Annotated in this window: 222 protein-coding genes, 4 tRNA genes and 2 pseudogenes (1 of these 228 cut by a window edge); 71 read left to right on the forward strand and 157 right to left on the reverse strand. The window is 37.6% G+C overall.

Annotated features, from left to right (window positions below):
* The 4 genes in view from CVS97_RS03210 to CVS97_RS03225 are tightly spaced (at most 36 nt apart) and all read right to left on the reverse strand, a layout consistent with a single transcriptional unit that may run on beyond the window.
* Positions 1 to 1,664 carry the 5' portion of a Na+/H+ antiporter NhaC family protein gene (locus tag CVS97_RS03210; protein ID WP_107785043.1) on the reverse strand. The gene continues 31 nt to the left of window position 1, outside the view, so only the first 1,664 of its 1,695 coding nucleotides appear in the window; it begins with the start codon at positions 1,662 to 1,664; its stop codon lies beyond the left edge, outside the window.
* Positions 1,665 to 1,673: 9 nt separating this feature from the next.
* On the reverse strand, positions 1,674 to 2,420 hold the full coding sequence (locus CVS97_RS03215) for an SDR family NAD(P)-dependent oxidoreductase (RefSeq protein WP_107785044.1): 747 nt from the start codon (positions 2,418 to 2,420) through the stop codon (positions 1,674 to 1,676).
* 8 nt (positions 2,421 to 2,428) lie between these two features.
* On the reverse strand, positions 2,429 to 3,640 hold the full coding sequence (locus tag CVS97_RS03220) for an ankyrin repeat domain-containing protein (RefSeq protein WP_107785045.1): 1,212 nt from the start codon (positions 3,638 to 3,640) through the stop codon (positions 2,429 to 2,431).
* 36 nt (positions 3,641 to 3,676) lie between these two features.
* On the reverse strand, positions 3,677 to 6,262 hold the full coding sequence (locus CVS97_RS03225) for a bifunctional aconitate hydratase 2/2-methylisocitrate dehydratase (RefSeq protein WP_107785046.1): 2,586 nt from the start codon (positions 6,260 to 6,262) through the stop codon (positions 3,677 to 3,679).
* 126 nt (positions 6,263 to 6,388) lie between these two features.
* Between CVS97_RS03225 and CVS97_RS03230 the strand changes: the two genes are divergently transcribed.
* A complete protein-coding gene (locus CVS97_RS03230) occupies positions 6,389 to 6,847 on the forward strand; it encodes a methylated-DNA--[protein]-cysteine S-methyltransferase (protein ID WP_107785202.1) in 459 nt (152 codons plus the stop codon).
* A gap of 495 nt (positions 6,848 to 7,342) precedes the next feature.
* Here the strand turns inward: CVS97_RS03230 and lon are convergent, their stop codons facing one another.
* Positions 7,343 to 9,760, reverse strand: a complete 2,418-nt coding sequence (gene lon, locus CVS97_RS03235) for an endopeptidase La (protein WP_107785047.1) — start codon at positions 9,758 to 9,760, stop codon at positions 7,343 to 7,345.
* Between the two features lie 8 nt (positions 9,761 to 9,768).
* Positions 9,769 to 10,416: an outer membrane protein assembly factor BamD gene (locus CVS97_RS03240; RefSeq protein ID WP_107690928.1), complete on the reverse strand. Its 648-nt coding sequence runs from the start codon at positions 10,414 to 10,416 to the stop codon at positions 9,769 to 9,771.
* 112 nt (positions 10,417 to 10,528) lie between these two features.
* Between CVS97_RS03240 and fliW the strand changes: the two genes are divergently transcribed.
* The 6 genes from fliW to hpf all read left to right on the forward strand — a co-directional run bounded on the left by fliW (position 10,529) and on the right by hpf (position 17,922).
* Positions 10,529 to 10,912 carry a flagellar assembly protein FliW gene (gene fliW, locus CVS97_RS03245; RefSeq protein ID WP_054196362.1) on the forward strand — a complete coding sequence of 128 codons (384 nt, stop codon included), beginning with the start codon at positions 10,529 to 10,531 and terminating at the stop codon, positions 10,910 to 10,912.
* A gap of 60 nt (positions 10,913 to 10,972) precedes the next feature.
* Positions 10,973 to 15,190 (forward strand): hypothetical protein, encoded by a 4,218-nt coding sequence (locus tag CVS97_RS03250; protein ID WP_107853274.1) that lies wholly within the window; start codon positions 10,973 to 10,975, stop codon positions 15,188 to 15,190.
* On the forward strand, positions 15,184 to 15,879 hold the full coding sequence (locus tag CVS97_RS03255) for a type II secretion system protein (protein ID WP_103560577.1): 696 nt from the start codon (positions 15,184 to 15,186) through the stop codon (positions 15,877 to 15,879). Before CVS97_RS03250 ends, CVS97_RS03255 begins: the two co-directional genes overlap by 7 nt.
* Positions 15,876 to 16,892 carry a type II secretion system protein gene (locus CVS97_RS03260; protein WP_234401429.1) on the forward strand — a complete coding sequence of 339 codons (1,017 nt, stop codon included), beginning with the start codon at positions 15,876 to 15,878 and terminating at the stop codon, positions 16,890 to 16,892. Before CVS97_RS03255 ends, CVS97_RS03260 begins: the two co-directional genes overlap by 4 nt.
* Positions 16,892 to 17,314, forward strand: a complete 423-nt coding sequence (locus CVS97_RS03265) for a hypothetical protein (protein ID WP_103560627.1) — start codon at positions 16,892 to 16,894, stop codon at positions 17,312 to 17,314. Before CVS97_RS03260 ends, CVS97_RS03265 begins: the two co-directional genes overlap by 1 nt.
* A gap of 80 nt (positions 17,315 to 17,394) precedes the next feature.
* Positions 17,395 to 17,922, forward strand: a complete 528-nt coding sequence (gene hpf, locus CVS97_RS03270; RefSeq protein WP_021090930.1) for a ribosome hibernation-promoting factor, HPF/YfiA family — start codon at positions 17,395 to 17,397, stop codon at positions 17,920 to 17,922.
* Between the two features lie 469 nt (positions 17,923 to 18,391).
* Here the strand turns inward: hpf and CVS97_RS03275 are convergent, their stop codons facing one another.
* On the reverse strand, positions 18,392 to 18,928 hold the full coding sequence (locus CVS97_RS03275; protein ID WP_107785050.1) for a DUF1523 family protein: 537 nt from the start codon (positions 18,926 to 18,928) through the stop codon (positions 18,392 to 18,394).
* A gap of 71 nt (positions 18,929 to 18,999) precedes the next feature.
* Positions 19,000 to 21,231, reverse strand: a complete 2,232-nt coding sequence (locus CVS97_RS03280; protein ID WP_107785051.1) for a nitric-oxide reductase large subunit — start codon at positions 21,229 to 21,231, stop codon at positions 19,000 to 19,002.
* Between the two features lie 198 nt (positions 21,232 to 21,429).
* Between CVS97_RS03280 and CVS97_RS03285 the strand changes: the two genes are divergently transcribed.
* The 4 genes from CVS97_RS03285 to CVS97_RS09630 all read left to right on the forward strand — a co-directional run bounded on the left by CVS97_RS03285 (position 21,430) and on the right by CVS97_RS09630 (position 24,462).
* Complete coding sequence (locus CVS97_RS03285; protein WP_107785052.1) at positions 21,430 to 22,485, forward strand: ABC transporter substrate-binding protein; 1,056 nt, start codon at positions 21,430 to 21,432, stop codon at positions 22,483 to 22,485.
* Positions 22,486 to 22,488: 3 nt separating this feature from the next.
* Positions 22,489 to 23,496 (forward strand): FecCD family ABC transporter permease, encoded by a 1,008-nt coding sequence (locus tag CVS97_RS03290; RefSeq protein ID WP_107785053.1) that lies wholly within the window; start codon positions 22,489 to 22,491, stop codon positions 23,494 to 23,496.
* Positions 23,496 to 24,269, forward strand: coding sequence for an ABC transporter ATP-binding protein (locus CVS97_RS03295; RefSeq protein ID WP_107785054.1), 774 nt, complete (start codon positions 23,496 to 23,498; stop codon positions 24,267 to 24,269). Before CVS97_RS03290 ends, CVS97_RS03295 begins: the two co-directional genes overlap by 1 nt.
* 109 nt (positions 24,270 to 24,378) lie before the next feature.
* Positions 24,379 to 24,462, forward strand: a complete 84-nt coding sequence (locus tag CVS97_RS09630) for an excalibur calcium-binding domain-containing protein (protein ID WP_107785055.1) — start codon at positions 24,379 to 24,381, stop codon at positions 24,460 to 24,462.
* Between the two features lie 70 nt (positions 24,463 to 24,532).
* Here the strand turns inward: CVS97_RS09630 and recG are convergent, their stop codons facing one another.
* From recG to CVS97_RS03315, 3 genes are read right to left on the reverse strand one after another with little or no spacing between them, the layout of a single operon-like run.
* Positions 24,533 to 26,350, reverse strand: a complete 1,818-nt coding sequence (gene recG / locus CVS97_RS03305; RefSeq protein WP_107785056.1) for an ATP-dependent DNA helicase RecG — start codon at positions 26,348 to 26,350, stop codon at positions 24,533 to 24,535.
* Entirely contained in the window at positions 26,340 to 27,569 is a 1,230-nt protein-coding gene (locus CVS97_RS03310; protein ID WP_107785057.1) for a M16 family metallopeptidase, read from the reverse strand. The genes recG and CVS97_RS03310 overlap by 11 nt, the downstream gene beginning before the upstream one ends.
* Entirely contained in the window at positions 27,570 to 28,616 is a 1,047-nt protein-coding gene (locus CVS97_RS03315) for a dehypoxanthine futalosine cyclase (RefSeq protein ID WP_107785058.1), read from the reverse strand.
* Positions 28,617 to 28,748: 132 nt separating this feature from the next.
* Between CVS97_RS03315 and CVS97_RS03320 the strand changes: the two genes are divergently transcribed.
* The gene (locus CVS97_RS03320) at positions 28,749 to 28,958 is read left to right on the forward strand and encodes a hypothetical protein (protein WP_107785059.1); all 210 of its coding nucleotides are present in this window, start codon (positions 28,749 to 28,751) and stop codon (positions 28,956 to 28,958) included.
* A gap of 21 nt (positions 28,959 to 28,979) precedes the next feature.
* On the opposite strand, the gene CVS97_RS03325 is transcribed toward CVS97_RS03320, so the two are convergent.
* Both CVS97_RS03325 and CVS97_RS03330 read right to left on the reverse strand, forming a co-directional pair.
* Complete coding sequence (locus CVS97_RS03325; protein WP_107785060.1) at positions 28,980 to 29,372, reverse strand: NfeD family protein; 393 nt, start codon at positions 29,370 to 29,372, stop codon at positions 28,980 to 28,982.
* A complete protein-coding gene (locus CVS97_RS03330) occupies positions 29,369 to 30,283 on the reverse strand; it encodes an SPFH domain-containing protein (protein WP_054196349.1) in 915 nt (304 codons plus the stop codon). Before CVS97_RS03330 ends, CVS97_RS03325 begins: the two co-directional genes overlap by 4 nt.
* Before the next feature lie 80 nt (positions 30,284 to 30,363).
* Here CVS97_RS03330 and CVS97_RS03335 point away from each other — a divergent pair, with 80 nt between their 5' ends.
* From CVS97_RS03335 to CVS97_RS03345, 3 genes are read left to right on the forward strand one after another with little or no spacing between them, the layout of a single operon-like run.
* A complete protein-coding gene (locus tag CVS97_RS03335; RefSeq protein ID WP_107785061.1) occupies positions 30,364 to 30,792 on the forward strand; it encodes a copper resistance protein NlpE in 429 nt (142 codons plus the stop codon).
* A gap of 48 nt (positions 30,793 to 30,840) precedes the next feature.
* Positions 30,841 to 32,043: a copper resistance protein NlpE gene (locus CVS97_RS03340; protein WP_107785062.1), complete on the forward strand. Its 1,203-nt coding sequence runs from the start codon at positions 30,841 to 30,843 to the stop codon at positions 32,041 to 32,043.
* 1 nt (position 32,044) lies between these two features.
* Positions 32,045 to 33,241, forward strand: a complete 1,197-nt coding sequence (locus tag CVS97_RS03345; protein WP_072594807.1) for an MFS transporter — start codon at positions 32,045 to 32,047, stop codon at positions 33,239 to 33,241.
* A 49-nt stretch (positions 33,242 to 33,290) separates the two neighbouring features.
* Here the strand turns inward: CVS97_RS03345 and CVS97_RS03350 are convergent, their stop codons facing one another.
* The 9 genes and pseudogenes from CVS97_RS03350 to CVS97_RS09305 form a co-directional block, all read right to left on the reverse strand.
* Positions 33,291 to 34,115, reverse strand: a complete 825-nt coding sequence (locus CVS97_RS03350; RefSeq protein WP_107785063.1) for a CheR family methyltransferase — start codon at positions 34,113 to 34,115, stop codon at positions 33,291 to 33,293.
* Positions 34,102 to 34,671 carry a CheB methylesterase domain-containing protein gene (locus CVS97_RS03355; protein ID WP_021090732.1) on the reverse strand — a complete coding sequence of 190 codons (570 nt, stop codon included), beginning with the start codon at positions 34,669 to 34,671 and terminating at the stop codon, positions 34,102 to 34,104. The genes CVS97_RS03350 and CVS97_RS03355 overlap by 14 nt, the downstream gene beginning before the upstream one ends.
* Positions 34,672 to 34,783: 112 nt before the next feature.
* Complete coding sequence (locus tag CVS97_RS03360; protein ID WP_021090972.1) at positions 34,784 to 35,044, reverse strand: FlhB-like flagellar biosynthesis protein; 261 nt, start codon at positions 35,042 to 35,044, stop codon at positions 34,784 to 34,786.
* A complete protein-coding gene (locus tag CVS97_RS03365) occupies positions 35,044 to 36,675 on the reverse strand; it encodes a flagellar hook-length control protein FliK (RefSeq protein ID WP_199905982.1) in 1,632 nt (543 codons plus the stop codon). Before CVS97_RS03365 ends, CVS97_RS03360 begins: the two co-directional genes overlap by 1 nt.
* Positions 36,676 to 36,695: 20 nt before the next feature.
* Entirely contained in the window at positions 36,696 to 37,940 is a 1,245-nt protein-coding gene (locus CVS97_RS03370; protein WP_107785065.1) for an MFS transporter, read from the reverse strand.
* Positions 37,930 to 38,490, reverse strand: a complete 561-nt coding sequence (locus tag CVS97_RS03375; protein ID WP_234401428.1) for a hypothetical protein — start codon at positions 38,488 to 38,490, stop codon at positions 37,930 to 37,932. The genes CVS97_RS03370 and CVS97_RS03375 overlap by 11 nt, the downstream gene beginning before the upstream one ends.
* Entirely contained in the window at positions 38,438 to 38,719 is a 282-nt protein-coding gene (locus tag CVS97_RS03380; protein WP_103582531.1) for an AtpZ/AtpI family protein, read from the reverse strand. Before CVS97_RS03380 ends, CVS97_RS03375 begins: the two co-directional genes overlap by 53 nt.
* Positions 38,719 to 40,002, reverse strand: a complete 1,284-nt coding sequence (gene hemL, locus CVS97_RS03385; protein WP_107785067.1) for a glutamate-1-semialdehyde 2,1-aminomutase — start codon at positions 40,000 to 40,002, stop codon at positions 38,719 to 38,721. Before hemL ends, CVS97_RS03380 begins: the two co-directional genes overlap by 1 nt.
* A gap of 266 nt (positions 40,003 to 40,268) precedes the next feature.
* Positions 40,269 to 40,604 (reverse strand): annotated as a pseudogene (locus CVS97_RS09305) (c-type cytochrome); the annotation flags it as partial.
* A gap of 83 nt (positions 40,605 to 40,687) precedes the next feature.
* Between CVS97_RS09305 and folD the strand changes: the two are divergent.
* Genes folD through CVS97_RS03405 form a run of 3 tightly spaced genes read left to right on the forward strand, consistent with a single transcriptional unit; the run spans position 40,688 to position 43,102 of the window.
* Positions 40,688 to 41,548 carry a bifunctional methylenetetrahydrofolate dehydrogenase/methenyltetrahydrofolate cyclohydrolase FolD gene (folD, locus tag CVS97_RS03395; protein ID WP_107785069.1) on the forward strand — a complete coding sequence of 287 codons (861 nt, stop codon included), beginning with the start codon at positions 40,688 to 40,690 and terminating at the stop codon, positions 41,546 to 41,548.
* Between the two features lie 2 nt (positions 41,549 to 41,550).
* A complete protein-coding gene (lepB, locus tag CVS97_RS03400; protein WP_107785070.1) occupies positions 41,551 to 42,456 on the forward strand; it encodes a signal peptidase I in 906 nt (301 codons plus the stop codon).
* Positions 42,443 to 43,102, forward strand: a complete 660-nt coding sequence (locus CVS97_RS03405; RefSeq protein ID WP_107785071.1) for a site-2 protease family protein — start codon at positions 42,443 to 42,445, stop codon at positions 43,100 to 43,102. Before lepB ends, CVS97_RS03405 begins: the two co-directional genes overlap by 14 nt.
* 18 nt (positions 43,103 to 43,120) lie before the next feature.
* On the opposite strand, the gene CVS97_RS03410 is transcribed toward CVS97_RS03405, so the two are convergent.
* Complete coding sequence (locus tag CVS97_RS03410; protein ID WP_107785072.1) at positions 43,121 to 44,506, reverse strand: DUF4139 domain-containing protein; 1,386 nt, start codon at positions 44,504 to 44,506, stop codon at positions 43,121 to 43,123.
* A gap of 110 nt (positions 44,507 to 44,616) precedes the next feature.
* Here CVS97_RS03410 and rpiB point away from each other — a divergent pair, with 110 nt between their 5' ends.
* From rpiB to ychF, 6 genes are read left to right on the forward strand one after another with little or no spacing between them, the layout of a single operon-like run.
* On the forward strand, positions 44,617 to 45,060 hold the full coding sequence (gene rpiB, locus CVS97_RS03415) for a ribose 5-phosphate isomerase B (protein ID WP_107785203.1): 444 nt from the start codon (positions 44,617 to 44,619) through the stop codon (positions 45,058 to 45,060).
* The gene (locus CVS97_RS03420; RefSeq protein ID WP_002939538.1) at positions 45,057 to 45,389 is read left to right on the forward strand and encodes a hypothetical protein; all 333 of its coding nucleotides are present in this window, start codon (positions 45,057 to 45,059) and stop codon (positions 45,387 to 45,389) included. Before rpiB ends, CVS97_RS03420 begins: the two co-directional genes overlap by 4 nt.
* A 20-nt stretch (positions 45,390 to 45,409) precedes the next feature.
* A complete protein-coding gene (apt, locus tag CVS97_RS03425; protein ID WP_087581040.1) occupies positions 45,410 to 45,958 on the forward strand; it encodes an adenine phosphoribosyltransferase in 549 nt (182 codons plus the stop codon).
* A 1-nt stretch (position 45,959) separates the two neighbouring features.
* Complete coding sequence (locus CVS97_RS03430) at positions 45,960 to 46,565, forward strand: DedA family protein (protein WP_107785073.1); 606 nt, start codon at positions 45,960 to 45,962, stop codon at positions 46,563 to 46,565.
* Positions 46,546 to 47,997, forward strand: a complete 1,452-nt coding sequence (locus CVS97_RS03435) for a leucyl aminopeptidase (RefSeq protein ID WP_107785074.1) — start codon at positions 46,546 to 46,548, stop codon at positions 47,995 to 47,997. Before CVS97_RS03430 ends, CVS97_RS03435 begins: the two co-directional genes overlap by 20 nt.
* Positions 47,997 to 49,100, forward strand: coding sequence for a redox-regulated ATPase YchF (gene ychF, locus CVS97_RS03440; protein WP_107785075.1), 1,104 nt, complete (start codon positions 47,997 to 47,999; stop codon positions 49,098 to 49,100). The genes CVS97_RS03435 and ychF overlap by 1 nt, the downstream gene beginning before the upstream one ends.
* 413 nt (positions 49,101 to 49,513) lie before the next feature.
* On the opposite strand, the gene CVS97_RS03445 is transcribed toward ychF, so the two are convergent.
* From CVS97_RS03445 to mscL, 6 genes are all read right to left on the reverse strand, one after another.
* A complete protein-coding gene (locus CVS97_RS03445) occupies positions 49,514 to 50,308 on the reverse strand; it encodes a phosphatidylserine decarboxylase (RefSeq protein ID WP_107785076.1) in 795 nt (264 codons plus the stop codon).
* A 1-nt stretch (position 50,309) separates the two neighbouring features.
* Positions 50,310 to 51,422: a metallophosphoesterase gene (locus CVS97_RS03450; protein WP_107785077.1), complete on the reverse strand. Its 1,113-nt coding sequence runs from the start codon at positions 51,420 to 51,422 to the stop codon at positions 50,310 to 50,312.
* 222 nt (positions 51,423 to 51,644) lie between these two features.
* Complete coding sequence (locus tag CVS97_RS03455) at positions 51,645 to 53,012, reverse strand: multiheme c-type cytochrome (RefSeq protein WP_107785078.1); 1,368 nt, start codon at positions 53,010 to 53,012, stop codon at positions 51,645 to 51,647.
* 9 nt (positions 53,013 to 53,021) lie between these two features.
* Positions 53,022 to 53,594, reverse strand: coding sequence for a cytochrome c3 family protein (locus CVS97_RS03460; protein WP_009294580.1), 573 nt, complete (start codon positions 53,592 to 53,594; stop codon positions 53,022 to 53,024).
* Between the two features lie 120 nt (positions 53,595 to 53,714).
* A complete protein-coding gene (locus CVS97_RS03465; RefSeq protein ID WP_107698069.1) occupies positions 53,715 to 54,353 on the reverse strand; it encodes a Crp/Fnr family transcriptional regulator in 639 nt (212 codons plus the stop codon).
* Between the two features lie 102 nt (positions 54,354 to 54,455).
* Positions 54,456 to 54,860 (reverse strand): large-conductance mechanosensitive channel protein MscL, encoded by a 405-nt coding sequence (gene mscL / locus CVS97_RS03470; RefSeq protein ID WP_054196324.1) that lies wholly within the window; start codon positions 54,858 to 54,860, stop codon positions 54,456 to 54,458.
* Positions 54,861 to 55,005: 145 nt separating this feature from the next.
* Between mscL and gltX the strand changes: the two genes are divergently transcribed.
* Genes gltX through CVS97_RS03485 form a run of 3 tightly spaced genes read left to right on the forward strand, consistent with a single transcriptional unit; the run spans position 55,006 to position 58,218 of the window.
* A complete protein-coding gene (gene gltX, locus CVS97_RS03475) occupies positions 55,006 to 56,301 on the forward strand; it encodes a glutamate--tRNA ligase (protein ID WP_107785079.1) in 1,296 nt (431 codons plus the stop codon).
* A gap of 8 nt (positions 56,302 to 56,309) precedes the next feature.
* A complete protein-coding gene (locus CVS97_RS03480) occupies positions 56,310 to 56,603 on the forward strand; it encodes a YggT family protein (RefSeq protein ID WP_087584740.1) in 294 nt (97 codons plus the stop codon).
* Entirely contained in the window at positions 56,581 to 58,218 is a 1,638-nt protein-coding gene (locus CVS97_RS03485; protein ID WP_107785080.1) for a lytic transglycosylase domain-containing protein, read from the forward strand. Before CVS97_RS03480 ends, CVS97_RS03485 begins: the two co-directional genes overlap by 23 nt.
* Here CVS97_RS03485 and CVS97_RS03490 read toward each other — a convergent pair.
* Positions 58,139 to 58,618, reverse strand: a complete 480-nt coding sequence (locus tag CVS97_RS03490) for a hypothetical protein (protein ID WP_107785081.1) — start codon at positions 58,616 to 58,618, stop codon at positions 58,139 to 58,141. The genes CVS97_RS03485 and CVS97_RS03490 overlap by 80 nt on opposite strands.
* Positions 58,619 to 58,737: 119 nt before the next feature.
* Between CVS97_RS03490 and mobB the strand changes: the two genes are divergently transcribed.
* The 5 genes from mobB to CVS97_RS03515 are packed head-to-tail and all read left to right on the forward strand — an operon-like array spanning position 58,738 to position 63,232.
* On the forward strand, positions 58,738 to 59,217 hold the full coding sequence (gene mobB / locus CVS97_RS03495; protein ID WP_085657630.1) for a molybdopterin-guanine dinucleotide biosynthesis protein B: 480 nt from the start codon (positions 58,738 to 58,740) through the stop codon (positions 59,215 to 59,217).
* Positions 59,217 to 60,080, forward strand: a complete 864-nt coding sequence (locus tag CVS97_RS03500) for a class 1 fructose-bisphosphatase (RefSeq protein ID WP_234401427.1) — start codon at positions 59,217 to 59,219, stop codon at positions 60,078 to 60,080. Before mobB ends, CVS97_RS03500 begins: the two co-directional genes overlap by 1 nt.
* On the forward strand, positions 60,080 to 60,298 hold the full coding sequence (locus CVS97_RS03505; RefSeq protein ID WP_107785083.1) for a hypothetical protein: 219 nt from the start codon (positions 60,080 to 60,082) through the stop codon (positions 60,296 to 60,298). The genes CVS97_RS03500 and CVS97_RS03505 overlap by 1 nt, the downstream gene beginning before the upstream one ends.
* A gap of 15 nt (positions 60,299 to 60,313) precedes the next feature.
* Positions 60,314 to 62,248 (forward strand): methionine--tRNA ligase, encoded by a 1,935-nt coding sequence (gene metG, locus CVS97_RS03510; RefSeq protein WP_107785084.1) that lies wholly within the window; start codon positions 60,314 to 60,316, stop codon positions 62,246 to 62,248.
* Complete coding sequence (locus CVS97_RS03515) at positions 62,249 to 63,232, forward strand: ferrochelatase (protein WP_107785085.1); 984 nt, start codon at positions 62,249 to 62,251, stop codon at positions 63,230 to 63,232. It abuts the gene before it with no gap.
* Here CVS97_RS03515 and ybeY read toward each other — a convergent pair.
* Positions 63,221 to 63,667, reverse strand: coding sequence for an rRNA maturation RNase YbeY (gene ybeY / locus CVS97_RS03520; protein WP_072594784.1), 447 nt, complete (start codon positions 63,665 to 63,667; stop codon positions 63,221 to 63,223). The genes CVS97_RS03515 and ybeY overlap by 12 nt on opposite strands.
* A gap of 25 nt (positions 63,668 to 63,692) precedes the next feature.
* Between ybeY and queC the strand changes: the two genes are divergently transcribed.
* Positions 63,693 to 64,415 carry a 7-cyano-7-deazaguanine synthase QueC gene (gene queC / locus CVS97_RS03525; RefSeq protein WP_265094253.1) on the forward strand — a complete coding sequence of 241 codons (723 nt, stop codon included), beginning with the start codon at positions 63,693 to 63,695 and terminating at the stop codon, positions 64,413 to 64,415.
* A 305-nt stretch (positions 64,416 to 64,720) separates the two neighbouring features.
* Here the strand turns inward: queC and mrdA are convergent, their stop codons facing one another.
* From mrdA to CVS97_RS03590, 13 genes are all read right to left on the reverse strand, one after another.
* On the reverse strand, positions 64,721 to 66,541 hold the full coding sequence (gene mrdA / locus CVS97_RS03530) for a penicillin-binding protein 2 (protein WP_107785087.1): 1,821 nt from the start codon (positions 66,539 to 66,541) through the stop codon (positions 64,721 to 64,723).
* The gene (locus CVS97_RS03535; RefSeq protein WP_107776020.1) at positions 66,538 to 67,029 is read right to left on the reverse strand and encodes a hypothetical protein; all 492 of its coding nucleotides are present in this window, start codon (positions 67,027 to 67,029) and stop codon (positions 66,538 to 66,540) included. Before CVS97_RS03535 ends, mrdA begins: the two co-directional genes overlap by 4 nt.
* A 1-nt stretch (position 67,030) precedes the next feature.
* The gene (yihA, locus tag CVS97_RS03540) at positions 67,031 to 67,645 is read right to left on the reverse strand and encodes a ribosome biogenesis GTP-binding protein YihA/YsxC (protein WP_021090939.1); all 615 of its coding nucleotides are present in this window, start codon (positions 67,643 to 67,645) and stop codon (positions 67,031 to 67,033) included.
* Positions 67,642 to 68,118, reverse strand: coding sequence for a lipopolysaccharide transport periplasmic protein LptA (gene lptA / locus CVS97_RS03545; RefSeq protein WP_107785088.1), 477 nt, complete (start codon positions 68,116 to 68,118; stop codon positions 67,642 to 67,644). The genes yihA and lptA overlap by 4 nt, the downstream gene beginning before the upstream one ends.
* Entirely contained in the window at positions 68,091 to 68,618 is a 528-nt protein-coding gene (locus CVS97_RS03550) for an LPS export ABC transporter periplasmic protein LptC (protein WP_107785089.1), read from the reverse strand. The genes lptA and CVS97_RS03550 overlap by 28 nt, the downstream gene beginning before the upstream one ends.
* Positions 68,609 to 69,097, reverse strand: coding sequence for a KdsC family phosphatase (locus CVS97_RS03555; protein WP_103604770.1), 489 nt, complete (start codon positions 69,095 to 69,097; stop codon positions 68,609 to 68,611). Before CVS97_RS03555 ends, CVS97_RS03550 begins: the two co-directional genes overlap by 10 nt.
* Entirely contained in the window at positions 69,094 to 69,669 is a 576-nt protein-coding gene (gene hisB, locus CVS97_RS03560) for an imidazoleglycerol-phosphate dehydratase HisB (RefSeq protein ID WP_035167325.1), read from the reverse strand. The genes CVS97_RS03555 and hisB overlap by 4 nt, the downstream gene beginning before the upstream one ends.
* Positions 69,670 to 69,684: 15 nt before the next feature.
* Complete coding sequence (locus CVS97_RS03565) at positions 69,685 to 70,542, reverse strand: septal ring lytic transglycosylase RlpA family protein (RefSeq protein ID WP_107785090.1); 858 nt, start codon at positions 70,540 to 70,542, stop codon at positions 69,685 to 69,687.
* Positions 70,529 to 71,740: a lytic transglycosylase domain-containing protein gene (locus CVS97_RS03570; protein ID WP_103560623.1), complete on the reverse strand. Its 1,212-nt coding sequence runs from the start codon at positions 71,738 to 71,740 to the stop codon at positions 70,529 to 70,531. The genes CVS97_RS03565 and CVS97_RS03570 overlap by 14 nt, the downstream gene beginning before the upstream one ends.
* 65 nt (positions 71,741 to 71,805) lie before the next feature.
* Positions 71,806 to 72,591: a TatD family hydrolase gene (locus tag CVS97_RS03575; RefSeq protein WP_103640787.1), complete on the reverse strand. Its 786-nt coding sequence runs from the start codon at positions 72,589 to 72,591 to the stop codon at positions 71,806 to 71,808.
* Positions 72,588 to 73,844, reverse strand: a complete 1,257-nt coding sequence (locus tag CVS97_RS03580) for a diguanylate cyclase (protein WP_107785091.1) — start codon at positions 73,842 to 73,844, stop codon at positions 72,588 to 72,590. The genes CVS97_RS03575 and CVS97_RS03580 overlap by 4 nt, the downstream gene beginning before the upstream one ends.
* Positions 73,845 to 73,931: 87 nt before the next feature.
* Positions 73,932 to 75,452 (reverse strand): AAA family ATPase, encoded by a 1,521-nt coding sequence (locus tag CVS97_RS03585; RefSeq protein ID WP_199905968.1) that lies wholly within the window; start codon positions 75,450 to 75,452, stop codon positions 73,932 to 73,934.
* Positions 75,445 to 76,320 carry an NAD(+) kinase gene (locus CVS97_RS03590; RefSeq protein WP_107785205.1) on the reverse strand — a complete coding sequence of 292 codons (876 nt, stop codon included), beginning with the start codon at positions 76,318 to 76,320 and terminating at the stop codon, positions 75,445 to 75,447. Before CVS97_RS03590 ends, CVS97_RS03585 begins: the two co-directional genes overlap by 8 nt.
* A 92-nt stretch (positions 76,321 to 76,412) precedes the next feature.
* Between CVS97_RS03590 and aspS the strand changes: the two genes are divergently transcribed.
* From aspS to CVS97_RS03620, 6 genes are all read left to right on the forward strand, one after another.
* On the forward strand, positions 76,413 to 78,170 hold the full coding sequence (aspS, locus tag CVS97_RS03595; RefSeq protein ID WP_087578515.1) for an aspartate--tRNA ligase: 1,758 nt from the start codon (positions 76,413 to 76,415) through the stop codon (positions 78,168 to 78,170).
* A 186-nt stretch (positions 78,171 to 78,356) separates the two neighbouring features.
* A complete protein-coding gene (locus CVS97_RS03600; protein ID WP_107785092.1) occupies positions 78,357 to 78,926 on the forward strand; it encodes an adenylate kinase in 570 nt (189 codons plus the stop codon).
* Positions 78,927 to 79,011: 85 nt separating this feature from the next.
* Complete coding sequence (locus tag CVS97_RS03605) at positions 79,012 to 79,266, forward strand: hypothetical protein (protein WP_107785093.1); 255 nt, start codon at positions 79,012 to 79,014, stop codon at positions 79,264 to 79,266.
* Between the two features lie 284 nt (positions 79,267 to 79,550).
* Positions 79,551 to 79,886: a NirD/YgiW/YdeI family stress tolerance protein gene (locus CVS97_RS03610; protein WP_107785094.1), complete on the forward strand. Its 336-nt coding sequence runs from the start codon at positions 79,551 to 79,553 to the stop codon at positions 79,884 to 79,886.
* A gap of 70 nt (positions 79,887 to 79,956) precedes the next feature.
* Complete coding sequence (ppa, locus tag CVS97_RS03615; protein ID WP_107785095.1) at positions 79,957 to 80,475, forward strand: inorganic diphosphatase; 519 nt, start codon at positions 79,957 to 79,959, stop codon at positions 80,473 to 80,475.
* A 123-nt stretch (positions 80,476 to 80,598) separates the two neighbouring features.
* A tRNA-Ile gene (locus tag CVS97_RS03620) sits at positions 80,599 to 80,675 on the forward strand.
* A 112-nt stretch (positions 80,676 to 80,787) separates the two neighbouring features.
* Here CVS97_RS03620 and CVS97_RS03625 read toward each other — a convergent pair.
* The 6 genes from CVS97_RS03625 to CVS97_RS03650 are packed head-to-tail and all read right to left on the reverse strand — an operon-like array spanning position 80,788 to position 89,158.
* Positions 80,788 to 81,447 carry a M48 family metallopeptidase gene (locus tag CVS97_RS03625; RefSeq protein ID WP_107785096.1) on the reverse strand — a complete coding sequence of 220 codons (660 nt, stop codon included), beginning with the start codon at positions 81,445 to 81,447 and terminating at the stop codon, positions 80,788 to 80,790.
* Complete coding sequence (locus tag CVS97_RS03630) at positions 81,440 to 84,514, reverse strand: type I restriction endonuclease subunit R (RefSeq protein ID WP_107785097.1); 3,075 nt, start codon at positions 84,512 to 84,514, stop codon at positions 81,440 to 81,442. Before CVS97_RS03630 ends, CVS97_RS03625 begins: the two co-directional genes overlap by 8 nt.
* Positions 84,511 to 85,899: a hypothetical protein gene (locus CVS97_RS03635; RefSeq protein ID WP_107785098.1), complete on the reverse strand. Its 1,389-nt coding sequence runs from the start codon at positions 85,897 to 85,899 to the stop codon at positions 84,511 to 84,513. Before CVS97_RS03635 ends, CVS97_RS03630 begins: the two co-directional genes overlap by 4 nt.
* A complete protein-coding gene (locus CVS97_RS03640; protein ID WP_107785099.1) occupies positions 85,880 to 87,085 on the reverse strand; it encodes a restriction endonuclease subunit S in 1,206 nt (401 codons plus the stop codon). The genes CVS97_RS03635 and CVS97_RS03640 overlap by 20 nt, the downstream gene beginning before the upstream one ends.
* Positions 87,082 to 88,572: a type I restriction-modification system subunit M gene (locus tag CVS97_RS03645; protein ID WP_107785100.1), complete on the reverse strand. Its 1,491-nt coding sequence runs from the start codon at positions 88,570 to 88,572 to the stop codon at positions 87,082 to 87,084. Before CVS97_RS03645 ends, CVS97_RS03640 begins: the two co-directional genes overlap by 4 nt.
* A gap of 1 nt (position 88,573) precedes the next feature.
* On the reverse strand, positions 88,574 to 89,158 hold the full coding sequence (locus CVS97_RS03650) for a restriction endonuclease subunit S (RefSeq protein ID WP_107785101.1): 585 nt from the start codon (positions 89,156 to 89,158) through the stop codon (positions 88,574 to 88,576).
* A 370-nt stretch (positions 89,159 to 89,528) separates the two neighbouring features.
* On the opposite strand from CVS97_RS03650, the gene CVS97_RS09385 reads away from it, so the two are divergent.
* Complete coding sequence (locus CVS97_RS09385) at positions 89,529 to 89,666, forward strand: twin-arginine translocation signal domain-containing protein (protein ID WP_234401407.1); 138 nt, start codon at positions 89,529 to 89,531, stop codon at positions 89,664 to 89,666.
* 49 nt (positions 89,667 to 89,715) lie between these two features.
* On the forward strand, positions 89,716 to 90,375 hold the full coding sequence (locus tag CVS97_RS03655; protein WP_234401409.1) for a substrate-binding domain-containing protein: 660 nt from the start codon (positions 89,716 to 89,718) through the stop codon (positions 90,373 to 90,375).
* 94 nt (positions 90,376 to 90,469) lie between these two features.
* Here CVS97_RS03655 and CVS97_RS09390 read toward each other — a convergent pair whose 3' ends face one another.
* Positions 90,470 to 90,694, reverse strand: a complete 225-nt coding sequence (locus CVS97_RS09390) for a hypothetical protein (protein WP_234401408.1) — start codon at positions 90,692 to 90,694, stop codon at positions 90,470 to 90,472.
* Here CVS97_RS09390 and CVS97_RS03660 point away from each other — a divergent pair.
* On the forward strand, positions 90,642 to 91,181 hold the full coding sequence (locus tag CVS97_RS03660; protein WP_234401410.1) for a 4Fe-4S binding protein: 540 nt from the start codon (positions 90,642 to 90,644) through the stop codon (positions 91,179 to 91,181). The two genes, CVS97_RS09390 and CVS97_RS03660, sit on opposite strands and share 53 nt — an antisense overlap.
* On the forward strand, positions 91,181 to 92,008 hold the full coding sequence (nifB, locus tag CVS97_RS03665; protein WP_107785102.1) for a nitrogenase cofactor biosynthesis protein NifB: 828 nt from the start codon (positions 91,181 to 91,183) through the stop codon (positions 92,006 to 92,008). The genes CVS97_RS03660 and nifB overlap by 1 nt, the downstream gene beginning before the upstream one ends.
* Before the next feature lie 528 nt (positions 92,009 to 92,536).
* Here the strand turns inward: nifB and CVS97_RS03670 are convergent.
* From CVS97_RS03670 to aroQ, 16 genes are all read right to left on the reverse strand, one after another.
* Complete coding sequence (locus tag CVS97_RS03670) at positions 92,537 to 93,886, reverse strand: sensor histidine kinase (RefSeq protein ID WP_107785103.1); 1,350 nt, start codon at positions 93,884 to 93,886, stop codon at positions 92,537 to 92,539.
* Positions 93,870 to 94,529: a response regulator transcription factor gene (locus CVS97_RS03675; protein WP_107785104.1), complete on the reverse strand. Its 660-nt coding sequence runs from the start codon at positions 94,527 to 94,529 to the stop codon at positions 93,870 to 93,872. Before CVS97_RS03675 ends, CVS97_RS03670 begins: the two co-directional genes overlap by 17 nt.
* Positions 94,530 to 94,560: 31 nt before the next feature.
* Positions 94,561 to 95,205 (reverse strand): hypothetical protein, encoded by a 645-nt coding sequence (locus CVS97_RS03680; protein WP_107785105.1) that lies wholly within the window; start codon positions 95,203 to 95,205, stop codon positions 94,561 to 94,563.
* A gap of 44 nt (positions 95,206 to 95,249) precedes the next feature.
* Positions 95,250 to 95,735: a PepSY domain-containing protein gene (locus tag CVS97_RS03685; protein ID WP_107785106.1), complete on the reverse strand. Its 486-nt coding sequence runs from the start codon at positions 95,733 to 95,735 to the stop codon at positions 95,250 to 95,252.
* 235 nt (positions 95,736 to 95,970) lie between these two features.
* A tRNA-Asn gene (locus CVS97_RS03690) sits at positions 95,971 to 96,045 on the reverse strand.
* A gap of 112 nt (positions 96,046 to 96,157) precedes the next feature.
* Entirely contained in the window at positions 96,158 to 97,180 is a 1,023-nt protein-coding gene (gene mnmA, locus CVS97_RS03695) for a tRNA 2-thiouridine(34) synthase MnmA (RefSeq protein WP_084108657.1), read from the reverse strand.
* Positions 97,181 to 97,228: 48 nt separating this feature from the next.
* On the reverse strand, positions 97,229 to 97,822 hold the full coding sequence (locus CVS97_RS03700) for a TIGR00730 family Rossman fold protein (RefSeq protein WP_107785107.1): 594 nt from the start codon (positions 97,820 to 97,822) through the stop codon (positions 97,229 to 97,231).
* Positions 97,822 to 98,670, reverse strand: coding sequence for a flagellar motor switch protein FliY (gene fliY, locus CVS97_RS03705; RefSeq protein ID WP_072594737.1), 849 nt, complete (start codon positions 98,668 to 98,670; stop codon positions 97,822 to 97,824). The genes CVS97_RS03700 and fliY overlap by 1 nt, the downstream gene beginning before the upstream one ends.
* A complete protein-coding gene (fliM, locus tag CVS97_RS03710; RefSeq protein WP_054196277.1) occupies positions 98,660 to 99,763 on the reverse strand; it encodes a flagellar motor switch protein FliM in 1,104 nt (367 codons plus the stop codon). The genes fliY and fliM overlap by 11 nt, the downstream gene beginning before the upstream one ends.
* The gene (locus tag CVS97_RS03715) at positions 99,763 to 100,467 is read right to left on the reverse strand and encodes an RNA polymerase sigma factor FliA (protein WP_021090868.1); all 705 of its coding nucleotides are present in this window, start codon (positions 100,465 to 100,467) and stop codon (positions 99,763 to 99,765) included. Before CVS97_RS03715 ends, fliM begins: the two co-directional genes overlap by 1 nt.
* A complete protein-coding gene (locus CVS97_RS03720) occupies positions 100,439 to 100,783 on the reverse strand; it encodes a hypothetical protein (RefSeq protein ID WP_021090750.1) in 345 nt (114 codons plus the stop codon). The genes CVS97_RS03715 and CVS97_RS03720 overlap by 29 nt, the downstream gene beginning before the upstream one ends.
* A 13-nt stretch (positions 100,784 to 100,796) precedes the next feature.
* Entirely contained in the window at positions 100,797 to 101,663 is an 867-nt protein-coding gene (locus CVS97_RS03725) for a P-loop NTPase (RefSeq protein ID WP_021090665.1), read from the reverse strand.
* Complete coding sequence (flhF, locus tag CVS97_RS03730; protein ID WP_107785108.1) at positions 101,656 to 103,023, reverse strand: flagellar biosynthesis protein FlhF; 1,368 nt, start codon at positions 103,021 to 103,023, stop codon at positions 101,656 to 101,658. Before flhF ends, CVS97_RS03725 begins: the two co-directional genes overlap by 8 nt.
* A 10-nt stretch (positions 103,024 to 103,033) precedes the next feature.
* A complete protein-coding gene (gene folK / locus CVS97_RS03735; RefSeq protein WP_107785109.1) occupies positions 103,034 to 103,510 on the reverse strand; it encodes a 2-amino-4-hydroxy-6-hydroxymethyldihydropteridine diphosphokinase in 477 nt (158 codons plus the stop codon).
* Positions 103,507 to 104,532 (reverse strand): M24 family metallopeptidase, encoded by a 1,026-nt coding sequence (locus CVS97_RS03740; RefSeq protein ID WP_107785110.1) that lies wholly within the window; start codon positions 104,530 to 104,532, stop codon positions 103,507 to 103,509. Before CVS97_RS03740 ends, folK begins: the two co-directional genes overlap by 4 nt.
* Positions 104,529 to 105,008, reverse strand: coding sequence for a type II 3-dehydroquinate dehydratase (aroQ, locus tag CVS97_RS03745; protein ID WP_107785111.1), 480 nt, complete (start codon positions 105,006 to 105,008; stop codon positions 104,529 to 104,531). Before aroQ ends, CVS97_RS03740 begins: the two co-directional genes overlap by 4 nt.
* An 84-nt stretch (positions 105,009 to 105,092) precedes the next feature.
* Between aroQ and CVS97_RS03750 the strand changes: the two genes are divergently transcribed.
* Together CVS97_RS03750 and sppA are read left to right on the forward strand one after the other, a co-directional pair.
* Positions 105,093 to 106,310, forward strand: coding sequence for a metal-dependent hydrolase (locus tag CVS97_RS03750; RefSeq protein WP_107785112.1), 1,218 nt, complete (start codon positions 105,093 to 105,095; stop codon positions 106,308 to 106,310).
* Positions 106,298 to 107,161, forward strand: coding sequence for a signal peptide peptidase SppA (sppA, locus tag CVS97_RS03755; RefSeq protein ID WP_107785113.1), 864 nt, complete (start codon positions 106,298 to 106,300; stop codon positions 107,159 to 107,161). The genes CVS97_RS03750 and sppA overlap by 13 nt, the downstream gene beginning before the upstream one ends.
* 80 nt (positions 107,162 to 107,241) lie before the next feature.
* On the opposite strand, the gene CVS97_RS03760 is transcribed toward sppA, so the two are convergent.
* The 3 genes from CVS97_RS03760 to CVS97_RS03770 form a co-directional block, all read right to left on the reverse strand.
* A complete protein-coding gene (locus CVS97_RS03760; protein WP_107785114.1) occupies positions 107,242 to 108,120 on the reverse strand; it encodes a glutamate--tRNA ligase family protein in 879 nt (292 codons plus the stop codon).
* Complete coding sequence (locus tag CVS97_RS03765; protein WP_009294719.1) at positions 108,098 to 108,343, reverse strand: RNA recognition motif domain-containing protein; 246 nt, start codon at positions 108,341 to 108,343, stop codon at positions 108,098 to 108,100. Before CVS97_RS03765 ends, CVS97_RS03760 begins: the two co-directional genes overlap by 23 nt.
* 206 nt (positions 108,344 to 108,549) lie before the next feature.
* Positions 108,550 to 109,119 (reverse strand): DJ-1 family glyoxalase III, encoded by a 570-nt coding sequence (locus CVS97_RS03770; RefSeq protein ID WP_107785115.1) that lies wholly within the window; start codon positions 109,117 to 109,119, stop codon positions 108,550 to 108,552.
* A gap of 84 nt (positions 109,120 to 109,203) precedes the next feature.
* On the opposite strand from CVS97_RS03770, the gene CVS97_RS09505 reads away from it, so the two are divergent.
* On the forward strand, positions 109,204 to 109,461 hold the full coding sequence (locus CVS97_RS09505; protein ID WP_255349566.1) for a SelT/SelW/SelH family (seleno)protein: 258 nt from the start codon (positions 109,204 to 109,206) through the stop codon (positions 109,459 to 109,461).
* A 336-nt stretch (positions 109,462 to 109,797) separates the two neighbouring features.
* Here CVS97_RS09505 and efp read toward each other — a convergent pair whose 3' ends face one another.
* From efp to pheS, 8 genes are all read right to left on the reverse strand, one after another.
* The gene (gene efp / locus CVS97_RS03780) at positions 109,798 to 110,364 is read right to left on the reverse strand and encodes an elongation factor P (protein WP_021090997.1); all 567 of its coding nucleotides are present in this window, start codon (positions 110,362 to 110,364) and stop codon (positions 109,798 to 109,800) included.
* 19 nt (positions 110,365 to 110,383) lie between these two features.
* Complete coding sequence (gene serA / locus CVS97_RS03785) at positions 110,384 to 111,964, reverse strand: phosphoglycerate dehydrogenase (protein ID WP_234401411.1); 1,581 nt, start codon at positions 111,962 to 111,964, stop codon at positions 110,384 to 110,386.
* Positions 111,958 to 112,440, reverse strand: coding sequence for a hypothetical protein (locus CVS97_RS03790; RefSeq protein ID WP_054196265.1), 483 nt, complete (start codon positions 112,438 to 112,440; stop codon positions 111,958 to 111,960). The genes serA and CVS97_RS03790 overlap by 7 nt, the downstream gene beginning before the upstream one ends.
* Positions 112,441 to 112,445: 5 nt before the next feature.
* Positions 112,446 to 114,122, reverse strand: coding sequence for a 30S ribosomal protein S1 (locus CVS97_RS03795; RefSeq protein WP_107785117.1), 1,677 nt, complete (start codon positions 114,120 to 114,122; stop codon positions 112,446 to 112,448).
* Positions 114,123 to 114,202: 80 nt separating this feature from the next.
* Positions 114,203 to 115,027 carry a 4-hydroxy-3-methylbut-2-enyl diphosphate reductase gene (locus CVS97_RS03800; protein ID WP_107785118.1) on the reverse strand — a complete coding sequence of 275 codons (825 nt, stop codon included), beginning with the start codon at positions 115,025 to 115,027 and terminating at the stop codon, positions 114,203 to 114,205.
* Positions 115,017 to 116,294 (reverse strand): 3-phosphoshikimate 1-carboxyvinyltransferase, encoded by a 1,278-nt coding sequence (gene aroA, locus CVS97_RS03805; RefSeq protein ID WP_107785119.1) that lies wholly within the window; start codon positions 116,292 to 116,294, stop codon positions 115,017 to 115,019. Before aroA ends, CVS97_RS03800 begins: the two co-directional genes overlap by 11 nt.
* Positions 116,291 to 118,627 carry a phenylalanine--tRNA ligase subunit beta gene (pheT, locus tag CVS97_RS03810; protein WP_107785120.1) on the reverse strand — a complete coding sequence of 779 codons (2,337 nt, stop codon included), beginning with the start codon at positions 118,625 to 118,627 and terminating at the stop codon, positions 116,291 to 116,293. The genes aroA and pheT overlap by 4 nt, the downstream gene beginning before the upstream one ends.
* The gene (gene pheS / locus CVS97_RS03815) at positions 118,624 to 119,619 is read right to left on the reverse strand and encodes a phenylalanine--tRNA ligase subunit alpha (RefSeq protein ID WP_107785121.1); all 996 of its coding nucleotides are present in this window, start codon (positions 119,617 to 119,619) and stop codon (positions 118,624 to 118,626) included. Before pheS ends, pheT begins: the two co-directional genes overlap by 4 nt.
* 118 nt (positions 119,620 to 119,737) lie before the next feature.
* Between pheS and CVS97_RS03820 the strand changes: the two genes are divergently transcribed.
* Positions 119,738 to 120,091, forward strand: a complete 354-nt coding sequence (locus CVS97_RS03820; protein ID WP_072594719.1) for a histidine triad nucleotide-binding protein — start codon at positions 119,738 to 119,740, stop codon at positions 120,089 to 120,091.
* 40 nt (positions 120,092 to 120,131) lie between these two features.
* On the opposite strand, the gene CVS97_RS09635 is transcribed toward CVS97_RS03820, so the two are convergent.
* From CVS97_RS09635 to argH, 3 genes and pseudogenes are all read right to left on the reverse strand, one after another.
* On the reverse strand, positions 120,132 to 120,440 hold the full coding sequence (locus tag CVS97_RS09635) for a CZB domain-containing protein (RefSeq protein ID WP_413784187.1): 309 nt from the start codon (positions 120,438 to 120,440) through the stop codon (positions 120,132 to 120,134).
* 84 nt (positions 120,441 to 120,524) lie between these two features.
* Positions 120,525 to 120,803, reverse strand: a pseudogene (locus tag CVS97_RS09640) (methyl-accepting chemotaxis protein); the annotation flags it as partial.
* A 445-nt stretch (positions 120,804 to 121,248) separates the two neighbouring features.
* Positions 121,249 to 122,661, reverse strand: coding sequence for an argininosuccinate lyase (gene argH / locus CVS97_RS03830; RefSeq protein WP_107785123.1), 1,413 nt, complete (start codon positions 122,659 to 122,661; stop codon positions 121,249 to 121,251).
* Positions 122,662 to 122,866: 205 nt separating this feature from the next.
* Here argH and CVS97_RS03835 point away from each other — a divergent pair, with 205 nt between their 5' ends.
* Positions 122,867 to 123,256, forward strand: coding sequence for a hypothetical protein (locus CVS97_RS03835; protein WP_021090651.1), 390 nt, complete (start codon positions 122,867 to 122,869; stop codon positions 123,254 to 123,256).
* A 2-nt stretch (positions 123,257 to 123,258) separates the two neighbouring features.
* Here the strand turns inward: CVS97_RS03835 and CVS97_RS03840 are convergent, their stop codons facing one another.
* Genes CVS97_RS03840 through CVS97_RS03855 form a run of 4 tightly spaced genes read right to left on the reverse strand, consistent with a single transcriptional unit; the run spans position 123,259 to position 126,735 of the window.
* Complete coding sequence (locus tag CVS97_RS03840) at positions 123,259 to 123,798, reverse strand: oxidoreductase (RefSeq protein ID WP_107785124.1); 540 nt, start codon at positions 123,796 to 123,798, stop codon at positions 123,259 to 123,261.
* 3 nt (positions 123,799 to 123,801) lie between these two features.
* Entirely contained in the window at positions 123,802 to 125,979 is a 2,178-nt protein-coding gene (locus tag CVS97_RS03845) for a heavy metal translocating P-type ATPase (RefSeq protein WP_107785125.1), read from the reverse strand.
* 1 nt (position 125,980) lies between these two features.
* Positions 125,981 to 126,184, reverse strand: coding sequence for a heavy-metal-associated domain-containing protein (locus CVS97_RS03850; RefSeq protein ID WP_084040980.1), 204 nt, complete (start codon positions 126,182 to 126,184; stop codon positions 125,981 to 125,983).
* Positions 126,181 to 126,735: a GNAT family N-acetyltransferase gene (locus CVS97_RS03855; RefSeq protein WP_107785126.1), complete on the reverse strand. Its 555-nt coding sequence runs from the start codon at positions 126,733 to 126,735 to the stop codon at positions 126,181 to 126,183. The genes CVS97_RS03850 and CVS97_RS03855 overlap by 4 nt, the downstream gene beginning before the upstream one ends.
* Positions 126,736 to 126,887: 152 nt before the next feature.
* Here CVS97_RS03855 and CVS97_RS03860 point away from each other — a divergent pair, with 152 nt between their 5' ends.
* Genes CVS97_RS03860 through CVS97_RS03870 form a run of 3 tightly spaced genes read left to right on the forward strand, consistent with a single transcriptional unit; the run spans position 126,888 to position 129,469 of the window.
* Positions 126,888 to 127,595 carry a YebC/PmpR family DNA-binding transcriptional regulator gene (locus CVS97_RS03860; RefSeq protein ID WP_021090734.1) on the forward strand — a complete coding sequence of 236 codons (708 nt, stop codon included), beginning with the start codon at positions 126,888 to 126,890 and terminating at the stop codon, positions 127,593 to 127,595.
* 11 nt (positions 127,596 to 127,606) lie between these two features.
* On the forward strand, positions 127,607 to 128,101 hold the full coding sequence (locus tag CVS97_RS03865; RefSeq protein WP_107785127.1) for a peptidylprolyl isomerase: 495 nt from the start codon (positions 127,607 to 127,609) through the stop codon (positions 128,099 to 128,101).
* Between the two features lie 12 nt (positions 128,102 to 128,113).
* Positions 128,114 to 129,469, forward strand: coding sequence for a cation:dicarboxylate symporter family transporter (locus CVS97_RS03870; RefSeq protein WP_072594710.1), 1,356 nt, complete (start codon positions 128,114 to 128,116; stop codon positions 129,467 to 129,469).
* Positions 129,470 to 129,819: 350 nt separating this feature from the next.
* Here the strand turns inward: CVS97_RS03870 and pckA are convergent, their stop codons facing one another.
* The 7 genes from pckA to CVS97_RS03905 form a co-directional block, all read right to left on the reverse strand.
* Entirely contained in the window at positions 129,820 to 131,394 is a 1,575-nt protein-coding gene (gene pckA, locus CVS97_RS03875) for a phosphoenolpyruvate carboxykinase (ATP) (RefSeq protein ID WP_199905969.1), read from the reverse strand.
* Positions 131,395 to 131,501: 107 nt separating this feature from the next.
* Complete coding sequence (locus CVS97_RS03880; RefSeq protein WP_107776015.1) at positions 131,502 to 133,304, reverse strand: biotin/lipoyl-containing protein; 1,803 nt, start codon at positions 133,302 to 133,304, stop codon at positions 131,502 to 131,504.
* Between the two features lie 122 nt (positions 133,305 to 133,426).
* A complete protein-coding gene (locus CVS97_RS03885; protein WP_054196248.1) occupies positions 133,427 to 134,815 on the reverse strand; it encodes a TRAP transporter large permease in 1,389 nt (462 codons plus the stop codon).
* Positions 134,815 to 135,324, reverse strand: coding sequence for a TRAP transporter small permease subunit (locus CVS97_RS03890; RefSeq protein ID WP_107785129.1), 510 nt, complete (start codon positions 135,322 to 135,324; stop codon positions 134,815 to 134,817). The genes CVS97_RS03885 and CVS97_RS03890 overlap by 1 nt, the downstream gene beginning before the upstream one ends.
* 9 nt (positions 135,325 to 135,333) lie before the next feature.
* The gene (locus CVS97_RS03895) at positions 135,334 to 136,674 is read right to left on the reverse strand and encodes a sodium-dependent transporter (protein ID WP_021090462.1); all 1,341 of its coding nucleotides are present in this window, start codon (positions 136,672 to 136,674) and stop codon (positions 135,334 to 135,336) included.
* Positions 136,674 to 138,005, reverse strand: coding sequence for a sodium-dependent transporter (locus CVS97_RS03900; protein WP_107785130.1), 1,332 nt, complete (start codon positions 138,003 to 138,005; stop codon positions 136,674 to 136,676). The genes CVS97_RS03895 and CVS97_RS03900 overlap by 1 nt, the downstream gene beginning before the upstream one ends.
* Positions 138,002 to 139,348, reverse strand: coding sequence for a sodium-dependent transporter (locus tag CVS97_RS03905; protein WP_107785131.1), 1,347 nt, complete (start codon positions 139,346 to 139,348; stop codon positions 138,002 to 138,004). Before CVS97_RS03905 ends, CVS97_RS03900 begins: the two co-directional genes overlap by 4 nt.
* Positions 139,349 to 139,553: 205 nt before the next feature.
* Between CVS97_RS03905 and CVS97_RS03910 the strand changes: the two genes are divergently transcribed.
* The 3 genes from CVS97_RS03910 (at position 139,554) to CVS97_RS03920 (ending at position 140,905) form a co-directional block, all read left to right on the forward strand.
* Positions 139,554 to 139,856, forward strand: a complete 303-nt coding sequence (locus CVS97_RS03910; RefSeq protein ID WP_004317263.1) for a F0F1 ATP synthase subunit C — start codon at positions 139,554 to 139,556, stop codon at positions 139,854 to 139,856.
* 45 nt (positions 139,857 to 139,901) lie between these two features.
* A tRNA-Leu gene (locus CVS97_RS03915) sits at positions 139,902 to 139,986 on the forward strand.
* Positions 139,987 to 140,041: 55 nt separating this feature from the next.
* On the forward strand, positions 140,042 to 140,905 hold the full coding sequence (locus CVS97_RS03920; RefSeq protein ID WP_087585532.1) for a VIT1/CCC1 transporter family protein: 864 nt from the start codon (positions 140,042 to 140,044) through the stop codon (positions 140,903 to 140,905).
* On the opposite strand, the gene ribD is transcribed toward CVS97_RS03920, so the two are convergent.
* From ribD to CVS97_RS03975, 11 genes are all read right to left on the reverse strand, one after another.
* Positions 140,902 to 141,969 carry a bifunctional diaminohydroxyphosphoribosylaminopyrimidine deaminase/5-amino-6-(5-phosphoribosylamino)uracil reductase RibD gene (ribD, locus tag CVS97_RS03925; RefSeq protein WP_107785132.1) on the reverse strand — a complete coding sequence of 356 codons (1,068 nt, stop codon included), beginning with the start codon at positions 141,967 to 141,969 and terminating at the stop codon, positions 140,902 to 140,904. The genes CVS97_RS03920 and ribD overlap by 4 nt on opposite strands.
* 51 nt (positions 141,970 to 142,020) lie before the next feature.
* Positions 142,021 to 143,670 (reverse strand): formate--tetrahydrofolate ligase, encoded by a 1,650-nt coding sequence (locus CVS97_RS03930; protein ID WP_107785133.1) that lies wholly within the window; start codon positions 143,668 to 143,670, stop codon positions 142,021 to 142,023.
* Positions 143,671 to 144,087, reverse strand: a complete 417-nt coding sequence (gene rimP / locus CVS97_RS03935; RefSeq protein ID WP_107785134.1) for a ribosome maturation factor RimP — start codon at positions 144,085 to 144,087, stop codon at positions 143,671 to 143,673.
* A complete protein-coding gene (gene rbfA, locus CVS97_RS03940) occupies positions 144,080 to 144,445 on the reverse strand; it encodes a 30S ribosome-binding factor RbfA (RefSeq protein WP_021090755.1) in 366 nt (121 codons plus the stop codon). Before rbfA ends, rimP begins: the two co-directional genes overlap by 8 nt.
* A complete protein-coding gene (gene infB, locus CVS97_RS03945; protein ID WP_107785135.1) occupies positions 144,442 to 147,090 on the reverse strand; it encodes a translation initiation factor IF-2 in 2,649 nt (882 codons plus the stop codon). The genes rbfA and infB overlap by 4 nt, the downstream gene beginning before the upstream one ends.
* Entirely contained in the window at positions 147,077 to 147,331 is a 255-nt protein-coding gene (locus tag CVS97_RS03950; RefSeq protein WP_085657700.1) for a hypothetical protein, read from the reverse strand. Before CVS97_RS03950 ends, infB begins: the two co-directional genes overlap by 14 nt.
* A gap of 21 nt (positions 147,332 to 147,352) precedes the next feature.
* The gene (thrB, locus tag CVS97_RS03955; protein ID WP_103588949.1) at positions 147,353 to 148,237 is read right to left on the reverse strand and encodes a homoserine kinase; all 885 of its coding nucleotides are present in this window, start codon (positions 148,235 to 148,237) and stop codon (positions 147,353 to 147,355) included.
* Positions 148,238 to 148,245: 8 nt separating this feature from the next.
* Positions 148,246 to 148,647, reverse strand: coding sequence for a glycoprotease (locus tag CVS97_RS03960; RefSeq protein ID WP_107785136.1), 402 nt, complete (start codon positions 148,645 to 148,647; stop codon positions 148,246 to 148,248).
* Between the two features lie 41 nt (positions 148,648 to 148,688).
* Positions 148,689 to 149,573, reverse strand: a complete 885-nt coding sequence (gene lpxC, locus CVS97_RS03965; protein WP_107785137.1) for a UDP-3-O-acyl-N-acetylglucosamine deacetylase — start codon at positions 149,571 to 149,573, stop codon at positions 148,689 to 148,691.
* 62 nt (positions 149,574 to 149,635) lie between these two features.
* Positions 149,636 to 151,006, reverse strand: a complete 1,371-nt coding sequence (locus tag CVS97_RS03970) for a M23 family metallopeptidase (protein WP_107785138.1) — start codon at positions 151,004 to 151,006, stop codon at positions 149,636 to 149,638.
* 62 nt (positions 151,007 to 151,068) lie between these two features.
* Positions 151,069 to 151,899, reverse strand: a complete 831-nt coding sequence (locus CVS97_RS03975; protein WP_107785139.1) for a prephenate dehydrogenase — start codon at positions 151,897 to 151,899, stop codon at positions 151,069 to 151,071.
* A gap of 89 nt (positions 151,900 to 151,988) precedes the next feature.
* Between CVS97_RS03975 and bamA the strand changes: the two genes are divergently transcribed.
* From bamA to recO, 7 genes are all read left to right on the forward strand, one after another.
* Positions 151,989 to 154,244 carry an outer membrane protein assembly factor BamA gene (gene bamA / locus CVS97_RS03980; protein WP_107785140.1) on the forward strand — a complete coding sequence of 752 codons (2,256 nt, stop codon included), beginning with the start codon at positions 151,989 to 151,991 and terminating at the stop codon, positions 154,242 to 154,244.
* 129 nt (positions 154,245 to 154,373) lie between these two features.
* The gene (gene accD, locus CVS97_RS03985; RefSeq protein ID WP_107785141.1) at positions 154,374 to 155,288 is read left to right on the forward strand and encodes an acetyl-CoA carboxylase, carboxyltransferase subunit beta; all 915 of its coding nucleotides are present in this window, start codon (positions 154,374 to 154,376) and stop codon (positions 155,286 to 155,288) included.
* A 2-nt stretch (positions 155,289 to 155,290) separates the two neighbouring features.
* The gene (locus CVS97_RS03990) at positions 155,291 to 155,746 is read left to right on the forward strand and encodes a 23S rRNA (pseudouridine(1915)-N(3))-methyltransferase RlmH (RefSeq protein ID WP_107785142.1); all 456 of its coding nucleotides are present in this window, start codon (positions 155,291 to 155,293) and stop codon (positions 155,744 to 155,746) included.
* Positions 155,747 to 155,756: 10 nt separating this feature from the next.
* On the forward strand, positions 155,757 to 156,113 hold the full coding sequence (gene dksA, locus CVS97_RS03995) for an RNA polymerase-binding protein DksA (protein ID WP_035167251.1): 357 nt from the start codon (positions 155,757 to 155,759) through the stop codon (positions 156,111 to 156,113).
* Between the two features lie 9 nt (positions 156,114 to 156,122).
* Positions 156,123 to 157,121 (forward strand): hypothetical protein, encoded by a 999-nt coding sequence (locus CVS97_RS04000; protein ID WP_054196230.1) that lies wholly within the window; start codon positions 156,123 to 156,125, stop codon positions 157,119 to 157,121.
* Positions 157,118 to 158,041 carry a tRNA dihydrouridine synthase gene (locus CVS97_RS04005; protein WP_107785143.1) on the forward strand — a complete coding sequence of 308 codons (924 nt, stop codon included), beginning with the start codon at positions 157,118 to 157,120 and terminating at the stop codon, positions 158,039 to 158,041. Before CVS97_RS04000 ends, CVS97_RS04005 begins: the two co-directional genes overlap by 4 nt.
* Positions 158,042 to 158,656, forward strand: a complete 615-nt coding sequence (gene recO / locus CVS97_RS04010) for a recombination protein RecO (RefSeq protein WP_103629142.1) — start codon at positions 158,042 to 158,044, stop codon at positions 158,654 to 158,656.
* Positions 158,657 to 158,926: 270 nt separating this feature from the next.
* Here the strand turns inward: recO and CVS97_RS04015 are convergent, their stop codons facing one another.
* From CVS97_RS04015 to obgE, 24 genes are all read right to left on the reverse strand, one after another.
* The gene (locus CVS97_RS04015; protein ID WP_087579673.1) at positions 158,927 to 159,685 is read right to left on the reverse strand and encodes a tRNA 2-thiocytidine biosynthesis TtcA family protein; all 759 of its coding nucleotides are present in this window, start codon (positions 159,683 to 159,685) and stop codon (positions 158,927 to 158,929) included.
* The gene (locus CVS97_RS04020) at positions 159,682 to 160,365 is read right to left on the reverse strand and encodes a 5'-methylthioadenosine/adenosylhomocysteine nucleosidase (protein ID WP_087579672.1); all 684 of its coding nucleotides are present in this window, start codon (positions 160,363 to 160,365) and stop codon (positions 159,682 to 159,684) included. Before CVS97_RS04020 ends, CVS97_RS04015 begins: the two co-directional genes overlap by 4 nt.
* Positions 160,362 to 161,291: an ACP S-malonyltransferase gene (gene fabD, locus CVS97_RS04025; RefSeq protein WP_107775895.1), complete on the reverse strand. Its 930-nt coding sequence runs from the start codon at positions 161,289 to 161,291 to the stop codon at positions 160,362 to 160,364. Before fabD ends, CVS97_RS04020 begins: the two co-directional genes overlap by 4 nt.
* Before the next feature lie 9 nt (positions 161,292 to 161,300).
* Positions 161,301 to 161,891 (reverse strand): FKBP-type peptidyl-prolyl cis-trans isomerase, encoded by a 591-nt coding sequence (locus tag CVS97_RS04030; RefSeq protein ID WP_223155480.1) that lies wholly within the window; start codon positions 161,889 to 161,891, stop codon positions 161,301 to 161,303.
* A gap of 56 nt (positions 161,892 to 161,947) precedes the next feature.
* A complete protein-coding gene (locus CVS97_RS04035) occupies positions 161,948 to 162,790 on the reverse strand; it encodes a tetratricopeptide repeat protein (RefSeq protein WP_087579669.1) in 843 nt (280 codons plus the stop codon).
* 17 nt (positions 162,791 to 162,807) lie between these two features.
* Positions 162,808 to 163,314: an OmpA family protein gene (locus CVS97_RS04040; RefSeq protein ID WP_021090913.1), complete on the reverse strand. Its 507-nt coding sequence runs from the start codon at positions 163,312 to 163,314 to the stop codon at positions 162,808 to 162,810.
* 64 nt (positions 163,315 to 163,378) lie between these two features.
* Positions 163,379 to 164,635, reverse strand: coding sequence for a Tol-Pal system protein TolB (tolB, locus tag CVS97_RS04045; protein ID WP_107785144.1), 1,257 nt, complete (start codon positions 164,633 to 164,635; stop codon positions 163,379 to 163,381).
* Positions 164,636 to 164,659: 24 nt separating this feature from the next.
* Entirely contained in the window at positions 164,660 to 165,607 is a 948-nt protein-coding gene (locus tag CVS97_RS04050) for a TonB C-terminal domain-containing protein (protein WP_107785145.1), read from the reverse strand.
* A 1-nt stretch (position 165,608) separates the two neighbouring features.
* The gene (locus CVS97_RS04055) at positions 165,609 to 166,007 is read right to left on the reverse strand and encodes a biopolymer transporter ExbD (protein WP_085657715.1); all 399 of its coding nucleotides are present in this window, start codon (positions 166,005 to 166,007) and stop codon (positions 165,609 to 165,611) included.
* On the reverse strand, positions 166,008 to 166,592 hold the full coding sequence (locus CVS97_RS04060) for a MotA/TolQ/ExbB proton channel family protein (protein WP_051288435.1): 585 nt from the start codon (positions 166,590 to 166,592) through the stop codon (positions 166,008 to 166,010).
* Positions 166,593 to 166,982 carry an ATP synthase F1 subunit epsilon gene (gene atpC / locus CVS97_RS04065; protein WP_021090667.1) on the reverse strand — a complete coding sequence of 130 codons (390 nt, stop codon included), beginning with the start codon at positions 166,980 to 166,982 and terminating at the stop codon, positions 166,593 to 166,595. It lies immediately after the preceding gene.
* Positions 166,983 to 167,000: 18 nt separating this feature from the next.
* A complete protein-coding gene (gene atpD / locus CVS97_RS04070; RefSeq protein ID WP_107785146.1) occupies positions 167,001 to 168,398 on the reverse strand; it encodes a F0F1 ATP synthase subunit beta in 1,398 nt (465 codons plus the stop codon).
* A gap of 11 nt (positions 168,399 to 168,409) precedes the next feature.
* Positions 168,410 to 169,297 (reverse strand): ATP synthase F1 subunit gamma, encoded by an 888-nt coding sequence (atpG, locus tag CVS97_RS04075; protein WP_002939426.1) that lies wholly within the window; start codon positions 169,295 to 169,297, stop codon positions 168,410 to 168,412.
* 9 nt (positions 169,298 to 169,306) lie between these two features.
* Positions 169,307 to 170,824 (reverse strand): F0F1 ATP synthase subunit alpha, encoded by a 1,518-nt coding sequence (gene atpA / locus CVS97_RS04080; RefSeq protein ID WP_009294343.1) that lies wholly within the window; start codon positions 170,822 to 170,824, stop codon positions 169,307 to 169,309.
* Positions 170,825 to 170,838: 14 nt separating this feature from the next.
* Positions 170,839 to 171,369, reverse strand: coding sequence for a F0F1 ATP synthase subunit delta (locus CVS97_RS04085; RefSeq protein WP_107785147.1), 531 nt, complete (start codon positions 171,367 to 171,369; stop codon positions 170,839 to 170,841).
* Positions 171,369 to 171,881 (reverse strand): F0F1 ATP synthase subunit B, encoded by a 513-nt coding sequence (locus CVS97_RS04090; RefSeq protein ID WP_087578448.1) that lies wholly within the window; start codon positions 171,879 to 171,881, stop codon positions 171,369 to 171,371. Before CVS97_RS04090 ends, CVS97_RS04085 begins: the two co-directional genes overlap by 1 nt.
* A gap of 9 nt (positions 171,882 to 171,890) precedes the next feature.
* The gene (locus CVS97_RS04095) at positions 171,891 to 172,313 is read right to left on the reverse strand and encodes a FoF1 ATP synthase subunit B' (RefSeq protein WP_107785148.1); all 423 of its coding nucleotides are present in this window, start codon (positions 172,311 to 172,313) and stop codon (positions 171,891 to 171,893) included.
* 95 nt (positions 172,314 to 172,408) lie between these two features.
* On the reverse strand, positions 172,409 to 173,269 hold the full coding sequence (locus CVS97_RS04100; protein ID WP_107785149.1) for a ParB/RepB/Spo0J family partition protein: 861 nt from the start codon (positions 173,267 to 173,269) through the stop codon (positions 172,409 to 172,411).
* 15 nt (positions 173,270 to 173,284) lie between these two features.
* A complete protein-coding gene (locus tag CVS97_RS04105) occupies positions 173,285 to 174,067 on the reverse strand; it encodes a ParA family protein (protein WP_107785150.1) in 783 nt (260 codons plus the stop codon).
* The gene (locus tag CVS97_RS04110) at positions 174,064 to 174,699 is read right to left on the reverse strand and encodes a biotin--[acetyl-CoA-carboxylase] ligase (RefSeq protein WP_107785151.1); all 636 of its coding nucleotides are present in this window, start codon (positions 174,697 to 174,699) and stop codon (positions 174,064 to 174,066) included. The genes CVS97_RS04105 and CVS97_RS04110 overlap by 4 nt, the downstream gene beginning before the upstream one ends.
* A gap of 1 nt (position 174,700) precedes the next feature.
* Positions 174,701 to 175,489 (reverse strand): bifunctional hydroxymethylpyrimidine kinase/phosphomethylpyrimidine kinase, encoded by a 789-nt coding sequence (thiD, locus tag CVS97_RS04115; RefSeq protein ID WP_107785152.1) that lies wholly within the window; start codon positions 175,487 to 175,489, stop codon positions 174,701 to 174,703.
* A gap of 16 nt (positions 175,490 to 175,505) precedes the next feature.
* Positions 175,506 to 176,411 carry a methionyl-tRNA formyltransferase gene (gene fmt, locus CVS97_RS04120; protein ID WP_107785153.1) on the reverse strand — a complete coding sequence of 302 codons (906 nt, stop codon included), beginning with the start codon at positions 176,409 to 176,411 and terminating at the stop codon, positions 175,506 to 175,508.
* Positions 176,412 to 176,427: 16 nt separating this feature from the next.
* A complete protein-coding gene (locus CVS97_RS04125; RefSeq protein ID WP_107785154.1) occupies positions 176,428 to 176,763 on the reverse strand; it encodes a GDP-mannose dehydrogenase in 336 nt (111 codons plus the stop codon).
* A gap of 46 nt (positions 176,764 to 176,809) precedes the next feature.
* Positions 176,810 to 177,868, reverse strand: a complete 1,059-nt coding sequence (gene obgE / locus CVS97_RS04130; protein WP_107785155.1) for a GTPase ObgE — start codon at positions 177,866 to 177,868, stop codon at positions 176,810 to 176,812.
* Between the two features lie 152 nt (positions 177,869 to 178,020).
* Between obgE and CVS97_RS04135 the strand changes: the two genes are divergently transcribed.
* The 6 genes from CVS97_RS04135 to CVS97_RS04160 all read left to right on the forward strand — a co-directional run bounded on the left by CVS97_RS04135 (position 178,021) and on the right by CVS97_RS04160 (position 182,584).
* Complete coding sequence (locus CVS97_RS04135; RefSeq protein WP_107785156.1) at positions 178,021 to 179,103, forward strand: glycosyltransferase family 4 protein; 1,083 nt, start codon at positions 178,021 to 178,023, stop codon at positions 179,101 to 179,103.
* Positions 179,104 to 179,117: 14 nt separating this feature from the next.
* The gene (locus CVS97_RS04140) at positions 179,118 to 179,315 is read left to right on the forward strand and encodes a hypothetical protein (protein ID WP_159071353.1); all 198 of its coding nucleotides are present in this window, start codon (positions 179,118 to 179,120) and stop codon (positions 179,313 to 179,315) included.
* A gap of 235 nt (positions 179,316 to 179,550) precedes the next feature.
* A complete protein-coding gene (locus tag CVS97_RS04145; protein WP_159070898.1) occupies positions 179,551 to 180,009 on the forward strand; it encodes a glycosyltransferase in 459 nt (152 codons plus the stop codon).
* Positions 179,963 to 180,223, forward strand: a complete 261-nt coding sequence (locus CVS97_RS04150; protein WP_159070899.1) for a glycosyltransferase — start codon at positions 179,963 to 179,965, stop codon at positions 180,221 to 180,223. Before CVS97_RS04145 ends, CVS97_RS04150 begins: the two co-directional genes overlap by 47 nt.
* Positions 180,207 to 181,481: a hypothetical protein gene (locus CVS97_RS04155; protein ID WP_107785160.1), complete on the forward strand. Its 1,275-nt coding sequence runs from the start codon at positions 180,207 to 180,209 to the stop codon at positions 181,479 to 181,481. Before CVS97_RS04150 ends, CVS97_RS04155 begins: the two co-directional genes overlap by 17 nt.
* Positions 181,478 to 182,584 carry a glycosyltransferase gene (locus CVS97_RS04160; protein WP_107785161.1) on the forward strand — a complete coding sequence of 369 codons (1,107 nt, stop codon included), beginning with the start codon at positions 181,478 to 181,480 and terminating at the stop codon, positions 182,582 to 182,584. The genes CVS97_RS04155 and CVS97_RS04160 overlap by 4 nt, the downstream gene beginning before the upstream one ends.
* Positions 182,585 to 182,617: 33 nt before the next feature.
* On the opposite strand, the gene rpmA is transcribed toward CVS97_RS04160, so the two are convergent.
* From rpmA to CVS97_RS04175, 3 genes are all read right to left on the reverse strand, one after another.
* Positions 182,618 to 182,875 carry a 50S ribosomal protein L27 gene (gene rpmA / locus CVS97_RS04165; RefSeq protein WP_002942569.1) on the reverse strand — a complete coding sequence of 86 codons (258 nt, stop codon included), beginning with the start codon at positions 182,873 to 182,875 and terminating at the stop codon, positions 182,618 to 182,620.
* An 11-nt stretch (positions 182,876 to 182,886) separates the two neighbouring features.
* Positions 182,887 to 183,201 (reverse strand): 50S ribosomal protein L21, encoded by a 315-nt coding sequence (gene rplU, locus CVS97_RS04170; RefSeq protein ID WP_021090648.1) that lies wholly within the window; start codon positions 183,199 to 183,201, stop codon positions 182,887 to 182,889.
* A gap of 107 nt (positions 183,202 to 183,308) precedes the next feature.
* Positions 183,309 to 184,271: a hypothetical protein gene (locus tag CVS97_RS04175; RefSeq protein ID WP_107785162.1), complete on the reverse strand. Its 963-nt coding sequence runs from the start codon at positions 184,269 to 184,271 to the stop codon at positions 183,309 to 183,311.
* Between the two features lie 132 nt (positions 184,272 to 184,403).
* Between CVS97_RS04175 and flhB the strand changes: the two genes are divergently transcribed.
* Positions 184,404 to 185,477 carry a flagellar biosynthesis protein FlhB gene (gene flhB, locus CVS97_RS04180; protein WP_035167257.1) on the forward strand — a complete coding sequence of 358 codons (1,074 nt, stop codon included), beginning with the start codon at positions 184,404 to 184,406 and terminating at the stop codon, positions 185,475 to 185,477.
* Between the two features lie 51 nt (positions 185,478 to 185,528).
* Here the strand turns inward: flhB and CVS97_RS04185 are convergent, their stop codons facing one another.
* The 7 genes from CVS97_RS04185 to CVS97_RS04215 all read right to left on the reverse strand — a co-directional run bounded on the left by CVS97_RS04185 (position 185,529) and on the right by CVS97_RS04215 (position 191,448).
* The gene (locus CVS97_RS04185) at positions 185,529 to 187,196 is read right to left on the reverse strand and encodes an anaerobic C4-dicarboxylate transporter (RefSeq protein WP_107785163.1); all 1,668 of its coding nucleotides are present in this window, start codon (positions 187,194 to 187,196) and stop codon (positions 185,529 to 185,531) included.
* A 348-nt stretch (positions 187,197 to 187,544) separates the two neighbouring features.
* Positions 187,545 to 187,620 (reverse strand) — tRNA-Phe (locus CVS97_RS04190).
* Between the two features lie 159 nt (positions 187,621 to 187,779).
* Complete coding sequence (locus CVS97_RS04195) at positions 187,780 to 188,556, reverse strand: energy transducer TonB (RefSeq protein WP_107785164.1); 777 nt, start codon at positions 188,554 to 188,556, stop codon at positions 187,780 to 187,782.
* Positions 188,531 to 188,914: a TonB system transport protein ExbD gene (exbD, locus tag CVS97_RS04200; protein ID WP_072593836.1), complete on the reverse strand. Its 384-nt coding sequence runs from the start codon at positions 188,912 to 188,914 to the stop codon at positions 188,531 to 188,533. The genes CVS97_RS04195 and exbD overlap by 26 nt, the downstream gene beginning before the upstream one ends.
* Positions 188,901 to 189,329: a TonB-system energizer ExbB gene (exbB, locus tag CVS97_RS04205; protein ID WP_107785165.1), complete on the reverse strand. Its 429-nt coding sequence runs from the start codon at positions 189,327 to 189,329 to the stop codon at positions 188,901 to 188,903. Before exbB ends, exbD begins: the two co-directional genes overlap by 14 nt.
* A gap of 134 nt (positions 189,330 to 189,463) precedes the next feature.
* Positions 189,464 to 190,408: a lipopolysaccharide heptosyltransferase II gene (waaF, locus tag CVS97_RS04210; RefSeq protein ID WP_107785166.1), complete on the reverse strand. Its 945-nt coding sequence runs from the start codon at positions 190,406 to 190,408 to the stop codon at positions 189,464 to 189,466.
* A complete protein-coding gene (locus CVS97_RS04215) occupies positions 190,405 to 191,448 on the reverse strand; it encodes a glycosyltransferase family 4 protein (protein ID WP_107785167.1) in 1,044 nt (347 codons plus the stop codon). Before CVS97_RS04215 ends, waaF begins: the two co-directional genes overlap by 4 nt.
* 119 nt (positions 191,449 to 191,567) lie before the next feature.
* On the opposite strand from CVS97_RS04215, the gene polA reads away from it, so the two are divergent.
* Entirely contained in the window at positions 191,568 to 194,204 is a 2,637-nt protein-coding gene (polA, locus tag CVS97_RS04220; RefSeq protein ID WP_107785168.1) for a DNA polymerase I, read from the forward strand.
* A gap of 76 nt (positions 194,205 to 194,280) precedes the next feature.
* On the opposite strand, the gene CVS97_RS04225 is transcribed toward polA, so the two are convergent.
* The 14 genes from CVS97_RS04225 to ileS form a co-directional block, all read right to left on the reverse strand.
* The gene (locus CVS97_RS04225) at positions 194,281 to 194,679 is read right to left on the reverse strand and encodes a DUF2809 domain-containing protein (RefSeq protein ID WP_107785206.1); all 399 of its coding nucleotides are present in this window, start codon (positions 194,677 to 194,679) and stop codon (positions 194,281 to 194,283) included.
* Positions 194,680 to 195,059: 380 nt separating this feature from the next.
* Positions 195,060 to 196,148 carry a succinyl-diaminopimelate desuccinylase gene (gene dapE, locus CVS97_RS04230; RefSeq protein WP_107785169.1) on the reverse strand — a complete coding sequence of 363 codons (1,089 nt, stop codon included), beginning with the start codon at positions 196,146 to 196,148 and terminating at the stop codon, positions 195,060 to 195,062.
* A gap of 8 nt (positions 196,149 to 196,156) precedes the next feature.
* On the reverse strand, positions 196,157 to 198,070 hold the full coding sequence (locus CVS97_RS04235; RefSeq protein ID WP_107785170.1) for an EAL domain-containing protein: 1,914 nt from the start codon (positions 198,068 to 198,070) through the stop codon (positions 196,157 to 196,159).
* 75 nt (positions 198,071 to 198,145) lie between these two features.
* Entirely contained in the window at positions 198,146 to 200,350 is a 2,205-nt protein-coding gene (locus tag CVS97_RS04240) for an endonuclease MutS2 (protein ID WP_107785171.1), read from the reverse strand.
* The gene (locus CVS97_RS04245; RefSeq protein ID WP_107785172.1) at positions 200,347 to 200,691 is read right to left on the reverse strand and encodes a hypothetical protein; all 345 of its coding nucleotides are present in this window, start codon (positions 200,689 to 200,691) and stop codon (positions 200,347 to 200,349) included. Before CVS97_RS04245 ends, CVS97_RS04240 begins: the two co-directional genes overlap by 4 nt.
* Complete coding sequence (locus CVS97_RS04250; RefSeq protein WP_107785173.1) at positions 200,685 to 201,002, reverse strand: hypothetical protein; 318 nt, start codon at positions 201,000 to 201,002, stop codon at positions 200,685 to 200,687. Before CVS97_RS04250 ends, CVS97_RS04245 begins: the two co-directional genes overlap by 7 nt.
* Positions 201,002 to 202,309 carry a UDP-N-acetylmuramate--L-alanine ligase gene (gene murC, locus CVS97_RS04255; RefSeq protein WP_107785207.1) on the reverse strand — a complete coding sequence of 436 codons (1,308 nt, stop codon included), beginning with the start codon at positions 202,307 to 202,309 and terminating at the stop codon, positions 201,002 to 201,004. The genes CVS97_RS04250 and murC overlap by 1 nt, the downstream gene beginning before the upstream one ends.
* Before the next feature lie 85 nt (positions 202,310 to 202,394).
* Positions 202,395 to 202,748, reverse strand: coding sequence for an MmcQ/YjbR family DNA-binding protein (locus CVS97_RS04260; protein ID WP_107785174.1), 354 nt, complete (start codon positions 202,746 to 202,748; stop codon positions 202,395 to 202,397).
* A 119-nt stretch (positions 202,749 to 202,867) separates the two neighbouring features.
* Positions 202,868 to 203,662, reverse strand: coding sequence for a carbon-nitrogen hydrolase family protein (locus CVS97_RS04265; protein WP_107785208.1), 795 nt, complete (start codon positions 203,660 to 203,662; stop codon positions 202,868 to 202,870).
* Positions 203,655 to 203,846 carry an exodeoxyribonuclease VII small subunit gene (gene xseB, locus CVS97_RS04270; RefSeq protein ID WP_004317712.1) on the reverse strand — a complete coding sequence of 64 codons (192 nt, stop codon included), beginning with the start codon at positions 203,844 to 203,846 and terminating at the stop codon, positions 203,655 to 203,657. Before xseB ends, CVS97_RS04265 begins: the two co-directional genes overlap by 8 nt.
* A 3-nt stretch (positions 203,847 to 203,849) precedes the next feature.
* A complete protein-coding gene (gene metX / locus CVS97_RS04275) occupies positions 203,850 to 204,956 on the reverse strand; it encodes a homoserine O-acetyltransferase MetX (protein WP_107785175.1) in 1,107 nt (368 codons plus the stop codon).
* Positions 204,956 to 206,404, reverse strand: coding sequence for an IMP dehydrogenase (gene guaB / locus CVS97_RS04280; RefSeq protein WP_021085271.1), 1,449 nt, complete (start codon positions 206,402 to 206,404; stop codon positions 204,956 to 204,958). The genes metX and guaB overlap by 1 nt, the downstream gene beginning before the upstream one ends.
* Before the next feature lie 4 nt (positions 206,405 to 206,408).
* Positions 206,409 to 207,767, reverse strand: coding sequence for an Asp-tRNA(Asn)/Glu-tRNA(Gln) amidotransferase subunit GatA (gatA, locus tag CVS97_RS04285; RefSeq protein WP_107785176.1), 1,359 nt, complete (start codon positions 207,765 to 207,767; stop codon positions 206,409 to 206,411).
* 99 nt (positions 207,768 to 207,866) lie between these two features.
* The gene (ileS, locus tag CVS97_RS04290; RefSeq protein ID WP_107785177.1) at positions 207,867 to 210,623 is read right to left on the reverse strand and encodes an isoleucine--tRNA ligase; all 2,757 of its coding nucleotides are present in this window, start codon (positions 210,621 to 210,623) and stop codon (positions 207,867 to 207,869) included.
* A 95-nt stretch (positions 210,624 to 210,718) separates the two neighbouring features.
* Between ileS and CVS97_RS04295 the strand changes: the two genes are divergently transcribed.
* Entirely contained in the window at positions 210,719 to 211,816 is a 1,098-nt protein-coding gene (locus tag CVS97_RS04295; protein ID WP_107785178.1) for a CinA family protein, read from the forward strand.
* 178 nt (positions 211,817 to 211,994) lie between these two features.
* Positions 211,995 to 212,117, forward strand: coding sequence for a hypothetical protein (locus tag CVS97_RS09510; RefSeq protein ID WP_265094262.1), 123 nt, complete (start codon positions 211,995 to 211,997; stop codon positions 212,115 to 212,117).
* Positions 212,118 to 212,482: 365 nt separating this feature from the next.
* On the opposite strand, the gene CVS97_RS04305 is transcribed toward CVS97_RS09510, so the two are convergent.
* The 6 genes from CVS97_RS04305 to CVS97_RS04330 form a co-directional block, all read right to left on the reverse strand.
* Positions 212,483 to 213,037, reverse strand: coding sequence for a hypothetical protein (locus CVS97_RS04305; RefSeq protein WP_107785179.1), 555 nt, complete (start codon positions 213,035 to 213,037; stop codon positions 212,483 to 212,485).
* 32 nt (positions 213,038 to 213,069) lie between these two features.
* Positions 213,070 to 213,333 carry a hypothetical protein gene (locus CVS97_RS04310; protein WP_107785180.1) on the reverse strand — a complete coding sequence of 88 codons (264 nt, stop codon included), beginning with the start codon at positions 213,331 to 213,333 and terminating at the stop codon, positions 213,070 to 213,072.
* Positions 213,314 to 213,994, reverse strand: coding sequence for an ABC transporter substrate-binding protein (locus tag CVS97_RS04315; RefSeq protein ID WP_107785181.1), 681 nt, complete (start codon positions 213,992 to 213,994; stop codon positions 213,314 to 213,316). The genes CVS97_RS04310 and CVS97_RS04315 overlap by 20 nt, the downstream gene beginning before the upstream one ends.
* 66 nt (positions 213,995 to 214,060) lie before the next feature.
* The gene (locus tag CVS97_RS04320) at positions 214,061 to 214,915 is read right to left on the reverse strand and encodes a TPM domain-containing protein (protein WP_159070913.1); all 855 of its coding nucleotides are present in this window, start codon (positions 214,913 to 214,915) and stop codon (positions 214,061 to 214,063) included.
* Positions 214,915 to 215,508: a LemA family protein gene (locus CVS97_RS04325; protein WP_054196173.1), complete on the reverse strand. Its 594-nt coding sequence runs from the start codon at positions 215,506 to 215,508 to the stop codon at positions 214,915 to 214,917. The genes CVS97_RS04320 and CVS97_RS04325 overlap by 1 nt, the downstream gene beginning before the upstream one ends.
* A 100-nt stretch (positions 215,509 to 215,608) precedes the next feature.
* Complete coding sequence (locus tag CVS97_RS04330) at positions 215,609 to 220,630, reverse strand: retention module-containing protein (RefSeq protein ID WP_107785183.1); 5,022 nt, start codon at positions 220,628 to 220,630, stop codon at positions 215,609 to 215,611.
* Positions 220,631 to 220,850 lie beyond the last annotated feature (220 nt).

Raw genomic sequence — 220,850 nt, forward strand, 5'->3', positions numbered from 1 at the left:
ACTAATGCCCAAATCGCTAAAAATCCGCAAGGAAGCGCGATCCAAACGCTAAGACCAAGTGCAACTGGTAAGTAACCAACTAGCACACAAACCGCACAAACGCTAAGCGCATAGACCATTTGAGTTGATACGTGATCGATATGATTACATCCTGCGCCCATTGATGAAAGGATCGTAGTATCCGATATCGGTGAGCAGTGATCGCCAAAGATCGCACCTGTAAGTACACCTGAGATATTTACGATCATATATGCATGCATCGCATCGCCCTCTAGTCCGTAGTTTTTGCCGACCGCATAAGCTAACGGGATAGCAAGAGGCATTAAAATTCCCATTGTGCCGTAGCTTGTTCCAGTTGAGAAGCTAATAAATGAACCAAGGATAAAAACAGCAACTGGCAATATAAATTTAGGTGTTGAAGAGCTTAGTAGATCAACCAAATATCTTGATGTGCCAAGCTCTTTGATAACAGCACTAAGACTCCATGCAAGAAGCAAAATCACAACTGTAATTATCATAGTTTTCCAGCCTTTTACCCATGTGCTGATAGCCTCTTTTACGTCAAAAATTTTACGCCAAACGCCCATTGTGATAGCTACGATACTAGCAAGTAATGCTGCTTGAAATAGCGATGTAGCCGAGTCTGCTGCGCCAAAAGTATCTTTAAATGTAGAAAATGAAAGCGGATTGACAAGTGCATTTTTAAGAGCATCACCCTCAAGTGCAGCAAGACCACTAAAATAAAAACTAGTAAATGCGCCAATGACCAGCACAAGAAGTGGCACAACAGCATTTGCAGCGCTTAGTTTTACACCCTCTTTTGGCTCAAGTGTTTTATCTTCAAGATCTTGGATTTGAGTTTTACCTGAGTGAAGCTCGCCTCTTCTAGCACGTCTTTCAGCTAATAGCATTGGTCCGTATTCACGTTGCATCAAGGCTGTACAGACTATAAAAAATAAGATGAAGAGGTTGTAAAATCTATATGGAATTGTCTCAATAAATATAGAATAAGCGTTAATACCAGTTTCTCCAACTAGTTCATAGCCCTTTTCGATGAGTGAAACCTCAAGGCCAACCCATGTCGAGATTATAGCAATACCAGCGATCGGTGCTGCGGTAGCATCAATGATAAAAGCTAGCTTTTCGCGGCTTATTTTAAATTTATCGCTTATTGGTCTCATAATTGGACCTACAATTAGAGCATTTGCATAGTCATCAAAAAACACAAAAATTCCCATGAGCCATGTTGAAATTTGAGCTGAAATGCCGCTTTTTGCCTTTTTACTAAGCCAAAGAGCAACCGCCTTTGTGCCACCCATCTTTGTAATGAGTGCGACCACACCACCGATACAAAGCACTTGAAGTAAAATTCCTGAGTCAGTCTTATCAGCCATTGATTCAACGACCCTTGAAACGATGCCGGTAAAGCCTTTTACGATACCCATAAAGATGTTTTCATTGATGATGTTTATGAGAAACGTTCCGCTAAAAACACCTATAAATAGCGACAAGATGACGTCTTTTGTGATAAAAGCAAGTGCTATTGCCACAACAGGCGGTATAAGCGTGAATACGCCATAAATTTCAGCGTTTCTCTTTGCCACTTCTGGATCGACACCAAAAAGCGCAACGCTAAAAAAAAGTAATAATAAAATTTGTCTCACAAGAACTCCTTAAAATTTTTCTATCGCAAGCCCAGCCCAAGTCTGCGTATTTGCCATGACTTCGACTCTATTTATATTGACACTTCCAGGCATATTTAGACAATTTACCAAAATCGTCGCGATATCCTCAGATGTGATGAAATTTGTATTTTCATAAAGACTATCCGCCTTTGCCTTATCTCCCCTAAACCTAACCTCGCTAAATTCAGTCTTGCAAAGCCCTGGCTCGATGTTTGTGACTCTAATATTTGTACCTACTAGATCGTTTCTTAAATTTAAACTAAACTGCTTTACAAAGGCCTTTGTAGCACCATAAACGTTGCTTCCAGGATATGGCCATGAGCCAGCTGTCGAGCCAATATTAAAGACATAGCCCTTTTCTTGCTTATAAAGTAGTGGCAAAACCGCCTTTGTTGAGTAGATAAGACCCTTGACGTTGGTGTCTATCATCGCCTCAAAGTCCTCCACCTTTGCATCTATCGTCTTTTCAAGTCCAAGCGCCATACCAGCGTTATTTACAAGCACTTCGATGTCTTTAAAATTTTCAGGCAAGCTCTCTACTGCGTCAAAAACAGCTTCTTTATCGCGTATGTCAGCTACAATGATATGCGTATCGCCAAACTCGCTTGCAAGCTTCTTTAGCCTATCTTCGCGCCTTGCAAGAGCGACTATCTTGTAGCCCTCTTTTGAGAGTCTTCTGGCGATCGCCTCGCCAAATCCAGATGTTGCACCAGTTACAAAAGCTGTCTTTTTCATGATTTTTCCTAATTGAAATTTGGCTTTAAACCCAAATTTTCTAAAAATTTGATCGTCTTTTCGTTTTGTTCTTTCATGGCATAGTCAAGCGCGTTAAATCCAGCGTCATCAGTCGCGTTTATATCAGCGCCACTATCTATCAAAAGCTTTAAAATTTCTGGCGTTGCGTGAGCTGCTGCATGCATAAAAACGCTTCTGTTCGTATGCTCTAGACCGCATGTATCTTCAACTTGCGTCACACCCAAATTTATCATATTCATCTTGGCATTTTCATCTATGTAGCTCTCGTTGACATTGGCGCCATTTTTTAGCAAAAGCTCACAAAGTGGCTTATCGCTAAACTGCACAGCATAAAAAAGTACACTTTTTCCAAAGAAATTTTTATGATTTACGTCGGCTTTATTTGCAAGTAAAATTTTTACATTTTCTATATTTTTTAAAGCAAAAAATAGCGGTGTCTCATCACCCAAATTTACATCAGCCCCACGCCTTATGATCTCTTTTATCATGTCGCTACTTTTTTCGTTTAAAAGTGCGATATTAAGTAAATTTGTAAGCTCAGCGGTACTGAAATTTTTCGAATAGAGCAAATTTGCCAGCTCATCGGAATTTATCCTTTGAGCCATCATATTTTGCTCAGGTGTTAAAATTTTAGCTTTATTTACACTTTTACCGACACCAAAAGTTAAAAACTCATTTACCACGCTAGTTGCGTAGTAAGCGGCGCTTGGTGTATCAAGTCCCAGGCTTTCATAAAATTTTACAAGCGGAGTTTGAGCATTTTTGTAAGCTTCGATAAATTTTTTATATTTTAAAAAATTAAATAAGCTCCCGTTTGCCCAGTATCTAAGATACTCCATTCTGGCGTCTTTTTCACCCTCAGCAACCTCTGGCTTTGCAAGCTCTTTTTGATAAAACTCGGGCGCAAATGACGCTTTTAACAAAAGCCATCTGAGCTTGTTTAAATTTTCTTTATAAACTCTATCACCAACGCAACTTTGAGACTCACTTCTCACAGCCACACTCGCATCAAAAAGCTCTTTTACCTCTTTTAAATTTAAAAGCGAACCATCACAGTAAAATAGCCCCTCATTCGCGTAAGCAAGATCGTTTGGAGTAGTTTTAAAGCTCTCTTTTTTGGCAAGATCACTGCACTCTAAAGCGTGTAAATTTATCAAAGAACAAACGCTAAAAAAGAGAAAAAAAACTACTTTTTTCATCAAAACTCCTTAAAATTTCGCGATATTGTAACAAATTTATATGCTAAACTCGCTTATTTCATTAAAATTTAGATATTTATAAATTTCATCTTTATTAAAGCTAAGACTATCTTTTACTATCTTTTTATATTCACCTACACTTGGTAAATGTCCAAGTAGCGCACAAACAGCAGCTAGCTCGGCACTTCCTAGATAGACCTTCGCACCCATGCCCATTCTGTTATCAAAATTTCTGGTTGATGTAGAAAATACCACTGCGTTATCGTTTACTCTTGCTTGATTACCCATACAAAGCGAGCAGCCTGGCACCTCCGTCCTTGCGTTTAATCTTTTAAAAATTTCATAAACACCTTCATCTTCAAGTGTGCTTTTATCCATCTTTGTCGGCGGTGCTATCCAAAGCCTAGTTGTAAGCTTGCTCTCATGCTCCAAAATTCTAGCAAGCGCCCTGTAATGGCCGATATTTGTCATACAGCTTCCCACAAAGACCTCGTCGATTTTATGCACTCTTTTGTCATCAGCTAAAATTTCGCTTAGCGTTGCCACATCATCTGGGTCATTTGGACACGCCAAAATCGGCTCATCTATCTGAGCTAGATCAATCTCCAAAATTTCAGCATATTTTGCATCTTTATCGGCTCTTAAAAGCGTTGGATTTTCTAGCCATTTTTGCATTTTTTCTTTTCGTCTAAGCAGAGTCTCACGGCTCTCGTAACCAGCTTTTATCATCGCATCAATTAGCGCAACGTTTGAGCGAACGTACTCCACGACACTATCAACGCTTAAATTTACCACACAAGCAGCCGCCGAGCGTTCAGCCGAAGCGTCACTTAGCTCAAACGCCTGCTCTACTTTTAGATTCTCAAGCCCTTCTATCTCTAAAATTTTGCCTGCAAAAATGTTCTTTTTGTTTTTCTTTTCAACACTTAAAAGCCCTTTTTTGATAGCAAAATAAGGTATCGCATTGACAAGATCACGAAGTGTCACGCCCTCTTTTAGCTCGCCTTTAAATTTGATCAAAACTGACTCTGGCATATTTAGCGGCATCATGCCAAGCACCGCTGCAAACGCCACTAGGCCGCTGCCCGCTGGAAAGCTGATACCAATAGGAAATCTCGTGTGACTATCGCCACCAGTGCCCACCGTGTCAGGCAAGACCATGCGGTTTAGCCAAGAGTGGATGACGCCATCGCCTGGCTTTAGACTCACACCGCCACGTAAATTTATAAATTTTGGCAAGCTCTCATGCATCACAAGATCACTTGGTTTTGGGTAAGCGGCCGTGTGGCAAAAACTTTGCAAAACAAAATCCGCGCCAAAACTAAGGCTAGCAAGCTCTTTAACCTCGTCTCTAGTCATCGGCCCAGTGGTGTCTTGCGAGCCAACAGTTAAAATTTCAGGCTCCACATAAGCTCCAGCTCTAATGCCAGGTACGCCGCAAGCCTTGCCGACCATCTTTTGAGCCAGCGTATAGCCACCGCTCTGCTCTTTTGGCTGATCTGGCTTTATAAAAATTTGCTCCCCGCCAAGCCCTAGAGCCTCTCTAGCCTTTTTGGTCACTTGGCGTCCTATCATAAGTGGTATCCTGCCACCTGCTCTTATCTCGTCGCTTAGAGTATTTGGGCTTAGTTTAAAATTTGCCACGAGCTTTTTCTCGCTGCCAATAAGCTTATAAATTTCGCCTTCAAATGGATAAATTTCTATCTCATCGCCCATTTCTAGCTCATTTACGTTTGCAACTATCGGCAGTGCGCCACTATCTTCAGCGGTATTAAAAAATATCGGAGCTATGGTCGTGCCTATCACGATACCGCCCGTTTTTTTGTTTGGCACGCCCTCGATCTCATCGCCAAGGTGCCACTGGATCGAGTTTATACCGCTCTTTCTGCTGCTGCCAGTGCCAACCACGTCGCCAACATACGCCACTTTTTTACCACGAGTTTTAAGCTCTTTTAAAATTTCTAGACCCTCAGGCATCTTTTTAACAAGCATCGCTTTTGCATGAAGTGGTATGTCGGCCCTTGTATAGGCCTCGCTCGCTGGACTTAAGTCATCAGTATTTGTCTCACCAGGTACTTTAAAAACGACTGCGTTTATACAGGTTTCAATTGGTCTTTTATGCGTAAACCACTCCGCATTTGCCCAAGAAACAAGCACCTCTTTTGCAAATTTATTGCTACTTGCTAGCTTTACGATCTCGTCAAAATATTCATGCACTAGGATGATATTTTTTAGCTCATTTGCCGCAGCTTGTGCAATATTTTCATTGCTATTTTTTAGAGCTCGCACCAAAATTTCAACGTTATATCCGCCAAGCATCTTGCCTAAAATTTTAATAGCACGCATAGCGTCAAGGCCGTTAACAGCAAGCCCGTCTATTACTTCACCAAGAAATTCTGCCTTTATCTTCGCTGCATCATCAACGCCGGGATTGATACGAGTTTCAAGCAAATTTATAAGAAATTTTAGCTCGCTTTGTGCCTTTTCGTCGCAACTAGACTTGCTGGCAATCTTTATTAGCTCGCAAATTTCGCTTGTTTGCTTGGCATTTAGCGCAAGCGGTGGCACGCCCTCTTTTTCTCGCTCGCTCACGTGTTTTTCGTAGTCGGTAAAAAAGCTCATGAAATTCCTTTGTGGTTTTTGCTCGTTATTTTTAGTTTAAAATCGCTAGTTTTGCTTGCATTTTATCAAAAAGCAAAACAAACTAAAGTAAAATTTGCCCAAAATTTCAAATTTCAAGGAGCAAATGTGTCAAAAGCTTACCTAAAATCGCCTATCGGAATTTTGGAGATCGTTGCAAGTAAAAATGGAATTTGTGAGATAAATTTTGTAGATAAATTTGAAAAAATTGCAGTAAAAGATGAAAATTTAAAGCTTTGCTTGGATGAGCTAGAGGCTTATTTTAATGGCAAGCTTAAAAAATTTAGCGTAAGGCTTGATATAAAAACAACTAATTTTAGAGCAAAAATTTACGAGGCTTTACAAAAAGTACCATACGGAGAAACGACCACATACGCGTCCCTAGCACTTGCCGCAGGTCACAAAGATGCCTACCGAGCGGCAGGATCAGCAAATGCTAAAAATCCAGTGCCTATCATCATCCCTTGTCACAGAGTGCTAGCTAGCAGTGGGCTTGGCGGATACTCGGGTGGAGATGGCTTGCCAACTAAAATCTGGCTTTTAGAGCATGAAGCAAAGCATAAATAGCTAAAAATTTACAGCAAAACAAAAGTCCGGCAAATTTTAAAATTTATGAACGAGTATATCACATCTCCAAATTTAAGCTTACTAGAGTTTTAAACCACATGCTACGTTTTAGCGCCATTGAATGCACCTTGAACGTGAGGAATCTAGTAGATTTAAAAAGGAAAATAAGAGGACGGGCTCGTAATTCAAGCCCCATTGTCTCTCTTTTGAATAAAAAGGAATTTATAAATTTAATAAAGCGTTTTCAAATTTTAAAACTTCATTCACTTGCAAAAACTAAAATCTAAATTCGCTTACCGCTTAGTTCAAATTATAGAGCCGAAATCACTCGTTTATGAAATTTTAAAATTTATTTTTCTCTAATGTTCTGCATGTGTTTATATTGTTTAAATTATTAATTGTCTTTATACGTTATATGGCTTTTTGCTTGAATTTTAGAATCGTCAAAATTTATAAATTTTCCTAGCCTTAATCTCGCTTAGGGCTAGGAAAGGATTATTTTTTAGCTACAAGGGCATTTTTTAGCACATCATCAATCGTATCTACGGCGATGATCTTCATATCAGCTTTTACCTCAGCTGGGATGTCGACAAGATCGCGGTCGTAGTTTTTACGAGGTATCAGAGCTGTTTTGATGCCAGCTTTGTGAGCGGCGATGAGCTTCTCTTTTAGTCCGCCGATAGGTAGCACCCTGCCAGTTAGCGTAATCTCACCAGTCATTGCTATGTCGTGTCTTACCTTTGTGTCGGTTAGTATAGATGCGATCGCAGTTGCCATAGTTATGCCAGCGCTTGGACCATCTTTTGGCACTGCACCTTCTGGCACGTGCAAGTGAAGGTCGTAGCGTCTATAAACGTCGCTGGCTTCTAGCTTGTGTTTGTCGTCGTCAAATTTTGGCACGATAGCCATTGGCACTTTTAGTTTTTTGTTGTCTATCAGCACTTTAACAACGCTAAATGCGATCTGAGCGCTCTCTTTCATCACGTCGCCTAGCTGACCGGTGATCTGCATATTGCCTTTGCCTTGGATCCTGATAGCCTCGATCCTTAGCACGTCGCCACCAACACTCATCCACGCTAGACCATTTACTAGGCCGATCTGATCTTTTTTATCCGCTGGCTCGATCTCATAGACCTTTTTCTCTAAAAATTCTTTCAAATTTTTAGCCGTGACGCTGATCTTGCCCTCATTTTTTTTAGTGAGGATATTTTTGGCGACTTTTCTTAATATATCAGCGATCCTGCGGCGTAAATTTCTCACACCGCTCTCTCTTGTATAGTCGCTAATTATTAGCTCAAGTGCCTCTTTGCTGATGCTAACATCGCTTGGTTTTAGACCATGCTTTTTAAGCTCCTGAGGCAAGAGATATTTTTTAGCGATCTCAAATTTCTCTTGTGGAGTGTATGAGCTAAGCTCGATAAACTCCATCCTATCTCGAAGTGCGGCTGGGATCATGCTTACATCATTTGCTGTAGCGATAAAAATGATCTTGCTAAGATCGATGTTGAAATTTAAGTAGTAATCTCTAAATTTATTATTTTGCTCAGGATCTAAAATTTCAAGTAAAACCGCGGTTGGATCGCCTCTGTAGCTTCTACCAACCTTGTCGATCTCGTCTAAAACAACCACTGGATTCATCTGCTTAGCTTCTATGAGCCCTTGCACAATGCGACCTGGCATAGCGCCTATGTAGGTGCGGCGGTGACCTCTTAGCTCATTTACGTCCTCAAGTCCGCCAAGTGCGATCCTAACTAGTTCGCGCTTTAACGCCTTTGCGATCGAGTTTGCAAGGCTTGTTTTGCCTACGCCTGGAGGGCCTGCAAAGCATAAAATGGCGCCGTTATTTACCTTTTCGCCAACACCTCTAAGCTCCAAAAGCTCACGCAAGGCAAAATACTCTTCGATGCGCTCTTTTGGCTTCTCTAAGCTGTAGTGATCGGCATTTAGGTGCTTGCTCACTTCAGCGATAGATGATTTTTTCTTAGCTACATTTTCAAATGGTATCTCAAGTACCCAATCAAGATAGCTTTGCAAAGTGTTTGCATCAGCTGAGTCTGGGTGCATACGCGAAAGCTTATCTATTTGTTTTTTGATCTCTTTGTAGGCATCCTCAGCCATAAATTTCTTCTTCGCATCAAGCTTTTTGCGGTACTCTTCAAGCTCCTCTTCACGGCTCGTGTCCGCTCCAAGTTCGGCTTGGATTTGCTTTAACTGCTCTTTTAAAAAGTACTCTTTATTTGTCTTATCGATCTTTGAATGGACTTTATTTTTTATCTCTTTTTGAAGTTTATTTGCCTCGATCTCTTCGATGACGTAGTCAATTAGTTTTAGCAAGCGCTGCTCTAAATTTTCCTCGACAAAAAAACTATATGCGATCTGTTTTTTTAAGCGAAGTGCACTTGAAACTAGGTCACAAACCCTGATCGCCTCAGCGCTCTCTTCGATCGTTTTTAAAAGATCAGGCGGGAAAAAATGGCTAAACTGCGAAAGCTCTCTTACTTTTTCTCTTAAAACCACTATGAGTGCGTCAGTTTTGACCTGCGATGGGCGCTTGACGTGGAGCATATCGACAATGCCACGGAGCGGATTTATGCCTGATTGTTTTAAAATTTTACCTTTATCAATGCCCTGAAATAGTACCTTCACGCGTCCATCGGGTAGTGGCACACGGCGCATTATCGTGCCGATCACACCAGCATCATAGATACCATCAAAGTCTCTAGCGCCGTCTTGCTGAGGCTTTGTGGGTACCACAAGGATCGGAGTCTCTTCTTGTATGGCAAGTTCGAGTGCCTTTAAATTTTCATCGTCGCTTAAAAAAAGCGGAGTTATCATAAATGGATATAAAAATAGCTCGTCTTCAACAATGATGGGAATTTCGGTTGGGAAGCCTTTATTTTCGTTTATTTGCAAAATTTCTCCTATTCAAACAGTTTTCTATACCATGCCACGTCAGGTTTGATAAGATCCGAGTTTCTAAACGGCGAATCTTCAAGCTTTTGCTCATAAATTTTAGCCGAAACATCACGACCGGTCCTATTGTAAAGATCTGCTATTTGCATATCAAGGAAATAAAGTGCGAGCTTGAATTTAATAAGCATAGTCTCAATAAGTGGCTTATATTCAGTATTTGGATACATATAAAGAAATTTCTCAATCTCCGTTACGCTATCTTCCATAAGCTTTTGATTACGGTTTGGCTGGGTAAATGAGTCAAAATTTGCTTTTATCTTTAGATACTGAGCAAACTCTGTTTTTGGGCCGTTGTCGCCGTATCTTTTGATATACTCGTCAAGATAGTGATTTGCCATTAGATACTCTTCGTCATTTGCGTGAGCTTGGGCAAGGATGAGTAAAATTTGCTCCAAAAGCGGGCTTGCTACGTGCTCGCTAGCCATTGAAACGTAGTGTTTATCGGCCGCTTCAAGATCACCGTCTTTTATATCAGCGATAACCTGAGCATACCACTCATCAGGAGTTAGATTGTAAAGCTCGGTATATTTTTCAGCACAACCACTAAAAAGCCCCAAAAGAGCTACAACTGCTAGAAATTTAGAAAATCTTTTCATGCTTTTCCTTAAAAAGTTTAAATCCTCGTATTCTACATTTTTTGGCATTATTTTTGTATAAATTTTTTAAAACTATGATAAAATACGGCAACTTTACAAAATAGGAGTTAGTATGATTTTTAGTGTTAAAAGCCCTATTTTAGGCTTTGAGCATATCAAGACGATGGAGTTAATTGAACTTGATAAATTTTTTGTTAAGCTAGCAAGCAAAGATGATGAGACATCTTTTACAATGATAAATCCTTTTGCGTTAAGAAGCTACGAATTCGATATTCCAAGCTATTATGAAGATCTTATGGAGATTAAAGAAAGCTCTCAACTTAGAATTTATAACATTATCGTTGTTGCACTCCCGCTTGAAAAATCAACTGTAAATTTTATAGCTCCTATTGTTTGCAATATGGACAATATGACCTTATCCCAAGTCGTTTTAGACATTGCCAAATATCCTCAGTACGGGCAAGCTGAAATGATAGAAAATTTTATACAAAAATAGTAGCTAAAAGTTTTTAAAAATCTAAGGAGAGATTTTTTATTGTTATTTAGAGGATTTGTTGTGAAGATAGCATACTTACTCTGTTTTATTGTCACGTTTGGTTTTTGTGCACCCAGAGCTTGTACGACAGCAGAAGCAGCATCTATTGGTTGTAGTGGAGCAAATTATTCTTGCTTTATAGACGCTGAAGAGTACCAAGACAACTCTTCTAAAAATATTCCACATTGTATAAGAAAATCTGATAGAACCTGGACGATAGATACCAATAGCTTTTCTTCAGGCTTAGCACAAGATCACTATCATATTTACGTTGAGCAATTTTCTCCATGGAATCAACGATCATTAATAGGTATGTGGGATGATCACTCTAAAGGCTTAAGACAAAGATCAATAAATGGAAATCTAAATACCAGAGTAAATGGAGATATAGCTACCATTGGTGCTACTATTATGATTCCACAATACGCTGGATATAATTTTGTTCCAGATCCATCTAACGTAACAAGAACATCATCTACAGCCGATAGAATATTTTTAGATACTGGTAATTTTTCGCCTAGCAATTACACACTTTGTCAAACAACATATATTTATAATCCTAGCAAGCATCCTTATTGTAAAAATTCATCCTCTTCCACATTTGATTTTAGTGAGAAAAATACCTTTATACAAAATAATTTAAAAGGTAAAAACGTAGTCTATGCCAGGCTTTATTGGGGTGGCTCTCTTTATCAAAACTGGGCAATAAAAAATCTTGGATCAAATTTATATGTAAGTGCTTTAAATTACATAAAAGGATATAGCAGGATTGATTTTAAAGCTCCTGGAAAAAATGTAATTACAATAGATGCTGATCCAAAAGATGTCTTTTGGTTTGGCTCATTTAGTGAGTATAAACCAAAATCAATGACTCTTGAATCATATAATCAAAACGAGTCTAATAGCTACTATGTAAAGGCTGGAATAAACTACCAATATGTAGCAAGTGCTGATGTAACAGATATAGTTAGAGATTCTCTTGGTACTAGTGAGTCAGATAGGACATTTTATGCTGGTAATATCAGATCAACTACGATTCCCTTTAGTGATGAATTTATAGACCCAAATGATGGCACATATAAGGTAAACAACTCTACTAATAGAAAACTAAAAAAAACATACGGCACGCTACTATTCTCACCAGTTCAAGGGCAAAATGGCTACTGGATACAATCCATCGCACCACAATTTGCAGCTTGGAGTTTGGTCATCATTTATGACTTTGATGATAAAACTGCCGCAGCAAACAATATAGAGCCAAAGCTTGTTAGTATATTTGATGGACTAGAAAGGCTTGCAGCAGACTGGATGAAGTCAAGCGATCCATTTGGTACTGTAAAGAGCTCAACCGTAGATGTAAAATTTGAAAATATCTATACACCAAAAGCAGGCGATATAAATGCTACGCTTACAATGTTTTCTTTTGGTGGAAAGCCAGAAACAAAAGGTGAGAATATTGAAATAGAAAACGAAGGTAGCTATCTGAGTATAACCAGCAAATACAATGCAAAAGGTGATCAATTTAACTCAACCATGACAAAATTTGGACAACCTATAAATCTAGGCAAAAAATTTCACTCTCAAGCAGACTTAGATATATTTGATATATCAGACAAAATGTCACATTCCCAAAAAGAAGCAGATATAAAATTTACAGTTACAACAATTAAAAATTCAGGCAGTGCTAATGTTGTAAGCGCTGACCGTATAAATTTGGCTATGGTAGGCTTTTCTACCCGTATATATAAACCAGATGTTTGCTATATGGAATATATTTATGCAAAAAAACCTAGCGATAGTACTTTTACAAAGGTGCAAGAAAATACCCCAACGGTAGTGCCAGCAAATACTATTTTAAAAACTTTCGTTGAAGTTACAAATAATACTAATGAAGCTGCCCAAGACTTTGCACTAAAAGCTACAATAGATCCAAGCCAAATTTATAATCCAAACTCAACTTACATATACACAGATAAAGCATCACAAGGGCCTAGTGATCTGCTTACTATGTCAGGACAGGTACACTATAGCGACAACACAGGCTTGCAGCAATTAAGCGGAAATGACTTAACTTTTTATTTAGGACAAGGTGCGGCTGCAAATAAGGGTGGAGAAATGCTAATTCATCAAGGCAACTACGCTTATGCTATATATGAAACTACCCTTAAGTCTAAATTTGAGCCAAATAGTTACAAAGCCACGGTCGCAAATGCTGATATAAATTTACAGCCCTATGACACATACATAAGAAGATGTAGCAATCAAAACTACAACATTACTTTAGGTGTTAGTGCCAGTCCAAATAATTTCGTCGCAAGTAATAGACAAGACGATGGCTCGGCAGCTTTTAAAACTAAATTTAAAAATAGACTTCTAACCAAAATCGTTTCTACGCCATTTAATGTCTATATCACGAACTATGATACAGATGGCAATAAAAAAGTACCAGATGCCCCAGTAGATGTAAAAGTAGAGTTGGTCGAGTCTTGCAGTGCTCCAACAAATTTATATGAACAAGATATAACATTTAATGGCGTAACTGATATTTTGTTATCAGGCATTAGTATTGACAGAGCCTATAAAAGCGTAAAATTTAGAATTTCTCATCTTGATCCAGTGACAAATACTACAAAGATTGAATGCGAAAAATTAGATGATTTTGCCATAAGACCAAGTCACTTTAGGCTATGGGATACCGACAAGAATACGATAAATAATAACAATGTTTTAATAGGCGGCAAAGTTTATAATAACATTGCTCTTGCAGCTATGAAACCTCTTGATAGTGGCTTAGCAAATGGTTATATAAATAACATAAGTGGCTCAAATGGAGAGATAAAACTTGTACCAGCATATAGTGCGACTTGTGATCCTAGCATTATAGAGAGCGAGAACAAACTAAGCGTAGATTTTAACGATCCAAATAAAGCATTGGGTAAAATTTTCCGTCACACATCAAGTGGACCTGTTGGCTTTTCTTACTCAGATATAGGCGATACATATTTTTATGTATTAGATAAAGACTATACAATAACTGATCAACATACACCATCAAGAGCTGATGATTGTGTAAAAAACTCAATTAGCAACGATCCATCACAAGATACTGCTCAAGAAGGAAGGATCGGATGTAGTATAAAGCTAGAAGGTAATAGAGATTATTTATTTAGACCAAAAGATATACAAATAAGCAAGTTAAAGATAACGAAAGACAACGATATAACATACCTTGATAATGAAGGCATACAAAAAGCAAAGCTTGACTTTGAAGTAACTGCTAGGCTGTTTAACGATGACCCTGCAAAACTTTATAATGAAGATTGCTATGCAAAGAATATGAACTTTGACATAAAGCTAGACAGAGTTCCTTTAAATTTTACAGACAACGATGGCAATGCCGGTACATTAGCAAAAGCAAATGAAGAAATTTTATTTTTTGAAATTCCTGGCTCAAACACTAGAAAAGCAATAGATCCAAGTGCTACAAAATCAACATTTTATGTAGAAAAAAATACTTTTGTAAATGGCGTAGGCAAAGGTGAAGTATATTTTAATTTTGAAAGAAAAGTAAATCATGCTAAAAATCCTTTTACTATTTCAAGTAATGATTTTAGCTTTAGCGGTATGTCAGACAGCACCGATACAGTAAAAAAATATGAAAAACCAGCAACAGAAACGACAGCAAAATTTTACTTTGGTAGGGTTTATGCACCATTTTATGAAGGGCTTTATAGCGGTTTTTATGCCAAAATTTATTATGGTGCCTACTGCGATGGATGCAATAAAAATATCTATATGAAAGATAATGGCAAACTATGGCAAGACTTTCCAGCTGCACCATTTTGGGCTACCAACCCAAAACATAGTGCAGGAGTACTTAACTATCATGACTTTAGCTTTACAAACACTTACAGCGGCACTGTTTTAAGAAATGATGTAAGCAACATAAGCAATGGCGAGCAAATAATTTTTATAAGAAATCCTTCGGCAGTTACTGATGTGGCTAAAATGAGAGCACCTAGCTGGCTTCTTTATAGTGAATTTGATGAGAAACCTGAAACAAATAATTTCAATCTAAATTTTCTAGTACCAAATGGCGAATGGGCTGGTAAAGTCCTAAAGAGCAATAATATAGAGGATAAGACAAGCGGTGCAGTTGGAGGTTTTATAGGAGTAAAATCGAATAGTGATAGTAACCTAGATATAAGCGATAAGACAAACAGGAGAATAGAGTGGTAAAAAGAGGTGGCTTTTCATTGATAGAGCTTATCTTATCAGTGCTTGTAGTGGCCATAGTAAGTGCAAGCCTACCACTAGCAGTAAGAACTACTTCAAATTTAAGCGAGCAATCCTTAATGCAAGAAGGACTAATGAATGCTAAAACCTATATGTCATTAATATTAAAAGCACCATTTAGCGATCAAGTCTTAATAGCCGGTAAAAATACCATGCCATCATCTATAACCACCCAAGAGGCTATAATTTTTCCTCTTATTATCTGCGATCAAGGGGCAAATCCAGATTTTTATGAAAAAAGCGGTGTAAAAGGTGAAGGACATAGGATACTTGCATATCCAGTGCAAAATTCATCTGCATGTGCCACAAGGCCTAGTGATTCAAAGCTTCCAGAATCAATCAAAAGTGTAAATTTTAAAGTAAAATCTATCAAAAATTTTAATACCCAAAAATCCATCTCACCAACTGCTAGCACCACCAAACGCGACTTTATCATAGACACAGAAACGACTCCAACCATAACAAATGGAGCTGATAAATTTGTAGTTAGCACTCCTTTAAACGATAACGACGTTTTACAGATAAAGCTAGATACGACTATGAAAACTACAAAAGAGAGCAAAAGCGTACTTTATGGATATGCCTTTAATATAGGTGAAAGCAGTACTCTAAGTGTAAAAGAATGGAAATGAAAAAAACAAAAAAAGCTTTTACATTAATTGAGCTAATAATAGTCATCACCGTGCTTGGCGTTATCTCACTTATGAGCTTTAACACACTTATGAATTTATATCAAAACTATTTTCAAAGCAAAGTAATAAACGAACTAGAAACACAAAGCGAAATCGCTCTAGAGCAAATTTCAATGCTACTTAGCCACAGAATCAAACAAAGCGTTATCGCTAGAAAAAAAAATGGAGATTATCTAGCCCTAAATGATAGTGGCGTAAATTTAAGTAGTGACTTTGAAATTTTAGAATTTATCCCAGCTGCTTATGAGCTATTTGATGGCATAAACGAATATAAAGGAGATGATACTAACGGAGATCCGATCATCGAAGAAGGCATATATAGCGGATATGTAGATCTAGCAAATAGCTCTGTTGCAAATGGACTAAAAAGTCCTGGAAGCAAATTTAATGATGCTTTTAGAAACGGCGTAATGGACTTGACCTGCGAAAATGATAGCGATGAAGAAGATGTAAATAGTGGCTCTAGGTGCATAAACGCCAATAATGAAAATGGTGGTTTAGTAGCGATATTTTCTAGCATACTTTATAGGGTTGGTAGCAGCTTTGGCTATCAAGAAAATTTAGACCAAAGGCACTTAGATATCGCAAAAGTAGGCATACAATCAATCGACACGCTTAAAATTTCAAGTGATTTTAAAAATAAAAAAATTTCAGAACAGTATAAACTAGCTTACACAGCCATTGCCATAGCGCCAGCTGAGCAAAGTGCCGAGGATATACAAAACGGCTCTTTTGACCTTAAAATTTACTACAACTATAGGCCATGGCTAAATGAAAGCTTTAAAAAATTTAGCCCAACATCTACAAAGGCCATCAAAGCCGAAAGTGCAACACTAGCTAAACACGTAACAAGATTTGTCTTTACAGAAAAAAATGGAGTCATCGTGCTAAAGCTTTGCCTTAAAGCAGAAAAATCAGAAATAACCATTTGCAAGTCAAAGGCGGTTTATTGATGAGAAAAGGATTTACGTTAATAGCAGCGATATTTTTTCTAGTTGTAGCAGCTTCTATCAGCACTCTTGCCCTTTCGATAGCTAGCACATCAGCTAGACAAAGCAGTGAAATTTATCTAAGAGAGCAAGCACAACTCGTTGCTCAAGCAGCAGCAGAGTATGCGATGTTTGAAATTTTTAGAACCGATTTCTCAAACAAATGCCTAGATAAAGTAGATGGAGAATTTAACGATATGTTCGACTTTAAAGTAAAAATAACTTACTTTGGCGATATCGGCATATGCACTCCACCGACCATCATGCCAGGAACAAACGGAGTCGCAAGTACTGGCAATATGATCTTTGATGTTTTTGTAACATCAAAAGATAAAAAAACGCCAAATCCTATAAATTTTCACAAACGAACTCTTCAGAAACTTTAAAATTTTATAAAGATTTTAGTTTAATTTGTTTTTAGTTTTAGCGTGTTATAATCATCTTACTTTCTATAAAGGAGATTACGATGAACATAAGCATTGTAGGAAAACAATTTGAGCTAACAGAGCCAATCAAAAACTATATCCAAGACGCTTTTGATACACTTGGCAAATACAATCTCGACATTATCTCAGCAAGATGTGTTGTAGCAGCCGATGAAAAACAAGGGAAAAAAGGCTTTAATGCAGAATTTTCTCTAAATATGGCTCACAAAGATACGATAGTCGTTCGCCAAAAAGATAAAGATCTTTACGCTGCGATCGATCTTGCTATCGAAAAAGCATCAAAAGTTTTAAGAAGAGAGCATGATAAGAAATTTACTGTTAAAGGCAAGGCTGACGACAAAGAATTTCGCTCAAGAATAGGCGAAGAAAAGATCGAAGGTGTTGAAGAGATCGTGCCTATGGAGCTTGAAATTTATAAACCACTTGAGGTTGAAGAAGCACTTGAAAAACTAAAATCAAGCGATAAACAATTTTACGTATTTAACGATGTTGACGCAAAAATGCGTGTGATCTACAAAAGAACAGACGGAACTTTTGGTCTATACTAAAAATAGGGGCAGCTTTGCCCCTAAAATTTATGCCAATCTACTATAAATTTCTTCTTATAGTTCAAAACCCTGCTTACAAAGACTGCTACGCCAGCAAATGGCTTTAAATTTTCAAAAATAGAATAGATATCCTTGCGTGAGATAGACGTAGATACAAGAAGGCTTCCCTGTAAGCCATTTTAAGAAGATCTTGGCGAACTAATAAACTAGGTTGTAGCTAGTGAAGAGCGTAGCAAAAAAGTATATGCCATAAAAAAGCGGGTGATTTTCTTAAAAATAATTGTAAGCATCAAGATATGGAATTTTTTATGGACTGGAAAAGCGTATGGAAATACGACAAATAGCGCAACAGAGCAAACGAGCTAAAAATATACTTGATAGTACTAGAAATTTTTAAAGATAAAAGAGAAACAAAGCTCTCTTTTTGATTTTTAAAATATCAAATAACTAAAACAAATACTATCTATTTCTATAAATTTTCACTAACCTTTGGTGTAAAGGCCTTATTTATCTTTCTTATCCAAATGATTAGCGAGATAAACAAGATAAAGTAAAATATATAGCTAGCTACCGGCCAACTAGTATCAGTACCGCTTTCTTTTAGTGATATGGCATTTCTAAACTCTTGAAGCATAGAAATTCTATATCCATAATATTTTACAGTTACGTTTTTATCGCTATTTGCAAAGCCCTGAGCCTTGGCTTGTACATCAGCTGAGTTAAATTTAAAATAAAACGGAAATCCCCATGCAGTATCTTCATTTCTATAAGCCATGACTTTATTTGAATTATTAGAATCTTTAGTGTAGATAAAATAAACATCTCTAGTAGGACCATCAGCCGGATTTTTAGCATCGATGATACCATCTTTGTCCATACGTTTGACATCGCCACCTGTGATTTGTACATTTGCATAGTGTGGAAATGAATAATCAACTACAAGAGTCAAAAAAGCGTGTAAGAGTACGATAAAAATAACGCAAATTCTTTTAAAAAATGTAATCATTTCTTTCCTTTTAAATTTGCGTTATTTTATGAAAAGATAGCTTAATAAAGGGGCAAAATACCCCTTTAGTTTTAAGCTTTTTTATTAAGCATAAATTTTAGAAGTTGTGCAAGGAAGCTGATTCCACCGATTATTAAAATCGTATCGCCAATCATTCTTACCCATCTTAAATTTTGTAAGTGTGATTGTTGTAAAAGCTCAGCACTTCTTGCATACCACATACCATGCTCTAGGCTTGCAAATGCTTGATAAATTCCTATTGGAAGTAGTGAAAGCACGATCATTAGCATAAGGCCTATATTTAAGCCCCAAAAACCTACTTTCATAAGTTTCTCATCAAATTCTTGACCTTTGAATAGATAAGTAGCTACTAGCCAAACAAATCCAAGTGCCAAAAATCCATAAACGCCAAATAGCGCAGCATGTCCGTGAACTGGAGTCGTATTTAGGCCTTGGATATAAAATAATGAAATTGGAGGATTGATTAAAAATCCAAATACACCAGCGCCTAGCATATTCCAGAAAGCAACTGCGATAAAGCAGTAAAGTGGCCATTTTAATGTCTTAGCCCAAGTTTGAGCAAACTGAAGTCTGTAGTGCTCATAAGCTTCAGCGCCAAGCAATACAAGAGGAACTACCTCAAGTGCTGAGAAGCTAGCGCCAACTGCCATTATAGGTGTTGTAGTGCCTGCAAAATATAAGTGGTGGAAAGTTCCTGGAATTCCGCCTACTAGGAAAAGTGATGCACTCGCAAGTGTTGAAAACGTAGCAAATCTCTTTGAAACAAGACCAAGACTAACAAATACAAAAGCAAGTGAAGCGGTAGCAAAGACCTCAAAAAAGCCTTCAACCCAAAGGTGTACAACCCACCAGCGCCAGTATTCCATCACTGGAAGTGGACTTCTTTGGCCGTAAAATAATCCTGCTCCGTAAAATAATCCAACTGCAACGGCTGAAGCTGCAAAGATAGCAAGTAAATTTTTGTCACCTTTGTTCTTAAATCCGCCGATAAATCCGCGAAGTAAAAGTAGCATCCAAATGACAAGGCCAACAAATAAAATAATTTGCCAAACACGTCCAAGCTCGATATATTCGTATCCTTGGTGTCCAAACCAAAAGCTTAAATTTATAGGCATAATATTTGCAATCGCTAAATACTCACCAGCAAAACTGCCAACTACAAGGATTAGTAGTGCATAAAATAGTAAATCTACGCCAAGCTTTTGGAATTTTGGATCTTTACCGCCATTTATAATAGGTGCTAGGAAAAGACCGCCTGCTAAAAATCCTGTCGCAATCCAGAAAATACTAGCCTGAATGTGCCATGTTCTAGCAAGTGAATAAGGAATATAAGCTGATAAATTTATACCGTAAAATTCTTGTCCTTCGACTGTATAGTGAGCTGTAAAACCGCCTATTAAAATTTGGAATGCAAAAAGAGCCAAAGTTACAAAAAGATATTTTTTAAGAGCTTTTTGAGATGGAGTTAGGCTTAATTTACTAAGTGGATCTTCGTTAATAGCTTCCAACTTTTCATCATCTTTTTTGCCATAAAAAGAGCTAAACCAAACAAGAAATCCAATACCAGCAATAAGTATTACAACGCTTGCGATTGACCAAAAGATATTTTCGCTTGTTGGTACATTATCGATTAGTGGCTCATGTGGCCAGTTATTTGTGTATGTAGCATCGCTATTAGGTCTATTTGCTGCGGTTGCCCAGGCTGACCAGAAGAAAAAGTTATTAAGATCATCTCTATCAGAAGCATTTGGAAGAGTATTTTCTTTCATCGCATAAGCTTCTCTTAAAGATTTAAACTTAGGGTCATTTCCAAAAAGTGATGAATACTCTTGGCTTACTTGTTTCATAGCCTTTAATCTATCACTACTAAGTACGATTTTATCGTCTTTTACGCCATTTTCTCGGTACTCTTTTTTAAGTAGAACTTTTAGATTTGCCTTTTGCTCATCATTTAAATCAGCATATTTTGAGTGATAAATTTCATCTGCTTTTAACTCTAAAAATATAACCAACTCTTTGTGAAGCCAGTCCGCACTCCAATCAGGTGCTTGATATGCACCGTGTCCCCAAACAGAGCCAACTTGCATACCTCCTATGCTTTGCCAGGCCTCTTGACCTTTATAGATGCTCTCTTTGTCGATCACGACATTGCCATTCTCATCTGTAAAATTTACAACTGGTGGCGAGCTTCTATAAACCTCAACGCCGTAGTAGCCTAAAATACTAAAGCAAATTACTAGTACTGCAACAAGTGCTAGCCAATACTTTTTGTATTCACGCATTGATTCTCCTTTTTTTAAAAATTTTAAGGTGAAGTTTATCTCATTTTAAAAAAGCAGCTAATGATATATGTCAATAAAAGATATATATTGTCTTAATAAAAATTTTAAAAAATTTATGAAATTGGCGGAATTTTACATAGAATTAACCTAAAAATTATTAATATACAACTTTATATTTTTAAAATAAAGGAAAAAAATATGCAAAGAAATTTTTTGCAAAAAATGGCTAAATTTAGCCTTGTCGCTTCACTTTTTATGGCTCTTAGCCTAAACGCAGCTGAGTCTGCTAGAAGCATAACAGATATGCAAGGCGTCAAAGTAGGCGTGCCTGAGAAGGTTGAAAAGATCGCTGCTCTTTGGCACGCAAACAACGAGATCATCCTAGCGCTTGGCGGTATGGATAAAGTTGTAGCTACAACTGATCAGATCAAGAAAAACAAGTGGTTCGCCCTCGTCTATCCAAAACTTAAAAATTTACCAGCCGCGCTTGATGGCAAAGATCTTCAGATCGAAGAGCTTGTTAAGCTTGCTCCTGATGTCGTCGTAGTCTCAAGCAAAAACTATCAAGACGAGCTTAGCAAAAACGGCTTTAGCGCTGTAAATTTGATCTTTAGAGACTATCCAGATATGGAGAAAAGCATCTACGCAACTGCTGAAGTGATCGGCACTGACAAGGCCAGAGCTATGGCTGATAAACTTACAAAAAATATCCAAGATAACACCAAATTTGTAACTGATAGGACAAAAAACATCCCTGATGCTAAACGCCCAAAAGTGCTTCACTTGCTTGGCGGAGCAAATTTATTAAAGGTTGATGGCACAAAAACTATCATAAACACTTGGATAAATTTAGCTGGCGGCAAAAACGCAGTCTCAAAAGAAGGCTCTATGATCGAGCTAACAGCTGAAGAGCTCATCAACGCAAACCCTGATATCATCATCGTTGGCGGAGCTGATACAGATGCACAGATCAAAAGCATAAAAGAAAACCCTGCATACTCAGGCTCAAACGCTGTTAAAAACGGCAAAGTTTATGGTAACCCAAAAGGCGTTTTTGGCTGGGATAGATACGGCGCAGAGAGCGCTCTTCAAATTTTATGGGCAGCAAAGACTATCCAACCAGATCTATTTAAAGATGTAGATGTAAAAGCTAAGACAAAAGAATTTTACAAAGAGTTCTTAAACCACGATCTTAGCGATACAGAGTATGACTATATCTTAAAAGGTCTAAATCCAGACGGTAGCAAAAAATAATATATGAAAAACGCAAATTTTTCATTAGTCACCATTTTTTTAGCTCTGCTAACGCTTCTTTGCGCCTTTGTCGCACTTTGCGTTGGCAGATTTTACATTTCATTTGGCGATGTGTTTAGCGTGCTAGCTCATAGCATTGGTCTGGGAGATGGCGCAGCTAGCAACATCACAAACGTGATAGAAAATTTACGCATCCCTCGCATCATCGCAGCTATACTTGTAGGAGCCGCTCTTAGCGTGAGTGGTGCAGCTTATCAAGGTGTCTTTAAAAACCAGCTAGTAAGCCCTGATCTTCTTGGCGTATCAGCTGGTGCTTGCGTGGGAGCAGCAACTGCGATTATCTTTGATCTATCGCTATTTTGGATACAAATTTTTGCGTTTGGCTTTGGCTTAGCAGCCGTTGCTATCACGCTAGCAATACCTAAGATGATGGGCCGCTCAAGCACGCTTATGCTAGTTCTTTCTGGTATCATCGTAAGCGGTCTAATGGGCTCAGTGATCGGCTTTTTAAAGTATGTCGCTGACCCTGAGACGAAGCTTCCTGACATTGTTTATTGGCAGCTTGGAAGTCTTGCAAAGCTTGATAGTGAAAATTTAAAATACATCGCCCCAGTGATGATCGTCTGCGCTGTTTTGCTAATCGCTATGAGCTGGCGTATAAATTTGCTCTCTCTTGGCGACGAAAGCGCGGCTAGACTTGGCGTAAATGTGGCTTACGAGCGCTCTATCATCATCATCTGCGCCACACTTCTTACAGCTTGTAGCGTCTGCATAAGCGGTATAGTGGCCTGGGTGGGGCTTCTCATGCCTCATTTAGCGCGCATGCTAGTTGGAGCAAATAACATAAGAAGCATGCCTGCAAGCATATTTATGGGTGCTATGTTTTTGCTTTTTGTTGATACCTTGGCACGCAGTATAAGCGTGAGCGAAGTGCCTCTTGGCGTGCTTACTGGCTTTATCGGCACGGTATTTTTCGTCTGGGTCTTGTGGCGAAATAAAAAGGTTGCATGATGCTTGAAGTTAGAAATTTAAACTTTAGCTACCCAAATGGGGCTGGCAAACTAGAAAATGTAAATTTAAAGATAGGCGCAGGTGAGATTTTAACTATTCTTGGTCGAAATGGAGCTGGCAAATCAACCACTCTTGGGCTAATAAGCGGCTCACTCAAGCCAGTTTCGGGAGAAATTTTTCTTGATGGCAAAAATGTTGATAGCCTAAGCAACAAAGAGCGTGCCAAGATCATGGCATATGTGGCTCAAAGCGAGGTAACCGAGTATGAATACACCGGACTTGAGTTCATCACGATGGGACGCGCGGCACACCTTGGCATCTTTGCAAGACCTAGTAAAGAGGACGAAGAGATCGCTAAAATTTACACCAAAAAGCTTGAGATCGAGCACCTTGAAGAGAAATTTATCACTCAAATGAGTGGCGGTCAAAAGCAAATGTGTATGATCGCGCGCGCGATGGCTGCACAACCAAAGATGATTATATTTGACGAGCCAACGAGTGCACTTGATTTTGGCAACCAGTATAAATTTCTACGCACCATTAAGTGGCTAAAAGAGCTTGGCTACTCGGTCGTGCTAACTACTCACAACCCTGACTTTGCCGTGCTTCTTGGCGGATATGTCGCACTTGTAAAAGGTGATGGAAATGTTGAGTTTGGCACGGTTAGCGAGATCATTAGAAGCGAAAATTTAAGCAAGCTTTACGGATTAAGCTTAAACGTAAGCTACATCGACGAAGTAAAAAGAGAGTGCTGTTTAACATATCCTCTTTAAATTTATACTCTCAAAAGAGAAATTCTTTTGAAAGCACTTTTGCATTTTTGCTATTTCACACATACTGCCTTTGGAGTAAAAATGAAAAAGTTAGTTTTGATTTTATTTTTTGCGTGGATGCAGTGGCTTTGACCGTGATCATGACGGCATACCATGTGAGAATATATGCAAAGAACGTAGAGTAAAAAAATAATTTTATTAAAATTTACTCCGCTAAATTTTAAAGCTAACAAAATCAAAAATTTAAGTTAAATTGAAAGCAACTAGGCGTTATTTTTAGCAAGCGCCGCCACCCTAGTCTTTGCAGCCTGTGTAATATCATCCTCGTAGTCATAGAAGTTAAATGTCGCTCCATGCTGTACAAAGCCATTTAGTATGTCGCCACTTTGTCGGTTTTTAAGATCAAGCTCGGCCACCTTAAAGCCGTCATTTGTTGCACAAAATTCTTTTAACCTAGCAGGCGTCTCTTTTAGCTTGGTGAACAAAAAGCAGTATCCATCGCCGCCGTTTCGTCCCACCCTTCCTCGTAGCTGATGAAGCGTAGCAAGGCCGAGCCGCTCAGCACCCACGATCACTATCGTATTTAGCCTTGGCAGCGAGATACCAACCTCAACAACAGTGGTTGAAAGCAAAATTTCGCCCTCTTCCCTAAAGCGCCTTAAAATTTCCTCTTTTTCCTTGTCCTTACCGTGCGTGACGAAAACATTTTTGAAATTCTTTAGCCAAAAGCCCTGCGCCTCATTTAGGCTTTGGTAGTTTGAGCTCTCACTGCTCTCAACTAGAGGATAAATGATAGCCACTTGAAAGCCACCTCCAAGCTGCTTTTTGATGTGAGTTATTAAAAAGCCAAACTCACTAGCGCCTAAAATTTGGCTCGTTATATTTTTCTTAAACGGCATCTGCTTTAAAAAGCTAAAATTTACGATCTCAGACTGGATTAAACTGAGCGTCCTTGGTATCGGTGTAGCCGAAAACTGCACAAAATTTGCTCGCTCATTCTCGTTTGAGGCGAGCTCCTCTATCTTTTTGCGTTGATTTGAGCCAAAGCGGTGCTGCTCATCGACCATGACAAGCGGCGAATTTGGTAACTCGTGAAATAGAAGCGCATGCGTACCAACGATCAAATTTACCCCGTCAAAATCAAGCTTTTTCTCTCCGCTTTGAACCAACATCACATTCACAAAAGATGGCAATAGCCTCTTTGCTTCATTATAAATTTGCTCGCTTAAGATGCTAGTTGGTGCCATCAAAATAGCAGTTTTTGGATAGACACTAAGTGCGGCTGCTAGGATCACCAGCGTCTTACCACTCCCCACATCGCCCATTATGACGCGTCTTTTTGCCTGCACAGCACTAAGGTCGTCTCTTATATCATTTATCGCGTTTATCTGGTCGTTTGTCGGCATAAATGGCAAGCCCTTTAGCCAAGAGCTTATATCAAAAAGCTCTATTTTAGGACTTTTAAAATAAGTTTTTTTCGCACTTAGCTTTTTTATGTAGTTAAAAATTTCTACAAATTTTAAAATGTGCGTACCCTCATTGTCGTTTTTTAGGCGGTATAAAATTTGTACGCTTTGCTCATCTAGCCTTTGCAGATCAGCTAGAAATTTAGCCTCTTTTTCACTTAAGCCCTCGGCTAATAAATTTTGTAAATTTATATATTTTAAAACAAGTTTTTTGACTTCATCATCTTTGAGCTCGGTCTTAAATTTAGGCACGATCTGGCCTATTTTTGTGGTGATTTTTGGATTTACGATCTGCCACGAGCCAAAGGCGTAGGAGCAAAGCCCATATATCGCCATCTCTTTGCCAACCTTAAAAGCGCCGTAGTGCCAAGACTTTGCGTTAAAAATGACGATCTTTACACTACTTTGCCACTGCTCGCAAAAGGCAAGTGCTGTTAGCATACCAGGGCGCGAGGCGAGCGAGGTGATCTTTACATTTATGCAGATCTGCCCTTCTCTTGGGCTCTTAGCGATCGTCGTATCCTCAAAGCCCTTTGGTAGCACAAGAGCAAGGTCAAGTAGGCTAAGCACGCCTATTTTTAGAAGTTTTGCCCTATCGCTTGCTTCAAATTTCATTTTTTAAGACGCAAAAACTTAGCTCGTTTATCTCTGCGTGAGCTTTTATGAAGCTATTTAGCTCGTTTAGCGAAAGGGCTGAAATTTTATCTAGATCCTTTAAAAATCCCCCAAGCTCACCATGCTCATAAAACTCGCCTTGTGCGATGTCAAGGCGCTTAAATAGCGTCTCAAGCCTAAGTGGCAACGAACCAAGTAAAAATTTCTTCGCCTGCTCAAGCTCGGCCTTGCTAACGCCTTTTTTGCTAAATTTTAAAATTTCTTCTTTTATAACAGCGATGGCCTCATCTTTTTTCTCATTTTTTGTCTGCATGTAGCCGTAAAGCTGGCTGTAAGAGAGATTTAGCAAATTTCTAGCGTAGGCGCTATACGCAAGCCCTCTTTTCACGCGGATCTCCTCCATGAGCCTCGAGCCAAAGCCACCCTCGCCTAAAATAAATGTCGCCACTGCGGCCTTGTATTTCTCCTCAGGTTTTACATTAAATGGCGCACCAAAGTAGATGTAGGCTTGCTCGCTTTGCCTGATGATCTCGCTGCTTTCGCACTTGTTGCTTGGGCTAAAGCGCTCTAGTTTTCGCACCTTGCCAGGTTTTAGTATCTCCAAAACACTAGCAAGCTCTTTTGCCTGCTTCTCGTCGATGTCGCCACCTAGCACGCAAAGCAAATTTGAAAGGTCTAAATGCTCGTTTAAAAACTTTCTCACATCTTCAAGCGTGATCGCTTTTATGCTCTTTTTAGTGCCGATACTAGGCTCTGAAAGCACGCTTTTTGGATACAAAAGCTCAAAAAGCCCCTGCCTTGCTAAGTAGTCAAAGTCGTTTTCATTTGCTGCGATCTCGCCAAGTGTGACGGTTTTGCACCTATTTAGAATTTCATCAGTTAAATTTGGAGCGCTTATAAGCTCTTTTAGCTTGCCGCACGCAAAGGCAAAGTGCTCTTTTAAGCAGTTTAGATCGATGCAAAATGTCTCAAAGCCGCAGCTTGCATTTAGGCTGATCGCCCTTACTTCAAGCTCTTTAGCAAATTTAGCCGAGCCTAGCTTCATATCGCCCTCGTTTAGTAAATTTGCACTTAGTCTTGCAAGACCTGCAAGCTTGCCATTTTGCGAGCTACCAGCTGCTTTGAAAACTAGCTTTAGGCTCACTACTGGCATCGCTTTTGAGCTTTCAAAAACGACTGGGATTTTTACATTTTTTACATTGATATCTAAAATTTTCATCTAAAATTTCTCCAAAATATCGTAGTTTGTGTTACGCTTAGCTGGGATTTCTCCAACATCTTTTATAAGCTCGATCATCTGGTCTTGGTTCATCCTAAAGCTAGCACCTGCCGCCTTTACAACATTTTCCTCCATCATTGTGCTACCAAGGTCGTTTGCGCCAAAAAGAAGCGCTAGCTGACCTACGTAGCTGCCCTGCGTGACCCAGCTACTTTGGATATTTTTAAAGTTATCCAAAAAGAGCCTTGAGACTGCAAGAAGCCTTAGATAGACGTTTGAGCTTTGCTTTTTGATCTCTGGAATTTCTTGCATGAGCTTTGTATTTAGCCCTTGAAAGCTCCAAAGTATAAAGGCTCTAAATCCAGCCGTTTCATCTTGTAAATTTCTGATGTGCTCCCAGTGCTCCACGATCTCGCGAGTGCTCTCAACAGTGCCAAACATCATTGTAGCAGTCGTTTTCATGCCAAGTTCGTGCGCCTCTTTGTGTATGCGAAGCCAGTCTGCGGTGTCGCACTTTTTAGGGGCGATGATATCACGCACCCTGTCGCTTAAAATTTCCGCTCCAGCCCCTGGCATCGAGTATAAACCCTTTTCGTTTAGGCGTCTTAAGACCTCTTTTGTAGAAATTTTTGAAATTCTTGCGATGTAGTCGATCTCAACGGCAGAAAAGCCATGTATCGTGATGCTTGGATAGTGTTTGCTGATGTAGCTCACTAGCTCCTCGTACCACTCGATCTTTAGCTTTGGATGAACGCCGCCTTGAAATAAAATTTGCGTGCCGCCAATGGCGATTAGCTCCTCTATCTTCTTGCCGATCTCCTCAAAACTTAGCACGTAAGCGTCTTCTTCTTTTGCGTGGCGGTAAAATGCGCAAAATTTACAATCCACCCAGCAGACATTTGTATAGTTGATGTTGCGATCTACGATGAAGGTCGTTATGCCATCTGGATGAAGCTCTTTTTTTCTAGCTAGTGCCATCTTGCCAAGCTCGTGAAGCGGTGCATTTTCTATAAGATCGATGGCTTCATTTACACTAAGTCTTTTCAAATTTAACCTTTTATTTTGCTTATTTTTGGGCGAGAGTTTAGCCAAAAATGCTTTTAAATATGATAAATCAGGCGTTATGAAAAATTAATTTTTAAAGGCTAAAATGTGAGAAATTCTTTAAAGGAGCGAATTATGAAAAAGGTTATATTTGCCGTTATTTGCGGACTATTTTTAGTTGGTTGTGCTAAAAATGAGCCAAAGCCAAACGAAGCTGGACACGCAGAATGTGGCTGCCCTCACCACCAAAACATGGCGACAAAAGATAAGGGAAGTTGCGAACACCACGGCGACATGCAAAATGGTGGCCATGCACATGACCACCAAATGATGCATAAACATTAATAAAAGTGCCAACTGGCACTTTTATCCAACTATCACCTTGTCACCTTTGGTGCCAAGAACTGTCACTTTTTCTCCGTTAGCTAAATTTCCGTCATATTTCCAAAGAGTGCCTTTGAAATAGACCATATTTTCTCTGATCTCGCCAACTCCGGCTTCGTCTAAAAATTCCTCGTTAAAACTCTCTTTTCTGGACATAAATTTACTCTTCAACGGCGCTTTTAAAAGCACAAGGAGCACGATCGCAATCGCTGCCGTAATTAAAATTTGATAGCTCCAAGCAAAACTAAAACCAAAATTTATAGCTCCAACTACTATAAAAGCTATGCCAAAAAATAGCAAATAAAACGAGAAAAAGATAAACTCGGTGATGCACAAAACCACACCAATTGCTATCATTATAAAAGGGCTGATCACGCCTTATCCTTAGCTAGGAAATTTTTCAAAACGCTAAGTGAGCCAATAAGCTCAGTCGCCTCATAAGGGACTAAAATTTTATCTTTTGAGCTATTTTTAGCTAGCTCGCTAAATGCCCCGACTCTATCGCGCGCGAGCAAAAATTCAGCCGCATTTGCGTTTTTGCTCATACTATCATTTATCATATCCATAGCCTCTTTTTGAGCCGTTGCGATAGCGATTTGCTCGTATTTTTTCGCATCAGCCATACGCTCTATAGCCTCTGCTTGAAGTACTTTTTCTTGTTTTAGCGCCTCTGCGTTGCGTATTAGTGCCTCTTTTTCAGCCAAGGCTTTTAGCTCGATCGCACGTTTTTCACGCTCAGCTTTCATCTGCATATTCATCGCCTCTTCGATGCCAAGTGGGACAGAAATTTCAGAAATTTCTACACGCATGATCTTTACGCCCCAGTTGCCAGCAGCGTCGCCAAGAGCCACTTGAAGTGCGGCATTTAGGCGGTCACGTGAGCTTAGTGTATCGTCAAGATTCATCGCGCCTATCTCGCCACGAAGCGTTGTCATGGCTAAATTTGCAATGGCACGCTTGTAGTTATCTACGTTATAAACCGCCATTTTCGCGTCAAAGACCTTTAAAAAGACGATACCATCGACGCTTATGTTTACGTTATCTTTTGTAATGACTTGCTGTTTTGTGATGTCTACTAGCTGCTCTTTTACGGTGATTATCGCTCTTATTTGATCGACAAATGGGATAATTATGTGAAATCCACCGTCAAGCACTTTGTGGAATTTACCAAGTCGCTCGATGAGTAGATTATCAGCTTGTGAGACGATCTTGATGCCAGCCTTTAAAAACAAGAACGCAAAGATAACCAGAACTACGACTAAAACGCCAAATGCTTCGATTTGCATTTTTACTCCTTTAATTTATAATTTGTTATTTTCTTAAGTATTATAATACATTTTAAATTTTATTTTCAAAAAGGATTAGCATGAAAAAATTTATATTTGCACTAAGTGCGGCCCTACTTTTGGCAGGTTGTGCCTCATCTAGCCAAAATGCAAACGTCCCACAAGGCAAATGTGAAGTAAAAAGTAGCTGCGAAGCTCCAATTAGCAGCATTGAGGGCACTTATAAAGCATTTTTGCCTTGCGCTAGCTGCATGGGTGTTGATTCACGCTTAACATTAAAAAAAGATGGTACATTTGAAAGTGTGATGGACTACAAGTCAAAAGACAACTACAAAGCCGTTAGCAAAGGCAAGTACTCAATAGAAAATGGTGTGATAACAACGATTGATGAGTATAAAGAAAAGAGCTTTTATAAAATAGAAGGCGAGAACCTAAAAATGCTAGATATGGATCAAAAAGAGGTCACTGGCGAGCTAAAAGATAAATACATCTTTAAACGCGTAAAATAAATTTTAAAGGCAAAATGATATAATTTTGCAATTTTTAAGGAGTTGCAAATGAAATATCTTTTTGCCATACTTATCTCATTTTTCATCCTTGGCTGCGCAAAAAATGAAAATTTAGAGCCAAAACAAAGCACACAAAATATAGCAAAAGAAGACAAGCCGTTAGTTCAGGCAAATACACCCAAAAAGCCAGAAAAGCTAATACTTCCAAACTCAATTTATAGTAGTTTTCACACTATTTTGCCTTGCCCAAACTGCGAAGGCATAAAAACTATCATCACGTTAAATAAAGACAAAACCTATACAAAAACAATGCTTACTATGGATAAAGAAATAAGCTTGGTTGAAAAAAATGGCACATTTGATGTTGATGATAGTGCTATCATTTTAAAAGATGAAAATGGCAATCTTAGCTACTTCGCACCAAATAAAAACTCACTTCTTCAGCTTGATGACAAGAAAAATAAGCGAGTTGGCGTGCTAGCTCAAATTTATAATTTCGAGCCAGTAAATAAAGCTTACAAAGATAGTTTTTTTGCTAGATTCTCTAAATTTAAAGACAAAAATGGCTTTTTAGATATTATCATCACGCCAAGTAAAAATGGTGCAAGAGCAACATTTTACTCATCGTTAAAAAACGGCTCCCCAATTTGTGAGTTTAGCTCTGAGCTTTTTTATGACAAAGGAATTTTTTATCTTTTAGATGAAAAAGGCATAGCCTTAAGCATACACAAGATAAATGGCGATCTATTTATAATCGCAAATGATAAAATTTGTAAAAGTGCTCACATAAGCGGGCATTACAAAAAAAGTAAAGGCTATAAAAATATCTTTGGTAAAGGATTTTTTGCAGAGCTGACAAACGAATCAGCAAATAGAGATGTGATAAAAATTTATGGCTCAAAAAACATAAAACGAGATAACACAAAAAAAGAAAACAGCTACATCGTAACAAGTAAAAGTGAAAGAATTTTTGAATACACCTTGCTAAATGGCATTATCACAAGCATTGAAATTTATTCAAACGAGTTTAAAACTCCAGAAAATATCAGCCTTAAATCAAATTTCAAAGATATAAAAAACTCTCTTGTTATCTCTAAATTTAGTAGTGACAAAAACAATATCTATCTAAAAATAGATAGCCACGATATGTTAATCACACTAAAAAATCCACTTACCAAAGAGATAACAAGCCTAAACGATATCCCAGATGAAACAAAGATAGAGCAAATAACGCTAATGTGGAATCAATAAGTTGAAAGAATATCTTAAACTTTTAAAAGAAGAGAAAAATTTTCGCCTCTTAAGCATCATTCAGCTTATATGCTATTTTGGCGTATGGTTTTCGCACACAGGTATCTTTACCCTTCTTATCAAGCTTGACGCTCCTGTTTGGGCGATTACGCTAAGTGCAGCGATGGCATTTATCCCAGGTGTTGTCATAGCTCCGTTTAGTGGAATTTTAGTTGATAAATTTAGCCCAAAACCGATGCTTGTCATCATGATGGCAGTTGAGACGATAAGCGTTTTTATGCTTCTTTTTATAGACTCACTTGATTTTTTATGGCTACTTTTACTCATCATTTTTGTTAGAAATGGCACTGGCGGAATGTATTTTCAAGTAGAGATGAGCGTACTGCCAAAAATTTTAAGCAAAGAAAATCTCAAACTCGCAAACGAGATCCACTCTATCATCTGGGCAGTCTCATACACCGCTGGTATGGGGCTAGCTGGAGTTTATATACACTTTTTTGGTATTAAAAGCGCATTTTTGCTTGATGGCATACTATACATTTTTAGCTTTGGATTTTTATATTTTTTAAATTTACAAGGTCTAAAGCCAGAATTTATAGAAAAACCACTAAAAATGCTAAAAAATGGCCTTGTGTATTTAAAAGAAAACAGGCTTATCGTGCATCTTATATTTTTGCACGCCTTTGTTGGTATTACCGCTTATGATGCATTGATCGCACTTTTAGCTGATTACAAATATGCAAATTTACTCTCGACATCGCTAATTATAGGACTATTAAATACCTCAAGGTCCATTTCGCTTATGTTTGCTCCAGCCATACTTAGTAAATTTATAAATAAAAATACGCTTATTTTCGTATATATCGGTCAAGGCCTTGGTATCATTATTTGGGCTTTATCGCTTTGGAATTTTTATCTATCGCTTATTGGTATTATCTTTGCTGGATTTTGTACATCAAGCCTTTGGAGCTACACCTATACAATGCTTCAGCAAAACTGCAAAAAAGAATTTTATGGCCGAGTGATTGCATATAACGATATGATTTTTCTTGGCTTTAGCGCTCTCATTTCATTTATCATTGGTCTGCTTTATGATATTGGACTTAGCGTTGAGATGATTGCAAGTTTTATGGGAAGTCTCTTTTTTGTAGGGGCTTTTTACTATCACATCGTATTAAAAAGCTACAAAATAAGGTGATTAATTTTAAATTAAGTCGCCTAAGCTCAAAAGGCGACTTGGCAAATTTTTATTTTTTTAGATAGTAAGTAGTTCCATTTGAAAAGCGTTTTTCATAAGCTGAAGTGTAAGGAACAAGATCAGCGTGCCCAGCGTAAAGCCTACCATCTGGCTTAAGCAATTTATGAAGCCTCTCAACGCATTTTAATCTAAAATCATCATCAAAATAGATCATCATATTTCTTGAAAGCACAATATCAAATTTTCCTAGATTAAAAATAGCATCATCAAAAACATTTAAAATTTTAAACTCACACCTTGGTAAAATTTCTTTTTTTATCTTAAATTTATCATCGACTTTTGTAAAAAATCTCTCTTTTTGAAAATCGCTTAATCTATGCAAGCTCCTCTCACTAAAAATACCATTTTGACAGCTTGCTATGGCTTCTGAGTTTATGTCTATACCTACGATTGAAATTTCATGCTGTTTAAATCCCATCTCATAAGCAAGCATTGCAAGCGAATATGACTCATCTCCAGTAGAGCAAGGAGCACACAAAATTCTAGCTCCTCCAAGCTCCTTTGCGTAATATATCACATCTTTAAGTTGAGACAACTCTCTATAAAAATAAGTCTCATTTACAGTTACTAGATTTAAAATGTCTTGTCGCAAGCTTGAGTTATATCTTATCATTGAAACAAGATCTTTAAAACTTTTTATCTGGCGATCTCTAATAAAAATGGTAATTCGCTGCAATGTAATATCTCTTTTTGGTTCCAGATCAACTCCGCAAAGAGTTTTGATAACATTCATAAATTCATTAAAACTATCCATATCTTGTGAAGTATTTGTTTGCATTGTTTTTGTATCTTTTGCATCATTAGTTAATAGCATTTAAAAAATCCTCCAGCTCTTTTTTTATCATAGTTAGATTTAATGATTTTAAGCTTTGATTTAGCTCTTTTGCACGTTTTGGCATACCATAAACTATCGCGCTCTCTTCATTTTCAGCTATACATTTTGCTCCAGCCTTATAAAGCTTATCAAGCCCAGATGCACCATCATCTCCGATGCCAGTTAGCAAGATAGCTAGGACATTTGCGCTTTTACAAATTCCAACTCCAGATTTAAACAACACATCAACATTTGGCGTATATATAGTCTTTTCTTCTGTATTTGGTTTTGCACTGATTGGTAAATTTGGTGATACCACTACATTTTGCTCGCAAACATATACGGTATTTTCTTTTAAAATTTTCCTCTCATTTAAAATTTCAACATCCAAGCCACACTCTTTTCCGATTTGCATAGCAAAAGAGTTTATAAACATTTTATTCATGTGCTGGGCTATCACGATGATAGCTCCATTTAGTTTTACGTTTTTTAATAACTTTTTTAAATGCCCAGGCCCGCCAGTAGATGCCCCTATTAATATTAATTTTTGTGCCACAAATAGCCTTTAAAATTTTAATTTAATATTTAGCTTACGCCACTTTTTTGTATATCGTCAATAACCCTGCCACTCTTTATATGCCTTGCTAATTTTTAAGCAAATTTATAGATTATTTCTTTGTGATCTTATACAAAAAGCTAAAAATTTCAGCAACAGCTTTATATAAATTTGGTGGAATTTCTTGATCAACTTCAACCTTGCTTAAAATTTCAATAAGATCAGGATCCTCTTTGATCGGTATATCATGCTCTTTTGCAAGATCAATTATTCTATTTGCTATCTCGCCAGCGCCACTAGCCAGCACTCTTGGAGCATTGTCTTTAGATCTGTTGTAACCAAGAGCTACTGCTTTTTTCTTATTTACTTGCATTAAATTTTCTTATCAAAGCCCACATCAAGGCCGCCAAATTTTTTAAATCTATCATTTAGCTTCACTTTTGACAAAGTCTTGATATTAAAGTTTGAAACTATAAGTCCAAGCTTTGATATTGCTTGTTTTAATTCGCTAGAGTTTGAGAGGATGAGCTCCTTAAACTCATTTGTTTGCGTAGCTACCGAAAGATCAATGTACCTTTTATCAATAAGTCCAACCATCACATTTATCTGTCCAAATTTCTTAAAATTTAGATCGATCTGAGCGTAAAATTTATCCTTTTTGCCTTGCTTAAATGCGATATTTCCACCCTCAACGCCATCCCAAATATAAGGCATATAAGTTTGAATCCCGCCTTGAAGGCTTGATATCATTTGATGCATCTCAATCTGCGAAATCATCTTATTTGCAGCATTTACGCTTTGCGGGTTTTGACTCTTTTCACTGATATTTAAAAGCGTGCTTTTTATATCTTGGCTTAGCACCTTTGAAATTTCGCTGCTATTTTTAGTCGTAATGTTATTTATATCGTTTGTAGCGAGATTTAACTGCTTTAAAAGCGCCTTACTCTCACTTAGCTCATTTTTAGCCAAACTTGCCTTAGCATCAGCAAGACTTAGGCTATGAGCAAGACGTCTCGCCGCACTTTGGAGCTTATCTTGCAAGCTACCATCCTTTGAGACATCGCTCATCTCATTAAACGCTTTTACAAGCCCTGCTTCATCACCTATATTATTTAGCGTTTTTAGATCGTTTTTTATGCTATCAAGGATAGTTTTTAGCTCTTTGTGATTTTGGCTAAAACCAAAATTTTGATTTAGCTTTTCATTTGCTAGGCTTGCGACTTTCTCGCTTAGATTTGAGATAAAATTTTGCATTTTGCCTATTTGATTTTTTACTAGCTCGCCATTTTGATCTTTTGAAAAATTTTTATCTAAAAATTTAACCACATTATCAAGCTTATCAACATCTTTTAAAAGGTTTTTTATGTTTGAGTTATCAAGGATGTTTTTTGCGTCATTACTCGCTTTTTCAAGTATAGAAGCAAGCTTTGAAAAAGAATTTTGATTGTCTAATTTTTCATCATTTAGGGTTAAAATTTGATTTAGTAAATTCTCGCTTGAGAGATTTTTTATATCACTTAGTAGCTTCTGAACCGAGCTTGGAAGCTTCTCTGGACTAAGTGCATCTTTTAAATTTGCTTCAAGCATTACGCCTGAGTTTTTGATCTGTTCATTTAGTGAGCCGGCTTTTAGATCGGCTATTGGTTTTAAAAATTCTTTTAGTTTTAAAGCAAGACTCTTTATCTCAGGGCTTTCATTTTGGGTTGCTTCAGCCTCTAAGCTTTTTGCAAGGTCTGATAGCTCGCCCGCTAAATTTGGAGCGATTTTCGTATCTTTTGCCTGAGATAAAATTTGTTCAGCCTTGCTAAGACTTGAAGCACTTTTTAGATCATCAAGCACTCTTGCAACGAGTTTTCCAACATTATCAAGTGTCTCTGAAATGCTCTGCTCACTAGGCGTTTGTACGCTTGGCTGATTTTTAAAAAGCGAGCCTTCATTTTTACGAACTGGCGCATTTTGAGTAGTATTTTGCCCGGTTTGAACCGAAGTGTTTGATATATTCAAAGAATTTCCTACGTCCATTTTTACTTTTTATTTTTTCTATCGGCAAAATTTCTATTTTGCTCAATAGTAGCGATGCCAGCCGTCCTTGCAACGAGCCTATCGTTATACTCTTTTCTCATGTGCTGTGGTATTGTCTTTTGCGTTAGTGCAAATAAAATAAGCCCAGTAAAAAGTACCAAGTAAACATAGATAAAGCCAAATGCTCCAAAAATTTTCATCGCATAGCTCATAAGAAGCGGCGAGAAAAGCGAAGCCAAAGAGTAGCTAAATAGCAAGGCACGTGCGACTTGCACACTCTTTGTCTTGTCTGTGATCTCGTCATTTGCTCTAGCTAAAGAAAGTCCATATGTGCAAAAAATTCCAGCTCCAAAAAAGAATGAAAGTAGATATTCAATCGTTAAATTTTTGCCATTTAGCAAAAATAAAACCGCGCTTATTAAAGCCACACTACTACAAAGCAAAATTGCTGGCCTTCTGCCATATCTATCAGAAAAACTACCGATAAAAACTTGAGCTAAAAAGCCTCCGATCATCGCAACCGTCATAAAAAATGACGCCTCTTTTGTGCCGTATCCTTGAAGCAAAACAAAAAGGCTTGCCATCGAAAAAAAGCCATTTATTGCTAAGCCTGCAATGAGCGCGCCAACAAGAGCGAGCGGGACGATACCAAAAATTTTTGGGATGTTTATGGGCTGACGCTCTGGGATTTGAGGCTGATTTATACGGATCAAATTTAATGGAATGCTTGAGAGCATGATAAAAGCTGCACTTATGATGAAAATTTCAAAGGTATTAAGATCAAGCGCCAAGATCAAAATGCCAAGTCCAAAACTCGTGTAAAAAACGCCTTCATAAAAGGCAATCACGCGAGATCTTATTTTGTTTGGAATTTTTGCATTTAGCCAGCTTTCTATAACCATTAAAAGTGCGTAATAGCAATATCCCAAAAATGCACGCAAGATCGCCCAGAATACTAAATTTTGATTTACCGCATGAAGCATAGCTGAGACTGCAAAAATGGCTGAAAAGATGGCAAATGCTCTTATGTGGCCAGTAGTTGAGATGACTCTATGAGCCGTAATAGTACTAACAAGTGCGCCCACAAAAAAGCCCGTGTTAATTAATCCAATCTCTAGCTCACCCACTCCATTTTGCTTAAGAAGTGCGCTGCAAGATGCGATGACTAGGCCATTTCCGATAAAAAGCAAACTCATGCCCAAAAATAGCGGCCCCATCGAGCGGATGATCCTAAAGCTACTTGCCATCAGTATCCTTTATGGTATTAAATTTATTCTCCATAAGCCCAAAAATAAATGCGCCAATAGGCATCGGAGCAAGCCCAACTAAAAAGCCAGACACATTTAGTAAATTTTCATTTTTTAAAAAAATAAATCCAAAAAAAAGTATCGCATAAGCCACCAAGCGGTAAGGCATAAAGGCTGCTGCGAAACTCTTATCTTTAAATGAAAATCTCTGCTTTTTTAGCCTTGCTTTTTCTTCTTTTAGGCTAAATTCTTTTGTCTCATTTCGCACCAAATTTTCATCATCTTCATCGTCCTCTTCTTCTATCTTGGCTAAAATTTCATCTCTAGCATTTTCTAGCCGAGAATTTATGCGGTTTTTGTAGGCAAAAAAACTAGCCGTTAAGATAATAAGCGAGGCAAAAAATGAAATTTGTGAGCTTATAAAAAATTGATTTGATATAAATTTGCCAACCACGCTAAGAGCTAGCCAAAGCGCAAAGTAGCAAATAAAAAGCCTGCTAATCGTCCTCGTCATCATCGTCTTTTTTATAGCCCTTATATCTAGTCTCATCCTTTAGCTCATCTAGGCTTTTAACCTGCGCTTTGTAGGCCTTATAGACGTTTAAAATGGCAGCTGCGATACCGATAGCAAAGCCTATCCAAAGAGCTGGCGTAAAATTTGTAGCCTTTTTTACAAAATACCCTAGTCCAGTGCCAAGCAAGATCGCAACTACGATTGAAACGCCAAGACTTAGTTGCTCAGCACCCGCTACGATATCTTTTATCTTAAATTTTGCCATTAGGCTTTTATCTCCAAAAACGCCTCTTTAGCTGCGCTTACCGCTAGATCGATATCAGCTTCGCTCATCGCATCGCAGACAAATCCAGTCTCAAACTGGCTAGGTGCAAGATAAATTCCACGCTTAAGCATCGCTTGGTGAAATTTAGCAAAGAGCTTTGTGTCGCTATTTAGCGCATCATCGTAGTTTTTTACCACGTGATCTGTAAAAAAGTAGCCAAACATCGAGCCACGAACATCAGTTTGGATAGTGATGCCAGCGCTTTTTGCAGCTTCTTTAAAGCCGTCCATTAGTTTTATAGCAAGCTTTTCAAGCCTAGCGTATAAATTTAGATCACTATTTATCTTTGAAATAGCTGCTATGCCGGCACTCATCGCCACTGGATTGCCACTTAGCGTGCCTGCTTGATAGACAGCGCCATCAGGGCTTAGGCAGTCCATGATTTTAGCCTTGCCACCAAATGCAGCGACGTTCATGCCTCCGCCTATAACCTTGCCAAATGTGATGAGATCAGCGTCCACCTCATGAAATGGATATGAGCCAAGGTGTGAGGCTCTAAAGCCACTCATAACCTCATCAAGGATAAGCACAGCGCCAAATTTATCGCAAAGCGCTCTAAGCTCACGTAAGAATTTCTTATCAGCTGGCACAAGCCCCATATTTCCTGCAATTGGCTCGATTATGACGACGCCGATTTTGTCTTTATTGTTTTCAAAGATGGCTTTTACGCTCTCGATATCGTTATAAACTGCTAGATAAGTGTTTTTCACAACATCTTGTGGTACGCCGCTGCTTGAAGCGTTGCCGTATGTCGTAGCGCCACTTCCTGCTTTTATAAGAAGTGCATCGCTGTGTCCGTGATAGCAGCCTTCAAATTTTATTAGTCCATCTTTTTTAGCATATCCTCTAGCCACTCTGATAGCGCTCATGGTAGCCTCTGTTCCAGAGCTAACGAAGCGAATTTTATCTATTTGTTTAAACTCATCACATATTAGCTTTGCTAGAGCTGTCTCTTTTGGCGACGGCGCACCGTATGAGACGCCTTGTTTTACAGCAGAGATGATCGCATCTTCGATATCTTTATCGCAGTGACCAAAGATGAGCGGACCCCAGCTTTGGATGAAGTCAAGGTACTTTTTGCCCTCGACGTCGTATAGATAAGCTCCCTTAGCGTGATCGATCATTACAGGCTCGCCTCCAACGCTACCAAATGCACGAACAGGCGAATTTACACCACCTGGGATATATTTTTTGGCTTCGCTAAATGCCTCTTTATTTGTCATTTTTTATCCTTTTGATTTTGTGTTTTTAGATTTATTTTTTGATTATCTTTTGGGTTTGCAGCTGGTTTTGCTGGCAACTTTGGGGCTTGCGTAGTAGCAGTTTTTGCTGACTCAGCTGGCTTAGCCGTGGTAGTTTTAGCTGGCTCTGCTGGTTTTGTAGCAGGGGCGGCTTTGGTAGATTGCTCTGGCTGTTTTTGTGTCGTATCAGTGGAAACTGGCTTGCTTAAATTTTGCACTTTCGCTGTTTTTGAAGGAGTATTTATCTTATTTGTAATGTATTCATAAAGAATCGTAGTCTCCTCGTCTGTCAAAAAGTAGCTTGGCATGACACCTTTTGGCTTAGTTAAAGCGGCTTTAAAGCTTTCAAATTCTATATCATTTATCTTTGGTGCTCTAAGCTCATCATCAACCGTTTTGTTTGCTTTTTTATCAAAGTGCTTGTATTTAGAGATTAGACTGCCCTCGCCCTTTGTGCCGTGACATTTGTCACATCCTATGCCGCGTGGATTTAGGTAGAGCATCTTGGCATATTCGGTCTTTGTGATAAAATCGGCACCAAAAATCGCCACACAAAAAAGCAAAATCAAAAAAACAGACCGCATAAACCTCTCTTTTAAAAATTTAATTTAATTTTAGGTATGATACCACCCTTGTGATTAAAAAAGCTTTTAAATAAGGATCCAATATGAAAATTTTAGACGGCAAAGCCGTATCTTTAAAGGTCAAAGAAAGCGTAAAAGTAAGAGCTGAAGAACTAAAAAAATTTGGCGTAGAGCCAACCTTAGCTGTTATCTTAGTAGGCGAAGATAAAGCATCTCAAACATACGTTAGAGCAAAAGAAAAAGCCTGCAACGAATACGGCATAAAAAGCGTGGCTCACCGTCTAAGCGAAAATACAACCCAAGCAGAGCTTCTAGCGCTTATAAATGTGCTAAATTTAGACGATAGTATCCATGGAATTTTAGTACAGTTGCCACTTCCAAAACATATAGATACAAATACCGTTTTAGCAACGATCGATCCAGCAAAAGACGTAGATGGCTTTCACGCTGTAAATGTTGGCAAACTTGTCAGTGGCCTTGATGGCTTTGTGCCTTGCACACCGCTTGGCGTGATGGAAATTTTAAAAGAGTATGGTATTGACGTGGCTGGACTAAACGCGGTTGTTATAGGTAGAAGCAACATCGTTGGAAAGCCTATGGCAAATTTGCTTTTAAACGCTTCAGCAACAGTTACGATCACTCACAGTAAGACTAAAAATTTAAAAGAAATTTGCAAAAACGCTGACCTTATAGTCGCAGCCATTGGCAAGCCATTTTTCTTAAAGGCTGACATGGTAAAAGATGGCGCAGTAGTCGTTGATGTGGGCATAAATAGACTTGATGATGGCAGACTTGTAGGTGATGTGGACTTTGATGAAGTCGCACCAAAATGCTCATACATCACGCCGGTTCCTGGAGGCGTAGGTCCGATGACGATTGCGATGCTTTTAAATAACACAATCCTTACAGCCCAAGCTAAGATAGCTAGCCACAAAAGAGCGTAATAATGAAAAAAATTTTTACTAAATTTTATGACTTTTGCTCGAGCTGGACTGGCACGGTCATCATCGTGCTTTTTGTTATATTTTTCATAGCTCAAGCCTTTGTTATCCCGTCTGGCTCGATGAAAAATACGCTTTTGGTTGGTGATTTTTTATTCGCCAAAAAATTTGTTTATGGCATACCAACACCAAGAATTCCGTGGCTTGAGGTAAAAATTTTACCTGAGCTAAATGACAATGGGCATCTTATCACAGGCGATGGTCCGGCAAGAGGCGATATAGTCGTCTTTCGTTATCCAAAAGATGAAAAGACCCACTTTGTAAAACGCTGCTTTGCCACAAGCGAAGATGAGATAGTATTTACCGAAAAAGCCTTGTATTTGCGTCCAAAAGAGGGAGATGATTTTATAAAGGCAAACTGCCGTGAAAATTTAAATGGTAAAGAGAGTAAATTTGGCTACTCATGCAGCGATATAACCGAGCTTGATGGCAAACTTTTCATAAAAGAGCCATATAGATTTAGCGGCATCCACTATGACGAAAATGTAAATTTATTTGAGCAGATGATTTTCATGCTAAATACAAATAAAGATAGTGTTTTTATGAAGCCAGTGCCCATTAGCTCACTACCGCAAAATCCAAATTTTAACCTTAATGCATTTTACGTCAAAGTACCAAAAGATGAATACTTCATGATAGGCGACAACCGCGATCACTCAAATGATAGCCGTTTTTGGGGAAGCGTGGCTTACAAAGATATAGTCGGTCAGCCTTGGTTTATATATTTTAGCTGGGACAAGAACTACAATGTGCGCTGGGAACGTATCGGACGCTTTGTAGATACGATAGAAAATGACGAATTTTTCACTAACAAAGCTCTAAAAGAAGGCGAAGTAGATGGGCTTCATTGATAACATAGACATAGTTAAAGTCGCCACTATCGTCATCTCTTTAATAATCGCCATCGTCGGCCACGAGATCGCTCACGGATATGTCGCTTATAAATTTGGCGACAACACTGCAAAAAGCCTTGGCAGGCTTAGCATAAACCCTATAAAACATATTGACCCAGTTGGCACTATCGTCGTGCCACTGGTGCTTTATCTAAGCACTGGCATGATGTTTGGCTGGGCAAAACCAGTACCTGTAAATACCTACACAGTAGTGCGAAATGGCGGCTACAAGGCAGCTATCTACGTAAGTCTAGCTGGTATCTGCTACAACATCATCTTGGGCGTCTTATCGCTTTTTGTGCTAAAGGCTTTATTAAATATAGAAACCTTTGCGATTTTACTTCAGTTTTTATTTACGCTTGCGCTTTTAAATTTGATGTTAGCCATCTTTAACCTCTATCCGATCCCACCACTTGATGGCTTTCACGCAGTTCAGTACGCACTTAGAAATTTTGGCTTTCATGCACTGGCTGAAAAGCTTGAGGGTATTTCAAGATATGGCTTTGTCATCCTTATCATCATCCTTGTTTCGCCTTTAAAAGATACTATCTTTTATCCAACAAGATACGTTTTAGATATCGCAAGCACATTTATAAACGGCTAAATTTAGAGCAAATTTACTCTAAATTTTTGGCTTTGTGATCTTATAAGAGTACTCTCTTTTAAATTCCTCTTTTGGCGCAAGGCTAAATTTAAGCTCCACCTTGCCATCTTTGCTGATATCTTTTTTATCAAAGCCATTTATCTCGACCTTTATCGCCTCGTCAGCAGATACTGGCACACGCTCGACCAAGGCGACATCGACGCTTTTACCTGAGTTATTTTTGACACTTATCTCATAGCCCTCTTCGCTTATTCGCTCTTTGCCAAGAAGCGAGCTCCTTTTAAATTTATTCAAGCGCTCTTTTTTAAGCTCGATTAGCTCGTTTTGTCCCAAAAATAGCTCAGAGGGCTCATCTTTAGCTTTCATCTCAAACTCGTTTGGACTGCCAACACTCACACCATTAACGTAAAACTGCGTTTTAGCTGGCGTTAGATCATCATTTAGCTTAAAGCTAGCTACGTTATATGCCTTTAGCGAGCCGTAAAAATCAGCAAAAACGCTAAAATTTGCATCCATTTTTTGCGTGTCGTAAGTTATATATTTGCTCTCGCCTTTTGCTAAATTTATCCCATCTATCTTCCAAATTTTGGCAAATTCATTCTCATCTCTTTGCACACGCATATCAGCGACCTCAGCGGTGACTTTTGCAGCCCTTAGCATATTTTTTGAAGTGCCGTAACCATCAGCCTCCGCCTCGCTCTCCTCGTACCAAGGGTAAAACTTGCTTGGAGCAAGCGCTTTTTGATACCTGGTCGGATAAATAGCTAGTTTTAAATTTTTAACTTCACTTGCAAAAGGGTTGGTGAGCAAAATTTCTTGTTTTATCAAGATATTTTTGTTTTTTGTGTCTACATAAATTTCATTTAGCGTCTTTGGGGCCTCATCATCCATATATGAAAGCGTTACCTCTTTTGGTCTGCAAGCAAATTTCATATCAAGCTGCAAAAATCCAGCCATCTCGCTCTTTGGCTCATTTTCTTTAAGCGTTTCAAGCTCGTCTTTGACAGCTGAAATTTTCTCGATATTTTCTAGGCTAAATTTATAAAACTCATCAGCTCTTTTTGTCACATCGTTACTTTTGTTTTCTCCTATCAAAGCTTGCTCTATAAACCTACCTCTTGCTTTTAGTGCCTCAAGCTTGCTACTTAAATTTACAACTTCTTGCTTCCATTTTATGTAACTTGGACTATTTTCTTCACTGATCTTTTTTAGATTAGCATTCACGTCACAATCACCATTTATAGTGATACTATCACTCTGTACGCCCTCTAGCACAAAAGCGCTAAAAGAGCTATTTGCATCGCTAAATTTTTGAGTGATGATGGTTTGATCTGTGTAGATCTCTATCAAATTTTCATTTGCAAAGGCTAGCACTGAAGCCATTAAAAAGAGCGTCTTTTTCATATTTTTCCCTTTTAAGAATTTCACAAATTATAGCCTTTTCTCACATGCAAGCAAAATTTTATTTTAATGCAACTTTCACTATAATCTGCAAAAAATTTATTGGATTTTTCATGAAAATAGATAAAATTTTTATCGCTTGCGATCACGCTGGAGTAGAGCTAAAGGCAGAGCTAAAAGAAGTCATAAAAAAGCTTGGACATGAAGTCATTGACCTTGGCACGAATGACAAAAATAGCGTTGATTACCCTGATTATGCGCATTTGCTAGCAAGCAAGCTTGAGCCTAACTGTTACGGCGTGCTCATTTGTGGCACAGGTATTGGCATCTCAATAGCTGCAAACAGGCATGAAAACGTAAGGTGTGCCCTTTGCCACGACGAATTTACCGCTAGACTTGCGAGAGAACATAACGATGCAAACGTCATTGCTTTTGGCGCAAGGGTTATCGGAGCTGGCGTGGCTACAGCAGCACTTGAAACATTTTTAAAAACAGAGTTTGCAGGCGGCAGACATGAAAGAAGAATCAAAAAAATAGAGCTTAAGGAAGCCAAATGATAGGCGAGTGGATCGTTTTTACCGCTCTTGTTTGTGCTGCGATCTACCTAACTGTTATGGTTTTTTACTTCAAAACGCTTCTAAAAAAAGAGCGTGCGACAAAAGATTTTATGAAAAATAACCTCCAAGACACCGAGGTCGTCATAAGAAAATTTCAGATCCAACTTCAGCGAAGCCTCGGTAACATCGATATCTTGACAGACGAGCTAAACAAAACTAAAAACGACGTGACCTCGCTTCGCACAAGAAATTCCCAGTACCGCTTAGAAAACGACAAGCTAAGACAACGAATTCGTGAGCTTGAAGGCAAAATCGAAGCGCTACTATAACCTCAAATTTAAGGAAATTTATGAAAATTTTAGATCAAAAAGGCAAAGAATTTTTACTAAACTCTATTCGCTGCATAAACGACTTTCCAAAGCCTGGCATAGTCTTTCGCGACATCACGACGCTACTAAATAACAAAGAGGCATTTAACTTTTTGATAGATCATTTGGTGGCTAGATATGAGGACGCAAAGATTGATTACATCGCTGGCATAGAGTCTCGTGGCTTCATCTTTGGCGCGGCGCTTGCAGCTAGACTAAGGCTACCTTTTGTGCCTATTCGCAAGCCAAAAAAACTGCCTTTTATCACGCTTTCTCAAAAATATAGCCTAGAATACGGCGTCGATGAAGTGCAAATTCACATCGATGCTTTTGGAGAAAAAGCGGGCGCTAGAGTGCTTTTGATGGACGATCTCATAGCCACAGGAGGCACCGCAAAGGCTTCAGTTGAGCTTATCAATCAAACTAACGCAACCTGCGTAGAAGCGTGCTTTCTCATAGATCTAGTCGATCTAAAAGGTAGCGAAAAGCTAAAGTCGCTTACTAAAATTTACAGCGTTTTAGAGGTTTAGAATGGAAGAATTTTTTATAGAACTGCTTAAAGAATACGGCTACATCATACTTTTTGTCTGGTGTATCATGGAGGGCGAGATGGCCTTAATAATGGCTGGAATTCTCGCTCACACCACGCACATGCACATCGCGCTTGCTATCTTTGTGGCTGGACTTGGAGGCTTTGTGGGAGATCAAATTTACTTCTACCTTGGCCGTTACAATAAAAAATACATCGCAAAAAGGATTCACACGCAGCGGAGAAAATTTGCAGTGGCGCACATAATGCTGAAAAAATACGGCTGGCCGATCATCTTTTTGCAACGCTATATGTACGGCTTTCGCGTCATCATCCCGCTTTGCATAGGACTTACCGGCTATGATGCTAAAAAATATGCCTTTATAAATTTGATTAGCGCTTGGTGCTGGGCGGCGATCACCACCATACCTGCTTGGATACTTGGTGAGCATATACTAGTACTACTTCAAAAAGCAAAAGAGCACTGGTACGTCGCTATCCCAGTGGTTGCCATATTTATGGGACTTTTGATCTATACATTTAAGCGCATCGAAAATAAAATTTTAAACGAAAGGAGAGATAGAAGACATGCAGTTTCAAATAGTTGATAAAAAATTAAAAGATATAAAAGCTGACATTGAACTAATTTTCGTAGTAGATAAGGAGTTAAAACATAAATTTATAGGCGATAAAGAGGCTATTAAATTTAATAATTACAAAGGCGATAGCGTCCTTGTTCTAAGTGAGGCAAAAAGGGCTTACGTGCCACTTTCTAAGCTTGATCTTGACGAGCTTAGAGTTGGGGCTGCTAAAGCTTATAACGCGTTAAAATCACTAAACATCAAGAGCATAAAGCTAGCTTCTTACGTAGCGCAGTGCCAAAAACTAAGCTTTGAAGCACTTGCTGAGGGCTTTTTGCTTGGAAGCTATGAATTTAACAAATATAAAGAGAAAAAAGAGGAATACACCCTAAAAGAGATCATCTTTTCAACTGAAGAATTTTCTGGCAAAAAGGTCGATCTAAAGGCAGCAAACGAGGGCTTTAAAGAGGCGGAGATAATAGCAAGCGCTACAAATTTCACAAAAGATATCGTAAATGAAATCCCAGAAATTTACACACCGCAAAAGATGGCCGAGGATGCGCAAAATTTAGCCAAAAACATCACAAGCATAAAGTGCGAGGTCTATGACGAGAAATTTCTAGCAAAAGAGAATATGAACGCATTTTTGGCGGTAAATCGCGCAAGCGTGCATAAACCAAGGCTCATCCACCTAACCTATAAGCCTAAAAAGTCTAAAAAACGCATCATCTTTGTTGGCAAAGGCCTAACATACGATAGTGGCGGACTTAGCTTGAAGCCGGCTGATTATATGCTCACTATGAAATCAGACAAAAGCGGCGCAGCAGCAGCACTTGGCATCATAAAAGGTGCAGCAGAGCTAAATTTACCATTTGAAATTCACGCCATTTTGGGCGCAACTGAAAATATGATCGGCGGCAACGCTTACAAACCTGATGACGTGCTTATTTCAAGAAGCGGCGTTAGCATAGAGGTTAGAAACACCGATGCAGAGGGACGTTTGGTGCTGGCTGACTGCCTAAGCTACGCGCAGGACTTTAAGCCAGACATCCTAATCGACATGGCGACCCTAACTGGCGCTTGCGTCGTGGGACTTGGCGAGTACACAACAGGCATCATGGGTAACAGCGAGAGCCTAAAAAATGAATTTAAAAACAAGATAAAAGATAGCGGCGAGCTAGCGACTACACTTGATTTCAACCCTTATCTTAGCGAGCTTATCAAAAGTCAGATCGCAGACGTTAGCAACTGCGCCTCAAGCAGATATGGTGGCGCGATCACAGCTGGCATGTTTTTAGCTAAATTTATCAAAGACGAGTACAAAGATAAATGGCTACACCTCGACATTGCAGGCCCAGCATACCGCGAAAAAGCTTGGGGATACAACCAAGCAGGTGCGAGTGGGGCTGGCGTTAGGATGAATTTATACTTTTTACAAGCACTTAGCAAGGAGAATTGATGGGACTTTCAGTTGGAATCGTAGGCCTACCAAATGTGGGCAAATCAACGACATTTAACGCACTTACAAAGGCGCAAAACGCCGAGAGCGCAAACTATCCATTTTGCACTATCGAGCCAAACAAAGCAATCGTACCAGTACCTGATAAGCGTCTAAATGAGCTTGCAAAGATAGTAAGTCCTAATAAAATTCAATATTCAACTATCGAATTTGTCGATATTGCAGGTCTTGTAAAAGGGGCGAGCTCTGGCGAGGGGCTTGGCAATAAATTTTTATCAAACATCAGAGAAACCGAGCTTATTTTACACATAGTTCGCTGCTTTGAGGATGAAAACATCACCCACGTCGAGGGCAGCGTCGATCCAGTAAGAGACATCGAGATCATCCAAACTGAGCTGATACTAGCTGACATCGAGCAGTTAAATAAAAAGATAGAAAAGCTTACAAGAGAGGCAAAAGCAAACGCAAAAGGTGCTAAAGAGGCGCTTGAGATAGCAAATTTACTCCTTGCTCACCTAAATGAGGGCAAAAGTGCAAGCAGCTTTGAGCAAAGAGATAGCGAGGCGTTTTTAGCACTCAACAAAGAGCTAAGACTTTTAAGCGCCAAAGAGGTAGTTTATGGTGCAAATGTTGATGAAGAAGGACTTAGCGAAGATAATAAATTTGTAAAAGCGCTAAAAGAGTACGCAAAAGCCTCAGATCACGAGGTAATCAAGCTTTGCGCCAAAGTAGAAGAGGAACTAATCGGACTAAGCGACGAGGAGGCTCACGAGTTTTTAGCCTCTCTTGGCACTAGCGAAAGCGGTCTTGAAAAGATCATAAGAACGTCTTTTGCAAAGCTAAATTTGATAAGCTATTTCACCGCTGGCGTCGTGGAAGTAAGGGCTTGGACGATCACAAATGGCTGGAAAGCGCCAAAAGCAGCAAGTGTCATCCACAACGACTTTGAGAGAGGCTTTATCAGAGCTGAAGTGATAAGCTATGATGACTACATCGCACATGGCGGCGAAAACGGAGCCAAAGAGGCTGGCAAGATGAGACTTGAGGGCAAAGACTACATCGTACAAGATGGCGATGTTATGCACTTTAGATTTAATGTTTAATTTTAGCCCTCTTTTGGGCTAAATAGTCAAAAAATATTTAGTCCTTGGGTTGTAAGGTAAATTAAAACTTCCTTATTATAGTTGATAAAAATTCTTTTGAAAAATATACTAAGTTATCTTATATCTTATTAATAATCTTTATTGATACACAAGCTTCTCTATACAAGTAATGGTGTAAATGCTATCAGCTCTGTGATATCAATATGGATTTTATGGGTAAGCCAATTAAATCTTAGGACAAAGTACTAAGTCGAGAGAAATTTCGATAGATAAAATAATGTATTCATCATCTTTTACAAACTTTTAAATCTATAATAATTTTTAAAGACTGTGTAAAACTTACAACCAAAGTCTAAGCAAATAAGACACCGGCCAAGTAGGGTATAAAAATTTTACTTATATGCCTAGCATATTTATTTTATTATTCCGATGGTCTCAGCAAATTTAAGCTCTTTATTTTCAAAGAGATTGTATTCGATCGCATCTTTTTTGCTAAGTATCACGATAGTTGAGCCAAGCTCGAAATTCCCAAGGCGCTCGCCCTTTTTGATATGTAAATTTTCATACTCATAAATTTGCGTGAAATTTGCCATCGCATTTGTCTGGATGCGCTCATCAAAGCAAAATTTCATCTTACCAACGTTTAGCGCGCCCACGAAAACTAGCCAAAGTTTTTTGCCATTTTTCATCTCGCAAAGTAGCGCTACACGCTCGTTTTTGGTATAAAGGCTATCAACCTTGCTAAGCCATTTTACCGCCACACTGTAAAGCTTGCCAGGGATATAAACCGCTTTTTTTATCGTAATATCGCAAGGTGCGTGGTAGTGGTGGTAGTCTTTTGGACTAAGATAGATGTTAGCAAAGTCAAACTCGCCCTCAAGCTCGCCCTGCCCCAAAAGCTCTTTTAACCCGTAATTCATGCCTTTTATACTAAAAGCTTCTAGATCCTTTGTAGTGCCAAAACTAAGGCAGGTGCCGTCAACTGGGCTAATAAATATCTCATCTGCTGCGTCAAATTCTCTTGGCTTTAAGAGCTCTCTGGTAAAAAGTTCGTTTAAATTTTTATACTCATTTGCTGGCTTAAACTCGCTCATGTCAATCTTAAATAGCTTTATATAAAAGGAGTTGATAAGCCCTTGAAGCGGTTTAAAAAAGTTTAATTTTGCTACCTTGCCAAAAATTTGAGAAAATAGATTGTCCTTGTTCATTTTATTCCTTGCTTAAATTTAAAATAGCGATCTCGCTGGGGGCAAATATCCTAACTGGAGGTCCCCAAAACCCTGCGCCGCTACTAACATAAGCCTGCATTTTATCATTAATCTTATAAAGCCCATGTAAAAAACCTTGATCCAGCAAAACTAGGAGACTAAAAGGGAAAATTTGTCCAGCGTGTGTGTGACCGCAAAGCACTAGATCGACATCTTTTTGCATAGTTTTTATAAATTTTGGCTGATGAGAGAGTAAAATGGTCGGCAGATCTGGGTCACATCCTACTAGTGCTTCGTCTAAATTTGGCTCTAAATTTTTAAACCTTATGCCAGCTAGATCATAGACCCCTGCTAAATTTATGCCAGCTATTTTTTCATTTTTATTGCCAAGCACCATAATGCCAAGAGTGCGAATTTTTTCTAGTATTCCATCAACTCCGTGGTAGTATTCGTGATTGCCAGGGACATAAAAGGTGCCATAGGTGCTTTTAAGGTTTTTTAATGGATCTAAAAAATCACCTATAAGCTCAGCTCTCATATCAACCAAGTCGCCAACTATCACAACCAGATCTGGCCTAGCCAAATTTGTCTCTTTCACAAGCTCAGCCATGAAATCCTTTTGCAAAAACTCACCAATATGTACATCAGTTATCATGGCGATCTTTAGGTTGTTTTGTAAATTTTTGATCTTTATATCGACCTGTCTGATCTTTGGCGGAGTAAGTGCATTAAAAATTCCTTTCAAAAAGCAAGCAACTATAAAAATAATAAATGTCACATCAAAGCAAAATTTAATAAATTTTCGTCTTGTAGGACTAAAACGAGCCTTTGAACAAATGGATCTAACAAGATCATAAAATAAACTAACACCAAATAAAAATAGCGAAAAACCAATGAGCGTCCCTGCTATCAAATAAAGCTCTATATTTAAAAAAGAAAATCTTAATTGAAGAACGAAGACAAACTCAAGCGCACAAATGACATAGAAAAATATACGAATTTTTTTAAGGTGCGGAGTAAAAAACGATACCTTTTTGATAAAACGCTTGTATGAGTATAAATTTGTAAAAATACTAAAGATAAATGCCCCAATAATGATTCTAAAAAGTCCCAAAATATCTCCTTTAAAACAAAGGATTATATTTTATATTTTTAAATTTGCATTATAAATTTTATTAGCTATTTAGAACAATTTGCGGTGCCATATAGTATGATTTTATAATTTAAATTTACAAAAATAGTTGTTAAAAGGTGTTTGTTTTAGGACAATAGCTAAAAGATAAAATTTTGGAATTTAAAAATAAAAAGGTGGGAGAGTTCCCACCTTTATAAAGAATTATTTAACTTTACCAGTCTCAATTCTTTGTTTATAGATCTCACGAAGTTTTCTAATGTCGTTCTTAACTTCAAATACTCCATGCCAGTGTGAATAGTCAGGACCACCCATTAGAGCACCTTGTCTCATACGGCGACCTTCGTGGTGCCACATATGATAGTAAACATCTTGGAATTCATCTTCCCAAGCGTCTGCGAGTAGTAAGTTTTTAGCTTTCAACTCTTCAAGCATCTTAGTTGCTTCAGCATTGTAAACGTTATAAAGCTCTACTTGCTTATCACCCATAATGAAGAAGTTATCTGTATGAGTTGATGTATGGCAAGCTTTACAAACTAGCTTCATCTCAGCTCTTGCTGCTTCTGGTCCATTTGGATGACCTGCAAGTGGCGTTCCTATGGTTAGTTTGCCAGTTTTTTCGTAAACAACAGCAGCTTGTTCATCACCAGCTGTTCTTAGCTTACTGCTGACGCCCCATAGGTTCCATTTTAGTCTTCTTGAAACATTGTGAGTTGTTGTTGTTTCACCAACACCACTCATGTGGCAAGCTGCACAAGTTGGAGCTCTAAAGTCTGGTACATCCCATGTATCAGGAGCAGCATCAAAATTCCATTTGTGAGCTTCGCTATTATAGATATGTCCGTGCATTGAGTTGTTAAAGATCTCAATATCTGGGTGATCAGGTCCAAGGTGGCAAGATGCACAAGCAGCTGGTTTTCTAGCTTCAGCTATGCTAAATGTGTGTGCGCTGTGGCATGATTTACATCCGCCTACGCCACCATCAGGATAAACATTACCTATACCGTAGTTTGGCCAAGTCTCTTTTGTAGGTTTGTGATCAGCGTCTAGTTTGATGACGGTTCCGTGGCACTGTGTACAACCAGTAGCGTCTGGAGCCATTTTGTATTCTGGATGATCCATACCTTCATAGTGATACATTAGTTTTACCATCGCAGGGTTAGCATACATTTGCATAGCACCTCTTGCGTGACCACTCTTAACAAATTCTTCAACCTCATTCTCGTGGCACTTAGCACAAGTTTTTGGGCTAACTAGCATTGATACGTGGTTGTTAGAATCTTTTGGATGCACCTTAACTGAAGCCATAGGATTATCTGCATTTACAGAGTGGCAATCCATACAACTTACGCCAACGTGAGCGTGGCGACTATTTTTCCAATCGGCAACTATGCCGGGTGTCTCTTTAGCATGGCACTCAACACAGCTTTTTGATAAGTCTGACATTTTGTGAGCAACTTTAATATTTTTTACAACATTAAGGTTTAAAGCGTCAGATTTATTTGCATCCATGTTTGCGGCAACGCCAAAAGACATTAGACAGGCTAATAACATTAGCGACTTTTTAAACATCTTTCCTCCTTATTTGGTTTTATTGTTCTCTTGTTTTTTTATTGCTTCAAATTTATCGATTTGTAGTCCTAAATTCTTGTGACCAACGTGCTCGTGGCAGTCAACACATGATTTTTTATTAGGATTTCCAAGAACGAAATAATCTCTATGTGGCAAGAATGATTTACCAGCTTGAATAACATTTTTTAAATTTGAGTGGCAAGTTAAACATCCACTATCATAGACAAAGTGAGATGCATGCTCGCGTTTTTTGCGCCAGTCGATCTTGTCCGTATCTGTAAAAAATGTCTTATAACCATCATTTATCGATACTTTAAGTTTTGTAAGTACATAGGTATAGGCACTTGTATGATTTAGGTGACAGGCTGAACATTCAGCTTTTATGCCAAGCTTGTTATTGCCACCGTGTACATCTTCATGATATGCAGCATTCATAGGATCCATAGTGTGGCAAATGGTACAGATGTAGCCGCTACCAGTTGCATGAAGTGCATCAGCAATACCCATAGACGCAATAAGTCCGATCACAATGCCGATAATAACAGATGACCAAACAAAAAATTTCTTCTTAACTTCAGCCAAAATCTCCTCCTGAATTTATCAATATATCGTAAATTTTTACGAAAATTTTAAGTGAATGTTATCTAAAAAAATATAAATTTTTTCTTTAAGTAAATAAAAATATTTATTTGATATTAACTTTCAATAAGAATAAATTTCTTGCAGTCCACCCACATCTTTTTCCAAAATTTGGTTCTTTTCATCAAGTTTAACTAAACCATTTGTTTTAAATTTATTTAAAATTCTCGAAAAAGTTTCTGGAGTCATATTAAGTATTGATGAAATTTTTGTGTGTTTTAGCTCGTTAAATAAATCTTCATGATCTAAAATAAACTTAGCCACTTTTTCTTCTGAGCTTAAAATTAACTCTTGATGAAGTAGATTTGTTGTGATTCTTATCTTTTCGGACATTGATTTTAAAAATTTCATACAAATTTCTGGTTTTATTAAAAATTCAGCCGCGAATTTTTCATAATTTATCTTTAACACCTCGCCAGATATGGTAAAAATGGCACTAGCTGGGTAGACAATATTTTCAAAATTTACGACTTCAGCTACAAAATTCATAGGTGCTAACTGATGAATAAAAATTTCTTTTCCGTTTGCCGTGGTTTTATAAAGCTTAACAGAGCCACTTATTAAAAATATTAACCATTTTGGCTCCTCACCTTCCATAAATAAAAATTCACCCTTTTTATACTTTTTTACGACACTTATGGCTTCAAGTTTGGCTAAATCTTCTTCGTTTAAGCCTTGAAAAAATGGGATTTTCTCTATCATATTTTCACTCGCCTTTTTGAAATAAAAAATATTTTAGCATATAAAAATAAGATAAATTTTAATAGATTTTCAAAGGGAATTTTCCCTTTGAATTGTATGAAATTATTTTTTAAGTAGATCTCTAATCTCAGTTAAAAGTGCAATGTCGGCTGGAGTTTCAGGCTCTGCTGGAGCTGGCTCTTCTTTTGGTAATTTATTTTTAAGTGTATTTAAAGCCTTGATGACGCAGAAAATACAAAATGCAATTATTAAAAAATCAACCATTGTTTGTATAAATGAGCCATAATTTATCGTAACGGCAGGTGCTCCATCCACCGCTTCTTTTAGTGTAAGCTTAAGATCAGTAAAATTTACACCGCCAGTTAAAACGCCAACAACAGGCATGATAACATCACCAACTAGTGATGAAACGATCTTTCCAAACGCACCACCTATAACAACACCAACTGCCATATCTATGACATTTCCGCGCATCGCAAATTCTTTAAATTCGCTTATAAAACTCATTGTTTCTCCTAAAAATGTTAAATTTTTGTTCGGATTTTATTCAAGAAATGCTTTGCTTCGGCTAAAAAAATCAAATTACATAACTTTAAATTTATCAAGCTGGTGTTATAATCCAAATTCAAAATTTAACGTAAGGAATGAGCTTATGTATCGTTTTGCACCCTCTCCAACAGGAGATATGCACATAGGAAATTTACGTGCCGCTATTTTTAATTATATTTGTTCTTTACAAGATAAAAGCGGCTTTATTTTACGTATAGAAGATACCGACAAAGAGCGAAATATAGAGGGAAAAGAGAAAGATATCTTAGAAATTTTAAGCAAATTTGGCATAAAACCAGAGCAAATTTACATCCAAAGTGAAAATTTAAAATTCCACAGGCAGTTAGCTTCAAAGCTTCTTATCGATAAAAAGGCCTTTGCTTGTTTTTGCACCGAAGAAGAGCTTGAGGCAAAAAAACAAAAAGCAAAAGAACAAGGCGTGGCATATAGATATGACGGTACCTGCGAGAGACTAAGCGATGCTGAAGTTTTAAACTGCGAGAAGCCATTTGTCATCCGCATGAAAAAGCCAACACGCACTATGAGCTTTACAGATGCGATCAAAGGCGAGCTAAGCTTCGAGCCAGACGCTGTTGATAGCTTTGTCATCATGAGAGCAGACAAAACACCAACTTATAACTTCGCCTGCGCAGTCGATGATATGCTTGAGGGCGTGACCTTTGTCATACGTGGCGAGGATCACGTGAGCAATACACCAAAGCAAGACCTCATACGCGAGGGTCTTGGCTACACCGGCAAGATGAATTACGCGCATTTGCCTATACTTTTAAATATTGAAGGTAAAAAAATGAGCAAGCGCGAGAACGAATCAAGCGTAAAATGGCTCTTTGAGCAGGGATTTTTACCTGAGGCGATTGCAAACTATTTAATACTTCTTGGAAACAAAACTCCAACTGAAATTTTTACGATCGAAGAGGCGGTGAAATGGTTTGATATAACCAAAATTTCACGTTCACCTGCTAGATTTGACGTGAAAAAACTTGAGCAGATAAATAGAGAACACATCAAGCTTGCTTCAAAAGAGCGCATAAAAGAAATTTTTGGCGTAGATGAGAGCAAGGCTGAGTTAGTTAAATTTTACACTCAAGAAAGCTCACTAGTACCTGAGATAAAAGCAAAAGTAGAGGCTATATACTCACCAAAAATAGCTCCAGATGAGTACAAAAACGAATTTGAAATCATCAAAAAAGCAGCTCGTAATTTAAAAACATGCGAAACATTTGATGAGTTTAAAAAAGAGCTTATGAGCACTACAAATTTAAAAGGCAAAAACTTTTTCATGCCGCTACGTGCGCTTCTTACAAACGACCTTCACGGTCCTGAGCTTAGCGAGCTCTATCCGCTCATAAAAGATGATCTGGCTAAAATTTTAATCTAGGAGCAAAAATGATACTTTCCACCCTATTTTCAGCGATTGCAAACATTTTGCACCTTATTATCACGGTCTATACTTGGGTCGTCATCGCAGCAGCTCTGATTAGCTGGGTCAGACCTGATCCTAGCTCGCCAGTCGTGCAGCTACTTTATAGGCTAACTGAGCCGGTTTATAGCTTTATTAGGCGCTATATAAAAACAAATTTTAGTGGTATCGACTTTACTCCGCTTATTGTGCTTTTAGCACTTCAATTTTTAGATCAATTTTTAATAAGGCTTTTATTTGGTTTTGCTGCGTCACTTTAGTATTCTCTCTCTTGCCTGTGTTGCTCTTTTGGGCAAAATTTACACCTATGAGGAGTTAAAAAACGAGCCAAAAAGCCTAGCAAAAGACTACTACATCAACCGTCTTATTAACGAGGGAAGCTACACAAAAGAGCAGATCGCAGATCTTTCGCGTGATGTATTTAGAAAAGCAGGCCTTGTTCAAAAATCAATCGATAAAATTTTACCTCCAAAAGCGGCTCCTAGCAAATGCCCTGGTGTAAATACAAAAAATATCACCCAGGCAAATCTAACCTGCCAAAATTTGCTAACATCCATTTCTTTTAGCTTAAAGCTTGATAATCACACTCGTGAAATTTTAGCAACTAATCTTGCAAAGACAAATCCAGAAAAATCAAAAATTTTACTCGCATTAAATGAAACAAATCCGGCTAAAGTTTTTGCAAATTTAAACGATACAAAGAGCTTTTTAGAGCTATTTAATGCCTCTAGCCCGCAAAATAAAAGTACACTTTTTAGCGAAAGTTTTGATGCAAATTTCATGACCAAGCTCTACTCACAAAAGGGCTTTACAAATTTATTAAACGATATTGTTTTTAATAAAAAATATGAAGGCTTTAGGAGAAATTTGCTAAGCATCGATCCAGCCATCACTGAGAAAAATGATGCTTTTACGCTTGGATTAAATGCCATTTTACTAGGACAAGACGATATCGCTTTTAGCCTTTTTGCAAGAGCCAAGAGCACATTTGAAAGGGCGTGGCAAAGAGATAATGCGATCTTTTGGCAGTACCAGATAAGCAAAAACGAAAGCTTTTTAAAAGAGCTAAGTGCCAGCAAGGATGCAAATATCTACTCGCTTTACGCAAGAGATTTGATTGGTGGCGAACCACTTGAAGTCATCGTACCAAAACCTAGCAAACAAAACATTGAAAATTTTGACGTGAGCGATCCGTTTTTATGGAACAAAACTGCAGTCCTTGCAAAGGATATGAATGCCACGCAAGCAAGCGAATTTGCGAAGAAATTTTATACAAACGAAAGTATCGGTGCCTATGCATACTTCATGCAAAAGGCGCATGGCTGGGAGAAGCAATACTTCTTGATGCCAAGCTCTCCTGAGCTCAATGGTATCAGCAACGAGAGAAAATCGATGATCTACGCCCTAGCTAGACAAGAGAGTCTCTTTATCCCAAGCGTGGTTTCTACTTCATACGCCCTTGGCATGATGCAGTTTATGCCATTTCTAGCAAATGCGATCGGTAAAAAAGAGCTAAAGATCCCAAATTTTGACCAGGACGATCTTTTTAAAACAGATATTGCATTTAAATTTGCAAATCACCACCTAAACTATCTTGATAAATTTCTCTACCATCCGCTATTTACAGCCTATGCATATAATGGTGGTATCGGCTTTACCAAAAAGCTTATCACAAGAGATGATATGTTTAAAGAGGGAAAATTTGAGCCATTTTTATCACTAGAATTTGTCCCTGTGGCAGAAACTAGAAACTACGGAAAGAAGGTGCTTGCCAACTACGTGATCTATATGGCACTTACTGGTTCCAATATAAAGATTTCGCAACTTTTCGAAAATTTAACAAAACCGGCTTTGACTGATAAATTTCGAAACTAAGCACTAGATCGTCACTTTGCTTACTTGGTGCGGTCACTTCATAATAAACCGACCAAGGCATAGAAAATCCAGCAAATTTTAGCATCTCGTCATTTTCATCAAGTAGCCTTGCATTTGTGGCATTTGAGTCGTCATTTACTTTTATGTTCTTTAAATTTTGTGCATGTTCTTTTGGATTTATGGCAACCAAAAAATGCTCTTTGTTCTGGTCTAAATTCGAATTGTAGATCGGATTTAAATAGGTAGCGATGATGAGCGTCCTGTCAGCACCATCAATAATCTCACTTTTGCTCGTGTAAGCTAGAAGCTCATTTTTTAATGGCTCATGTACAATAACTTTGTGCTCAGCACAACCAAACATCATCAAAATCAGTACAAAAAATGATATAAATTTACTCATAAGAACTCTTAATTTTTTAAAATTTCTTGCATTTTAGCATTTTAATTTTTAAATTTCACTCATAAATTTTAAAGCCAACATAAGCTATAATCGCAAGAAATTTTAATAAAAAGGCTCTTATGAAAAGACTTGCTATCGCTTTTTCTGGCCCTTCAAATAGCGGAAAAACGACTCTTATTTTAAAAGTTGCAAAGAAATTTATAGACGATGGTTTAAAGGTTGCGATAGTAAAACACGATCCAGGCGACAAGGCCAAATTTGATGTTGAAGGCAAGGATAGCTTTAAATTTTCACAAACTGGGGCAGATGTGGTGGTGATGAGTCCGACTAGAACAACTTATTTTTCACAAAATCCACAAGAAATTAGCGATGTCATTAAAATGCTAGGCGAGTTTGATGTGCTATTAGTTGAGGGTTTAAAGACGCTTCCACTGCCAAGATTAAGTGTTTTTAAAGATGAAATAGATGAAAAATATCTTAGCTTTTCAGATGCGATCGCAACATATAAAAAACAAATTCCTTACGAGATAAAAAATATAAATTTAGACGATATAGACGCCATTTGTGCGTGGATAATCAAAAATGCAAAGGCTGTATAATGCAAGAATTAAATCAAATTTTTAACACCATAAAAGAGATCGCAAAAGAGATAAGCGAAGTGATAAAATACGCCGATCTTGGCTACACAACTCACGAAAACGCAACCGGCGACACACAGCTAAAGCTTGATGTCAAAAGCGACGAGATCATCACGGCTAAATTTAAGCAGCTTTCATGCGTAAAAGCGCTAATTAGCGAAGAAAAAGAGGACGAACTTGAGATAAACAAAAATGCTAAATTTATCATCGCTTACGATCCACTTGATGGCTCAAGCCTAGTTGATGTAAATTTCGCCGTTGGCTCGATCTTTGGTATCTATGAAAACGAAGTAAAACCAGAAAATTTAGTAGCCGCAGCTTACAGTATCTATGGTCCAAGACTTGAGCTGGTAATTGCTGAGAAAAAGGGCGCTTTGCCTAAATTTTATAGACTTGGCAAAGATGGCGAGTTTAAATTTGTAAAAGAGCTTGAGCTAAAAGAAAAAGGCAAGCTAAATGCCACGGGAGCCACGCAAAAGGGCTGGAGCCAAACGCATAGAAATTTTATAAACGAGCTATTTAACGAGGGCTACAGACTAAGATACTCAGGTGCAATGGTGAGCGATTTGCATCAAATTTTACTAAAAGGTGGCGGTCTTTTTAGCTACCCAGCAACGAGCGATCATCCAAATGGCAAGCTAAGAGTAGTCTTTGAAGTGTTGCCATTTGCCTTCATATATGAAAACGCAAAGGGCGCAACGACAAACGGCAAAAATCAAACACTTTTTTATATAAAAATAGAAAAAATTCACCAAACAACGCCATGCTTCTTTGGCTCACGTGATGAAATTTCTCTTTTGCATAAATTTTACGAGCAAAAATAATGCAAGAAACACAAGTAAACGAGCCACTTGACGCATTTGAGCTAGCCTTAAAGCAAAAAGCAAAAATTTTGCAAGAGTGCCAAAGCCAAAAAGGGCAAAAAAGCTGCTTTAACTGCGAAGTATTTTTTGACTGCGAGACAAGAAAAGAGTACGTAAATAGCTGCTACAACTCGATGTCAAAGGGCAATACTGGCAGTGATGTTGGATTTGATTTTTAAAATTAAAGGAAAAATATGAAAGAAAAAGCTTATATAACGACCCCAATATACTATGTAAACGACGTGCCACACATTGGCCACGCATATACGACCATCATCGCCGATACACTTGCTAGATTTAACCGCTTGCAAGGCAAAGAGACCTACTTTATGACGGGCACAGACGAGCATGGACAAAAGATCGAGCAGGCAGCTCGTGCTAGAGGCAAGACTCCAAAAGAGTACGCCGACGAGATTAGCGCTAAATTTAGGTCACTTTGGGATGAGTTTGAGATAAGCTACGATCATTTTATAAGAACGACCGACGAAGAGCACAAGCAAACCGTACAAAATGTCTTTGAAAAGATGCAAGCAAATGGCGACATTTACAAAGGCGAATATGAGGGATTTTACTGCGTTAGCTGCGAGACATTTTTTAATCAAAGAGACCTGCTAGAAGACAATCACTGTCCAGACTGCGGCCGAGTGACGTCTTTAGTCAAAGAAGAGAGCTACTTTTTTAAGCTTTCAAAATACGAAGACGCACTTTTAAAATGGTACGAAAACGACGAACTTTGCGTCATCCCAAAGGGCAAGAAAAACGAGGTCGTAAGCTTTGTAAAAGGCGGACTAAAAGACCTCTCTGTGACAAGAACGAGCTTTGACTGGGGCATAAAGCTACCAAAGAGCGCAAACGACGACAAGCACGTTATGTATGTCTGGCTTGATGCACTCATAAACTACTTAACAACACTAGGATACTCAAGAGATAACGCTAGAATGGACTTTTGGCCAAACACAACACACATTGTTGGCAAGGATATTTTACGTTTTCACGCAGTTTATTGGCCGGCATTTTTGATGAGCCTTGGCTTGCCACTGCCAAAACACGTCGCAGCGCACGGCTGGTGGACGATAGACGGCGAAAAGATGAGCAAAAGCAAGGGCAACGTCATAAACCCAAGAGAGGTCGCAAACGCTTATGGACTTGAAAATTTCAGATACTTTTTGCTTAGAGAAGTGCCGTTTGGACAAGATGGCGACTACAGCCAAAAGGCCTTGATCGAGCGCATAAACTCAGAGCTTGGCAACGGACTTGGCAACTTGCTAAGCCGAATTGTAGGCATGAGCGCAAAGTATAGCGACTACAAGATCGACTCAAAAGATGTGATCAAATTTCATAAAGCCGAGCTTGATGAGGCGAAGGGCTATCTTGATGAGGCTATTAAAAATTTAGAAAATTTAGCGACAAACCGCTATTTAGAGGATCTTTGGAAGGTCGTAACTCTAGCAAACGCTGCCGTTGCGAAGTATGAGCCATGGTCGCTTGTAAAAGCTGGCAAAAGTGACGAGGCAAACGCACTTGTGGCGCTTTGTGCAAATTTACTTGCAAAAGTGGCGATACTACTTAGCCCAGCTATGCCAAAAACTTGCGCTAAGATAGCTGATACGCTTGGCTTTAGCATAGATACGGCCTCTTATGAAACTCTTGTATTAAAAAATGAAATTTCAAATTTTGTGGCAAAAGCTACTGAGCCACTCTTCCCAAGGATAGAAAAAGAGCTAATGGGCGAGGCAAGAGACCTAAAAGAAGGGCCAAAAGTAGAGGCAAAAGCTGAGCCAAAAGATGAGAAAAAAGAAGAAGGTATCATTAGCATCGATGACTTTGCGAAGGTGGTGATAAAAGTAGGTGAAGTGCTCGAGTGCGAGAGAGTTGAGGGCAGTGAAAAGCTGCTTAAATTTAAGATAGATCTTGGCGAGGAGCAGCCGCGTCAAATTTTATCTGGCATTGCAAAATACTATGAGCCTAGCTCGCTTGTGGGCAAACAAGTTTGCGTTTTAGCAAATTTAAAAGAGCGAACGATGATGAAAAAATATGTCTCTCAAGGCATGATCCTAAGCGCATCTGATGGCTCGCTAACGCTTCTTGGTACGCAAGGTAAAGTTAAAAATGGCGCGATCGTTGGCTAAATGACAATAGAAAATTTAACTCGTCTAATAAATGCCGAGGCTCTAAATGCACCGACGATAACTAGCGTAAGCGAGTTTGTTTTCGAGCTAAAGCATGTAAGACGTGGCTTTGCGTATATTTGCTTAAACGCAAACGATAGCGACATAGAAACAGCGATTAAACAAGGCGCATACGCCATAATTAGCGAAGATAATGTGCCAATTATCGACAAAGAGATCGCCTTTTTAAAAGTTAGTAGCTTACAGACCGCCATGATAAAACTCATGAGATTTGAGGCTACTCACAAAGATCTAAAATTTTGCGCCGTAAATCCTTTTATAAATGACTTTTTAGAAAAATCAAAGCTTGGCTCTAACGCACACGTCATGTCAAAAAATATTACTGAGCTTTTTAATCAAATTTTTCACGCAAAAGTCTTTGATATCTTTTTTGGCGATGATACAAGAACACTTCAGCGAATATCGCCTCTTTTTGAGACCATTTACACAGATACAACTATGCACGAGATAAATCCAAGCTCGATCTTTTTTACAAACACAGTCTTTAAACAAACATACTATCAAAACTTAAACATACCACGAGTTTTTGCTGGGATGTTTTATGGGCTTTTAAAATTTCTTGATAGTAATAAAATTTCATTTAAGCCTTACGAAGGTAGGATTCACGGGCATTTTGACCCTATTTTTATAGATAAAAATTTTATTCCTACTAGTTTTGGAAATAGCTTTAGAGCCATAATTACTGAAAGCGATGAAGATTTATTCATAAGTCAAAGTATATTTTTAAATAAAAAATTTAGCCCTGATGAGATAAAAATTTGCTTGCCAGAAGGCTCGTTATTAAAAGTACAAAATGCAATCTACTTTAAAAATTTAAGCGAGATAAAAAAGCTTAAAAATTTTATCTATATATTGATTTTATGCCAAAAAGAGGAGCTTTTAGAAGAGCTTCACAAAATATCTGAAGAAAATCTACTCTTTTAAATTTTTATTATTTATAAGATCAATTAGCCTAACATCCTCGCTTCTTACAATTAGACTTTTAGGCAGCTCAAATTTCTTGATAACCTCACACTCTTTTTCTCTCATTTCGCCATCATCTTTTTCATGATCAAATCCTAATATATGAAGCAATCCATGCGTAAAAAGTAGTGCGGTTTCGGCCTCTTCACTATGATTTAGCTCAGTTGCTTTCTCTTTTACCATATCTTTGTTTATAACGATTGAGCCAAGTGGGGCGTGAATAACAAGCTCAAGCGGAAAGCTTAAAACATCTGTCGTTTTATCAATGCCTCGCTCAGTTTTATTTAGTTCTCTCATCTCTTCTTTATCAACAAAAACTAGCTCGATTTCTCCTAGTGTCAAATATTCACAAATTTCATCTAAAATTTTTGGATAGCTCTCTTCGCAAAGTATCATTTTAGGCTCTTTCCTTAGTAACTTTTTGTATAATTCTAGCAAAAATAAAAGGCAAAATATGAAAAAAGCGGTTTGTATAATGAGCGGCGGTATGGATAGCACGCTTTGTGCTGTAATGGCAAAAAAGGCTGGATATGATATCGTAGCGCTTCATTTTGACTATGGCCAAAGGACGATGAAGCGTGAAAAACGTGCATTTAACGAAATTTGCGAAAGATTAGGTATTACAAAAAAGATGAGTTTAGATGTTAGTTTTATTGCCCAAATAGGCGGAAATTCTTTAACCGATGAAAGCTTGCAAATAAGAAAAGATGGAGTAGAAAAAGATGTACCAAATACTTACGTGCCTTTTCGAAATGGTATTTTTATCTCGGTCGCTGCCGCACTTGCTGAAAAAGAAAATGCACAAGCTATCTATATCGGTGTCGTAGAAGAAGATAGTTCAGGCTATCCTGACTGCAAAGAAAGCTTCATAAAAAGCATAAACGAGGCTATAAATTTAGGCACATCGCCTAGTTTTTCGTGCGAGATAATTACTCCACTTGTAAATTTAAGCAAGGCTGACATCGTAGCAAAATCTCTTGAGCTTGGCTCGCCGCTAGAGCTTACTTGGAGCTGCTACGATAGTGAGGACGAGGCATGCGGACTTTGCGATAGCTGCAGGCTAAGGCTAAATGGCTTTAAAAAGGCAAATGCCACTGATAAAATCTCATATAAAAATCAAAATTTTCCTTATGAGCTTCTATAAAATAGCAAAGAGACATCTTACTTTGCTACGTTTTTATATATTTAAATATTTTGGAAATTGATATTTTTCCTAATCACCACATTTTGTTAAGCAAGGCCATTTAACAAATTTAAAGATATATCAACGCTTAGACTCTTGCTACCTATCAAAAACATAAATTCTCAGTCAACCTCGCCAAAATTTAATAAGGAGGATTAAAAAGTAGTTGATAAATTTAGCCACAAACGCTCCAATCACAAGGTAAAAATTTTTAAGTAAGTGGTCACTACCACAGCTTTTTAATGATCTTATTTTTTCTTATTGTCTTATTTTTTATTTTGATCGCTTTGGATTTTTTCTAAATTTATATATCCCATTTCAACGAGTTTATTATAAATTTGAGCGATTTTTGGCCCGGCCGCACTTCCGCCATGGCCACCATGCTCGATAACCATTGTGATAACGTATTGTGGATCTTCATAAGGCGCATATGTAGTCATCCATGCATGAGATCTTTGCAAATACGCCATATCCTCCTCTTTCATACGTTTCTTTTCAGTTTGAGAAATTCCAACGACCTGAGCAGTACCTGTCTTTGCAGCAACTTTAACTAGGCTTCCAATAAAATGCCTATTTGCCGTGCCTCTTGGGTGATTTGCCACTTCATACATTGCATGCCTAATAGCTGGTAGTTGTGATTTTTCAAACGGCGTAAAAGCATCATCTGTTGGTGTAAAATCAACATCCTTGCCATCAATGCTCTTTAAAAAATGTGGGGTCACATTTAGCCCAGTTGCAAGGCCTGCTGTATATTTTGCCACTTGCATAGGCGTGACCAAGAAATTTCCCTGACCGATAGAAGTGATGAGGGTCTCGCCTTGAAACCACGCTTTGCCATACTTCCTCATCTTCCACTCTCTACTTGGCAAAGTCCCCACAAACTCATTTGGCAAATCAACCTCGGTTTTTCTACCAAATCCCATACGTTCAAGTATCGGCACAATAGCGTCAATTCCTATCTTTTGACTACCTTTATAAAAATAGTCATCACAGCTCTCTCTAATTGCCGTATTCATATTAACATTTCCATGTCCGTGAGAGTTCCAGCAGCGAAATTTACGTCCTCCAAGCTCATACGAGCCACTACAAAAAAAGCTATCGTATTTACTCATGCCATTATCCAAAAACGCAAGCGCCATACCCATTTTTACGACAGAACCTGGAGGATAAAGGCCGTTTATTAGCTTGTTTGTGAAAGGATGATCGACATTTTTTACAAGTTCTTCCCATTCAGGCTGAGAAATTCCAAGCACAAATGGGTTTAGATCGTACTCTGGAAAGCTACCAGCAGCTATGATAGCACCATCTTTTAGACTCATAACGATAACGCTTCCTGCATCCTTACCAAAGACATCAGCCACAAACTGCTGAAGCTCAAGATCGACTGCAAGCTTGATATTTTGACTTTGTGGCGCTTGATAGTTTATCTGTTCGATCTCTTCATTTAAGGCATTTACCTTTATCTTTTTAAACCCTTGAATTCCTTGTAAGATCGGATTATAAAACCGTTCCACGCCACTTCTTCCAATATAATTTGTAAGCTTTGTCAAAGGATCATTATCCATATCTTTTTGATTTGCCCTACCAACGTAGCCGATGATGTGAGAAGCTAGATCGTTATACGGATAGTGGCGTTTTGAAGCGGGCCTTATCTCTAAATTTTCACGCAAAGAAAGTGATGCAAAAAATGGCAAAAATTTATCATAATCAATAAATTCAACCACATTTATAAAATCTTGGTTATAAGCTGAGTCATTTTTTATGTATTCATTTTTAAGCTTTGTGACATTTAGATCACTAAATAGTGAGCCAATGTAAGCTAGCTCATCATCTAAAATTTTTACCTTTTTATTAGCACTTAAATGAGGTCTAATGGATACTGAAAAACCAAGACGATTAACAGCCATTGGCTTATCATGTGCATCAAAAATGATACCCCTAACTGGCGGAATATAAATAGTTTTTATCGCGTTTTGCTCTGCGATCTCGTTGTAGTAGGTATTTGAGTTTATGCTTAGATGATAAATTCGTCCCAAAAGTATAATCCAAAAAAGAGCGATCACGCTAAAGACGATGCGCATCCTCATAGCACTTTATCCCTAAAAAGAACGATAGCAAGGATACTTTCAAATGCTATAAAAAATAGATATTCAGACGAAAGTGTTAAATTTTGCTCATTTAAAACGTAAGCAAATAGATTATTTACAAGAAATGTTAAAGTGTATCCAGCTGCTACAAAGATGATAAGTAGGCAGTTTCGCCACTTCATCGTGGTATATAGCCAGTCTAGAATAAAATTATAAAAAAGCAAAAATGCAATAATCGTTGAAAAAAGATGAAATCCATGAATTTGCTCAGCAAATATTATAAAAATTATCGCAAAGTACCAATTGTGCTTAAACTCGTCGTATTGCTTTTGTTTTCTTGAATACTCCAAAATCATATAAGTAAAAAAAATACCAATGAATGGCGGCAAGAAACCAAATTGCGTAGTTGCGATCTCATATGAGAATAAAAAAACAGCCCACCAAAATTCTTTAAAAATTTTAATATCTAAGCTGCTTATGGTTTGCATTTTATCTACCAAGAGCATTATTTATGATGGCTTCTCTAGCCTTTTCGATACCACTTTTATTAAGAGTTGAGACCAAGATACCACTTGGGTCAAATTTCATTACCGCACTCTTTTGGCTTTGATTTAGCTTATCGCTTTTTGTATATAAATTTAAAATTTTCTGATCAGCTCTTAAAAAGCTTTTTAGATAAGCATCCACATTTACGTCTATATCTAAATCAAAATGCCTAGCATCAATTAGATGTATAAAAAGTCTAATGTCGCTTCTAAATTTCAAAAACTCATCTAAATTTTTACGCCATTCATCATGCTTTGACTTTGCCACTTTTGCATAGCCAAAGCCTGGCAAATCAACCAAAATAAGCTTAAATTTATCTTTTTCTTCCTGCTCATCTTTTTGCTCACAAAACTCAGCCTCAAAAAAATTTATAAGCTGAGTTTTGCCTGGAGTTGATGAGCTCTTGGCTAGATTTTTTTGATTTACAAGTGTATTTATGAGGCTGCTTTTACCAACATTTGATCTGCCTAAAAAGACAACTTCGCTTGTTACGAAGCTTGGAGCCTCTTTTATACTTGGACTTGATGTGATAAATTTAGCACCTAGTGGCCTTATCACTTATCTTTTTCCTCTACCTGGAAGATAAACTTAACAGGCTTTTTTTCATCACTATTTACACTATATGTGCCATCTTTTTGATTAACAACTATCTTTTCACCATAAACATTCTTATCAGTTTCTACTTCATGCAAATAGCCATTTCCACTAACAGTATATATCTGTTTTGCTGGCTCGTATGTAAGAGTATTGCCTTTGCCGTCGTAGTGCTTATCTTTTATAAAAATTTTTGCTCTAGCATTACCAGTAGCTACATATTTTACAGGTTGGCGTTTTTTGTCAAAATAGACGACCACTTTGTCTGCCTTAAGCTCATCAAATGAGCCCTTTTTGATATTTACATTACCTATAAATTCACTAGTTTGCTTATTCTCATCTGCAAAAAAATCATTTGATGTGATTTCAACTTGCTCTGCATTTAAAAATGTAAAACCCAATATCACCGCTAAAATCGCTGATCTTCCTCTACCCATGCCCTTAACCCTTTTACCTGCGTTTGTTTTTTGCCAAGATCATAGCTTCCACTCTCACCCAGTGCCTTATCATTATTTCTTATGAGCGTGAAATTTGCTTCAGATCTTACTATTTTTGTTTTTGTTCCATATGTCACTTCGTCACTTATAAATCTCAAACTATCGTTGTTTTCATAGTTCGCATTCTTTTGAAAAATGATTTCGTCATTTTGTGAGATTGCTTTGTCTGAGCTTAAAAAATGTTTTAAATTTCCTCTTAAAATTTTTGCTTTAAAACTCAAAAATTCATCTTTATCATTGTATCTATTTAGCTCATCAGCCTCGTAGACTCCGCTTATTTTCGTGGAATTTATCTCATAATCTATCACATCATTTATTTGCATATTTGATATCTTTGTATCGATCTTTAAAACATTTGCAAGGTATGGATCTTGAGCTGCCAAAAATATCATCACGACACTAAAAATAGCCACGACGAAGTAGAAAATTTTTACAACCAACGCTTAGACCACTCGTCATATAAATTTTCTGATTTTATAATAAGCTCAATCATCTCTCTAACCGCGCCATTGCCACCTTTGTGCTTTAGTTTTGTCTTTACATCAAGCTCTTTTATCGCGTCTTTTGGCTTAAAGCTCCAAGCAACTGCATTTAAAATTTTATAGTCATTGTAGTCATCGCCGATAGCTGCTGCGTTTTTAAAGCTAAGCCCTTCAAATTTTAATATCTCACTCGCCACTTCAAATTTATCACCAACACCTTGATAGACGTGATTTATCTTTAGATCTTCAGCCCTTCGCTCAACGATGGCTGACTTTCTGCCAGTGATGATAGCCACCTTTTTGCCGAGCTTTAGCCAGCTCTCTATCGCGTAGCCATCTTTTACATCAAAAAATTTAAGCTCTTCACCGTTTGCATTGTAGATGATCTTGCCATCAGTCAGGCACCCATCAATATCTAAAAAAATAATCTCTATCATAAAACACCCTTTGTACTTGGCGTACCTATCCTTGCGTTTTTAGCAAGTGCTCTACGAAGTGCTACGGCAAATGATTTAAACGTTGCTTCGATGATGTGGTGAGTGTTTTTACCGCGAATTTGATTTAAATGAAGCGTGATACCAGAATTTATAGCAACTGCCCTAAAAAACTCCTCCACAAGCTCAGTGTCAAACTCCCCTACTTTGGCGTTTTCATTAAAATTTTCATAGACAAGATAGGCCCTGTTGCTAAGATCTAACGCACAAAAAACAGCCGCCTCATCCATAACAACGCTTGCCTCGCCAAATCTCTCAACGCCACTTAAAGGATACAAGGCCTCTTTTAAAAGCTGACCCAAAACTATGCCAACATCCTCAACGCTGTGGTGAAAATCCACATGCGTGTCGCCCTTGCATGAAATTTCAAGATCAAGCAAAGAGTGCTTGGTAAATGCCTCAAGCATATGGTCAAAAAAACCTATTCCAGTGCTTATTTTTGCAACTCCTGAGCCGTAAATTTTAAGCTTCATTGAGATTTGTGTCTCTTTTGTATTTCTAGTTAGCTCTAAAATTTCTTCTCTCATACCCTAACCTCTTACTATAAATGCACCTTGGAATTTACCGCTTCTTGCATAATCTCTAGCCTCGTCCTCACTTCTAAAGCCATTTAGAAATACTCTATAAATGGTAGATCCATCTATAGTAAATGTCTTAACTACCGACTTATAGCCATCTATGCTTTGATGCTCTCTTTGATATCTGTTTGCGCCCTCAAGGTTTTTAAATGAGCCAATTTGCACCATAAAATCTCCACCTACGACTCGTTGCTCTGACGAAATAATAATGCCTCCAGTTGGAGCTGTCGGAGAGACTGGATTTGGCACTTTTATGCCGGTACTTGTCGGTTTTGCTTGAGTATTAATGCTTGCAATAGCATTTATATCTTCATTAAAGCCTATGACTTCCATACTGACTGGAGCCGTGCCTGTACCGATAATATCAAGTTTAGTTGCAGCTGCCTTTGAAAGGTCTAAAACTCTATCAGCCACAAAAGGTCCACGATCATTTACGCGAACAATGACGCTTTTTTGATTTCTTAAATTTGTTACTTTAAGGATCGTATTCATCGGCAAAGTTTTGTGTGCTGCAGTCATGTTGTACATATTATAAATTTCGCCGTTTGAGGTTGTTTTGCCATGAAAATTTGGACCATACCAGCTTGCCGTACCACTTGCCTTATCACCAACGCTTACAACGGTTGGGTAGTATGTTTTGCCATTTATCGTGTAAGGTCTCATTGTTGCTTTTTGGATAGAAGCTGAATTGTTGCCCTTTACATTAGTTGGGCCACTTGGTGTAAATGGTGCCCCGCTCCAAGAGCAACCAGTAACTAGAAGAGTAAAACTTAGTCCTATATAAAATTTTAGGCTCTTATGGTATGACAATATTTGCTCCAACATTTAAATTTGAACTAGCAAAAGAATTTGCATCTTTTAAATCTTTTTCGCTCACATTAAATTTTTTAGATAAAGAAGCTATCGTATCACCAGTTTGGACTATATAGTTTTGAGATTTATTTTGTGCGGAAAATGGAATAATTAGTTTTTGATTATAGCTTACGGCATTTGTGCTAAGTTCGTTGTAGTCCTTGATCGCTCTATGGCTAACACCTGTTTTTTTAGAGATAGAAAGTAATGTTTCGCCTTTTTTTACGACATAGGCATAAAAATTATTTTTGCCATTAAATGGCTTGAAATTTTCTGCAAAAAGCTGTTTTTTGTTTTCAGGGATATAAACATAATAATCTTTTAGAGTTGGCGGAGTAAATACAAATTTTAAATGCGGGTTGTTATTTTTCATCTTTTTTGTACTAAGACCGATACTATCGCCTATTTGAGCCAAATTTGTACCGCCAGGTACTTTTACTTTTACAAGCTTTAGTCCTCCGTTTATGTTCAATAAAGATGAATCTTTAGACATCAAGAAGTCTGCGTCTTTTGCGGTATATGCTGCTCTTAAAATTTTGATAACAAAATTTCTAGTTTCGGCTGGAAGGTATTTTTTCTCTGCGTCAAGAAGCGTTACAAGGTCATCTGTGCCAGCTTTTTGTATGGCTCTTTTTAAGGCTCCATCGCCACAGTTATAGGCCATAGCTGCTAGATACCACTTGCCAAATTGATTTTTAAGCGACTTTAGATAATTTGTTGCTGCAATAGTAGACTCTACTGGATCTTTTCTCTCATCGACATACTGTCCTACCTTTAGACCATGCAGTCTAGCCGTTTGTTCCATAAACTGCCACATGCCAGTAGCTTTTGCGTTTGAGACTGTGTGATTTGAAAAGCCTGATTCTATCATGGCTAGATAAAAGAATGACTCAGGTACGCCGGATTTTTTGATCTGCTCTTTTACCATCGGTATATACATATAACCATTTTTTAGAGATTCTGTAAATGTTTCAAGTTGTGATTGTTTGATACCTTGCCTCATCTTTGCATAGTGAGAAGTCTTCATAAAGCTAGCGTCAATATCCAGCTCTTTTAAAATTTTTACCTGAGTGTCGTATGAGCTTTTTTCAGGTGTATTTGCTAGTAGCAAGGTACTACATGCAAACATTAAAAATATTTTAAGCATTGCTTTCATTTCTATCCTTTTTTCGTGTCAAAACTTAAGATGCTAGCATCTTAAACAAGCACAATGCCCAAATTTCAGACAAAGCACTTAAACAACCTTTTGGCATTATTTGAAGTTTTTTCACAAACAACTTCAAACTCAAGGTTTAAAATTTCAGCTATCTTTTTAGCAACAAATGTCGTAAACGCCGGCTCATTTCTCTTGCCGCGATTTGGTTCCGGCGTGAGATAAGGAGCGTCAGTTTCAATAACTATCCTATCAAATGGGATTTTTGGCAAAATTTCGACTAAATTTTTAGCATTTTTAAATGTTAAAACACCGCCTATGCCAAAGTAAAAATTCCCAAATTTACAAAGCTCTAAAAGAAGTGGCGAAGCATTATAACAGTGCAAAATCGCTCCAGCTTCAAGCTTTGGTGCATACTCTTTTAAGATATTAAAAGAGTCCTCATTAGCCTCCCTAATGTGAAGAATAACGGGTTTTTTTAACTCAACAGCCAAATCAAGTTGAGCTAAAAAAATACGTTTTTGATCCTCTTTTTCTTTTATCTTTTCATTTTCATCTTTTGGCAAGCGAAAGTAGTCAAGACCGCATTCACCAATCGCCACACACTTTTCATCTTTAGCAAAATTTCTTAAAATTTCAATGCTAAAACTCTCTTTATCATATGGATGAACTCCAGCGGCAAAGAAAATGTCAGAATTTTCACGCGCTATTTTAGCCGCTTTTGGTAAATCATTGATATCAGCTCCCGGGATAATAAAGCCTTTTAGCCCTAAATTTCTAGCTTCGTCTAAAATTTTATCAAGGTCAGGATCATAAACTTTACTATCCAAATGACAATGTGTATCTATAATCATAAAACTATTTCTACTCTGTTTCTACCATTTTCTTTTGCGGTGTAAAGCGCTGAATCGCAAGCCTCAAGCATATCGTCTATCTCGCAATGCCCATTGCCAAAAGATACACCTATTGATATAGTAACTTTTACTTTTTCCTTTTTTATAGTTACTTTATTTTCAGCTACTTTGGCTCGTAAATTTACAAAAAATTTAACAGCTTCTTCTTTATTTATCTTTTTAAGGACAACGCAAAATTCTTCGCCACCAAATCTAGCAACGATATCGCTTCCTTTTGTATTATCATTTAAAATTTTTGCGATTGATTTTAGTACCTTATCTCCGCCATCATGGCCATATTTATCATTTATTTTCTTAAAATAATCAACATCAATCATTGCAAAAGCGTAAGGCTCATTAGTCTCTTCAGCTACATGAACATACTCTTCTACGTCAGAATAAAAAAATCTTCTATTATAAACTCCTGTTAAGAAGTCGCGATTTGCAAAATTTGCTATCTTGTTTATATTTTCCATAGCTTCGATCGTATTATTAACACGACATATTAGCTCTTCTTTTGAAAATGGTTTTGCTATAAAATCGCTCGCACCATTTTTTAAAAATATTGATGCGTCAGTCTTTTCGCTAGGAGATGTCATAACGATTACGCCAAGACTATTTTTATCTTTTTCTTTTCTAACCTCTTTTAAAACTTCAAGGCCATCTTTTACTGGCATTCTATAATCGGTTATTATAAGATTTATATCAGGATTATCCGCAAAATAGCTCATTGCCTCTTCGCCGTGAGCTGCGGCCAAAACCTTAAACTGAAGGCTAGTTAATATCTTTTTTATCATATTTCTAAAAGGGAGCGAGTCTTCAACAACCAAAACCTTGTATTGTCTATTTTTGCTCAGTCTATTTATCATTTGAAAGATATAGTTGATATCATCCATATTTCCTTTATAAACATAATCAACAATATCTTTATTTATAAAATTTTGCCTTGTTTCATCATCAATGCTACCTGTTAAAACAATAGCCGAAAGCCCTTTGGAAAGTGCATAATCAACGATCTCTCCATTTGGAGCATCTGGCAAATTTAAATCCAAAATAGTCATAAAATAATCTTTGTCATGCTCGCTAATTAACGTCTTAGCCTCGGCAAAACTGTATGCGACATCAATTGTCATGTCATCGATAGTCTTTTCCATTTGCATAACAATCAGCTTTGCTAACGCCTTATTATCATCAACTACAAGGATTCTTTCCATATTATTCCTACAAAAATTTTATCAAATTAGTGACGATTTTATCAAATAAATTTATTTATAAAGCTTAAATTAATAATTTAAATTAAGCTACTTTAAAAGCCCTTTAGCAAAATTTATCGCCTCTTCGCTTATATGCTCGCCACTTATCATACGTGCAAGCTCATTTACACGCTCCTCCTTATCAAGCTCTCTTACGACCGAGTTTTCCCCGTGACGCTCTACCAAAAAGTGTGAATTTGCCTTTGAGCTAAGCTGTGGCTGATGTGAAATGGCAAAAATTTGATAAAAATTTGCAAGCTTAAGCAAGACATTTGCGATGCTCATCGCCTCTTTTCCACTTAAATTTGCATCTATTTCATCAAGTATGATGACATCACCGCCCGTTTTTGTGATCTCACTAGAGGCAGCTATGAAGGCCAGCCTTAGGCGGTTTAGCTCGCCCGAGCTTAAATTTTTAAGTGAGGTCTCATTTAAATTTAGACAAATCTCATCAACGCCCAAAATATCAAGCTTTTTAGCTTCAATACTCAGCGCAATATCTGGCATATAAAGCTCTTTTAAATATGAATTTATCATACTCTCAAGCTCTTTTAAATTTACGCCTCTTGCCTTGCTCAAAATGCCAGCCAGCTCATTTGCCTTTTTGCTTAAAATTTCAAATTTCTTCTCAAGCTCACTCTTTTCAAAGCTTAAATTTTCATATCTGGCAAGCTCTTTTTCCTTTTTATTAAGCGCTTCTAATGCCTCTTCCTCGCTGCCATACCTTCTAATGATGGCATTAAGAGCTTCTATTCTATCAAGCACACTCTCCACGTCGATATCGTCAAGCTCCTCCATATTTAGGCTATCTCTTGCGACCCTTAGCTCATTCATCGCATCTTCAAAAAAGCCGTTGTCAAGGTCGCTGATATTTAGCGCCTCATTTACGCTGTGCTCTAGCTCAAATATCCGCTCAGCCCTAGCCCACGCCTCATTTATCTTATCCTTTTTACTAAGCCTTTTTTTAGTCTCCATAAGTTCTTCGAACTCGCCTTTTTTAGGGCCTACGCTTCTTATCTTCTCGATCTCAAAACTAGCAAGCTCTTTTAGCTCCTCGACCTTTTTCTCTTCCTCTTTGATAGTGGCTAGCTCTTTTGAAATTTTAGAAAATTCCAAAAATGCCTCTTCAAATTCCTGCTTTATCTCTTTAAATTTCTCATTTTTTGAAATTTCAAGCCTATCAAGCAAATTTAGAAATTTCTCATTTTCAAACTCGTTTGCCTCTTTTGCCGAGAGATATTTGATGTGCTCGCGCGCCACTTGGGCTAAATTTTTCTTTGAGATGGCTTGTTGGTTTATAAAATATCTCGTGCTCTTATCTTTTAAAAGCTTGAAAATATTGACCTCTTCGTTTTCTATGCCAAACTCATCAAGATCAAATTTATGCTCCACGTCAGCTTCTATCAGCCTTGCCTCGCTATCTTTTAGCCCAAAAACTGCCATTATAGCGCTCATTAGCACAGATTTACCAGCACCACTAACACCCGTAAATACGCTAAGACCCTCTTTGAAATTTAGCTCGACATTTTTAAAATTTAGATAATCTTTAATCAAAATTCGATCAATCATTATAACCCCAGTGAAGTTTCTCTTTTAAAATTTGAAAATAATCCCTACCAATATGACGTATCAGTCTCGCTTTTTTGTTGCTCAAACTCATGCTGACGGCTGAAATTTTACTCATATCAAACCTATCTTGCCCATCAAGTACCAAAATCGCATCACTATTTGTTTTAAATTTAACCGTGTGATTTTTAGTAAGCACGACTGGACGCTGCGTGAGCGAGTGCGAGCAGATAGGAGTTACTGTAAAAACCTCGCTTAATGGATAGATAATAGGGCCATTTGCGCTCATGTTATATGCCGTTGTTCCAGCAGGTGTCGCCACTATAACGCCGTCTCCAAAATATGAATTAAAATATTTTTCATTTAAAAGTGCTTCGATGTGCGTCATTGAGCCACCATTTTTACTAACAATAACTGCATCATTAAATGCTATCTTTTGCTCGGTTTTACCATCATTTTTGTGAAGCGTCACATCAAGCATAAAAGGCATTTCTACCTCAAATTTACCATCAAAAAAGTCTTTAAAAAATTTCTCACTCTCATTAATCATTATGTCGGTTAGAAATCCAAGTCTACCAGCGTGTATGCCAAGGACAAGTGGCGAGATGTGAGCTAGCTTTCTACAAGTTGAAATGATCGTGCCATCTCCGCCAAGAGTGATCAAAAATTCGCACTCTTTGGCTAATTTTATAAGCTCAAAACCATTTTTTTCTATACGCTTAGCACAATTTTTTTCAAGCAAAATTTCTGCGTTATACTTTTTTAAAATTTTTTCTAATTTTTCTAAATCTTGCCTAAATAATGGATAATCTTTAGCAATAAGTCCTACTTTTTTTGTGCAAAAAGTATTAAATTTTTGTTCATTTTTCATGTAAATGATTGTAACATATTTTATTTTAACAAAGCTTTTCAAAAGAAAAAAGCGATTATAATTGCCTAAAAAACATTGCAAAGGAGCATTTTATGCGAAGTCATTATTGCACCGATCTTAGCAAAGCTGATATCGGCAAAGAAGTAATACTTTGTGGCTGGGCAAACACATATAGAGACCACGGCGGTGTTGTTTTCATCGACTTAAGAGACGTTAGTGGGCTTATACAATTAGTTTGCGATCCGGCTGATAGCAAAGAAGCACATGACGTGGCTGCAAAAGTAAGAGATGAATATGTCTTAAAAGCAAAAGGAAAAGTAAGAGCTAGAGGCGAAGGACTAACCAATCCAAAGCTAAAAACTGGTGAGATAGAAGTAATAGTAAGCGAGCTAATCATCGAAAATCCAAGCGAGCCGCTACCATTTATGATAGGTGATGAGAGCGTAAATGAGGACATCAGACTAAAATATCGCTTTTTAGACCTTAGAAGCGAGCGCTTACAAAATATATTTAAAATGCGTTCTCGTGCAGCGATCGCAGCTAGAAACAGCCTAGATAAAATGGGCTTTATCGAGTTTGAAACTCCAGTTTTAACACGCGCAACTCCAGAAGGAGCGAGAGACTACCTAGTGCCAAGCCGTGTATATCCGGGTCAATTTTATGCGCTCCCACAAAGCCCACAGCTATTTAAGCAGCTTTTGATGTGCTCGGGCTTTGATAAATATTTCCAAATCGCAAAATGTTTCCGCGACGAAGATCTAAGGGCTGATCGCCAACCAGAATTTACTCAAATAGATATCGAAATGAGCTTTGTCGAGCAAGAAGATATCATAAATATGGCTGAAACGATGCTAAAAGATATTTTTAAAGCCTGCGGATACGATATCAAAACGCCATTTAGACGTATGAGCTACAAAGAGGCAACCGAGACTTATGGCTCAGATAAGCCTGATCTTAGATATGATCTAAAAATGATCGATGTTATCGATATTTTCGAGCGCTCAAGCAATGAAATTTTTAGCTCGATCGCAAAAGATAAGAAGAAAAACCGCATCAAAGCGCTAAAAGTACCAAATGGCGACAACATCTTTAGTAAGCGCGAGATGAATAGATTTGAGGAGTTTGTACGTAAATTTGGTGCACAAGGTCTTGGCTACTTCCAAATGAAAGAAGAAGGACTAAAAGGCCCACTTTGTAAATTTTTCGAGCAAAGCGATCTTGACGAGATCGTCTCAAGATGTGAGCTAAAAGTTGGTGACGTTGTATTCTTTGGTGCTGGTAAGAAGAAGATCGTGCTTGATTATATGGGAAGATTTAGAATTTTCCTAGCTGAACAAATGGGTATCATTGATCAAGACAAACTTGAGTTTTTATGGGTGCTTGACTTCCCAATGTTTGAGCAAAATGACGATGGCAGCTACTCTGCGATGCACCATCCATTTACTATGCCAAAAAATATAGACGAGCCTGATCTTGAGGACATCCTATCTATCGCTCACGACGTCGTACTAAACGGCTTTGAGCTTGGCGGCGGAAGTATAAGAATTCACAAAAACGATATCCAACAAAAGGTCTTTAAGCTTCTTGGCATAGACGAAGAGGAGCAACGTGAGAAATTTGGCTTCTTGCTTGATGCCTTGACATTTGGTGCGCCTCCACACGGTGGTATCGCGATCGGCTTTGATAGGCTAAATATGCTTGTAAATAAAGCAAGCTCGATCCGTGACGTCATAGCCTTCCCTAAAACACAACGTGCTCAGTGCCCACTAACAAAGGCACCAAGCCACGCTAGCAACGAGCAGCTTAGGGAGCTAGGACTAAGGATAAGAGAAAAAGAGCAAAAGGCTTAAAATTTTTGCAATAAATTTAGACTTTTAGATGTCTAAATTTGAGTTATTTTATTTAAAGATTAAATTTTTGAGATGATTTTGGTTGTTGTGCAGAAAATTTCACCCCAAAGCTAGACATATAGTCTGCTGCAGGGTGAAATTTTCAAACTCATTCAAAGGCGCTCAAAAAATATAAAAAGGGAAAGAATGAAAAATTTATTTTTAATCATCGGCGCTCCAGGCAGCGGCAAAACAACAGACGCATCGATCATCGCACAGCATGATGAGAAATTTGCTCACTTTTCAACTGGCGACCTTTTAAGAGCTGAAGTCGCAAGTGGTAGCGAGCTTGGCAAACTAATAGACAGCTTTATCTCAAAAGGAAATTTGGTCCCACTTGACGTCGTCGTAAATGCGATCGTCTCAGCTATCAAAAGCTCAAATAAATCAAACATCATAATAGATGGCTACCCAAGAAGCGTTGAACAGATGACAGAGCTTGACAAGGTATTAAGCGAGCAAAAAGAAATTTCTCTTAAAGGCGTCATTGAAGTAGATGTTAGCGAAGATGTGGCAAGAGCAAGAGTGCTCGGCCGTGCAAGAGGTGCTGATGACAACAACGAAGTGTTTAATAACCGCATGAAAGTATATCTTGATCCGATCAAACCTATCCGCAAATTTTACAGCGAAAAAGAGCTACTTCACGTAGTAAATGGCGAGCGTGGCATTGACGAGATCGTAGCTGATATCAAAAATTTACTAGCTAAACTTCTATAAATTTACAGACCTTGCATCAAAAGGTGCAAGGTTCCGATCTATAATCCTAAGCTTATTTTTAAAAAATATAAACAAAGATGAAATTATGCATAAATTTAAATTTACGATACTACTTGCGATCATAGCCATTTTTGCTTTTACAGGATGTGCCAAAAAGCATATAGAGATGGTTGAAAAAGACACCGCGTATAAGTACAGTAGCGCTAAAGCGGTTTGCGGAGAAACCGAGCTTGATAAAAAGTTAGAAAAATACATAAACGCCTTTTTAAAAAAGAGAGACCAGTACGGCGATGATCTAATTCATAAAATGCGATATACAAAGAACAAAAAATGGAGTTAGAATCCTTAGACACTTAACCCTAGGCATAGGTGGTGCTGGCAAATCTGAGACTCTCGCAGTCGTAAATTTAGTCGATCAAGGTGGCAAAGAGGTAGCCAAATTTAATGTTACGGTCGAGATCAGATATGGCTTTCTTGGCGGCAATGCAGATAGAGCACTACCAATCACCGCCAAAAACATCTATAACATTGTTACAAAAGACTTTATGTAAAAACTTACTTTTCATTAACATCAAAAATATAATATCCTTTTAAATTTTTACAACAAATTCTAAAAGGATAAAAATGAAAAAAATTATAATCGCTTCACTAGCTGCTAACATCGTAATGGCTGGAGGCTTCACATCAAAATACTCAAGTGAAACGATAAGCACAAAAGAGGCTTTGAAACTAAAAGACGACGCTAAAGTCGTACTTGAGGGCAAAATAAAATCGCACATAAAATCAGACAAATATGAATTTATCGATAAAAATGGTGATGTCATTATTATTGAGATCGATAACAAAAAATGGGATAACATAGCAGCCAACGAAGATACACTTTTAAGAATAAGAGGTGAAGTGGATAAAGACCTTATGAAAACAGAGATCGATGTCGATAGCGTAGAGGTTATAAAGTAGTTAAATTTTACGCGTATTTAATGCAAAAAATACTAAAATCACAAAAATTTCTAATAAAAAGGACGAATATATGGACGTTTCAAAGATCAAAGCTGGTTCAAACCCAGACAAAATCAATGCTGTAATCGAAATACCTTATGGCTCAAATATCAAATACGAGATCGACAAAGATAGCGGTGCGGTAGTAGTTGATCGTGTGCTTTACTCAGCGATGTTTTACCCAGCAAACTACGGCTTTGTGCCAAACACACTTGCGGCTGATGGTGACCCAGCTGATATTTTGGTGCTAAATGAGTATCCGCTCCAAGCTGGTAGCGTCATTCCTTGCCGTTTAATAGGTGTTTTGGTAATGGAAGATGAGGCGGGTATGGATGAGAAGCTTTTGGCTGTACCAGTTACAAAGATCGATCCAAGATATGATGCGATAAAAAGCTACGAGGATCTACCAGCTGCAACACTAAATAAGATCAAAAATTTCTTTGAAACTTATAAAATTTTAGAGCCTAACAAATGGGTTAAGGTGAAAGAATTTAAAGACGCAAATGCTGCAAAAGAGATTTTAGACGCTGCGATAAAAAATTATAAATAACTTACAAGCCCTATTTTAGGGCTTTTCTTTTTAAATTTGTTCTTTTTATGCGCTATACTAAAAAGGCAATTTTTTATATTTAGATAAGCTTTTTCTTGTATAATACGATTTTCTTTCAACTGTGGGTTCATAGCTCAGTTGGTTAGAGCATCCGGCTCATAACCGGATGGTCCCAGGTTCGAGTCCTGGTGAACCCACCACCTACTTTAACAACACTAAAAAATTAAAAATTTTTCATCACTTTTACTTAGATTTTAAAATATTTTTAAAATACAAAAAATGTTTAATAGTCCAAAATTTAAGCCAAATTTTCTAAACTCTCTCTAAAATTTCCTTTCGTTTTTGCCAGTCAGGCATATAAAGCGTTAGATAGTCATAAAATTTCTTTAAGTGATTTGGATACAGTAGGTGAGCAAGCTCGTGAAATACGACATACTCGATGCACGATTTTGGTTTTTTGATGAGTCCTATGTTTAAATTTATATATGATTTATAAGGATTGCAACTCCCCCATCTTGTCTTCATCTGCCTTATCTTTACGCTTTTGATATCTTGTTTTACTATCTTGTTAAACTCTTGCAAGATATTAAAAAAATATAGCATCGCCTTTTCGTGATACCACTCATAGACCAATTTTTCTTTTCGTTTTATATCGCTTTTATCTTTCACAAAGAGCTCCAGATAGCCTCTTTGTAGCTTTACGCGCTCCTCTTTAGACTGCACGACTTTAAGCCGGTAGCTTCGCCCAAGATATTTAAAGTCTTCGCCACTTACGTATTCTTTTTCGGGCGTCCTAAACGAGGCAAAAAACGCGCGCTTTTGCGCTATCCATTTAGCTCTTTTTTTTATGATAAATTTTATATGCTCATCGCTTGCCGTTTTTGGCGCCGTTAGGATCGCTTCGCCATTTGGTCTAACTTTTAAAGTGATATTTTTTACGTCTTTTCGGACGATTTTTACGCCTTCAAGCATAAAAACTTATCTCTATTCCACGGATAGTTTGGTAAATTTTTTCCTTCTCATCGATAGAAACGTCATATTCGTCCTCTATCTCCCAAAGAGCGTCCTCCATAGCGCTTGTTATCTCATTTTCTACATCTTTATTATTGTGCCATTCTGGTTTTTTTGAGGCCTCTTTGTAAATTTCATAAAATTTCACGCTCAAATTTTTAGCGACCACCTCAACATCCGCAAGCTCCACATCCCCCAAAATGTCAAGCAAATTATCATAAATAGCAAATAAAATTTTCTTACCATTAAATTCTTTTGGATACCTGTCTTCATTTGGCTTTAAAGCGCCAGTTATTAGGTCTTTTAGTAGTTTTGCTTTGGCAAGTTTTTCTTCCTCACTTAGCCTTTTTGCTTTATACTCGTTGATGATATCTTGTATCTGCTGTGCTATTGATTTATAAAAGGCTGGATTTGAGTCCATTTTCTCTTTTACCACCGCGCTTACGGCGCTGATGATAGTATCAGCCTTTGCATTTTTACCCTCAACCCTTTGCACCTCATCGTCAAATTCCGTCTCAAAGATATTTACAAGCTTTGTAAGCTCATTGACCCCTTGTGCATTTACGTAAGTATCAAGCAGCTTTTGCATCTGCGCTTCATATTTGCCAAAGTCACAAGCCTCATGATATCTTAGCTGCACAGCCTTTCTTAGCTCGTTATAAAATTTAACCCTTTGCTTATAAGTTTTGATCTCCTCTTCGCTTAATATGTCATAAATTTTCTCACTTGAAAGCGCTAGTTTAAACGCCCTAGCAAACTGCGATAACCACTCTTTAAAGTCATCTCGTTTTTGCACGTCCTCTAAAACCGCCACGTAGCTTTCTAGATCGTCTTTAAATTTCACACTGCTAAAAAGATCATCCAGATGAGTATAGTAAGTCTTTGCCTTTATGATCTCGCTTCTTACGTCTATTACGGCTCCAGTTATATCCTCTGGGTCAAAGCCACTTAGCGAAGCATAGCTAGTAAGCGCCTGATCAAGCTCGCCAAGAAGCCCTCTATAATCAATAATATAGCCATAATCTTTCCCATCATAAAGCCTATTTACTCTAGCTATAGCTTGGAGCAAATTATGCTCTTTTAGCTGCTTATCTATATAAAGCGTGCTTGCTCTTGGCGCGTCAAAGCCAGTTAAAAGCTTATCCACAACAATAAGCAAATCTATCTCATCGCCATAAATAAATTCATCCTTCACATGCTTTAGATACGCTTCCTCGCTGCCGTAGCCCTTTATAGTCTCTTGCCACGCCTTTGCGACATACTCTTTATGCCCGCCCTCAAGCTCCTCGTGCTCGTTGCTTGATATCACATAGGCACTTTTTATCTCTCCAAATTCCTCAAATATCTCATGATATTTTATGGCGTCATATTTTCTTTGCGTTGCTAGCATCGCCTTAAAGCCACTTTTTTTCAAAGTCTTTTTAATATGCTCATTTATATCCACAGCTATCAGTTCTAGCCTTTGCTCGCTAGATGCCACGCGCTCAAACCTCGCCCATTTTTGTTGCAAGTCCCTTTTGGCCTCATCGCTTAGCTCTTTTGATATTAGATCAAATTTCCTAGTTAGCCCATCAGGATCTAGCACCCCTTGACCCACGTATCGCCCCTCGTAAAGTAGCGGCAACACAGCTCCGTCTTTTACCGCGTCATCTATCGTATATCTATGAATTTCTCCGCCAAATTTAGCAAAGCTGTTTTTCTCACGCTTTAAAAGCGGCGTGCCGGTAAATCCTATATAACAAGCAAGAGGCAGCGCTTTTTTCATAGCCTTATGTAAATCTCCGCCTTGCGTGCGGTGGCTCTCATCCACTAGCACGAATATATCGCCATCTCTTATCACTATCTTTTGATTTTTTACCTTTTCAAATTTATGCACGAGCGTAGTTATCACGCTAATGCCGCTTTGTAGCTTTTCTATCAGATCGCTTCCGCTGCTTGCTCGCCCTGCTTTTACATCCGTATTTTCAAAAGTCTCGTGTATCTGCCCATCTAGATCTATCCTGTCAGTTACGACGATGATCTTTGAGTTTATATAAATTTGCTTTAAAAGCTTTGTTAGCATCACCATCGTGAGCGACTTGCCGCTTCCTTGCGTGTGCCAGATGAGTCCGCCCGCTCTTACGCCGTCCTTTACCATTGATACTCTCTTTAGCGTCTCTTCGATAGCGAAGAACTGCTGATAGCGGCAAACCTTTTTCATTTTCTTATCAAACACTATATAGTGCCTAACTAGCCTTAGTAGTCTATCTTTAGATAGTAGCGCAAAGAGCGTCATATCAAGCGCGCTTACCTCTCTACCATTTATCACGCTCTTTAAGCTCTCTTTTGCTTTTGCTTTGTCTTGTTCTTTCCACACACTATAAAATTTAAACGGCGTTCCAGTAGTGCCGTATCTTGCTCCACTTCCGTTTGCTGCGATGGTTAGCTGGATGTATTTAAAAAGATGCGCTATCTCATCTTTGCCCTGCTCTTTTTCAAGCTGCTTTATGCCGTTTTCAAAGCTCACGCTTGATTTTTTAAGCTCGATCACGACTATTGGTATACCGTTTATAAAAAGCACGAGATCAGGCCTTCTATGCTTTTGCACGTCGCTCTGGCTTACTCTGCTTACTTCAAATTCTTCTGTTACATAGAAGTCGTTGTTTTGTAAATTTTCAAAGTCTATAAATTTAAAAGAGAAGCTTCTTCTCGTCTCATCTTCTAAATTTTCTTCTAAACTGGTTCCAAGCAAGAGCAAATTTGTGATCCTTTCGTTTGCGACCATTAGCCCTTCGTTTAAAGATACCCCAGCTAGCTCATCGACCGCTTTTAAAACGTTACTTTGGCTAAATTTATATCGCTTGCCCTTATACTCGTAGCCATTTATCTCGCCAAGCTTTTTGGTTAAAATTTCCCTAAACAAAACCTCGCTGGTTTTACCGCCTCGAAGCTTTAAATTTTCCTCCCTGCTTATAAATTTATAGCCCAAGCTTTGAAGTAAATTTATGCTATTTTGCTGGATCTTATTTTCTGAAGTATCTGGGGTCATTTTTTCTCACTTTGACTTAAATTTTTAATAGATTGCGTTATTTCGTTTAATATTGTGCCGTCTCCATGCTTTTTATCTAATGTTTTACTTGCATTGTATGATATTGTGTTTATAGCTTCCAAAATTAGCTTTTCTAGCAATTCACTATCTTCTTTACCTAGCTCACTAATCTGCTTTTTATAGCTTATATATGATCTAGATAATGCTTCCTTGTGTGCGTATTCTTGTTCTAGTCTTTGATTTTCACTACGTCTCTTACTGGCATATACAGCAACCCATATCAAAGGTAATGTTATGGGCAAAGAATGAAGTATAGATTTTGCAATCTCTTCTATCGAACTTAAATTTTTTAATGTCATAAAAGACAAAATTGAAATAGCAAAAAGACAGACTACAAATACACCATTCCATATTCTAATTGGCCATATAAATTTTTTTCTTTCAATACTATAAGCCTCTGCCAATCCTGCACTAGTTGCACCTTCTAATAATTTTTCTATTTCTTTCTCAAAAGCTTTGCGCTTTAAACCATGTTCTTCTTCAAGTTTATTTAATTGATTTATTTGATCGTTTTTAAATTCCTCAAGTTCATTCTTTCTTGTTGCCAATTCTTGTTCTAATCCTCCTATTCTTTTTCCTTCTTCTTCATCAAATTTTCCAAAAATTTTTACATAAAATTTTTCAAGATCTTCCAAATCCTTATTTGTTTCCGTTAAATACTTTTTAGTTAAATTTATATCATTTAAAATATCTTTTTTTGCTTCCAGTATCTTAGTTTTTGTTGATATATAATCTTTTTCATCAATTAAGGTTTCATCATGAAATTCTGCAATTTTTGTATATTTTTCTTTTATTTTGTAAAAAAAGTCTTTAACACTATCTTCAATGCTATTCTCTCCATCTATTAACTCATTCTTTAATCTATAAATTTCCCTGACATCTGTTTTTATTTTTTCTAAATTTATATCCTCCAAAGCCTTTTTTATAGTATCTGTGTATTCTTGCACCATGTTAGAAACTGATCTGCTAGAAATTTTAGGCATTAGAATATTTAAATTCCTTAACCCAGCAATAAGCTGATCTATATAGTTATTTGTTGCTACAATGTAATCAATAGTTCTATTATTGATGAATAAATCAAAATAATGCAAAGCACCTTCTAAATAACTTCTTGAATTATCCAATAAATTTTCTGGGCTTAATTCAGGATCGATTAGCTTTAGATAGCTATCTATAAAAATTATAACTTTTCCAAGTCTATTGTATTCATCAATAATTTCTACATTCCCAATCTCTTTAATATTAAATTCACTAAATTTTGTCTTAAATAGTTCCCATTTGCTATGAAAATCACTCGACCCATACCTAGTCATCCATCTTGACATTTTTTCCTCCTTTTACTTTTGTTCTTATGTTTCCGCTTAGTAGTTTTTGCATCAAGCCTTGTTTTTGTTTTTTCAAATTTTCCAGCTTTAAATTTAGTAAATTTATCTCGTCATCGCAAGCCGTTAAAACATCTGCGATTTTTTGTTGTTCTTTTAAATTTGGAAGCTTTATTTTATGATATCTAATGTTACTTGTAATTTGAGGCTGTCCTGAGCCAGAGATTAGATATTGAAAATTTGTATTTGATAGTAAATAATAAATAAAAGTTTTTATAGCTTTAGTTGAATTGTCTAAATTTATAACCATAGCATTACCAGTTATCCATGATTTTGGTTTTGTAAAATTAACCGCTCCACAGTTTCCTCTGCAACCTATGACAACTTGTTCAAATTCGTGATTATACCTACCGTATTTTCCTATAATACCATTAGCACCATAAACATCAAATCCGCCATCTGTTAATTCACGTTGTGAAATTGTTTGCGGCTGATATACTTCAGCAATTTCCTTTAATTTTACTCTCTCCCACTTGTCTTGGAACTCAGGAAAGCGGATCTTGGCTGTGAGTAAATTTTGCATAAGAGCTTTTTTAAACTGCTTTTTGCTTTCTATCAAATTTATAGTCAAATTTATAGCCTCATCCCAAGTAGATAAAATTTCCGCTATCTTTTTTTGCTCGTCTAGTGGCGGAAGTTTGATTTTTAAATTTAATAAATTTGATTTTGAAATCCCCAAAACAGAAATACCTGTGGCTTTTTTCTTTAGCTCTTTTGCAACCCAAGGCTCGTAAAGAATATATCCTTTATAACCATCAGCGAAATAATCGCCTTTATCTCTAAGCAAGAAAGTATGAAGCCCAGCAACAGCTTTGTGTTCTAAATTTTTAATTTCCACGCTTTTTGCGATATCTATATAATCTTCCGAAGCATCGGCAATGACCAAATCTCCATTTTTGATAAATTCTGGTTTGCCCCCCAACTTACTTTGATGTATTTTTGGCAAAGAGGCAACACGAAAATCTAAGTAAAATTTATATTTTTTATGTATTTCCCCATAATGGATATATGAAATTTCGTCATAATCATTTAGACTTTCACGTGAATTTGTATAAGTTTTTAAAAAATCAAAAGCATCCCCAAGCCTCACGACCTTCCATCCGCTTGGTAAATTTTTAAATTCGCTCATAACCCAAGCTCCGCAAGATAGTCGCTCATCTTGCTTTGAACACTTTTTAGCTCAGCTTCTAAACGTGAAATCTCAGCCTTTGTAGCCTCGATATCCACAAGCTCTTCTTCTTCAAAAGTATCGACGTAGCGAGGGATGTTTAGGTTGTAGTCGTTATCTTTTATCTCGCTAAGGCTTGCTAGGTGGGAGTATTTTTCTATCTCGCTTCTGTTTTTATAGGTAGTGACTATCTTTTTGATATTTTGCTCGGTTAGTGAGTTTTGGTTTTTGCCTTTTTCAAATTCTTTGCTAGCGTCGATAAATAGCACATCTTCGTTTGCACGGTTTTTCTTAAAAACGAGTATGCAAGCAGGGATGCTCGTGCCGTAAAATAAATTTGCCGGTAGTCCGATGACGGCATCAAGTAAATTTTCTTCGATTAGCTTTTGGCGGATCTTACCCTCATTTGCTCCGCGAAATAGCACTCCATGCGGAAGCACGACGCCCATTTTGCCGTTGCTGTTTAGACTTTTTATCATGTGCACGACAAATGCGTAATCCCCCTTGCTCTTTGGCGGCAAAGCGTAGTTAGCAAATCTCATAAAAGGATCGTTCCCAGCAAAGTCAGCACCCCATTTATCTAGGCTAAAGGGTGGATTTGCCACGACTATATCAAATGTCTTTATAAGGTTGTCTTGCAGATGAAGCGGGTTTCTGATCGTGTCGCCCCACTCAATGACGGCGTCGTTTATCTCATGTAAAAACATATTCATCTTGCAAAGCGCGTGAGTTTGTCCGTTTTTTTCTTGTCCGTAAAGGCGGAAATTTTTGCTGCCGACCTCTTTTGAAGCCTTGATAAGAAGCGAGCCAGAGCCGCAAGTAGGATCGTAGATCATATCGCCCTCTTTTGGCTCGACTAGCTTTGCAAGAAGCGTCGAAACCTCGCTTGGTGTGTAAAACTCTCCGCCTTTTTTGCCTGCGTCACTTGCAAAATGAGCTATAAGATACTCGTATGCGTCGCCTATTATGTCGTTGCCCTCAAGCATAGATGGGCGAAGATCTAGCCTAGCGTCGCTAAAATCTTCAAGCAAATTTTTCAAGATGGCGTTTCTCTCTTTCGTGTCGCCAAGCTTGTTTTTGTTATTAAAGTCGATGCTTCTAAAGATGCCCTCAAGCTTATCTTTATTGTCTTCTTCGATCTTTTCTAGAGTTTTGTTCATTATCTCGCCTAAATTTACGGCCTCTTTGTGCGCCAAAAGATACTCAAAGGTGCAACTCTCATCAAGCTTAAATTTCTCTTTCTTTAGCTTTGCTTCGATCCTCTCGCGCTTGTCGCCGTATTCGGCTTTAAGCAATTCGAGCTTTTCTTTATAAAAATCAGATAGATACTTAACAAAAAGCATCGTTAAAACATAGTCTTTATAGTCGCTTCCATCCATCGTGCCGCGAAACGTGTCGCAAGCCTTCCAAACTACGTTATTTATGGTATCTTGAGTGGTCTTTTGCATCTTAGTTCTCCTCTTTTATTAAATTTTCAAATATGCTTTTGTGATATCTTTGCTTTTGAGCTACTAAATTTTGTAAAATTTCGCTCTCCTCGCGAGCTAAATTTAGGTATTTTACTATCTTGTTTTGAGTTTGCAAATTTATGGCTGGTATTTTTAGATTATTTATGCTTGCAACGCCTATCATCGCTATTGTAGTACCTGAAACATCTGGTGCAAGGGCTCTTTTAACGGCGCTGCTGTTTAGATAATGCGCCACAAAACGCGGATCAAATTTATCGATTTTAACCCTTATGCGAACCATCAAAGATGAGTAGATAAGATCGTCATAATCTTTGTCTATATAAACGGCGAAATTCGGCTCTCTAAGGCGCAGCAAGACATCGCCACGGCTTACTTTATACTCATCGCTTATTTTTTCGCTTGATATGAACTCATCGGCAAATGTGTCATCAAAAAGCGCACTTTCATTAAAGGACTTTAGCGAGACTACTTTATAGCGAAATTTCTCATCTACGTTTTTGTCTGCCTTTTTGCGGTTTAAAACTAGACCAGTTTTTATCTCAGACATATCGCCTATTTTTATCATTTTAAGATACTCCTTTCTGTATTATTTTTAAAATAATACTAATGCTTTTATGAGCGAAGTATAACAAAAAAGTAAAAACTAGCAATAGGTTTTTATATTATTTCTAAAATAATACATCAAATTGTCGGCTAAAACCTTAATTATTTTTTAGACATTAAATTTACAATATAAATTTTTATCTCATTAAAATTATCTCGCTTTTTAAACTTACTTTTGGTTATAATTACACCAAATTTGGTCGCAGTTGCGATTTACATTTGCATAAATTTACCTTCAACTACCATTTTTGCAAATTACAAAAGTCAAATTTCACAAGTTTCGCGTGCCGAAAATATCAAATTTACATTTCTAAATCCCAAAAGGAGATTTCATGGAATTAAAACAAACCGGTATATCACGCCGTGGCTTTTTAAAAGGTGCTTTAGCCACAGCTGCTGCTGCCACGCCACAAACGATGCTGGCTGGCTTTACGCCATTTAAGTCTGACTCGCTTCAGGTTTGGTCGTGAAGCATTTAATGAGCTAAATGCCATTTACGAGTCAAGAACAGGGCACAACATCCAATACACCGGCGCATTTGCTGGTGCTCTTGGCAAGTCGCTTTTAGCACTTCAAAGCACGACCGAGCTCTTTGGAGCAAGAGTCTTAGAGCTTTCTAAAAAACTTCGCAAAGCTGGTCTTAGCCTCCACTTTAGGCCGCTATGCTTTACTGACTATGTCCTAGTCGTGCCAAAAGGCAACCCTGCTGGCATTCGCGACTTAAAAGACCTTGCAGAGCCTGGAGTTAGAGTGATGCTGCCTCTTAGATCATCGCCCCCTGGCAGTGGCCCAGTCAAAGGGATCTTAAAAAACTCAAACCTCACTGATGCGGTGATGAAAAATATGGTCGCAAACGGATCATGCGTCATAAATATGATGTGCGAGCTAGTTGATGGCAAGGGCGATGCTTCGATCATCGAAAAGCGCCTAACAACGCACGATAGGTTTAAAGATAAGATTGAGTATATGCCCATCGATGAAAAGCTCATCCCGCCTGGACCGCTCACTTTTACACTAAATATAATGAAATATGTAAAAGATGAAAGACTCGCAAATGACTTTGCAGACTTTGTTTGTGGCACCGAAGGGCAAGAAATTTTTAAAAAACATGGCTTTACCTCCATTTATTCAGCGCGTGGGCTAGAGCTTATAGAAAGGTTTGGTGTAAAAGATGTGTAGTAGCTGTAATAGCGCATGCTCTAATAGCAGTGCATGCGGCAACATAAATTTAAAAAAGAGAAGCAAAAACTCTCCCACAACAAAGATAAGACGCCTAGTGCAGCTCATCTTCATAGCAGGCATCGGACAATGGGCGTATTACGGCATTTTTAGATGCCCTTTTGTGGTGCCTTTTGTAAATTGCCAAAACTGCCCTATCATCACCTGTTGGGGGGCGGATCACATCGCTGTTTTTTGGATTTTGGCTATTTATCCCAGCGCTTGTCATCCTCTTTGGTAGGGCATTTTGTGGCTGGGTCTGTCCAGCTGGCTTTGTCAATCAAATGCTTGGTAAATTTGCATTTTTCAAGCTAAAAATTCGCAGCAAAAAGCTAATATTCGCTCAAATAGGCATGCTAGCTACCACAGCAGTCAGCCTTTGGGTCTATTTCGTCTGGGGCAATCCTCGCATGATGATACCTATAAGAACGAGCGACGAGTACCTAACTGCCGTTACTTTGTCACTTCGCTTTGGCGAATGGGAGTGGGTCACTCGCACAGTGATCATCATCTCAGTAATACTAGCCTCGCTAATCATAGCTAACCTTTGGTGCCGCTTCGTCTGCCCATCAGGCGGCGTGCTTGAAATTTTGCGTAGATTTTCGATATTTCGCGTCTATAAAACAAGTGCCTGTGACGACTGCGACGCGTGCTTGCGCAAGTGCGAGATGGGGACGAGACCTGATGAGATAAACTGCACAAACTGCGGTGACTGCCTCAATGTCTGCCATGCAAATGCCATTAAATTTGGAAGGAAAAAGAGCTAATGATTTTTCGCACTAAGGCTGATCTAGACAGCCACCCATGCTTTAACAAAAAGGCCTCCGCTAACTACGGACGCGTGCATCTACCAGTTGCCCCACACTGCAACATCCAGTGCAACTTCTGCAACCGCATATATGACTGCGCTAATGAAAACCGCCCTGGCGTAACAGCAAAGGTGCAAACGCCAGATGAATCAGTGAAATTTTTAGAAAAGCTCTTTAAATTTAGACAAGACATATCCGTCATCGGCATCGCTGGACCTGGTGATCCGATGTGCGACGCTGACAAGACGCTAGCGACCTTTGAAAAGTGTAAGTCTCACTTCCCAAATACCCTGCTATGCCTCTCAACTAATGGCTTAGCACTGCCTGAGCATGTTGATGAGATCGTGCGTCTTGGCGTGAGCCACGTGACAGTAACGGTTAATGCCGTGACGCCAGATGTTGGCTCAAAGGTCTATTCGTGGGTGAGGTATGAAAATAAAAACTACTACGGCGAGGAGGCTGCTAGGATACTGCTAGCACGCCAGGACGAGGGCATCCGCAAGCTAAAAGAGGCTGGTATGCTAGTAAAGATAAACACCGTAGTCATCCCTGGGGTCAATATGGACCACGTCCAAAGCATCTCGGCAAAAGCAAAGCAATGGGGAGCTGATATAATGAACTGCATGGCGATGATACCGGTGCATGATACGCCTTTTGAAAATTTAAAATCCCCTTCAACTGATGAGATCCACCGCATCCGCAGATCAATAGGTAGTGACATAAATCAAATGTCACATTGCAGTAGATGCCGCGCTGATGCATGTGGCAAACTTGGCGAGAGATAGCGATAAAAGGCACTGAATTTAGTGCCTTTTTTTTGCTTTTTAGTTTGTAGCTTGCGTGGTTCGTGGCTTACAGCATGCGTGCCTTGCAGCTCTTGGCTCTTGGTTAAATTTTGTAAAGCTTGCTAGATATCAAAGTTATAAAAAGCATAGAAAAGTGTGGTTAATTCGTAATTGACGTGAGTTTTGCTCAAAAACAAGGTAGCGAAATTTTCTTTACATTATTTTACAAACTCTTTTAAAAGCCTTTTAAATGGGCTTTAAATCATACGTCTTAATGCTTTACTTACTATATAGACCTCAACCGCTACTATCTTCATCTATCTCGTAGCTTTGATAATCTTTGTTGATGCTTATGATATGAGTATGCCCTAAGAGCTCTTTTTGGGGCAACTTAACCATGAAATTTCTGCAAAAGTTTATGATTTTAACTTTGTTTTAAAAATATAGACGCCGTTTTATGCGGCGTTTAAATTTATACTCGTATTTATTTGCTATTTCATAAATTTTGTCTTAGCAAACTGCCTAAATTTATACTTGCTTTAAATTTACCAGATCAAATTCCACCCAAAATTCGCTTCCAGCTCCTGCTTCGCTTTTTACGCCTAGCTTTGCGCTGTGAATTTTAGCTATATTTGCAGCAATGGCCAGACCAAGGCCACTGCCTCTGTTTTGGCTTTTGTTTCTTGAGCTTTCAACTTGATAAAATTTATTCCAGATTAGCTCGATATCTTTTTTAGAGATGCCTAAGCCATCGTCTTTTACAGACAAAAGTGCGTGCGTTTTTGACACACTTAAAGTTAGCTCGATCTTAGCTTCTGCAAATTTTAGTGCGTTGCTTAAAAAGTTATCCACTAGCCTTGATATCATCAGCTCATTGCCAAGGATTTGGACATTTGGCGCTACAACGCAGCTAAATTTTAGCCCCTTTGCACTTGCTAGCTTCTCATAATCACTGGCTAAATTTTGCAAGATAGAGCTTAAATTTATGCGTTTTAGCTCCAAATTTCTGCCAGCCTCCAACCTTGAAAGCTCCAAAATTTGATCTATAAGCGAGGTTATCTTTCTTGACTGCCTAGAGATGACCTCCAGCGACTCCTTGGCCTCGTCCAAATTTTGCGAGTAATTTTTAGCATAGTCGCTCTCAGCCATGATGACAGATAGCGGCGTTCGTAGCTCGTGCGAGATGTCTGAGGTGAGCTGTTTTTCGCTTTGATAGACCCTTTCGAGGGAGTCAAGCATCTGGTTAAAAACGCTCGCAAGCGCGTGTAGCTCGTCTTTGCCAGCAGGTAGGTCTATGCGCTTTGAGAAGTCCCGGCTGCTGCCTATCTCAAGCGCAGTTTTTGACATCGTAGCGACTGGTTTCATCGCATTTTTTATCGTTTTGTAACCGCCGTAAAGCACAAAGAGAAATAAAACCGGCACAAAAACGCCCAGCGCTAGTAAAAATAGCCCCTCTTTTTTGAAAAATTTCTCCGCGTTTATCACGCCTCTGACCCAGACGTCTTTGCCTTTAGCTGCGATATCGTAGTAGTAAAAGCGGTTTTCACCTTCTTCATAAAGTTGCACCGCACCACTATTCATTTTAAGTGAAATTTGAAAGCGCTTTGGCGCTAAGCCGCCGATTACATCGCCTTTTGCGTTATATTTTATAAAAAATATCCCATCATCATATGGCTCAAATTCATCCATATTATTGGCGATCTTGGTGACTGATTTGGCTAGCTTTTTTTGGCTCACATCCTCAAAAACCTCATCTGCCACGACCGCTGAGATGGCAATGAGAACCGCCACGATAACGATGATAAAAAATGAGTACCAAAGCGTTACACGAGCCGTTATCGGTATGTTTGCGAGAGCTTGCTTAATCCTTAACAACATAGCCAAGCCCTCTTTTAGTCTGGATCACTTCGCACTCGCCAAGCTTTTTTCTTATATTTTTTATAAGCACGTCAATGACGTTTGAGCCGCCTGTGTAGTCAAAGTCCCAGACGTGCTCTTTGATCTGGTCACGAGTTAAAATTCTGCCCTTGTTTAGCATCAAAAGCTCTAAAATTTCATACTCTTTGCCAGTGAGCTCTACCCGCTCGCCGCTAAATTCGACTGACTTTTTAGAAAGGTCGATCTTTAGCTCACCTGCGCAAATTTCACTAGCCACGTTGCCGCTGTTTCGGCGAATGAGCGTGCGCACTCTAGCTAGCAGCTCCTTAAAGTCAAATGGCTTAACCAAGTAGTCATCAGCACCCGCGTCAAGCCCCTTTACAACGTCGTCCACATCGTCCTTTGCCGTTAGTATCAGCGCAGGGGTCGCTAGCTTTGCGGTGCGTGATCTTTGCAAAAATGTAAGTCCGTCCATCACTGGCATCATAAGATCAAGCACGATGAGATCGTAGTGCGCGACGGCGGTAAAGTCCATCGCCTCCTCGCCGTTAAACGCGCTATCTACGCTATATCCGTTTTTCTTTAGGTGCCTTGTGATGACGCTATTTAGGTCTATTTCGTCCTCGACGACTAAAATTTTCATCTTGCCTCTCTTGGTTTTGCTAGCTATTTTATCAAATTTGGCTTTTTATTTTTAGATTTAAAATTTCGCCATTTGCTGCGCCTATCTTGAAATCATATAAAAAGCCATTAAATTTAGCCCTTGCCTCATAAAAATACTCCGTGCAAAATGTGCCAAAACTTTGTTTTTTCGCTAGATAGATCGGTGCAAATTCCACCTCTTCTGGCTTTGTTTTTAGGCGCTCTATGACTATCTCTTTAACTTTTTCTGGCAAGATGCAAGCCATTCTTTCAAATTTAGCCTGCTCTTCATTTATCTTTGATAGCTTCGCCCTTTGCGCCTCATCTTTTAGGCAGTTTGAAGCGTTTGATAGCCACACTCCAGCCTTGCCAGTGCAAATTAGCGCACCCGCTACACCTTGAAGCGAAAGCTCAAGCGCATTTTTAAAGAAATTTTGAGCTTTGTATTTTGAGGTAGCTTGACTTAAAATTTCTACGCTACTGCTTTCTTCACTAGGATTTTTATCTAAATTTTCAGGCATTTGCTCGCTTTTTCTTAAATTTTCGTAACTATTTTTATTAGTAACATTTTCACTTATATTTTCTATCTCGTTTTCGCTTAAATTTTTATTCAAATTTCTCTCTAAGACCTGCTTGCTAACTTTCTCGTTTAAATTTTGATCTAAATTTTCACTCATCTTTTTTACCTTTATAAAATTTAACGCCCAAAAAGGGCGTTAGATCACTTTGTGTAATTATCGATTATTTCGCCAGTTTGAGCGTTTATGATCACTTTTTTCTCGCTCCTGTCGCGCTTAAGCTCTACTTTGTATATCCAAGCACCATTTTTATTATCAAGGTCTGCCTCATCAAGACTCCAGCCAGCCTCGAGCGCTTGAGCTTTGGCCACAGCCTCGTCGATGCTAAGAGCAAATTTCGAAAAATCTACCGCTTCGATCGGTAAGATATGTTTTTTATTTTTATTCTCTACTTTAACGATTTGGCCGCTATTAGAGTTGATCTTAATCTCTTGTTTAATGCTATCTTTAAAAGACTCTATCTCGTAAAATATCACATCATTTTTGACGTTCATCTCGATATCTTTGACGCTTGAGCCTGGAAAGTTTTTCTCAGCTATGTTTAAAGCTTCTTTTGATGTGATGGCTGCTTGCAAACTTGTTGCTCCTAAAACTACCGCTAAAACTGCTGTACCTAATACATTTTTCATTTTTGATCCTTTTATTTTTAATTTCCAACTCTTGTTTGGATGAGCACATTATAAAAGCCTTAAATGAAGCTAGAATGAATAAAGGAAATTTATTTTGATCACAAATAAAACGATACACTTTGAAATAATAAATAAAACTGAGGGGAAATAAAAGAGAAAATTACAAAAACAAGAAAACTTAAAGTTCTTGAAACATCGTTAAAATCGAGATTTTAAAAGGATTTTTGAAGATAAATGGCTCCGGATGCTGGGTTCGAACCAGCGACCAAGTGATTAACAGTCACCTACTCTACCGCTGAGCTAATCCGGAACACTTGAAAAGAGCTCGTATTATAGACGAAAAGATATGTTTTGTCAATAAATTTTAGCTTAATTTAGAAAAAATCGCACAGAGCTCAATAAATTTTTATAAAAGGCTAAAACTAGCCTTTTATAAATCCACTTGCAATAACCTTATCGCCATCATACATAACACAAAGCTGGCCTTGTGCCACACCAAGTGCATTTTGATTTAGCGTTAGTTTTGCTGTTTTATTCTCTTTATCAACCTCAACAAAAGCATCAAGTTTAGGGCTTCTATATCTTATCTTGGTTTCGCACTCAAATTTATCTTTATCTATAAACAAATTTACGTTTTCAAGCTCGACTACCTTTTGAGCCAAGTCATCTTTTGTTCCTACAACGATCTCGTTTTTATCGGCATTTATCTTTATAACAAAATGTGGCTCATGGGCGCCAAAAACCTCAAAACCACGGCGTTTACCGATAGTATAGTGCATATAGCCTTGGTGGCGGCCGATTATTTTGCCATCTTTATCAACTACATTTCCTGGTAAATTTGTATTGTAATGCTTATTTAAAACTTCGATATAGGTATCTTCCACAAAGCAAATTTCACTACTTTCTGCCTGCGTAGCAAATTCTTCAAGTACTTTTACACTTCTTGCAAGCTCTTTTATATCTTTTTTAAATTTATCCCCAAGCGGAAAAATAACATCTTTTAATATCTCTTTTGGCACTTGGGCTAAAAAGTAGCTTTGATCCTTGCTAGGATCTTTTGCGCATGTGATAAATCCATCAATAACTTGCACATAATGCCCAGTAGCAAGCTTCTCACAGCCATTTGCCTTTGCAAAATCAAGCAACGCACCCAGTTTTATAAATTTATTGCACAAAGCACAAGGATTTGGCGTCTTGCCCTCTTTATAGAGCTTCACAAAAGGATCATAGACAAACTCATTAAATTTATCCTGCAGATCCAAAATATGCACCTTTATGCCAAGATACTCGCCTACTTTTTTTACTTTTCTGATATTTTCTTCGTGATATCCTGGCTTTTGATGCAGCATCATATAGCAACCTTGCACTTCATGACCAGCTTCTTGCAGAAATTTAGCCGTCATAGTGCTATCTACGCCACCGCTCATTGCGACCATTACTTTCATATTTTTTACCTCTTTGAAATTTAAAAGGGGATATTTTATATCTTATTTTTAAATAGCCAAAATTTCATCTACAATAAGCTTTAAATCATCGGTGATTTTGTATAAATTTATATCTTCTTTTTTTATTGTTTTTTGGCTAACTAGCGTATTTTTTATAAACTCATCAAGCCCTTGCCAAAATTCACTCCCAAAAAGAAAAATTTTTACTTTTTTACTACCAACTTGTGCAAGTACTAAAATTTCAAAAAGTTCATCAAGAGTGCCAAAGCCACCCGGAAAGACGACAAATGCGACTGAACGATCGGTAAGTGCAAATTTTCTTGGGCTTAAATTTGAAAAGAGATATTTTGCTGTGACGTAAGGGTTTGTATTTTGTTCAAATGGAAGCCTCACATTTAAGGCTATACTTGGCGATTTTGCACTATCAAACGCGCCCTTGTTTGCGGCTCTCATTATGCCGTCCCCGCCTCCGGTTAAGATAGCATATCCTAGCTCGTTTAGCTTATAAGCTAGCTCATAAGCCTTTTTGCAGTAGAAATTTTCTTCATCAAATCTAGCCGAGCCAAAGAAGGTAACATTTTTATTTTTATATTTTAAGACGTTTGGAAAATTTAAAAGATCGCTAACTAATTCATTATTCATTATTTTAACTGTTGAAGCCTCTCGCGTTTTGAGCCTATCTGAGTGATCTGAATGCCAAAGTTTCCATCGATTATGACAACTTCGCCAAGGGCTATTACCTTATCGCCGATCAAAATTTCAAGCGGATCGTTTGCTAATTGATTTAACTCGATAACTGAGCCAATATCCATGGTAAGCACATCTTTTAAAAGCATTCTTTTTGAGCCGATACGAACACGAATAGGCAGCCTAACGTCCATTATAAGCCCGATATTTCTCATCTCTTCAGCGCTAAAATCGCCCTTAGCTACGTGAGGAGTGCTCGCTGGTGCAGCTGGTGCTTCGGTCTTTGTTGGCTCAAAAAATTTCATCAACGAATGATCGCAAGCAAAACCAATATGCTCGCTTAGATCTTCGATTTTGACATTAAATAAAAATAACTTTTCATAAACACTAAAATCAAGCGAAGAATTTTCATCTAAAAAATTTACATTTATTACTTCAAAATTTATCTTTGGCATGCCCTTTTGAGCACCCAAGGATGTACTAAAAGCACTAAAAAGGTTTGAAAATATCTCTTTTGCAGCGTCAAGCTCATCACTGCCTAAATTTTCATTCTTTGAAATTTCCTCTTCGCCCATCATCCATTCGCTAATGGCACTTATTAAAACTGGAGTACATACTATCTCTGTTTTAGCATTGATGTCGCCACTTAAAGAGATATTAGCCATCACTACCGGCGGTTTTATGCCATTTTGCGTTGGTGCATCAAATTCATTTCTTTCACCAACCTCTGGAGCTCTGCCCGTAAGTCCTTCGATAGTAGCTTTTAATTCATTAGAAAATATATTAAAAAAATCATTCATCATCTTCGTCGTCCTCTTCTTCTTCCATTTTGCGCTCATTAGCTTCATACGCCATTAGCTTTGCTTTTCGCTCTTCTTCGTATTTTTCTAAGATATTTTTGATCTCATCTTTATCAGAGCGTATTAGCTGCTCAATCCTTATAGATTTTCTAAATCTATGAAGCCCAACTTCAGCTAAGAAAACTTCTTTTTTATCGATACAAACGATCGCCTTATCATCAGCTCCTCTATCAAGCCTTAAAATATCGCCTTCTTTTAAATTTAAAAACTCATTTACGCTAATGATCGACTTGCCAAGTATGGCCTCATATAAAATTTCTGCTCGTCCGATAAGTGTTTTTAGCTCTTTATTTCTACTTTTTTTTGCACTTGTTTCGCCAAGCATAATATCTCTGTTTGCAAGGCGTGAGAGTATCGGTTCAAGATAGATGACTGGATAGCATAAATTTATCATACCGCTTGATCCGCCAACTATGATCTCCATAACGACCATGATGACAATCTCATTTTGAGAGACGATCTGTACGACATTTGGACTGCTCTCCTTAGCTTCCACATTTGGGTACATATCAGTTATCATCGACCAACTCTCTTTTAGACGCTGCATGATCATTCTAAGCACCGCATCAAGCAAATTTACTTCGATGTCGGTTAGCTCTCTATTTGCTTCAAAATTTTCACCAGTTCCACCAAGCAAACGATCTATCATCGGAAAGGCAATACTTGGATTTATCTCCAAAACACAGTTTCCATCAAGCGGTTTTATAGAAAAGACGTTAAAGCTCGTTGGACTTGGCAAGCTCATCAAAAATTCGCCATAAGTCATCTGATCAACACTGTGAAGTCTGATCTCGACGATACTTCTCATAACACTAGAAATTTGACTAGCTAAATTTCTAGCAAGCTTATCATGGATGCCTTTTATCGCACGGAGCTGCTCTTTACTAACGCGGTTTGGACGCTTAAAATCATAAATAATAATCTGTTTTTGTTCGCCTTGCGATCTCTCTTCGACCTCGATATTACTCGTATCGCCGTCTTCATCAACAACTTCAAGTAGCGCGTCTATCTCTTCTTGACTTAAAATATCAGCCATTAAACCCCCAAGCTACGCCTAATACGATCAAGCAAACGTTTATGAATTTGTGAAATTCTACTCTCGCTAATATTCATGATCTGGCTTATCTCTTTTAAATTTAGCTCTTCATAATAATAAAGCTGAACCAACATCTGATCTCTTTCGTCAAAATCTTTTAAAGCTTCTTCTATTTTTAAAATGAGATCCTCTCTCTCAATGCTTTTCTCGACATCATTTTGACCAATTAGCTCCATTTGCTCGTCTATTGGCAAAATAGTAATGATACCGCTAACGCCTCTTGCCTCTCTTATCTTCTCAATATCTTCATTAAGCTTTTCGGCCAAATACTCATCGCTTGGCTCTTCTTCAAATTCATTAAAGTAGTTATCTATCTCGCTATTTATGCTCTTTACTAGCTTTCTATCGCTTCTGCTAACAACATCAAGCGTCCTTAGATAATCAAGCATAGAGCCATAAATTCTCTTTTTGCCATAACCCCAAAAAGAGTCATTTTGCTCCTTGTCATACTTCCTGCTAAGCTTTATCATCTCTTCGACGCCAATGCTTATTAGGTCATTTGTATCTATACTTGATGGTAGCCTCTCTTTAAGTCTAAACGCCATTGCACGCAGTGCTGGCATATATTTTAATACGATCTCGTCTTGTTCTTTTTTTATCGTGTTTTTATAAGCATTAAGCTGCTTTTGCTTTAACTCGTGCATTTCGTTTACCAGAATCAAAATTTTCAGCAGTCATTTTTACCATTATATTTTCCATACGCTTTTCTCTAGTATTTAGCTCAGAGATGAGATAGTCTGCGATCTCTTCGTGTTTTTGTTTGTCAAAAATTTTAGTTAAAGCCCTTTTCACATCGATGTAGTTCATTATAACAATGTGAATTATAAGATAAAAAAACAAAGTAATAACTAGTGTATAAACAAGCATTTCGATAGGCTCACTCACCTTTAGCAAGGTAAAAACTATACCTACAAAAAAACCACAAACCGTAAAAAATGCTATAAAATTTTCTGCACGCAAAGCTCAATCTCCATCAAAATTGTTCTATCAAACGCTTAAAGAAGCCCCCAAAGCTCCTGCTTTGCTCATCGTTAAGCACTTTTCGTTCCAACCTATAAAGTAAATTCGAAGCTATCTGTTTTATCTGGGCACTAGGCTCAGCATAAGCAGCGTCGTCTGTAAAAAGCGTTCGTTGTTTTATACTTCTTGAAACATTCTTATCAGAAGCCACAAATCCTATAAGCTCTAAATTTAAGCTAGGCCCGATATTTGCATTAGCAACACGTTTGATATTTTCATAAATTCTAGTCGCTTCTGCTTCATTTTTTACCATATTTAAAAGCAAAAGCTCACTATTTTTAAACCTTGAGACGATCTTTATGACAGCGTATGCATCAGTTATCGCTGCAGGATCAGGTACAGTTACCACCACGACCTCATCAGCTGCCTCTAAAAATAGCTGCGTGCTACCGCCTATGCCAGCTCCAGTATCAATGATCAAGAAATCAAGCTCATCAAGCTCGCTCGCCTCGTCTAAAAACCTCTCAAATAAAAATTGATTGTTAAATTTTAAAATTTCATCACCACTTTCACCAGGAATGAGGATCAAATTTTTATTTATAGGTATCAAGATATCTTTTAGGCTGCACTCGCCTTTTAGCACGTGAAGTAAATTTTTACCCATTTTTACATTTAAGATGACATCAAGGTTTGCAAGGCCAATATCAGCGTCAAATAGCCCTACTTTGTAGCCATTTTTTGATAAAACATTTGCCAAATTTGCACTTATCGTGCTCTTACCAACACCACCTTTGCCGCTAGTTATCGCAATAAAATGTGTATTTTTGCTCTTGCTTTGAGACTGGACTAAATTTTGTAATTTTTGCGCTTGATTATTCATCGCTAGCCTTTTGCTTTGTAAAGCCGTCAAACACGCACTCTACTAAAAATTCGCTCTTTGCCTCCACAAGATCATCAGGTACCTCTTGACCCACGCTAAAGTAGCTAACTGGCGTGTTTGTCTCATATATCAGCGAAAAGACATTACCAAAAATTTTTGTCTCATCAAATTTGGTGATTATCAGCGTGTCAATATCCAAAAATGAAAACCCATTATAAATTTCTATTAGATCTTCAACCTTTGAGCCAGCCGAAAGGACCAAATTTACATCAATCTTTGCACCGCTATGCTTTAAAAATTTATCAAGCCTTTCAAGCTTTTCTTTGTCATACTGTGAATTTCCAGTCGTATCAATAAGTATCACATCACAATAATTAAGCTGCTTTATAGCATTTTGAAAGTCATCTATCTCGATAACATCGAGAATGGGCAGCTTCATCATTTTAGCGTATTGAAATAGCTGCTCAACCGCTCCGATACGGTACGTATCAAGCGTGATGATGCCTGTTTTATACCGCTTTTCATTGCCGTAAGCAAAACGAGCCGCTAGCTTTGCAAGAGTCGTAGTCTTACCAACTCCAGTTGGGCCAACTAGCATCATGATACGTTGTTTTTTATCGCTTGGCTCTTTTCTGCAAGGTAGCATATTTCGCAAAAGCGAGTAGAAATATCTCTTTACAGCAGTTGGATTGCTCTTCATCGAAACTGGTAAATTTTCAAGCGTAGTTTGCATGATAGCCTCTAAATGCTCATCTTTCATGCCGCTTTGTTTTGCGAGCTTATAGATGCTAGCAAACTCCGGCGGGATCGAAAGATTATTGCGATTTGGTGCTTTCTCGTCCCAGATCATGTCAGTTATCAGTCCTATTTTTTCGCTTAGCACGCTTACTTGCTTTGCCACATCGTCTATTTTTTTATTCATGCCGTTTGGTATGCTTGACTCTTTATCTTTGACATCATCGATGTTTACATTTGCGATTGTACTTATCTCTTTTGCAGCAGCTGAGATATTTAAAAGCACGCTATCATTTGGGTCGTAAGGCTCAGGCGACGTCGTTTTTACCTCAAATTTAGCAGGCTCCTCTTTTATCTCAAATTTTGGCTTAGCAAGTTCATAGTTTTTATTAAATTTAGAGTAGGCATTTTCGTAGTTTATAGCTTTTGTATTTGATTTTGGGGGCTGCTTTGCGTCGTCTTCTTCGACACTTACTAAAATTTCATAAAGCGGTTTTTTATTTATCGTTTTGGCTTGAATCTGCTTTGTAGTAACTAGTATGGCCTTTTCACCGCACGTCTCTTGAGCCTTTTTCAAAGCCTCAATGGTGCTCTCGCCTGTAAAAGTATGAAATTTTGTAGCCATTTATATCCTTTTAACCTCTCATAAGCCCTAGTGGCACGATCACGCTAAGCCTCTTACTAGCCCCCGGGTGAGGGACCATAAGGCGCGGTGTCTTATAGACTTTTTTACTAAAATACAAAATATCTAAATCAAGCGTACGTGGTGCATTTTTAAATGTCCTGACACGCTTAAATTTACTCTCATAGTGCCCCAAAATTTTTAGAGTTTCTCTAGGGCTCATAGATGTTTGTAAATTTATAACAGCGTTACTAAAATCATCCTGCGCTTCGTAGCCAAATGCCGCATTTATAAGGATTGGCGAGACTTCAACTACATGAAAACGCCTATCTTCACTAACCGCTCTTATAAATTTATCAAACCTCTTTGCGCTATCGCCGATGTTGCCACCCATGCCAACTAGCGCCTCATACTTAAACTCATCTCTTTTTTGAAAAAAACTAGGGCAAAAACGGCTTTTTACGATCTTTCTTGCTCCAGCTAGCTTCATAAAATTTCGCACCCACCTTCTCTTGCGACCACCACGTCCTCGATGCGCACGCCAAATTCATTTTCTAGATAAATTCCAGGCTCCACGCTAAAGACCATGCCCTCTTTTATGAGCGTTTCGCTCCTTGCTGAGATGACTGGAAGCTCGTGTATATCGACACCCACGCCGTGTCCTGTCGAGTGGAAAAAGGCCTTTTCATATCCAGCCTTTGCTATCACACTTCTTGCTGCAAGGTCTATCTCGCACGCCCTAACGCCAGCTCTTGCGACCTTTATCGCAGCAGCCTGAGCCTCTTTTACGATCTCGTAAATTTCTTGCATCTTTGCTTTTTTAAATTTTTGCTCCTTTGAGAAGTTAAAATTTTCATCAAAGCAAGCAGTTCTAGTGCGATCAGAGCAGTAGCGCTTAAATTTAACCCCGGCATCAAGTAGCAGCAAATCGCCCTTTTTTAAAATTTTATCCCCAGGCAGTGCATGCGCCTTTGCGGCATTTTCGTTTATCGCTACGATCGGATCAAAGCTAAGACCTAGCTCGTTTTTTTGCCTAAAGATGAGTGAGGCGTTAAAATGAAGCTCTTTTTCGCTCATCCCTTCGCCATTTTCATGCACAAATTTAGCAAATTCATCAAAGCATTTTGCTCCAAATTCGCTAGCTTTTTTTAAAATTTTTATCTCATCTTCGCTTTTGCAAATTCTCTTTAGCCTAGAGAAATTTGCCTTTGGCTTAAAATTTATCCCAAAGCCTTTGCTAAGCGCGTTAAACTCACTTAAGCTTAGCTCATCAGGGTTAAAAACAAGGCTGCTTGGCTTCATCTTTCTTAAAAATGCCCTGACCTCGCTTATTAAATTTCTCTGCGCTAAAAGAACGACTACACCTGCATTTACGCAGCTTTTTGCCTCGAAATAATACCTCGCATCCGTGAAAAAGTATTTCACGCCATCAAGGCATAGCAAAAACTCATTGTCGCAGCTGTAGCCACACTCGTAAAATACGGCGTTTTCGTCCTTTAAGATGAAATTCATTGTGATTTTTGATTTGCTCTTACTGCTTTGATTTGCTCAAAAATTTGAAGCATGCCTATCATCGCCAAATGATAGCCAACTGGTCCAAAGCCCACGATCTGGCCTGCCGCAACTGGTGCAATTAGGCTTTTGTGGCGGAACTTTTCTCTTCTATAAACATTGCTGATATGCACCTCGATAACTGGCAGTGCAACCGCACTTAGCGCATCACGGATAGCGATAGAGGTGTGAGTGTAAGCAGCTGGGTTTATGATGATGCCATCAGCATCGCCCAAACACTCTTGGATCTTATCGACTAGCTCGCCCTCAAGGTTACTTTGAAAAAACTCGATCTCAACGTCATTTTGATCGGCAACGATCTTCATTTGAGAGTGGATATCCTCCATCTTCATAACGCCGTAAATTCCTGGCTCTCTAGCGCCAAGCATATTGATATTTGGGCCTTGGATAACCATTATTTTTAGCTTCTTATCCATGTCACTCCTTTTTGATTAAATAGCCCAAATTATACATTTTCGTTCCTAAATTTTCGCTACAATAACAAAAATTTAAGGCTAGAAATGGAAATTTTAAAAGCAAAAAAGATCATCACTGGCGGACAAAATCCAAAAATTTTAAGAAATTCTTGTGTCGTTATAGATGATGATAAAATTTTAGAAATTTTAAGCGAAAAAGCAGCGGTTGAGAAATTTAAAGGGGCGAAAATTTGTGACTTTGGTGATAGCGTGATCGCCCCAGCCTTTATAAACTCGCACGTTCATTTAGAGTTTAGCTCAAACGTCAGTACACTAAAATATGGCGACTTTATAAAATGGCTTGGCTCTATCGTCGATAAAGGCGGCGAGCTAGCCAAAATGGACGCCAAAAAAGCGATGAATGAAGCTATAAATTCGATGCTAAAAAGTGGAGTTTGCACCGTTGGTGAGATTTCTAGTTTTGGCTCTGAGCTTGAAATTTTAGCCGCTAGCCCTTTAAAAGTCGTACTTTTTAGTGAAATTTTGGGCTCAGGTGAGCAGATGACTCACCAAAATTTGCAAAATTTCTTAGCTAAATTTGAAAAAACAAAGGGCTATAAAAGCCAAAATTTCACCCCAGCTATCTCGCTACACTCGCCCTACTCTGTGCATCCAAAGCTAGCCAAAGCCGCCCTTGAGATAGCCAAAAAAGATGATCTTCTTGTTAGCACGCACTTTTTAGAAAGCAATGCCGAAAAGCAGTGGTTAGAGCGTGGTACTGGCGGCTTCAAAAAGCATCTTTTAAGATTTAACCCAGATCCAAAGCCGATGTATGACGTAAAGAGCTATTTTGCGATGTTTCGTGAGATAAATACTCTCTTTACGCACTGCGTTTATGTGAGCGATTTTGCTAAATTTAAGCCTCATCACAGCGTGACACACTGCGCGGTTTCAAACAGGTTGCTTGGCAAAAAGGCGCTAAATTTAAAAGAAATTTTTAAAAACAACGTTAGCCTAAACATCGGCACAGACGGCCTTAGCTCAAATATCAGCCTAAATTTCTGGCATGAGCTAAGAGCCGCCCTATTTACCCACGCTAGCCTTGATCTAAATGAGCTTGCCACCAGGCTTTTTGTCGCTGCAACGCATGGGGGCGCAAAGGCACTTAGGACAAATAACGGTGAGATAAAGGCAGGACGCGCGGCTGATCTTGCCGTCTATAGCGACCTAGAGTGCGATGACAGCGAGCTAATTTTGCAGCTCATACTTCACACAAATGAAGCCAAAAAACTATATATTGGAGGCAAAATTTGCAAATTTTAAGGCTTATTTTTAGAGGAATTTTGGGAATTTTTAAATTTATCAACAACTACTTTAAGGCGCTCATATTTTTACTGATCTTATTTTTCGTATTTGCGCCAGATGGTAAGATGAAAGAGCCAAATTTAGCCCGCATCGACATCACAGGCACGATAATGGACACAAGCGAAATTTTAGATGCGCTCGAAAAAGCAAGGCTGGATAACAACATCAAAGGCGTGCTGCTCTACATCGACAGCCCAGGCGGTGCGCTAAGTCCAAGCATGGAGCTAGCTATGGCGGTTAAGCGACTAAAAGAGAGTAAAAAAGTACTCGCATACGCAGCTGGCAACATGGCAAGCGGCAGCTACTACGCTGGCGTAAATGCTGGTACTATCATTGCAAACCCAGGTGCTTTCATAGGCTCCATTGGCGTCATCATGCAAGGGGCAAACATCGAAAATTTAGCCAAAAATTTAGGCGTGAGTGAGCAGGTGGTGAAGGCTGGCGAGTTTAAAGAGGCTGGCACATTTATGAGGAGCTGGAGCAAGCAGGAGCGTGAGAGCTTGCAAGAGCTCGTAAATGACGCTTATATGCTCTTTGTAAGTGACGTGGCGGAGGCTAGAAATTTAGATATCAAGAAAAAAGATGAGTGGGCAAACGCAAGGGTCTTTTTGGCACACAACGCCCTAAAGATAGGGCTAATTGACAGCCTTGGTAGCTACATAGATGCTCAAAACGAGCTAGCTAAAATGAGCCTCGTAGATGAGCCAGTTTGGCAAGAAAAACCGCAGATCGAAAAGATAATGGAGAAATTTACAAAGCAAGGCATAAACTCGCTTTTTAATGCATTTTTTGAGACAAAGCTTAGATAATTTTTCCAAATTTTATAAATTTAAGCATCAAGCAATAGGTTAAAGGAGTTTTAAATAAATTCTTTTAGCCAAGTCAAATGCTAAAATTTTGCAATATTTTTTAGCTTAAACTCATAAAGTAGATTTTGGATTTTGTCTGCTGATTTTATATCTAAACCAAGATCATTTGCCAAAATTTTGTAATAAATTTGCGGGCTATCTTTTAGATTAATTGGCGGTGATTTTGAGCTTTTTGAGAGCTTTTTGCCATCTTTTAAAAGTAGCTTATGATGAATAAAATTAGCATTATAAAAGTTAAGATTTAGCCTTTTTGCAAGGTATCTTTGAGCTAGCGTGCAAGCCTTTAGATCCTCGCCTCTAACAACCAAATTTACGCCCATATCTTCATCATCTATCACACTTGCAAAGTTGTAAGCCGGAGTAAAATCTTTTTTGTAAATCACAAAATCGCCCATTTGCTCTGCCACAAGCTTACCAAGAGGATCACTCTCATCAACGCTTAGTCTAATGGCGGTCTTGTCTTTTATAAATTTTAGATTTTTATTTTTACAAATTTTAGTGTAAATGCCGTTTTTATAGGCATTTTTTGTAGTCCTTGAACATTCGCAGATATAAATTTCATTAAGCTTTTTTAGCACATTTTCATATCTTTGCGATCTCATCTTAAAGCTAAAATTACGCTCAAAGTCACTTACACTAATTGGACCTTTGTCGTAATCAATTTCCAAAAAATCTAAAACATTAAAGATATTTTGAACAAATTCTTGCCGGTATCTACTAAGATCATAATCATCAATACGTAAGTACAAAACGCCACTTGCCGAACGTGTCAAAAGATAAGTCAGGATGAAATTATAAGCATTGCCAGCATGCAAAAATCCGCTAGGCGTAGGAGCTATGCGGGATGCTATGCCACCATTTGGTGGCAAATAGTCATTAATCCCTTGGTCTGGCCTCATTTACCCTTAAAGTACGTCCGCCTAGTTCTTTTTCATTTAGTGCGTCTATAGCTTTTTGTCCCTCATTTGCATCGTCCATTTCAACAAAGCCAAAGCCTTTTGAGCGATCAGTTTCTCTATCTTTTACTATTTTTGCTCGCCTTACTTCACCAAATTGTGCAAAGGCTTCCTTTAATTCTGCCTCTGTCGTCCTATACGACAAATTTCCTACATAAATATTCACAGGAGTGTTCCTTAAAAAAATTACCGATTTATTCGGTTAGTGTGATAATAGCTAATTTTCGTCAAAAAGATGTAAAAAATCAAAAAATTTATTACACTTTTCTGAAAAATATTCTTAAAAGCTACAAACTCGTATACATAGAGTTTTTATAACTATCACTAAACAAAATTTAATCTTAAGTTTAAAAAGAATAATTAAATAAAAAACTATTTTATCTTTATAAGATATTTATAAAGTAAATCATTCTTTACTTTAAGATACGCTTCATCGCCAAGTAAATTTTTAACTATAAAAAGTGCAAATTCCATTGAAAAAGCAGGACCTTTTGCTGTAATAATATTTTGATCCCTCAATACACTCTTGCCATTATCATAACCCCTTTTATCACTTCTTACATTTTCTTCAAATCCTGGATAACAAACAAAATGATCTTTTAGCACACCAGCACTCTCAAGCACCATAGGAGCAGCACAAATGGCACAAATAAGCTTATTGCTTTTATCAAAATTTTGCAAGATTGCTTTGAGCCTTGTATCGTTTGCTAGATTGCTAGCTCCTGGAAGTCCGCCAGGAAGGACGATCGCATCGTAGTCTAGCTCTTTCATCTCGCGAAGTGTCACATCAGCTTTTACGCATATATTGTGACATCCTTTGATGTTTACGTCATTTAGCCCAACAATAGAAGCTATCGCTCCAGCTCTACGTAAAACATCAACAGAAGTTAGTGCTTCTATCTCCTCAAATCCTTCAGCTAAAATCACAGCAACTTTTTTCATAAATTTATCCTTTAAAATAATATGTTTTATTTGTTAAGTAAAATTCTATATAATGTTGGCTTATTTCACAAGAAAGGACAGAGCATGCAAGTAAAAATTATTTACTGCAACTCTTGAAACTATCGTCCGGTAGCTTCTCGTGTAGAAGATGAAATAAAAGCGAACTTTAGTGATGCAAGAGTCGAAAAGGTTATAGGTGATGGTGGAAATTTCATCGTCGAGGTTGATGGAGATGTTATATTTTCTAAGAAAGATCGCATCGGAAATGATGAAGCGAGATTTCCTCACGGTGAAGAGATCACAACTCTTATAAACAAATATCTCAAAGAAAAGTCGGCTTAATGCTAGCTACCGAGACGGGATACCGTCTCGTTTTTCCCCTGTTTTTGACTTACGGTTCTACTATCCTAATATAAAAATTTTATAGTTAAAACATTTGCTTATCTCGTTAAGAATTTTCATTATCTTATATATTTTTTTGATTTTTGAAGATTTTACGAGCTGATATTTGGATTTTTATAAAATATAAAAATTTTGTGTATTCTATGCTAGTGCTACTTGAAATTTTACAATATACGAAATGAAGTTTTTTTGCTAAAGCCAATACTTTTTAAATAGTGACTTTAGCTAAGAATTAGGCTTACTAAACGTAAATTTAGTAAGAAAGATTAAACTGCTTTATTTATTCGCACGCTCGATATACTCGCCACGAACAGTATCTACACGGATAACCTCGCCCTCAAGTACGTGAAATGGTATCTGAACTACCGCACCACTCTCAAGAGTAGCTGGCTTTTTACCACCTTGCGTATCACCCTTGAAATTTGGTGGAGTCTCAACTATCTTTAGCTCAACTACTTGTGGCACTTCAACGCCGATTGCATTGCCATTGTGAAATAAAATTTCAACCATCATGCCATCGATCATCCATTTTTTAACATCACCCACATCCTCATCGCTAATAGCAACTTGCTCATAAGTAACCGTATCCATAAACTGACAATATTCACCATCGTCATAAAGATACTGCATCTCTTTTTCTTCAAGATGTGGTTGCTCGCATTTATCGCCTGCGTGAAAAGTCTTTTCAAGCACTTTTCCATCGATAAAAGATTTAATTTTTGCACGAACAAAAGCTGCACCTTTACCCGGTTTAACGTGTTGATATTCTACGATTTTATAAGGAACGCCGTCGATCTCGATCTTTAGTCCCTTTTTTAGATCGCCCATTGAATATGAAGCCATTTTTTATCCTTTCAAAATTTTATATAACTGCGTATTGAGCCCAAACGCAAGCTTCAAGTGCGTTTAGCCTCTCTAACGTTTCTGCTTTTATATGTTCATCAACCAAGATGACGGCAAGTGCCATATTGTGATCATCTCTACCAAGGCGGAAGTCTGCGATATTAATCTTTTCATCAGCTAAAATTTTACTAATCTGAGCGATAACGCCTGGCACGTCATGATTTTTAAAGATGATCATCTTACCTTTTGGTTTAAAGTCAGTCTTAAAACCATTTATCGTTACGATGCGTTGCTGATTTTCACCAAATACCGTTCCACCAACGGTTACAATGCCATTTTCAGTAGTTAAGCGAACTGTGATTTTATTTTTAAAAATACTATCTCCGCCAAGGCTAGTTTCAGTCACTATTCCTTTTTCATCGCATAAAAATTTAGCATTTACATAATTTATCGCATCACCAAGACTCTCTTTTAAGGCGCCCACGATTGCAAATGTTAGCATTGAATTTGCATATTCGCTAATCTGCCCATGAGTCTCTATGCGGATAGCCTTGATCGCGCTTTTATTGATCTGTGCAGCAAGAAATGCCATCTTGCTTGTAAGATCGATATAAGGCTCAACAAATGGCGGTAGATCTTCTGTTTTTATAGGTAAATTTAACGCATTTGGATAGCTTATACCACGAGCTGCTAAAATAGCTTGCTCGACTGCCTCAACTGCGATATTTCGCTGTGATTCAAGCGTATTTGCTCCAAGGTGTGGGGTGACACTTACATTATTTAGATCAAGAAGTGGATGATCAGTCGCTGGTTCTTTTGTAAAAACATCAATACCGGCAAATGCTATCTTGCCACTTTTTAGTCCTTCATAAAGTGCTTCTTCGTTATAAAGACCACCTCTAGCGCAGTTTATAAGTCTTACGCCATCTTTCATTTTTGCGATCTCTTTGGCGCCGATCATATCAGTTGTCTCTTTAGTCTTTGGTGTATGTATCGTGATAAAATCACATGCTAAAATATCATCAAAATTTTTAGTATAAGTACCGCCCATGTCGATAACTTTAGATGGGTCAATATATGGATCATAAGCGATGATCTCCATACCAAAAGCTTTTGCACGAACAGCTACTCTCGAGCCAATATTTCCAAAGCCGATCACGCCAAGCTTTTTCTTAAAAAGCTCAACCCCATACCACTTCTCGCGTTTCCAAATTCTATCTAGTTTTAGATCGTTGTGAGCGTATTCAAGAGATCTAGCTGAAGCTAGCATATGCGCCATTGTTAGCTCAACCGCGGCAATAGTGTTTGCAGTTGGAACGTTCATAGCTATTATGCCACGCCTTGAGCATCCTTCTATATCGACATTATCTACACCAACACCAGCTCTAACGATAGCTTTTAGTTTTTTACCAGCGTTTAAAAAGGCCTCGTTTACTTCAGTTGAGCTTCTTGTTATAGCAACATCAGCCTCGCCTAAAATTTTTAAAAGTTCATCTTTGGGCGTATTAACTGCGTCTATTACGTTTATATCTTGCTCTTTCTTTAAAAGTTCAAAACCTACTGGATGTATCGCATCGCAAACAATGATAGTCTTCATAATTTTACCTCTCTCACACTTGAGTGGATATCATAAACTCTTAGTTCTAAAATGATATTTTGTAGAAGCTTAGAGTCTTGAGTATTTAAAAATATCTGGCTTTTTGCACCATCTTTTACAACAGTAAAATCAACCTCACTTTTTCTTAAAGTCTGCATCAAACAAAACATTGAATAGATATCGTTTTTATCTATCAAAAGCTCATATGCAGTAATCTTTGGTTTTTCTATTTTGGGTCGGTTGTATTCTATAAAAATTTCATTTACAGGCAGCACATAATCTCTTTTTCTAATAGTTGCTAGCTCACTCATCCAGTTAATATTGCTGGTCGTGCTTTTGGTTAAATTTTGCTCATTTGTGATATTTTCTTCATGTATCTGGCTGAAATTTACACTTGCAAATTTAACAAGAGAAATTCCAACCAAACCCAATATTACAAATAGCAGGACAACTACTAATAAAAGTACGCGTCTGCCCATTTAAACTAAAGTAATTGTTCTTTTATAATATCGCCGAGTGTTACTTTATCATCATTATCATTGATCTCATTTAACACTTCACGCTCTTTTTGTTTTGCTAAACGACGTATGCTTAGGCGAATTCTATTTTTCTTCTCATCGATAAATGCGATAGCTGCTTCAATCTCATCACCGATCTTAAGTGTGCTAACATCTACACTACCTAGATCTTCTTTGCGGATCAGCGCATCAACGTTATTACCAAGCTCTACAAACACGCCAAAGTCTTTAATATCGCGAATTGTTCCTTTTACGATATCGCCTACATTAAATTTATCAGCAAATGCTTGAACTGGACTTTGTTTTAGATCTTTTAGGCTGAGTGAAACTTTTTGTTCAGCGCTATCGATTTTGATGATTTTTACTTCAAGCTCGTCACCAGCTTTAAACATGTCTTTGCATTTATCGTTTCTATCCCAAGATGCGTCTTCGTTATGCAACAAGCCTTCAACGCAACCCACTCTAACAAATGCACCAAAATTTGTAATAGTTGTCACAACGCCTTTTACTACGTCACCCTCTTTGTGTTTTGCCTTAAATTCATCAAATGGCTTTGGAAGTAAATTTTTAAGGCTCACTCTTAGACGATGTCCTTTAGCATCTATCTCAATAACCTCAACATCAATCTCTTGGCCTTCATTGATGTGATCTTTTGGATTTTTGATATTTTTGTCCCATGAAATTTCAGATATATGTAAAAATCCTTCAATATCATTTCCAAGATCAACAAATGCGCCATAAGGCTCGATATTACTAACTGTAACTTTGATAGTGTCACCAACCTCTAGTCCATCATTTATGATCTCTTCCCAAGGATCTGGAGTAGCTGCCTTGATAGATAAAGACAAGTGGCGTTTTTCGTTGTCATAGCTGATAACTTTAACCAAAACTTTATCGCCTTCTTTATATAGTGAGCTAGGATTTACTGGACCCTTATAGCTTATCTCACTATAATGCACAAGTCCATCGACTCCGCCAACATCAACAAACATGCCATAAGTTGTGATTTTTTTAACTGTACCCTCTATAACGCTATCGTTTTCTACTATGCTCGATAGAGCTTCTTTACGTTTTTTGCGATCATCATCTAAAATTTTCTTTCTAGAGACAACGATGCTATTTTCTTCTTTATCAATTTTTATAACTCTTACTTTATATGTTTTACCAATTACTCCTTCAGCGTTTTTAAATCCGCTGTGCGTTCTTGGTAAGAAAAATTCTACGCCATTTGCGTCTTGAGTGATAAAACCACCTTTATTTTTTCCAACTACTTTTACGTCGATTTCGCCAGAATTTTCAGGATCGTAAGCTTCGATGAAAGCTTTAACTTTCTCTTTTCTAAGTGCTTTTTTGTGCGACACTATAGGTCTTCCATTTCTTGATCCAGTTATTACAACTTTGATCGTATCGCCAACTTTATGCGTCAGGTTGCCGTTTGCATCAGTGATCTCAGAAACATTTAAAATGCCTTCTGACTTCTTGCCAACATCGATTAAAACCTCATCGCCATTGATACTGACGATCTTTGCGTCACTATCTTCTTCAGTCTTTTTAAAAGACTCCTCTAACATCGCAGCAAAATCGATATCTTCGATATCTTCGTCTTTTGCTTTTCCTAATTGAACACTTTTGTTCACAGCCATCTTGATCCTTTAAATTTTATTATGCCAGTAGAGGCAAATTGGCTTATTATAGTTAATTGTGGCTTTAGCTAGGATAAATTTTATACTTTTTTGATTCTGTCAACGACTTTTTGTATGATCCAGTCAGGCGTACTTGCACCAGCACTTATGCCACACAAATTTTTACCATCAAACCATGATTTTTCAAGCTCTTCTTCGCTTTCTATCAGGTAGCTATCTTCGCAGAAATTTTTAGATATTAGATAGAGTTGTTTTGTATTTGAGCTATTTTTTCCGCCGATTATTATCATCACATCAGCCCTTTTTGCTAAATTTTTAGCAGCCTCTTGGTTTTCAAATGTTGCGTTGCAGATAGTGTTAAAAACACGCACCTCTTTTACGTGAAGCATAAGGTAGTTTGCGATTTGCATAAATTTCTCAACTTTTCTAGTCGTTTGACTAACAAGAGCGACCTTTTGCTTAAATTTAATGCCATCTAGCTCGCTCTCTTCAAGTACGACGTAGACGTTACCCTTAGCGTATGACTTCACACCTTTTACCTCAGGGTGGTGCATGTCGCCATAGATCACCACATCATAGCCCTCTTCACTCATTTTTTCACAAATTTGTTGCGGCTTTGTCACAAATGGGCAAGTTGCATCGATCACTTTTATATCGGTTTTTTTTAGCTCCGCAAGGTCATTTTTAGTAATACCATGAGTGCGGATGATAGCCTTTTTCTCATCTTTTAGCTCGTTTATGCCATCAAGCGTCTTTACATTGTAGTTTTTTTCAAGCCTGTTTATCTCTTCATTGTTATGAATGAGGGGCCCAATGGTTGCAGCATCTCCTGCATTTTCAGCAATCTTTATCGCCCTTTTTACACCAAAGCAAAATCCATAACTACTAGCAAGCTCAATCTTCAACTCTAACTCCCATTTTCTTTAAAATTTCAGCAAAATTTGGAAATGAAGTGGCGATAAATTCGCTCTTTTCTATCTGCATGCCGCACTTTAGTCCAAGCACAGCAAAACTCATCGCAATCCTATGATCTCCGTAGCTATCTATCGTGGCAAATTTAGCCTCAGAGCCATTTATGATAAAGCCATCTTCAAGCTCGCTAGCATCAACGCCGCACTGCTTTAATGCATTTATCGTGACAGCTATCCTATCGCTCTCTTTTACACGAAGCTCTTTGGCATTTGTCAGCTTGCTTTGGCCTTTGGCGCAGGCAAATGCGATGGCTAAAGCTGGAGCTTCGTCAATGAGCCACGAGATATTTTCGCTAACCTCTACACCTTTTAAATCTGGTGAGTACTTGACATCGATATCGCCGATATCTTCATATTTGCTTGAAGTTTTGTGAAATTTTATCTCAGCTCCCATTTTTTCTAGAATTTTATAAGCTTCGATCCGAGTTTTATTTAACAAGATATTTTTTAAAATGATATGCGAATTTGGGATAATTAGAGCTGCGACCGCAAAGAAAAATGCTGAACTTGGATCATTTGGCACGTCTATATCAAGTGGCGCAAGTGGGGCTTTCATCGGCTCTAGCTTAATCTCTAGGCCGTCACGCTTTATATCAGCTCCCATGCCAGCAAGCATGCGCTCAGTATGATCTCTGCTTAGCTCTGGTTCACTAAATTTGCAACCATTTGAGTAAAGAGCCGCTAATAAAAGCGCACTTTTTACCTGAGCTGAGGCGATCTTGCTATCAAAACTAAATCTTTCAAATTTAGTCCCTCTTATGCAAAGAGGAGCATTGTTTGCGTTATTTGCACCATCTATCTTTGCACCCATATCGCTTAGAGGCTTTGCTATCCTTGCCATCGGGCGAGAATTTAAATATTTATCGCCACTTAGCACGAAAAAGCCGTCCTGCGCGGCTAGTAGCCCCATAAAAAGCCTCATCGCCGTGCCAGAGTTGCCACACTCTAAAATTTCATTTGGCTCTTTTATCTTTTGTGGCGGAGTGATCGTTATCTCAGCTCCGTTATCTTCGATCTTTGCGCCAAGGAGCTCGACTATTTTTAAGGTATTTAGCGTGTCGCCTGCTCTTAGATAGTTTCTAACGCGAGATGGCTTGTCGCTTAAAAGCGAAAACATCGCGCATCTATGCGAGATAGACTTGTCGGCTGCGATGTCATCGATAGTTAAATTTAGACTTTTTTCTAGTGGATAAATTCTCATCTTATTCCGATATTTAGTTTATCTTTTAGCTCGCTTAAAATTTTATCCATAAGTGCGTTTATATCGTCATCTTCAAGCGTTTTTTCCATATCTTGGAATATAAATTTGAGGCTAAGACTGATCGAGCCATTTAGCTTCGCATCTTTATAAATATCAACTGGTAAAAATTCTTTTAGCTCTTTTAAATTTAGCCCTCTTATGCACTCATAAATTCGTCCAGCCTCGAAATTTTCAGGCACGATGAGACTAAGATCCCTTGTTGTACTTTGAAATTTTGAGTAAGGCACTGCTAAGATCGGCTCAAATTTAAGCTTTGCAAAATCAATCTCACAAACATAAGTTTTAGGCAGATCCCTTTTTGCTTCTACTCTTGCATCGACTCTGCCGATATAGCCGATCTTTTCGCCATTTTGATAGATATATGCCTGCTCGTATGGGCTAAGATACGATAGTTCGCGGCAAGGTTTTAGCTCAAATTTACCTATGACATTTTGCACCATCGCTGCAAATGCATAGAAATTTGCCTCCTCGCCTTTTGCGCCGTTTATCAGCGTAGGCTCTTTCAAAAGTCCAGACACAACAAAGCCTAAATTTAAGCCCTGATTTGCATTTTCATCAAAAATTTCTCCAAGCTCAAATAATCTAACTGAGCGTTTTGAGTTTTTGATATTTTTCTCGCTTGAGCTTAGAAGGTGATTAACAAGTGTCGGTCTAAGCGTGTTTAGCTCGTTGTTTATAGGATTTAGTATCTTGACTTTGCATGGCTTAAAATTTAGCTCGCTAAGCTCATCCTCACTATCAAAGACATAGTGTACGCTTTCAAAAAAGCCATTATCAGCTGCTCTACGCCTTAAATTTAGGGCGTTTTTATAGTCAAAATATGTCTTATTTAGCCTATTTTTCTCAGAGAAATTTAGTGGTTTTGAGGCGATATTGTCTATGCCTACTATCCTTACGATCTCCTCGCAAACATCGTGAGAATTTACTATATCATGGCGAAATAACGGCACTTTTACGTTAAAGCTTTCTTGCTCAACATTTACTGCGATCTCAAAACCAAGTTTCTTTAAAATTTTAACGACGTCATTTCTAGCTATATCTTGACCGATCATATTTTTAAGCTCAAAAAGAGAGATGCTTAGTGTTATAGGCTCGGTGTTTAAAAGCGACTGCTGTGAGCCAGCAAAGAGATTTAGAGTATCTTTAAAATTAGCAAGCCTTTTAAATAAATAATCCGCACCATAAGCCAAATTTGGCTCACTGCCACGACTTGAGCGATAAATTTGATCACCCTTTGGTAAATTTTTATTTTCAAAAATAGCTTTTGAAACTACATCTGGCTTTACGTAGCTAGCTTCTACTAAGATCACTTTTGACTTCTCATCTACTCTTGCTACGTCACTTTGGTAAATTCCAGCAATGCCTAAATTTTTATCACCGCAATAAACGACACATTCGCCATTTTCGCCATTTTTTATATCAAAAACAGCCTTTTCGCCTTCACTTACAAGTTTAGCGTGATCATAAGCCCTAAATAAAACACCCGTGCAAAATGTCGCGTATTCAAGCAGTCTCTCAACTAAATTTGTCTTTTGGCACTCTATTAATGCTAGACGCATGCGAGTTATTAGATTTTCATATAGTCCCTCTTTTAGCTCAAAAGCCTTATATAAAAATGACCCATTTACTTTATCCTCTGCTCGCACAGAAGCTATTCTGCCAATACCTAGTAAATTTTCGCTTTCATCGTCTTCGTGGCTATCTTTCATATTTAGATCAAGCGCTGCACAAATTTCTCTTGCGATGCCATGTAAATTTTGGCAATCGCCTCTGTTTGCTGTGACATCAACTTCGATTACCGTATCTTTAAATACCTCAAATTCGCTAAGGCTTGTACCAAGTTTTAGCTTGCCGATGCTCTCATCAAGCGGTAAAATTCCATCGTTTACCTTTGGAAGTCCCAGCTCACTTGAAGAGCAGATCATACCACTTGACTCGATACCTCTTAGCTTTGCTTTTTTTATCTCAAGACTATTTGGCATAGTCGTGCCAATAAGTGCAACTGGCACAAACTGGCCAGCTTCAACATTTTTAGCCCCACACACGATCTGAAGCGTCTCTCCACCAACATCCACTTGACAAATGCTTAGTTTATCGGCATCTGGGTGCTTTTCTCTACTTTTTATGTAGCCAACCACGATACTCTTTGGTAAATTTATCTCTTTATAACTATCAACCTCTAGCCCGATAGAATTTAATGTCTTTGAAAGTGTCTCGCCGCTAACGTCGCTAAGGTCGATCCACTCGTTTAACCAATGCTTTGAAATTATCATTTAAACTGCTCCAACAATCTTAAATCTCCCTCAAAAAGCGACCTTAGATCAGGCACTCTATGAAGCAACATTGCAAATCTCTCAACCCCAAGGCCAAAGGCGTATCCACTTACATTTTTATAGCCAACCGCCTTAAATACATTTGGATCAACGACGCCACATCCAAGCACCTCAAGCCAAGTAGTCTGCTTGCACACCCTGCAACCCTTGCCATGGCAAAATATACAACTAATATCAACCTCTGCGCTAGGCTCCGTAAATGGAAAGAAGCTAGGGCGAAAACGCACTTCAACGTCGCCAAACATATGCTTTAAAAAGCCCTCAAGCATTGATTTTAAATTTGCAAAGCTAACTTTCTCAGCATCCTCCACCACAAGGGCCTCGATCTGGTGAAACATCGGTGTATGCGTTAAGTCCATATCACGTCTAAAGACGGTGCCTGGCGCTATCATGCGAATAGGCGGCTTTTGATTTAGCATAGTTCGCACCTGAACTGGGCTCGTATGCGTCCTTAAAAGTCTAAAATCATCTAGATAAAATGTATCTTGCATATCCCTTGCTGGGTGATATTTTGGTAAATTTAGCGCCTCAAAGTTGTGAAAATCATCTTCTATAAGTGGTCCGGTTTCAAGTGAGAAATTTAGCGCTAAAAAGTATTCAATTATCTTATCCATCGTAGCCATAACAGGGTGCAGCGCTCCACTAGCAACAGGCTCGTTAAATAGCGTGATATCAGCAGCCTCTTTTTTCATCTTGTTATCTATCTCTTGCTCGCTAAGCTCAGCCTTTTTAGCTTCTATTAGCGCGCCAAGCTCATCTCTTTGCTTGTTTAGATTTGCTGCAAAATCCTTTTTTTCATCCTCACTAAGCTCTTTTAGCTTTGCAAAACCTTGCGCCAAGATGCCCTTTTTGCCAAAAATTTCTACCCTGACCTTCTCAAGATCGTCAAGCGTTGAAATTTCATTTTTGATTTTATTAACGAAATCTTGCAATTTTTTACCTTTATAAATTTTTGAGTCGATTTTATAGAAAAAGAGTTAAAATCAAGATAAAGAGCGCGAAATTTAAGCACACTTTGATATAATTTTGCAAAATTTCAAAGGAGCTAAAATGACCATATTTGAAAAGATCGTAGCTGGTGAAATCCCTTGCAACAAAGTGCTTGAAAGCGAGAAATTTCTAGCTTTTAACGATATAAATCCAAAAGCACCGATCCACATCCTAATCATCCCAAAAAAACACTATAAAAATTTCCAAGAGATGGATCCAATTTTAATGGGAGAGATGACAAAATTTATCCAAGAAGTGGCGACCTTAATGGGCGTTGATAAGAGCGGATACCGCCTTATAACAAACTGCGGTGAAAACGGCGGTCAAGAGGTTATGCATCTGCATTTTCACCTGCTTGGCGGAGCTAAGCTTGGCTGGAGCGAAGGCGTAGCTGATCCACAAAGCACATTTTAATAACTTCTAAATTTTAGACTCAAATCTTGAGTCTAAAATTTTATTTTCTTGCAGACTTAATAGCTTCAAGCAACTCTTCAAAACCCACTTTACTTGAGTTTTCAACATCTTTTAATATTTCAACGCCAGGTAGATTTCCTTTGTCTTTATCAGCAAAAATAACCATCGCTTTTTCTAGTCCATGATGAACATTTTCATGATGAGCTGCGATACTTGAGAGAATTTTGACATCTTTTACAAGAGTATTTTTCACATCTTTTTCATACCATTTGCCAAACCTACACTCATGAACATCTTGAATCTTATTAAACTCATTTAAAAGTACGCCTCTATATCCGTTTAGCTTCATATTTATATGATCTATTTTTCCATTGCTTACATAGACTTCATTTGTAACATTTAAGGCCTGATTTAGGATATTTTGCGTATTTGCGTTTACGCTAGAGATATTTCCTTCAAATCCACCTAAAATTTTCATAGCATTTGCAGAAATTTTTGAGAAATTCTCACTCATTTCGATCATCGTATTAGCACTTTGCTTAAGGCCATTTATATTTACTTCTACTTCAAGTGTCGCCTTTTGCGTGCGCTCAGCAAGCTTTCTAACCTCATCTGCCACGACAGCAAAACCTCGTCCATGCTCACCAGCACGGGCCGCCTCAATAGCAGCATTTAGAGCTAGCAAATTTGTCTGATCTGAGATATCTTTAATAAGATTTATAATCTCAACAATCGAATTTACGCTTCCATTAAGCGAAGAAGCGTCATTTGAAAGGTCATTGCTCATCTGACTTACTTGCTCGATCGAGTTTAAAATCTCAGCCGTTTGCGACTTGAGTTCGCCTGTCTCTTTGAAAGTCTTTTCATTTAGTCCGTTTATACTTTCAAGCATTTTTAGGTTTTCTTCCATTGTTAATTGCAAGAAATTTATGCCATCTTGATAACTTGAAAGCAATAAATTTACAGCCTCTTGCTTATCCTTGGCTTGCTCTTTTGGCTCGCAAGTTTTAACGTTTTTTAGCTCATTTTTAAGTGCTAAAATTTCAGCCTTTAAAGCTTCATTTTCTCTTTGCAAAGCTTCGTTTTTACTAGAAAGCTCTTTATTCTTGCCATCAAAAAACATTTTTCATCCTTTAAAATTTGTAGATTTTGCGTAATTATAACTCTTTTTTCTTAAGCCAGTAGTCTAAAATTTCTATCTGCTCATCAACGCTTTTATTTGCCGTGCCGCCCTGCGAACAACGTGCCTCTTTTGAAGCATAAAGATCTAAAAATTTAATAGCATTTGCATCTAAATTTTCATCCACACTTTTTAGCTGCTCTTCGTTTAATTCACTCAAATCAAGGCCCAAACTTTCAGCCTTTGCGACAGCTTTACCTGTAATAAAATGTGCTGTTCTAAATGGGATGTTTTTTTCACGCACTAGATAGTCTGCCAAATCAGTAGCACTTAGATGCCCAGTTTTTGTCGCTTTTAGCATGTTTTTTTCGTTAAATTTAGCTGTTTTTATCATCTCATTTAGGATAGTAGCCGAGCTTAAAATGGTTGAGACGCTGTCAAACACACCCTCTTTATCTTCTTGCATATCTTTATTATAAGCAAGTGGTAGACCCTTCATAGTAGTTAGTAAAGCTACCAAATTTCCATTTACGCGTCCAGTTTTACCGCGTATGAGTTCGGCAACATCAGGGTTTTTCTTCTGTGGCATGATTGAGCTGCCTGTGCTATAAGCGTCACTGATGCTTACAAAGCCAAATTCTTGCGAACTCCAAAGTATGAGCTCCTCGCAAAGCCTAGAAGCGTGCGTCATGAAAACGCTAATGTTAAATAAAATCTCAAGCGCAAAGTCGCGGTCACTCACGCTATCCATCGCATTTTGCGTGCAACCTACAAAGCCAAGCTCACTTGCAACGATAGTTCTATCTATCTTATGAGGAGTGCCTGCAAGTGCTGCTGAGCCAAGCGGACTTAGGTTGTTTCGCTCATATGAACTAACAAAACGCTCGAAATCTCTTTTAAACATAAATGCATATGCTAGCAAGTGATAGCTAAAGCTTACTGGCTGAGCGTGCTGAAGGTGCGTGTAGCCTGGCATTAGCGTATCTTTGTGGTTTTTTGCCAAATTTGTAAGCGTGGCGATGAGCTCTTTTATACATGAAGAAATTTCTAAATTTTTCTTCAATACGTAAAATTTAAAATCAAGCGCAACTTGGTCGTTTCTGCTTCTAGCTGTGTGCAGTCTACCTCCAAGCTCGGCGCCGATGATCTGGCTAAGTCGCTTCTCAACTGCCATGTGTATATCTTCATCTTCTAACTTAAACTCAAATTTACCTGCTCTTATCTCAGATAAAACTTCATCAAGTCCCTTTATGATCGCCTCTGACTCATCTTTTTTCAAAATTCCGCAAATTCCAAGCATCTTTGCGTGAGCCTTACTCCCGGCGATATCTTCTTCAAAAAGATTTTTATCAAAATTTATAGAGGCATTAAATTCCTCAAGTAGCTTCGAACTAGCCTCGCTAAATCTACCCTCCCACATCTTTTTGTGTGCGTTTTTCTCTTCTTTCATAGCTTTGCCTTTAATTGGTTTTGCGTGATTTTAACAAAATAGCACTTAACTGGGTATTTTAACTATAAAGTTGCAAAAAAGTTATAAATATAATTTATCTTTAAGGATATAGCAATATAATTCAAAATATAACTTTTTAAAAACTATTTTAATTTTCTATTGAATATAGTTTAAAATAAAAATAATCTATAAGAGGAAGGATGATATGCAAATAGATGCGAATATGAACTCAAACATTTTCTATCATGATGGCTATACATCTATCTCTTCAAATAGCTCAAAAACAAGCATGCTGGTATCTTCTGGCTATGACAAGAAAGATATTGTTAGAAGCAATGAAGTACATGTAGAACAAAGAGAAGATGCTAAAATTTCTCCTATAATTATTAATAAAGCAAGTGCCATACAGTTACAAAAAGACTTAGAAAAATTACAAGATCAAAAGCTAGATATTTCACATCAAATTTCAAGCATCCAAAGCCTAAAAGATCGTAACTCTATGCAAATGCTTCATTACTTAAATTTAGAGCAGTCAGCTATCCAAAATAATATTTTAAGCATTAAAACTCAAATGATAGAAATGGCACAGGCTTAAGACTAAGCCTTACCAATAATAGTTTCTAAAACTAAGCAAAAATCTTCTAAAAAATATCCCATTGATTTATAAAAATTGCTAGTTGCGTCTTTTTGTATATCTTTTGAAAGCTGTTTAGCATAAGGCAAGAAAAATGAGACACTAAAAGCTACAAGAAGCTTCATAGACTCCTTAGATGCTTCACTTTTTAAAATATTTGCTATTAAAATTAGCTGATTTGAGATACTATCAACCTCGCCCATTTTTGGCTGAAAATTTATAGCCTTATAAAATTGAGCTAGATCATCTTTTGCAGAAGAAAAATAGTAACTTGCCTCAAATTTTGACTTTAAAATGACAAAATCGTCACATAAAGCAGCACTGCTTTCATCTTTGATAAATTTTGCATAAAGCTCATTACCTTTTTTATTTGCTTCGCTATTTGTCTGCGTTATCCACGCATTTGTCTTTTTGATACGCATAAAAGATGAAACATCTAAAATGCCACTAAAATTTGTAGCAAGTGCAGCCGCTACAACACTATAAAGTTCTCCAAGTTTCAAATTTTAATCCTTAAGTCGTAGATATCTAAGTCTAAGTGCATTTAAAACGACAGTAACAGAGCTAAAACACATCGCCATTGAGCCATAAACTGGGCTTAAAAGTAGCCCAAAGACAGGGTAGAGCACGCCTGCAGCCACTGGAATACAAATCGCGTTATACATAAACGCCCAAAATAAATTTTCTTTTATGTTTGCCATGGTAGCATTTGCTAGTCTAACTAGTCCGGTCACGCCACGCAAATCATTTTTAACAAGCACGATATCTCCAGCACCTTTTGCTATGTCTGAGCCTGAGTTCATAGCGATACCAACACTTGCCTCTTTAAGCGATGGTGAATCATTTACGCCATCTCCAACAAAGATAACGCCACCGTGATTTGCAAGCTCTTTTATCTCATTAAATTTATCTTCAGGCAACATATTTGCGTGATATTTGCTCACATTTAGCTTCTTGGCGATACTTGCAACTACTTTCTCGTCATCGCCTGAAAGGATCACACTTTGTAAATTTAGACTTGTAAGCTCATTTATAACATCGCTCGCTTCGTCTTTTAGCTCATCACTAAGCGTTAAAAAACCAACAAATTTTTTATTTATAGCACAAAGTATGATGCCACTTCCATCATTTATAGCCTCTTTTATAGCGTTACTTTCATCTAAATTTAAACTAACTTCATTTACCAAAAGCAGCTTTTCGTTTCCGATTATTATATGATTATTCTCATCTTCATAGATGATGCCTTGCCCGACAACATTTTGAAATTTTCCATTTAGCTTTTGTAAATCTATACATTTTTGTTTTGCATATCTAACGATAGCTTTTGAGATGAGATGCTCACTTAAATTTTCAGCAGAAGCGATAAGTGCTAAATCTTGCTCGCTTAAATTTGAGCTTTTGACGCTGATTTGCCCTTTACTAAGTGTGCCAGTTTTGTCAAGTGCTACAAATTTAGCATCTTTTATTAGCTCTAAAACTTCTGGGTTTTTTACTAAAATTCCAGCTTTTGCTCCGCGTGCAAGCGAGCTTACTATTGCTATTGGCGTAGCAAGTCCAAGAGCGCATGGGCATGAGATTATTAAAACGCAGATTGCACAAGAGATCGCATAAGCAAAATTTCCATCAAAAATTATCCAAGCCAAAAACGTAAGCACCGATATCGCTACTACGCTTGGCACAAAGATATTTGCTATCTTATCAGCGAGCCTGCCTATTGGCATTTTTTTCGTACTAGCGTCATTTAGTAAGCTTAAAATTTGAGACAACAAGCTTTCAAACGAGCTTTTTGTCATCTTGACGCTTATGTAGCCATTTGTATTTAATGTACCTGCAAATACATTATCGCCCACCTCTTTATAAACTGGCAGGCTCTCGCCTGTTAGCATCGAAGCATCGATTTCGGCTCCACCTTGAACTATCACACCGTCACATGGAACATTGTAGCCATTCTTTACAACGACGATATCTCCTATTTTTAGCTCATTTACTGGTACTTCTTTGCTTCTTCCATCTGGCATAAGTAAAAATGCAGTTTTTGGAGAAATTTTAAGTAGTCTCTTTAGATAATCCCCTGCTTTTGCCTTCGAACGCTCTTCAAGATACTTGCCAAGAAGCACAAAAGCTATTATCATCGCCACGCCTGAGACATAGATATTTTTTAGATCATTTGGTAAAAATTTTTCAAAAAGCACTACAAAAAGCGAGTATAAAAACGCACTACCGCTTCCAAGAGCGACAAGCACATTCATATCGTAATTTCTATTTTTTACCGCTTCGTAGGCATGAGTAAAAAAGCCTTTGCCGCTAAAAATAAGAACTAAAAATGCCAAAGCTAGCATAGCTAAATTTACTAGCATGCTGTGAGGCGCGAACATCTCAAGTGCCATTATTACGATACTTGCAATAAACGCAAATATAAATTTATTTCTAATATTTCTAATATGAGCTTTTCTTTTTGCTTCAAACTCATCAATATCAGTTGCCACAAAGTAGCCAAGCTTCTTTATCTTTTGCTCTAAAATTTCACGCACACTAGCGTCTTTTAGAACAAACTCGCCGCTTGCGTTTGCAAAATTTACATTTGCTTCAAGTACTCCATCTATCTTTTTAGAAACCTTTTCGATAGCATTTGAGCAGTTTACGCAGCTCATTCCCGCTATATTTAGTTTGACTTTTAAAGACATATCAGAGCTCTTTTATTATGTCAAATCCCAAATCAGCCATTTCAGACTTAAATTTCTCAACATCGCCATCTTTTATATCAAGACTAACTTGTCTTGGCTCTTTGCTAAGATCAACTTCTATCTTGCCAAAGTCATCTTCAAGTGCGTTTTTTATTGTATTTGCGCAGTTTTGGCAGTGGATATTGTTTGCTTCAAATGTTTTCATATTATCTCCTTTATCATATGATCGTATTCATGTAAATTTACAATTTTCTTGACATTAAATTTAAAACCCAAACTCTCGTAAAATTTACGAACTTTTGGCTTATTTGTATCTACTATTAATGAAACCTTTTTATGCCCTAGCTCTTTTGCCTTGACAAACGAATGCCTTATGAGCTCTTTTGCAAGCCCTTGGCCTCTAAAATTTTCATCAACAGCGATACTATCTATATAAAACTCGTCATCAAAACACTCTTTTTCTACCTTGGCATCTTTACCAAGAGCCTTTAGATGTTGTGAAATTTCTCTATCAAGCTGCTCCGCGTCTCCACCAAAGTAAGCACACATAGCAGCGATAATCTCATTATCATGTTTGCAGATATAGACATTTTTATAGCTTAGTCTATTTGTCTCACTTTTGAAAAAAATTTCTAAAATTTCATCACTTTTAATAGGGTCGTCGTAGCCACTTAGCTTGTAGGCGATATCATCCATTGCTAGATTTAGTAGCTTTATGCAGCTTTTTGCATCTTGTTTTTGAGCATTTTGTATCATGTGTGTCATTATAAAACTCTAGCTTAAATTTTTACCAAATATCAAGCTGCGATTTACAAATTAATAACCCCCAATATGCAAACTAAAAATGTTTTAAAAAAGTATAAAATTTTTTTAGTTATAATCCGTAAAAAATTTATTTAAGGATATTTATGGGACGAGCATTTGAGTACCGAAGAGCGGCAAAAGAAGCTAGATGGGATAAGATGAGCAAGGTATTTCCAAAACTTGCAAAAGCTATAACAGTAGCCGCAAAAGATGGTGGTTGTGATCCAGATATGAACCCTAAACTTCGTGCAGCTATCGCAGCGGCAAAAGCTGAAAATATGCCAAAAGATAACATCGACGCAGCTATAAAAAGAGCAAATGGCAAAGATAGCGCCGATATCAAGACTATTTTTTATGACGGCAAAGCAGCTCACGGCGTGCAGATCATCGTTGAGTGTGCGACTGACAATCCAACTAGAACAGTTGCCAATGTTAAAGCGATATTCAGCAAAAATGGTGGAGAAATTTTGCCAAGTGGTAGCCTTAGCTTTATGTTTACAAGAAAGAGCGTTTTTGAGCTTGAAAAGCCAAGCGCAGACATCGAAGAGATCGAACTTGAGCTGATTGATTATGGACTAAGTGATATCGAGGCTGACGATGAGACGCTATTTGTATACGGTGATTATGCAAATTTTGGCACACTTCATGAAGGTATCGAAAAGCTAAATTTAGTGGTTAAAAAAGCTTCACTTCAATACTTACCAAATCAAACCGTGAATCTAAGCGAAGAGCAAATGCTTGAGGTTGAGAGACTTCTTGATAAGCTAGAAGACGATGATGACGTTCAAGCAGTTTATACAAATATCGAATAAAAAGGAAATACATGCGTTTTGATGAATTAAAAGTTTATGACATAAATTTAGATGAGCTTAAAAAAGATAAATTTGCAGTTTTAGAGACAGACAAAGGCGAGATCAGACTTGAACTTTTTGCCGAAGAAGCTCCACAAGCTGTTGCAAATTTTGTCCATTTGATAAAATCAGGCTTTTACAATGGCCTAAATTTTCACAGAGTTATACCAAATTTTGTCATCCAAGGCGGCTGCCCAAATGGCACAGGTACAGGCGGTCCTGGCTGGAGAATAAAATGCGAATGCGATAAGCAAAAGGTAAAACACGAGCGCGGTAGCCTAAGCATGGCTCACGCGGGGCGTGATACTGGCGGATCACAGTTTTTCATCTGTCATAGCAAGCAACCTCATCTTGATGGCGTGCATACAGTCTTTGGAAAATGCGTTGATGAAGAGAGCCTAAAGGTGCTTGACGCTATAAGACAAGGCGATAAGATCATCTCTGCTAAGATCAGAGAAAGCCTATAAAGGGGAAAATTTATGAATAATGCTAAAAAGCAAGGAAATCTTGCTGTAAGATTATTTACCAATCTTGCCTTTTGGGTTGTGATCGGTATTGTTGGTGGCGTTATCGTTGGCATGGTCGCACCTGAGCTTGGTATAGCAAGCAAACCAGGCATTGATTATTTTATAAAAGCACTTAAAATTTTAATTGGCCCTATTATCTTTTTAACGATCGTTTCAGGCATCGTTGGGCTTGAGAGTTTAAAAGATCTTGGGTCTATTGGATTAAAGGCATTTATCTATTTTGAGATAGTTAGCACACTTGCGCTTGCTGTTGGTATCATCTTTGGCGAGACACTTCGTCCAGGACATGGCATGAATCTTGACTACACTCAGCTTGATGCCTCAAGCGTAGCTAAATTTACATCTCAGGCTGCAAATATGGACGCAAATAGCGGGTTTGTAGCACATACGCTTCATCTTTTAAGAGGTGCTGTGCCAGTAGATGACATTTTCCCATACGTACATATACTTGATCCATTTATAAAATCAAACACACTTCAAGTACTTTTCATGGCTATTATCGTTGCCATCGTACTTTCACTGCTAGCTCATGATAAAAAACAAGCTTGCCTAAAGCCACTTGAATTTATTCAGCACTATGTCTTAAAACTTCTTAGTTGGCTTATGCTCTTTAGCCCGGTGGCTGCATTTTCAGCTATGGCTTATCTAATCGGTAAATTTGGTATCGGAACGCTTCTTGGCATGATGGAGCTTTTGGTTGTTATGGCACTTGCAAGCTGCTTTTTTATCTTTGTCGTGCTTGGCGTTATTTGCTATTTTGCAAAAATCAATGTCTTTAAATTTATGCGTTTTATTTCAAAAGAGGTATTGGTAGTCTTTGCGACAAGCTCGAGCGAAACAGCTCTTGCGCCACTTATGCAAAAGCTAGAATCAGCTGGTATAAATAGAGGTGCTGTTGGCCTTATCATTCCAACTGGCTACTCATTTAACCTCGACTGCACCAACATCTATCTAAGCCTAAGCGTTATTTTCCTAGCTCAAGCATTTAATATCCCGCTAAGTTTTGAGCATCTAATAAGCATTTTAATCGTGCTAATGATCACAAGTAAAGGCGCAGTTGGCGTTACAGGATCGGGCTTTGTCGTCCTTGCTGGCACATTAAGCGCACTTCCGAGCACTGGCATACCAGTTGTCACCGTAGCTGTGCTACTTGGCGTTGATAAATTTATGTCAGAGATGCGTGCTGTTGGTAATCTCTGCGGTAACGCTGTTGGTTGCATGATCGTATCTATCTGGGATAAAAAAGTCGATATGGATAAATTTAGATACGCACTAGATCATCCTGAGGAATTTCACTTTCACTCATAATATACATTTATAACTATAAGGGTAACTTTGCCCTTATTTTTTCTTTTTACCCTAAATTTATGCGATCTATCTCCTCCTCAAACCTATAAAAATTTTTAGAAAACAACACAATAAACAATATTTGATAACTGGTTCAAGCACAAAAAGAAAAACTATAGGCTAATTGTAATAGGAAAATTTTATTAGTAACTCATATTATTTGTATCTAATATTTTGTTACTTACTAGAATAAATTTACAAATGTAACACTTGAGATTGGAATTTAGAAGAGAGATACTTTAAATTTAGTCATATCAAAAATATCAACCAAAAAGACTAGCCTTGCAAGAAGCTTTGCAAGGCTATACAAATTAAGCTTTTGGACCAGCTTTAGCGTACTCAACGCCCTCTTTTACATCTTCGTAACGTCTAAAATTTTCAACAAACATTTTAGCGAGCTTATCGCGCGAAGCGTTATACTGAGCTGAATCTGCCCATGTGTTTATAGGATTTAGCAGTTTTGTCTCGACACCATCAAGCTCTTTTGGTATAGCAAAGTTAAATTTATCAAAATTTTCAAATTCACATTTTGTGATGCTGCCATCAAGGATCGCATTTATGCAAGCACGAGTTGCTTTTATGCTCATACGCTTGCCAACGCCGTAAGCACCACCGCTCCAGCCTGTATTTACAAGATAGACATTAACGCCGTGTTTATCGATCTTCTCGCCTAGTAGTTTTGCATAAACAGTTGGGTGAAGTGGCATAAATGGCTCGCCAAAGCAAGCACTAAAAGTAGCGACTGGCTCAGTTATACCGCGCTCTGTGCCAGCAACTTTTGCTGTATAGCCACTTAGGAAATAATACATCGCCTGCTCTTTTGTAAGCTTTGCAACTGGGGGAAGCACGCCAAAAGCATCAGCACTTAAAAAGATGATATTTTTTGGATGGCCGGCACTTGAGCTTGGTTCATAGTTGTCGATGTGATAGATCGGATAGCTCACGCGTGTATTTTCAGTCTTTGAGCCATCTTTGTAATCAACCACGCCATTTTCGTCAGCTACAACGTTTTCAAGTAACGCATCACGTCTGATCGCTGCATAAATTTCTGGCTCGCTGCCTGGATCAAGGTTAATACATTTTGCGTAGCAGCCACCCTCAAAGTTAAAGACGCCATCATCATCCCAGCCGTGCTCATCATCGCCTATTAGCTTGCGTTTTGGATCAGTTGAAAGTGTGGTTTTGCCAGTACCTGATAGGCCAAAAAATAGCGCTGTATCGCCCTTTTCGCCTACGTTTGCGGAGCAGTGCATACTTAGTTTGCCCTCAAGTGGCAACCAGTAGTTCATCATAGAAAAAATGCCTTTTTTCATCTCACCGCCATACCATGTGCCACCGATCACAGCGACATTTTCCTCGACATTAAAGATAACAAAGACATCTGAATGTAGCCCATCAGCCTTGTAGTCCTCATTTTTTGTCTTACAAGCGTTATATACTACAAAATCAGGCTCAAATTTAGCTAGCTCTTCCTTGCTTGGACGGATGAACATATTTTTTACAAAATGTGCTTGCCACGCTACTTCAGTGACAAAACGGACTGATTTTTGGCTCTTTTTGCTAGCTCCACAAAATGCGTCTTGGATAAAAATTTCCTTGCCGCTTAGCTGCTCTTTTGCTTTTTTAAGAAGCTTGTCAAAAAGCTCTTTTGTGATAGGCTGATTTATCTTGCCCCAAGCGATATATTTTTGGCTTGGATCTTGTTTTACAAAGTACTTATCTTTTGGGCTTCTTCCAGTAAAAATTCCCGTATCAACCATAAATGTGCCGTTGCTTGAAACCCTGCCCTCGTTGTTTGCCTTTTCAAGCTCAAAAAGCTCGTCGTAGCTTAGATTGTGATTTATCTTTTTGATCTCTTTTAGACCTAGTTCATCTAGTTTATTTATCATGTTGTTTCCTTTTAAAATTTTCATTTCTTTATAAATTCTGACCTAAAAGTCATCAAAATGTTAATCAAATTTCGCTTAACACTATCTTTTTAAAAGTGGCAAATTTATTTAAATTTAGCCACCACTTGATTGTTCGCAACGCTTTGACCTTTGCTAACTTCAATAGAGCCTATGACGCCATCTTTTGGGGCTTTGACCTCTATCTCCATCTTCATTGCTTCAAGCACGACTACAGCTTGCCCTTTTTTGACATGGTCTCCTGCGCTTACTAAAATTTTATGCACAGCGCCCGGCAAGCTTGCAACGATATCATTTTCAGTTGCACCTGCTGCTGCACTTTTGGCATTTTTTACGCTCTTGCCTTCAACTTCAGTGATTGATTTTACTTGAATGCTATCGTTAAAGCCCTCGCTTACTTCGACATTGTAGCGGCTACCATTTACAACGACACTATATCTGCCACTTTGAGTTTGTCTGCCCTCGTTTGTCTTAGCGTTTGGATCTATTTTTCTTACATTTACTTTAGCTTCGCCTTTTAAGAACGCAATACCCTTTTCTTTACAAGCTGCTGCTATAAATATATTTTCTTCGGTAGTTTTTATATTGTTTTGCTTTAGAATTTCTTTTACGTGAGCAAGCGACTTACTCTCATCTTTATCAGCTATATCAACTGCGTGTTTTGTAGTTGGTTTTAAGCCTAGTTGCTCGCTTGCAAGCTTGATGATCTCTTTATCAGGCGTAACTGGGGTTTTACCAAAATAGCCAAGCACCATTTTGCCGTATCCCTCGGCAATCTTCTTCCACTTGCCAAACATCACATTGTTAAATGCTTGTTGGAAGTAAAACTGGCTAACAGGGGTCACTGAAGTGCCGTATCCACCCTTTTGCACGACCTCTCGCATCGCAAGGATGACCTCTGGAAATTTATCTAAGATGTTGTTATCTCTCATCATCTGGGTATTTGCTGTAAGCGCGCCACCAGGCATCGGTGAAAATGGTATGAGTGGGCTTACTTGCACAGCTTCAGGCGGCAAGAAATACTCTTTTAAGCAATCATTCAAAACGCTTTCATATTTTAAAATTTTCTCCACGTCAAGTCCGCCAAGATCGTAGTTTTTGCCTTTTACTGCGTGAAGCATAGTTAAGATATCTGGCTGGCTTGTACCGCCACTTACTGGACTTGCGGCTAGATCTATGCCATCAACGCCGGCTTCAAGCGCTGCAAGATAGCAAGCCACACTTACGCCTGCGGTTTCATGAGTGTGAAGTCTGATATGAGTTTTTTCTGGTAGTAGCTTTCTAGCCATTTTTATGGTTTCATAGACCTTTTGTGGGCTACTTGTGCCACTTGCGTCTTTAAAGCAAACGCTGTGATATGGGATATTTGCATCTAAAATTTCTCTTAAAATTTTCTCATAAAATTTAACATCATGTGCTCCCACACAGCCACTAGGCAGATCCATCATCGTAACTACGACTTCGTGTTTTAGTCCATGATGAGCGATCCTCTCGCCTGAATATTTTAAATTTTCAACGTCATTTAGTGCGTCAAAATTTCTAATGGTGGTGGTTCCGTGTTTTTTGAAAAGCTTTGCGTGAAGGTCGATTAGCTCGCGGCTACCAGTATCAAGTGTGACGGTATTTACGCCCCTGCTTAGGGTTTGAAGATTTGCTTTTGGTCCTACGATGCTTCTAAATTTATCCATCATCGCAAAAGCATCTTCATTTAGGTAAAAATAAAGGCTTTGAAATCTCGCTCCGCCACCAAATTCAAAATGCTCTATGCCAGCCTCTTTGGCTGCTTCAAGCGCGGGCAAAAAATCGTTCATAAGCACTCTAGCGCCATAAACTGACTGAAAGCCATCTCTAAAGGTCGTATCCATAACATCGATAAATTTCTTCGCCATCACCCACCTCATTAATTTTATAAATTTATTTAAAGAATTCATAGAAAATGGCCAAATTGATTAGAAACTCAAATTAGCCATTTTGCTTGTTTTTTGGTATTTTACAACCAAAAACTTTTATATCATTTAAAAAGTGAGAGTAAGAAGTTTAATAATCCGCCGTGGCTCGCATCAAGCATTGGCTTTAATTCCATTAGAAAGACGCAGAAAAATACAAGTACAGCAAGCTGAATAAAAATATAAGGCACAACGCCTTTATAAATAGCAGTCGTTTTTATCTCAGCTGGTGCGACTGATCTTAGGAAAAATAAGCTAAATCCAAATGGCGGCGTCAAAAATGAAGTTTGTAAATTCATAGCAACTAAGATTGCTAGATAAATTGGATTTATACCAAGCTTTGCGGCTATTGGCACCAAGATAGGAAGCACAATATATGAAATTTCAACAAAGTCGATAAAAAAGCCAAGCACAAAGATGACAACCATACTAAAAATGATAAAGCCCCACTTCTCGCCTGGCAAATTTGTCATAAATTTTTCAACAATCTCATCGCCACCAGTGTAACTAAATACCATAGAAAAGGCTGTCGCACCAACAAGTATAGCAAAGACAAGTGCTGTGGTTTTTACGCTTTCTGCCAATGCCTCTTTTATCATAGAAAATGAAAATGTCCTATAAAAAATAGCTAAAATAATGGCTCCAACGCAGCCAAAAGCTGAACTTTCAGTTGGTGTAGCGATACCTGCAAATATAGAACCCAATACACAAATAACAAGTAAAAGCGGTGGAAAGATAGCAATTAGTGCTCTCATGATCTGCTTAAATTTACTAACACCGCTCTCATCTTTTACTACCGGTGCTGTATCTGGTTTCAAATAAGCAACAATCAAAATATAAATGATATAAACTGCTACTAGCGTGAGTCCTGGTATGATGGCTTGATGAAAAAGCTCACCAACTGGCACTGAAAATATATCACCCAAAATAATCAGCACGATAGAAGGTGGAATGATCTGTCCAAGCGTACCAGCGGCACATATAGTGCCACAACCTAGCGCCTGATCGTATTTATACTTTAGCATAACAGGTAGGCTTATTACGCCCATAGCCACGACACTTGCACCAACAACACCAGTTGAAGCTGCAAGAAGTGCTCCAACCAAGATAGTGCTAATAGCAATACCTCCGCGAATTTCTCCAAAAAGCATACCCATACTCTCAAGTAATCTCTCAGCTAGTTTTGACTTTTGGAGAACAACGCCCATAAAGACAAAAAGTGGAACTGCTATAAAAATTCTACTCTCCATGATAGAGAAAATTCTATAAGGCATGAAGTTAAACATATCTTTGAAAACTTCGATGCTTCCAAGTAGCCCATCTCCGTCTCCAATGCTCTCAACAATACTACCAATCATGCCAAATATCATAGAAACCGCACCAAAGGTAAAGGCTACTGGAAAGCCAATGCCTAGCATCAAAAGCGCAGCTATAAACATTATCAAACCAGCCATTATTCCCCCTTGTTAGCTTTTTTGTAAAGATTAAAATTTCTTATAAAAAAGCCAATCGCAAAAAATACAAGTAGATAAAAAGAAAAAGGAATAAGTGCTTTTATGATCCATCTGTGAGTAAGGCCGCCTGGATCCGCACTAGCTTCAGCTGAAGTATAAGCATCACTCACAAATTCAAACGATAAATTTGAAACTAAAAGTGCAAATGGAATTACAAAAATAACAGTTCCTATCATATTTACAAGAGCTTTATTTTTTGGTGAAAATTTAGCATAAAAGATATCAACTCTAACATGTGCATCTTCTTTTAATGCATAGCTCATGCCAAGCAAAAATATTACAGCAAAAAAATGCCACTCAAGCTCCTGAAATGCGACATTTCCATAAGAGAAAAAATATCTTGCCACAACGTTAAAAAAGACGTCTATTATCATCAAAGCCATAATAAGCATGCAAATATAGCCGACTATATCGCCTACCTTATCAAAAAATTTCTCAACTTTTTGCATAAATAACCCTTAAAAAAACAATTTATTTATCATGATGATAAAGACGCAAACTGGCGCCACATATCTTAATAAAAAATACCACGCACTAAATACAAAGTCGCTCATATATGGACTAAATAGCACATAAAGTGCTTCTCTTTTCATAAAATATCCAACGAATATCGCTCCACCAATACCACTAATTGGAAGCAGAACATTTGAAGCGGTAAAGTCAAGAAAATCAAAGAAATTTTTACCAAAGAGCATAAATTTGTCGCCAACATTTTCTATATTTGATAAAAGACATAAAAATCCTAAAACAAAAACACCGGCTCCAACTATGCTAAGAGCTTTTATCCTGCTAATGCCATACTCTCTGATCAAGAAAAATACGAACGGTTCCACGATAGAGATAGCTGAAGTAATACCAGCAAATATAAGTGCAGCAAAAAATGCCACAGCTAAAATTTGACCTATCACACCAAGCTTTGCAAAGAGCGTTGGAAGCGAGATAAAGACAAGTCCTGGTCCTTGAGACGGCTCGGCACCAAATTCAAATATAAATGTAAAGATAACAAGACCCATCATGATGGCTAGGACGATATTTATAAAGACGATACTTAGCGTAGAAGTGGCTAAATTTGTATCATCACTTAGGCTAGCTGAATATGTAATGATCGCTGCCATACCAAGAGATAGTGTCCAAAAAGCAAGCCCAAGAGCAAGCAAGAGCGAGTTAAATGAAATTTTGCTAAAGTCAGGAACAAGTAAAAACTCAGCAGACTTTGTAAAGCCATTCATCGTCATAGAAAAGATAAGCATGATTAAAACCATGATAAATAGGCTTGGCATCATCCAAACATTTAGCTTTTCAATGCCACTTTTCACTCCTTTTGAAAGGATAAAAAAGCAAGCTACAAATGCTATAACAAAATAAAGTGTCTGCTCGCCAAGACCATGTGTAAGAAGCTCGTTAAATATTACTTTTGAACTTTCTATATCGTTTGGAAGACCGGTAAAAGATAGTGTGAAATACTTAAAGACCCAGCCGATGATAACAATATAGTAAGATGAGATTATAGCTGCGGTTACCATAGCTAAAATTCCAACCAGCTGCCATAAATTTTTATTTTTATTCGCCAACTTTCTAAAGGCATTTACACTATCGCTCTCACTAAGTTTGCCGATACTTAGCTCTGCCATAAAGATAGGTATGCCAACTAAAAACGTTATCAAAAGATATAAAATAACAAATGCTGATCCGCCATTTTCACCGACCATATATGGAAATTTCCACGCATTTCCAAGTCCAACAGCTGACCCTGCAACTGCTAAAACATAACCTATTTTAGAAAACTGTTCTTTTGCCATTATGCAATCTCCCTTACTAACACCACAAAAACTAGAACTGGTGCCACAAACCTTATTAAAAAATACCAAATTTTAAAAACAATCTCACCCATATAAGGCAAAAATAGCTCTTTTAAAAGCTCAAATTTCATAAAGTACCCAACAAAAATGGCAAATATAATGCCACCAAGTGGGAGCATAATGTTTGAGCTAAGATAATCAAGCAAATCAAAAAAGCTCTTACCAAAAAATGTAAGTGCTTCTTTAAAATTGCCAATACCGCTTAATGCACATAAAATCCCTAAAACATAAACTACGGCACCGACAATGATAATTGATCTATTTCTACTAAATCCCAAACTTTTATTTAAGAAAAATATAAATGGCTCGACTAGCGAAATAACCGATGTTATACCAGCAAAAAATAAAGATGTAAAAAATGCAAAAGCCAAGAAATTTCCAAGCAAACCAAGCTTTGCAAAAAGCGTTGGAAGCGAGATAAATGCTAACCCTGCACCCCTTGATGGCTCTGAGCCAAATTCATAGGTGAATGTAAAAACTATAAGCCCTATAATTACGCTAATAATTATATTTGCAAAGACTACATAAAGTGATGAAGTAAATAAATTTGTATCATTGCCTAGGCTTGATGAGTAAGTTAAAATGCAGCCAATACCAATACACATCGTAAAAAAAGCTAACCCAAGAGCATTTAAGATAGCGCCTTGATCTATCTTTGAAAAATCAGGCACTAGTAAAAATTTAGCCGCCTCATCAAATCCATTCATACCAAAAGAGTAGCCAAGCATAAGCAAAAGCAAAATAAAAAGTGCTGGAATAAGATATACATTTATACGCTCTATTCCACTTTTTATACCTTTTGTAAGTATAAAAAAGTAGGCAAAAAAAGCGATGCTAAAATATAAAATTTGCTCCTCTATGCCCTTTGAAGTAAAATTTACAAAAAGCGCTTCTGAGCTTGCCATATTTTTTGGAAGCTCACCAAGACTTAAGATAACGTATTTTAAAACCCAGCCGATAATGAGCGTATAAAAAGATGCGATGAATAGCCCTGTCACCATCACAACACCAGCAAATTTCCAAGAATTTGCCCCCTTTGTAGCTAGACTTTTAAATGCTCCAACCGTATCAAGACGAGAAATTTTACCCATCGCCATCTCGGCAAAAAATATGCTAAGCCCAACGACAAAAGCAAAAAATAGATATATAAGTATAAACGCTGAACCACCATTACTACCGACCATATATGGAAATTTCCACGCATTACCAAGGCCAATAGCTGCTCCAATGATAGATAGAACAAAACCAACTTTACTAAATCTATCCATCATTTACCTGCTATTTGATAGATCATGATGGCACAAATTGCAACTGGAACGATGTATCTTAGAGTAAAGTACCAAATTTCAAAAAATACTTTTCCCATAAATTCGCCAAAGAGTAGATATAGGCTCTCTTTTTTAAGTTTATAGCCAACAAAAAAACTAAAAATTATGGCACCTATTGGCATCATTATATTTGAAGTAAGAAAATCAAGTGCATCAAAGACTGGCTTACCAAAAATACTAAAGATATTAGCCGTCTGCGCATAATATGAAAAAATACAAAAAAGGCCTAAAATATAGACAAAAATTCCAATATAAACAAGAGCCATTTTGCGTGAAATTTCAAATTTTCTAACCAAATAATAAGCAAATGGTTCGATCATCGAAACAGCACTTGTAACACCAGCAAATAAAAGTGAAACAAAAAATGCGATGGCCATGACATTGCCAACTATCCCAAGCTTTGCGAAGAGCGTAACAAGTGAGATAAAGATAAGACCCGGGCCACTTGCCGTACTATCAGCTCCATAAGCAAATATAAATGTAAAGACCACAAGCCCCATCATAATGCCTATTAATATGTTTATAAAGATGATAGAAAGCGTTGATTTTATAAGATTTGTCTGCTCTGGTAAATTTGCAGCGTATGTCGGTATGACGCCAACACCCATAGATAGCGAGAAGAACGCGAGTCCAAGAGCTTGCAAAACAACATCTGGCGTGATCGCGCTAAAATTTGGTACAAATAAAAATTTAGCCGCCTTAACAAAACCATCACCCATACTAATTGCATAAAAAAGTATACAAACAAGCAGTATAAAAAGGCCCGGCATAATCCAAATATTTAGCTTCTCAATGCCACTTTTCACACCTTTTGAAACAGCAAAAAATACCATCAAAAAGACCAAGCTAAAGCAAACAATAGCGCTACTTAGATCATTCGATAAAAGCGTATTAAACTGCTGGGCCGCCTCTTCTTGATTGCTCAAAAGTGGCGAAAAACTAAGATAAATATACTTTAATATCCAGCCAATGACAACCATATAAAATGAAGCAATAAGTATCGCTCCTATCATAAAAAAGCCTGAGAAAGACCATATTTTTTTGTGTTTTGGAGCAAGTTTATAAATGGAGCTTACAACGTCACTCTCACCAAGCTTACCAATACTAAGCTCTGCTAAAAACGCTACAAAAGCGATAGCAAACGTGAGAAGTAAATATAAAACTATAAACGCTGAACCGCCATTGTTTCCTACCATTGTTGGAAATTTCCATGCATTACCAAGTCCAACAGCCGATCCTGCCATAGCAAGAACGAAGCCTATTTTTGAAAATTTTTCATTTATCATTGATTACCTGAGATTAAGAATAAATTAATTTTTTCAAAGATAACATAAAAAAACTTTTATTTTTCTAAGCCAAGAATTTTTTATGGGCAATTTAAATTTTTAGTGTTTTTATTTGAAACAAAGTTTTGTTTTTGTAATATTACGGCTCATAAAGTTTAAGTAGGGGACAGATCCGAAAGAGCTTTAAAATTTTAAAGGAGCAACGATGAAAAAGATCGTGTTTTTAATTCTTGGTCTTGCTGCATTTGCATTTGGCGCTGATGGCGAGATGATTAGATCATATTCAGTTATCGCTGGTGGTATTGGTCTTGGCCTTGCAGCCCTTGGTGGCGCTATTGGTATGGGTAATACAGCTGCTGCAACAATTAGCGGAACAGCTAGAAACCCAGGTGTTGGTAGCAAACTTATGACTACAATGTTTATCGCTCTTGCGATGATCGAAGCACAAGTTATCTACGCACTTGTTATTACACTTATCGTTCTTTACGCAAACCCAATGCTTGGCTAAGCGTAAAGCTTAAATTTAGCCCCTCTTTGGGGCTTTACTCTTTTTGCGATCATGGTGGAATTGGTAGACACGCTATCTTGAGGGGGTAGTGCCGCTAGGTGTGCGAGTTCGAGTCTCGCTGATCGCACCATCTAATCTTACACGTCAAAATCCAAAATCTTACAAAATTAAAAAAAGGGGAATTTATGCTAGATAAAAAGCGTGCTTTAAAACAGCTACAAAATGAAGCAGATGATACCGCCATCTATACGTTACTAGAAGCTAGTGAAAAAAATGAAGAAAATAAAAAAATACTTCGTAAATTAATCACTGAGGAAAAACGACATTATGCTTTTTGTCAAAAGATAACAGGCGAGAGCAGAACTGCAAATTTATTCAAAGTCATATTCTATACGATACTTGTTAAAATTTTTGGTACATCTTTTACTTTAAAATTTATGGAGTCACGCGAAGAAGATGCAGAACAATTTTATCTTGGTATTGTTGATGAATATCCTGAAGCTAGAGATATTTATGAAGAAGAAGTAAATCATGAAAACAATTTAATCTCTATGTTAAAAGATATGAAACTAGTCAATGCCGGTGGCATTGTTCTTGGTATGAATGACGCATTAGTTGAGCTAACTGGCACACTAAGTGGTATCGCACTTGCTTTTTCAAATACAAAATCAGTTGGCGCAACAGGCCTTATCATGGGCATTGCAGCTGCTCTTTCCATGGCTGGCTCAGCATATCTTGAGTCAAAAGAAAATCCAAGTGACGAGATCAAACCGCTTACTTATTCGCTCTACACAGGTGGTTCGTACATCATAACAACGGCGTTTTTGATACTTCCATTTTTCATCTTTTCAAGCGGTCTTTACGCTGTCTTGTCAATGTTTTTCTTTGCCTTTGTTGCCATTATCACTTACAACTTTTACATAAGCGTAGCAAAAGAGCTTAAATTTTTGCCAAGAGTGATTGAGATGTGCGTGATAACTTTTGGTGTTGCGATCATTTCATTTGGCATTGGCTTTTTAGTCAAGCACTATTTTGGCTTAGATATTTAATCCAAAATTTCATACCAGGTGTAGCTATCGTCTCCAAAATTTCCACTAAATAGTGGTTTTAAATTTAGATCAAGGCTCAGGTTTTTACCATCCTTAAAATTTGAGCTTTGATAGATAAGCAGCCATTTCACGTTTGCTAACTTGCCATCTTTTGCAAGTTTTAAAAACTCACCAGCACCTTCAAACATACTAAGTCCTGTTAAGCTAAGCTTTTTTTGAATACTAACTTTGCGCCCTGGCACGCTAAAAAGCGGTATAGTTTTATCAAATTTATCACTTCTTGAGTAGATTAAGACATCTGGATTTTTGCCACCACTTACTAGCCTGCTATCAAGCTTTGGGCGATCAACTCGCACTGTGTTGCCGCCGATCACTAGCGTATCTATGATGCTTCTTAGTTTATGGACGTGCGTGCGGCTAAGCTCATTTGTGATGATGCCACCACTTGCTACGCCATTTTTACTAATTGCGATTTTTAAAAAGCTAAAGCCACCATTTTGATAGGCCAAAAATGGTTCAAGCAGCTTATCGCAGCGCTCTTTTAAAACGGCAAATTTAACTTTTATACCAGCGCTTTTAAGCAAATTACTACCGCCACTTGCGATTTTATTTTCATCGTGGCTTCCTATTATCACCTCGCTAAAGCCAAGTTCTTTTAGTAAATTTGCACAAGGTGGCGTTTTACCATGATGAGAGCAAGGCTCAAGAGTGACGTAAGCCTTTACATTTTTTAGTAAATTTGAGTGATTTTTTAGTATAAATTCATAGGTAAATTTTGGCTCTAAAGGCTGATCTTCAAGATCAATAGGCTTTAAATTTAAGAAAAATTTTTCATTATATGCTTTTAGAAATTTATCTTGGAAATTTTTACTTTTCCTGCAAAGCGCAAATAGTATCGCCGTTGGCTCTGCATGTAAATACCCAGCCTTTTCATGAGCCTTGCAAGATAAAATTTTGCCATTTTCATCAAGGATAAGGCATCCAACAGCTGGATTTGGGTAGGTCAGGATCTGAAATTTCCAAGCCTCGTTTAAAGCAAGATCCATGTAAAATTCGTCGTTCATCCATGCCTCTTAAAAAACATACTGGCAAACTCAAGTATGTTTTTCATAAATTTACGATAAGCCGTCGATCTTGCCGTTGGCATCTATCTTCATATTGACAGCAGCTGGCACTTTTGGAAGTCCTGGCATTAGCATGATCTTACCGCAAACTGCGACGATAAAGCCAGCCCCGGTTCTAATGTCAAGGTCTTTTACACTAAATGTAAAGCCCTTTGCTCTGCCCAAAAGCTTCGCATCGTCACTAAATGAATACTGAGTTTTTGCGATACAAACTGGCAAATGGCTCAAATTTAGCTCTTTTATCATCTCAAGCTTTTTAAGAGCAGCCTCCTCAAAGACCACCTCACCAGCTCCGTAAATTTCCTTGGCGACCTTTTCTATTTTAGTTTTCGTATCGTCGCTCATCTCGTATGTGAAATTTATCTTGCTTGGCTTATCGCATGCTTTTAAAACTAGCTCGGCAAGTTCAAGCGCACCTTTGCCACCTTTTAAGAAATTCTCACAAACTGCCACTTCTACACCAAGCTCACGGCAATACTCTTTTACGAAATTTATCTCTTCATCAGTGTCAAAGCCAAATTTATTAAGCGCCACAACTACGTTTTGACCAAATTTACCTTTTAAATTTTCGATGTGTCCGCCAAGATTTTCGATACCTTTTTTAAGTGCATTCATATCTGGTTTTGTGATCTCGTCTTTATTTGCTTCGCCGTTATATTTTAGCGATCTGATCGTGCTTACAAGCACCACAGCGCTTGGTTTGATATCAGCAACCCTGCATTTTATATCTAAAAATTTCTCCGCTCCAAGCTCCGAGCCAAAGCCAGCTTCTGTGATGACGTAGTCAGCTAAATTTAGAGCTGTTTTTGTTGCGATGACTGAGTTGCAGCCGTGTGCGATGTTTGCAAATGGACCACCATGCACGAGCGTAGGTGTGTGTTCTAGTGTTTGAAATAAATTTGGCTTGATCGCATCTTTTAAGAGTATGCAAACAGCGTCTTGGCAGCCTAGATCACGCACGTAGATAGGCTTTTTATCGCTATCGTAAGCGACTATGATGTTTGCCACGCGCTCTTTTAGATCAGAAAGACTTGTTGCTAGACAAAGTACAGCCATGATCTCGCTTGCGGCGGTAATATTAAAGCCATCTTCTCTTGGCACGCCATCCGTTCTGCCACCCTGACCCACAGTGATAAATCTAAGCGCGCGGTCGTTCATATCCATACAGCGCTTCCATAAAATTTTCTCGATTTTTAGTGGGTTTTCTTGATAAAGGCTATTATCTATCATCGCTGAAATGAGGTTATTTGCCGATGTTATCGCGTGAAAATCGCCGGTGAAGTGTAAATTTAGATCCTCCATAGGCGCAAGCTGCGAGTAGCCGCCACCTGCTGCTCCACCCTTTATGCCAAAAACTGGTCCCAAAGATGGCTCGCGAAGTGCTAGGCAGACCTTTTTACCAAGTGAATTTAGTGCGTCAGCTAGACCGATCGACATAGTCGTTTTGCCCTCGCCGTATGGGGTTGGATTGGTAGCGGTGACTAAGATGAGCTTTGAGTTTGACGGCTCAAGCCTTGGAGAAATTTTAGCCTTAAATTTGCCGTAAAGTTCAAGCTCGTCTTCACTTAAGCCTAACTTTGCGGCAACTTTACTGATGTGTTCTAGTTTCGTTTGGTGAGTTATCTCTATGTCGCTTAGCATTTACCACTCCAAATATGTTTTTGCTTTTTTTATCTCACTGATGTTGATCTCAAAGATTCCCTCTTCGTTTTCAACTGCTATGCCCTCTTCGTCTGCTTTTACAAGCCTTCCTGCAAATTTTTCAGTCTCAGTTTGAACTTTTACAAGCTCGCCAACGCTCGCTTTAAAGTGAGATGGCTTGCTAAGCTTTCTCTCAAGGCCAGGCGAGCTAACTTCAAGGTTATAGTCCCCACTAACTGGTGGTGTCACGTCAAAGATAGGCGAGAGCAGACGGCTCACTTTTTCGCAGTCATCAAGGCTCACTCCGCCATTTTTTGTAATATAAACTCTAAAAATAGCCCTACCATTTTCATTTGCGATCTCGCTATCGTAAAGCTCGACACCGCATTCGCGTACTAGTTTGTCTAAATTATCCATTTTTGTTTAAATCCTTTGAAATTTTATCAAACAACTTATCCATATGGTTTTGATACTCTAATCTATCATCAAATTTAAAGTGAAAATTTGGGCATCTATACCAGCCCTCAGCTGCCATACAGTGGTTTTGCAAATGCCTACAAACTCGCTTTAAATGTCCCAAAATATACTCTTGTTCACGCTCATCAAAAGCCATCTTATCAAGATAAACAAAGGCGTCATATCTACCCTTTTTACACTCTACATCAGTAACACAAAGTCCTTTTAAAATGCTATCTTCAAGAGTAGCTAGAGCCTCTGGGATGAGCTCTTTTAGCACACTCTCAGTTCTCATACGCTTTATTTCGTTAGCGTTCATAGAGTAGCTTCCTCCTTGACTTCTTTAAAGCTTTCGATATAGTCGTTTTCTCTGATGTCGTTGAAATTTTCAATACCAACGCCACACTCATAACCTTTAGCGACCTCTTTGACATCATCTTTGAAGCGTTTTAGCGAACTTACCAAGCCCTCATAAACAACCACCCCTTCTCTAATAAGGCGAATTTTTGCCCCTCTGTTTATCGTGCCTTCAGTGACGATACATCCAGCAATAGTACCCACTTTTGGCACATGGATCACTTGGCGAACCTGAGCTTGACCAAGCTGCTCTTCTCTGATGATTGGTGACATTAGTCCGCCCAAGATTGCTTTCACGTCGTCAATTAAATTATAAATAACATTATAAGTCTTTATCTCGACACCGCTCTCTTTTGCCTTTTCTTTTATCTCGCCAGTTGGTCTTATGTTGAAACCAAGGATTATACAGTCTTCGCTCGCACTAGCAAGTGCCACGTCGCTTTGTGTGATGCCGCCAACGCCTGAGTGGATTACATTTACTCTGATCTCATCATTTGCTAGTTTTTCTAGGCTTGCTTTTAGTGCCTCAAGTGAACCACCAACGTCAGCCTTGATGATGACTGGAAGCGTCTTTAACTCACCCTCAGCGATCTTAGCACTAAGCTCGTCAATACTAACTTTTGTACTCTTACTAAGCTCTTTTTGGCGGATATATTCGGCCTTTTTCTGTGCGTATTCACGAGCCTCTTTATCAGTTTTTACACCTATTAATGTCTCGCCTGCCTCTGCTATCTCGCTAAGACCTACTATCACACCACATTCGCCTGGTTTTATATCTTGCAAAGGCTTACCTTGGTCATCAAGCAAGCTTCTTATCTTTCCATACGCAATGCCAGCTACGACAGTATCTCCAACATGAAGTGTGCCATTTTCAACGATGATGGTAGCTACTGGGCCACGACCTTTTTGAAGCGAGCTCTCGATGACAGTTGCTTTTGCATTTGCTTTTGGATTTGCTTTTAACTCTAAAAGGTCAGCTTGTAAAAGCACGATCTCTAATAGATCATCTATACCCATGCCTGTTTTTGCAGAGATTGGCACAAATTCATATTTTCCGCCCCACTCTGTTGGCATGATATCAAGCTCAGCAAGACCAGTCTTTACTAAGTCAGGATTTGCTGACTCTTTATCCATTTTGTTTATCGCGATGATTATTGGTACACCAGCAGCTTTTGCGTGGCTGACCGCCTCTTTTGTTTGTGGTTTTACGCCGTCATCTGCTGCAACAACGATGATAACTATATCAGTTACACCAGCACCTCTTGCGCGCATAGCAGTAAATGCTTCGTGACCTGGGGTGTCGATAAATGTAATATTTTTGCCGTTTTTATTTACCATATAAGCACCAACATGCTGAGTGATACCGCCGGCCTCTCCTGCTGCTACACGTGATTTTCTTATGTAATCAAGCAATGAAGTTTTACCATGATCAACGTGACCCATGATGGTTATGACTGGTGCTCTTGGCTGGAGATTTTCATCGTCTTTTATCTCTTCTTCATAGGCTGCTACGTAGTCAAATTCTTTTTGATCGTCGATGATATTAACCTCTACATTAAACTCATCAGCCAAAATTTCTATCGCATCTTCATCCAAAAAGTCATTTTTAGTTGTCATCATACCAAGCATAAATAACTTACCTATGATCTCGCTTGGCTGTTTGTTTAGCTTTTCAGCAAATTCATAAACACGAATTTCTTTTGGAATATTTATAGATGTCACAGCTTCATTGTTTTGTTTATTTTCAGGCTTTTTATGTTTTTTTCTAGCTCTTCTTTGAATGCCGCCTTCGCCAAATGAATTTATCGTATTGTTGACCGTAGTTCTCATAACATTTGGCTGTTTTGTCTTTTGAGCAGGTGCTGGTACCGGAGTTTTAAAACTAAAATCGGGAAGAACAACCACATCTTCATCTTCTAGTACGATGTCACCAAAGTCACTTCCGCCAAGTAGATCCATCTTCTGAGCGCTATCCTTTTTACTTGCAACAACTACTTTTTTATCTTTTTTCTTTTTCTTAGCTAAATTTTCATCATTTGCTGAAAACATACTTTTAAAATCGCTTATATTAGCTATGCTTGGTTCAGGCTTTTTCTCTTCTTTTGTAGCAATTGGTGCTTCATAATCTTTTTTCTTTTTTACTATCACAAGGCCACGTCTTTTTTGAGTCACATCAGCCAAGCTCTCTTTTGGTCTTGGAGCTTCGACTTGTTTTTGCTCTATTTTTATTTCTTCTTTTTTAGGCTCAATTTTTTGTTTTTCTTCTAAAATTTGTGCCTCTTTCTTAGGCTCAGCTTTTACTGACTTTGACTCAGTTTTAGTAGTAGCTTTTTTAGGTTCACTTTTTTGCTTTTCTTCTTTTTTTGCTGACTCTTTTTCTACTTCTTTTTTAGGCTCTTTTTTTGGTTTAGGCTCACTCTTTTTCTTTTTAAATTTATCTGGTATCACGCCAGTTTGAACATATTCATATATAGCTTCGGCCTCTTCAAGGCTAACTGCATTTGAGTGAGTTTTGACTTTTAATCCTAACTCTTGAGCTTTTTCTACTATCTCTTTGCTTGGATAGCCAAGCTCGTTTGCGATCTCTGAAATCCTAACATTGCTCATTTAAGAGTATCTCCTTTAACTTCGGTGCATCACAAATAAAAGCACCTTTAGTTTGTTTATCAATTATTTTTTTTAAAATTTTTATATCTTTTTGCATACATTTGTCGCACAGATAAAAGCTACGACCATTTCCTTTGCCATGCTCTAAATTCTTACCTACCAAGCGGTATCTTTTTAGCAAGCTCTGAGAAATTTTAACTTTACAAGCGACACATGTCCTTACAGGATTATTTTTGTTCATTATATCTTTTTAAACTTGTTTTTAGCTTTGCGTAATTTCGTATCCATCGTTATCAAATGAAAAAACCTCAACCCTAAAATCACTAAATTTACTCTTTAAAATATCTTGTAAATTTTTAGCATCATCTTTGTAAGCGATATTTAAAAAGCTTGAGCCTGAGCCTGAAAGCGTGCTCATTAAAGCACCATTTTCATAAGCTACTTTTCTAACTTCAAAAAGCTCTTCTAAAGCGTGCATTCTACGCTCTTCATGCATCAAATCTTTGCTTGCTATTTTTAAGAGATCATACTTTTTTTCATAAAAACAAGATGTTAAAAAAGCGGCATGAGATAAGTTATTTACACACTCTTTCATCGTATAGTTCTTTGGTAAAATTTGTCTTGACGAGGATGTGCTCATCGGTTTATTTGGGATGACAACTACTGCTTTTATCTCATCGCTTAAACTTATTTTATTTGCGTAAACATTACCATTTTTTACGATCGCGCTGATAAATCCACCGTGAACTGCTGGCGAGATATTATCAGGATGGGTTTCATAGATGATAGCTTTATTTAAAACTGTCTCTTTGCTTGCCTTAAAGCCAGCCATTTCGTACGCTGAAGCAATGGCTCCAACGATCACAGCGGAGCTACTACCAAGTCCCCTTGAAAATGGGATATTATTTTCAAAAACGACTCTAAAATTTTCATTTTTACCAGTTAGCTCAAAAAAAATTTCATTAAAAATACTTAAGAATATATTATTTCTCTTTAAATTTACACTTCCGCTGCCTTCGCCGTTTATCGACACTGAGCTAAATTTTGCTGGCTCGATTTTCACGCTATTAAAAAGCTTCAAACTAAGCCCCAAAGCATCAAAACCAGGGCCCAAATTAGCACTTGTTGCAGGCACTAAGATATTCAAAATTTCTCCTAAACTGCTTGGATGATATAATCTGGAAGTGTATCTGAATTTAGTTTTAATTCATCTAAATTTAAAGGCAACCTAAATCCTACTGGCTCTACTTTTTTAAGTGAAATTTTGCCATCTTTTAAAATGAAGCTTAAATTTTTATTTGCTCTGATCGCTTGGCTGCCATTTAAGCTAAAGCCACTAACCGCATAAAATTCGCAACCCTTTGCCAAAGAGAAAGTCTTTAAAATAACATAGGCCACCTTTAACCCCATAAAGCTTCCAGGCGTATTTGCATAGATAATTTTTGTGATATTAAATTTAGAGGATAAATTTTCTAAGATCTTTATCAAAGCTTCACTGACATATTCATCAGTCGTAATTTCATCAAATTTTACGCCGTCTTTATAAACTCCAACCAAGAGCGGAGTCGATAAAGAGACAACTAAAATTTCAATATTTTCTATGCAAATACCTTTTGATACTCTTTTAGAAGTTCACCATTTAGAGTTGCGATCTCGTAGTTTTTCTCATCGGACATCAAAGCAAGAGTTAATTTGTGATTTAGATCGTGACTTCCAGCAAATGCTGTATAATCGCCCAACAAAGGTGCTCCAAGCAAGCTCAAATCACCAATCGCATCTAAAATTTTGTGCCTTACAAACTCATTTTCAAATCTCAAACCCTCTGGATTTAGGATATGTGTATCATCGATTGCCACGGCATTATCAAGTGATGCACCAAGGGCTAAATTTTGAGCTTGCAAACGTTGTAAATCTTTCAAAAACCCAAAAGTTCTAGCACGAGCTATATTTTTTATAAACGAGCTTTTACTAAAATCAAAAACATATCTTTGTTCACCAATAACTGGATGATCAAACTTTATCGTATAGTCAAATTTTGGACTTCTTGAAGGTGAAGTTCGTACAAATTTAGAACCCTCAACGACTTCAACTTCACGGCGGACAAGAATCACTTTTTTGCCAGCATCAAGATATTTTATGCCAGCTTCATCAAGTAGCATGCAAAAGCTTATTGCACTACCATCCATGACTGGAATTTCATTTGCATCAACAGAAATTCTAATATTATCAATACCATAACCATTTATGGCTGACATCAGGTGTTCGATCGTACTAATAAAGCCCTTTTCGTTGCCAACAACGGTTGCCATCTGCGTATTTATAACATTTTTAGGTTCAGCTTTAAAACTAATACCAAGATCTTCGCGGTGCAAAATAATACCAGAATTTGCATCAAGAGGTTCTAGTATAAGTCTTATCGGCTCACCTTTATGAAGCCCTATACCAACGGTCTCAACGCGTCTTGCGATAGTAGTTTGTTTCAAGAATTTTCCTTATATTTTTAATCCGCTTATGATAGCACTAAAAAATCAATTTTGCAAATTTTTTAGTTCTTGTCTATCATCGCTTTTGCAGCATCTAAGACACTTGTGATATTGTCTTTTATCCACTTTTTATCCATCCATTGTTGAGGTCTTACCTCTTCGCCTTGGACTAAAATTCCAAAGTGAAGGTGATCACCAAGTGCAAGACCACTAGTTCCAGTAGTGCCTATCTGATCGCCAGCTGCCACTATATCGCCCTCTTTTACTCTAGTGCTTGAGCAGTGTCCATAAAGCGAATAAAGCCCAAATCCATGATCGATCACAATATTTAATCCATAAATTCCATTTTCAGATGCAAGTACGACACGGCCGGCATTACTAGCTATTATAGGAGCCGCTGCCACACTTGCAAAGTCTATTCCCATATGCCATGATTCGCTTACTTGCTCGTTATTATATGTATAGTATCGGTGATCGGCGAAGTCAGCCACTTTTTTACCATTTCTTAGTGGATAAAATGGTGTCACACTAAAGCCAGTTAACATCTCATCACCAGGATTTGTAGTAAGTGCTGTTATTTTTTCTTCGTTTGAATTTCTAAGCGTTTCATTGACAAATCTCATTTTCTCAAGCCTTGAAAGCGCGCTTGGATCTTTTGCATATTGATCAGTTAGATCGACTATTTTGCCATCTAAAAATCTATCGTTTAATGCAATAGTTGAAGTTTTATACTTTACATTTTCGTAAAAATATCTGACATGTGACTTGCTTTCATTGCCTGCAAAGTCTCTTGCAATGACCTCAGCACTAAAATTTTCAACCTGAACTGGCCAAGCAACGAGTGCTGCATAAAAGCCCTCTTTATAAAATGGCACTGCCTTAAATTTCTTACCAAAATTTGTCTGGACATAGACCTCTTTTAGCTGATTATCAGTTGCTCTAAAGACCACAACCGCGCTACCACCTTTTGAGATAGAATAAGACTGCGAAAGCACATAAAGATCAGGTTTTGAAGTATCAAGCACTACTTCGACTTTTTTACTAGCTTTATTGCCAGTAAAAAAGCTCCATTTGCTAGTATCTACAGCTTCAATATTCATCTCATAAGTATCTTTTTGAGCAAAAAAGCCAGTCTTTGGAAAGGTTAAATTTACATCAAGCTCGGTACTTGGATTTTGTATGATTTGATTTAATAAATTTAGATCATTTTTCCCATCATTCATACTAATTCGTACAAATTTTATACCGCTATCGTCTTTAAATTTGATATTCATTGGGGTTCTAAGATTCCAATAAACCTTATCAGCAACACCGATTATCGGTTCATTTCGCTCAAAATCTTTTGACATCAAAGCGTAGCCAAAACCACCGGCTAAAATTAAAATTAGCAAAAGCACAACAATACCAAATCCGCCAACTCCACGTCTATACATATATTTTTACCTTAAATTTAATTTGCAAAATTTTACACGTAAATCAATAAATTTTTAGTTAATTACAAAATTTCTCTTACGGCTCTAGCGTCGCTCATCCAAGCAAAAAGTTCATCCCAGCTTTCATCTTTTATGAGATCTTTGCACAAATTTAGCTCTTTTTCAAACATATTTATGGCTTCAACAACATTATTTTTATTTTGCTTAAAAATATCACTCCACATAAAAGGCGAACTCTTTGCGACACGTATCATGCCCTTAAATGTAGGTCCACCTAGTGCTACGATATGCCTTTTATCCTCTTCTTTTAAAATTCCACTCGCTAGAGAAAATGCAATCGCATGAGGCAAATGCGAAATAAGACCCACGTGATGATCATGTTCTTTCGCACTCATAAAAATAATCTTCATGCCAAGGCAAGAAAATAACTCCACGCTTCTTTTTACATGTTTTTCTGCGCTCTCAGCAAAGTCACAAACGATAACAGTTGCTCCTGTGTAAAGTGATTTAAAAGCAGCCTCTGGACCAGAATACTCAGTACCTGCCATTGGATGAGCTGGGATGAAATTTTTACGAATTTTTTCTGGTACTGCCTCGATGATCTTTTGTTTGGTTGAGCCAAAATCAATAATAGTTGTATCTTCGCTGATATCAGTTAAATTTTGCACGATACTCACGATAGCCTCGACTGGCACAGCCAAAAAGATGATGTCACACTTCTTTTTCATCTCGTCAATGCTTAAAATTTCATGCACCAAGCCAAGTTCTAAGGCCTTTTTGCTATGATTTTCATCTTTGTCATATCCACTAACACAAGAGATTAATTTTTCATCTTTTAATGCTAACCCAAGCGAGCCACCCATAAGACCAAGTCCGATGATACCTATTTTCATAAAAAACCTTCAAAATTATAAAATTTAAATTTATTAAAAATAAAATATGATATTATACGCACTTATACTAAAACTCTAGGTTAAATTTAATGAGAAAGAAATTATTTTTATTAGCATTAGCTTTCAGTGGCCTAAGCGCACAAACAATCCAGTCAATAAATTTTAAAGGTCTAATTCACCTTTCGCCTGAAGTAGCAAGCCAAATAATGGGACTAAAAGTCGGTCAGGATCTGACCCCAAAGCTTAGCGATAAGGCGATCACAAATTTATACAAACAAAACTATTTCGACGATATCTATATAGAAGATACAGGCAATGGTAATCTTTTAGTAGCTGTAAAAGAGAAGCCAAGTGTTGCTAGAGTCGATCTAAAAGGCGTCGTAACAAATGACAAAACTGCCATAGAGTCGTTAATCAATATCAAACCAGGCAATATGTACGATGAGCTTACAATAGAAAAAACCAAAGAGAGAATTCGTCAGTATTATGAGTCAAAGGGTTATTTTGATACCGTTGTAGACGTAGAAAAACAACCAGTTGCAGATAACGACAGCTCACTTTTTATAACACTCAATATAAACCGTGGCGAAAATATGATAATCAAAAATGTAAATTTAATCGGTGCAAAAGAGTTTGATTATGACGACATTGAGCCAGTAGTTGCAAATAAAAGTAGAGAATTTATGGGCTGGCTTTGGGGCAGAAATGACGGTAAAGTTAAACTTTTCGAGCTTGAAAATGATCCAGCAAGAATACAAGACAAATATTTTCAAAAAGGCTATTTAGACGCGACTATTTCGTCACCTTATTTAAATTCATCGTTTGATAATTACACGGCTGATCTTACTTATTATGTTCATGAAGGTGAGCCTTATAAGGTTTCAAATGTAAGTATTACAGCACCTGAAGAGCTAGAGCTTGATACTAAAAAGATCATAGATGACTTTAGGCTTGAGGCTGGTGATACGATGAACTCAGCAAGACTTCGCCAAGATATGAAAAAGCTCGATGATATGGTTGCTGATAAAGGTTATGCATTTGTAAAAGTCTATCCAAAGACTGATAAATTTGATGAAAATAAAACTGTCGATATTGACTACGAAGTCGATCCTGGTGAAAAAGTATATATAAGAAATGTTCAAATTTCAGGAAACGATAGGACCGTTGACCGTGTTGTAAGACGTGAACTTTATCTAACTGAAGGAAATTTATATAGTAGAACCGACCTTCAAGACTCAAAAGATGCACTAAAAAGAACAAGCTACTTTGATGATGTTGAGATAGAAGAAGATCCGGTTGATAAAAATACAGTTGATCTAAAAGTAAAAGTAAAAGAAGCCTCAACTGGCTCAATAAGTGGTGGTATCGGATACGGCAGTAGTGACGGACTATTATTAAATGCAGCACTTTCTGACACAAATATCTTTGGTTCTGGTCTTCAAGGGCAAATAAGCGTAGATAAGAGCGACAGAGAGCTTTCAGGCCAGATAAGTCTTACAAACCCAAGAATTTTCGACTCAGAGTATAGCCTTGGCGGAACACTTTATGCAAATGACTATGACTGGAGAACATATAAAGAGAGAAGCTATGGCTTTAGCACAACACTAGGTAGAAAACTAACTAGAAATTTAAGCGCATCACTTACTTACAACATTGAGCAAAGCAAAATTACTTTAAAAGATGATGAACTAAGAGATATTAACACAAAAACAAAAAAAGAAATTTATAGAGAAGGTAAAGCCATAAAAAGCGCCATAACTCCGGCTTTAACATATAACAGCACTGATGATTATTACTTGCCAAGACGTGGCATCATAGCTAGCACATCATTTGAGATAGCTGGACTTGGTGGCGATATAGACTTTGTTAAAAACCGCACAAATTTCAACTACTACCTAGGTCTTAGAGAGTACATCGACTACGATCTTATCTTAAGATACAAAGCAAGCTTTGGCAAAATTTGGGAAAGAGGATATACTCCGATCAACGAAAGACTTTACCTTGGTGGCATAAGAAGCTTACGTGGTTACGAGAGCAGGACTGTATCTCCAAAGGTAAAATATAATGGCGACTACTACGAATATGGCGGCGAAACTTCGTTTAATAATTCAGCTGAAATAAGCTTCCCTATAATAGATCGTGTCAAAATGCGTGGCGTTGTATTTTACGACTATGGCATGATCGGTGAAAATAGTCTAAATGAGATTAAAAGATCATCAGTTGGAACCGGCATAGAATGGATAACTCCTATTGGACCACTTCAACTAATCTTTGCAAAAGCTCTTAAACCTAAAGAGGGCGATGATACAAATACATTTGAATTTACTATCGGAAGACGATTCTAGCAAGATACTTTAAAGGGGCCAACTTACCCCTTTAAACCTCCACAAATAAACAAACTTTAAGTCATATAAGAAAAAGCAAGGCAAACATTAGATATAATCCCACAATTTTTAATATAAGTGGGTAAAAATATGAATTTCTCAGACATTTTTTCAAAGATAAGAAAAGCTCAACCTCGTCCAGAAGAAGCACCTACACACTGGGTAAAATGCGATAATTGTCACTCACTGATGTACTACAAAGAAGTTGAAGCTTGTTTTAATGTATGCCCAAAATGCGGTTATCATATGAGACTAAAAGCTACCGATCGTATAAATTTGATCTGTGATGAAGATAGCTTTGTAGAATTTGACGCAAATTTAAAGCCAGTTGATCCATTAAATTTTGTTGATAAAAAATCATACAAAAAAAGAATTACAGAGAATAAAGAAAAAACAGGACGCACAAGCTCCGTGATATGCGGCGAAGGTAAATGCGACGGACAAGAGATCCAGCTAGTTGTTTTTGACTTTGGCTTCATGGGTGGTTCGCTAGCTTCAGTTGAGGGTGAAAAGATCGTAAGAGCGATAAAACGAGCGATAGAAAAACGCCAAGCTTTAGTCATAGTGAGTGCTTCAGGCGGAGCTAGAATGCAAGAGAGTACATTTTCTTTGATGCAAATGTCAAAGACATCAGCCGCTTTAAAACTACTTGATGAAGCAAAGCTGCCTTATATCTCAATACTTACTGATCCGACAATGGGTGGTGTTAGCGCCTCTTTTGCTTGGCTTGGAGATCTAATAATCGCCGAACCTGGTGCATTGATAGGCTTTGCTGGTCAAAGAGTCATCAAACAAACCATTGGTGCTGACCTTCCAGAGGGATTTCAAAGAGCTGAGTTTTTGTTAGAACATGGCTTAATCGATGCTATTGTGCCAAGAAGCGAACATAAAAAATATATAAGCGATATGGTTAAATTTCTCACAGATAACAAGACAATGCATCAAAAAGAAAGACAAGATGAGAGCGGAAATAACTTTGAACTAAAGCTAAAAACCAAAGGCTAAATTTGGAAATTTCAGTTTTTAGCATTCAAAAATCATCACGTGACAACTTTGAAAACGAAATACAAGAATATATAAAAATGAGTGCAAAATTTGCCAAGATAAACGATAAAGTCTTTTTCAATGAAAAAATAGCAAAAGCTCAAAGTGCCGGAAAAAGCGAAGCATTAAGAGCCTATGATGAAATTTATGAGCCAAATTTAAAAGGCTTTTGCGTAATGCTTGATGAAAATGGCTTGCAACTTGACAGCCAAGAATTCGCACAAATTTTAAACTCAAATTCACAAATTAACTTTTTCATAGGTGGAGCTTACGGCCTTAGCCAAAATTTAAAGAATAAAGCACAAAAAATCGTAAGTTTGAGCAAGATGACGATGGCACATAAGGTTGCCAAGCTTGTACTTTTTGAGCAAATTTTTAGAGCACTTTGCATAAATGCAAACCACCCATATCACAAATAAAGGAATATAAATGACACAAACTGAGCTAAATTTTTTTAAAAAATTACTTGAAGAAAGAAAATTACAGATCAAAAAAAATATCTATGATTCATCTGTTGAAGTAAATGGCTTAAGAGATAGTGGTGTAAGCGATGAGTTTGATATAGCTTCAGTGAATACAGACCAGCTAATAGAGCATTCCATCTCAACACAGCAAAGAGCGGAGCTATCAGAGATAGATGAAGCACTAGAGAAGATAGCAAATAAAACTTATGGAATTTGTGATATGTGCGAAGAGGAGATCAGCATACCGCGACTTAAAGTAAAACCACATGCAAAATACTGCATAACTTGCCGTGAAATAATCGAAAAAACAGCAAAAAACTAAGGAGAAAATATGAAAACTAGAAAATTTCTCGTCTACTGCATAATCTACATAGTAGTTGTTGCAGGACTCACTTATTCTCTTAATAGTTCTGATTACACATTTGAGCTTTTAGGCCAAACTATAACTTTACCAATTGCTATTTGGGTCGCTCTTCCAGTAGCTGTTTTAGCACTTCTAGCTCTACTTCATATCGCTTATCATGGATATGCTTTTTATAGATATAAAAAATGGATCAAAAAAGATAGCCAGCTTTATAAAGATTTAGCTAAAGAGACGCTTCTTGGCTTCGAGAGCAATAAAGACTTCAAAACCGATACCTACAAGATCGCCTCACAGCTTACTCGCTCTATCTCACCAGTAGGCGAGCTTAAAGATGTCGGTGTAGATGATGCCGAGATAAACAATATCTTACAAACTATAAAAAGTATAAAAAATAAAGAGATCGTCGATCTAAAGAAATTTAGACTAGCAAAAGATAGCAAGTTAAATATCCTAAATGAGCTAAATAAGATCGAGCAACTACCTACTTACTATCTTGACATACTTAAAAATCAAGATCAAAATGAGAGCCTTAAAAAAGCTGCATTTGATAAACTCATAAAAGTAGCTTCTTTTAGCGAGATCAAAAGATTAAATTTTGAACTAGCTAGTGAAGATATAATGCTTATTATTACCCGCTTTGTAAATGACGAGATCGATCTAAGCAGTGATGAAATTTTTGATCTTTTAAACAACGCAAAAGTGACAAAAGCACAATACGACAAAGCAGCCATAATGCTTAAAAATAAGCTAAAACCAGATGCATTTATCGGCATCTTTGAGAAGCTAAAAAGCATCCATGCTGACGCTGATGAAGCTTACGTTTATGCACTGTTTGAGCTTCAAATGCTTGATAAAGTAAGAGAGGCTATCGAAGGAAGCGACCCAGATGAGTTTAAAGAGATAAAGGTCTTGCTGTTTTTACGAGATAACGGCAAAATGGTGCCTAGCTCGTTATTTTTTAAATGATAGACTTTAGTAAAAAGCCACTTTTCTTAGCACCTCTTGCTGGCTTTTCTGACTTGCCACTAAGAAGCGTAGTTAAGAAATTTGGCTGTGATGTCACTGTTAGCGAAATGATCAGCGCAAATGCCTTGGTCTATGAGAGCAGTGACAAAACTCTTGAAATGCTTAAAAAATCCTCAAACGAAGAGCCATACGTCGTCCAGATAGCTGGTAATGACATAGAAAATATAAAAAAAGCTGTGCAGATCATTAATAAATTTGATGGAATTTATGGGCTCGATCTAAACTGCGGCTGCCCCGTACCAAAGGTCGTTAGACAAGGAGCGGGTTCTGCATTACTAAACGATCTTGACAAACTTCAAAGCATAATCTCAGCTATAAAAAGCGTCTCAAACAAAGAGAGCCTAAGCGTTAAATTTAGACTTGGCTTTAACGACAAAAATGAAGAAAAGATCGCAAAGGCCTGTGAAGAAGCAGGTGCAAACTATATCGCAGTGCATGGACGTACAAGAGCTGGGGGATACAGAGCAAAGGTTGATTACGAAGCGATCGCTAGAGTAAAGGCGAGCGTAAAAATCCCAGTCGTTGCAAATGGCGATATAAATGCGCAAAATGCAGATGAAATTTTAAACCTTACAAAGTGTGACGCTCTCATGATCGGTAGAGCAAGTATTGGTAATCCTTGGATATTTCACGAGATAAAGACTAAAACTAGCGTGGATAAAGCGCTAAAGCAAAAGATCATATTAGCTCACTTTGATGCGATGATCGAGCACTACGGCGAGCACGGACTTTGCATATTTAGAAAACACTTGCATCAGTACAGCAAGGGCATCGACGGCGCAACAACATTTAGAAATGATATAAATTTTATCAAAGACGTGACAGCGATGAAAGAGCGCATAAGGGAGTTTTTTGCCTAGATGCAAGGCTATATCCTGCGCGTGCAAAAGGTCAGAGACGAGGACCTTTTAGTCTTTGTGCTAACGCCAAATTTGCTCGTAAAGTCGTATAGATTTTTTGGCGCACGCCACTCAAATATCATGACTGGCTATAAGATCGACTTTGAGCTAGAGCAAGAGGCGAAATTTCTACCAAAGCTTAGAAGCATACTTCACCTTGGCTTTAAATGGCTGTTAGAGCGAGACAAGCTCATCATTTGGCAGCAGTTCATGCGCCTACTTTATGATCATCTAAAAGAGGTCGAGCAGCTCGATGAAATTTATTTTAATGAGCTTGATCGCTGCGCCAAACAGATGCAGCTACAAAATCCAAAACGCCTTATCATCGAAAGTTACGTCAAAATTTTAGAGTATGAAGGTAGGCTTCACAGCGAGCTTGAGTGTTTTATCTGCGATGAGGAGATAGAAAACGAGCTTTGCCTAACTCGTGGTTTTTTACCCTCTCACAAGCACTGCCTTGATAGGAGCGAATTTGACACTAGTAAGATCAAAAATTTGTTTGATACAAAAAGCACGATCGAGCTAAATGACGATGAGATAAACCGACTTTATAAAATTTTACTTGACGGACTTTAAGTTATAGCTTGCTATTTTAAATAGCTATTTTTTAATATTTAAAGCACATGACTATTTTTTTAAGCTTAAATTTTCTAAGTTACAAAATTTTAACCAGTGGTTTTTGCACTAAATGCTTTTGTATTTGTTGTATATGACAGTTTTGATTTATGCACAAGTACAAGAATTTCATCTATTCATACATTTTGTATTTATTTTGACAAAAGCCAATTAAAATAGAAATATTTATAGATTGCTTCTTGGGATTAGTCCCAAAAAGCAAGTAAAATTTTACTCTTCACTACTGCTATTGAGAGCAAAAAAAGTATCAGTATGGATATTTTCAAATGCTGCTTTTAGCGAAGTAAAAAGCTTTGGATTTTCTTTTTCTAAAGTCGCTAAAAGCTGTTTGGTTTCATATCTAGCATGCGGCATCTTTACGTCAAATCTCATTGCAGGGCATGCTTCATCGCCAATGACTCTTAATTCATTTTTGATAGCATTTTCGCGAAGCTGTCTCTCGCGAATGAAGATAAACGGTCTAATAACCGTGATTCCATTTTTTGCAGTATATTTTGGAGCAAGCGTCCTTAGTGCACCATTATATGTAAAGTTCATAAAAAAGCTCTCCGCTGCATCGTCTAAATGATGAGCAATCGCGAGTTTATTAAAACCATGCTTTAAGGCGTAAGTATAAAGATAACCTCTTCTCATACGAGAAAAGAAACTACAAAAACTAGAATTCTTACGGATTTTCTCTTTTGAAATTTCAAAAATTGAGCTATCTATTACTTCGTGCTCTATTCCGTGCTCATTGCAATGCTTTGTAAGATAAGCGTAGTCCTCACCCATGCCGTAGCTTAGTGTTACTGCTTTAAACTCAAATTTTTCAGGTGTAACGTTTTGGATATGCTTTAGTACGTGAGCTAGTGCGAGGCTATCTTTACCACCGCTAAGACCAAGCAAGATCTTATCTCCGCCCTCTATCATCTTGTATCTGGCATTTGTCTGACCAACTTGCCTAAGAAGCCTTTTACTAAGCTCTATCATAAGCTTTCTACCATTTCAAGTATAAATTTTGCACTAACATTTGCTGAATCTTGCAAAAATTTATCAAAGTCAAACTCTGCTGCATCACCAGCTCCATCGCTGATAGCTCTTAGTATAAAAAATGGCACACCAAGTGTCTCGCAAACTAGTGCAACGCTAGCACCTTCCATCTCGGTAGCGCTCGCATTAAATATCTTTTTAATCCAAGCTTTCTTTTCATTATCGCAGATAAACTGATCTCCAGTCGCAATAATACCAGCGCTTAAGCTCATATCTTTTTTATCAGCTATCTTTTTTGCCAGTTCATTTAGTCCTTCATCGCTTTTAACAAATATACTTGTGCCTGGTACATAGCCATAAGGATGTCCAAAAGCCGTGATATCAAGATCATGTTGCACTAAGCTAGTAGCATAAAGCATATCGCCTATTTTTAAACTCTCATCAAGTGAGCCAGCTACGCCAGTAAAGAGCAACTTTGAGGCCTTAAATTTTTCTATCATTAAAGTTGCCGTTATGGCTGCATTTACTTTGCCTATCTTTGAATAGGCAATGACTAGCTCTTTTCCCTTATAGTTTGCTAAGTAAAATTTATTATTTGCATATTGAACAGTTTTATATTCACCAACCATTTCAAGGATCGGTGTTATCTCCTCTTGCATAGCTCCTAGTATCGCTATCATCTCTCCTCCAAAATTTTCACAACTTCTTCAAGACTTGCCATATCAGTAATACTATAAGTTGGCTTTTCAGTAATTTTTTTATTGATGCCCTTTAACGTCGCAGCACCAAGCTCGATAAAACAATCAACATTATTTTCATAGTTTTTAATGCTTTGTTTATAGCAAACTGGTTTTATTAGCTGCTCTTTTAGTAGGACTAGTGCTTCACTTTTATCAGTATAAATTTTAGCATTTACATTTGAGACAACTGGAGAAAATTTGGCAGCCAAAGTACTCTCAAGCTCGCTTGCTAGTCTAACACTAGCTGGTTCAAGTATCGGACAATGGCTTGCTACTGACATATTTAAAAGCATTGCTCTTTTTGCACCAGCTTCTTTAAATTTTGCTTCATAGCTAGCAAGATCAGCTCTTACACCAGCGACAACGATTTGTCCATCGCAGTTGTAGTTTGCAGCATAAATTTGTAAACCTTCTTCTCTTGCTTTTTTACAAATTTCTTCAACCACTTCATCACTAAGTCCAAGAACTACCATCATGCCGGCATCTTTACCAACACAAGCTTCTTGCATAAATTTACCACGTAAATTTACAAGCCTAATCGCATCAATAAAATTAAATGCTCCACTAACTGCAAGAGCAGTAAATTCTCCAAGTGAGTGCCCAAGACTAAATTCTGGTTTTTCTTTAATAAAATTTGAAAAAGCCAAATAAGTCATTAGCGAGTTTAAAACGATAGCTGGCTGAGTGAATTCTGTTTTATCTAACTTATCGTTTTGTGTAAATAAAAGCTCTTTGTAATCAATGCCAGTGTCATTACAAGCATCATTTAAAAGTAACTTAGCAGTAGAAAAATTTTCGTAAAAGTCTTTTCCCATACCAATACTTTGCGAGCCTTGGCCCGCAAAAACAAAAGCAAATTTTTTCATTTTAGCTTCTTAGTGATGGTGATGTCCGTGTCCACCGCAACCGCAACCACCATCCTCGTGTCCGTGTCCATGACCACCGCAGCACTCATGTTCATGCTCATGATCGTGACCACCGCAACCGCAAGTATGAGCCCCAGCTACCATGCCTGTTGCTTTTTCATCTTCTGTCGCATCTCTAACTTCTAAAACTTCAACATTAAATAGCAAATCTTTACCAGCATACGGGTGATTAAAATCAACTGTTACTTCGTCATCTTTGATCTCTTTAACAATAACACGAACGCTTGAGCCATCCTCATTTTGACCAAAAAGTTCCATTCCTTCATGTAAATCTATACCAGCAAATTGCTCTTTTGGTAACGACTGAATGGCTTCGTTATTATATTCACCACAACCCTCTGCTGCCTTTACGCTTATAGTTGCTCTTTCGCCTGATTTTAATTTGCTTACTTCTTCTTCAAGCTTTTCTATAATATGGCCATGCCCTGTTATAAACGAAATTTGACCACCTTCTTGCATGTTTGACTCTAAAATTTCACCAGTATTAGCATCTTTTAGTTCGTAAAACATAGTTATAACTTGATCTTTACTCACAATAATCTCCTTAGATTTGGTTTTTTGATTAATGTGGGATTATATCTAAAAAAGATTAAAATTTAGTTTCTATTGGGAGAGGCTTTGGCTTCTTTACTATCTGGATAACCGACTTTTAAAGCCTTATAAAATCTATTTGCACTTTGCGTGTCACCTATCTTATCAAAGCTTATAGCTGTGTGATATAGAAGTTTTGGTGTATAGTCAGCCTTGTCTTCGTTCTGTATGCTTTTTTTATAGTATTGTATAGCTGTACTGTATGATTTTTGACTGTAAGCAACTTCACCTAAATAATAATTTGTTGCACCAGTTTTATAGCCTTTTTTATTTAAATATTCAAAATATTCAGCTGCTTCTGTGCTATTGCCAGAATTTAGAAGTTTAATGCCATCAGCCAAAATATCTTTATCGCTTTTTCCACTAAAATTTGAAGTTGGCTTACTTTGTTGTTTTGGATTTGCATTTTGCTTTGGTTGAGCAGCATTTTTATCCATTATTGCACCTAATTTATTTAAGGCAGCAGTAATATTTTTGTAGTTTTTGTCTTGTATATCTCTAGTTTCATCAACATAAGCCTTCAATGATGTCAAACTTACACCAGAATCACTTATGCCACCATTTACCTTCGTCTCTATATCATTTATTCTTTGCTCAAGCTTATTCATTCTAGCACTCATGCTCTCAATCAAGCTTTGCAAACCTTGAAGTTGTTCTAAAACATTATTCATATTCTCTTCAATATTTTGAACGCTTCGCTTATTATTTAAGGTAACTTTTTCATTATCAGTTAGACCATATGGATTCGCACTATCCATATTGCCTGCATCAAAAGCTGAAATCTCTTGGCCAGAGGTAATGGAGATAGTGGCTCCAATCAGAGCCACTACAATTATTTTTTTATTCATTATTATTTAATTATAAATTATGGAAGTACTTTGAAATCTGCACGTCTATTTTGAGCATCGCAAGCTTTTGTTTTGTCTGTACAAACTGGATTGCTTTCTCCAAAACTAACTACAGCGATTCTATCAGCACTAACGCCATTTCTTACAAGAGCATCTTTAGCGCTTTTAGCGCGTTTTAAACCAAGAGCATAGTTATACTCATCTGTACCCCACTCATCGCAGTTACCTTCTACTTTTATAGAAAGAGCTTGAGCGTCAGCTTGGTTGAATACTGATGCATTTGAGCTAACAACGCCTTGTTGATCAGCTTTGATATTAAATTTATCAAAGTCAAAATATACACTTTTAACTTGACTCTCGATGTTAGCAATAAGAGCTGCTAATCTATCAGCATCGCTCATGCTACCTGAATTATCTGCAGATTGATTTGAATTTGAATTCATATCAACTTCAGGGTTTTTTGAGCTACAACCGCTCAACAATAAAGTTGCAACTGCAACACTTGCTAGAACTACTTTTTTCATTCCTTATCCTTTTTTAGAAATTTGGTCGAATTATATCACAAAAATTTTAAATTTTATCAGAATATTACCAATCTATAGATTGAATTTTTCCTACTTTTAAAGGAAACTGAAAACTTCTGTTTTCATTTAGCCTAACAACCCCTAATGAACTTTGACCGCCAAGCTCTTTTATGAAGACGACACTTTGCCCATCGCTTGAGAATCTTGGATAGTTATTTTTGCCATTTGCTGTAAGCTGTCGTATAAAATCCGTTTGAGTTGAAATTAGATATATATTAAAACTACCGCTTGCTTCTCTACTTGAATAAACAACATAATTTTCAAATGTGCTTACAGAGTTATTATTCTTACCATGAAATACCATTTGTTCAACGCTTCCGCCAGAAATCACAGGAGTTGCAAAAACGTTAGGATAACCAAGCCTATCTGATACAAAAACTATCTTGCTGTCATTATCAACAAAATTTCCATTTACATCTATACCTGGATAATTGGTAATCTGCGTCAAATTTTTACTATTTGTATTATAGATAAAAATATCTGGTTGATCTTTTGGTGCCATGGTTAATAGAATTTTACTTCCATCTTTACTAACATCTGAGGCTATAAGCATGCCAATGCTATCAATTATCTTTGTTTTTGTACCAGAATTTAGATCATATCTAAATAAAGTTGGCTTATTATTCACATAAGATGTATAGTAAAATTTACTTTGATCAGCTCCAGCCCATTTAGGAAAAATATTTAGTCCGCCACTTACTATGGTCTTTTGATATGTAAGTGTATAATCTGCAACTATAATAGAGCTTTGGCGAGCTGAAGTATATTTTGAAAGAATAATAAATTTTTCCATCCAGCCAACTGGTGGTAAATTTAGCTCGTTTGTTAGCTCAACTATACTTTGATGTGCCAAAAATGGATATTTCGCACCATCTGGCATATTATAAACTCTCTCATACCTTGTAGTTGCAGTTTTAGCATTGATGAGTTTTACTCTTAAAGTAAGAGGTGAGCCCATAGAACCTTCAAGAGCATATCTAAAGATAAGCTCAACACCTTTGTCGCTCATTGTATTTGTAGCTGCTGTTCCATCATAGGTTGAAGGCACGTGATCTTCGATAACCTCAAAGTCTGAGCTAACTTTCAAGTCACCTAGCATGATCTTAAAGAATTTATCTTTAAAACCCGCATCGCTAACAGCAGTTGTTGCATCTTGCAAAGCTATCTTTGGCAAAGCAACACCTTGGTTTACAACAGATATGGTCGCATCAGCAGCATAAAGCCCTAGAGCAACGCATAAAAAAAGAAAAATTTTCTTCATCTCTACTCCATAATTTTATAAATTTTAGTTTATTTTATCTTCTAAATTTAAATTAAAAGTAGTGCTTTTATCTGGATTGAATGGAAATTTCTCCGTTGTAAGTTTTTCTAAGCACTCTCTTACTTTTGCATTAAATTCTTCATTATATGATAGCTCTAAAATTTCATAGCTAAAATTTCCGCTCTGATCTATCATAACTTTAACTTTAGCCAAATTTGCAGAATCGGCCTTATAGCTTTGCCATCTTCTTTGAATTTGTTTTGTTATCGCCCCCATTAGTGGATCGTAAGTACCAGTAGATTGTGATTTTGGAGCAGTTGGATTTTGATCTATCTTTAGGCTCTTGATGATGTCGCTAGCCTCTTTTGCAGCTTTTGAGCTAGAAGCCTCGCTTTTTTTGCGGCTTTGTACTTTATTCTCAGCCTTTTTTATACCATCATCTTTTTTAAGTTTCGTAGGATCTATGTCACTAAAGAGATCTTTTATATTTGGCTCTTTTGGTTTTGGCTTTTCAACTGGCTTTGGTGTAGGTTTAGGCTCAGGTTTTGGCTCTAGCTTAACATCTTCTTTAGGCTCTTCACTTGGTTTTAAAATTTCTGGTTTTGGTTCTGGTTTTTTAGGCTCAGGTTTTGGTTCCTCTTTTGGAGGAGTTGGTAAGCTTGGCGTAGGTAATGGTTCATCTGGTACAACAGGCTTATTTGTAGTCTCTTGTTTATCTTCTTCAGATTCCTTTTTAGGTTCAGGCTTTGTCTCTTTAACTACTTCATCTGCTTGTTTTGGGGCTTTAATGGTTTGATCAACCTCTCTATCAACCATAACCACATCCATAATAGCATCTTTATCATCGGTATATTTCTTAGGAGGTTCTACAAAAAATGTAAGCTTTATAAATAAAATAAGTATAATTGTAACGTAAATACAAAACGCTACAAGAAACGAACTAAGCGTTGGAAATTTAACTTTATTTGACATCTTAACCGTTTGTCTCTAAAGCTACTTTATTAAAACCAGCACCTTTCAAAGTCTTTAATACAAACATAACATCATCGTATTTTAAATTTTTATCAGCTTTTATATAGATAGGCGAGGTTTTATCGTATTTTGTACTCATTAATGCGATATTGTCAGGAAACTCAGCAAGGCTCATAGTACTTTGATCAACTCTAACTTGCCCTTGCGAATTTATAGATACTATAAGGTCTTTTTGCTTAGATGTTGAAGTTTTTGCCTTTGAACCATCCGGAAGAGTAATATCCTCTTGATATGTTATGGTTGGCATAGTAACCATTAAAATAGCTAGTAAGACAAGCATAATATCAACAAGAGGAGTTATATTTAGCTCTGGTGTTTCATCGGTAAATTTAGCAGCCATTTATAGTATCTCATCATCTTTTTTAAGTGCTATCATTACATCAGCCTGACGCTCGATAACGCTCATTAATTCATAAGCTTTTCTTTTTATGAGTAAGTTAAATGTATATGCTGGGATGGCAACAAAAATTCCGCAACCAGTTGCAACAAGTGCTTCTGAAATAGCTGGGGCGATAATACCAAGCGATGAACCTCCACCATTTCCAAGCTGTGAAAATGTCTCTAAAATAGAAACAACGGTTCCAAAAAGACCGATAAAAGGCGAAGTAGATGCTATTACACTTAGCCACGTTAGTCCACTTGTAGCATTTTTCTCGGCTATACTTATACATACGTTTAGTTTTTCTCTTGAGATTCTTCCATTTGCACATTTTCTCAAAGACGAATCATTTGGAATATTTTTAGCACCCATAAGCAGTGCTTCAAGTGCATTTTGCTCACGTTTTTGCCAAGCTCCAATACCAGCCATTCTTGAAAAAAGAATTGTGAAACTAACTATAAAATATATTGACAGCCAAGTTAAAACAATAATTGTAATAAAACTACTTCTTTGAATGTAATTTAAAAATAAATCTATACCGCCCACTTATCTAGTTCTCACTACATTTTCCATTTTAGATATAGTTGCTGCAAAAGCATTTGTATCACTGCTCATGCTCTCTATCAAATTTCTAGCAGCTTCCAATGAATTTGCAAGCTCACTTTCACTATCACCAGAGACGTAAACCGCACCGTCAGCAAGTATTACTACCTTACCTTCGTCAATCTTTGCATAGCCCCAGTTAATCGCAACAACATCATGTTTTTTATTTTTATGTTCTATATCTATAATACCTGCTTTTAAAAGAGATATTAATGAGGCATGGTTTGGTAAAACACCAAACTCACCCTCGCTACCTGGAAGCACTACACTACTCACGTCATCATTAAATATCTGACCTTGAGGAGTTACGATCTCTAAATGTAATTTATCCATTACGCTTCCTTTTTAAATTTAGGCCTTGAGTTTCTCAGCTTTAGCTAAAGCCTCATCTATATTTCCAACCATATAAAATGCTGCTTCTGGTAAATGATCATATTTACCTTCTAGAATTCCCTTAAAGCCAGCTATATTTTCGTCAAGACTTACATATTTACCAGGGCTACCTGTAAATACTTCAGCAACAAAGAATGGCTGAGATAAAAATCTCTCGATCTTTCTTGCTCTATCAACTGTTAACTTATCTTCTTCGCTAAGCTCGTCCATACCAAGGATAGCGATGATATCTTGAAGGTCTTTATATTTTTGGAGCACAGCTTGAACGCCGCGAGCTACCTTATAGTGATCTGCTCCTAAAATTTGAGGATCGAGCATTCTTGAAGTAGAATCAAGCGGATCAACAGCTGGATAGATACCTTTCTCTGCGATCGATCTGTTAAGAACTGTCGTAGCATCAAGGTGAGCAAAAACAGTAGCAGGAGCTGGATCCGTAAGGTCGTCCGCAGGAACGTAAACAGCTTGAACAGAAGTGATTGAACCTTTTTTAGTTGATGTGATTCTCTCTTGGAATTTACCCATCTCACTTGCAAGAGTTGGCTGATAACCAACAGCTGACGGGATACGTCCTAGCAGAGCTGACATTTCTGCACCTGATTGTGAAAAACGGAAGATATTATCGATAAACATCAAAACATCAAGCCCCATCTCATCACGGAAGTACTCAGCCATTGTAAGACCAGTTAGTGCGATACGGTTTCTTGCTCCTGGTGGTTCGTTCATTTGGCCATAGCACAAGGCAACTTTATCCAAAACATTACTTTCTTTCATTTCATGATAAAGGTCGTTTCCTTCACGAGTTCTCTCTCCAACACCAGCAAATACAGAATAACCGCTGTGTTTAAACGCAACATTGTGGATAAGCTCCATAATAATAACCGTTTTACCAACACCAGCACCACCAAATAGGCCTACTTTACCACCTTTTGCATAAGGAGCTAGAAGATCAACTACCTTGATACCAGTTTCAAAAATTTCACTCTTCGTACTTTGCTCTTCAAATGGAGGAGGATCGCGGTGGATAGACCAATGCTTATTAAAATTTATTCCCTCGCCCTCATCGATCAAATCGCCAACTACGTTAAAAATTCTACCCAAAACTTTTTCACCAACTGGCACACTAATAGGTGCACCAAGCGCTTTAGCCTCTAAGCCACGAGTCAGACCCTCGCTCATGTCCATAGCAATAGTTCTGACTCTATTATCACCTAGGTGAGCAGCAACTTCTAATATTAATTTATGTTTCTTGCCCTCAACCTCAAAGAAAACTTCGATAGCTTCATTGATCTTCGGCAAGTAGTCATTAAAGTCAACATCGACCACAGGGCCCATAACTTGACTAATAACACCTTTCATTCATACTCCTTTTATTTCATTGATTCAACACCACTGATGATCTCAATAAGCTCAGTGGTAATAGACTCTTGTCTTGCTTTATTGTAAGCAAGATTTAACTGTTTGACGCGTTGTTTAGCATTGTTTGTTGCATTATCCATAGCTTGCATTCTAGCGCTGTGCTCAGCTGCCAAAGAGTCAACTAAAGCATAATACATACTATACTCAAAATATTTATTGAGCAATTCATCCATAATCTTAGTATAGTTGTCCTCTGGCTCAAATTCCATCAAAGAATTTGTCTCAACCGCAACTATCTTAGACGGCTCAATAGGCACAATATCATTTACTCTAATCTCTTGAGAAATCATATTTTTATAGCCATTGTGTATTAGCACGACTTTATCAGTTATGCCGTTTGTAAAATCATCAATAGCGTCTTTTATGATCTTTTGAGCTTTTTCATATGTAGGAGAAGAGCTAGCTCCGACATAAGTCTCGAGTAGTTCAACGCCTTGGAAATTGAAAAATTCTATGCCTTTTTTACCAACAGCTCTTAGTCTAACTTTGATCTTTTTGGCTTTTAGCTCATCAATCATGCGCCTAACTGTCTTTATAGTCTGGACATTAAAGCCACCACAAAGCCCTTTATCAGCGGTAACAAATATAATATCAACCTTTTCTACACTCTTTGTTGTGTTAAAAAATTTACTCTCAGTCATAACTGAAGCATATTGATTGATCTTATAAGCTATCTCTGATAAAACCTCATTGATCTTAAGAGCGTAAACTCTAGAGTAGCGAGCAGCCTCTTCAGCTTTGCGAAGCTTTGCTGTTGAGACAAGCTTCATCGCACGCGTCGTCTTTTGAGTGTTCTGGACGCTCTTGATCTTTCGTTTTATATCTTTTAAATTTGACATATCTTAGCCCTAGTTAGCGGCAAAAGTCGCTTTAAAATCTTTCAACGCTTTATGTAAAATTTCTTCTACTTCTTTATCAAGAACCTTTTTAGTTCTGATTTGCTCAAAAATTTCAGGGTATTTTGCCTCAATATATGGATATAGCTCAGCCTCAAATTTTGTTACATTTGCAGTTGCAACATCATCTAAATAACCCTTAGCACCAGCAAATATGATAACTACTTGATTCTCAACTGGAAGCGGAGAATATGGAGGTTGTTTTAGTACTTCAACCATCTTTTGACCACGCTCTAGTTGTTTTCTTGAGCTCTCGTCAAGGTCGCTTGCAAACTGAGCAAAAGCTTGTAGTTCGCGGTACTGAGCAAGGTCTAGTCTTAGTGTGCCAGAAACTTGTTTGATAGCTTTGATCTGAGCTGCACCACCGACTCGAGATACAGAAAGACCAACGTTGATCGCTGGGCGGATACCTGAGTTAAATAGGTCGCTCTCAAGGAAAATTTGACCATCTGTAATAGAAATAACGTTTGTTGGGATATAAGCTGAAACGTCGCCCGCTTGAGTCTCGATAATAGGCAGAGCTGTCAAAGATCCAGCGCCTAGTGCGTCATTTAGCTTACTTGCTCTTTCTAGAAGTCTTGAGTGAAGGTAGAAAACGTCACCTGGGTAAGCTTCACGACCTGGTGGTCTTCTTAAGATCAAAGACATCTCACGGTAAGCAACTGCGTGTTTTGACAAGTCATCATAGATGATTAACGCGTGGCGAGAGTTATCTCTAAAGTATTCACCCATTGTTACGCCAGCGTATGGTGCAAGGTATTGAAGAGCAGCTGCGTCACTAGCACCAGCATTTACAACTATCGTATAGTCCATAGCACCATACTCTTCAAGTTTTTTAACTACTTGAGCAACGGTTGATTGTTTTTGACCGATAGCTACATAGATACAAATGACATCTTGACCTTTTTGGTTGATGATAGTATCGATAGCAACTGTTGTTTTGCCAGTTTGGCGGTCGCCGATGATTAGCTCTCTTTGGCCTCTACCGATTGGCACAAGTGCGTCGATAGCTTTGATACCTGTTTGAAGTGGTTCATGAACGCTTTTTCTTGCCATGATACCTTTTGCTTTTTCTTCGACGAAGCGAGATTCAGTAGCTTCGATTGGTCCTTTTGCGTCGATTGGCTCACCTAGTGAATTTACAACACGGCCGATCAATGCATCGCCAACTGGAACGCGTAGAAGTTTTTTAAGTCTTTTTACAGAACTTCCTTCTGTGATACCGCTAGTTTTTCCAAGGATAACTATACCAACACTGCTCTCTTCAAGGTTAAGAGCCATGCCCTTTTCACCGCTTTCAAACTCAACCATCTCACCAGCCATAACGTTTTTCAAACCATAAACGTTAGCAACGCCATCAGCGACTGAGATGACTTTACCGGTCTCTTCTACATCAACACTTAAATCAAAATTTTCGATACGCTCTTTGATTATCGTGCTAATTTCGTCAGCTTTAATTTTTGCACTCACGCTTTCACTCCTTTTTAAATTGCTTTTAATATATATTCACTCATTTGACTTTTTAGTCTGTCGATAGAGAAATTTACCTCGACACCTAAATCATCTAACTCAACTTTTACACCGTTGTATTCGCTCTTTGAGCCATTAAGCTTGATCTTAGAGTCAAATTTCTTAGAGAAATTCTCTTCCAAAGCTTTCAGCTGCTCAGCGCTTAGATCAAAATTTCCAACAACTTCGCCGCGATATGTATTTTCAAGCAAAGATTGCTCTATCTTCATCTCGTCTAGTATCGCTGGGATAAGCTCCAGTCTTTTATTTGCGCCAAGAAGCTTAATAAAATTTGCAAATTTGACATCTTGACTTTTAACCAAAGATAGTACAAAATCAACCTTTTGTGAAGCCTTTAAAGTAGGCAAACTTATAATGCTTTTAAATTTATTGCTAGCAAAAGCAGCAGCTAGCTCTGATAAATTTTCGACAAATGCATTAAGCTCATTGGACTTTACGTCGCTTAAGATCGCTTTTACGTATTTTTTAGCTACTACTTCATTCATTAGCTAACCTTTTTAAGTATGATATTTACAAGCTCTTTTTGATCGACTTTTAGGCTATCGCTTGAGAAGATGTCGCTCAAAATTTCATTTACAACGCCTTTTGTCATCTTGCGCTCTTCAAATTCTTTTTGCTCTTTGTAACTCTTTTGAAGATTTGCTATATCATTTTGAGCGTCGCTTTTAACCTTAGCAGCTAAATTTAAAGCCTCTTTTTTAGCAGTTTCAATTAAGGAATTTGCGTTTTGTTTAGCTTCCTCAACACGTTTTAGAGCATCATCTTTTTTGGCTTTAGAATCGCGGAGCTTCTCTTGGATACTTTCAAGCTTATTTGCGATCCTATCGATCCTGCTTTGATAAAGAGTTTTTAGTGGCTTAGCAGCAAAATAGACCAAAATAGCAAAGAAAAGTAAGAAGTTTAGCGTTCTCTCGACTATGTCGTAATTTGTTCCACCATGCTCGCTAGCATAAGCCAAAAATGGAAGTGCTAGAAAAAATAAAATTTTTATCTTCATAAAATTCCTTTAAATTTTAGAGAGCTTGGCATTTAAAGCCGCTCTAAGTTCAGGTAGTTTAGCTGATAGATCTGCCTTTAGGTTATCTTTTTGAGAGCTTAGAGCATTTAAAAATTCATTGTAATCAGCCTCTAAACTACTCTTTACGGCATTTACTTCTTTTAAAGACTCTTCTTTTGCCAAATTTAAGGCTTCTTGCCTTATTTTATTAGCCTCAGTCCTTGCATTTAATATAATCTCTTCAATCTCTTTTTCATGAACGCTTAGATCACTTGCATTTTTGCTAGTACTCTCTTCATCATTTTTTATAGAAGCATTTCTATCATCTATAAATTTGAGCATTGGCTTATAAAGCAAGGAATTCAAAATAGCGATCAATACCAAGAAAACGATAGCCGTTAAAAGCATCAATGGCACATCTATTTCTAACATCCACTCTCCTTATTTTATCATTAAGTTTTATTTAATATTCAAATTAAAGTCTGATTTTACAATAAATTACTAAAAATAAAAATAAATTTGTAATTCTATTTTAGCCTAGAAATAAATTCTTCCACCTGTGAAATATTATTAAATTCTAAAACTAGATTGCCAGATTTTACTTTTGTCTTTATCTTTAAATTTTTAAAAATTTCTTGTAAATTTGATAATTTTTTGCTCATTTCCTCAGAAATTTTTGGCTTTTTGTCTTTTATCTCTTCCTTATTTTTTATCTTTTTTACTAAAATTTCTGTGTCTCTAACGCTTAGCTTTTGACCAATTATCGTATCAACAACCATCTTTTCTTCTTCAGTGCTAAGCCCAACTATAACTTTAGCATGGCCTTGTGTGAGCTTATCTTCTTGTAAAAGTTTTTGCGTATAGTTGCTAAGAAGTAGAAGTCTCATTGTGTTTGTTATTTGGGTTCTGCTCTTATGAATGATGCTTGCTAGGCCATCTTGTGTGATCTTATACTCATTTATGAGCTCTTTATACGACTTTGCAAGTTCGATTGGATTTAAATTTTCACGTTGGATATTTTCGATAAGCGCAAGCTCTCTTAAATTTTGAGACTTGATATCAGCGATGATCGCCTTTATCTTGCTTGCTCCGAGCATCTTTGTGGCGCGGTATCTGCGCTCACCAGCTATTAACATATAGCCATCATCTTTTTTGATGACGATTATTGGCTGAATCAATCCGTGTCTTTTGATGCTGGCACTTAGCTCTTTTAAGGCCTCTTCATCAAAATGTGTTCTTGGTTGGTATGGGTTTGGTAAAATTTCATCTATATTTATCTCTTCAACTATCTCAGAGTCGTTTAAATTTGCGATCTCTTTACTGTAGGCTTGTTCTACATCTTCAAGTATCGCGCTAAGTCCTCGCCCTAATCCACCTTTTTTAGCCATTTTTTTCCTTAATTTTTAGTTTAAAATACAATATGCCAAATTTTGATATGCAATTGAGCCAGGCGATTTTATATCATAAAGTATCACTGGCTTGCCAAAACTTGGGCTTTCAGCAAGTTTCACATTTCTTGGAACGACCACAAATTCCTCTTTGCTGTCCTTACTCTTAAAGAGTTTATTTTCAAAATGCTGTTTTAAATTTGCAATTGTCTCTTTTGAGAGATTGTTTTGCGAGCTAAACATAGTCGGTAAAAAGCCCTTTATGTTAAGCTTTGGATTTATCGTTTTTTTGATGATCTTAACTGTATTTAGGATCTGCGCTAGTCCCTCAAGTGCATAAAATTCACATTGAATCGGGATGATAACACTATCGCTTGCGCTAAGGGCATTTACTGTGATACTGCCAAGTGCTGGAGGACTATCAATGATGATAAAATCATAATCGTTTATAACTTCTGAAATTTTGTTTTTAAGGATTAGTTTATAGTCCTTATTTTGATCGTTAAATTCTTGCTCGATGCCGACAAGTCCAATGTTTGATGGAGCTAAAAAAAGTGTCGGGATCTCAGTTTTTAGTACGATTTGTGAGAGCTTTTTTCTATCTGTTAAGACATGATAGATATTAAACTCATAGTCGCTTCTGCTAAAGCCAAGTCCAGTCGTCGCGTTTGCCTGTGGATCGATGTCTATTAATAATACCTTTTTCTCAGCAACCGCCAGTGATGCGGCTAAATTTACGGCTGTTGTAGTCTTGCCAACGCCGCCTTTTTGATTAGCTATTGTTATTATCTCGCTCATCTTAACGAATATACCTTTTCCCCATTTAGTAATATCGCTCCATCATCGCAAATTTCAGCATCCTGAAGCGAAACAGCTCTATTTGCAATATGCGTAATAAAACTTTTTGACTTGCAAAAGTCTATCCTAAATTTGCTAAAAATTGGCTTCCATAAAATCTTTTTATCAAGCATGCTAACAAAGCCCCAAACTAGCTCATCTACGCTAGTTTTGATATCCAAAATGCCCGCATTTTCGGGCGCACTCGTTAAATTTATCCCCATGCCACAGATGTAAATTTCATCCACTTTATTTGTCAAAGTGCCGCCTATCTTGCGGTCATCTACGTAAAAGTCATTTGGCCATTTTAACCAGCACTTTGAACCAAGTCCAGCCAAGACTTCACGCATCAGCATAGAAAAATATATCGAGATCGAGGGCGGAGGTATGTCGCTTGGCAGCTCATCTTCGCTTATGCAAAATGACATAAATAAATTTCCGCCAAGTCCCTCCCAGCTGTTGCCGCGACTACCGACCCCTTTTGTTTGATTATATGCCACGATCATGTGCGGAGGCTTTATCTCGCCGTTTTTTAGGGCATCTATCAAAAATTCCTGCGTCGAAGGCAGACTTTGAAAAAACTCTACTTTCAAATCACACCTTAAATTTATAGAAGTGATTTACCGGATTTTGTCCGCCGCCGATGATGACCGCGTTTTTGATAGCGTTAAAGATATAATCATGCGCATTTTTTACGCTCTCTTTTAGGCTTTGGCCATTTGCTAAATTTGAAGCTATAGCGCTTGATAGCGAGCAGCCTGAGCCGTGAGTTGCGGTCGTTTTTATACGCTCATCGCTAAAAATTTCATATTCCTTGCCATCATAAAATATATCAAGCGACTTGCCATCAAGTTCGCCACATTTTAGATAGACACTCTTTGTGCCAAATTTCAAAAGCTCCTTACAAGCCTCTTTTAGCTCGCTCTCACCCTTTAGCTCACGCTTTAAAATTTCGCGCACTTCAAAGATATTTGGCGTGATCATGCTTGCAAGTGGGAAAAGCTCCTCCACGATCGCGTCTTTTGCAGCGCCCTCTAGCCAGATATCGCCATTTTTACAGCTCATTACAGGATCAAGCACGACTGGCGGTAAATTTTTGATCTCTCTTAGCGTTTTTGCGACGCTTTTGATGATCTCAACGCTTGGGACAACGCCTATTTTTATCACATCAACTCTTATATCATCAAATATTGCCTTGATCTGATCCTCTATGAGCTTTGGCTCAACTAACTGCATGCCAAATATGCCCTTTGTATTTTGAGCAGTGACCGCCGTGATCGCTCCCATCGCATATACGCCGTGCGCTATAAAGACCTTTATGTCAGCTAAAACTCCAGCTCCGCCACTTGGATCAACCCCTGCTATACTTAGCGCATTTTTCATAACCGCTCCTTTAAATTTATTTTAATTCATCGCCAACACTAAGGCGCTTACCATTTATATATGCTTTTGCGTTTGTTGGCTTTTTGCTTGGCTCTTGAAGCTCATAAATTTTGACTGCCCCACCCTTGCAAGCAACCACAACATGGTCCTTTTCTATACTTAAAATTTCTCCGCTTTTGCCACTTTTATCGCTTAGCTCAAGCGATAAAATTTTTAGCCCACTTGCCAAATAAATCCCCGGCCAAGGAGTGAGCGCACGAAATTTATTATAAATTTGTCCAGCATCTTCATCAAAGCTAAAAAGCCCATCACTCTTGCTTATCTTTTTGCAGTGCGAGGACTCTGCGTCATCTTGCTTTTGTGGTTTTAAATTTTCAAAGTTCTTAAGCACTTTTACGATTAGCTCACCACCAAGCTCACCTAGCTCGCTAAAAAGCTCGCTTGACATCTTACTCTCGCAAGGCGTGTATATGAAGTCCAGCATATCGCCAGTATCAAGACCAGCGTCCATTAGCATAGCTGTGACGCCAGTTTGCTTCTCACCTGCTAAGATCGCGCTTTGTATAGGGCTCGCACCTCTATATTTTGGCAAGATCGAGGCGTGCAAATTTATACAAGTTGCTACGTCAAGCACGCTCTTAGGCAAAATTTTGCCATAAGCTGCCACCACGATAAATTTAGGCTCAAATGCCTTTAGCTCACTAACCACCGTCTCATCTTTTAGTGTCTTTGGAGTAAGGACTGGCACTCCTGCTAGCTCGTTTTGAGCATAAATTTTTACCTCGCTTGGAGTTAAAATTTGCTTTCTGCCAACTGGCTTATCAGGCTGGGTAAAGACCGCTTTTATATTAAAGCCAGCCTCTTTTAGGTGCCTAAGTATCCTAACGGCATAATCGGGCGTCCCCATAAAAACTATATTCATCACTTTCCTTTAAATTTCAACGACTTTTATTTTGATCTACGTTTTTACTGCCAGTCAGCCAAGAGGCGCATGGATCTTCTTGCCAGTCAATCTTTTGAAATATCAAACTTCCTAGCTCATTAATGCTAACTTTGCCACTACGATCAAGATCCAGCCTCTTAAATTCCTCACTAATGCATAGATCTGATGCTATTTTTAGTCCTGGTGGCACTTTGCAGGACGTCCACTCATCTAAATTTAGCATGCCGTCACGATCTATGTCATTGTAATCCAAAAACATATACGCCGGATCCGCTGGATCACAGCTATATGCGCTAAAGCAAAATAGCATAATGCAAAAAAATTTCTTCATTTTATACTCTTAAATTTCTATGCCCAAAGCACTAAAAAGTTGCAACTCAAAGCTCTTTTTTTAGCAGCTCAAGCAGTGCAAATTTAAGCTCGTCAATGTTTTCGTTTGTCGCTGATGAGATCGGCAAAATAAAATATGGTTTTGAATGATCAAAGCTGAGTAAATCTTGTTTGTAGATAAATTTACCGTTTTGCTCTGGCTTTAGCTTTAAAAATTTCATAAATTCTTTTATGTTTTCATCTAAATTTTCCGCCGCATCGACTCTAGTGATAGCGATAGCATAATCCCTACTAGCAAGCACGCTTGAAAATTTAGCAACCTCCTCTTTTAGCACGCTAAACTGCTCGCTCATGCTTCTATAGTTCGCACTATCTATCATAAAAAGCAAAATTTTATTTCTCTCGATGTGCTTTAAAAACTGCACGCCAAGCCCGCGTCCGTCGCTAGCTCCCTCAATGATACCAGGGATGTCAGCCATGACAAAGCCGCTAAACTCATCGACCTCAACAAGTCCGAGCTTTGGCGTAAGCGTGGTAAATTCGTAGTTTGCGATCTGTGGCTTGGCGTTTGATACTGTTGAAATAAGAGTTGATTTACCGACATTTGGGAAGCCAACAAGACCCACGTCAGCGATCAGCTTTAGCTCAAGCCTTACTTCAATGCTCTCTTCAGGCATACCTTTTTGTGCGTATTCTGGAGCTTGATTGATAGAGCTTTTAAAGTGAAAATTTCCGAGTCCGCCTTTACCGCCCTTTAAAAATAGCGTCTTTTGACCCTCGCTAACTATATCACAGAGTAGTTCATTTGTCTGTGCGTCATAAACAGCTGTGCCAGGAGGGACTATGAGTTCTAAATTTTCGCCCTTTTTGCCAGTCATTCGCTTGCCCATGCCAGCTTCACCATTGCCAGCCTTCATGGCTCTTTTACCCTTATAATTTGCTAAAGTATGGGTATTGTTGTCACAAACAAAATAAACATCTCCGCCATCTCCGCCATCTCCGCCATCAGGACCACCTAAAATGACGTGCTTTTCGCGGCGAAAGCTTACTGCACCAGCTCCGCCGTGGCCTGAGCTTAGAGTCAATCTTGCACTATCTATAAACATTTTTTACCTTAAATTTATCTATTTTTTTATTTTTAAATTTGGGCTGGATTATATCTTTTAAATAATTAAAATTTGTTTTTTATTAAATCTCATCAAGGTAAAAGCTGCTTTTATGATAGAATTAGCCCAAAACTAATTCAAGGAATAAAATTTTGCAAATTCTGCTTTACAATGTAACAACTGCATTAAAAATAGGTGGTGTTGAGACTTTTTATTATTCTGTGGCTAAAGAGCTTATGCAAGACCATAAAGTCACTATTTGTACTGGGCAAGGTAAATTTGTACCAGCCTTTTTAAAAGAAAGCAATATTGATCTAAAAATGTTTGACTTTTATCCAAGAGAGAAGGTTTTAAAACTAGGCAATAGATTTAGGAAATTTGTTGAGAGAGTTAGTTTTTATTTTAATGCCAGAAAATTTTTGAAGTCTCAAAAATTTGATGTTTTAGTTATTCATAAACCATTTGATTTTTTTGTAGCATACCTACTCAAAAAGTATGACGAAAATTTAAAGACCATATTTGTAAGTGGTGGAGAGGATTTTTATTTTTTTGATCGGTTTTTTATTAAATTTATTGATAAGATCATTAGTGTGAGTGACGCAAATGCAGACATCTTACGAAAAAGATATGACAGAGAGATAAAAGTAGTTTATAACGGTGTAGATAAAGAGAAGTTTTATCCAGATGCATCACTAAAAGAAAAAATAAGAGAGAAATTTAGCGTAAAGAGTAATGAAATTTTGATAGGAAGCGTTGGTAGAGTAGTTGGCTGGAAAGGCTTTAGTATGATGGTAAAAAATATAGACAAGATCAAAAACGCTAAATTTATGTTAGTTGGCGATGGTGAAAATTTACAAAGTCTAAAAGAGCTAGCAGCTAAACTTAACTTAGATCAAAAGGTCATTTTTGTCGGCGCTATCGGGCATGATGAGCTAAATGGGTACTATAATGCTTGCGATGTTTATTTGCAACCAAGTATAGGGCATGAGGCTTTTGGCATAACTGTTATTGAAGCATTAGCGGCTAACAAGCCTTGTGTGGTTAGCATAAATGGTGGTATGAAAGAGATCATAAAAGACGGAGTAAATGGGTATAAATTTAAAATTTCTGATGAGAGTGATATGATCGAGAAGATAAATTTAACGCTAGAAAATATAGAAAAATTAAGACCAAGGGAGAGCATAGAAAGTATGTATGAATGGTCAAAATTTGCACAGGAACTAGTTGAATTATGAAAAAAGTAGCTTATGTGAGTAATTTTTATGCTATATCTCCGTTAAAGGGTGCAGCTGTGCAAACTTGGACAAACGAAGTGGCAAAAAGACTATGGTTTTATGAGCCACACACTATTTGTGTAGATGATGAGTTTTTGCCTTTAAAGGAGTATAGAGATGGAGTTTATCACCATAGAATTCGTCTTTCAAAAATTTATAAAAGAATTTTTTAAAAGATATTAGACTGGGACGTCTACTCTTATAATGATAGAGTTTTTAATGAGGTAAAAAAATAAATCCTGATATTGTGCATTTTCAAAACTATCATAATGGTGTAGAGAAGTTAGCAAAAAAGATAAAAACTGGAATAAAGATATAAAAGTGATCCTTCACCTGCATAATTTTTATGATTTTAAAAATAAAAATTTTGATAAGCTTGATGCTGTTATAACGTGTAGTGACTTTCTTATGAAGAATTTTGAGGATCTACCAAATGCAAAATTTTATAAAGTTATAAAAAATGGCGTAGATGTAGATAAATTTAAAAAAATCAATTTTAAAAAAGATAAAAAAATTATTATTGGTTTTATGGGAATAATGATTAGCCAAAAAAATGTTGAATATATGATTGAACTAGCAAGAGAATTTAGCAATCTACCACAATATGAGTTTAGAGTAATAGGCGAAATAAACAGAAGAAACGATAATTACAAGTATTATCAGGGCTTAGCCAGTAAAGTGAAAGAGTATAGTCTAAAAAATATAGAATTTCTTGACAATACCTCACCAGATAAAGTTCACACTGCCTATAATAGCTTTGATTTTACTATTGTTCCTCTAAATGATAGAGAGCTATTTTGCATGGTTGGCATAGAGGCTTATGAGCTGCGAAAGTTTTGTTATAGCAAGAGCAGGTGGCGGCAGTAAAGAGTATATGGTGGATAATGAAAATTGTAAGCTTTTTGAGTTTGAAAATTTTGCCAGAAATGTAAAAAAGTATATTTTAATTTTAAAGGATTCTGATAAAATAAAAATTATTACAAATGCTAGAAAAATGTGTGAAGAGAATTTTTCCTGGGATAAAATTACTGATGATGTACAAAAAATTTATAAAGAAGTTTTAAATGATAATTCAAAATAAGCCAAAATTAATAATATTTTTAAAAAGAGCTATTTTATTTTTCTTATCTCTTTTTTTGATAGGCCAATATAACGAGCATATTACTGCAGTGAAAAATTTAGGTATATATTTGGCTCTATTTTCAACTATGATTCTTTTTATTATTAATACTAAAAATACATTAGAAAATATAAAAAATAATATAAAAAACAATAAAACTATATTGTTGCTTTTCGTTTTACTAAATTTATATGTTTTTGGAATATCAATTTTCCCTTATGACACTACCCAAAATGCATTTCTTTCAGCATTTAGTGAATTTAAACGAGCTTTTGTATTTATTTTTATTATTCTCCTTTGGCATGATGGTAGTTATAAAAATTCAAAATGGTTGTTTTTTGCCATGGTTATAGCTTTAAGCTTAGATAATTTGCATTTTTTTGTAAAAGGAATAGAAGAACAAACGCTTTTAAACTTAAGAAACGCAAAAAATCAATTGATTCAACCTATCGATAGATTTTATTCAAGTTTCTTTGATAATTTATTCATTTTTTCTTTGATATCACTATTTTATATAAAAAGTAATTTTTATAAATTTTTTATTACTATTTTTAATATCATCATTGGCTTAATTTTTATTTTGCTTACAGGGGCAAGAGGCTCATGGCTTGCACTTGTTCTAAGTTTAGTAGTGATATTAGCTCTAATATTTAAAAATGAAAAAATTAATCTTATAAATAAAAAATCTATGATATTTTGCCTATTTTTACTTGCCGCCTCTACTTGCGTCTACTATAACTCCACGCTTTTGCAGTTAAAAGTTGCGCAAGGATTTTATACTTCTGGTAGAGTAGATATTTTAACAAAAAGATTACCGCTTCTTTTTAGCTCTGATAGAGCTTATATAGGCATAGGTTTTGGTGGTAAGCAATATACTAAATTTTTAAATGATAAAAATATTAACAATGACGACCTTGGCCCAACTGGTATAGGCGCTGACGGAACCAAGTACCCACATCATGACGAGCCAGTATTTATTGGTCAGTATTATCATTACGGTGTAGTAGGTACTGCTTTTTTTGTTGCGCTTGTTTTTTATATGCTTTTTGTTTCCTTTAAAAGGTATTTGTCAAACAACAAATTTTATATAGCAATATTTGGAAGCATACTTTGCACTTATATATTTAGGGGACTATTTGAGACTATATACTTTACTCATCTTTATGTAATGCTTGGTCTTTTTATAGTGTTTTATGCAAAGACAAGGAGTGATTTATGAAACTATTTTACATATATCCAGAACAAATTCCGCAAGGTAATGCAAGAGAGATAGCAATTCTAAATACATTTTTTGAGATCAGTAATATCTATGATGCTAAGTTAGTCTTACCACAGACTCCTTTAAATTTAAATGAGGTAAATGAGAAATTTGCTTTAAAGTTAAAAGCTAATGACATATTGTTTATAAGAAAAAAGATCTTGTTTTTAAAAAGTAATAAAATTTTTAACTTTTTTCTAAAAAAAATAATAAATAACTACTCAAATAAAGACGCAATATTTTATACGAGGCATTTAAAGATAGCTAAATTTTTACTAGAAAATAAAATGTCCAATCAAAAGGTTGTATTTGAAGCGCATGAGTGTTTTACTTTGGGCAACAAAGCACTTTATGATATGGAAAAAGAGATACTAAAAAATTCTGATTTTGTCTTTTCGCATAATAGCGGTACGCTAAATGAGCTTAGAAAATTTTTTGGCTTACAAATAGCAAAATCAGCAGTTGTTTATAACGGTTGCAAGCAAGATTATGATTTTAAGAAGAAAGATTTTGATTTTTCAAGTATAAACTATTATGGCTCATTCTTGTTATGGAAAGGCCTTGATTTGATGCTAGATTTTGCCTTAAAAACTAGTATAAAACTAGAACTTTATGGCAAAAATAGCGGAAATAGTTTTATGACTTTAAAAAACACTCTTAAAGAAAGAGAGATTGAAAATTTGGTATGTTTTAAAGGACTGCTACCTCAAAATGAAGTTGTAAAAAGTCTTATTGAAAATAATACTATTTTGATAATACCTAGTGTAAAAAGTGATTATTCGCTTTATAGCACTCCATTAAAGCTTTTTGAGTATATGGCAAACTCAAACGTTGTCTTAGCTCCAAATTTCCCACCAGTTGCTGAAATAGTAAAAGATGGCGAAAACGGTTTTTTATATGAAGCAGGTGATGAAAAAAGCTTAGAAGAAAAATTTAACTATATAAAGACTTTAGGTAATGAAGAGCTAAACAAAATTTCAAAAAATGCTTATGAAAGTATGAGTGAAAATACTTGGAAAAATAGAGCTAGAAAAATAATTAAAGAATTAGAAAAATTAAATTAAAAAGATTTAAAAAAGGGGCTTTCGCCCCTGGTATTATGCAGCTGGATAAACAGATACTTTTTTTCTGTTTTTATCAAGTCTTTCAAATTTTACAAAGCCATCGACTAATGCAAAAATTGTGTGGTCTTTGCCAAGACCTACGTTATTTCCAGCATGAGTTGCTGTTCCTCTTTGGCGGATGATTATATTACCAGCACGAACGAACTCACCACCAAATTTTTTAACACCTAATCGGCGTCCGATACTATCACGGTTATTTTGGGTTGAACCCTGACCTTTTTTGTGTGCCATATCTTATCTCCTTAAGCTGCGATACTTACGACTTTTACACGTGTAAATTGTCTTCTAAAGCCGCGTTTTAGTTTTGAGTCTTTACGTCTGCGTTTTTTGTAGATAACTACTTTTTTGTCTTTACCTTCATTAACGACCTCAAGAACAACTTTTGCACCCTTAACAAATGGCGCACCTACCTTTACTTCGCCGTCATTTACAGCTAAAACTTCTGTAATCTCAACGGTTGATTTAGCTTCAGCACTAAAGTGATCTAGCTTAAGGTACTCACCCTCGCTAACACGATATTGCTTGCCGCCATGCTTAAATATAGCGTATTTTGACATACTCTACCTTTCTAAAATTTGGTAAGACCAAAAAGCACTTTTTTGCAAAAGATTTATGGAGCTTTATTGGTTGTAAGGTGTGAATGTTAGCCAAAAGTTTATAAATTCTACTTTAATGCCCCTGATTTTATGATCTCGTCGGCTAAATTTCTTATCATAGAGCTATGATCCAGAAAAAATGTTTTGTCATTTGGTAAATAAGGCTGATATATCAGAGTTTTAGCTACTGGCGCACTTAAGATCACATTTATCAGTTCAAACTCAGGTGGAAAAGTAAAATAAAGTTTTGGCTTGGGAATTTCATTTTGAAAGAGCCTTTTAGCGTAAAATTTACTGAAATTTTCATTTTTTGGTAGCTTTATCTCTTTAAAGAGCTCAAGTGGCAAAAAGTAGTGCGCCAAAGCGTGAAGTCCGTGTGCGAAAATATAAAGCCTTTTTTCAAATTTAGGCGCATCTGTCCTGCCAAATGTAGAGCAAAATTTCTGCAAATGCTCACTCATAGCGGCCACATCTTTTTCATGCAAGGCAAGCACAAATTTAACTGCCTCTCTTTCGTTTGCTGGCTTTTTGGACTCTGCAAAAGCGCGTGCTTTTTCAAGAGCAGGGGTGAGTAAATTTTCATCTTGCCAAAGTATCGCCGTGAGCAGATCATGCATAACACATAGAAATTTATAGCCGTTTTTGCTAGGTGGTAGGCCTTTTGGAAAGATCCGTGTCATACCATCTGTGTCACCGCAAGCGATAGCAAAAAATGCCGGTATGAGCCTCTCGCACTGGTCATATCCACCGCTGCATCCTGGGAGTAAATTTAGCTTAGCGTATTGAAAAATGAGATCATTTAGCCTCTCGGCATCGCCATCAGCTAGGCACTTTTCAAGGTAAATGTCGTAGCATCTAGCTCTTAAAAAAGAGAGTAATCGTATGAACTCACATAAAAAGTCGTATTCGTTTAAATTTTTCTCTTTTATTTGGTCGTAAATGCTTGCATACTCGTCTAAAAGTAGCTCTTCATCGCTTTTTGGTAGTTTTTTGGCTTTGAAAATATTAAATAAGCCTTCTAAAAATGACATTTTGCGTCTCCTTATTTTTGCTAATTTTAGCCAAAAACACCTAATTTTCCACGTGCGAAAGGTGGCTTTAGCGGATATTTTAACCGCATTTTGGCTATAATCGCCCCAAATTTAAGCAAGCTTAGGATAAAGATGGCAGGCGAAGATCAGGAAAAAACCGAAGAAGCGACCCCCAAAAAGATAGAGGATGCCAAAAAGGATGGTAACGTCCCCAAAAGTCAGGATCTAGCCGGGTTCGTGACCCTAGTTATTGCTATTGGCGTACTACTTGCGATGCTAAATTTTATGAAAGAACAGATCATCTCACTTTATATCTACTACTCAAAATTTATCGGTCAGCCACTTACCTTGCCAACTGTAAAAATGATTGTCGTAAATACCTTTGCAAGGTCGCTTCTTATGATACTTCCAGTTTGTATCTGTGTGGCGATCGCTGGTGTCATCGCAAATGTAATGCAGTTTGGATTTATCTTTACCACAAAACCTATAATGCCAAATTTTGGCAAGATAAATCCGCTAAAAGGGCTAAAAAATTTATTCTCGATGAAAAAAGTGATAGATAGCATCAAAATCGTGCTAAAAGTTAGCATCGTCTTTGGAGTTGGATTTTATTTTTTCTTGCAGTTTATAAAGGAGCTACCACACACTCTCTTTTTTTCTATGTTTGATCAGCTTGCTTGGCTAAAAGAAAAGCTCATCATTCTTGTTAGTGTCATGCTTTTTATACTTTTCGTGATCGGACTTATCGACCTTCTCATCGTGCGTTTTCAATACTTTAAAGACCTTCGTATGAGCAAGCAAGAGATAAAAGATGAGTATAAGCAAATGGAAGGAGATCCGCAGGTAAAAGGCAGAATTCGTCAAGCACAAATGCGTGCAGCCAAGCGTCGAATGATGCAAAATATCCCACAAGCTGACGTGGTCATCACAAACCCTACTCACTACGCCGTGGCGATAAGATATGATAAAAGTCGCGACGAGGCGCCGATAATACTTGCCAAAGGTGTTGATTTTTTAGCACTGCAAATCAAAAAAATAGCCGTTGAAAATGGTGTGCAAATTTATGAAAACCCACCACTCGCAAGAGAGCTTTATAAAATTTGTGAAGTCGATGATACGATACCAGCACATCTTTTTAGAGCCGTGGCCGAAGTGCTAAGCTTCGTTTATATGAGCAATAAACAAAAATTTAAAGATAAGCTTTGATAAATTCTACTCTTGCCACTAGAAATTACTAGCAGCAAGAGAATTTATCTACTATAGATATCCAAAAGCAGTTGCAAAAATATAGCCAAATATACAAGAGGATATAACACCAATAAGACCCGGAATGATAAAGCTGTGATTGATAACAAATTTACCAATATGTGTCGTACCACTTCTATCAAACTGAATAGCTGCAAGGTCGCTTGGATATGTTGGTAGGATGTAGTATCCGTAGCAAGCTGGCGCAAAGGCTAGAATGATAGCAGGATTAACATCGATATTTAATGCTAATGGCACAAATGCAACCAAGGCCGCAGCTTGAGAATTTACAAATTTTGAGATAATCAAAAGCATAACCGCATAAGTCCAAGGGTGCTCTTTTACGATGCTTCCTAGCGCCTCTTTCATCATCGGAGTGTGTACTGCAAACATAGTCTCAGCCATCCAAGAGATTCCAAATACTGCAACAAGAGCGATCATACCTGATCTAAATATCTCGTTTTTGCTGATCTTGCTAGCATCTGTTGGAGTAAATATCAAGATGAGTGCACCTGTTAAAAGCATGAAAATTTGGATAACATGAACCATGCTTAGGCTCTTTGAAGAGGCTAGTTTGTTGCTTATATTGATGTAAGCACCTTGGAATTCTTCTTTTGCACCTTTTTCATTTATATATGTTACTGCACCATCAGCTGTGCGAGTAAGAGTTTGATTTGCATCTTTGCCGATGATTTTGACTGATTGAGCTTTTTGATTTGAGTTTAGCTTGTCGTTTGAAACTTTTAACTCAGCAGCTTCTGTTTGGATGCTGGCGTCTTTTATCTTTAAGGTTTTTAAGACTTTTTGCTCAGTTGGAAGGTTTGCTATTACTTGAACGACTGTTGCGTCTTTATAAGTAGTCCAGCTTGGGCGAAGATCTTTAAAGTATCCAAGAAGTGCGACTACAAGGATAGAGCCTAAAAATATCCACATCGCAGCCCATTGATAGCCAGGAAGCTTTTTGCCTAAAAGTGTCGCACTATCGCCATAAACATATTTTTTAAACTCAGGATCTTGAAGCTTTGCTTGAAAGACTTCGTCTTTATCAAGATCTTTACCTCTAAACCAGCTAAAAATTCCTACCGCCAAAACACCGCAAAATGTTGATGGAATCGTAATCTTTAAAAGATCTAAATATCCATCAAAGCCAGCTAGGTGAGTTTTAGCATTAATAAGAAAGCTTGTAAGAGTTACAACAGCAACTGAAACTGGACTTGCTATGATGCCCATTTGTGAAGCTATTGAGCTTGCTGCCATTGGTCGCTCTGGGCGGATACCATTTTTGATAGCAATATCATAAACGATAGGAAGCACGGTATAAACAACGTGTCCAGTACCGCATAAAATAGTAAGCGTACATGTTACAAAAGGAGCCAAGATACTTACATATTTTGGATTTTTTCTAAGTATAGTTTCTGCTATTTGAAGCATAACATCAAGACCACCACTAGCTTGAAGCGTAGCACTTGCCACAACAACAGCAAGGATAGTTAGCATAACATCAATAGCTGGCTTACCAGGCTCGATGTTAAATCCAAAAACAAGAACTATAAGGCCGATACCACCTAGCATACCAAGTGCGATACCGCCTTTTTTAGCTCCGTAGAACAAACAGATAAGGACGATGAGAAGCTGGATAGCAAACTGCATGCCTTCACTTAAATTCATGAGAAAATCCATGAAACCTCCTAAGTTAATATAAATTTAATCAAGATTATATCTCTTATGGATTTAGATTAAACTTATATTTTAAGGATAATTTGATACAAATATAACATTTTGATTAATAAGGCTTATTTAGGATAAAATTTATAAGATTATCTCTTACAAATTTTTTATTTGATCTTGAAATTTTTATTTGTCTTAGAATATATAAAATGAAAATAGCATTGTTATATTTTAAATTTATTAATAATAAAAATTTATTTAAATTTTATAAATAACCTAGAAAAATATCATAAAAGCCTTATAAATACGAAGTTCAACAGAGATAAAAGAAAAAGGATTAATATTTAAGAAAAGTTTAAATGGTGGTTAGAGGCAGAATCGAACTGCCGACACGCAGATTTTCAGTCTGCTGCTCTACCGACTGAGCTATCCAACCACCCGTTAAAGAAAGTCAGATTATACATGTTTAATATTTAAAGCAAGTTTAAAATACACACTTTTTTAAATAAAATAAGCTATATTTTTCTATTTTGACTTGAAATATAAAAGAAATTCTACAAAGCAAATAAATTACAAGCTTAAATAAGCTTGTAATTTATTTTAATGTATACGAAATAGGGAAACGAAGGTAACGATCTTGCTTAGGTTTTGGAAACTCAGAACTTGCTCTTTGAATATTTTCTAAAGCACCATTATCAAGCGACTCAAAACCAGAGCTTTTACTAACTTTAAGTTCATCTATGCTGCCGTCTTGCTTAAGTAAAAACCTAACTTCTACAACACCTTGATGTTTCATACGTCTAGCATTATTTGGGTAACTTTTATGCCTCTTAACTGCGATTATAACCTTCGTAAAATCTTCATCACCTTGTGAATTTGATAAATTTAGCTCAGGTGTTACATTTTGAACTGGAGCTGCAGCGATAGACTTGTTATTGGCTGGCAAATTTGTATTTACACTGGCTGGCGGTACAATAGGCTGCACTGGCTGAGCAATTACCGGTTCAGGCTTGGGCTCTATTTTTTTCTCTTTTTTAGGCTCTACCTTTTTTATTTCACGCTTTGGTTTATCCACCTTTTTAGGTTCAGGTTTTGGTTCTGGCTTTGGCTCAGGTTTTGGTGGCTCTGGTGGTGGCGGTGGAGCTGGTGGAGTTGGCTCTGGGATAAGCATTTGCTCCGCTATTTGAGGTGCTGAGACTTGTGGCACTGGAGTAAATGAATTAAGAGCTATTTTTATCGGTTTTTGCTCACCTATTTTTATCTCATCAAAATTATGTGAAAGCAAAAAATATACTACTGCTCCATGCACTACAAGCGAAACAGCTAAGCCGCTGTAATTTGAAATTTTATTCAGAGATTGTTTGGATTGCAAAATTTTCGTGGCCCTTCTCTTTTAATATATCAATTACTTTGACAAAGCTATCAAATTTCGAATTTTTATCGCTTTTTAGTTCGATCAATGTCTTTATATCAACCGCATTTAGCTTATCTTTGAGTTCGTTCTCAGAAATTTCTACATCATCTATAAAAAATTTATTATCCTTATCAATTACTACGCTTACCTTTTTATCGTCCTCTTTGCTTTGCTCAGCACTGTTTGCACTTGGAAGATCAATAGCTATCTTACCTTGAGCAATAAAAGTCGAAATACTAAGTACGATGGCGAGCAAAACAAGCATAATATCAATAAATGGGACAATATTTAACCCATCTTTTTTATTTAGACGCATTTTCAGCCTTGTATCTATTTAGCATTACATCTACTTTTCTGACAAAACCATTGTAAATCATCAAAGTTGGTATCGCCACAAGTAGTCCAAAAGCAGTTGCTTTTAGCGCAAGAGAGAGGCCGACCATTATGCTTTTAGTATCGATTCCGCCTGCCATACCCATATCATAAAATGTGATCATAATTCCAGCAACTGTACCAAGAAGTCCTATATATGGTGCATTTGAGTAGATAATGTAAAGTGTGGTTAAATTTTTGGTTAGTGCTTCTTCAAACGCTTCAATACTTTTATAGCCTTTTATATCAACGCGTGAATAAAAAATGATACGCTCAATCGTATACCAAAGTACAAAAAAACTCATAATGCCTAAAATCGCAATAATTACATGATCAATGTGATGTTTAATTAGCTCCATAATACCTTCTTAGTAAAAATTTTTGCGTGATTATAGCTATATTGATAACCAATGTCAAATGTTTGGTAAAAATGTAATTAAATAAAAACTAAAATTTTTAATTTTGTATGTATATATTTAATATCTTTAGAATTTCAAAAATTTAATTTTTTTCTTAGCAGCTCTATTTCAGTGATGACTATTTTTGGCGTAAGCTCCTTCATACAGGCATGTGTTTTTATAGGACACACTCGCTTCATACATGGCATACACTCTAAATTTAAATGCACTATCTTTGCACTCTCATCTTGCCATGGGCTAGTCTCTTTAAATTTAGTCGGTCCAAAAAGAGCCACAAGTGGCACTTTATAGGCTGCTGCGATATGCATAGGACCACTATCGTTTGTCAAAAAGATACCATTTTTTATAGAACCTATGACCTCGCAAAGCTCTTTTATGCTTGTTTTTCCGGCCAAATTTTCACATTTCATACCATTTTGTAAGAGTATTTGCTCGATTTCATTGCAAATTTCAAGCTCGGCTTTTGAGCCAGTGATCTTTACATCAAATTCATCCTTAAAGTGCAGTGCAACCTCTGCAAAATAGTGCGGATACCACCTTTTAGCACTTCCGTAGCTAGCACCTGGATTTAGCACGAGGAGATTTTGTTCGCTTTTTTTAGCTTCATAGTAAATCTTTAGTTCGTTTGAAATTTCTTTTAAATTTAGGCTTTGCTTTATGAAATTTAGATATTTTTGCACCTGATGCAAGCTCTCGCTACTCTTTTTAAAGCAAAATTTTTGCGTTGCTTTTAGAAAAAAAAGCAAAAATTTACTAGCAAATGAGCTTCTAAAACTAATAGCAATATCAAATTTTCCAAGCTTGCTAGCCGTTTTTATAAGACTTAAATATCTTGAGTTTTGCTTTTTACTATCATCAATGACTACTTTTTCACACTTTGGATGTAATTTGTAAAGCTCACAGGCCACGTAAGAGCCAAAAAATACAATATTTTTAGCATTTTTACTTAAATTTTCTATCGCCGCACTCGCCATCACAGCATCTCCAAGCCAAGTTGGAAGCTCTATAAAAACTCTCACTTTTGCTCCAAATTTAGCACTTCGTTTATGATTTCAAGAGTTTTGCTCGCATTTTCTTCTATACTAAATTTTTGCGAAAGTAAAAATGACTTCTCTTGTAGCTCTCTCATCATGTCATTATCATTAAGCACCTGCTCCACTAGTTCCAGTATACTTTCATCATTTGGTTCACGCATAACAAAACGATTTTCTAAAATTTCAGCTGCCCCATTTTGAGCCGTTGTAAAGATAATATTTTTAAAGCTAAGCGCCTCTAGAACGACATTTGAAAATGGCTCATAGTGTGTTGGAAATATAAAAATATCGCTTGCTTCATAAAATTTTGCAGTCATTTTTTGCTCACCTGTAAAAAATGCCTTTATCTTTAGCTTTTTTGCTAGCTTCTTATATGAATTTAAATTTTTATCTTTGCCTACTATTAGCGCATTTACTGGTGTTTTTAGCTTTGAGACAAGAAGCAAAAAGTCCTTTGCCCCTTTTCTTTTAAAGCCATTTCCGACAAAAAGCACAATTGGTAAATTGTAATCAAGTCCAAATTCTTCGCATACGCTAAGTTTTGCTTCTCCTTTTTCTACTTTTTGTGGCAAATTTATACCGTTATAAATGGTAACAATTTTTGACTCATCGATACCGTAAGCTGAGATGATTTGCTCTTTTATGTAGTTTGAATTTGCGATTATCTTTTTAGAATTTTTAAAGCAACGTTTTTCTAGATATGGATAGACAAAATTTAGAGGATTGACCCACCAAAATGGCTTTGTGGCACGATAAATTTTATGCACGCCGTCCCCTGCTCTATAAATATCTGCGCAGCTCACTCGCTCCAAGCTAAAATATACCTCATCGCTTTGTTTCTGGCGTTTTACTTGTGCGTTAAATCTCAAAGCCTTTTTCCATGACGAGATCCTAGCCTCTCCTAGATATGAGCGTATAGATGTATCTATACCTACGTCTTTTAGGGCTTTAGTAAGCCTTCTTAAATAGCGTTCGGCACCACCGACTGCATTTGGATTGATACGTAAAAAAACTATTTTTTTCATGACCTCAAAGCTTTTTATTTTTGTGATTTTTTATTTGCAATGTCCGCCATAATATCAAAAATTTTTATAAATCAGCCTATTTTTTGCCTAAATTTCATAAAATTACACAAAGGATAAAAATGAAAACACTTACGATTATTGACACTTTTGGTTTCTTTTTTAGGCTCTACTACGCCATGAGCGGACTTAAAAACAGAGAAGGCAAGCCAAGCGGTATGATTAGTGGCTTTGCAAATTTTATAGCAAGCCTCAAGGATGAATATCAAAGCGACTACCTCATCTTTGCTCTTGATAGCAAAGGCAAGACCTTACGTCACGAAATTTTAGGTGATTATAAAGCAAACAGAAACGAGCCACCAGCTCAGCTAAAAGAACAACTTCCAGTTTGCATAGATATGATAGAAAAAATGGGGCTTTACAGCCTTAGCCGAGAGGGCTACGAGGCCGATGACATCATCGCAAGTGCGGTTAAATTTTGCAAAGATAAAGATATATTTGTGCGCATCGTTACGCATGATAAGGATCTTTACCAGCTCATAGAGGACGGCAAAGTGAGCATCTACAGCCCACAAAGCAAGACCGATCATGATAGCGCAAGCTGCTTTGAAAAGTATGGAGTTTATCCGGCACAAGTAAGGGACTTTCTAGCGATCGCAGGCGACAGCTCGGACAACATCCCGGGCGTCAAAGGTATCGGCGCAGTGGGAGCTAAAAAGCTTTTGGCTGAGTATGGTAGCTTAGAAGGAATTTATGAAAATTTAGCCTTTCTTAGAAACGAGCGCACTAAAAATATGCTTGCCGCCGCAAAAGACGAAGCATTTTTGAGTAAAAGACTAGCCACTTTATTTGATGACGCGGTTAGTTCATTTGATCTTGAGCACTCTAAATTTCCAGAGCAAAATCCTTTGATAAATATCTCGGAAATTTTAAAAGAGTACGATCTAAATAGGCTTCTTAAGAGCTTGCAAAAAGAAGAAAATACCGAATTTAAGCTTGGCTTTAGAGCAAATTTACTCCTTGATGAGGCTAGCATTGAAAAGCTCTTATCAGGCATCACGCCAGAGACCATTGTTGCCTTTGACACTGAGACCACGGGCGTTGATAGCAGGAGCGCAAAGATCGTTGGATTTAGCTTTTGCTTTAACGACGAAGACGCCTACTACGTGCCGGTAGCTCACAACTACCTTGGTGTGCCGCAGCAAATTAGCCTAAAATTTGCCACTTGGGCGATAGGGCAAATTTACAAAGGCTGTGTAATCGGACAAAATTTAAAGTACGACTTTGAGATCGTGAAAAACAACCTAGATTTAAATCCTCCAGCAAATTTTAAAGACACAATGATCCTTGCGTGGCTTAGCGATCCAAACTCAAGTGTCGGCATGGACGCGCTGGCAAAGAGACTCTATGACTACGACACGATAAAATTTGAAGACGTTGTCAAAAAAGGACAAACTTTTGGCGATGTGCCTCTAGAAAATGCAGCCAAATACGCGAGTGAGGACGCTTGGATAACACTTAAATTTTATAAAACTTTTTTAAACACACTTGATAAAAATTTACTAGCTCTTGCCGATACGCACGAGTTTCCTTTTATCCTCACGCTCTTTGACATGGAGCAAAACGGCATCAAGATAAATGAAGCCAAAATGCAAAAGCTTATCCTTGAAAACGACACCAAATTAAAGGCGCTAACAAGTGAAATTTACGAGCTAAGCGGCGAGAATTTTAATATAAACTCAGTAAAACAGCTTGGAGTCATACTTTTTGAGCACTTAAAGCTTCCAACCAAAAAGAAGACAAAAACAGGATACAGCACTGATGAGAGCGTGCTTGCTGAGCTTACGGACGCTCATCCAGTGATTGAGAAAATTTTAGCTTACAGAGAGCTATATAAACTGCAAAGCACCTACTGCGAGCCACTTTTAGCGCTTGCAAAAAAGGATGAGGGCTCACGAATTTACACGAGCTTTTTACAAACTGGCACAAGCACTGGCAGGCTTTCAAGCAAAAATCCAAATTTACAAAATATCCCAGCTCATGGTAGCCTCGCAAAGGATGTCAGAGAGTGCTTTGAAGCGCGGGAGGGATATAGCTTTGTAGGACTTGACTACAGTCAGATCGAGCTTAGGCTGCTAGCTCACTTTAGTCAAGATCCTGCGCTTCTTGAGGCGTTTAAAAATGACGAGGATATCCACGCAAGGACGGCTATTAGCATATTTGGTAGCAGTGACGGGCAGAATAGAGCCGTGGCAAAGAGTATAAATTTTGGCCTCATTTACGGCATGGGCTCAAGCAAGCTGGCAAATCAAGTAAATATCACAAGAGCCGAGGCAAAAGAGTATATAGAGCGCTATTTTAAAGCATTTGAGACGATCAAAGAGTTTTTAGAGAGCATAAAAATTTCAGCTAAAAACGACGGCTTTGTGCAGACACTACTTGGCAGGAGGCGTTACTTTGACTTTAAAAGTGCCACACCTATGCAAATAGCTATGTTTGAGCGCGAAGCGGTAAATACGGTCTTTCAAGGCTCTGCGGCAGATCTAGTCAAGATGGCTATGGTAAAAGTTAGAGCAAATTTAGATGAAAACGCGAGAATGTTGCTTCAGATCCACGATGAGCTGATCTTTGAAGTAAAAGACGAGTTTGCGCAGGAATTTGGCAGGGCGACGCAAAAGACAATGGAGGAAATTTACACGCTAAATGTGCCGCTTAAAACATCGCTAAATATCGCTAAAAACTGGGGTGAGCTAAAATAGATAGATAAATTTTGCTGGAGCTTTTAAGATGATTAGCTCCTGCTTTATACTTAAAAAATAAAGTTGTAGTTTATAGCTATATCTTTGGACTTTTATACTTTTGCAGAAAGCAAATGACATCAATCAAATAAGCCAGCAAGCAGCCCAACGCGTAACATGCGATGTCGCTAACGTCAAATGTTCCACCAAAGACTATGCGTATTATTAAATTATGAATATCTAAAATTTCAAGTACTTTAAAGTATTGTAAAATTTCTATAAATAGCGAGAAGATAAATATTTCAAATGCTAAAATTTTTGGTGCAGTTTTAAATATAGCTCGTCCAAATGCGTAAAGCATCACCGCAACTAGCACATCACCCAAATAATGGCGCACGAAGCCACCTTTGACAAAAACTGCGATAAAAATTTCGATTGCTAAAATCACGATTGCTACGACTAAAAAGGGCAATCTAGCTCGCAAGCCATGTCTCATTTTCTCGTATTGAAAAGATTTGTATATTTTTCGTTTTACTTGCATTTTTTTATTTATTTGAAATTTTACTTTTTTATAAATTAGAAATGATATCCATACCATCTTTAAAGCCAGGATTGTGCTGGATATATTTCTCGCCCACAAATGTATTTATAACTTCTGCCTTATGCTCATTAAAAAGAGCATTTCATTAGGTTTTACTTGAAATTGCCAAAACCCAGCTATTTCATGAATTGTAACAGATAATAGCAATATTGCCAAATAAAGAAAATTTCTTAATTTTAAAATTCTTTGACAAGAAATATCAATCAAAATAGCTTTTGAAAGTATTTTTCAGACACTTAATAACTTTTTGGTTTAAAAATAATGAAATTTATGGATTAAAATTTTTCTATCAAATCTTTAAAAATTTCATAAAGTTTATTTACTTCATCAACACTAACTCGCTCGTTTTTAGCGTGTATGCGGTCGTTTATGACGCCAAATTCTATCGCATCTACACCAAATTCAGCAAAGTGCCTTGCATCACTCGTGCCGCCCTTTGTATTTAGAACCGGCATGACTCCGGTGATCTTTGTGACAGAAGCTATTAAATTTTTTACGATTTTGCTATCTTTGTTTGTTAAAAATCTCTTTGAGCTTTGCTTTATACTAAGCTCGTAATCAAGCCCTTTTAAGACCTCTCTAAGATAGCTCTCAACGTCATTTACGTCAGTTAAATTTGAGTTTCTCACATTAAACATTATGCTAAGCTCACTTGGCGTGACGTTGCAAACTTGCATGCCACCTCTAATATCAGTTATCACAATCTTGCTTGGACTAAAAAACTCGCTCCCAGCGTCCATATCGTGATCAGCTATTTTATTTAAAAGTGGAGCTATCAAATTTACCGGATTTACGCACTTTTCAGGATACGCCACGTGCCCTTGAACGCCCTTTATCACGATCTTGCCATTTATTGAGCCACGTCTGCCAACTTTTATGCTATCGCCAAATTCTTTATCGCAAGTTGGCTCAGCCACTACACAAAATTTTGGCAAATCATTTATTTCGCGCAAATATTCAAGTACTAAAGGCGTGCCATATGTGCCATCGCCCTCTTCGTCGCTTGTTAAAATAAGGCTTAGCTTGCCATCAAATTTCGCATCTTTAGCAGCGTAAACAAAAGCAGCCACGCCACTTTTCATATCCTGTGCACCTCTTGCGTAGATGTAGCCATCTTTTTCTAGTGGAGTAAATGGCTCACTATCCCAGCCCTCACCTGGAGGTACGACATCGACATGTCCTGCAAAAGCTAGATGCTCGCCGTCTCCATAAATTTTAGAAAGTATGAGATTTTTGGTACCATTTTTTTCTATAAATTTCGCCTCAAAATCAGGCAAAAATCTAGCGATAAATTCTAAGCTTCCAGCATCATTAGGTGTGATAGAGCGAAAGCTTAAAAGCTCTTTTAAAAAGCTAATTATCACTAAGTGCCTTATGAGCCGGCACGCTCTGGTGCACCAAAGTAAAAGCCCTGGAACTCATCTACACCGATTTCTTTACAGATTTCAAATATCTCTTTTGAATGCACATATTCAGCAATAGTTTTTATACCAAGGTCTTTTGCAAATGCCACGATCGCACTTGCGATAGAGTGTGAATCTTTATTTATGTCTATATCTTTTATAATAGAGCCGTCGATCTTCACATAGTCAGGCTTAATCTTTATAATGTAAGAAAAATTTGAATATCCTGAACCAAAATCATCAATAGCAATCTTTGCGCCCATGCTTTTTACACGCTCGATAAAATTTGAAACTCTCTCTAAATTTTTAAGCTCTTCATCTTCAACGATCTCAAATACTACTCTGCCAGCAACATTGTGTTTATTTAATAAATTTAAAACAAGTGAGCTAACATCACCATCAATCATATCTCTACTGCTTAAATTTATAGAAAGTACTAAATTCTTATCCTCTACAAGCTGCTTAAAACACTTTTTAATGAGTTGTTTCTCAAGATCAGCATAACGCTTAATACGCTTTGAGATATCTAAAAAGACATTTGGTGATATAACGTCGCCTCTATCTAAAAGTCTTATCAAGCATTCGTATTTTACAGGTACCTTTTGGTCATTAACTATCGGCTGAAAATAAGGAACAATATTGTTATTTATAGTGGCGTATTGTATCAGTTTAGAGCGTTCTATTTGAGTTGCGTATTCCTCTTTTTGATTTAGCCCTTTGAAGTAGCAAACATAGTCTTTATCTTGCTCTTTTGCTGTTTTTAACGCTATTGTTGCTTTTCTTAGTGTTTGGTCACTATCAAGAGCAAAGCCTATTGTACTATGTATCTCGATACCTTCTATCTCTCTACCATCTTCATCGACTATACTTAGCATACGGCCTTTAAAAATTTCTATCAAATCTTCAACCATATCTTCATATCTATCGATAAAGCTATCGCTATCTTCTACCAGAGCAAACCTATCTGCTTCTATGCAGTAAGCTTTCATATTCTCATCTTTGGCAAATTCACTGATCAAATCAGCCATCTTGACCAAAATCTGATCACATGCAAATTTACCGTAAAAGTCATTCATCTTACCAAAATCATCAATATCTATAAGCACTACTTTAGGATTTTCATAGCTATTAATATCACGCACCAATGCTGTTTTATTTAAAAGTCCAGTCATTGGATCGATATAAAGCTTTTCTCCAAGCTCTTCTATCTGTTTTTTAGCATCTGTTTTTAATGCATTATAGTTATTTTTTTCTTTTATATATTTAACCGCATACCATATACAAGTAGATAAAGCAACTATTGCGCCAACGAAGCTTAAGATAAATGTTAAAGCCATATTGTTTAAAAGCCACTCAAAAAAGTACTCATCATGCGCACCAGTAATACGTTGATCGACCTTTCCTTTAAAGCCTAATATATACTCTCCAACTGGCACAAACATACAAACTTGAGCAGCATTTTCTGGCAAAATTTTTGCCCAAAAATAATCTTTTTGGAAATTATGAGCAAAGATATTTCCACAGCTTTTGTCGTTAAACTCTTGATTTATTATTCTTTTATCTGAAGACGCTACGACCTTGTATCCATTTTTATTATCATCCTTTAATAAAAGAACATCACCCATAGCACTATCGTTAATGTAAGATTGGAAATTTGCGACATCATATTTGCTGACATTTTTGAAATAATCAACATATTGATATGTCAAATAATCAACTTTCTTTCGAAGATTAAAACCATTTTCAGCAGAAGCATTATTAAATTTAAAATAAAAAACTGCCAGGTTTTCGACTAAAAAAATACTTCCCAAAACAAACACTAAACCTATAATCGTTTTAGTGATGTTTAGATTTTTACCCGTTTGCTCGTCCTTGTTACTCAAAAGTTACTTCCCTTATTTTGTGTACTTGCCCTGATTATATCAACCTTAAAATAAATTTTAACTTTTAGGAATAAGTTAAAGCCTGACTATTTTAGCTCCATATCCACCTTGATTTGCCGGTGCGTCAAAAAATTCTTTCACACTTGGATGCTCTTTTAAGAAATTTTTAACTGCAAAGGCAAGCTTGCCAGTACCGATGCCGTGAAATACGCTAACCTCATCAAATCCCATAACAAGACTATCTGAGATAAATTTATCAAGTTTTGCTATCGCCTCGTCAGCTCTCATGCCGTGCAGATCAATCGAGAGTGAGGCAGTTTTTGGTTTATCGACATTTAGGCTCACGCCGCCTTTTTTAGGCAAGACTACTTCGTTGCCATTTTTTCTTAAAAGCTCTAGTGGTACACGTAAATTTATGCCATTTGACTCGATCATTGCATCGTTTTTAGAGATGCTTAAAACCGTACCTTTTATATTTTCATACTTCACTCTATCGCCTACTTTTAGGCTCTCGCGCTCAGTTTTTTTAGGCTTAACGATGGCAGCTTTTTTCTCATTTGCCACATTTAGAGCTCTTTGCTTGTCTTTTATGTCCTTGAAATTTATAACAGCTTTTGCCGCATTTATCGCTTCATAATACTCTTTTTCAAGCTTTGAAATAGTCGCATTTAGCTTGATCTCATTTTTCTCTTTTAGCTCTTTTTGCTCCTCAAGCAAATGCTCCAGCCGCTCCTCTTTTGCCGTGACCTCTTTTATGCCCTCATTAAGCTTGGTTTGTAAATTTAGCGTCTTTGTGATGATCTCGTTTAAATTCTCTTTATCTTCGCCGTAAATTTTCTTTGCCTGCGCCACTAAATTTTGAGATATGCCGTATCTTGCCGCCGTTTCAAAGGCATAAGACTTGCCGATCGTACCCTTTAGAAACTCAAATTTAGGCCTTTGAGCCGCCTCGTCGTAAAGTGCCGCCACTAGCTCAACCTCTGGATTCTTAGCTAGCAACATCGCAAGGCGCTTGTGGTGGGTCGTGATGATCATTTTGATATCTTGAGTGATGAGACGCTCTATCATGACGCCATACAAGCTCGCAGCCTCCTCAAAGTCGGTGCCAAGCTCGATCTCGTCAATGCCGATGATGATCGATTTTTTAGTAAAAAGCCTTGCAAAGTGCACCATCCTGCCAGCAAAGGTCGAGATGTCGTTTTTCACACTTTGCGGATCTTCGATGATTGCGTCAAATTCTTTAAAAGAGCCGATCGTTGAGCGATTTGCGTCGATACGCATAGGCAGCAGATACTTTGCAAGTAGCGTGGCTGAGATGATCGATTTTAAAAGCATCGACTTACCGCCAGCATTTACACCGGTTATTAAAAGCACCTTTTTGCTAAAATCCACGCTCACGCTTTTTGGGTTTTTAAGCGCTGGATGGGCAAATTTCTCAAGCTTGATAACGTGCGAGCTATTTGGCAAAACAAACTCATAGTCACGCGATCTAGCCAAATTTACGCGCGCCTGATATGCGTCAAACTGATCAAAAGCGTTATTTATAAATTTCAAAAAAAGCAGGCTCTTGCTCATCTGCAAGCTAAATTTCTTACAGTGCTCAAAAATGATCTCCTCTTTTCTATCAAGTAGCTCGCTTTGCTCCTTTTTTAGGCGCTCAGTGCTTGCAGGTGCGACGTAGAAGTAGCCGCCTGAGCTTCTAGCGATCACGGTGCCTTTTAGGGCATGGTTAAAGCCGCCACGCACCAAAAGTGCCTCTTGCGAGTTGATGTAGTGCGTCTGGGTATCGACTAGATAGGGCGTGATATGCTTTGAGTAGATGAGCTTTTTAAGTTCAGCGTCGATCTGGCGTTTTTTCTCGCTAAATGCTTGCTTTATCGCCTGAAATCTCTCATCCACGCTGTCGCTAAACTCGCCGTTTTCATCAAAGCTGTTTGCTATCTGGCTCATCGCTTCGGGGATTTCAACCTTAGCTATCCACTCGCCAAGCCTGCCTTCAAATTTTTGCTTTTTTAGATATGAAAAATACTTAATGATCTTTGCAAATTCGTAAATTTCACTGATGTGAAGTACTGCTTGTTTGTTAAGTCTCATAAGCGCGTCATCAAGCTCTTTTATCTCGTCAGGCGCCTTAAAATCATACTTTGAAAGCTCACTGATGTTTTCAAAGTGGATTTTGCTGTCGCCTTGTAAAAATAGCGGTTTTTGCCTTGCCAAAAAGGAGTTAAATTTCTCTAAATACTCGCCCAAATCGAGCTTTAAAAATATCTCTTCAGTCATTGCTCGCAACTTTTTATAGGCACGATAACGCCTGAGAGCTCGCTAAATTCTCTTTTAGCTAAAAATGACGCCGTACCAAATTCATAGTTAAATTTCTCAGAGCTTACGTTGTATTCACCACATTTTAGCACTTTGCCCTGTTTAAAATCGCTAACTAGCTTTGAGATAGCATCCTCGTTTTTTGATAAATTCTCTTCGTAAAAATAGACGCAAATAAAGATCGCTACAAGCACCGCGCTAACGAGCGCTTTTATACCTTTGCCGATTTTTTCATCTTTTATCGCCCAGATCGCTCCAAAAAGTACGATCAAGCCAGCAATTAGGATCAAATTTCTTACCATTTCACGCCTTTATACTTTGCGATAAGCTCTTTGTAAAGCTCAGCATGAGGCTCGATCTTTTCTAAAATTTCAGCCTTAACCTCACTGATATCTTGTTTTTCAACTAACAAGCAAACAGCCATATACGAGGCATTTGGCAGCATATCTTTTATCTGAGCGCTATTTAGCTTTTGCGACCTTGCAAGCGCTATTAAGATATCTTTTTTGCCTAAATTTATAAGGGTAGAAATTTCATCCTCGCTTAGCTCTTTTTCTTTTATCTCTTTTAAAATTTCATTTTCATCTTGAGGCTTGAAATTACTTAGATCCATTAATATCCGCCTCTTAGCTGCACGCTGATATCGCCCGCTCCAAAGCCAACTACGATGCCATCACTTAGGCGGTTTTTCACGCCAAATTCATCTGTAAATTCTATCCCCTCTTCTACCCTCTCGACCTTGTCTGTAAAGATCGGGTTATACTCGCTAAACTCGCTCTTCATATCAACTTCAATCGGATTTTCTCCAGCTGCATAAACTGGCAAAATGACAAGCTCATCAACGCCTTTAAAGCACTCTTTAAAGCCAGGTAAATTTGTGCTAAGTCTTGTGTAGCGGTGTGGCTGAAATATCGCTGTAACACTGTTTATGCCTAAAATTTTGGCGTATTCAAAGACTGATTTTAGCGTTGCTTTTATCTCGGTTGGATGGTGCGCGTAGTCGTCGATTAGGACGAAATTTTTGTTTGCGCTAAGGATGTCAAAACGCTTTTTGATGCCTTTAAAATTTAGTAAATTTTCTCTGATGTCTTTAAGCGGTGTCTCATGCATCGCAGCAAGAATAGCCAAAGATGCGTCTATGGCGATGTGCTCACCCATGCCAAAGGCTTCAAATTTGCCTAAATTTTTAAGATTAAAGCTGGTGTATGGCTGATAGTCTCTTACCACCATCCTAAGCTCCGTGATGTCGGTGCTTGGGTAAAGCCTGATCGCATCAAGCTTAAGCGTGCTTAAAAACTCGTCCTCAGCGTTTATCACTCTAACCTTCGCGCGCTCTAAAAAGCCCTTGTATGCTGCGTAAAATTTAGCTAGATCATAATCGTAGTGCTCCATGTGCTCTGGCTCTGCGTTTGTGACGATGGCTAGATATGGGTTTGAGTTTAGAAAGCTAGAGTCGCTCTCATCAGCCTCAAATACGACGTTATCGCTTTTAGCGTAGCGCATATTTGAGCCAAACTGCTTTGAGATGGCGCCGATGATGACTGAGCCTTCGATAAGGCTTGCTAGCATCGCTGAAGTAGTACTCTTGCCGTGCGCGCCAGCTACCGCAAAGACGCACTTATCCTCAAGCACATAAGGCAAAATTTCTTTTCTTGAAAAGCACTTTATGCCCTTTCGTCTGGCCTCCACTAGCTCGATATTATCCTCTTTTATCGCAGCTGAATAGACCACAAAGTCTTGGTCTTTTATCGCCTCTTTGCAGTGCGGCGTGATGACCTCGATACCTTCATCTTTTAGCTCAAGCGTCGTTTTACTCTCTTTGATGTCACTACCGCTTATCTTGTGGCCTTTTTCGTGTAAAAATCTAGCGATGGCTGAGATGCCGATGCCGCCGATGCCGATGAAATGGACTTTTTTGATCTCGTTGTTTAGCTCTTGCAAATTTTATCCTTAAGTTTTTCGTGATTTTAACAAAAACTACTAAATTTAAGGCTGAAAATGGCTTTTATTTGCTTAAGCTAAAGCTTTCATCTATCAGATCAAAAACTGTTTTTTGTGAGATTTTGGAGTTTAAATTTACACTTATCCAGTGCTTTTTGTTCATATGATATGCCTTAAAAATTTGCCGCTCATCAACTAGTACCATGGCTAGATCTGGGCTGCATTTTAGATTTAAAACTTCTATCATCTCGTCACTTTCAAGACCAAGCTTGCTAGCGCTTAACTGCATAAGTAGTGCAAACCACTTCTCATTTTTCTTGTGACGAAAGGCACTAAAATTTGGATATTTTGGGAAAATTTGCTCGCCTAAAACGTTAAATTTCTCTTTTATATATTTTTCAATCTCGCTTCGTTTCAAATTTCACTCCAAAATTCTTTTAAAAAGCGATCATTATCATAGTTGTGATGGCACATTACTCAACTCACAATTGTGATAACTTTTGCTAAATTTGCTCTTTTCTGCCTAGGCACAGCGTTTTATCTTTTAAATTTAGCCTCTATCTGCATAAAACCCCAAGTGCTTCTAGCCTCGCTAAGCTCCTTTTTGCTAAGCTCATCTATCATCATCTCTTCATTTTTTCCGAGCCTATTTTTAACTTCACCAAACGGATTAATAAGCATCGAATCGCCGTAAAAGCTCCACTGCGCATCCTCACTTTTATGGCTTCCTACGCGGTTTACGCGGAGCACGTAGACGTTGTTTGTAAAGGCTCTAACCTTTAAAAGCTCCTCCCAGCGCGCCTGCGAGAAAAATGTACAAGCCGTTGGCACGAGCACGATATCGACCTTCTTAGCGCTCATATACGCCCAGCACACATCAAAGTGCGCCTCATAGCCAAACATGACGCCGACCTTAAATTTATCATATGTAAAGACAGGCAAATTTAGCTCATCGCTTGTGTTATTAAAGAATTTCGCCTCATTCCAGTGAGCGTAAGGCATGAGAATTTGCTGATCATATAGCTTGACTTGTGTTGGGGTAAATTTGGCTAGACTTTTAAAAATTTCCTTGCCTTTTAGATTTACAATGGGTGCAACGATATTTAGATCATACTTTTTTGCCATTGCAAAAAGAGCCTCTTTTTTGCGCTCGCTCTGCTCTTTTATAAGGCTTTTTGGCATGCTAATGAGCTCTTTAAAAAAGCTATTTAGCACGTATTCGCCAAGGACAACAAGTCTTGCGTTTTCGTCCGCACAAATTTTTAGGTAATAATCAAGCCTAGCTTCGCTTAAAGGCTGCGTTGGTAGCTGAAGAGCACAAATTCTACTCATCATCCACCTGCTTTATGCTAAGTTTTGCATTTTCTAAAATTTCTCTTGCTTCATTTAAAAGTTTTTTGCCTTGTTCGTGCAGCTTTATGCTATTTTCTAAGCTCACATCATCTTTGTTTAGATCGTTTAAAATTTTATCTGCTAGGGCTAATTTTTCTTCAAAGCTTTGCTCTTTTTGCTCCATTTTCTATCCTTTTAATATATTTTTTATATATCCATCAAATTTTTCTATCTCGACCAAAAAGGCGTCGTGGCCGTAGTTGCTATCTATCTCTACAAAATTTGTATTCTCTCCTCGCCCCATCTCACAAAGCGTGTCATAAATCTCTCTCATGCAGCACGGCGGAAAGAGCAGATCGCCTTTGAAAGCAATTAGATGCAAATTTGCTTTGATCGGCGCAAGGGCGTCTTTTAGGTTGTCATAGTGTCTTGTACAGTCAAAGATGTTCATCATTTTTACGATGTATAGGTAGCTTAGTGGGTCAAACCTCTTTGGGAAGTTGTAGCCGTTGTACTCCATGTAGCGATCCACCTGAAAGCGCCCAGAAAGCTCGTAAAGACCGTCAGTTTCTACGTAGTTTCGTCCAAATTTCTCATCCATACTATCAGGGCTTAAAAAGCTTATATGGCCCGCCATCCTGCCGTAAGCCATACCTTTTAGACCATTTTTTCTTATCAATTCCGCGTCGTATTCGCCGTTTTTGAAATTTTCATCGTTTAAAATGGCTTCGATGGCGATTTTGTTAAACGCTATCGCCCATGGCTTAGTCTGGTAGGTGCTTGCTAGCATTATGATATCTTGTGCAAATTCTGGAAACTCGATAGCGTAGCAAAGTGCCTGCATACCACCAAGACTACCGCCTATCACGGCTCTTGCTCTCGTGATGCCAAGCTCGCTAAATAGCCTCATCTGCGCCTTTACCACGTCGCTTATGGCAAGGACTGGGAAATTTAGCCTATACTCTTTGCCGCTACTTCGATCAACGCTTAGCGGCGAGGTCGAGCCAAAGCACGAGCCTAAGATATTTACGCAAATAACGTAAAATTTATCCGTATCGACCGCCTTTTTACTGCCTATTAGCCCGTCCCACCAGCCAGCTTTCTCATCGCCTGCGTATGTGCCAGCAGCGTGGTGCGAGCCAGTTAGGGCGTGACAAATCACGATAACGTTGCTTTTATCAGCATTTAGCGTGCCGTAAGTCTCGTAAATAAGCTTGAAATTTGATAGCATACGGCCACTCTCAAGATAGAGTGGCTCGTTAAATTTAATAGTTCTAGTTTGCAGGTCTAACACTAATTAACTTTGTAGTTTGGTGCCTCGTGAGTGATAACTACGTCATGGACGTGGCTCTCTTTTAGTCCTGCGCTTGTTATCTCGACAAATTCAGCTCTTTCTTGAAGAGTTGGGATGTCTTTTGCGCCAACATAGCCCATAGCGCTTCTTAGGCCGCCTATTAGCTGATGTATCACATCTTTTATGCTGCCAGCAAATGGCACACGGCCTTCGATGCCTTCAGGCACAAGCTTGTCTTGAGCGGTGCCCTCTTGGAAGTAGCGGTCCGAGCTGCCCTTTGTCATAGCGCCTATTGAGCCCATGCCACGATATACTTTATACTGGCGACCTTGGAATGTTATAAGCTCACCTGGGCTCTCCTCGCAACCTGCAAGCAAGCTACCAGCCATAACGCAAGCTGCACCTGCTGCAAGGGCTTTTGCCACGTCGCCTGAGTATTTTAAACCACCATCAGCAATAACTGGGATGCCGTATTTTGCTGCTTCGCTTGCGCAGTCATCAATCGCTGAAATTTGAGGCACGCCAACGCCAGCAACGATCCTTGTAGTACAAATAGATCCTGGTCCGATGCCCACTTTTATGCCGTCTGCTCCTGCTTCTGCTAGGTCTTTTACGGCTGCTGGGTTTGCGATATTGCCAGCTACGACATCGACATTAAAATTTGCTTTTACCTCTTTTAAAGTGTCGATGATGCCCTTTGAGTGGCCGTGAGCTGAGTCGATGACGATGACATCTACGCCAGCATCGACTAGCGCTTTAGCGCGGTCTATCTGACCCACGCCAATAGCCGCAGCCACGCGAAGTCTGCCATAGCTATCTTTGTTTGCGTTTGGATACTCTTTACGTTTTTTTAGATCTTTTATGGTGATAAGGCCGTCAAGTCTGCCGTCTTTATCGACGATAGGTAGCTTCTCAACCCTATTTTGAGAGAAAATTTTCTCCGCATCATCAAGCGTGCAGCCCTTTGGTGCAGTGATAAGTGGCGCTTTTGTCATGCGGTCTTTTACCAAAGTGCTCATATTTGTCTCAAATCTCAAATCGCGGTTTGTTAAAATTCCTATTAGTTTGCGGTCTTTGTCGATGACTGGAACGCCTGAAATATGAAGATCTGACATAAGGCTTAGAGCTTCAGCCACGGTTGCTTCTGGATTTATAAAGATAGGATCGATGATGACGCCACTTTCGCTTTTTTTGACGCGTTTGACCTCTTTTGCTTGGCTTTCGACATCCATATTTTTGTGGATGACGCCGATACCGCCGAGCCTTGCCATCATGATAGCAGTTCTATGCTCAGTCACCGTATCCATCGCAGCAGAGACGATCGGGATATTTAGCGTGACATTTTTGCTGATCCTGGTTTTTACATCAACTTGCTTTGGCAAAATTTCAGAGTATTGCGGCACAAGAAGCACATCCTCAAATGTTAAAGCTCTCTTTACTATCTTCATATTTTTATCCTTTTATTAAATTTTCTAGGCTCTTAGCACCATTTATCAAGGTCTGTTCGTCCCACGCTTTTGCGATGAGCTGAGCGCTCACGTTTAAATTTTGATCATCTTTGCCAACTGGCACAGAGATAGCTGGTAGGCCTGCTAAATTTACGCTGATAGTGTAAATGTCGCTTAGATAGGCCTGAAGCGGATCGCTGTGTGCTCCAAATTTATAAGCTGTGCTTGGAGCAACTGGCATGAAGATGAGATCATTTTCTTCTAAAATTTTCTCGTACTGAGCTTTTATATGCGCTCTTGCTTTTTGCGCTTTGATGTAGTAAGCATCGTAGTATCCGCTACTTAGTACAAATGTACCAAGCAAAATTCTTCTTTTTACCTCTTCGCCAAAGCCCTCTGAGCGTGAATTTACATATAGCTCTTTTAAATTTCTAGCCTCTGCGCATCTGCCGTATCTTACGCCATCGTAGCGGCTTAAATTTGCGCTTGCCTCTGCAGTTGCGATGATGTAGTAAGCTGCGACGTCATATTTTGAGTCTTCAAAATTTGTGTAAGTTACGCTGTGACCGTGTGATTTTAGCTTCTCGATTGCTAGATTTAAAGCAGCTTTTGTCTGCTCGCTTGCGTTTTCGACGTAGTTTTTAATGACGCAAATTTTTAGTTTTTTGTTGCCATCTATCTTGTCGCTAATGCTCACAAATGGCACATCTGCGCTCGTGCTATCTTTTGGGTCATGTCCAGCGATAGCATCATATAAAATGGCTGCGTCTTCTACGTTTTGAGCGATCGGGCCTATTTGATCAAGACTGCTTGAGTAGGCACCAAGGCCATATCTGCTCACTCTGCCGTAAGTTGGCTTAAGTCCCACGCATCCGCAAAATGCCGCTGGCTGGCGGATCGAGCCACCAGTGTCGCTACCAAGTGCTGCGACTGCAAGACCAGCTGCGACTGCTGCTGCTGAGCCACCACTACTGCCACCTGGGACGTGAGCATGATTTAGTGGGTTTAGTGTTTTGCCGTAAAATGAGCTCTCAGTCGTGCTTCCCATCGCAAATTCGTCCATATTTGTGCGACCAAATGGAGCTAAATTTTTGCTAAGTAGCTTCTCGATAACGGTTGCGTTATAAGGTGCTACGTAGCCTTGTAAAATTTTAGAAGCACTTGTGACGCTCCAGCCTTTTACTTGGATGTTGTCTTTTATAGCGATAGGCACGCCCTCGCCTAGTTTTGCGATCTCTAAATTTGCTAGCTGCTCGACATAAGCGCCAAGCTCTTTTTCTTTTATGATCTTTGCCTCAAGCTCGGCTCTTAAATTTCTTATCTCTTCAGCTGAAAATTTCAAAGCTTCTTTTAAAGTTACCACTATTTTTATCCTTTAAATTTATTAACCAAAAATATGCCAAACAAGCTAACAACGACCACCGCGGCGATCGTTGCTATTATGATAGTTGCGCTTACTGGCTCACTTAGCACTTATGACCTCTTCACATCTTGGGCATAGCGCATCTTCTTTGCTAGCATTAAATTTCCAGCATCTTGGGCATTTGTGAAGGTTGCTTGCTATGATTTTAAATTTATCACCCTCAAGCTCAAACTCAGCTAGTGGCTCGCTATCATCGTAAGGTCTAACCGAGCTTACCATGTAAAGATCAGCCACTTCGCGCTCGTCATAGCTTGTGATGTTGTGGCTTGTGGTCTCTAGGCTTAGCTCTAGAGTTGATTTTATCTTTTTGTCCTTTTTAAGAACGTCCACGATCTCGTTAAATTTCTCCCTGCTGGCAAAAAGCAGCTCATCTTCAAAACTAAGATCAAAAATGATTGGCTCATAGACTAAGTCAAACGCGTCTTTTGCGTCGCCTTTGATGATCTTTGGAGCGTAGTCCATCACCTCATCGACGGTGTAAGTAAGCGTTGGAGCGATGAGTGGCAAAAGTGCCTTTGTAATGATCGCCATTGCGCTTTGAGCCGACCTTCTTCTTGGGGCGTCTTTTGCGTCGCAGTAAAGCCTATCTTTGCAAACGTCAAGATATACGCCGCTAAGATCGGCTGATAAGAAATTTAAAAGGATATTAAAGCCCTTTGAAAAGTCATAATTTCTAAAGCAAGCGCTCGCCTCATCAAAGACCTTTTTAGCGCGTGCTAAGATCCACTTATCAAGGATGTTAAACTCTGTATTTAAGCTTTCAAGGTCATTTACGTTTGCTAGTAAGAAGCGGATCGTGTTGCGGATTTTGCGGTACTGCTCGCTGATTTGCTTTAATATATCTTCGCTTATTTTTAAATCGCTCGAGTAATCACTCATGCCAACCCAAAGGCGCAAAATTTCTACGCCATGAGTCTTGGCCACGTCTTGTGGAGCGATGACGTTACCCTTGCTCTTACTCATCTTCTCGCCCTTAGCATCGACTGTGAAACCGTGAGTTAGGATGCTCTCGTAAGGTGCGTGAGAATTTATAGCTGTGCTTACTAGAAGCGAGCTTTGAAACCAACCGCGGTGCTGATCTGAGCCCTCTAGATACATGCTTGCAGGGTATTTGCCAGCATCGTAGTTGTCGCTTTGTAAGACCGCGTGCCAAGTCGAGCCGCTATCAAACCAAACATCAAGGATGTCCATCATTTTTTCTAAATTTTCAGCCTTGTATTTTGAGCCTTTTGGTAAAAGCTCGTCTATACTTAGCGCCCACCACGCATCAGCGCCTTTTTCTTTAAAAATGCCTGCGATGTGGTCTAAAATTTCACTATCAAATATAACTTCTTTTGTCGCTTTATCTCTAAAAAACGCGATCGGAACGCCCCAGTCACGCTGACGAGAGATACACCAGTCTGGGCGATTTTCTATCATTGAGCCTATTCTTTTTATACCAACGCTTGGATAAAATTTAACCCTTTCAAGCTCCTCGCGTGCTGTTTGTCTAAGTGTTTTTCCACCTAGTTTAGCCTCATCCATAGCTATAAACCACTGCTTTGTGGCTCTATAAATAACAGGCTTATGCGTTCTCCAGCAAAATGGATAAGAGTGCCTAAATTTAGAGACGCTAAGTAAATTTTTGCCAAGTAGCTCTAAAATTTTCTCATTTGCTTTAAAGATGTGCATACCGACAAACTCGTCTACCACGTCGCTTCTAAATAGTCCATGATGTTTTAAGCTCTCATCGTAGCAGCCACCATCATCAACCGGCATCAAAATTTCGCTAAAACCATATTTTAGGCAAACATAGTAGTCGTCCTCGCCGTGTCCTGGAGCTGTATGAACAAGTCCAGTACCCCCATCCATCATGACGTGATCGCCTAGTAAAAATTTAGACTTTCTGCCGTTTAGTGGATTTATCGCGTGAGTGTTTTCCAGTAGGCTTGATTTAAACTCTTTTTTGATCTCACCTTTGCTTAGGCCGCTTTGTACAACGCTTTCAAGTAGTGGCTTTGCAAAGATCAAATTTTCAGCCGTTAGCACGTAAATTTCATCTGGATTTAGGCTTATGGCTTGATTTGCTGGGAGTGTCCAAGGCGTAGTCGTCCAGATGACAGCACTGGCCTCTTTTATACCAAGCTTTTCTAGTGCGTCACTGTCAAGCTCAAATGCTACGTAAATAGAGTAGTCCTCTTTCTCCTCGTACTCGACCTCAGCTTCAGCTAGCGCCGATCTAGCCGCCCAGCTCCAGTAAACTGGCTTGCTTCTCTCTACCAAAAGACCCTTTTTAGCGATCTCGCAAAGTGCTTTGTAGATGTCAGCCTCAAACTCAAATTTCATCGTCATGTATGGATTTTCAAAGTCGCCGATGATGCCAAGGCTTTTAAATTCATTTCGCTGAATGTCTATAAATTCTCTCGCGTGCTGCCTGCAAAGCTCCCTGATCTCGACCTTGCTAAGCTCTTTTTTCTTATCGCCAAGCTTTACTTCGACTTGCTGCTCGATAGGCAAGCCATGACAGTCCCAGCCTGGCACGTAGCGGACGTTTTCGCCGTAAAAATAGTGCGTTTTTGTGATGATATCTTTTAAAATTTTATTTAACGCGTGGCCGATGTGTAGGTGGCCGTTTGCATACGGAGGGCCGTCGTGGATGTTGAAGTTTTTAACCGCTTTTTGACGGTTTTTCTTCATTTTTTCATAGACCTTGCGCTCTTCGTACCATGATTTTAACCTTTGTGGTTCATTTTGTGGAAGATTTCCGCGCATCGGGAAATTTGTCTCTGGGAGTAAAAGTGTCTCTTTGTAGTCCATTTTTTACCTTGATTTTAAAATTTGCTAATTTTACACCTGTGCTGGTTAAATCACACTGAAAAATAGTATAATGAGGCAAAAAAAGGAGCTTAAAAATGAGACAAAGTATCTTGATAATAGGGGAAGATCTTGAGATAAATAGAGAATTTCTAAACTACATTTTTCAAAGCTACGAGGATCATTTTGGCGAGCTTGGAGTGGTCAGTTTTGCTCCAAAAAATAGCAAAGAGCTACCTTTTATTATCGAAAATTTATCAAAAGATTACGACTTTGTAAGCATTTTTGGCTCAGATGAAAATTTTGCCATCGCTGCAAAGATCGTAGCGACGCTAACTGGGGGCTCTCTCGAGCTAAAAGATAGCACAACTCTTGCGCTTAAAGATAGCTTAGACTACTCAAAAAATAGCTTTTTGGTCAAGCTAAATAACGCTCAGATAAATCTCATAAAAGCTAACCCGAATGAAGAGCTAGGCGAGTTTTTAATCGAATACGAGCCTGATTTTAGCTATTTCCATCTAATGGATATCGATGCAGATAGCGCGAGGATCCTTATGCTGCCACTTGCTAAAACTTACGAGGTTAATATCACTCTTGCGCAGATCCTGCCAAATTTGATACTAGTAAGGGCAAAAAGCAATAAATTTGGCCAGATCGAGAGCTTTTTACAAGGTGTAAAAACGCTATTTTCGCAAAAATTTATCCCACAAAAAGATGTGATCGAATTTATAGCAAAGAGGCTCATGCAAAAGGGGCTTAAAATTTCATTTGCCGAGTCTTGCACGGCTGGGCTTGCCGCGGCTAAATTTGCAAGATATGGCGGCATCTCAGCCAGCTTTGATGGCTCGCTAGTAACCTACGCAAATCACATAAAGCACGAGTGGCTGGGCGTTGAGGATGAAATTTTAGATACTTATGGAGCTGTTAGCGAGCCTTGCGTAAAAGCGATGGTAAAAGGCACGCTAAGCACGACAAATGCGGACTTTGCGCTTGCGATTAGTGGCATCGCTGGACCAGGTGGGGGCACAGCTAGCAAGCCAGTTGGCACAGTATATGTTGCAGCTGGCGATAGAGACGGTAACATCGAGGTTGAGAGGCTTCTTTTAAAAGGGGAGCGCAACTACGTAAGAGAGCAAAGCGTGCTAAGTGCCTATCTATGCTTGCTTCGCCTAAAAAGTGAGATATTTTTTGCTTAAAATTTGCCTTTAAAATCTTGCGTGAAATTTAGCTAGCCAAAAATTTTTATACTAAAAGATCAAAAAGCCAAATTTAGGAAGCTAAAAATATTTAAAAGATATTGTTGTTCGCCATTTCTTAGTTATTTGTATTTGTACCAAGATGTAGCCGGGAGAGATAAACGCAAGCAACTCACCTTTGGATACATTGGCGCAAAATTTTGGTGGATATGCCAATAAAGAGAGTAAAGAAGTTGTCACAAAAGATAGACAAGAGCTCATAAAATACGCGACTATGTCATTTATGTGGATGACCTCATAGACCTTAGCAAAGGTAATATCCCACAAAATAGTAAGAGCGAGGGTTAGATAAATTTATAAGCGAGATTAGTAGTGGCGAGTTTGGCTCTTATGCCAAATTTATGCAAGCTTACGGCACCTCATGCCGCGCAAATTTAGTAAGACATAAGTGTATTTTTGAAAGCGGAAAATAAAGGTTTTTAAAAGGGCAACGCTTACAAAAAACTAGACAAATCGCTATTTAAGCCGCCATATAAATTTGATCTCATTTCAGCCTCAAACGTCCAAAACGAGGTAAATAAAAACGCAGTTACAGGCGAACTAGCCGTTATAATGTAAAAACCAAAGCCCCAAGCTAGTCAAAACGCTTGGGGCATAAAAATAAAACTAAATTTTTATCTTTTTACAAGATAAAACGCTAGCACATAGCCCATATATCAGAACGCAAAGGCTAACACTTAGTCCAAAGACGCTAAGAGCGGCGGTCTGACTAAAAGAGAGGGTAAAAAAGGATATAAAGCTCGTGATAAATGCGCAAAATATCCCATAAATTCGCTCTTTTTCGCTAAGGCTCGCATTTAGCGCAAATATCATGTAATCAATCCCCACAGCGCTTGCAAGGATTAGCCCAAAGACGCCAAAAATGCTTAAATTTACGCCAAAAACGGCAAAGACAAAGAGTGTAAGAAGCACGCCAAAGATGATGACGCCCATCACAAGTGCCGAAACAATTGCGCTAAAGTAAAACCATAGCAGTAAAAAGGCGATCACAAGTGCTGCTATTTTTAGCTTTAGAGCAAGCTCTTTTGCCTGAGTTAGGCTTTCATTTAGCGAGTCAGCGAAATTTAGACTAAAGGCGTTGTGGCGCTCTAGAACCTCATCACTTGCTGCCCCTTTTACAAAGCCACTCACGTAAGCCACACTTGTATTTTCATCAAGCATAAATTTCTTAAAATCCTTCATTGATTTTAGAGCTAAAATTTCTTTTTTAAATCTTCGACTCCAATCTTTGCTTTTGAAATGGCTAGAACTGCGATATTTTCTTTATGAGAAAGACAGATTTTACCTCGCATCTTTGCTTTAAATTTTAAGTAGCGAGATATTTTAAATGAGTTTTGTTTTATTAAATTTGGATATTTTTTTAGCCTTCTGCGATCTTTTTTATCTAGCATTTTTGGGCTAAATTTCTCACCGCAAAAGCTGATAAAAAGATGGATTTCACCCCTTTTTATAGGCATTTAATCTCTTTTTATAATTTTCATCAAACTCTAAGGCTTTTTCAAACTCGTCAGTAAATGCTCTAAGACGATCATTTTTTTGCTGGTTTTCATCGCCAAATGATCTAATACGTGGCGTATAAATAATCTTATCTTTTCTAAAATCAGCCTCTTTTAGATCAAAGTTTAAATTACTCATTTTGCTATTTAAGATATGCAAGGCACATTTTCTTGGCCCAAAGATAAAATTTTGCCCGTTTAAGGGCTTTAGGCTTCTTACTAAAATGCCGCCATAAAGTGATGGCTCGCTTTTAAAAGATATGTCGAAGCCAAAATTATGAAAGTAAATCTCTCCAGCTTCACACTGCCTTTTATAAGTATTTGCGTCAAAACAAGTATAAATTTCAAGCTCGCTAAATTTATACTCTTTGCCAGAAACAATTAAAACTTTACTTTGCATAAGCTCGCATAAAAAGCTCTGAAATTTCTCGTCAAAAAACTCTTTAAAACCAGTAGTCCCAACTATCTCTTGTTTTATATTTTTATCTAAAATTTTAAAGTTATTTTGTTTGAGCAGATCAAATTTTTCTTTATCAAAATGACTTTGCTCTAAAAATTTACTAAGCACTGCCACTAGATCAAATTTAGCAAAATGGCTTTTAAGTAGCTCGCCAGCTAGCATCTTTGCTCCTAAGTTTTTATATATTTTAAAGGGTTTGAACTTTACAAGCTAATCTTTGATGAAATTTTACCAGCTGCCACTTGCCCCACCTCCGCCAAAACCGCCTCCGCCGCCACTAAAGCCACCACCTCTTGAACTGCTTGAATGGCCACTGCCACTGCTATTTGAGTCTGATCTATCGCACCCGAAATCACTGTGTGTATTTTTGCTTTGAGTATTTTTTTTAAAGGCATTTTTTAAAATAATAAAAAATATTACAAATACAATGGCAAAGACAATGAAGTAATTTTGCACGCCAAAAAATTGCTCAAATACCGTAGATATAAGCCCTGCAAAACACGCACTAAAGCCAACTCGCATAAAAAATTTACCTAAAAAGCCAGAGACAAAACACGAGATCATGCCAGCAAAAAAGGCAACTATTCCAAACGGTATCTCTTCATCATCACTCGCACTTTCAAATTCTTCGCCACTAGCCACTTTTATGATGGCTCTTATGCCCTCTATCACGCCATCACCCATATCGCCTTGCTTAAATTTAGGCACTATCACATCATTTATGATCTGGCTTGATATAGCATCAGTTAGCACACCTTCAAGTCCATAACCAACCTCTATACGTACTTTTCTCTCGTTTGGAGCGATTATTAAAAGCACTCCATTACTACTTTGTTTTTGTCCTAGCTTGTAGCCTCTAGCTATCTCAAGAGAGACCTCTTCTATGCTTTTATTTTCTAGTGATTTAAGAGTCACGATAGCAATTTGCGTCGTACTATTTTGCTCGTAATTTTGCACCAAGCTCAAAAGCTCAGCCTTCTCATTTTTAGAGAAAATTTGAGCCTCATCATTTATCTGCTCGTTAAAATTTATGGCAAAACAAAAGCAAAATGTAAAAAATAAAAGAGCAAAAATTTTCTTCATCATTTCTCAAATGAAACTTTTGGATTTATCTTCTCTTCGTTACTTATTTCAAGATTTTGTTTTGGCTTTAGCTCAGGATAAAAAGCACTTGCTATAAATTTATTTGGAAAGCTTCTAAGGGCTACGTTATACTCTTTTACAGCTTCGATATAATCATGCATTGCTACGCTTATGCGGTTTTGCGTACCTTCAAGCTGACTCTGAAGAGATAAGAAATTTTGATTTGCTTTTAGCTCTGGATAGTTCTCACTAACTGCCATAAGCCTGCCAAGTGCCAAGCCAAATGAGCTTTGTGCTGTCATAAATTCTTTCATCTTAGCTTCATCACTAAGACCACTTGCATCAACGCTTACTTGCATGCTCTTACTTCTAGCATTTGCCACATCTTCAAAAATTTTTTGCTCATGAGCTGCGTAGCCTTTTACAGTCTCAACTAAATTTGGCACAAGCTCGGCTCTTCTTTTATATTGATTTAACACCTGCGACCACTTTGCATTTACATTTTCATCAAGTGCAACAAATGAATTTATATACTTAAAAGCGCCAAAAGCAAGTGCAGCAATAACTATAATAACGGCTATTAAATTTTTCATATTTTCTCCTTTAAGGAGCAAATATTAGTAAAACAAGACTTAAAAAATAATGTGAGTTTTAGTTTGAAATGAGTGCGAATTTACGCACTCATTTTGGGGATTAAAGATCGGTATGGATTTTATCGTCTATTTGGATATGGATAGTTTTTCCATTTATTTGATCTATGCTTGTGTAGCCTTTAAATCCAGCAGTATCATATGTATGATCTACTGTCCATTTATGAACTAGATCAACTTTTGTGATTTTATTGCCATTAGCATCAACATCACCACCTTTTATCTTAAGTACCGTGTCAGAATTATCAGTGATATCAAGGATATTTTGTGCATTAAATTTGATCTCTGTCTTTCCTTTAAGCTCAAGATTTTCAAAGCTTTCCACTTTTGAATCAAGATTAGAAATGCCTCTAAGATCAACTATTTGCTTATCAAACACCAAAGTATCATGACCTTCGCCACCTTTCATATCTTTACTTGCGTCAAATTTAACCGTATAGTTTTCAACGCCTATATGAAGTGGCTTATAAGGCTCGTAAGACTTGGACTCTAAGCCATCAGAAGTTTTAAGTGAGGCTTTAACATTTAGATCATAGGCTGATCTTGCATTGATATCAAGCTCTTGATCAAATGTGCCTTTTGCTATATCTGCAGCTGATAGAGTATATGTTGCGGTCTTGGTTAGTGTATGGTTATCTGGATCAGTGTATTTAAACTCTACCGTATCTCCATTTCTGGCATCTTCATTAAGATAAACTTTAACCGTAGTAGATCTCTCACCGCTTTCTGAGGTTTTTATATCTTTATTAAACATGATACCTCTTATAGCATCGATCTCAGCATGTGCCGTATCGCTTACTGTTTTACTCTCACCAAATGTGTCAGTTAGAGTAACTTCGGCTTTTGTTTCTTTATCAACTGCGATAGTAGCATCAAGTTCAAGTGGATTATCCCTGCCTAGTGTAATCGGATGCATAGGATCTGCTATATTTTTTAAAGTAGTTTTACCATTAACGTCTTTTCCTATAACTTCGTAATGATTAGTCGCGGTAGATCCATCAGGATTCGTTATCTTGACATCTATCTTATCACCAGCTACAACACTTCCTGGGATAGAAACATAAACCTTTGAAATTTTACTACCTGACTCATCTCTTGAGATAATGCCATTATCATTTTTATCAGCAACTATGCTTACACTTAATCCCGCTTCACTTAAAGGTGCAAGTTTAGCTTTTGCTTCGCTGCTAGTTGTAGTCTCAGCACCATTTGTTATAGTAGCTACTGCACTAGTTTCACGACCTGGAAGCATAGCAACGCCAGGAATTTTTATAGTATTGTTTGCTAACTGTGTAGTAACATGAGTAGTATCATCTGTAAGTGAAATTTTACCATTGGCAGTTTTTGAAACTGTATAAGTTATGGTTCTAGACCCTGTTGTACCATTAGCTTGAGGTTCTTTTATTGTTACTGCTACCTTATCACCATTTGTGACATTATGCGGCACCTGAACGCTTATAATTGTCTTTTTTATATCATTGTCCAAAATAGCTTCATCTCTGTCTATTACATTGTCTCTACTTGCATTATCTTCAACAAATTCAATCTTTAAATTTTTAGTATCTACTGATTCTAATGTAGCTTTAGCTGTTTTTGTTACTCCATTTATAGTAGCTTCAACCACTGCTGGATGATCTTTATCTATATGAACACCAGAAATTTTTAGTTTATTGTCTGTTGGAAGTAATTCAGTGTGATTATCTGGAAATTTTAGAGTAATGCGATTGCTGACATTTGAAACAATAGTATATTCTTGTTCTACTCCGCCATTTACCTTGACTTTTATAATATCGCCACTATTTACAGTGGTTGGGATTTGAAGTGTTGCCGAAGTGGTATTTAATTTTCCATCCTTCATGGCTTCATCTCTACTTAGAACTCCGTTTCTATCTTTATCCTCATCAATAAATAGCCTAAAGCCTGTTCCAGAACCGCTACCTTGAGCATCAAGCGTAATATCGCTATTTGTCTCAACCTTATCAGCACCAGTATTATCAGTAACCTTGGCATTAATGATAGTCTTATGATCTTCTGTTAAGCCAAGTGTATATTTGACCACCTTATTGCTATCAGCATCATCGGTAATATCAAGCTCTTCACTGCCATTTTTGGCTATCAATTTGCCGTTATTGTCTTTTACTATCTCATATATCTTGGTCGTTTTATTGTTTGGCGTGTCTTCGTTGTGTGACTCTACTATTAATTTATCACCTAAAACAAAATTTGAAGGAAGCTTGATAGTTGCTATAGTAGTCGCTCCAGTTGCCTCTGTGCTGCCCAAAATACCATCATTATTGGTATCTTTTTCAAAAGTTATCTCCATGTCTTCATGAAGCTTTTCAAGAGTATTATGATTTTGAGCTTCGGCCTTCTTGCCGCCACTTGTATCGGTGGTCTCAGTAGTTACATTGATGGTCTTGCCAGCAATGATCTCTACGCCAGGAATTTCTATCTCATTTTTATCACTTGCAGTTATAGAAGCATGAGTAGAAGTATCTTCTAGCATGATTTTACCGCTTGGGTCTCTACCTGTAACCTTATAAGTTTTAGGTGAAGTGCCATTATCTATTTTTACAGTTACCACATCACCAGCTATAACGTTATTTGGCACTTTTACTATCACTGTCGTTTTATGTAGGTCGCCATCCGCGTCCTTGCTCTCTGCTCTCGTTAAGGATACGTTACGGTCAGTATCCTCTTTGAAATATACCGCCATATCATTTATATTTGAGATAGTAACCGTGCTTGTATCTTCTGCATGCTGAATACCATCTTTATCTTTTATCTCAGCTGTTACTTTAGTTTCTAGACCAGTTGCTGTTTTAATGCCAGAAATTTTAAAGCTTCTACCATCTGTTTCTGTATCTATTTTATTGCCATCGCTATCTTTTACAAAGAACTTACCATTATTATCTTTTCCAATAGTGTATTTTATTTCTCTAGCAGTAGCTTCATTTGGCTCTTTTATAGTTACAGTTAGTTTATCTCCACTTACTGCATTTTTAGGAAGCTTTATAGTGACTGTTGTACTATTAAGATTACCATCATTCATAGCTTGCTCTCTGCTCATACTCCTAGTGCCATTAGCCTCTTCAAAGATAACTTCAGGTTTTTTTACATATTCTAAACTGGCCGATACTTCTGACTCATTTATAGATGTATGCCTATCTGGATTTAAATTTGTAACTTTGGCCTTAATAGTCGTATCTTCTCCATGCTTTAGTTGGATACCAGAAACATTGATGATATATTGATTATCTCCTGCTTTTATAGGCGTTAAAACATTAGAAGTTCCATTTTCTGTTACACTAGTTACAACACCTTTACTATCCATATGTATAGTAAATTCTCTTGTATAAGTTTTAGAAGGATTATTTACAGGATCATCAGGATCAGGTCCAGTAATAGTTAGCGTAAGCTTATCGCCATTATCAATTTTATTTGGCAGAGTAATCCTTGCTGTGGTTTTATTTACTTCATTGTCATCAGTACTTTCTTGTCTTGAAATTTCATGAAGAGTCTTTTCTTCTGGTAATGTCATTTCTAAATTTCTACCAATAGGCATTACACTATCTTGATCTGACTCTTCGCTTTTTCGAACATTGTTTTTATCTACCACATGAACACTAGCTGATGTTCTTACATCTGGAAATATCGGAAGAGATGTATTTACTTTTTGATTATCAATCATCTCTTGTGTAAGAGAAATTTCTTTTGTTGTATCTTGCTTAGTTAGTGGATCGGTATATGTTATAACGATTTTATCGCCAATAACTACATCTTTTGGTAGAGTTATTTCTACTGTCGTACTTCTAAAGTCGTTATCTTGCTTATTTTCATTATCATATAGATAGATATTATCATCTGTATCTTCAGTAAATTTCAAAGTCGGTTTTACATCAAGAGTAGTAGAGTCACTTGCAACTGCACTTCTCATCGTGTTTGTACTATCTGCTACGTAAGCTTCTACTTTTGAAGGCTTACCGTGCTCAACTGGCATATTACTTATCTTATATCCATTATCTATTATGTTTTGATCAATAGATACATTTTTAACCTCAGTTGTGCCATCAGGCTTTGTTAAAGTCACGTGAAGCACATCTCCGACAATCACATCTTTTACAGTTATAAGTACTGGAGTTTCATTTAATTTACCATCTTTAGCATTTTCAGTATATGTTAATAGATTATTATCAGGACTGTTATCCTCTGTAAATTTAACCTCTGGAGCACTAAAGCCACTTGAAGTTACGCTATCTTCACTTCTACCACTAACATTTCCTTGAAAATTTGTAATAGTTGCATCAACTTTTGAAATTTTACCAGTCTGTATTGGAGCATCAAACTGATAACCATTGCTTATGATAGTTGGAGTGATAGGAATTGTTTTATTTTCAGTATTACCATCTGGCTTAGTTATAGTGATATTTAGTATATCTCCGGCCCTTACTGTGCCATCATTTGGAATTGTAATAAGAACTTTTGACGTATTTAAATTTGTATCGCGTGCATGCTCAACCCTACTTAAAGTACCATCGTTATTAAGATCGCTTATAAAAGTTACAAGAGGATTGCTTGGGATTATAGTATCATCTCCACCATTGTATCCGCTTATTGGGCTATCGTATGATGCAAAAGCTCTGTTTGTATCACTTAAATTTCTATATGTTGCATTAATGTTTGAGTAGTGACCACCCTCAGCAAATTTAGCGTCACTTAGGCTAACGCCATCTCCACCACCAGCAGCAGTATTTCCACCAGCTGCGGTCTCTTCAAGTTTTGTTAGATCTCCACCATTTAAAATAGCATTTTGCAAATCACTAATATCTGCCAAGCCTTCTGCGCCTATAGTACTTTGATTTAAAGCAAGTGTATCATTACCTACGATCGTAATCTCTTTTCCATTATTTGAAACAATTGTTATTTTATCAGCGGCATCACTTGTCTTGATGCTCTCTCCCATATAAAGGATGTCACCTACTTTTAGCTCTCTCTCATTTCCGTTTTGATCGATAGCAACTGCCTTGCCACTAATAAATTTTACTACTCCAGCTTCTTTAGCCAAGAATACTCCTTATTATTATTTTGTATTATTTAAATTTTTACGTGATTATATACTATCTTTATAAGATATAACTTTATATGAGAAATTTTATCTTTTAAGAAAAAAATATATTAAATAAATATATAAATTCCAAATGTCAATAGTTTGTAAAAAGCGAATTCTGAGCTTTTATCAAAAAAATAGTTTTTTGATTGTCAATATAATTAATCAAGCAAAATAT

Source organism: Campylobacter concisus (assembly GCF_003049735.1).
Taxonomy (GTDB): domain Bacteria; phylum Campylobacterota; class Campylobacteria; order Campylobacterales; family Campylobacteraceae; genus Campylobacter_A; species Campylobacter_A concisus_AN.

Coding starts and splice junctions, on each gene's coding strand:
- polA (WP_107785168.1), top strand. CDS start 191,568: ATGAAAACACTTACGATTATTGACACTTTTGGTTTCTTTTTTAGGCTC.
- CVS97_RS09635 (WP_413784187.1), bottom strand. CDS start 120,440: ATGAAGCTAAACGGATATAGAGGCGTACTTTTAAATGAGTTTAATAAG.
- tolB (WP_107785144.1), bottom strand. CDS start 164,635: ATGAAGAAAATTTTTCTTTTTTTATGCGTTGCTCTAGGGCTTTATGCT.
- exbD (WP_072593836.1), bottom strand. CDS start 188,914: ATGCGTCTAAATAAAAAAGATGGGTTAAATATTGTCCCATTTATTGAT.
- ychF (WP_107785075.1), top strand. CDS start 47,997: ATGGGACTTTCAGTTGGAATCGTAGGCCTACCAAATGTGGGCAAATCA.
- hpf (WP_021090930.1), top strand. CDS start 17,395: ATGAACATAAGCATTGTAGGAAAACAATTTGAGCTAACAGAGCCAATC.
- hemL (WP_107785067.1), bottom strand. CDS start 40,002: ATGACAAATAAAGAGGCATTTAGCGAAGCCAAAAAATATATCCCAGGT.
- CVS97_RS09385 (WP_234401407.1), top strand. CDS start 89,529: ATGGAATTAAAACAAACCGGTATATCACGCCGTGGCTTTTTAAAAGGT.
- argH (WP_107785123.1), bottom strand. CDS start 122,661: ATGAAAGAAGAGAAAAACGCACACAAAAAGATGTGGGAGGGTAGATTT.
- gltX (WP_107785079.1), top strand. CDS start 55,006: ATGTATCGTTTTGCACCCTCTCCAACAGGAGATATGCACATAGGAAAT.
- CVS97_RS03515 (WP_107785085.1), top strand. CDS start 62,249: ATGACAATAGAAAATTTAACTCGTCTAATAAATGCCGAGGCTCTAAAT.
- infB (WP_107785135.1), bottom strand. CDS start 147,090: ATGAGCAATGTTAGGATTTCAGAGATCGCAAACGAGCTTGGCTATCCA.
- CVS97_RS03370 (WP_107785065.1), bottom strand. CDS start 37,940: ATGGCAAGTAGCTTTAGGATCATCCGCTCGATGGGGCCGCTATTTTTG.
- apt (WP_087581040.1), top strand. CDS start 45,410: ATGAAAATTTTAGATCAAAAAGGCAAAGAATTTTTACTAAACTCTATT.
- CVS97_RS03455 (WP_107785078.1), bottom strand. CDS start 53,012: ATGTTTAAAAAGTCGCTAATGTTATTAGCCTGTCTAATGTCTTTTGGC.
- CVS97_RS03215 (WP_107785044.1), bottom strand. CDS start 2,420: ATGAAAAAGACAGCTTTTGTAACTGGTGCAACATCTGGATTTGGCGAG.
- pheT (WP_107785120.1), bottom strand. CDS start 118,627: ATGATAATTTCAAAGCATTGGTTAAACGAGTGGATCGACCTTAGCGAC.
- CVS97_RS04105 (WP_107785150.1), bottom strand. CDS start 174,067: ATGAGCGAGATAATAACAATAGCTAATCAAAAAGGCGGCGTTGGCAAG.
- aroA (WP_107785119.1), bottom strand. CDS start 116,294: ATGAGAATTTATCCACTAGAAAAAAGTCTAAATTTAACTATCGATGAC.
- CVS97_RS03285 (WP_107785052.1), top strand. CDS start 21,430: ATGCAAAGAAATTTTTTGCAAAAAATGGCTAAATTTAGCCTTGTCGCT.
- fliY (WP_072594737.1), bottom strand. CDS start 98,670: ATGATGAATGATTTTTTTAATATATTTTCTAATGAATTAAAAGCTACT.
- CVS97_RS03855 (WP_107785126.1), bottom strand. CDS start 126,735: ATGATACAAAATGCTCAAAAACAAGATGCAAAAAGCTGCATAAAGCTA.
- CVS97_RS03505 (WP_107785083.1), top strand. CDS start 60,080: ATGCAAGAAACACAAGTAAACGAGCCACTTGACGCATTTGAGCTAGCC.
- CVS97_RS03625 (WP_107785096.1), bottom strand. CDS start 81,447: ATGCTTGAAGGCGTAAAAATCGTCCGAAAAGACGTAAAAAATATCACT.
- CVS97_RS04145 (WP_159070898.1), top strand. CDS start 179,551: ATGAAGAATTTTGAGGATCTACCAAATGCAAAATTTTATAAAGTTATA.
- CVS97_RS04155 (WP_107785160.1), top strand. CDS start 180,207: ATGATAATTCAAAATAAGCCAAAATTAATAATATTTTTAAAAAGAGCT.
- ribD (WP_107785132.1), bottom strand. CDS start 141,969: ATGAACGACGAATTTTACATGGATCTTGCTTTAAACGAGGCTTGGAAA.
- folK (WP_107785109.1), bottom strand. CDS start 103,510: ATGAAGCTAGCTGGAGCAAGAAAGATCGTAAAAAGCCGTTTTTGCCCT.
- guaB (WP_021085271.1), bottom strand. CDS start 206,404: ATGAAGATAGTAAAGAGAGCTTTAACATTTGAGGATGTGCTTCTTGTG.
- recG (WP_107785056.1), bottom strand. CDS start 26,350: ATGAAATTTGAAGCAAGCGATAGGGCAAAACTTCTAAAAATAGGCGTG.
- CVS97_RS03500 (WP_234401427.1), top strand. CDS start 59,217: ATGCAAGAATTAAATCAAATTTTTAACACCATAAAAGAGATCGCAAAA.
- CVS97_RS03920 (WP_087585532.1), top strand. CDS start 140,042: ATGCTAGATAAAAAGCGTGCTTTAAAACAGCTACAAAATGAAGCAGAT.
- CVS97_RS03725 (WP_021090665.1), bottom strand. CDS start 101,663: ATGAATAATCAAGCGCAAAAATTACAAAATTTAGTCCAGTCTCAAAGC.
- CVS97_RS03845 (WP_107785125.1), bottom strand. CDS start 125,979: ATGTCTTTAAAAGTCAAACTAAATATAGCGGGAATGAGCTGCGTAAAC.
- CVS97_RS03225 (WP_107785046.1), bottom strand. CDS start 6,262: ATGAGCTTTTTTACCGACTACGAAAAACACGTGAGCGAGCGAGAAAAA.
- CVS97_RS03790 (WP_054196265.1), bottom strand. CDS start 112,440: ATGGGCAGACGCGTACTTTTATTAGTAGTTGTCCTGCTATTTGTAATA.
- efp (WP_021090997.1), bottom strand. CDS start 110,364: ATGGCTTCATATTCAATGGGCGATCTAAAAAAGGGACTAAAGATCGAG.
- flhF (WP_107785108.1), bottom strand. CDS start 103,023: ATGGCTACAAAATTTCATACTTTTACAGGCGAGAGCACCATTGAGGCT.
- CVS97_RS03670 (WP_107785103.1), bottom strand. CDS start 93,886: ATGTTGTTAAGGATTAAGCAAGCTCTCGCAAACATACCGATAACGGCT.
- CVS97_RS04100 (WP_107785149.1), bottom strand. CDS start 173,269: ATGGCTAAAAAAGGTGGATTAGGGCGAGGACTTAGCGCGATACTTGAA.
- CVS97_RS03280 (WP_107785051.1), bottom strand. CDS start 21,231: ATGCGTGAATACAAAAAGTATTGGCTAGCACTTGTTGCAGTACTAGTA.
- CVS97_RS03555 (WP_103604770.1), bottom strand. CDS start 69,097: ATGATAGAGATTATTTTTTTAGATATTGATGGGTGCCTGACTGATGGC.
- CVS97_RS04160 (WP_107785161.1), top strand. CDS start 181,478: ATGAAACTATTTTACATATATCCAGAACAAATTCCGCAAGGTAATGCA.
- CVS97_RS03680 (WP_107785105.1), bottom strand. CDS start 95,205: ATGAGTGAAAATTTAGATCAAAATTTAAACGAGAAAGTTAGCAAGCAG.
- CVS97_RS03700 (WP_107785107.1), bottom strand. CDS start 97,822: ATGAATAATGAATTAGTTAGCGATCTTTTAAATTTTCCAAACGTCTTA.
- CVS97_RS04295 (WP_107785178.1), top strand. CDS start 210,719: ATGAGACAAAGTATCTTGATAATAGGGGAAGATCTTGAGATAAATAGA.
- CVS97_RS04095 (WP_107785148.1), bottom strand. CDS start 172,313: ATGTTAGAAATAGATGTGCCATTGATGCTTTTAACGGCTATCGTTTTC.
- CVS97_RS03360 (WP_021090972.1), bottom strand. CDS start 35,044: ATGCAAGTAAATAAGAAAAAAGCAGTAGCTCTTGGTTACAACAGATCT.
- CVS97_RS04325 (WP_054196173.1), bottom strand. CDS start 215,508: ATGAAAAATTTAATAGCCGTTATTATAGTTATTGCTGCACTTGCTTTT.
- CVS97_RS03265 (WP_103560627.1), top strand. CDS start 16,892: ATGAGAAAAGGATTTACGTTAATAGCAGCGATATTTTTTCTAGTTGTA.
- recO (WP_103629142.1), top strand. CDS start 158,042: ATGCAAGGCTATATCCTGCGCGTGCAAAAGGTCAGAGACGAGGACCTT.
- flhB (WP_035167257.1), top strand. CDS start 184,404: ATGGCAGGCGAAGATCAGGAAAAAACCGAAGAAGCGACCCCCAAAAAG.
- CVS97_RS03600 (WP_107785092.1), top strand. CDS start 78,357: ATGAAAAATTTATTTTTAATCATCGGCGCTCCAGGCAGCGGCAAAACA.
- nifB (WP_107785102.1), top strand. CDS start 91,181: ATGATTTTTCGCACTAAGGCTGATCTAGACAGCCACCCATGCTTTAAC.
- CVS97_RS03535 (WP_107776020.1), bottom strand. CDS start 67,029: ATGCAAACCATAAGCAGCTTAGATATTAAAATTTTTAAAGAATTTTGG.
- CVS97_RS03295 (WP_107785054.1), top strand. CDS start 23,496: ATGCTTGAAGTTAGAAATTTAAACTTTAGCTACCCAAATGGGGCTGGC.
- CVS97_RS04175 (WP_107785162.1), bottom strand. CDS start 184,271: ATGTCATTTTTAGAAGGCTTATTTAATATTTTCAAAGCCAAAAAACTA.
- fmt (WP_107785153.1), bottom strand. CDS start 176,411: ATGAATATAGTTTTTATGGGGACGCCCGATTATGCCGTTAGGATACTT.
- CVS97_RS04005 (WP_107785143.1), top strand. CDS start 157,118: ATGATAGACTTTAGTAAAAAGCCACTTTTCTTAGCACCTCTTGCTGGC.
- CVS97_RS03770 (WP_107785115.1), bottom strand. CDS start 109,119: ATGAAAAAAGTTGCTGTGATTTTAGCTGAAGGATTTGAGGAGATAGAA.
- CVS97_RS03605 (WP_107785093.1), top strand. CDS start 79,012: ATGCATAAATTTAAATTTACGATACTACTTGCGATCATAGCCATTTTT.
- CVS97_RS03645 (WP_107785100.1), bottom strand. CDS start 88,572: ATGCAAAAGACCACTCAAGATACCATAAATAACGTAGTTTGGAAGGCT.
- CVS97_RS04315 (WP_107785181.1), bottom strand. CDS start 213,994: ATGCTAGCTGGCGAGCTACTTAAAAGCCATTTTGCTAAATTTGATCTA.
- CVS97_RS03630 (WP_107785097.1), bottom strand. CDS start 84,514: ATGACCCCAGATACTTCAGAAAATAAGATCCAGCAAAATAGCATAAAT.
- CVS97_RS03240 (WP_107690928.1), bottom strand. CDS start 10,416: ATGAAAAGATTTTCTAAATTTCTAGCAGTTGTAGCTCTTTTGGGGCTT.
- CVS97_RS03865 (WP_107785127.1), top strand. CDS start 127,607: ATGCGTTTTGATGAATTAAAAGTTTATGACATAAATTTAGATGAGCTT.
- CVS97_RS03675 (WP_107785104.1), bottom strand. CDS start 94,529: ATGAAAATTTTAGTCGTCGAGGACGAAATAGACCTAAATAGCGTCATC.
- CVS97_RS03685 (WP_107785106.1), bottom strand. CDS start 95,735: ATGAAAAATGTATTAGGTACAGCAGTTTTAGCGGTAGTTTTAGGAGCA.
- CVS97_RS03850 (WP_084040980.1), bottom strand. CDS start 126,184: ATGAAAACATTTGAAGCAAACAATATCCACTGCCAAAACTGCGCAAAT.
- CVS97_RS03750 (WP_107785112.1), top strand. CDS start 105,093: ATGGAAATTTTAAAAGCAAAAAAGATCATCACTGGCGGACAAAATCCA.
- CVS97_RS03575 (WP_103640787.1), bottom strand. CDS start 72,591: ATGATTATAGATACACATTGTCATTTGGATAGTAAAGTTTATGATCCT.
- ybeY (WP_072594784.1), bottom strand. CDS start 63,667: ATGATACTTTGCGAAGAGAGCTATCCAAAAATTTTAGATGAAATTTGT.
- CVS97_RS04245 (WP_107785172.1), bottom strand. CDS start 200,691: ATGGTAAGAAATTTGATCCTAATTGCTGGCTTGATCGTACTTTTTGGA.
- CVS97_RS04185 (WP_107785163.1), bottom strand. CDS start 187,196: ATGGATTTTCTCATGAATTTAAGTGAAGGCATGCAGTTTGCTATCCAG.
- CVS97_RS03430 (WP_107785073.1), top strand. CDS start 45,960: ATGGAAGAATTTTTTATAGAACTGCTTAAAGAATACGGCTACATCATA.
- CVS97_RS04250 (WP_107785173.1), bottom strand. CDS start 201,002: ATGGATCTAAGTAATTTCAAGCCTCAAGATGAAAATGAAATTTTAAAA.
- CVS97_RS03590 (WP_107785205.1), bottom strand. CDS start 76,320: ATGAAAAATGAACAAAAATTTAATACTTTTTGCACAAAAAAAGTAGGA.
- CVS97_RS04310 (WP_107785180.1), bottom strand. CDS start 213,333: ATGCCTATAAAAAGGGGTGAAATCCATCTTTTTATCAGCTTTTGCGGT.
- metG (WP_107785084.1), top strand. CDS start 60,314: ATGAAAGAAAAAGCTTATATAACGACCCCAATATACTATGTAAACGAC.
- aspS (WP_087578515.1), top strand. CDS start 76,413: ATGCGAAGTCATTATTGCACCGATCTTAGCAAAGCTGATATCGGCAAA.
- CVS97_RS03635 (WP_107785098.1), bottom strand. CDS start 85,899: ATGTCAAGATGGATGACTAGGTATGGGTCGAGTGATTTTCATAGCAAA.
- folD (WP_107785069.1), top strand. CDS start 40,688: ATGAAAATTTTAGACGGCAAAGCCGTATCTTTAAAGGTCAAAGAAAGC.
- CVS97_RS04020 (WP_087579672.1), bottom strand. CDS start 160,365: ATGATAGCGATACTAGGAGCTATGCAAGAGGAGATAACACCGATCCTT.
- atpC (WP_021090667.1), bottom strand. CDS start 166,982: ATGGATAAATTACATTTAGAGATCGTAACTCCTCAAGGTCAGATATTT.
- CVS97_RS03930 (WP_107785133.1), bottom strand. CDS start 143,670: ATGCTAAGCGACATAGAGATAACTCACCAAACGAAACTAGAACACATC.
- bamA (WP_107785140.1), top strand. CDS start 151,989: ATGAGAAAGAAATTATTTTTATTAGCATTAGCTTTCAGTGGCCTAAGC.
- rpmA (WP_002942569.1), bottom strand. CDS start 182,875: ATGGCACACAAAAAAGGTCAGGGTTCAACCCAAAATAACCGTGATAGT.
- CVS97_RS04085 (WP_107785147.1), bottom strand. CDS start 171,369: ATGAATGAAGTAGTAGCTAAAAAATACGTAAAAGCGATCTTAAGCGAC.
- CVS97_RS03260 (WP_234401429.1), top strand. CDS start 15,876: ATGAAAAAAACAAAAAAAGCTTTTACATTAATTGAGCTAATAATAGTC.
- CVS97_RS03970 (WP_107785138.1), bottom strand. CDS start 151,006: ATGTATAGACGTGGAGTTGGCGGATTTGGTATTGTTGTGCTTTTGCTA.
- dksA (WP_035167251.1), top strand. CDS start 155,757: ATGACACAAACTGAGCTAAATTTTTTTAAAAAATTACTTGAAGAAAGA.
- CVS97_RS03760 (WP_107785114.1), bottom strand. CDS start 108,120: ATGAGGCCAGACCAAGGGATTAATGACTATTTGCCACCAAATGGTGGC.
- thiD (WP_107785152.1), bottom strand. CDS start 175,489: ATGAAAAATGCGCTAAGTATAGCAGGGGTTGATCCAAGTGGCGGAGCT.
- CVS97_RS03880 (WP_107776015.1), bottom strand. CDS start 133,304: ATGGCGAAGAAATTTATCGATGTTATGGATACGACCTTTAGAGATGGC.
- CVS97_RS04265 (WP_107785208.1), bottom strand. CDS start 203,662: ATGAGTAGAATTTGTGCTCTTCAGCTACCAACGCAGCCTTTAAGCGAA.
- CVS97_RS04015 (WP_087579673.1), bottom strand. CDS start 159,685: ATGATAGAGCTTAGTAAAAGGCTTCTTAGGCAAGTTGGTCAGACAAAT.
- CVS97_RS03975 (WP_107785139.1), bottom strand. CDS start 151,899: ATGAAAATAGGTATCATCGGACTTGGTCTTATGGGTGGCTCGCTTGGG.
- CVS97_RS03585 (WP_199905968.1), bottom strand. CDS start 75,452: ATGATTGATCGAATTTTGATTAAAGATTATCTAAATTTTAAAAATGTC.
- CVS97_RS03885 (WP_054196248.1), bottom strand. CDS start 134,815: ATGGCTGGTTTGATAATGTTTATAGCTGCGCTTTTGATGCTAGGCATT.
- CVS97_RS03335 (WP_107785061.1), top strand. CDS start 30,364: ATGAAAAAATTTATATTTGCACTAAGTGCGGCCCTACTTTTGGCAGGT.
- ileS (WP_107785177.1), bottom strand. CDS start 210,623: ATGGACTACAAAGAGACACTTTTACTCCCAGAGACAAATTTCCCGATG.
- mnmA (WP_084108657.1), bottom strand. CDS start 97,180: ATGAAAGTAATGGTCGCAATGAGCGGTGGCGTAGATAGCACTATGACG.
- CVS97_RS03895 (WP_021090462.1), bottom strand. CDS start 136,674: ATGGCAAAAGAACAGTTTTCTAAAATAGGTTATGTTTTAGCAGTTGCA.
- CVS97_RS03410 (WP_107785072.1), bottom strand. CDS start 44,506: ATGAAAAAGACGCTCTTTTTAATGGCTTCAGTGCTAGCCTTTGCAAAT.
- ppa (WP_107785095.1), top strand. CDS start 79,957: ATGGACGTTTCAAAGATCAAAGCTGGTTCAAACCCAGACAAAATCAAT.
- CVS97_RS04320 (WP_159070913.1), bottom strand. CDS start 214,915: ATGAAGAAAATTTTTGCTCTTTTATTTTTTACATTTTGCTTTTGTTTT.
- mobB (WP_085657630.1), top strand. CDS start 58,738: ATGAAAAGACTTGCTATCGCTTTTTCTGGCCCTTCAAATAGCGGAAAA.
- CVS97_RS03420 (WP_002939538.1), top strand. CDS start 45,057: ATGATAGGCGAGTGGATCGTTTTTACCGCTCTTGTTTGTGCTGCGATC.
- CVS97_RS03835 (WP_021090651.1), top strand. CDS start 122,867: ATGCAAATAGATGCGAATATGAACTCAAACATTTTCTATCATGATGGC.
- mscL (WP_054196324.1), bottom strand. CDS start 54,860: ATGAGTTTTATAAGCGAATTTAAAGAATTTGCGATGCGCGGAAATGTC.
- CVS97_RS03275 (WP_107785050.1), bottom strand. CDS start 18,928: ATGATTACATTTTTTAAAAGAATTTGCGTTATTTTTATCGTACTCTTA.
- rplU (WP_021090648.1), bottom strand. CDS start 183,201: ATGTCAAAATACGCTATATTTAAGCATGGCGGCAAGCAATATCGTGTT.
- CVS97_RS04240 (WP_107785171.1), bottom strand. CDS start 200,350: ATGACTGAAGAGATATTTTTAAAGCTCGATTTGGGCGAGTATTTAGAG.
- CVS97_RS03465 (WP_107698069.1), bottom strand. CDS start 54,353: ATGATAGAGAAAATCCCATTTTTTCAAGGCTTAAACGAAGAAGATTTA.
- CVS97_RS03310 (WP_107785057.1), bottom strand. CDS start 27,569: ATGAAAATTTTAGATATCAATGTAAAAAATGTAAAAATCCCAGTCGTT.
- CVS97_RS03860 (WP_021090734.1), top strand. CDS start 126,888: ATGGGACGAGCATTTGAGTACCGAAGAGCGGCAAAAGAAGCTAGATGG.
- CVS97_RS03740 (WP_107785110.1), bottom strand. CDS start 104,532: ATGAATTTCATCTTAAAGGACGAAAACGCCGTATTTTACGAGTGTGGC.
- xseB (WP_004317712.1), bottom strand. CDS start 203,846: ATGGAGCAAAAAGAGCAAAGCTTTGAAGAAAAATTAGCCCTAGCAGAT.
- CVS97_RS03820 (WP_072594719.1), top strand. CDS start 119,738: ATGACCATATTTGAAAAGATCGTAGCTGGTGAAATCCCTTGCAACAAA.
- CVS97_RS03435 (WP_107785074.1), top strand. CDS start 46,546: ATGCAGTTTCAAATAGTTGATAAAAAATTAAAAGATATAAAAGCTGAC.
- fliW (WP_054196362.1), top strand. CDS start 10,529: ATGATTTTTAGTGTTAAAAGCCCTATTTTAGGCTTTGAGCATATCAAG.
- CVS97_RS03610 (WP_107785094.1), top strand. CDS start 79,551: ATGAAAAAAATTATAATCGCTTCACTAGCTGCTAACATCGTAATGGCT.
- CVS97_RS04305 (WP_107785179.1), bottom strand. CDS start 213,037: ATGCTTGATGAAAATACAAGTGTGGCTTACGTGAGTGGCTTTGTAAAA.
- CVS97_RS03900 (WP_107785130.1), bottom strand. CDS start 138,005: ATGATGGATAGATTTAGTAAAGTTGGTTTTGTTCTATCTATCATTGGA.
- CVS97_RS03480 (WP_087584740.1), top strand. CDS start 56,310: ATGATACTTTCCACCCTATTTTCAGCGATTGCAAACATTTTGCACCTT.
- CVS97_RS03795 (WP_107785117.1), bottom strand. CDS start 114,122: ATGGCTGTGAACAAAAGTGTTCAATTAGGAAAAGCAAAAGACGAAGAT.
- fabD (WP_107775895.1), bottom strand. CDS start 161,291: ATGAAAAAATTTGCTTTTGTTTTTGCGGGCCAAGGCTCGCAAAGTATT.
- CVS97_RS03910 (WP_004317263.1), top strand. CDS start 139,554: ATGAAAAAGATCGTGTTTTTAATTCTTGGTCTTGCTGCATTTGCATTT.
- fliM (WP_054196277.1), bottom strand. CDS start 99,763: ATGGCTGATATTTTAAGTCAAGAAGAGATAGACGCGCTACTTGAAGTT.
- CVS97_RS04125 (WP_107785154.1), bottom strand. CDS start 176,763: ATGAAGAAATTTTTTTGCATTATGCTATTTTGCTTTAGCGCATATAGC.
- CVS97_RS03905 (WP_107785131.1), bottom strand. CDS start 139,348: ATGATAAATGAAAAATTTTCAAAAATAGGCTTCGTTCTTGCTATGGCA.
- CVS97_RS03220 (WP_107785045.1), bottom strand. CDS start 3,640: ATGAAAAAAGTAGTTTTTTTTCTCTTTTTTAGCGTTTGTTCTTTGATA.
- CVS97_RS03950 (WP_085657700.1), bottom strand. CDS start 147,331: ATGAACAAAAATAATCCTGTAAGGACATGTGTCGCTTGTAAAGTTAAA.
- mrdA (WP_107785087.1), bottom strand. CDS start 66,541: ATGAGGATGCGCATCGTCTTTAGCGTGATCGCTCTTTTTTGGATTATA.
- CVS97_RS03380 (WP_103582531.1), bottom strand. CDS start 38,719: ATGGCAAAATTTAAGATAAAAGATATCGTAGCGGGTGCTGAGCAACTA.
- CVS97_RS03350 (WP_107785063.1), bottom strand. CDS start 34,115: ATGCTATTAACTAATGATGCAAAAGATACAAAAACAATGCAAACAAAT.
- CVS97_RS03650 (WP_107785101.1), bottom strand. CDS start 89,158: ATGATAAAAATAGGCGATATGTCTGAGATAAAAACTGGTCTAGTTTTA.
- CVS97_RS04225 (WP_107785206.1), bottom strand. CDS start 194,679: ATGAGACATGGCTTGCGAGCTAGATTGCCCTTTTTAGTCGTAGCAATC.
- CVS97_RS03870 (WP_072594710.1), top strand. CDS start 128,114: ATGAATAATGCTAAAAAGCAAGGAAATCTTGCTGTAAGATTATTTACC.
- CVS97_RS03340 (WP_107785062.1), top strand. CDS start 30,841: ATGAAATATCTTTTTGCCATACTTATCTCATTTTTCATCCTTGGCTGC.
- rbfA (WP_021090755.1), bottom strand. CDS start 144,445: ATGAACGCTAACGAAATAAAGCGTATGAGAACTGAGAGTGTGCTAAAA.
- CVS97_RS04040 (WP_021090913.1), bottom strand. CDS start 163,314: ATGAAAAAAGTAGTTCTAGCAAGTGTTGCAGTTGCAACTTTATTGTTG.
- CVS97_RS03580 (WP_107785091.1), bottom strand. CDS start 73,844: ATGGAAAGAATCCTTGTAGTTGATGATAATAAGGCGTTAGCAAAGCTG.
- rimP (WP_107785134.1), bottom strand. CDS start 144,087: ATGGATAATTTAGACAAACTAGTACGCGAATGCGGTGTCGAGCTTTAC.
- CVS97_RS03290 (WP_107785053.1), top strand. CDS start 22,489: ATGAAAAACGCAAATTTTTCATTAGTCACCATTTTTTTAGCTCTGCTA.
- CVS97_RS04215 (WP_107785167.1), bottom strand. CDS start 191,448: ATGAAAAAAATAGTTTTTTTACGTATCAATCCAAATGCAGTCGGTGGT.
- CVS97_RS03445 (WP_107785076.1), bottom strand. CDS start 50,308: ATGAACAAGGACAATCTATTTTCTCAAATTTTTGGCAAGGTAGCAAAA.
- CVS97_RS04050 (WP_107785145.1), bottom strand. CDS start 165,607: ATGTCAAATAAAGTTAAATTTCCAACGCTTAGTTCGTTTCTTGTAGCG.
- CVS97_RS03490 (WP_107785081.1), bottom strand. CDS start 58,618: ATGAGTAAATTTATATCATTTTTTGTACTGATTTTGATGATGTTTGGT.
- accD (WP_107785141.1), top strand. CDS start 154,374: ATGAATTTCTCAGACATTTTTTCAAAGATAAGAAAAGCTCAACCTCGT.
- CVS97_RS03715 (WP_021090868.1), bottom strand. CDS start 100,467: ATGCACGAGTTAAAGCAAAAGCAGCTTAATGCTTATAAAAACACGATA.
- lptA (WP_107785088.1), bottom strand. CDS start 68,118: ATGGGTAGAGGAAGATCAGCGATTTTAGCGGTGATATTGGGTTTTACA.
- CVS97_RS03330 (WP_054196349.1), bottom strand. CDS start 30,283: ATGCAAATCGAAGCATTTGGCGTTTTAGTCGTAGTTCTGGTTATCTTT.
- CVS97_RS03405 (WP_107785071.1), top strand. CDS start 42,443: ATGGGCTTCATTGATAACATAGACATAGTTAAAGTCGCCACTATCGTC.
- aroQ (WP_107785111.1), bottom strand. CDS start 105,008: ATGGATAAGAAGCTAAAAATAATGGTTATCCAAGGCCCAAATATCAAT.
- CVS97_RS03890 (WP_107785129.1), bottom strand. CDS start 135,324: ATGCAAAAAGTTGAGAAATTTTTTGATAAGGTAGGCGATATAGTCGGC.
- CVS97_RS04150 (WP_159070899.1), top strand. CDS start 179,963: ATGAGCTGCGAAAGTTTTGTTATAGCAAGAGCAGGTGGCGGCAGTAAA.
- CVS97_RS04090 (WP_087578448.1), bottom strand. CDS start 171,881: ATGAAGATAAAAATTTTATTTTTTCTAGCACTTCCATTTTTGGCTTAT.
- lepB (WP_107785070.1), top strand. CDS start 41,551: ATGAAAAAAATTTTTACTAAATTTTATGACTTTTGCTCGAGCTGGACT.
- CVS97_RS04000 (WP_054196230.1), top strand. CDS start 156,123: ATGAAAACTAGAAAATTTCTCGTCTACTGCATAATCTACATAGTAGTT.
- CVS97_RS03375 (WP_234401428.1), bottom strand. CDS start 38,490: ATGAGACTAGATATAAGGGCTATAAAAAAGACGATGATGACGAGGACG.
- atpG (WP_002939426.1), bottom strand. CDS start 169,297: ATGTCAAATTTAAAAGATATAAAACGAAAGATCAAGAGCGTCCAGAAC.
- CVS97_RS03320 (WP_107785059.1), top strand. CDS start 28,749: ATGAAAAAGGTTATATTTGCCGTTATTTGCGGACTATTTTTAGTTGGT.
- CVS97_RS04035 (WP_087579669.1), bottom strand. CDS start 162,790: ATGAATAAAAAAATAATTGTAGTGGCTCTGATTGGAGCCACTATCTCC.
- obgE (WP_107785155.1), bottom strand. CDS start 177,868: ATGTTTATAGATAGTGCAAGATTGACTCTAAGCTCAGGCCACGGCGGA.
- rpiB (WP_107785203.1), top strand. CDS start 44,617: ATGAAAATAGATAAAATTTTTATCGCTTGCGATCACGCTGGAGTAGAG.
- atpD (WP_107785146.1), bottom strand. CDS start 168,398: ATGAAAGGTGTTATTAGTCAAGTTATGGGCCCTGTGGTCGATGTTGAC.
- exbB (WP_107785165.1), bottom strand. CDS start 189,329: ATGGAGCTAATTAAACATCACATTGATCATGTAATTATTGCGATTTTA.
- CVS97_RS04055 (WP_085657715.1), bottom strand. CDS start 166,007: ATGGCTGCTAAATTTACCGATGAAACACCAGAGCTAAATATAACTCCT.
- CVS97_RS03570 (WP_103560623.1), bottom strand. CDS start 71,740: ATGAAAGCAATGCTTAAAATATTTTTAATGTTTGCATGTAGTACCTTG.
- CVS97_RS03640 (WP_107785099.1), bottom strand. CDS start 87,085: ATGAGCGAATTTAAAAATTTACCAAGCGGATGGAAGGTCGTGAGGCTT.